Source organism: Kitasatospora sp. SUK 42 (assembly GCF_015776785.2).
In the GTDB taxonomy this organism is placed as follows: domain Bacteria; phylum Actinomycetota; class Actinomycetes; order Streptomycetales; family Streptomycetaceae; genus Kitasatospora.
Genome location: NZ_LFMD02000003.1, coordinates 1390286 through 1616458, shown reverse-complemented (window position 1 = coordinate 1616458; position 226173 = coordinate 1390286). Strand labels below are relative to the sequence as shown.

General features: G+C 72.1%; 207 protein-coding genes, 4 tRNA genes and 2 pseudogenes (1 of these 213 running past the window's edge). 160 read left to right on the top strand and 53 right to left on the bottom strand.

Translation table 11 applies throughout. The features are described from left to right. The 4 genes from RZ50_RS16960 to htpX form a co-directional block, all read left to right on the top strand. Nucleotides 1-1852 carry the 3' portion of an NADH-quinone oxidoreductase subunit L gene (locus RZ50_RS16960; protein WP_196951083.1) on the top strand. Its footprint begins 179 nt before the window's first position, so the window shows 1852 of its 2031 coding nt (coding positions 180-2031); its start codon lies beyond the left edge, outside the window; its stop codon occupies nt 1850-1852. 53 nt (nt 1853-1905) lie between these two features. Then, complete coding sequence (locus RZ50_RS16955; protein WP_196951084.1) at nt 1906-3486, top strand: NuoM family protein; 1581 nt, start codon at nt 1906-1908, stop codon at nt 3484-3486. Between the two features lie 56 nt (nt 3487-3542). Beyond that, complete coding sequence (locus RZ50_RS16950) at nt 3543-5081, top strand: NADH-quinone oxidoreductase subunit N (RefSeq protein ID WP_196951085.1); 1539 nt, start codon at nt 3543-3545, stop codon at nt 5079-5081. Between the two features lie 163 nt (nt 5082-5244). Further along, the gene (gene htpX / locus RZ50_RS16945) at nt 5245-6108 is read left to right on the top strand and encodes a zinc metalloprotease HtpX (protein WP_196951086.1); all 864 of its coding nucleotides are present in this window, start codon (nt 5245-5247) and stop codon (nt 6106-6108) included. An 18-nt stretch (nt 6109-6126) separates the two neighbouring features. Here the strand turns inward: htpX and RZ50_RS16940 are convergent, their stop codons facing one another. Beyond that, nucleotides 6127-7581 (bottom strand): PLP-dependent aminotransferase family protein, encoded by a 1455-nt coding sequence (locus RZ50_RS16940; RefSeq protein ID WP_196951087.1) that lies wholly within the window; start codon nt 7579-7581, stop codon nt 6127-6129. On the opposite strand from RZ50_RS16940, the gene RZ50_RS16935 reads away from it, so the two are divergent. The 3 genes from RZ50_RS16935 to RZ50_RS16925 all read left to right on the top strand — a co-directional run bounded on the left by RZ50_RS16935 (nt 7580) and on the right by RZ50_RS16925 (nt 10023). Further along, complete coding sequence (locus tag RZ50_RS16935) at nt 7580-8488, top strand: DMT family transporter (protein ID WP_196951088.1); 909 nt, start codon at nt 7580-7582, stop codon at nt 8486-8488. The two genes, RZ50_RS16940 and RZ50_RS16935, sit on opposite strands and share 2 nt — an antisense overlap. Before the next feature lie 149 nt (nt 8489-8637). Continuing rightward, entirely contained in the window at nt 8638-9063 is a 426-nt protein-coding gene (locus RZ50_RS16930; RefSeq protein WP_196951089.1) for a BlaI/MecI/CopY family transcriptional regulator, read from the top strand. A 3-nt stretch (nt 9064-9066) separates the two neighbouring features. After that, complete coding sequence (locus tag RZ50_RS16925) at nt 9067-10023, top strand: M48 family metalloprotease (RefSeq protein ID WP_196951090.1); 957 nt, start codon at nt 9067-9069, stop codon at nt 10021-10023. 15 nt (nt 10024-10038) lie between these two features. Here the strand turns inward: RZ50_RS16925 and RZ50_RS16920 are convergent, their stop codons facing one another. Next, a complete protein-coding gene (locus RZ50_RS16920) occupies nt 10039-11043 on the bottom strand; it encodes an NADP-dependent oxidoreductase (RefSeq protein ID WP_196951091.1) in 1005 nt (334 codons plus the stop codon). A gap of 137 nt (nt 11044-11180) precedes the next feature. On the opposite strand from RZ50_RS16920, the gene RZ50_RS16915 reads away from it, so the two are divergent. Next, on the top strand, nt 11181-12077 hold the full coding sequence (locus tag RZ50_RS16915) for a LysR family transcriptional regulator (protein WP_196951092.1): 897 nt from the start codon (nt 11181-11183) through the stop codon (nt 12075-12077). On the opposite strand, the gene mug is transcribed toward RZ50_RS16915, so the two are convergent. The 5 genes from mug to RZ50_RS16890 all read right to left on the bottom strand — a co-directional run bounded on the left by mug (nt 12074) and on the right by RZ50_RS16890 (nt 18348). Next, nucleotides 12074-12658, bottom strand: a complete 585-nt coding sequence (mug, locus tag RZ50_RS16910; protein WP_196951093.1) for a G/U mismatch-specific DNA glycosylase — start codon at nt 12656-12658, stop codon at nt 12074-12076. The genes RZ50_RS16915 and mug overlap by 4 nt on opposite strands. A 50-nt stretch (nt 12659-12708) precedes the next feature. Further along, nucleotides 12709-13647, bottom strand: coding sequence for a phosphatase PAP2 family protein (locus RZ50_RS16905; RefSeq protein ID WP_196951094.1), 939 nt, complete (start codon nt 13645-13647; stop codon nt 12709-12711). A 217-nt stretch (nt 13648-13864) separates the two neighbouring features. Beyond that, nucleotides 13865-15028 carry an aminopeptidase P family protein gene (locus RZ50_RS16900; RefSeq protein ID WP_196951095.1) on the bottom strand — a complete coding sequence of 388 codons (1164 nt, stop codon included), beginning with the start codon at nt 15026-15028 and terminating at the stop codon, nt 13865-13867. Further along, nucleotides 15028-16452, bottom strand: coding sequence for a dipeptidase (locus tag RZ50_RS16895; protein WP_196951096.1), 1425 nt, complete (start codon nt 16450-16452; stop codon nt 15028-15030). Before RZ50_RS16895 ends, RZ50_RS16900 begins: the two co-directional genes overlap by 1 nt. Before the next feature lie 543 nt (nt 16453-16995). Next, complete coding sequence (locus RZ50_RS16890) at nt 16996-18348, bottom strand: MFS transporter (RefSeq protein ID WP_196951097.1); 1353 nt, start codon at nt 18346-18348, stop codon at nt 16996-16998. Between the two features lie 156 nt (nt 18349-18504). Between RZ50_RS16890 and RZ50_RS16885 the strand changes: the two genes are divergently transcribed. Then, nucleotides 18505-19158 carry a helix-turn-helix domain-containing protein gene (locus RZ50_RS16885; RefSeq protein ID WP_196951098.1) on the top strand — a complete coding sequence of 218 codons (654 nt, stop codon included), beginning with the start codon at nt 18505-18507 and terminating at the stop codon, nt 19156-19158. Nucleotides 19159-19200: 42 nt separating this feature from the next. Further along, nucleotides 19201-19692, top strand: coding sequence for a hypothetical protein (locus tag RZ50_RS16880; RefSeq protein ID WP_196951099.1), 492 nt, complete (start codon nt 19201-19203; stop codon nt 19690-19692). Between the two features lie 101 nt (nt 19693-19793). Here the strand turns inward: RZ50_RS16880 and RZ50_RS16875 are convergent, their stop codons facing one another. After that, on the bottom strand, nt 19794-20282 hold the full coding sequence (locus RZ50_RS16875; protein ID WP_196951100.1) for a YajQ family cyclic di-GMP-binding protein: 489 nt from the start codon (nt 20280-20282) through the stop codon (nt 19794-19796). 217 nt (nt 20283-20499) lie between these two features. Here RZ50_RS16875 and RZ50_RS16870 point away from each other — a divergent pair. The 8 genes from RZ50_RS16870 (at nt 20500) to RZ50_RS16835 (ending at nt 31239) form a co-directional block, all read left to right on the top strand. After that, a tRNA-Tyr gene (locus RZ50_RS16870) sits at nt 20500-20580 on the top strand. A gap of 360 nt (nt 20581-20940) precedes the next feature. Further along, nucleotides 20941-22773: an APC family permease gene (locus RZ50_RS16865; protein ID WP_196951101.1), complete on the top strand. Its 1833-nt coding sequence runs from the start codon at nt 20941-20943 to the stop codon at nt 22771-22773. A 542-nt stretch (nt 22774-23315) separates the two neighbouring features. Then, nucleotides 23316-23405 carry a K(+)-transporting ATPase subunit F gene (gene kdpF, locus RZ50_RS16860; protein ID WP_045693083.1) on the top strand — a complete coding sequence of 30 codons (90 nt, stop codon included), beginning with the start codon at nt 23316-23318 and terminating at the stop codon, nt 23403-23405. A gap of 1 nt (nt 23406) precedes the next feature. Then, nucleotides 23407-25071, top strand: a complete 1665-nt coding sequence (kdpA, locus tag RZ50_RS16855) for a potassium-transporting ATPase subunit KdpA (protein ID WP_196951102.1) — start codon at nt 23407-23409, stop codon at nt 25069-25071. Continuing rightward, entirely contained in the window at nt 25071-27185 is a 2115-nt protein-coding gene (gene kdpB, locus RZ50_RS16850; RefSeq protein WP_196951103.1) for a potassium-transporting ATPase subunit KdpB, read from the top strand. Before kdpA ends, kdpB begins: the two co-directional genes overlap by 1 nt. Nucleotides 27186-27206: 21 nt before the next feature. After that, the gene (kdpC, locus tag RZ50_RS16845) at nt 27207-27836 is read left to right on the top strand and encodes a potassium-transporting ATPase subunit KdpC (protein ID WP_196951104.1); all 630 of its coding nucleotides are present in this window, start codon (nt 27207-27209) and stop codon (nt 27834-27836) included. 165 nt (nt 27837-28001) lie between these two features. Next, nucleotides 28002-30572, top strand: coding sequence for a sensor histidine kinase KdpD (locus RZ50_RS16840; protein WP_196951105.1), 2571 nt, complete (start codon nt 28002-28004; stop codon nt 30570-30572). After that, the gene (locus tag RZ50_RS16835; RefSeq protein ID WP_196951106.1) at nt 30565-31239 is read left to right on the top strand and encodes a response regulator; all 675 of its coding nucleotides are present in this window, start codon (nt 30565-30567) and stop codon (nt 31237-31239) included. The genes RZ50_RS16840 and RZ50_RS16835 overlap by 8 nt, the downstream gene beginning before the upstream one ends. 285 nt (nt 31240-31524) lie before the next feature. On the opposite strand, the gene RZ50_RS16830 is transcribed toward RZ50_RS16835, so the two are convergent. Then, nucleotides 31525-32793, bottom strand: a complete 1269-nt coding sequence (locus RZ50_RS16830; protein WP_196951107.1) for a hydrolase — start codon at nt 32791-32793, stop codon at nt 31525-31527. Between the two features lie 289 nt (nt 32794-33082). On the opposite strand from RZ50_RS16830, the gene RZ50_RS16825 reads away from it, so the two are divergent. The 8 genes and pseudogenes from RZ50_RS16825 (at nt 33083) to RZ50_RS16790 (ending at nt 38001) form a co-directional block, all read left to right on the top strand. Next, a tRNA-Thr gene (locus RZ50_RS16825) sits at nt 33083-33155 on the top strand. Nucleotides 33156-33198: 43 nt separating this feature from the next. Beyond that, nucleotides 33199-33271: transfer RNA gene (locus RZ50_RS16820), tRNA-Met, on the top strand. Nucleotides 33272-33354: 83 nt separating this feature from the next. Next, on the top strand, nt 33355-33519 hold the full coding sequence (rpmG, locus tag RZ50_RS16815; RefSeq protein WP_006604855.1) for a 50S ribosomal protein L33: 165 nt from the start codon (nt 33355-33357) through the stop codon (nt 33517-33519). Between the two features lie 117 nt (nt 33520-33636). After that, nucleotides 33637-34095, top strand: a complete 459-nt coding sequence (locus RZ50_RS16810) for a MaoC family dehydratase N-terminal domain-containing protein (protein WP_196951108.1) — start codon at nt 33637-33639, stop codon at nt 34093-34095. A gap of 5 nt (nt 34096-34100) precedes the next feature. Further along, a complete protein-coding gene (locus tag RZ50_RS16805) occupies nt 34101-34523 on the top strand; it encodes a MaoC family dehydratase (protein ID WP_196951109.1) in 423 nt (140 codons plus the stop codon). A 106-nt stretch (nt 34524-34629) separates the two neighbouring features. After that, a complete protein-coding gene (locus RZ50_RS16800) occupies nt 34630-35202 on the top strand; it encodes a TetR/AcrR family transcriptional regulator (protein ID WP_254802515.1) in 573 nt (190 codons plus the stop codon). A 282-nt stretch (nt 35203-35484) separates the two neighbouring features. After that, nucleotides 35485-36895 (top strand): annotated as a pseudogene (locus RZ50_RS16795) (MFS transporter). 62 nt (nt 36896-36957) lie between these two features. Further along, entirely contained in the window at nt 36958-38001 is a 1044-nt protein-coding gene (locus tag RZ50_RS16790) for a UDP-N-acetylmuramate dehydrogenase (protein WP_196951771.1), read from the top strand. 40 nt (nt 38002-38041) lie between these two features. Here RZ50_RS16790 and RZ50_RS16785 read toward each other — a convergent pair whose 3' ends face one another. After that, a complete protein-coding gene (locus RZ50_RS16785; RefSeq protein WP_196951772.1) occupies nt 38042-39079 on the bottom strand; it encodes an adenosine deaminase in 1038 nt (345 codons plus the stop codon). 194 nt (nt 39080-39273) lie between these two features. Further along, entirely contained in the window at nt 39274-40521 is a 1248-nt protein-coding gene (locus RZ50_RS16780; RefSeq protein WP_196951773.1) for a pyridoxal phosphate-dependent aminotransferase, read from the bottom strand. A 285-nt stretch (nt 40522-40806) separates the two neighbouring features. On the opposite strand from RZ50_RS16780, the gene RZ50_RS16775 reads away from it, so the two are divergent. From RZ50_RS16775 to RZ50_RS16675, 21 genes are all read left to right on the top strand, one after another. Further along, a tRNA-Trp gene (locus RZ50_RS16775) sits at nt 40807-40879 on the top strand. A 151-nt stretch (nt 40880-41030) separates the two neighbouring features. Further along, nucleotides 41031-41357 carry a preprotein translocase subunit SecE gene (secE, locus tag RZ50_RS16770; RefSeq protein WP_196951774.1) on the top strand — a complete coding sequence of 109 codons (327 nt, stop codon included), beginning with the start codon at nt 41031-41033 and terminating at the stop codon, nt 41355-41357. A 209-nt stretch (nt 41358-41566) separates the two neighbouring features. Then, a complete protein-coding gene (gene nusG / locus RZ50_RS16765; RefSeq protein WP_196951775.1) occupies nt 41567-42445 on the top strand; it encodes a transcription termination/antitermination protein NusG in 879 nt (292 codons plus the stop codon). A gap of 166 nt (nt 42446-42611) precedes the next feature. Then, nucleotides 42612-43046 (top strand): 50S ribosomal protein L11, encoded by a 435-nt coding sequence (gene rplK / locus RZ50_RS16760; RefSeq protein ID WP_196951776.1) that lies wholly within the window; start codon nt 42612-42614, stop codon nt 43044-43046. A 102-nt stretch (nt 43047-43148) separates the two neighbouring features. Continuing rightward, nucleotides 43149-43871, top strand: coding sequence for a 50S ribosomal protein L1 (rplA, locus tag RZ50_RS16755; protein WP_196951777.1), 723 nt, complete (start codon nt 43149-43151; stop codon nt 43869-43871). A gap of 211 nt (nt 43872-44082) precedes the next feature. Continuing rightward, nucleotides 44083-44865 (top strand): hypothetical protein, encoded by a 783-nt coding sequence (locus tag RZ50_RS16750; protein ID WP_196951778.1) that lies wholly within the window; start codon nt 44083-44085, stop codon nt 44863-44865. Between the two features lie 108 nt (nt 44866-44973). Beyond that, complete coding sequence (locus tag RZ50_RS16745) at nt 44974-45828, top strand: hypothetical protein (RefSeq protein ID WP_196951779.1); 855 nt, start codon at nt 44974-44976, stop codon at nt 45826-45828. Nucleotides 45829-45925: 97 nt separating this feature from the next. Then, nucleotides 45926-46861 carry a hypothetical protein gene (locus RZ50_RS16740; RefSeq protein WP_196951780.1) on the top strand — a complete coding sequence of 312 codons (936 nt, stop codon included), beginning with the start codon at nt 45926-45928 and terminating at the stop codon, nt 46859-46861. A 191-nt stretch (nt 46862-47052) separates the two neighbouring features. Next, nucleotides 47053-47928, top strand: a complete 876-nt coding sequence (locus tag RZ50_RS16735) for a hypothetical protein (protein ID WP_196951781.1) — start codon at nt 47053-47055, stop codon at nt 47926-47928. A gap of 391 nt (nt 47929-48319) precedes the next feature. Beyond that, nucleotides 48320-48883 (top strand): 50S ribosomal protein L10, encoded by a 564-nt coding sequence (gene rplJ, locus RZ50_RS16730; RefSeq protein ID WP_196951782.1) that lies wholly within the window; start codon nt 48320-48322, stop codon nt 48881-48883. Between the two features lie 89 nt (nt 48884-48972). Beyond that, on the top strand, nt 48973-49356 hold the full coding sequence (rplL, locus tag RZ50_RS16725; protein WP_196951783.1) for a 50S ribosomal protein L7/L12: 384 nt from the start codon (nt 48973-48975) through the stop codon (nt 49354-49356). 674 nt (nt 49357-50030) lie between these two features. Then, nucleotides 50031-53507: a DNA-directed RNA polymerase subunit beta gene (gene rpoB / locus RZ50_RS16720; RefSeq protein WP_196951784.1), complete on the top strand. Its 3477-nt coding sequence runs from the start codon at nt 50031-50033 to the stop codon at nt 53505-53507. 99 nt (nt 53508-53606) lie between these two features. Further along, nucleotides 53607-57500 carry a DNA-directed RNA polymerase subunit beta' gene (locus tag RZ50_RS16715; RefSeq protein WP_196951785.1) on the top strand — a complete coding sequence of 1298 codons (3894 nt, stop codon included), beginning with the start codon at nt 53607-53609 and terminating at the stop codon, nt 57498-57500. A 193-nt stretch (nt 57501-57693) separates the two neighbouring features. Further along, a complete protein-coding gene (locus RZ50_RS16710) occupies nt 57694-58368 on the top strand; it encodes a DUF4097 family beta strand repeat-containing protein (protein ID WP_196951786.1) in 675 nt (224 codons plus the stop codon). A gap of 82 nt (nt 58369-58450) precedes the next feature. Beyond that, on the top strand, nt 58451-59638 hold the full coding sequence (locus RZ50_RS29240) for a sensor histidine kinase (protein ID WP_196951787.1): 1188 nt from the start codon (nt 58451-58453) through the stop codon (nt 59636-59638). Then, nucleotides 59635-60315: a response regulator transcription factor gene (locus tag RZ50_RS16700; protein WP_196951788.1), complete on the top strand. Its 681-nt coding sequence runs from the start codon at nt 59635-59637 to the stop codon at nt 60313-60315. Before RZ50_RS29240 ends, RZ50_RS16700 begins: the two co-directional genes overlap by 4 nt. A 120-nt stretch (nt 60316-60435) precedes the next feature. After that, on the top strand, nt 60436-61047 hold the full coding sequence (locus RZ50_RS16695; protein WP_196951789.1) for a hypothetical protein: 612 nt from the start codon (nt 60436-60438) through the stop codon (nt 61045-61047). A 44-nt stretch (nt 61048-61091) separates the two neighbouring features. Then, entirely contained in the window at nt 61092-61832 is a 741-nt protein-coding gene (locus RZ50_RS16690) for a Sir2 family NAD-dependent protein deacetylase (protein WP_196951790.1), read from the top strand. A gap of 90 nt (nt 61833-61922) precedes the next feature. After that, nucleotides 61923-63137, top strand: a complete 1215-nt coding sequence (locus RZ50_RS16685; protein ID WP_196951791.1) for a cytochrome P450 — start codon at nt 61923-61925, stop codon at nt 63135-63137. A gap of 20 nt (nt 63138-63157) precedes the next feature. Beyond that, entirely contained in the window at nt 63158-64156 is a 999-nt protein-coding gene (locus RZ50_RS16680; protein WP_308271655.1) for an ADP-ribosylglycohydrolase family protein, read from the top strand. 36 nt (nt 64157-64192) lie between these two features. Beyond that, complete coding sequence (locus RZ50_RS16675; RefSeq protein ID WP_196951792.1) at nt 64193-65503, top strand: serpin family protein; 1311 nt, start codon at nt 64193-64195, stop codon at nt 65501-65503. A 42-nt stretch (nt 65504-65545) separates the two neighbouring features. Here the strand turns inward: RZ50_RS16675 and RZ50_RS16670 are convergent, their stop codons facing one another. The 5 genes from RZ50_RS16670 to RZ50_RS16650 form a co-directional block, all read right to left on the bottom strand. Continuing rightward, a complete protein-coding gene (locus RZ50_RS16670) occupies nt 65546-66658 on the bottom strand; it encodes an ADP-ribosylglycohydrolase family protein (RefSeq protein ID WP_196951793.1) in 1113 nt (370 codons plus the stop codon). A 37-nt stretch (nt 66659-66695) separates the two neighbouring features. Next, on the bottom strand, nt 66696-67991 hold the full coding sequence (locus tag RZ50_RS16665) for a DUF2786 domain-containing protein (RefSeq protein WP_217680576.1): 1296 nt from the start codon (nt 67989-67991) through the stop codon (nt 66696-66698). Between the two features lie 148 nt (nt 67992-68139). After that, nucleotides 68140-69753, bottom strand: a complete 1614-nt coding sequence (locus RZ50_RS16660) for a transporter (protein ID WP_196949315.1) — start codon at nt 69751-69753, stop codon at nt 68140-68142. After that, nucleotides 69750-69983: a hypothetical protein gene (locus RZ50_RS16655; RefSeq protein ID WP_217680574.1), complete on the bottom strand. Its 234-nt coding sequence runs from the start codon at nt 69981-69983 to the stop codon at nt 69750-69752. Before RZ50_RS16655 ends, RZ50_RS16660 begins: the two co-directional genes overlap by 4 nt. Beyond that, nucleotides 69980-70816: an ABC transporter ATP-binding protein gene (locus tag RZ50_RS16650; RefSeq protein ID WP_196949317.1), complete on the bottom strand. Its 837-nt coding sequence runs from the start codon at nt 70814-70816 to the stop codon at nt 69980-69982. Before RZ50_RS16650 ends, RZ50_RS16655 begins: the two co-directional genes overlap by 4 nt. Before the next feature lie 666 nt (nt 70817-71482). On the opposite strand from RZ50_RS16650, the gene rpsL reads away from it, so the two are divergent. From rpsL to RZ50_RS16615, 7 genes are all read left to right on the top strand, one after another. Continuing rightward, nucleotides 71483-71854 carry a 30S ribosomal protein S12 gene (gene rpsL / locus RZ50_RS16645; RefSeq protein WP_014144289.1) on the top strand — a complete coding sequence of 124 codons (372 nt, stop codon included), beginning with the start codon at nt 71483-71485 and terminating at the stop codon, nt 71852-71854. A gap of 2 nt (nt 71855-71856) precedes the next feature. Next, nucleotides 71857-72327, top strand: a complete 471-nt coding sequence (gene rpsG / locus RZ50_RS16640) for a 30S ribosomal protein S7 (protein WP_030055803.1) — start codon at nt 71857-71859, stop codon at nt 72325-72327. A gap of 39 nt (nt 72328-72366) precedes the next feature. Further along, nucleotides 72367-74472, top strand: a complete 2106-nt coding sequence (gene fusA / locus RZ50_RS16635; protein ID WP_196949318.1) for an elongation factor G — start codon at nt 72367-72369, stop codon at nt 74470-74472. A gap of 219 nt (nt 74473-74691) precedes the next feature. Then, nucleotides 74692-75885 (top strand): elongation factor Tu, encoded by a 1194-nt coding sequence (tuf, locus tag RZ50_RS16630; RefSeq protein WP_196949319.1) that lies wholly within the window; start codon nt 74692-74694, stop codon nt 75883-75885. A 187-nt stretch (nt 75886-76072) separates the two neighbouring features. Next, on the top strand, nt 76073-78142 hold the full coding sequence (locus tag RZ50_RS16625) for a hypothetical protein (protein ID WP_196949320.1): 2070 nt from the start codon (nt 76073-76075) through the stop codon (nt 78140-78142). A gap of 194 nt (nt 78143-78336) precedes the next feature. Then, on the top strand, nt 78337-79296 hold the full coding sequence (locus RZ50_RS16620) for a glycosyltransferase family 2 protein (RefSeq protein ID WP_196949321.1): 960 nt from the start codon (nt 78337-78339) through the stop codon (nt 79294-79296). Then, nucleotides 79293-79718, top strand: coding sequence for a GtrA family protein (locus RZ50_RS16615; protein WP_196949322.1), 426 nt, complete (start codon nt 79293-79295; stop codon nt 79716-79718). The genes RZ50_RS16620 and RZ50_RS16615 overlap by 4 nt, the downstream gene beginning before the upstream one ends. A gap of 90 nt (nt 79719-79808) precedes the next feature. On the opposite strand, the gene rfbC is transcribed toward RZ50_RS16615, so the two are convergent. Both rfbC and rfbA read right to left on the bottom strand, forming a co-directional pair. Further along, nucleotides 79809-80408: a dTDP-4-dehydrorhamnose 3,5-epimerase gene (rfbC, locus tag RZ50_RS16610; protein ID WP_196949323.1), complete on the bottom strand. Its 600-nt coding sequence runs from the start codon at nt 80406-80408 to the stop codon at nt 79809-79811. Continuing rightward, entirely contained in the window at nt 80405-81280 is an 876-nt protein-coding gene (gene rfbA, locus RZ50_RS16605; protein WP_196949324.1) for a glucose-1-phosphate thymidylyltransferase RfbA, read from the bottom strand. The genes rfbC and rfbA overlap by 4 nt, the downstream gene beginning before the upstream one ends. 83 nt (nt 81281-81363) lie before the next feature. On the opposite strand from rfbA, the gene rfbB reads away from it, so the two are divergent. The 6 genes from rfbB to RZ50_RS16575 all read left to right on the top strand — a co-directional run bounded on the left by rfbB (nt 81364) and on the right by RZ50_RS16575 (nt 86662). Next, entirely contained in the window at nt 81364-82341 is a 978-nt protein-coding gene (gene rfbB / locus RZ50_RS16600) for a dTDP-glucose 4,6-dehydratase (protein ID WP_196949325.1), read from the top strand. Further along, on the top strand, nt 82338-83273 hold the full coding sequence (gene rfbD / locus RZ50_RS16595; protein ID WP_374199932.1) for a dTDP-4-dehydrorhamnose reductase: 936 nt from the start codon (nt 82338-82340) through the stop codon (nt 83271-83273). The genes rfbB and rfbD overlap by 4 nt, the downstream gene beginning before the upstream one ends. Further along, nucleotides 83270-84601 carry a lipopolysaccharide biosynthesis protein gene (locus tag RZ50_RS16590; protein ID WP_196949326.1) on the top strand — a complete coding sequence of 444 codons (1332 nt, stop codon included), beginning with the start codon at nt 83270-83272 and terminating at the stop codon, nt 84599-84601. The genes rfbD and RZ50_RS16590 overlap by 4 nt, the downstream gene beginning before the upstream one ends. A 68-nt stretch (nt 84602-84669) precedes the next feature. Further along, entirely contained in the window at nt 84670-85359 is a 690-nt protein-coding gene (locus RZ50_RS16585; RefSeq protein ID WP_196949327.1) for a glycosyltransferase family 2 protein, read from the top strand. Continuing rightward, the gene (locus RZ50_RS16580; RefSeq protein WP_196949328.1) at nt 85356-85754 is read left to right on the top strand and encodes a DUF2304 domain-containing protein; all 399 of its coding nucleotides are present in this window, start codon (nt 85356-85358) and stop codon (nt 85752-85754) included. Before RZ50_RS16585 ends, RZ50_RS16580 begins: the two co-directional genes overlap by 4 nt. A 5-nt stretch (nt 85755-85759) precedes the next feature. Continuing rightward, entirely contained in the window at nt 85760-86662 is a 903-nt protein-coding gene (locus RZ50_RS16575; RefSeq protein WP_196949329.1) for a glycosyltransferase family 2 protein, read from the top strand. Nucleotides 86663-86740: 78 nt separating this feature from the next. On the opposite strand, the gene RZ50_RS16570 is transcribed toward RZ50_RS16575, so the two are convergent. Then, entirely contained in the window at nt 86741-88498 is a 1758-nt protein-coding gene (locus RZ50_RS16570; protein WP_196949330.1) for a hypothetical protein, read from the bottom strand. A gap of 318 nt (nt 88499-88816) precedes the next feature. Here RZ50_RS16570 and RZ50_RS16565 point away from each other — a divergent pair, with 318 nt between their 5' ends. From RZ50_RS16565 to glmM, 37 genes are all read left to right on the top strand, one after another. Next, nucleotides 88817-90616: a hypothetical protein gene (locus tag RZ50_RS16565; protein WP_196949331.1), complete on the top strand. Its 1800-nt coding sequence runs from the start codon at nt 88817-88819 to the stop codon at nt 90614-90616. Between the two features lie 388 nt (nt 90617-91004). Continuing rightward, the gene (gene rpsJ / locus RZ50_RS16560) at nt 91005-91313 is read left to right on the top strand and encodes a 30S ribosomal protein S10 (RefSeq protein WP_012785157.1); all 309 of its coding nucleotides are present in this window, start codon (nt 91005-91007) and stop codon (nt 91311-91313) included. Between the two features lie 14 nt (nt 91314-91327). Continuing rightward, on the top strand, nt 91328-91975 hold the full coding sequence (gene rplC / locus RZ50_RS16555) for a 50S ribosomal protein L3 (protein WP_196949332.1): 648 nt from the start codon (nt 91328-91330) through the stop codon (nt 91973-91975). A gap of 5 nt (nt 91976-91980) precedes the next feature. Then, a complete protein-coding gene (rplD, locus tag RZ50_RS16550) occupies nt 91981-92658 on the top strand; it encodes a 50S ribosomal protein L4 (protein WP_196949333.1) in 678 nt (225 codons plus the stop codon). Then, the gene (gene rplW / locus RZ50_RS16545; protein ID WP_030280768.1) at nt 92658-92975 is read left to right on the top strand and encodes a 50S ribosomal protein L23; all 318 of its coding nucleotides are present in this window, start codon (nt 92658-92660) and stop codon (nt 92973-92975) included. Before rplD ends, rplW begins: the two co-directional genes overlap by 1 nt. Before the next feature lie 46 nt (nt 92976-93021). Next, nucleotides 93022-93858: a 50S ribosomal protein L2 gene (gene rplB / locus RZ50_RS16540; protein ID WP_030232466.1), complete on the top strand. Its 837-nt coding sequence runs from the start codon at nt 93022-93024 to the stop codon at nt 93856-93858. An 11-nt stretch (nt 93859-93869) separates the two neighbouring features. Further along, nucleotides 93870-94151 carry a 30S ribosomal protein S19 gene (rpsS, locus tag RZ50_RS16535; protein ID WP_030280772.1) on the top strand — a complete coding sequence of 94 codons (282 nt, stop codon included), beginning with the start codon at nt 93870-93872 and terminating at the stop codon, nt 94149-94151. Nucleotides 94152-94206: 55 nt separating this feature from the next. After that, a complete protein-coding gene (rplV, locus tag RZ50_RS16530; protein ID WP_030280773.1) occupies nt 94207-94554 on the top strand; it encodes a 50S ribosomal protein L22 in 348 nt (115 codons plus the stop codon). Next, a complete protein-coding gene (rpsC, locus tag RZ50_RS16525) occupies nt 94554-95378 on the top strand; it encodes a 30S ribosomal protein S3 (protein WP_097237487.1) in 825 nt (274 codons plus the stop codon). The genes rplV and rpsC overlap by 1 nt, the downstream gene beginning before the upstream one ends. A gap of 5 nt (nt 95379-95383) precedes the next feature. After that, on the top strand, nt 95384-95803 hold the full coding sequence (gene rplP, locus RZ50_RS16520) for a 50S ribosomal protein L16 (RefSeq protein ID WP_030232476.1): 420 nt from the start codon (nt 95384-95386) through the stop codon (nt 95801-95803). Continuing rightward, nucleotides 95803-96027: a 50S ribosomal protein L29 gene (gene rpmC / locus RZ50_RS16515; RefSeq protein WP_030232478.1), complete on the top strand. Its 225-nt coding sequence runs from the start codon at nt 95803-95805 to the stop codon at nt 96025-96027. Before rplP ends, rpmC begins: the two co-directional genes overlap by 1 nt. After that, nucleotides 96027-96299, top strand: a complete 273-nt coding sequence (gene rpsQ / locus RZ50_RS16510) for a 30S ribosomal protein S17 (protein ID WP_030280777.1) — start codon at nt 96027-96029, stop codon at nt 96297-96299. Before rpmC ends, rpsQ begins: the two co-directional genes overlap by 1 nt. A gap of 102 nt (nt 96300-96401) precedes the next feature. Then, the gene (gene rplN / locus RZ50_RS16505) at nt 96402-96773 is read left to right on the top strand and encodes a 50S ribosomal protein L14 (RefSeq protein ID WP_196949334.1); all 372 of its coding nucleotides are present in this window, start codon (nt 96402-96404) and stop codon (nt 96771-96773) included. Nucleotides 96774-96788: 15 nt separating this feature from the next. Then, entirely contained in the window at nt 96789-97100 is a 312-nt protein-coding gene (rplX, locus tag RZ50_RS16500; protein WP_100892787.1) for a 50S ribosomal protein L24, read from the top strand. Beyond that, nucleotides 97100-97669, top strand: a complete 570-nt coding sequence (gene rplE, locus RZ50_RS16495; protein WP_196949335.1) for a 50S ribosomal protein L5 — start codon at nt 97100-97102, stop codon at nt 97667-97669. Before rplX ends, rplE begins: the two co-directional genes overlap by 1 nt. A 4-nt stretch (nt 97670-97673) precedes the next feature. Further along, the gene (locus RZ50_RS16490) at nt 97674-97859 is read left to right on the top strand and encodes a type Z 30S ribosomal protein S14 (protein ID WP_030055830.1); all 186 of its coding nucleotides are present in this window, start codon (nt 97674-97676) and stop codon (nt 97857-97859) included. A gap of 268 nt (nt 97860-98127) precedes the next feature. Beyond that, on the top strand, nt 98128-98535 hold the full coding sequence (gene rpsH, locus RZ50_RS16485; RefSeq protein ID WP_196949336.1) for a 30S ribosomal protein S8: 408 nt from the start codon (nt 98128-98130) through the stop codon (nt 98533-98535). Nucleotides 98536-98557: 22 nt separating this feature from the next. Continuing rightward, on the top strand, nt 98558-99097 hold the full coding sequence (gene rplF / locus RZ50_RS16480) for a 50S ribosomal protein L6 (protein WP_196949337.1): 540 nt from the start codon (nt 98558-98560) through the stop codon (nt 99095-99097). A gap of 3 nt (nt 99098-99100) precedes the next feature. Further along, complete coding sequence (gene rplR, locus RZ50_RS16475; protein WP_030280785.1) at nt 99101-99484, top strand: 50S ribosomal protein L18; 384 nt, start codon at nt 99101-99103, stop codon at nt 99482-99484. 48 nt (nt 99485-99532) lie between these two features. Further along, a complete protein-coding gene (rpsE, locus tag RZ50_RS16470) occupies nt 99533-100156 on the top strand; it encodes a 30S ribosomal protein S5 (protein WP_196949338.1) in 624 nt (207 codons plus the stop codon). Beyond that, nucleotides 100156-100338 (top strand): 50S ribosomal protein L30, encoded by a 183-nt coding sequence (rpmD, locus tag RZ50_RS16465; protein WP_030055835.1) that lies wholly within the window; start codon nt 100156-100158, stop codon nt 100336-100338. The genes rpsE and rpmD overlap by 1 nt, the downstream gene beginning before the upstream one ends. A gap of 2 nt (nt 100339-100340) precedes the next feature. Next, nucleotides 100341-100793, top strand: a complete 453-nt coding sequence (gene rplO / locus RZ50_RS16460) for a 50S ribosomal protein L15 (RefSeq protein ID WP_030280790.1) — start codon at nt 100341-100343, stop codon at nt 100791-100793. Nucleotides 100794-101119: 326 nt separating this feature from the next. Then, nucleotides 101120-102430 carry a preprotein translocase subunit SecY gene (secY, locus tag RZ50_RS16455; protein WP_196949339.1) on the top strand — a complete coding sequence of 437 codons (1311 nt, stop codon included), beginning with the start codon at nt 101120-101122 and terminating at the stop codon, nt 102428-102430. Continuing rightward, a complete protein-coding gene (locus tag RZ50_RS16450; protein ID WP_196949340.1) occupies nt 102430-103083 on the top strand; it encodes an adenylate kinase in 654 nt (217 codons plus the stop codon). Before secY ends, RZ50_RS16450 begins: the two co-directional genes overlap by 1 nt. Nucleotides 103084-103201: 118 nt before the next feature. After that, on the top strand, nt 103202-104041 hold the full coding sequence (gene map, locus RZ50_RS16445; protein WP_196949341.1) for a type I methionyl aminopeptidase: 840 nt from the start codon (nt 103202-103204) through the stop codon (nt 104039-104041). Nucleotides 104042-104173: 132 nt separating this feature from the next. Continuing rightward, a complete protein-coding gene (mscL, locus tag RZ50_RS16440) occupies nt 104174-104599 on the top strand; it encodes a large conductance mechanosensitive channel protein MscL (protein WP_196949342.1) in 426 nt (141 codons plus the stop codon). Nucleotides 104600-104793: 194 nt separating this feature from the next. Beyond that, complete coding sequence (gene infA / locus RZ50_RS16435) at nt 104794-105015, top strand: translation initiation factor IF-1 (RefSeq protein ID WP_003956442.1); 222 nt, start codon at nt 104794-104796, stop codon at nt 105013-105015. A gap of 32 nt (nt 105016-105047) precedes the next feature. Next, nucleotides 105048-105161 (top strand): 50S ribosomal protein L36, encoded by a 114-nt coding sequence (gene rpmJ / locus RZ50_RS16430; RefSeq protein ID WP_003956441.1) that lies wholly within the window; start codon nt 105048-105050, stop codon nt 105159-105161. 176 nt (nt 105162-105337) lie between these two features. Continuing rightward, nucleotides 105338-105718, top strand: a complete 381-nt coding sequence (gene rpsM, locus RZ50_RS16425) for a 30S ribosomal protein S13 (RefSeq protein ID WP_196949343.1) — start codon at nt 105338-105340, stop codon at nt 105716-105718. Nucleotides 105719-105790: 72 nt separating this feature from the next. Then, nucleotides 105791-106198 carry a 30S ribosomal protein S11 gene (gene rpsK, locus RZ50_RS16420; protein WP_030232513.1) on the top strand — a complete coding sequence of 136 codons (408 nt, stop codon included), beginning with the start codon at nt 105791-105793 and terminating at the stop codon, nt 106196-106198. Nucleotides 106199-106350: 152 nt separating this feature from the next. Then, nucleotides 106351-107373 carry a DNA-directed RNA polymerase subunit alpha gene (locus RZ50_RS16415; RefSeq protein WP_030055844.1) on the top strand — a complete coding sequence of 341 codons (1023 nt, stop codon included), beginning with the start codon at nt 106351-106353 and terminating at the stop codon, nt 107371-107373. 129 nt (nt 107374-107502) lie between these two features. Continuing rightward, complete coding sequence (gene rplQ / locus RZ50_RS16410; protein ID WP_196949344.1) at nt 107503-107997, top strand: 50S ribosomal protein L17; 495 nt, start codon at nt 107503-107505, stop codon at nt 107995-107997. 92 nt (nt 107998-108089) lie between these two features. Further along, nucleotides 108090-109001 (top strand): tRNA pseudouridine(38-40) synthase TruA, encoded by a 912-nt coding sequence (gene truA, locus RZ50_RS16405; protein ID WP_196949345.1) that lies wholly within the window; start codon nt 108090-108092, stop codon nt 108999-109001. A 41-nt stretch (nt 109002-109042) separates the two neighbouring features. Then, nucleotides 109043-110701 (top strand): ABC-F family ATP-binding cassette domain-containing protein, encoded by a 1659-nt coding sequence (locus RZ50_RS16400; protein WP_196949346.1) that lies wholly within the window; start codon nt 109043-109045, stop codon nt 110699-110701. A gap of 228 nt (nt 110702-110929) precedes the next feature. Continuing rightward, nucleotides 110930-111373 carry a 50S ribosomal protein L13 gene (gene rplM, locus RZ50_RS16395; RefSeq protein WP_035848207.1) on the top strand — a complete coding sequence of 148 codons (444 nt, stop codon included), beginning with the start codon at nt 110930-110932 and terminating at the stop codon, nt 111371-111373. A gap of 46 nt (nt 111374-111419) precedes the next feature. Further along, on the top strand, nt 111420-111923 hold the full coding sequence (gene rpsI, locus RZ50_RS16390) for a 30S ribosomal protein S9 (protein ID WP_308271654.1): 504 nt from the start codon (nt 111420-111422) through the stop codon (nt 111921-111923). A 162-nt stretch (nt 111924-112085) separates the two neighbouring features. After that, nucleotides 112086-113450 carry a phosphoglucosamine mutase gene (glmM, locus tag RZ50_RS16385; RefSeq protein ID WP_196949347.1) on the top strand — a complete coding sequence of 455 codons (1365 nt, stop codon included), beginning with the start codon at nt 112086-112088 and terminating at the stop codon, nt 113448-113450. 74 nt (nt 113451-113524) lie between these two features. Here the strand turns inward: glmM and coaA are convergent, their stop codons facing one another. Next, nucleotides 113525-114520 carry a type I pantothenate kinase gene (gene coaA / locus RZ50_RS16380; protein ID WP_196949348.1) on the bottom strand — a complete coding sequence of 332 codons (996 nt, stop codon included), beginning with the start codon at nt 114518-114520 and terminating at the stop codon, nt 113525-113527. A gap of 99 nt (nt 114521-114619) precedes the next feature. On the opposite strand from coaA, the gene glmS reads away from it, so the two are divergent. Continuing rightward, a complete protein-coding gene (gene glmS / locus RZ50_RS16375) occupies nt 114620-116476 on the top strand; it encodes a glutamine--fructose-6-phosphate transaminase (isomerizing) (RefSeq protein ID WP_196949349.1) in 1857 nt (618 codons plus the stop codon). 30 nt (nt 116477-116506) lie between these two features. Here glmS and RZ50_RS16370 read toward each other — a convergent pair whose 3' ends face one another. Next, complete coding sequence (locus RZ50_RS16370) at nt 116507-117064, bottom strand: Uma2 family endonuclease (RefSeq protein WP_254802513.1); 558 nt, start codon at nt 117062-117064, stop codon at nt 116507-116509. Nucleotides 117065-117234: 170 nt separating this feature from the next. Here RZ50_RS16370 and RZ50_RS16365 point away from each other — a divergent pair, with 170 nt between their 5' ends. The 3 genes from RZ50_RS16365 to RZ50_RS16355 all read left to right on the top strand — a co-directional run bounded on the left by RZ50_RS16365 (nt 117235) and on the right by RZ50_RS16355 (nt 121280). Next, the gene (locus RZ50_RS16365; protein WP_217680572.1) at nt 117235-118734 is read left to right on the top strand and encodes an NAD(P)H-hydrate dehydratase; all 1500 of its coding nucleotides are present in this window, start codon (nt 117235-117237) and stop codon (nt 118732-118734) included. Between the two features lie 150 nt (nt 118735-118884). Then, complete coding sequence (gene alr / locus RZ50_RS16360; RefSeq protein WP_196949398.1) at nt 118885-120084, top strand: alanine racemase; 1200 nt, start codon at nt 118885-118887, stop codon at nt 120082-120084. After that, complete coding sequence (locus tag RZ50_RS16355; RefSeq protein WP_254802512.1) at nt 120081-121280, top strand: alpha/beta fold hydrolase; 1200 nt, start codon at nt 120081-120083, stop codon at nt 121278-121280. The genes alr and RZ50_RS16355 overlap by 4 nt, the downstream gene beginning before the upstream one ends. A gap of 110 nt (nt 121281-121390) precedes the next feature. On the opposite strand, the gene RZ50_RS29905 is transcribed toward RZ50_RS16355, so the two are convergent. Then, the gene (locus RZ50_RS29905) at nt 121391-122464 is read right to left on the bottom strand and encodes an LPXTG cell wall anchor domain-containing protein (RefSeq protein ID WP_305853036.1); all 1074 of its coding nucleotides are present in this window, start codon (nt 122462-122464) and stop codon (nt 121391-121393) included. Between the two features lie 295 nt (nt 122465-122759). Here RZ50_RS29905 and tsaE point away from each other — a divergent pair, with 295 nt between their 5' ends. Together tsaE and RZ50_RS16340 are read left to right on the top strand one after the other, a co-directional pair. After that, complete coding sequence (tsaE, locus tag RZ50_RS16345; protein ID WP_196949397.1) at nt 122760-123254, top strand: tRNA (adenosine(37)-N6)-threonylcarbamoyltransferase complex ATPase subunit type 1 TsaE; 495 nt, start codon at nt 122760-122762, stop codon at nt 123252-123254. Between the two features lie 119 nt (nt 123255-123373). Continuing rightward, nucleotides 123374-123568, top strand: a complete 195-nt coding sequence (locus tag RZ50_RS16340) for a hypothetical protein (RefSeq protein ID WP_196949401.1) — start codon at nt 123374-123376, stop codon at nt 123566-123568. 39 nt (nt 123569-123607) lie between these two features. On the opposite strand, the gene RZ50_RS16335 is transcribed toward RZ50_RS16340, so the two are convergent. Continuing rightward, nucleotides 123608-124174 carry a hypothetical protein gene (locus tag RZ50_RS16335; RefSeq protein WP_254802776.1) on the bottom strand — a complete coding sequence of 189 codons (567 nt, stop codon included), beginning with the start codon at nt 124172-124174 and terminating at the stop codon, nt 123608-123610. Nucleotides 124175-124329: 155 nt separating this feature from the next. Here RZ50_RS16335 and tsaB point away from each other — a divergent pair, with 155 nt between their 5' ends. The 5 genes from tsaB to RZ50_RS16310 all read left to right on the top strand — a co-directional run bounded on the left by tsaB (nt 124330) and on the right by RZ50_RS16310 (nt 127830). Further along, nucleotides 124330-124986, top strand: coding sequence for a tRNA (adenosine(37)-N6)-threonylcarbamoyltransferase complex dimerization subunit type 1 TsaB (tsaB, locus tag RZ50_RS16330; protein ID WP_196949395.1), 657 nt, complete (start codon nt 124330-124332; stop codon nt 124984-124986). Between the two features lie 23 nt (nt 124987-125009). After that, entirely contained in the window at nt 125010-125489 is a 480-nt protein-coding gene (gene rimI, locus RZ50_RS16325) for a ribosomal protein S18-alanine N-acetyltransferase (protein WP_196949399.1), read from the top strand. Next, nucleotides 125482-126573: a tRNA (adenosine(37)-N6)-threonylcarbamoyltransferase complex transferase subunit TsaD gene (gene tsaD / locus RZ50_RS16320; RefSeq protein ID WP_196949394.1), complete on the top strand. Its 1092-nt coding sequence runs from the start codon at nt 125482-125484 to the stop codon at nt 126571-126573. Before rimI ends, tsaD begins: the two co-directional genes overlap by 8 nt. Then, nucleotides 126570-126830 (top strand): hypothetical protein, encoded by a 261-nt coding sequence (locus RZ50_RS16315; RefSeq protein ID WP_196949393.1) that lies wholly within the window; start codon nt 126570-126572, stop codon nt 126828-126830. The genes tsaD and RZ50_RS16315 overlap by 4 nt, the downstream gene beginning before the upstream one ends. A gap of 91 nt (nt 126831-126921) precedes the next feature. Next, complete coding sequence (locus RZ50_RS16310; RefSeq protein ID WP_308271653.1) at nt 126922-127830, top strand: polysaccharide deacetylase family protein; 909 nt, start codon at nt 126922-126924, stop codon at nt 127828-127830. A 10-nt stretch (nt 127831-127840) separates the two neighbouring features. On the opposite strand, the gene RZ50_RS16305 is transcribed toward RZ50_RS16310, so the two are convergent. Beyond that, entirely contained in the window at nt 127841-129049 is a 1209-nt protein-coding gene (locus RZ50_RS16305) for a methyltransferase domain-containing protein (RefSeq protein ID WP_374199929.1), read from the bottom strand. A 10-nt stretch (nt 129050-129059) separates the two neighbouring features. After that, on the bottom strand, nt 129060-129377 hold the full coding sequence (locus RZ50_RS16300) for a hypothetical protein (RefSeq protein ID WP_196948776.1): 318 nt from the start codon (nt 129375-129377) through the stop codon (nt 129060-129062). A 248-nt stretch (nt 129378-129625) separates the two neighbouring features. Here RZ50_RS16300 and groES point away from each other — a divergent pair, with 248 nt between their 5' ends. The 3 genes from groES (at nt 129626) to RZ50_RS16285 (ending at nt 132852) form a co-directional block, all read left to right on the top strand. Beyond that, a complete protein-coding gene (gene groES / locus RZ50_RS16295) occupies nt 129626-129931 on the top strand; it encodes a co-chaperone GroES (protein ID WP_014136232.1) in 306 nt (101 codons plus the stop codon). A 116-nt stretch (nt 129932-130047) separates the two neighbouring features. Then, nucleotides 130048-131679, top strand: coding sequence for a chaperonin GroEL (gene groL / locus RZ50_RS16290; RefSeq protein WP_196948777.1), 1632 nt, complete (start codon nt 130048-130050; stop codon nt 131677-131679). Between the two features lie 174 nt (nt 131680-131853). After that, nucleotides 131854-132852: a LysR family transcriptional regulator gene (locus RZ50_RS16285; protein ID WP_196948778.1), complete on the top strand. Its 999-nt coding sequence runs from the start codon at nt 131854-131856 to the stop codon at nt 132850-132852. Nucleotides 132853-132942: 90 nt separating this feature from the next. Here the strand turns inward: RZ50_RS16285 and RZ50_RS16280 are convergent, their stop codons facing one another. Beyond that, nucleotides 132943-133269 carry a WhiB family transcriptional regulator gene (locus tag RZ50_RS16280; protein ID WP_196948779.1) on the bottom strand — a complete coding sequence of 109 codons (327 nt, stop codon included), beginning with the start codon at nt 133267-133269 and terminating at the stop codon, nt 132943-132945. Nucleotides 133270-133831: 562 nt separating this feature from the next. Here RZ50_RS16280 and RZ50_RS16275 point away from each other — a divergent pair. The 4 genes from RZ50_RS16275 (at nt 133832) to RZ50_RS16260 (ending at nt 138558) form a co-directional block, all read left to right on the top strand. Next, nucleotides 133832-134443: a response regulator transcription factor gene (locus RZ50_RS16275; protein ID WP_014136228.1), complete on the top strand. Its 612-nt coding sequence runs from the start codon at nt 133832-133834 to the stop codon at nt 134441-134443. 494 nt (nt 134444-134937) lie between these two features. Next, nucleotides 134938-135495 carry an RNA polymerase sigma factor ShbA gene (gene shbA, locus RZ50_RS16270; protein WP_196948785.1) on the top strand — a complete coding sequence of 186 codons (558 nt, stop codon included), beginning with the start codon at nt 134938-134940 and terminating at the stop codon, nt 135493-135495. Nucleotides 135496-135746: 251 nt separating this feature from the next. After that, nucleotides 135747-137249 carry an IMP dehydrogenase gene (gene guaB / locus RZ50_RS16265; RefSeq protein WP_196948780.1) on the top strand — a complete coding sequence of 501 codons (1503 nt, stop codon included), beginning with the start codon at nt 135747-135749 and terminating at the stop codon, nt 137247-137249. Between the two features lie 181 nt (nt 137250-137430). Next, a complete protein-coding gene (locus RZ50_RS16260) occupies nt 137431-138558 on the top strand; it encodes a GuaB3 family IMP dehydrogenase-related protein (protein ID WP_217680571.1) in 1128 nt (375 codons plus the stop codon). A gap of 84 nt (nt 138559-138642) precedes the next feature. Here the strand turns inward: RZ50_RS16260 and RZ50_RS16255 are convergent, their stop codons facing one another. Next, the gene (locus tag RZ50_RS16255) at nt 138643-139209 is read right to left on the bottom strand and encodes a hypothetical protein (protein ID WP_196948782.1); all 567 of its coding nucleotides are present in this window, start codon (nt 139207-139209) and stop codon (nt 138643-138645) included. Nucleotides 139210-139462: 253 nt separating this feature from the next. On the opposite strand from RZ50_RS16255, the gene RZ50_RS29900 reads away from it, so the two are divergent. Next, complete coding sequence (locus tag RZ50_RS29900) at nt 139463-141430, top strand: serine/threonine-protein kinase (RefSeq protein ID WP_217680570.1); 1968 nt, start codon at nt 139463-139465, stop codon at nt 141428-141430. Nucleotides 141431-141440: 10 nt separating this feature from the next. Here RZ50_RS29900 and RZ50_RS16245 read toward each other — a convergent pair whose 3' ends face one another. Continuing rightward, complete coding sequence (locus RZ50_RS16245) at nt 141441-141995, bottom strand: SHOCT domain-containing protein (protein ID WP_217680569.1); 555 nt, start codon at nt 141993-141995, stop codon at nt 141441-141443. A 57-nt stretch (nt 141996-142052) separates the two neighbouring features. Between RZ50_RS16245 and RZ50_RS16240 the strand changes: the two genes are divergently transcribed. From RZ50_RS16240 to RZ50_RS29220, 8 genes and pseudogenes are all read left to right on the top strand, one after another. After that, nucleotides 142053-143165, top strand: a complete 1113-nt coding sequence (locus RZ50_RS16240) for a protein kinase (protein WP_217680568.1) — start codon at nt 142053-142055, stop codon at nt 143163-143165. A gap of 162 nt (nt 143166-143327) precedes the next feature. Continuing rightward, nucleotides 143328-145139 carry a serine/threonine-protein kinase gene (locus tag RZ50_RS16235; protein ID WP_196947140.1) on the top strand — a complete coding sequence of 604 codons (1812 nt, stop codon included), beginning with the start codon at nt 143328-143330 and terminating at the stop codon, nt 145137-145139. A gap of 99 nt (nt 145140-145238) precedes the next feature. Beyond that, nucleotides 145239-146882 carry a succinic semialdehyde dehydrogenase gene (locus RZ50_RS16230; protein WP_196947141.1) on the top strand — a complete coding sequence of 548 codons (1644 nt, stop codon included), beginning with the start codon at nt 145239-145241 and terminating at the stop codon, nt 146880-146882. Between the two features lie 103 nt (nt 146883-146985). Beyond that, nucleotides 146986-148776: a GMC oxidoreductase gene (locus tag RZ50_RS16225; protein ID WP_196947142.1), complete on the top strand. Its 1791-nt coding sequence runs from the start codon at nt 146986-146988 to the stop codon at nt 148774-148776. Between the two features lie 205 nt (nt 148777-148981). Then, on the top strand, nt 148982-150787 hold the full coding sequence (locus RZ50_RS16220; RefSeq protein WP_196947143.1) for a hypothetical protein: 1806 nt from the start codon (nt 148982-148984) through the stop codon (nt 150785-150787). Between the two features lie 978 nt (nt 150788-151765). After that, complete coding sequence (gene guaA / locus RZ50_RS16215; RefSeq protein WP_196947144.1) at nt 151766-153361, top strand: glutamine-hydrolyzing GMP synthase; 1596 nt, start codon at nt 151766-151768, stop codon at nt 153359-153361. A gap of 199 nt (nt 153362-153560) precedes the next feature. Then, nucleotides 153561-154085, top strand: a pseudogene (locus tag RZ50_RS29225) (DoxX family membrane protein); the annotation flags it as partial. Between the two features lie 6 nt (nt 154086-154091). Then, nucleotides 154092-154580, top strand: a complete 489-nt coding sequence (locus RZ50_RS29220; protein WP_374199954.1) for a ubiquinol-cytochrome c reductase iron-sulfur subunit — start codon at nt 154092-154094, stop codon at nt 154578-154580. Nucleotides 154581-154620: 40 nt separating this feature from the next. Here RZ50_RS29220 and RZ50_RS16205 read toward each other — a convergent pair whose 3' ends face one another. After that, a complete protein-coding gene (locus RZ50_RS16205) occupies nt 154621-154830 on the bottom strand; it encodes a hypothetical protein (RefSeq protein WP_196947146.1) in 210 nt (69 codons plus the stop codon). Next, on the bottom strand, nt 154827-156218 hold the full coding sequence (locus RZ50_RS16200; protein WP_196947147.1) for a PspC domain-containing protein: 1392 nt from the start codon (nt 156216-156218) through the stop codon (nt 154827-154829). Before RZ50_RS16200 ends, RZ50_RS16205 begins: the two co-directional genes overlap by 4 nt. 262 nt (nt 156219-156480) lie before the next feature. Between RZ50_RS16200 and RZ50_RS16195 the strand changes: the two genes are divergently transcribed. From RZ50_RS16195 to pcrA, 3 genes are all read left to right on the top strand, one after another. Then, complete coding sequence (locus RZ50_RS16195; RefSeq protein ID WP_308271809.1) at nt 156481-157827, top strand: PspC domain-containing protein; 1347 nt, start codon at nt 156481-156483, stop codon at nt 157825-157827. After that, nucleotides 157820-158497, top strand: a complete 678-nt coding sequence (locus tag RZ50_RS16190) for a response regulator transcription factor (protein WP_196947149.1) — start codon at nt 157820-157822, stop codon at nt 158495-158497. The genes RZ50_RS16195 and RZ50_RS16190 overlap by 8 nt, the downstream gene beginning before the upstream one ends. A gap of 124 nt (nt 158498-158621) precedes the next feature. Then, nucleotides 158622-161255 carry a DNA helicase PcrA gene (gene pcrA / locus RZ50_RS16185; RefSeq protein WP_196947150.1) on the top strand — a complete coding sequence of 878 codons (2634 nt, stop codon included), beginning with the start codon at nt 158622-158624 and terminating at the stop codon, nt 161253-161255. 21 nt (nt 161256-161276) lie between these two features. Here pcrA and RZ50_RS16180 read toward each other — a convergent pair whose 3' ends face one another. After that, nucleotides 161277-162089, bottom strand: coding sequence for a M23 family metallopeptidase (locus tag RZ50_RS16180; RefSeq protein WP_196947151.1), 813 nt, complete (start codon nt 162087-162089; stop codon nt 161277-161279). 327 nt (nt 162090-162416) lie between these two features. Between RZ50_RS16180 and RZ50_RS16175 the strand changes: the two genes are divergently transcribed. Continuing rightward, entirely contained in the window at nt 162417-162821 is a 405-nt protein-coding gene (locus RZ50_RS16175) for a cobalamin B12-binding domain-containing protein (RefSeq protein WP_196947152.1), read from the top strand. A gap of 92 nt (nt 162822-162913) precedes the next feature. Here the strand turns inward: RZ50_RS16175 and RZ50_RS16170 are convergent, their stop codons facing one another. Both RZ50_RS16170 and RZ50_RS16165 read right to left on the bottom strand, forming a co-directional pair. Next, complete coding sequence (locus tag RZ50_RS16170; protein ID WP_217680567.1) at nt 162914-164533, bottom strand: DUF5691 domain-containing protein; 1620 nt, start codon at nt 164531-164533, stop codon at nt 162914-162916. Nucleotides 164534-164679: 146 nt separating this feature from the next. Next, nucleotides 164680-165978, bottom strand: a complete 1299-nt coding sequence (locus RZ50_RS16165; RefSeq protein WP_217680566.1) for an SWIM zinc finger family protein — start codon at nt 165976-165978, stop codon at nt 164680-164682. Between the two features lie 179 nt (nt 165979-166157). Here RZ50_RS16165 and RZ50_RS16160 point away from each other — a divergent pair, with 179 nt between their 5' ends. The 5 genes from RZ50_RS16160 (at nt 166158) to sucD (ending at nt 173241) form a co-directional block, all read left to right on the top strand. Beyond that, nucleotides 166158-167240: an AAA family ATPase gene (locus RZ50_RS16160; RefSeq protein ID WP_196949620.1), complete on the top strand. Its 1083-nt coding sequence runs from the start codon at nt 166158-166160 to the stop codon at nt 167238-167240. Further along, nucleotides 167237-169582: a DUF5682 family protein gene (locus RZ50_RS16155; protein WP_196949619.1), complete on the top strand. Its 2346-nt coding sequence runs from the start codon at nt 167237-167239 to the stop codon at nt 169580-169582. Before RZ50_RS16160 ends, RZ50_RS16155 begins: the two co-directional genes overlap by 4 nt. A 107-nt stretch (nt 169583-169689) precedes the next feature. After that, the gene (locus RZ50_RS16150) at nt 169690-170856 is read left to right on the top strand and encodes a VWA domain-containing protein (protein WP_196949618.1); all 1167 of its coding nucleotides are present in this window, start codon (nt 169690-169692) and stop codon (nt 170854-170856) included. Nucleotides 170857-171159: 303 nt separating this feature from the next. Next, the gene (sucC, locus tag RZ50_RS16145) at nt 171160-172332 is read left to right on the top strand and encodes an ADP-forming succinate--CoA ligase subunit beta (RefSeq protein WP_196949617.1); all 1173 of its coding nucleotides are present in this window, start codon (nt 171160-171162) and stop codon (nt 172330-172332) included. A gap of 18 nt (nt 172333-172350) precedes the next feature. Further along, on the top strand, nt 172351-173241 hold the full coding sequence (sucD, locus tag RZ50_RS16140) for a succinate--CoA ligase subunit alpha (protein ID WP_217680564.1): 891 nt from the start codon (nt 172351-172353) through the stop codon (nt 173239-173241). 69 nt (nt 173242-173310) lie between these two features. Here the strand turns inward: sucD and RZ50_RS16135 are convergent, their stop codons facing one another. Further along, nucleotides 173311-175038, bottom strand: coding sequence for a sigma factor-like helix-turn-helix DNA-binding protein (locus RZ50_RS16135; protein ID WP_196949616.1), 1728 nt, complete (start codon nt 175036-175038; stop codon nt 173311-173313). A gap of 192 nt (nt 175039-175230) precedes the next feature. On the opposite strand from RZ50_RS16135, the gene RZ50_RS16130 reads away from it, so the two are divergent. Continuing rightward, on the top strand, nt 175231-176670 hold the full coding sequence (locus tag RZ50_RS16130) for a DUF6350 family protein (protein ID WP_217680562.1): 1440 nt from the start codon (nt 175231-175233) through the stop codon (nt 176668-176670). Here the strand turns inward: RZ50_RS16130 and RZ50_RS16125 are convergent. Next, nucleotides 176651-177274: a hypothetical protein gene (locus RZ50_RS16125; protein WP_196947388.1), complete on the bottom strand. Its 624-nt coding sequence runs from the start codon at nt 177272-177274 to the stop codon at nt 176651-176653. The genes RZ50_RS16130 and RZ50_RS16125 overlap by 20 nt on opposite strands. Nucleotides 177275-177676: 402 nt before the next feature. Between RZ50_RS16125 and purN the strand changes: the two genes are divergently transcribed. Together purN and purH are read left to right on the top strand one after the other, a co-directional pair. Beyond that, nucleotides 177677-178336, top strand: a complete 660-nt coding sequence (purN, locus tag RZ50_RS16120; RefSeq protein ID WP_196947389.1) for a phosphoribosylglycinamide formyltransferase — start codon at nt 177677-177679, stop codon at nt 178334-178336. Then, nucleotides 178333-179934 carry a bifunctional phosphoribosylaminoimidazolecarboxamide formyltransferase/IMP cyclohydrolase gene (gene purH / locus RZ50_RS16115; protein WP_196947390.1) on the top strand — a complete coding sequence of 534 codons (1602 nt, stop codon included), beginning with the start codon at nt 178333-178335 and terminating at the stop codon, nt 179932-179934. The genes purN and purH overlap by 4 nt, the downstream gene beginning before the upstream one ends. Before the next feature lie 90 nt (nt 179935-180024). Here the strand turns inward: purH and RZ50_RS16110 are convergent, their stop codons facing one another. Further along, nucleotides 180025-180663 (bottom strand): hypothetical protein, encoded by a 639-nt coding sequence (locus RZ50_RS16110; protein ID WP_196947391.1) that lies wholly within the window; start codon nt 180661-180663, stop codon nt 180025-180027. Nucleotides 180664-181138: 475 nt separating this feature from the next. Here RZ50_RS16110 and RZ50_RS16105 point away from each other — a divergent pair, with 475 nt between their 5' ends. The 6 genes from RZ50_RS16105 to RZ50_RS16080 all read left to right on the top strand — a co-directional run bounded on the left by RZ50_RS16105 (nt 181139) and on the right by RZ50_RS16080 (nt 186672). Next, nucleotides 181139-181993 carry a bifunctional methylenetetrahydrofolate dehydrogenase/methenyltetrahydrofolate cyclohydrolase gene (locus tag RZ50_RS16105; RefSeq protein ID WP_196947392.1) on the top strand — a complete coding sequence of 285 codons (855 nt, stop codon included), beginning with the start codon at nt 181139-181141 and terminating at the stop codon, nt 181991-181993. Between the two features lie 19 nt (nt 181994-182012). Further along, nucleotides 182013-182438: a DUF3017 domain-containing protein gene (locus tag RZ50_RS16100; protein WP_196947393.1), complete on the top strand. Its 426-nt coding sequence runs from the start codon at nt 182013-182015 to the stop codon at nt 182436-182438. Nucleotides 182439-182639: 201 nt separating this feature from the next. Next, the gene (locus tag RZ50_RS16095; RefSeq protein ID WP_196947394.1) at nt 182640-183632 is read left to right on the top strand and encodes a malate dehydrogenase; all 993 of its coding nucleotides are present in this window, start codon (nt 182640-182642) and stop codon (nt 183630-183632) included. A 92-nt stretch (nt 183633-183724) separates the two neighbouring features. After that, nucleotides 183725-185050 (top strand): hemolysin family protein, encoded by a 1326-nt coding sequence (locus tag RZ50_RS16090; RefSeq protein WP_196947395.1) that lies wholly within the window; start codon nt 183725-183727, stop codon nt 185048-185050. A gap of 30 nt (nt 185051-185080) precedes the next feature. Further along, nucleotides 185081-186121: a tryptophan--tRNA ligase gene (gene trpS / locus RZ50_RS16085; protein WP_196947396.1), complete on the top strand. Its 1041-nt coding sequence runs from the start codon at nt 185081-185083 to the stop codon at nt 186119-186121. Continuing rightward, nucleotides 186118-186672, top strand: a complete 555-nt coding sequence (locus RZ50_RS16080; protein WP_308271651.1) for a 2'-5' RNA ligase family protein — start codon at nt 186118-186120, stop codon at nt 186670-186672. The genes trpS and RZ50_RS16080 overlap by 4 nt, the downstream gene beginning before the upstream one ends. 5 nt (nt 186673-186677) lie before the next feature. Here RZ50_RS16080 and RZ50_RS16075 read toward each other — a convergent pair whose 3' ends face one another. Continuing rightward, nucleotides 186678-189191: a CDP-glycerol glycerophosphotransferase family protein gene (locus RZ50_RS16075; protein WP_196947397.1), complete on the bottom strand. Its 2514-nt coding sequence runs from the start codon at nt 189189-189191 to the stop codon at nt 186678-186680. A 201-nt stretch (nt 189192-189392) separates the two neighbouring features. Further along, nucleotides 189393-192965, bottom strand: a complete 3573-nt coding sequence (locus RZ50_RS16070; RefSeq protein ID WP_196947398.1) for a CDP-glycerol glycerophosphotransferase family protein — start codon at nt 192963-192965, stop codon at nt 189393-189395. A gap of 133 nt (nt 192966-193098) precedes the next feature. On the opposite strand from RZ50_RS16070, the gene RZ50_RS16065 reads away from it, so the two are divergent. Together RZ50_RS16065 and RZ50_RS16060 are read left to right on the top strand one after the other, a co-directional pair. Further along, complete coding sequence (locus RZ50_RS16065; RefSeq protein ID WP_196947399.1) at nt 193099-194097, top strand: glycosyltransferase family 2 protein; 999 nt, start codon at nt 193099-193101, stop codon at nt 194095-194097. Nucleotides 194098-194175: 78 nt separating this feature from the next. Further along, complete coding sequence (locus RZ50_RS16060; RefSeq protein ID WP_196947400.1) at nt 194176-195114, top strand: YihY/virulence factor BrkB family protein; 939 nt, start codon at nt 194176-194178, stop codon at nt 195112-195114. Between the two features lie 31 nt (nt 195115-195145). Here the strand turns inward: RZ50_RS16060 and RZ50_RS16055 are convergent, their stop codons facing one another. Further along, the gene (locus RZ50_RS16055; protein WP_217680560.1) at nt 195146-196345 is read right to left on the bottom strand and encodes a D-alanyl-D-alanine carboxypeptidase family protein; all 1200 of its coding nucleotides are present in this window, start codon (nt 196343-196345) and stop codon (nt 195146-195148) included. Between the two features lie 140 nt (nt 196346-196485). On the opposite strand from RZ50_RS16055, the gene RZ50_RS16050 reads away from it, so the two are divergent. Further along, nucleotides 196486-196746 carry an SCO4848 family membrane protein gene (locus tag RZ50_RS16050; protein ID WP_196948293.1) on the top strand — a complete coding sequence of 87 codons (261 nt, stop codon included), beginning with the start codon at nt 196486-196488 and terminating at the stop codon, nt 196744-196746. Nucleotides 196747-196851: 105 nt separating this feature from the next. Here the strand turns inward: RZ50_RS16050 and RZ50_RS16045 are convergent, their stop codons facing one another. The 4 genes from RZ50_RS16045 to sdhC are packed head-to-tail and all read right to left on the bottom strand — an operon-like array spanning nt 196852 to nt 200296. Next, a complete protein-coding gene (locus tag RZ50_RS16045; RefSeq protein ID WP_196948220.1) occupies nt 196852-197622 on the bottom strand; it encodes a succinate dehydrogenase iron-sulfur subunit in 771 nt (256 codons plus the stop codon). Then, complete coding sequence (gene sdhA / locus RZ50_RS16040; protein WP_196948221.1) at nt 197622-199364, bottom strand: succinate dehydrogenase flavoprotein subunit; 1743 nt, start codon at nt 199362-199364, stop codon at nt 197622-197624. The genes RZ50_RS16045 and sdhA overlap by 1 nt, the downstream gene beginning before the upstream one ends. 51 nt (nt 199365-199415) lie before the next feature. After that, nucleotides 199416-199907: a succinate dehydrogenase, hydrophobic membrane anchor protein gene (gene sdhD / locus RZ50_RS16035; RefSeq protein ID WP_196948222.1), complete on the bottom strand. Its 492-nt coding sequence runs from the start codon at nt 199905-199907 to the stop codon at nt 199416-199418. 8 nt (nt 199908-199915) lie between these two features. Continuing rightward, nucleotides 199916-200296, bottom strand: coding sequence for a succinate dehydrogenase, cytochrome b556 subunit (sdhC, locus tag RZ50_RS16030; RefSeq protein WP_196948223.1), 381 nt, complete (start codon nt 200294-200296; stop codon nt 199916-199918). Nucleotides 200297-200549: 253 nt separating this feature from the next. On the opposite strand from sdhC, the gene RZ50_RS16025 reads away from it, so the two are divergent. After that, nucleotides 200550-201335, top strand: coding sequence for a hypothetical protein (locus tag RZ50_RS16025; RefSeq protein WP_196948224.1), 786 nt, complete (start codon nt 200550-200552; stop codon nt 201333-201335). Here the strand turns inward: RZ50_RS16025 and RZ50_RS16020 are convergent. The 3 genes from RZ50_RS16020 to RZ50_RS16010 all read right to left on the bottom strand — a co-directional run bounded on the left by RZ50_RS16020 (nt 201332) and on the right by RZ50_RS16010 (nt 204583). After that, complete coding sequence (locus RZ50_RS16020) at nt 201332-201877, bottom strand: 2-oxo-4-hydroxy-4-carboxy-5-ureidoimidazoline decarboxylase (protein WP_374199953.1); 546 nt, start codon at nt 201875-201877, stop codon at nt 201332-201334. The genes RZ50_RS16025 and RZ50_RS16020 overlap by 4 nt on opposite strands. Before the next feature lie 251 nt (nt 201878-202128). Next, nucleotides 202129-203775, bottom strand: a complete 1647-nt coding sequence (locus tag RZ50_RS16015) for an alpha/beta hydrolase (RefSeq protein WP_196948226.1) — start codon at nt 203773-203775, stop codon at nt 202129-202131. Between the two features lie 67 nt (nt 203776-203842). After that, nucleotides 203843-204583: an SDR family oxidoreductase gene (locus tag RZ50_RS16010; protein WP_196948227.1), complete on the bottom strand. Its 741-nt coding sequence runs from the start codon at nt 204581-204583 to the stop codon at nt 203843-203845. Nucleotides 204584-204710: 127 nt separating this feature from the next. On the opposite strand from RZ50_RS16010, the gene RZ50_RS16005 reads away from it, so the two are divergent. From RZ50_RS16005 to RZ50_RS15960, 10 genes are all read left to right on the top strand, one after another. Next, nucleotides 204711-206309, top strand: coding sequence for a methylmalonyl-CoA mutase (locus RZ50_RS16005; protein WP_196948228.1), 1599 nt, complete (start codon nt 204711-204713; stop codon nt 206307-206309). A 240-nt stretch (nt 206310-206549) separates the two neighbouring features. After that, complete coding sequence (locus RZ50_RS16000; RefSeq protein WP_196948229.1) at nt 206550-207809, top strand: amidohydrolase; 1260 nt, start codon at nt 206550-206552, stop codon at nt 207807-207809. Nucleotides 207810-208058: 249 nt separating this feature from the next. After that, complete coding sequence (locus RZ50_RS15995) at nt 208059-209120, top strand: BMP family protein (protein ID WP_196948230.1); 1062 nt, start codon at nt 208059-208061, stop codon at nt 209118-209120. 347 nt (nt 209121-209467) lie between these two features. Then, nucleotides 209468-210994, top strand: a complete 1527-nt coding sequence (locus RZ50_RS15990) for an ATP-binding cassette domain-containing protein (RefSeq protein WP_254802763.1) — start codon at nt 209468-209470, stop codon at nt 210992-210994. Between the two features lie 3 nt (nt 210995-210997). After that, a complete protein-coding gene (locus tag RZ50_RS15985; protein WP_196948231.1) occupies nt 210998-212155 on the top strand; it encodes an ABC transporter permease in 1158 nt (385 codons plus the stop codon). A 73-nt stretch (nt 212156-212228) separates the two neighbouring features. Further along, complete coding sequence (locus RZ50_RS15980; RefSeq protein WP_196948232.1) at nt 212229-213494, top strand: ABC transporter permease; 1266 nt, start codon at nt 212229-212231, stop codon at nt 213492-213494. Beyond that, on the top strand, nt 213491-213883 hold the full coding sequence (locus tag RZ50_RS15975) for a cytidine deaminase (RefSeq protein WP_196948233.1): 393 nt from the start codon (nt 213491-213493) through the stop codon (nt 213881-213883). Before RZ50_RS15980 ends, RZ50_RS15975 begins: the two co-directional genes overlap by 4 nt. A 95-nt stretch (nt 213884-213978) precedes the next feature. After that, a complete protein-coding gene (locus tag RZ50_RS15970; protein WP_196948234.1) occupies nt 213979-215256 on the top strand; it encodes a thymidine phosphorylase in 1278 nt (425 codons plus the stop codon). A 46-nt stretch (nt 215257-215302) separates the two neighbouring features. After that, a complete protein-coding gene (locus RZ50_RS15965) occupies nt 215303-215686 on the top strand; it encodes a type II toxin-antitoxin system RelE/ParE family toxin (protein WP_196948235.1) in 384 nt (127 codons plus the stop codon). Continuing rightward, nucleotides 215683-216021 carry a helix-turn-helix domain-containing protein gene (locus RZ50_RS15960; RefSeq protein ID WP_196948236.1) on the top strand — a complete coding sequence of 113 codons (339 nt, stop codon included), beginning with the start codon at nt 215683-215685 and terminating at the stop codon, nt 216019-216021. Before RZ50_RS15965 ends, RZ50_RS15960 begins: the two co-directional genes overlap by 4 nt. Nucleotides 216022-216074: 53 nt before the next feature. Here RZ50_RS15960 and RZ50_RS15955 read toward each other — a convergent pair whose 3' ends face one another. Further along, on the bottom strand, nt 216075-217352 hold the full coding sequence (locus tag RZ50_RS15955) for an MFS transporter (RefSeq protein ID WP_196948237.1): 1278 nt from the start codon (nt 217350-217352) through the stop codon (nt 216075-216077). 92 nt (nt 217353-217444) lie between these two features. Here RZ50_RS15955 and RZ50_RS15950 point away from each other — a divergent pair, with 92 nt between their 5' ends. The 3 genes from RZ50_RS15950 (at nt 217445) to RZ50_RS15940 (ending at nt 220286) form a co-directional block, all read left to right on the top strand. Further along, entirely contained in the window at nt 217445-218413 is a 969-nt protein-coding gene (locus tag RZ50_RS15950; protein ID WP_196948238.1) for a LysR family transcriptional regulator, read from the top strand. Between the two features lie 122 nt (nt 218414-218535). Next, nucleotides 218536-219693 (top strand): adenosine deaminase, encoded by a 1158-nt coding sequence (locus tag RZ50_RS15945; protein ID WP_196948239.1) that lies wholly within the window; start codon nt 218536-218538, stop codon nt 219691-219693. Nucleotides 219694-219920: 227 nt separating this feature from the next. Next, nucleotides 219921-220286 (top strand): ATP-binding protein, encoded by a 366-nt coding sequence (locus tag RZ50_RS15940; RefSeq protein ID WP_196948240.1) that lies wholly within the window; start codon nt 219921-219923, stop codon nt 220284-220286. A gap of 95 nt (nt 220287-220381) precedes the next feature. On the opposite strand, the gene RZ50_RS15935 is transcribed toward RZ50_RS15940, so the two are convergent. Then, nucleotides 220382-220567, bottom strand: a complete 186-nt coding sequence (locus RZ50_RS15935) for a PspC domain-containing protein (RefSeq protein WP_196948241.1) — start codon at nt 220565-220567, stop codon at nt 220382-220384. Between the two features lie 565 nt (nt 220568-221132). Next, nucleotides 221133-221675, bottom strand: a complete 543-nt coding sequence (locus tag RZ50_RS15930) for a hypothetical protein (protein ID WP_196948242.1) — start codon at nt 221673-221675, stop codon at nt 221133-221135. A gap of 155 nt (nt 221676-221830) precedes the next feature. Here RZ50_RS15930 and RZ50_RS15925 point away from each other — a divergent pair, with 155 nt between their 5' ends. Beyond that, nucleotides 221831-222478: a PhzF family phenazine biosynthesis protein gene (locus RZ50_RS15925; RefSeq protein ID WP_196948243.1), complete on the top strand. Its 648-nt coding sequence runs from the start codon at nt 221831-221833 to the stop codon at nt 222476-222478. Nucleotides 222479-222578: 100 nt separating this feature from the next. On the opposite strand, the gene RZ50_RS15920 is transcribed toward RZ50_RS15925, so the two are convergent. The 4 genes from RZ50_RS15920 to RZ50_RS15905 form a co-directional block, all read right to left on the bottom strand. Further along, nucleotides 222579-223076, bottom strand: coding sequence for a VanZ family protein (locus RZ50_RS15920; RefSeq protein ID WP_374199952.1), 498 nt, complete (start codon nt 223074-223076; stop codon nt 222579-222581). 191 nt (nt 223077-223267) lie between these two features. Further along, a complete protein-coding gene (locus tag RZ50_RS15915; RefSeq protein WP_217680559.1) occupies nt 223268-223597 on the bottom strand; it encodes a hypothetical protein in 330 nt (109 codons plus the stop codon). Continuing rightward, the gene (locus RZ50_RS15910; RefSeq protein WP_196948245.1) at nt 223594-225138 is read right to left on the bottom strand and encodes a HAMP domain-containing sensor histidine kinase; all 1545 of its coding nucleotides are present in this window, start codon (nt 225136-225138) and stop codon (nt 223594-223596) included. Before RZ50_RS15910 ends, RZ50_RS15915 begins: the two co-directional genes overlap by 4 nt. A 52-nt stretch (nt 225139-225190) precedes the next feature. After that, on the bottom strand, nt 225191-225871 hold the full coding sequence (locus tag RZ50_RS15905) for a response regulator transcription factor (protein WP_196948246.1): 681 nt from the start codon (nt 225869-225871) through the stop codon (nt 225191-225193). Nucleotides 225872-226173 lie beyond the last annotated feature (302 nt).

Genomic DNA, 226173 nt, shown 5'->3' with positions numbered 1-226173 from the left:
CGCCGCCACCCGGCTCACCCCGACCGGCGGCCCGGACGTCGCGCTCGCGATCCACCTGGACGGCTTCAGCTCGCTGATCTCCGTGCTGGTCGGCCTGGTCGCCACCTGTGTGCAGGTCTACTCGACCGCGTACCTCAAGGAGGACCCGCGCTACCCCTCGTACGCGGCGCTGGTCTCGCTGTTCACCGCGGCGATGTTCCTGGTGGTCTACTCGGGCGACCTGATCGTGCTGCTGGTCGGCTGGGAGGTCATGGGCGTCTGCTCGTACTTCCTGATCGGCCACCACTGGGAGACCGCGGACGCCCGCTCGGCCTCGCTCAAGGCCTTCCTGGTCACCAAGCTCGGCGACGTGCCGTTCCTGTTCGGGATCTTCCTGCTCGGCGCGGACGCCCACAGCTTCCGGATCCCGGACGTGCTGGCGGCCGCGGGCGAGGGCAAGCTCGGACACCCGACGCTGATCGCGCTGCTGCTGCTCGCCGGGGTCGCCGGCAAGAGCGCGCAGTTCCCGCTGCACACCTGGCTCCCGGACGCGATGGCCGGTCCGACGCCGGTCTCCGCGCTGATCCACGCCGCCACCATGGTCGCGGCCGGCATCTACCTGGTCGCCCGGCTGCTGCCGGTGTTCCTGCTGTCGGGCGCGGCGCTGGTCGTGCTCGCGGTGATGGCCGCCGTGACGATGATCGGCTCGGCGCTGTGCGCGCTCGCCCAGGACGACCTCAAGCGGGTGCTCGCGTACTCCACCGTCGGCCAGCTCGGCTACATGGCCGGTGCGCTGGCCAGCGGCGACCGCCAGGCCTCGGTGTTCCACCTGGTCAGCCACGGCGCGTTCAAGGCGCTGCTGTTCCTCGCCGCCGGTGTGGTCATCCACGCCGCGCACACCAACTCGATCTCCGCGATGTCCCGGATCCCGGGGCTGCGCAAGCGGGTGCCGGACGCCTACTGGACGATGGGCATCGCGCTCGTCGCCCTGGTCGGGCTGCCGCCGTTCTCCGGCTTCTTCAGCAAGGAGGCGGTGCTGTCCGCCGCCGAGCACGCGGCCAACGGCGAGGCGCTCACCAACGGGCTCGGCCCCGCCTCGGCGGTGCCGGTGGCCGCCGGGTGGATCGTGCTGATCTCGGCCGCGCTCACCGCGCTGCTCACCGCCGCGTACGCGACCAGGCTGTTCCTGGTCGCTTTCCACGGCCCGGCCGGTGCGGCCGCGGCCGTGGGGCCGCCGACCGAGCACGAGGCCGACGCGCCGTACTCGCCCGAGCTGGACGAGGCGGACCCGGCCACCGCCGAGCCGTCCGCGATGCGCTGGCCGCTCTGGGTGCTGGCCGTTCCGACCATGGGCTTCGGCATCGCCGGGCTGCGCTCGGACTGGCTGCCCGCGCTGCTGGACGGCGGCTCGCTGCGTCCCTCCCCCGTCACCGCGGTGATCGGCACCGGGCTCGCCGTGGTCGGCGCGCTCGCCGCGTACGGCGCCTGGCGCTCGGCGACCGCGCGGCTGGGCACCGGCCGTACGGCCCCGGCCGCCGCCGGGCGCGTGCCCGGGCAGGCCGGAGCGCCGGCCGCCGAGGTGATCGTCGCCGATCCCGGGCGCACCCTGCTGGGCCCGCTGTTCGGCCCGGCCCGGCACGGCTTCGGTGTCGACCGGCTGTACCACCTCCTGTTCGTCCGCCCGGTGGCCGCCGCCGCCCGGCTGGTCCGCTTCCTCGACCGCGAGGTCGTCGAGGGCTACGTGCAGGGCAGCGGGATCGGTGCCAACCTGCTCGGCCGGGCCGTCCGGCTCGCGCAGACCGGCAACGCGCAGACCTACCTCAGCGCCCTGCTCGCCGGGGTCGTCCTGCTCGTCGTCCTGGTGGCGGTGTAGCCGGTGCCGCAGTCCTCCACCCCCCGTTCGCTCACCGTTGCTGGGAGCCCCCGATGAACGCAGTCCTCATCGCACTCCTGGTGCTGCCGCTGCTCGGCGCCGCGCTCACCCTGGCACCGGTCTTCGGACCGGACCGGGCCGTGGCCGGCCGACGGGCGCTGCGGCTGAACTCCGTCGTCACCGGCGCGGTGTTCCTGCTCACCGTCGCCCTCGCGGCCGGCTTCGACCACGACGAACCCGCCCGGATGCAGGCCACCACCGACGTGTCCTGGATCCCGGCCCTGAACGTGCGCCTCCACCTCGGCGTGGACGGCGTCTCGCTGCCGTTGATCGTGCTGACCGCGCTGCTCACCTTCCTCTGCGCGCTGTACTCGGAGAAGCGGCTGCCGGACGGGGAGGCCCGGGGCGGAGCCCCTGACGAGCACAGCCCCTCGCCGCAGGCCTTCGTCGGGCTGTTCCTCCTGCTGGAGGTCGGCATGCTCGCCACCTTCGCGGTGCTGGACCTCCTGCTCTTCTTCCTGGCCTTCGAGATCGTGCTGATCCCGATGTACTTCCTGATCGCCCGCTGGGGGAGCGGCGCCAAGGCCCCGGCCGCCAACCGGTTCATCCTCTACACGCTGCTCGGCTCGGCCGTGATGCTGCTCGGCTTCCTGCTGATCGGCAGCGAGGCCGGCACCTTCGACATGCAGGCGCTGGCCGCCGCGCACGGCAACGGCCTGAGCCACACCACCCAGGTGATCGCCGCGCTGGCGATCATGGTCGGGCTCGCGGTCAAGGCCCCCGCCTGGCCGCTGCACAGCTGGCTCCCCGACGCGCACACCGCCGCCCCGACGGTGGGCTCGGTGCTGCTCGCCGGCGTGCTGCTGAAGATGGGTACGTACGGTCTGGTCCGCGTCCTCCTCCCGATCGTGCCGGACGGCACCGCGACGTTCGCCCCCTACCTGGGCGCCTTCGCCGCCGTCGGCATCGTCTACGGCTCACTGGCCTGCCTGGCGCTGGCCCGCCCCGGATCCAAGGGCGACCTCAAGCGCCTGATCGCGTACTCCTCCGTCGGCCACATGGGCTTCGTGCTGCTCGGCATCGCCTCCCTCACCCCGGTGGGCGTCAACGGCGCGCTGTTCGCCAACATCGCCCACGGTCTGATCACCGGTCTGCTGTTCTTCCTGGTCGGCGCCCTCAAGGACCGCTACGGCACGGCGGACCTCGACACCCTCTCCGGCGCCACCGGCGCCGCCCTGTACGGCCGGGCGCCCCGGATCGGCGCGCTGCTCGCCTTCGCCGCCGTCGCCAGCCTCGGCCTGCCCGGCCTGGCCGGCTTCTGGGGCGAGCTGCTCGCCATGTTCGGCGCCTTCGACCCGGCCGACGGCCTGTCGCGCCCCGCCTTCGTCACCTACATGGTCCTGGCCGGCCTCGGCACCCTCCTCACCGCCGCGTACCTGCTGATCGTGGTCAAGCGCGTCTGCATGGGCGACCCCCGGCAGCCCGCGCCGGTGGCCGAAGTGGCCGACCTGCGCCCGTACGAGGCCGTCAGCTGGACGCCGCTGGCCGCGCTCACCCTCGTCGCCGGCCTCTGGCCCGCGCTCCTGCTCGGCCTCTCCGACCCCGCCGTCAAGCACCTCCTCGGGGGTGGCTGAACGTGCTCGCAGCCCACACCGCCGCACTCGGACCTCACTCCACGGGGCAGCACACTGTGACCTCCCTCGCCGTAGCCAACCCGGGCAGCCTGATCCAGTCCGTGGACTGGGTGGCGATCGCGCCCCCGCTGATCGCCGCCGTGGCCGCCCTCGCCGTGCTGGTCACCGACCTGTTCCTGCCCGAGCGGCACAAGCGGTGGCTCGGCCGCCTCACCGTGGCCGGACTCGCCCTCGCCCTCATCGCTCTCCTTCCCCTCACCGACGGCTCACCCCGAGCGACCTTCTGTGTTCGGAACGTAGCAGGGGGCACTGACAGCGGTGGCTGCTCCTACGTCGCCGACCACTTCGCCCTGGTGTTCCAGCTGCTCGCCCTCGGCGGCGCGCTGATCGCGGCGCTGCTGTCGATGCACACGGTCGACGACGAGAGGCTGCCCCGCGGCGAGTACTGGTTCCTGCTGCTCTCCAGCGCCACCGGCGCCGCCCTTCTGCCCGCCTCCCGGGACCTCGCCACCATGGTGATCGCCCTGGAGGTCGCCTCGCTGCCCGCCTTCGCCCTGGTCGCGCTGCGCAGGGACGGCCGGGGTGCGGAGGCCGCGCTCAAGTTCTTCGTCTCCTCGGTCACCGCGACGGCCGTGATGCTGCTCGGCGTCGGCTTCGTCTACGCGGCGAGCGGCAGCCTGCACCTGGGCGCCGTCGCCGAAGGCCTGGAGCACGCGCCCGGCCAGCTCAAGCCGCTCGCCGAGGCGGGGGCCGTGCTGACCCTGGTCGGCTTCGCGTTCAAGGTCGCCGCCGTCCCGTTCCACTTCTGGGTGCCCGACACCTACACCGGCGCCCCGCTGCCGGTGGCCGGCTACCTCTCGGTGGTCGGCAAGGCGGCCGGCCTGTCCGGCCTCGCGCTCGCCACCACCGTCGCGTTCCGCCCGTACGCGCACACCTGGGGCCTGGCGCTCGCGGTGCTGGCCGCCCTCACCATGACCGTCGGCAACGTCGGCGCGCTGCGGCAGCGCTTCGACACCCGGTACAGCGCGGTGCGGCTGCTCGCCTGGTCCTCGGTCGGCCAGGCCGGGTACCTGCTGGTGCCGCTCGCCGCGGCCGGCTACGCGCCCACCGGGACCGACCCGCTCGGCGCGACGGCCGCGTACGCGCTGATCTACGGCGTGGTGAACCTCGGCGCCTTCGGGGTGGTCGCCGCCGTCGGCCGCCGGGCCGGGGCCAGCGTGGACGACTTCCGCGGCCTGTTCGCCCGCAACCGCTGGACGGCGCTCGCGCTGGCCTTCTTCCTGCTCTGCCTGGCCGGGCTGCCGCCGGGCGTGGTCGGCCTGTTCGGCAAGGTCGTGGTGTTCCGCGCGGCGGTGGACGCCGGGCTGGGCTGGCTGGCCGTGGTGATGGCCGTCAACGTGGTCGTCGCCCTGTACTACTACCTGCTGTGGACGGCCCGGCTGTTCGCCCCCGCGGAGCGGCCGGCCCCGGCCGACGCCGAGCGACGGCTGCCGGCCGGTCTGACCGCCACGCTGGGGCTCACCGCCTCGGCGGCGGTGGTGCTCTCGGTCGCCCCGCAGCTGGTCCTCCAGGTGGCCGGCGGCAGCCTGTTCTGAGGCGTCGGAAGGCCCCCGGCCCGGGGGCCTTCCGACGGCCGGCCGGGGCCCGGACGGGTGTCACGTCGGTCACAAGGGAACAAGCTCCCGGGCCCCACCCGTTGACCGGGCAAGAGGGACGAGGCAGAAAGGGCTTCCCCACCGCACCACTGGAGGGCCTGACGTGCACAGTCGGCACAACGGACTGAGGACCGCCGTCCTGCTCGGAGGCCTCTCGGCGCTGATCATGGTGATCGGCAGCTTCTTCGGCCGGACCGGCTTCGTGATCGCCCTGCTGGTCGCCCTCGGGACCAACGCCTACGCGTACTGGAACAGCGACAAGCTGGCGCTGCGGGCCATGCGGGCCCGGCCGGTCAGCGAGTTCGAGGCACCCGGGCTGTACCGGATCGTGCGCGAGCTCTCCACCTCGGCCCGCCAGCCGATGCCCCGCCTCTACATCTCCCCGACCCCGGCCCCGAACGCCTTCGCCACCGGCCGCAACCCGCGCAACGCGGCGGTCTGCTGCACCGAGGGCATCCTGCAGATCCTGGACGAACGCGAGCTGCGGGGCGTGCTCGGGCATGAGCTGAGCCACGTCTACAACCGGGACATCCTGATCTCCTCGGTCGCCGGGGCGCTCGCCTCGGTGGTGATGTTCCTGGTGAACTTCGCCTGGCTGATCCCGTTCGGCCGGGACGAGGACGACGACGGGCCGGGGCTGTTCGGGACGCTCGCCATCATGATCCTCGGGCCGATCGCCGCCGGACTGATCCAGATGGCGGTCAGCCGCTCCCGGGAGTACCAGGCCGACGCCGACGGCGCCCGGATCACCGGCGACCCGCTGGCGCTGGCCAGCGCCCTGCGCAAGCTCGACGCGGGCACCCGCCAGCTGCCGCTCCCGCCGGAGCCGCAGTTGCAGACGGCGAGCCACATGATGATCGCCAGCCCGTTCCGCCCGGGCGAGGCGGGTGCGCGGCTGTTCTCGACCCACCCGCCGATGGCGGAGCGGATCGCCCGGCTGGAGCGGATGGCCGGGTACCAGCGGTAGGAGCCGCCCGCGTGGGTCCTACGGCGCGACCTCCCGGTACGCCGCCCGCAACCGGTGGATGCCCTCCACCACCTGGGCGGGGCTCTCGGCGGCGGCGTAGCTGAGGCGCAGGTGCGGGGCCGGGGGCTCGGCGGCGTGGTACGGACGGCCGGGGGAGACCTGGACGCCGGCGCGCAGGGCCGCGGCGGTGAGGACGCCGTCGTCGACGCCGTCGGGGAAGCGCAGCCACAGGTGGTAGCCGCCGGGCCGGTGGGTGTCCAGCACGCCCGGCAGCTCGCGGTGCAGGGCGGCGACGGCGGCGGTGCGGCGGTCGCGCAGTTCGGCGCCGAGGCTGCGCAGGTGGCGGGCCCAGCCGGGATCGGAGACCAGCTCCAGCGTCGCCTCCTGGAGCGGCCGGGGCACGAAGAAGCTGTCCACCACCTGGGTCGCCCGCAGCCGGGCGAGCGCCGGGCCGCGCGCGGTGAGCGCCCCGACCCGCAGGTTGGGGGAGGCGGCCTTGGTCAGCGAGCGCAGGTGCACCACGACCCCGTCCTGGTCGTCGGCCGCGAGCGGGCGCGGCAGCGCCGGGGCGTCCGCGTGGACCAGCAGCCGGGCGAAGTCGTCCTCGACCACGAAGGCCCCGGCCGCCCGGGCGATCCGCAGCACCTCGGCCCGCCGCGCGGGCGGGAGCACCGCGCCGGTCGGGTTCTGGAACAGCGGCTGGCAGACGAACACCCGCGCCCTGGTGGCCTCGAAGGCCTCGGCCAGCAGCTCGGTGCGCACGCCGTCGGCGTCGACCGGGACGGGGACCGGCCGCAGTCCGGCCGCCCGGATCACCGCGAGGATGCCCGCGTACGTCGGCGACTCGACCAGCACCGGCGAGCCGGGCGCGGCCAGCGCCCGCATCGCGACGGTGAGCCCGCCCTGCCCGCCCGAGGTGATCAGGACGTCCCCGGCGCCGATCGGCCCGGCGTGGCCGCCGATGTCGCGGGCGAACCAGCCGCGCAGCTCGGTGAGGCCGTCGGTGGGCGGGCGGTCCCAGGCGCCCGGGCGGCGTCCGGCCCGGGCGAGGGCGCCCGCGAGCAGCCGTTCGGGCAGCAGTGAGGCGTGCGGGTAGCCGCTGTTGAGGTCGACGACGTCCGGCGGGGGCACCCGGAGGGTGGCGAACACCGGGGCGGCCAGCAGGTCGCGCGGGCCGTGGTCGGCGCTGAGCGCGACCTCCTGCCAGGAGAGGTCGCCGGGCCGGGCGGCCGGCGCGGCCGAGCCGGCCGGGGCCGCGGCGAAGGGCGCCGTCCGGAACACCCCCGCGCCCGGGCGGGAGACCACCAGCCCCTCGGCCACCAGCACCGCGATGGCCCGGGTGACCGTCGCCGGGCTGACCTGGTGGCGGTCCATCAGGGCCCGGCTGGAGGGGAGCTTCCGTCCTTCCGGATAGCGCTCGACCTCCTGGCGCAGGCTGTCGGTGAGTTTGGCCAGACTGCTACGCTCATTCATGACGGCACACGATAGCGCTACCCTGCCCCCGGCGATAGCACCTCGGCGCGGCACCACCTCCGGTACCGCCCTCGCCGCCCTCGGGGTGGCCTCCTTCTCGCTCAGCTTCCCCGCCACCGCGTGGTCCCTGACCGGCTTCGGCCCGTGGACCTCGACCGGGCTGCGCGGCGCCCTGTCCGGGGTGCTGGCCGCGCTCTACCTGCTGGCCTCCGCCGCCCCGCTGCCGAAGCGGCGGCACTGGCCCGGTCTGCTGGTGGTCTCCGGCGGCTGCGTGCTGGGCTTCCCGCTGCTGACCACGCTCGCCCTGCGGACCTCCTCGACCGCCCACTCGGCGGTGGTGATCGGCGTCCTGCCGCTGGCCACCGCGGTGGTCGCGGCGCTGCGCACCGGCCGTCGGCCGTCCCGGGCCTTCTGGGCGGCGGCGCTGGCGGGGGCGGCGGCCGTGCTCGGCTTCACCCTGCTGCAGAGCCACGGCCGGCCGACCGCCGCGGACCTCCTCCTGTTCGTCGGCGTGGCGATCTGCGCGGCCGGCTACGCGGAGGGCGGGCGGCTGTCCCGGGACCTCCCGGGCGCCCAGGTGATCGCCTGGGCGGTGCTGGCCGCGCTGCCCGTCATGGTGCTGACCTCCGCGTTCGGGCTGGCCACCGAGCCGGTGCGGCTCGGGGCGAAGGCGCTGGTCGGGCTGGCGTACATCGCGGCGGTCTCGCAGTTCGGCGGGTTCGTGCTCTGGTACCGGGGGATGGCCGAGATCGGCGTGCCGAGGGCCAGCCAGCTCCAGCTCGCCCAGCCGCTGCTGACGCTGGTCTGGTCGGTGCTGCTGATGGGCGAGCACCTGCCGGCGGCCGCGCCGGTCACCGCGGTGGTGGTGCTGGTCTGCATCGCGGTGACCCAGCGGGCCCGGAGCTGACGGCTACGCGGCGTCCGGTACGGCCGGGCGTCCTTGCCTCGTACGCCCCCGAACCCTCGTGCCGGGCCGTTCGGTGCGGGGGGCCGGCTCGCTAGGATGATGCCGCGCTCCGTCGGCCGGGGCGCGGCATCCGGAGGGAGTGGGCCGTCATGGCAGACGAGAGGCACGCCCCGGCGTCCGGGGACGCGCCGGCCCGACGGCGCGGCCAGGGCGAGCTGGAGGCGCAGGTGCTGGCGGTGCTCCAGCGGGCGCCCGGTCCGGTCACCGCGGGGTGGGTCCAGGAACGTCTGGAAGGCGACCTGGCGTACACCACGGTGATGACCATCCTGTCCCGGCTGCACGCCAAGAACGCCGTCTCCCGGGGCCGCTCCGGCCGCTCCTACCTCTGGCAGGCCTCCTCCGATGCCGCCGGGCTGGCCGCGCTGCGGATGCGCCGGATGCTCGACGGCGAGGCGGACCGGGACGCCGTCCTGGCCAGCTTCGTCAGCGCGCTGCTGCCGCACGACGAGGAACTGCTGCGGGCGCTGCTCGACGCCGCGTCCGCCGATCCGGCAGCGGCCGACCGTGAGAGCTGACCCGTGGGCTTCTTCGTCTTCCTCCCGCTCATCCTGCCGCTGACCGCGGTGCCGATCGCGCGTCTGACCGAGCAGCACCTGCACCCGCGCGGCGCGTCCCGGCTGATGACGGTGATCAGCGCGGTGATGGCGGTGTGCAGCGTGCTCTGCCTCGGGCTGATCGGCGTGGTGGGCACCGCGCAGATCCCCGGCAATCCGCTGCCGGACAGCTGGTCGGACCCGGAGGTGCGGGCCGCGCTGCCGTACCACGAGACGGTCGGCACGGCCGCGATGTGGCTGCTGGTGCTGGTGGGCTTCACCTGCACCCGGACGGTCGTGCGGCACCTGCGGATCCGGGCCCGGGCCCGGCGGGCGCTGGCCGGGCTGCCCGGGGGCCCGGCCGGGGCCGGCGACCTCGCGGTGCTGCCGGACCGCAGCCCGTACGCGTACGCGCTGCCCGGTTCGCCCGGCCGGGTGGTGGTCTCCACCGGGATGCTGGCCGGGCTGGCCGAGGACGAGTGCGAGGCGCTGCTCGCGCACGAGCGGGCGCACCTGCGCCACCGGCACCACCGCTACCTGCTGACCACTCAGCTGGCGGCCTGCGTCAACCCCTTCCTGCGGCCGCTGCAGCACGCGGTGGCGTTCGCCGCGGAGCGCTGGGCGGACGAGGAGTCGGCCCAGGCGGTGGGGGACCGCCGGATCACCGCCCGGGCGGTGGCCCGGGCGGCCCTGGTCTCGCACGCCGCTCCGGCACCCGGCTTCGCGGCCTTCGCCGCCCCGGCCGCCGCGCCCGGCCCGGTGCCGCGCCGGGTGGCCGCGCTGCTCGGCCCGGTGCCGACCGCCCGCAACTGGCCGCCGGCCAAGACCCCGGCGGGTCTGGCGGCGATGGTCGCGGCGGTCGGCACGGCGGCCTCGGCGCTGTGCGCGCTCAACGCCGCGGTGGCCCTGCTGGTGGTGCTCAAGGCCGTCACGCCGCTGTAGCGGAGGCGGAGTCGGTCAGTCGCCGATCCGGACGATCATCTTGCCGGTGTTGGCACCCGTCAGCACGCCGAGGAAGGCCTCCACCACGCGGTCGAAGCCGTCCACGACGGTCTCGTCCGGGATGATGGCGCCGGAGCGCAGGTGCGGGACGAGGAAGTCGTAGAGCTCGGGGCGGGCGTCCAGGTTGTTGCGGACCAGGAAGCCCTCCAGCCGCAGGCTCCGGCCGACCACGTCGTAGAGGTTGCGCGGCGCGGGCGGCGGGTCCAGCGGGCTGTTGTACTGGGCGACGGCGCCGCACCAGGCGATCCGGCCGTAGTCGCGCATCACGTCGATGGCGCCCTCCAGGTGCTCGCCGCCGACGTTGTCGAGGTAGACGTGCAGCCCGTCCGGGGCGGCCTCGCGCAGGCGGTCGGCGATCGGGCCGTCGTGGTAGTCGAAGGCGACGTCGAAGCCGACGTGCTCGGTGAGGTGGGCGGCCTTGGCGGCGGAGCCGGTGCTGCCGATGATCCGGCCGGCGCCGAGCAGCCGGGCGATCCGGCCGGCGGCGGTGCCGACGCCGCCGGCCGCGGCCGAGATGAACACGGTCTCGTCGGGCTGGAGCTTGGCGACCCGGGTCAGGCCGACCCAGGCGGACAGGCCGGTGCCGCCGAGGATCGACAGGTGGGCGCTGAGCGGGACGCCGTCGAAGTCGGGCAGCACGTTCGCGCCGTCGGCGGTCACCACCGAGTGGGTGCGCCAGGCCTGACGGTGGAAGACCACGGCGCCGACCGGCAGCGCGTCGGCCCGGGACTCCACCACCCGGCCGATGGTGCGGCCCTCCAGCGGGCCGTGCAGCTCCCAGCCGTCCTCGTCCATCAGCTCGCGCATGTACGGGTCGACGGACTGGTAGATGTTCTCGACCAGGGCCTCGCCGGCGGCGAGGGCCGGGATGGTCTCGTCGACGAAGGCGAAGTTCTCGGCGCTGGGCGCGCCCGAGGGGCGGGAGACCTGGTGGACGACGCGGGCGGTGGGGCGGGACATCGGCGGCGCTCCGTACGGGGGAGGGCGGATCGGACGTGCCCACCGTAGGAAGCGGGGGAGCGGCCGGGCAGGGGTCCGCGGTGATGGATGGGCGGTTTCCATGAGCGGCTTCGATGGATGCCGGTAGATTCGGGCGCATGACGGATCTCGCCCCGCACGAGCTGCGCGTCCTGGTCGCCGTGGAGGAGGAGCGGAGCTTCACGGCCGCCGCCGTGCGCCTGGACACCACCCAGTCCGCCGTCTCGCACGCCGTGCGCGCCTGTGAGCGGAAGCTCGGCGCGGTGCTCTTCGACCGCGGGCGCCACGGCGCACGCCCCACCGAGGCCGGCGCGCGGGCGGTGGCGTACGCCCGACGGATCCTCCGGCTGATGGCCGCGATGGGCCCCGAGGTGCGCGGGCCGGGTACGGCGGGGCCGGTGACCGGAACGCTGCGGATCGCCGCGTTCCGCAGCGCCGCCGCCCACCTGCTGCCGCCCGTCCTGGCCCGGCTCGCCGCCCGGCACCCCGGGCTCACCCCGCACGTGCGGATCGTCCGGGAACTCGGCCGCGGCACCGCCGGGGAGGTCGCCGACGGGCGCGCTGACCTCGGGCTGGCCACCCTGGACGCCGGCGGCCCGCCGGCCGTCCCCGGACTGCTCGCGGCGCGGCTGTACCGGGAGACGTACGGGCTGGCGCACCCGCAGGACCACCCGGCGCCGCGCGGGCTGCCGCTGGTCGACTGGCAGGAGAACTGCGACTCCTACACCAGGGACTGGTGGCGGAGGCAGGACTGGCTCCCGCCCGCGACCGTCGACGTGGAGGACGACACGATGGCCCTCGCCCTGGTCTCCCAGGGCCTCGGCATGGCGATCATGCCCCGGACGGCGCTGCTCGGCGCCCCGCCCGGACTGGCCGTCACCGACCTCGGCCCGCGACCGCCCAGCCGCTTCGTCGGGTACGTCACCACCCCGGAGCTGGCCGGGACGGCGGCCGTCCGGGCGCTGATCCGCGAGCTGCGCGAGCTGCCGCTGCCGGAGGGGCTGACGGCGGCCTAACCCACGCGGTCGGGCCCGTCGAGCCCGCCGGGCCCGTCGAGCCCGTCGACGCTCTCGCGGAGCTTGCGGAACTCCGCGGCCAGCGCGTCCAGCGTGTAGTGGGCGTTGAGCCCGCTCGGGTTGGGCAGCACCCACACCTCGGTGCCGCCGATGCCCTCCGGCTGGCGCCCGATCGCCGCCTGCCGCCGCCCGAAGGCCGTCCGGTAGGCGCCGATGCCGAGCACGGCCAGGACGCGCGGGCGCAGCCGCAGCACCCGTTCGCGCAGCGCCGCGCCGCCCGCGCGCAGCTCCTCGGCGGTGAGCTCGTCCGCCTTGGCGGTGGTGCGCGGGGCGACGTTGGTGATGCCCAGGCCGAGCGCGGGCAGCTCGCCCTGCTCGTCCGGGCGGTACTGGCGCTCGGTGAAGCCGGAGCGGTGCAGGGCGGGCCAGAAGCGGTTGCCGGGCCGGGCGAAGTGGTGCCCGGTGGCGCCGGACCACAGGCCCGGGTTGATGCCGCAGAACAGCACCCGCAGCCCGGGCCCGGTGACGTCCGGGATGGTGGTGTCCTGGGCTGCCCTCAGCTGCTCGGGCGTCGGCTTCATCGGGGGAACCGGAGGAATCGGGGAGACCGGGGGGATCGGCGGGTGCGAGGTCACGCCGCCAAGTCTGCCCGGGCCGTCCGCCGCGCCGTACGGCGGTTGCGCAGGTAGCGCAGGCCGAAGACCACCACCGCCGCGTACGTCCAGCCGGCGAAGATGTCCACGATGAAGTGCTCGGCTCCGTAGACCAGGGTGAACGCCATCGCGAGCGGATAGGCGACCAGCAGCGCCCGCAGCCACGGCCGGGCGGTCGGCCAGAAGAAGAACAGCAGCATCGCCGGGTAGGCGGAGTGCAGCGAGGGCATCGCGGCGACGTCGTTGGCGAACTGACTGCCGTTCTCCAGCAGCGAGTCGGCCTGCGGCACCCCGGCGGCGGAGACGACCTCCCAGACCACCCGGCTCAGGTGCGGCAGGTTGCCCTCCTGGGAGACCAGCCACGGCGGGTCGGCCGGGTAGAGCAGGTAGGTCGCGAAGCCGGCGAAGGTGAGCGCCAGGTAGCAGGCGAGCAGCTGCCGGAAGCGCTGGTGGGCCCGCCGCCAGAGGATCGCGAGCAGGACGAAGACCACGAGGAAGTGCGAGAGGTAGACGACCATCGCCGCGTAGTCGTACCAGTGCGGCGAGCCGGGGGTGTAGAGCGCGTGCTGGAGCCGTACCGTCCAGGTCTCACCGAAGCCGAGCACCTCGTCGGCGCGCAGCTGCGGCAGCCAGTGCGGGGCCCACGGGGTGTGCGCGCCGTAGCCGCGCAGCAGCGAGTACACCCAGACCACGGCCATCACCGGGATCCAGTCGCGCAGCACCAGCAGGAAGCCGCGCCGGCCGTGGCCGCTGTGCACGGCCGCGGTCAGCAGCGCGCCGATCAGCCACAGGAACACCACGTCGTTGGCGAAGGCCAGGCCCTGGGTGTGCAGGAACCAGCCGAAGGCGGCCAGGTAGAGCGGCCAGGCCAACAATCGGAGTCTGGACAGCCCGGTGCGGCGGGAACGGTCGGTCACGGGTCGCAGTCGGCCGGCCCCTGCCGGGGTCGGCGGGGCCGGGCTGAGCACCTTGGTCATGCTCACCGAAACTACCAACGCAAACTTGGAGGACTCTGGGTGAACCATGACCGGCTCGTAAGAAAGACGCACATGGGATGTGCACGGAGCATGGCCGGAGCCGTGGGGGCGGGGTGACGCATCGGAGGGCGCATCGGCGCGTTCGTCGGAGGGCTCATCAGGAGACGGTGCCCAGCTCGTGCGGGGTGTTGTTGAAGCGTCGGCCCCCGGTCGGGGTGACCGTGACGATGTCCTCGATCCGCACCCCGAACCGGCCGGGCAGGTAGATGCCGGGCTCGATCGAGAAGCACATGCCGGGCACGAGCGGCCGCTCCTCGCCCTCGACCAGGTACGGCGGCTCGTGCGTGGTGGTGCCGATGCCGTGGCCGGTGCGGTGGATGAAGTACTCGCCGTAGCCCGCCTCGGTGATCACCCGTCGGGCGATCCGGTCGATCTCCTGGCAGCTCACCCCGGGGTGGACCGCCTCGAAGGCGGTCTGCTGGGCGAGCCGGACCACGTCGTGCACCTTCCGCACCTCGGCCGGGACGTCCGGGCCGACGTGCACGGTGCGGGTGGTGTCGGAGCCGTAGCCGTCCTTGAGTCCGCCGAAGTCCAGCACCACGGTGTCGCCGGTCCGGATGACCCGGTCCCCGGCCTCGTGGTGCGGGTTGGCGCCGTTGGGGCCGGAGCCGACCACGGTGAAGTCGACCTGGCTGTGCCCGTACTGGATGAGCAGCGCGCCGAGGTCGGCGGCCACGTCGGTCTCCCGGCGGCCGGCGAAGGGGACGTCCAGGATGCCCCGGTAGGCGGCGTCCGCGGCGCCGCCGGCCGCGGCCAGCCGCTCCAGCTCCTCGGCGTCCTTGACCGCGCGCAGCATCGGCAGGGTCTCGGTGAGCGAGGTGAACGAGGCGCCGGGCAGCGCGGACTGGAGGCCGAGCAGGTGCATCGCCCAGGTGTTGTCGGAGACGCCGTACCGCCCGGCCGGGTCGAACAGCGGGCTGACGGCGGCGTACGGGTTCTTGCCGTCGGACCAGTCGAGCAGCTCGACGGCCGGGGCGCCGACCGCCTTCTCGGCGTCGGGACGCTCCAGCCTGGGGACCACCAGGGCGGGCCGGCGCCCGGCGGCGAGGACGAGGGCGGTGAGCCGCTCGGTGATCGCGGTGGGCGTGTAGCCGCACAGGTACGCCAGGTCGGGGCCGGGCGCGACGACCAGGCCGGCCAGCCCGGCGGCGGTCGCGTCGGCGGCGGCCCGGGCCATCCGGGCGGCGTGGTCCTCGACGGTGAAGGGACGGGGCACGGTGCTTCCTCCTCGTGGTCCGGGCGGGCCTTGCGTCAACTCCATCACGTGCTGGCCGAGTTGGCGAAGTGCCGGAGGAAGAGCGCCTCGACGTGGGCCATCCGCCGGATCTCCTCCGGGTCGACGCTCTCGTTCGGAGCGTGAATCAGGCAGCGCGGCTCCTCGACGCCGATCAGGACGATCTCCGCCTCGGGGAAGGTGCCGGCGAGGACGTTGCAGAGCGGGATCGAGCCGCCCTGGCCGAGGAAGGACATCGGCGTGCCGTAGACCTCCCGCATCGCCCGGTCCAGCGCCGCGTACGCGGGCCCGCCGGTGTCCGCCCGGAACGGCGAGCCGGCGCTCTCCCGTTCGACCTCGACCCGCACACCCCAGGGGGCGGCGGCCTCCAGGTGCCCGACCAGCGCGTCCTGGGCGGTGCGGGCGTCGGTGCCGGGCGGCACCCGCAGGCTCACCCGGGCGCGGGCGGTGGCCGGGACGGCGGCGGCCGAGCCGACCACGGGCGGGCAGTCGATGCCGAGGACGGTGACGGCAGGGCGGGCCCAGAGCCGGTCTGCGACGGTGCCGGAGCCGGTCAGCCGGACGCCGTCCAGCACTCCGGCGTCGGCCCGGAACCGGGTCTCGTCGTACCCGGCGCCGCTCCAGGTGCCGGTGCGGTCCAGGCCGTCGATCCGGGTGCCGCCGTCGGCGTCGCGCAGCGAGTCGAGCATCCGGATCAGCGCGGCGAGGGCGTCCGGGGCGGGGCCGCCGAACATGCCGGAGTGCACGTCGCCGTGGAGCGCCCGGACGGTGACCACCACGTTGGCGACCCCGCGCAGCGAGGTGGTGGCGGTGGGGATGCCGACGGCGGCGTTGCCGGTGTCGCAGATCAGCAGGGCGTCCGCGTGCAACTCGCCGGCGTGCGGGGGCAGGTACGCCTCCAGGCCGCCGGTGCCCTGCTCCTCGGAGCCCTCGACCACCAGCTTGACGCCGACCGGGAGGTCGTCGCCGAGCGCCCGCAGCGCGGTGAGGTGCATGACGATGTTGCCCTTGCAGTCGGCGGCGCCGCGCCCGTACCAGCGGCCGTCGCGCTCGGTGAGCTCGAACGGCGGGGAGGTCCAGGCGGCGTCGTCGAGCGGGGGCTGGACGTCGTAGTGGCTGTAGAGCAGCACGGTCGGGGCGCCGGGCGGGGGCGGGCGGTGGCCGATCACGGCGTGGCTGCCGTCCGGGGTCTCCTCCAGGTGGACGTCGCGCAGACCGGCTTCGGTGAAGGCGGCGGCGACCCACTCGGCGGCCTCCCGGCACTTCTCCGGCGGGTACTGCCGGGGGTCGGCGACGGACGGGAGGGTTACCAGCTCGGCCAGGTCGTCCTTCGCCCGTGGCATCAACCCGGCTATTCGGGCGGCGAGTTCGTCGGTCGTGCCGCCGGTCGTGCCGCCGGTCGTGCCGCCGGCCGTGTCGCCGGTCGTCTCGTCGGCTGTTCCGTCGGTCATGCGGTGCCTCCTTCGGCGTGGCGCAGTTCGTCCGCCTCCTGCGCGGCCGACTCGCCGGCGGCGTCCGGGGAACGCCGGCCCGGCCGAGCGGCTTCGACAGGCCCTCCGACACCCAGCGGTAGACGCCGCCGTCCCAGCCGGAGGCCGGCTCGGCGGCGACCAGCGCGGTCGGCAGCAGGAACACGACCGCCGGGACGAGGCAGAGGAAGACGCACGCCAGGCCGTGGACCGCCATGGCGAGGGCGGAGCGCAGGCCGGCCACCGAGGCGGTGGTCATCAGGGCGAGCGTGATCCAGGACATCCGCGGGGCCGCGGCCGGTCGGCCGGCCGTCGAGCCGGTGCGCTCCCTCGTCGCGGGGCCGGCGGCTTCTCCCCGGCCGGGAGGGGACGCGTCCGTGGAACCCATTCAGCCCTCCTCCGGTACGGCGGGACCCGCCCCGGGGGTTTCCCAGGAGCGGGCCGTACCGGGCCAGTTCACCCGGTTGCCGAGGCCGCCGCATGCGGCGTGAGCCATGCGGGTGATCGGGGGCGGCCGGCCGAAGGTCAGTTCCGCGCGGAAGCCGGTGCGGTGACGGGCCAGACGGCGCGGCGCAGCGTACGGCTCGCGGTCGCGGGCAGCAGGGCGGCGGCGAGCACGGCGCTGATCGCGGTCAGCGCGGTGGCGGGGGAGAGGTGGTCCAGCAGCAGGCCGCTGGCGAAGGCCCCGGCGGGCATGCCGGCGGTGAGCAGCGTCATGGTCGCCGCGATCACCCGGCCGCGCAGCTCGTCCGGCACCTGCCGGATGACCAGCAGGTCGAGCATCACCCGCAGGGCCGGCACACCCGCGCCGACCACGAACAGCGCGGCGAAGACGGTGGGCGCCCCGCCGGGCAGCAGCGGAGCCAGCGGCACCGGGACGGCGGTCCAGGCCACCGCCAGCAGCAGGACGCCGGGGCCGGCCAGCCGGTGCATCCGGGAGACCAGGGCCGTCCCGGCCAGCGCGCCGACCGCCTCGCCGGCCAGCGCCAGGCCGATCCCGGTGCTGCCGGTGCCGTGCTCGCGCAGCAGCACCATGACGGGCAGCAGCAGCGCGGCCCCGGTCAGGTTGATCACCAGCAGGACGGCCAGGGCGGGCCGCAGCAGCGGGGAGGCGGCGAGGACGCGGAAGCCGGCCAGGGCGCCGTCCCCGGCGCGCTTCGCGGGCTGCCCGGCCTCCCTGTTCTCCTCGGCCTCCGCTACCTCTCTTGCCTTCTCGGGCTGGTTCGGGCTGGGGAAGCGCACCATGAACGCGGCGGTCAGCGCGAGCAGCGAGGCGAAGGCGGCGCCGAGGAAGGGGACGGAGCGGCCGAGCCCGAACAGGAACCCGGCCAGCGGCGGTCCGGCCAGCGCGGCGCCGCTCATCCGGGCCTCGTCCTGGGCCAGCGCCTGGGGCAGCTGCTCCGGCGCGACCACCGAGCGCAGCGCGAGCAGCCGGATCGGCCCGCTGTAGGCGACGGTCGCGCCGATCGCGGCGGCGACCAGCAGCAGGTGAACCAGGCTCGGCTGGCCGAAGGCCATGGCCACCGGGACGCTGGCGAGGGCGAGCAGCCGGGTGGCGTCGGAGGCGATCAGCACCTTGCGGCGGTCCAGCCGGTCGGCGACCACACCGCCGTGGACGCCCAGCAGCAGGGTGGTGGCCATCTGTACGGCGCCGAAGGCCCCGGCGGCGGTGGAGGAGCCGGTGAGCGCGAGGACCAGCAGCGGGAAGGCGGTGTCGCCGACCATCATGCCGAGGGTGGCGGAGGCCTGACCGGCCCACAGGGCCTGGAACCGCAGGTTGCGCCGCAGCGGCACGGGCGGCGGCGGGGCGGCCGGTCCGGGTTCCGCCGGTGCCGTGGCCGGGTGCTCCGCCACTGTCGAGGTCGCCTGGTCCGTCATGTCCGCCCCCACTGTTCTCGATCGCGCCACCGTTGGCGATCGCTGTCACCGTTCACGCTTACGTGAATGATTGCCCAAGTATGATTGGTTGCGCAAGAGTGAGTGCTCGCCGGGGCGGTGACCGCGGACGGCGCAGCCGATGTGGAAGGTGGGCCCGTGGCCGAGCACGAACCGGAACCCGTCGAGGGCGGCGAGCAGCCCACCGGCTGGGTCAAGGAGCGCCAGGTGGCCGACGTCGCGGTGCTCAAGGCGCTGGCCGACCCGCTGCGCCTGGCCATCCTCGGCGCCCTGAAGTCCTCCGAGGAGCGCCCGCTGACAGCCAAGGAGCTCGCCGCCGAGCTCGGAGAGCCGCAGACCAAGCTCTACCGGCACATCAAGCAGCTGGAGAAGGCCGGCCTGGTCCTGCTGGCCGGCACCCGGCTGGTCTCCGGCATCGTGGAGAGCCGGTACCAGGTCGCCCAGGGGTCGATCCGGCTCGCCCCGGAGATGTTCACCGCCGATTCGCCGGCCCGCTCCGAGGCGTACGACGCAATCCTGGCCGCGGTGGACCAGGTGCGCGCCGACCTCCGCGCCCGGATCGCCGACGGCCGACTGGACTTCAGCGCCCCGAAGGACGGCTCGGGCACCCCGCCCGGCCTCTTCGCGCACTTCTCGGTGCGGCTCAGCCCGGAACGGCTGGTCCGGCTGCGTTCACAACTGTCCGAAATCCTCGACGAACTGGGCGAAGAGGGACCGAGTACGGCCGAGGATGCGATGGACGTGACCCTCTTCACCCTGCTCTACGGTCTCCGACCGGGCACGGAATCATAAATTCCGGGCCGACTGTCAGTGCGGTGAGTCACCATGTCCGGCATGTCGTATGAACTCCAGGCGCTGATAGGCACACGGGAGCTGCTGACGGTGGCGGCGGCGGAGGTCCCGGCGGCCCGGGTCGTACCGCTGGCGCAGGGGCTGGCCCTCATCCCGGTCACCCCCGCCGTCCTCGCGGCGCTCCAGGGCGAGGAGGCCGAGTCGAAGTCCGGCGGCGGCGCCGGCTTCGGCTGGCACTCGGACGGCTTCGAACTCCGGCTCGCCGCCTGGTCCAAGGCCGAGCCGATCGCCTGCGTCGAGGCCGAGTACTGGGGCGGCAGCGGCACCCAGCGCGCCGCCGTCTGGTCGAACGGCCGGATCGTCCTCGGCCCGCTCAGCAGTGGCGAGTTCGAGCCGTCCCCACCCGAGGGCACCCCGATCTCCCGCGCCCTGCGACGGATCGGCGCGCACGTCGAGCCGGGCGACACGGACGAGTTCGACTCGGTCGGACTCGCCGCCCACCGCAGCACGGACGGCTGGGTCACCCCCGACTGAGAGCGCACCCGTCCCCCGCCACACGCACGTCGGGGGCGCCGCGCCTCGGCGCCGCGCCCCCGACCGGGTCGGTGCTGCCCCCGCCCGGCGGGGGCGGTCGACTAGCGGTAGTTCACGTACTGGATCGCGAAGTCCAGGTCCTTGCCCTTGAGCAGGGCCTGCACGGTCTGCAGGTCGTCGCGGCTCTTGGAGCTGACGCGCAGTTCGTCGCCCTGGACCTGGGCCTTGACGCCCTTCGGGCCCTCGTCCCGGATGATCTTCGCGACCTTCTTGGCATCCTCCGTGGTGATGCCCTCCTTGATGTTCGCGAAGATCTTGTACTCCTTGCCGGACAGCTGCGGCTCGGCAGCGTCCAGGGCCTTCAGGGAGAGGCCGCGCTTGACGAACTTCGTCTGCAGCACGTCCAGGATGGCCCGCACGCGCTCCTCGCCGTTGGCCTTCATCTCGATCTTCTCGCCGGAGCGGCTGATCTCGCCGCCCACGCCCTTGAAGTCGAAGCGGGTGGCGATCTCACGGGAGGTCTGGTTGATCGCGTTGTCGACCTCCTGCCACTCGACCTTCGAGACGATGTCGAAACTGGAGTCGGCCATGGGTGTTGGTCTCCTTGTTGCTCTGGCTTCACTGGCACGGCCCGCCCCACCGGGCGTCCGCGGCCCCAGCCTATCCAGCGCCACCCCGGCCCCGCCCGTGACGGCAGCGCCGGACTCCTTGATCGTCACGTGATCTATCGAGTGGCGGAGCACCCCCCGGGATCAGGTATGGTTTACCAAGTCGAACGGGGTGAACACCCTGGAAGACGAAAATCCTGGCTGGTTGCCCGAGCGGCCAAAGGGAGCAGACTGTAAATCTGTCGCGCAAGCTACGCAGGTTCGAACCCTGCACCAGCCACAGGATAGGAAACAGCCCCCGATCTGCGGAAACGCGGATCGGGGGCTGTTCCGTTTTCTCCGGGCGCGGGCGGGTGGACCTGGGGGCAGTTATTGCGCATTGCTTGCAATTACGTTCGGCAGGCAGCAGAGTGGGAGCCCGGGGGTGGGAGTCCTTCGAGCTGATCGTCTTCCCAACCGGCGCCCGCCGGGACAACGGCTCACCCACCCCCGCCAGCCGTCCCCTCCAGCAGGGCACCGGGCGCGTCAAGGGCGCGTCAAGGGCGCTCGCGGCAGCGTCAGGAACGCGTAGGGGGCAGGGGGCCGCCCGGGACGTGGACCGCAGGATCGGAGCAACTACCGACTGCGGAGGTCCCGTCCGATGTCCAGCGCCATCTCCACCCCGGCCGTCACTGCAGAACCCGAACCGCCGGACACCGGGGCCGGTGACGAGCGGCACCGGCTCACCGCGTTCGGCGGACTGGCGGCGCTCTCGCTGGACGCCATGGCCTCGGTCGCGTACGGCCCGGAGTCGATCGTGCTGGTGCTGGCCGCGGCCGGCGCGTACGGGCTGGGCTTCACGCTGCCGGTCACGGCGGCGATCGCCGTCCTGCTCGCGGTGCTGGTCGCCTCCTACCGGCAGGTGATCGCGGCCTTCCCGGACGGCGGCGGCTCCTACGCGGTGGCCAAGGCCCACCTGGGCCGCCGCACCGCGCTGACCGCGGCCGCCTCGCTGGTGATCGACTACATCCTGAACGTCGCGGTCTCGGTCACCGCCGGCGTGGCCGCGCTGACCTCCGCCGTCCCGGGCCTGTACGACCACCGGGTCTGGCTCTGCCTGGGCGTGCTCGCCTTGGTGACCGCGGTCAACCTGCGCGGGATCGCCGAGTCGGCGCGCTGGTTCATGGCCCCGACGGCCGTCTTCGTCCTCTCCATCCTGGTGATCATCGCGGTCGGCCTGTTCCGGGACGCCCCGGCCAGTACGGCGGCCGCCGCCGGCCACGCCTCGGTGCTCGCCGAGAACGCCACCACGGTCGGCGCGCTGCTGCTGCTCAAGGCCTTCGCGGCCGGCTGCTCGGCGCTGACCGGCGTCGAGGCGGTGGCGAACGCCGTCCCCTCCTACCGGACCCCGCGGGTGAAGCGGGCCCAGCGCACCGAGGTCGCGCTCGGCGCCCTGCTCGGCGTGATGCTGATCGGATTGGCCGTGCTGATCGGCCGCTTCCACCTCCAGCCGGTCGAGGGCGTCACCGTGCTCGCCCAGCTCGCCGACGCCTCGCTCGGCCACGGCGTCGGCTTCTTCGTCGTCCAGTTCGCCACCGTGCTCCTGCTCGGCCTGGCCGCCAACACCTCCTTCGGCGGCCTCCCGGTGCTGATGGACCTGCTCGCCCGGGACAACCACCTGCCGCACGTGTTCGCGCTGCGCGCCGACCGCCAGGTGCACCGGCACGGCGTGCTGTTCCTCGCGGTGGTGTCGGCGGCGCTGCTGGTCGGCTCCGGCGGGGACGTCAACAGCCTGGTGCCGCTCTTCTCGATCGGCGTGTTCGTCGGCTTCACCATCTGCCAGGTCGGCATGGTCCGGCACTGGTTCCTGCGACGGCCGGCCGGCTGGCACTGGAAGGCCGCGCTGAACGGCTTCGGCGCGGTGCTCACCGGCGTCGCCACGATCGTGGTGACCGGCACCAAGTTCACCGAGGGCGCCTGGGGCATCGTGGTGGCCCTGCCGCTGCTGGTGGTGCTGTTCGAGGCGGTCCACCGCAGCTACGCGCGGATCGGCGAGCGCCTGGAGCTCGGCCGGGTGCCCGGCGCGGTGACCCGCCAGCGCAGCCTGGTCGTGGTCCCGGTGACGGCCATCACCCGGCTCACCCGGGACGGCCTGTCGGCGGCGCTGTCGCTCGGCGACGAGGTGCTGGCGGTCACCGTGGTGCACGAGCCGGCCGACGCCGAGGCGCTGCGCCGGGACTGGGAGCTGTGGCAGCCGGGCGTACCGCTGCTGGAGATCCCGGAGGACCACCGCCGCCTGGGCCAGCCGATCGCCGAGTTCGTCAACCGGCTCGGTGAGGAGCACGCCTACGACCGGCTCACGGTGCTGATCCCCGAGGTCGAGCCCGCCCGCTGGTGGCAGCGGGCCCTGCAGAACCGGCGCGGCGCCGTGATCGACCGCGCCCTGCGCCGGCACACCGATGCGGTGGTCTGCCGGCTGCGGATGAGGATGTAACGCAGGGCGCGGATGCAACGCGGGATGCGGATGCAGCGGGAGACGTGTAACGCGGGACGCGGATGCAACGCATGACGCGGATGCAGCGCACCCGGACTCCCAGGGCGTGACGGGCCCCGGACGGCAGACTGCCGCCCGGGGCCCGCCGCTTACCGGGGCCGGGCCTGCGGCGGGCCTCCGGTCTCGGTCCGGTGACGACGGTCTCGGCCCGGTGAAGCGGACGTCAAGGTCGCGTCAACGTCACGCGTTCACCCGTATGGAGGGCGTCAGGGAGCCATAACGCGCCTTAGACGGCTGGTTTGCTGCATCTGCCGGTCGTCCGCCGGCGCCGCGCGAAGCCGTTCCGGCCGCTGGCGGCATCTCCCGAACCACGCTGGTGGAGCCCATGTCCGATCTCATCTACGTCGGTGTCACGGTCGCCGTGTTCGCCGTCATCGCCCTGATCGCGCGGGGGGTGGAGAAGCTGTGAGTGAGCGCAGCGAACGAACCGTCAACAGGCGGGTGTGGCGCGAAGCGCCCGCCGAGCGCAGCGAGGTGGGCGCATGAGCGCGGAGAACATCGCAGGTCTGGTCGTGGCCGTCGCACTCGTCGGCTACCTCGTCGTGGCGCTGATCTTCCCGGAGAAGTTCTGACATGGGATCCACTCTCGCGGGCTGGCTGCAGGCCCTGGCCCTGGTCGGGGCCCTGGCCCTGTGCTACCGCCCCCTTGGCGACTACATCGCCAAGCTCCTCACCACCTCCAAGCACCTCAGAGTCGAACGCGGCATCTACAAGCTGATCGGCGTCGACGGCGACGCCGACCAGCGCTGGCCGGTGTACCTGCGTTCGGTGGTGGCCTTCTCGGCCGTCTCCGTCCTCTTCCTGTACGGCCTGATCCGCCTCCAGAACTTCCTGCTGCTGAACCTGGGCGTTCCGCAGATGCCGGGCCACCAGGCCTGGAACACCGCGATCTCGTTCGTCGCCAACACCAACTGGCAGTCCTACGCCGGTGAGTCCGCGATGGGCCACCTGGCGCAGATGGCGGGCCTGGCGGTGCAGAACTTCGTCTCCGCGGCCGTCGGCATCGCCGTCGTCGCCGCGCTGATCCGGGGCTTCACCCGCAACAGGACCGACCGGGTCGGCAACTTCTGGGTGGACCTCACCCGGATCAACCTGCGGCTGCTGCTGCCGATCTCCATCGTCTTCGCCCTGGTCCTGGCCGCCTCCGGCGTGATCCAGAACTTCCACGGCTTCACCGACGTGACCACCCTCAGCGGCGAGGTGCAGAAGATCCCGGGCGGCCCGGTGGCCTCCCAGGAGGTCATCAAGCTGCTCGGCACCAACGGCGGCGGCTTCTTCAACGCCAACTCGGCGCACCCGTTCGAGAACCCGACCGGCTTCTCCAACCTGGTCGAGATCTTCCTGATCCTGCTGATCCCGTTCGCGCTGCCGCGGACCTTCGGCCGGATGGTCGGGGACAACCGCCAGGGCTACGCGATCGTCGCCGTGATGGGCCTGTTCTGGGTCGCCTCGACCGCCCTGCTCACCTTCGCCGAGTCGCAGCACGGGGGCGCCGCCCTGCAGGCCGCGGGCGCCGCGATGGAGGGCAAGGAGCAGCGCTTCGGCATCGCCGCCAGTTCGCTGTTCGCCGCCTCGACGACGCTGACCTCGACCGGTGCGGTGAACTCCTTCCACGACTCGTTCACGCCGTTCGGCGGCGGGCTGACGGTCTTCAACATGATGCTGGGTGAGATCGCGCCCGGCGGTGTGGGTTCCGGCCTCTACGGCATGCTGGTGCTGGCGGTCATCGCGGTGTTCGTCGCCGGCCTGATGGTCGGGCGCACCCCCGAGTACCTGGGCAAGAAGCTCGGCGGCCGGGAGATGAAGTTCGCCTCGCTGTACATCCTCACCACGCCGACGATCGTGCTGGTCGGCACGGGCGTGGCGATGGCCCTGCCGGGCGAGCGCGCCGGGATGCTCAACTCGGGCGCCCACGGCTTCTCCGAGGTGCTGTACGCCTTCACCTCGGCGGCCAACAACAACGGCTCGGCCTTCGGCGGCATCACCGTCAACACCGACTGGTACGACACCGCGCTCGGCCTGGCGATGATCTTCGGCCGTCTCCTGCCGATCGTCTTCGTCCTGGCGCTGGCGGGCTCGCTCGCCCAGCAGCAGCCGGTTCCGGCCACCCCGGGCACCCTGCCCACCCACAAGCCGCTGTTCGTGGGCCTGCTGTCGGGCGTGATCCTGATCGTCGTCGGCCTCACCTACTTCCCGGCCCTGGCTCTCGGGCCGATCGCGGAAGGTCTGTCCTCCTGATGTCCACCCCTACGCTCAACCCCGCACCGGCCGACAAGGCCGAGCCCGCCGCGCCGCACAGAGTGGCGAGCGGCCTCCTCGACCCGAAGCTGATCGTCGCGTCCCTGCCGGACGCGGTGAAGAAGCTCGATCCCCGGGTGATGGTCAAGAACCCGGTGATGTTCGTGGTCGAGGTCGGCTCGGTGGTCACCACCGTCTCCGCGATCGCCAGCCCGTCCGTGTTCGCCTGGGCCATCACCGTCTGGCTCTGGCTCACCACGATCTTCGCCAACCTGGCGGAGGCCGTCGCCGAGGGCCGCGGCAAGGCCCAGGCCGACACCCTGCGCAAGACCAAGTCCGACACCATGGCCCGCCGGCTCACCGGCTGGCCGGCCTCCCAGGCCGAGGAGGAGGTGCCCGGCACCGAGCTCCGGCTCGGCGACCACGTGGTGGTCGAGGCGGGCCAGATCATCCCCGGCGACGGCGACGTCGTCGAGGGTGTCGCGAGCGTCGACGAGTCGGCGATCACGGGTGAGTCCGCGCCGGTCATCCGCGAGTCCGGCGGCGACCGCAGCGCCGTCACCGGCGGCACCAAGGTGCTGTCCGACCGGATCGTGGTGAAGATCTCCTCCGAGCCCGGCAAGACCTTCATCGACCGGATGATCGCCCTGGTCGAGGGCGCCGCCCGGCAGAAGACGCCGAACGAGATCGCGCTCAACATCCTGCTCGCCTCGCTGACCATCGTCTTCCTGGTCGCGGTCGTCACGCTCCAGCCGATGGCCACGTACGCGGGCGCCCCGCAGTCGATGATCGTCCTGGTGGCCCTGATCGTGGCGCTCATCCCGACCACCATCGGCGCGCTGCTCTCCGCGATCGGCATCGCCGGCATGGACCGGCTGGTCCAGCGCAACGTGCTGGCGATGTCCGGCCGCGCCGTCGAGGCCGCCGGAGACGTCAACACCCTGCTGCTCGACAAGACCGGCACCATCACCCTGGGCAACCGCCAGGCCGCCGAGTTCCTGCCCGCCCCGGGCGTGAGCACCGACGAACTGGCCAGCGCCGCCCAGCTCTCCTCCCTCGCGGACGAGACCCCCGAGGGCCGCTCGATCGTGGTCCTCGCCAAGACCGAGTACGGTCTGCGGGCCCGCGCCCAGGGCGAGTTGACGCACGCCACCTGGGTCCCGTTCACCGCCCAGACCCGGATGTCGGGCGTGGACCTCGACGAGGCCGACGGAGTTCACCAGGTCCGCAAGGGCGCCGCCGGCGCGGTCTCCAACTGGGTGACCGAGAACGGCGGTTCGGTCGGCGCCGAGGTCTCCACCCTGGTCGACGGCATCTCCGCCGCCGGTGGCACCCCGCTGGTGGTCGCCGCGAAGACCGGCGACGAGCCCGCCAAGGTCCTGGGGGTCATCCACCTCAAGGACGTGGTCAAGGAGGGCATGCGGGAGCGCTTCGACGAGCTCCGCCGGATGGGCATCAAGACCATCATGATCACGGGCGACAACCCGCTGACCGCCAAGGCGATCGCGGAGGAGGCCGGCGTGGACGACTTCCTCGCCGAGGCCACGCCCGAGGACAAGATGGCCCTGATCAAGAAGGAGCAGGAGGGCGGCAAGCTGGTCGCGATGACCGGCGACGGCACCAACGACGCCCCCGCGCTGGCCCAGGCCGACGTCGGCGTCGCGATGAACACCGGGACCATGGCGGCCAAGGAGGCCGGCAACATGGTCGACCTGGACTCCAACCCGACCAAGCTGATCGAGATCGTGGAGATCGGCAAGCAGCTGCTGATCACCCGCGGCGCGCTGACCACCTTCTCGATCGCCAACGACGTGGCCAAGTACTTCGCGATCATCCCCGCGATGTTCGCCGGGGTCTACCCGGGCCTGAAGCACCTCAACATCATGGGCCTGCACAGCCCCCAGTCCGCGATCACCTCGGCGATCATCTTCAACGCCCTGGTCATCATCGGCCTGATCCCGCTCGCACTGCGCGGCGTGCGCTACCGCCCGTCCGACGCCAGCTCGCTGCTGCGCCGCAACATCGGGGTCTACGGCTTCGGCGGCCTGGTGGTGCCGTTCGTCGGCATCAAGCTGATCGACCTGATCGTCCAGTTCATCCCCGGCCTCAACTGACGCGGGGAAGGAGAGAACACCATGTCCAAGCCCCTGCCGACGACGATCCGCACCCACTTCACCGCGCTGCGCGCGCTGCTGGTGCTCACGGTGATCCTGGGAGTCGCCTATCCGCTGCTGGTCACCGGGATCAGCCAGGTCGCGTTCAACGACAAGGCCAACGGCTCGTTCGTGAAGGCCGACGGCCGGCCGATCGGCTCCAGCCTGATCGGCCAGAACTACAACCTGCCCAAGGTCAACCCGGACGACCCGAAGGAGGAGCCCAAGCCGGACCCGAAGTTCTTCCAGCCCCGGCCCTCCGCCAACAACTACGCCGGCGACAACTCGGGCGCCAGCAACCTCGGCCCGAACAGCGACGACCTGCTCAAGGCCGTCAACGAACGCCGCGCCGCCGTCGCCGAGTTCGACGGCGTGGACCCGGCGGGCGTCCCGGCCGACGCGCTGACCGCCTCCGGCTCCGGCCTCGACCCGTACATCTCGACGGCCTACGCCAAGGAGCAGGTGAACCGGGTCGCCAAGGAGCGCGGCCTGCCGGCGGACACCGTCGCCAAGCTGGTCGACGAGTACACCGAGGGCCGCTCGCTCGGCTTCCTCGGGAACGAGGGCGTCAACGTCGTCCTGCTCAACAAGGCGATCAGCGAGCAGAAGTGACCGAGCCGAAGTGACCGAGCAGTGACATCACGACGACACCCGACGACAGGGTGACCGGGCCGACCCGGGCACGGGAGGATCACCTCCCGCGCCCGGGTCGGCCGCCCCGTATCCGCACCCGCGCACCTCCCAGCCGTCATCTCCCGATGGAAAGAAGCAGTGCCCATGGCCCGCGACCTCACCCCCGGCACCGGCATCCGCAACGGCCGGCTGAGGGTGTACCTCGGTTCCGCCCCGGGGGTCGGCAAGACCTTCCGGATGCTGGACGAGGCCCGGCGCAGACAGGAGCGCGGGGCCGATGTCGTGGTCGGGTACATCGAGTGCCACGGCCGCCGCCACACCGAGGCCATGCTCGAAGGCCTGGAGGTCCTGCCGCGCTCCCACCGCTCCTACCGCGACGCCGAGTTCGAGGAGATGGACCTGGACGCGGTGCTCGCCCGCCGCCCGTCCGTCGTGCTGGTGGACGAGCTGGCGCACACCAACATCCCCGGCGGCCGCCACGCCAAGCGCTGGCAGGACGTCGAGGAGCTGCTGGCCGCCGGGATCGACGTCATCACCACCGTCAACATCCAGCACCTGGAATCGCTGAACGACGTCGTCCAGAAGATCACCGGCATCCCGCAGCGCGAGACCGTCCCGGACGAGGTGGTTCGCCGGGCCGACCAGATCGAACTCGTCGACATGGCCCCGCAGGCGCTGCGCCGGCGCATGGCCCACGGCAACGTCTACAAGGCGGAGAAGGTGGACGCGGCGCTCTCCAACTACTTCCGGATCGGCAACCTCACCGCCCTGCGCGAACTCGCCCTGCTCTGGGTGGCCGGGCGGGTCGACGAGGGGCTGCGCGACTACCGGGCCAGCCACAACATCGACCGGGTCTGGGAGACCCGCGAGCGGGTCGTGGTCGCCCTCACCGGCGGCCCCGAGGGCGAGACCCTGATCAGACGCGCCGCCCGGATCGCCGACCGCACCGCCGGCGGAGACCTGCTGGCCGTCCACGTCTCCCGCAGCGACGGCCTGGCCGGCGCCTCCTCCGGCGCGCTCGCCCAGCAGCGGCTGCTGGTCGAGACCCTCGGCGGCAGCTACCACGTGGTGGTCGGCGACGACGTCCCGACCGCGCTGCTCACCTTCGCCCGCGCCCACGACGCCACCCAGCTGGTGCTCGGCACCAGCCGCCGCGGCCGGATCAACCGCTTCCTCACCGGCCCCGGCACCGGACAGACGACCGTGGACGACTCCGAGGACATCGACGTCCACATGGTCACCCACGAGTTCACCGGCCGCGGCCGACTGCCCTCGCTGGGCCGCCGCCACTCCAGGCGCCGCACCATCGCCGGCTACCTGGCGGGCTTCGTGGTGCCCTGGCTGCTCACCGTGGTGCTCTCCCAGGCGCACGAGAGCATCAACCTCACCACCGACGCGCTGATCTTCCAGCTCGGCGTGGTCATCGTCGCCCTGCTCGGCGGCGCCATGTCCGCCCTGGTGGCCTCGTTCATCGCCTCGGTGCTGCTGAACTACTACTTCATCCCGCCCGTCCACAGCCTGACCATCGGCGAGACCAACAACATCGTCGCCCTGGTGGTCTTCGCCGCCATCGCGCTCGCCGTCTCCACCGTGGTCGACCACGCCGGCCGGCTCACCACCAGGGCCGCCCGCGCCACCGCCGAGGCCGAGACCCTCTCCACCCTGGCCGGCAGCGTGCTGCGCGGCGCCGACGCGCTGCCCGCCCTGCTGGAGAAGTCCCGTACGGCCTTCGGCATGGACTCCGTCGCCCTGCTCTCCCGCAGCGGCGGCGAGGTGCTGGCCCACTGCCAGGCCGAGCACCCCGCCGCCGAGCCGGGGGAGGAGACCACCGAGGTCCCGGTCGGCGCCGACGCCGTCCTGGTCCTCGTCGGGCGCCGGCTGCCCGCCTCCGACCAGCGGGTGCTCACCGCCTTCGCGGCCCACGTCGGCGCGGCGCTGGAGCGCGAGCGGCTGGCCGTGGCCGCCGCCGAGGTCGAACCGATCAAGGCCGCCGACCGGATGCGCACCGCGCTGCTCGCCGCCGTCAGCCACGACCTGCGCACCCCGCTCGCCGCCGCCCGCGCCTCGGTCGGCTCGCTGCGCAGCCCGGACGTCGAGTTCTCGTCCGAGGACCAGGCCGAACTCCTGGCCACCGCTGACGAGTCGCTGGTCAAGCTCACCCGGCTGGTCGACAACCTGCTCGACATGAGCCGGTTGCAGGCGGGCGCGCTCACCCTGCACCTCACCGAGACCCACCTGGACGAGATCCTGCCCAGGGCGCTGGACAGCCTCCCCGACCCGTACGCGCCGGTCCAGCCGCTCGACCTGGACACCGCCCCGCCGGTGCTCGCCGACCCGCCGCTGCTGGAGCGGGTGCTCGCCAATGTGATCACCAACGCGCTGCGGTACAACGCCCCCGGCGCGCCCGTGCTGGTCACCGCCAGCCACCACGCCGACCAGGTCGAGATCCGGGTGATCGACCGCGGCCCCGGCATCGCCCCCGAGGACCGGGACCGGGTCTTCCTGCCCTTCCAGCGCCTCGGCGACACCGACAACACCACCGGGGTGGGCCTGGGCCTCGCCCTGTCCCGCGGCCTCGCCGAGGCCATGGGCGGCAGCCTGGAGGTCGAGGACACCCCCGGGGGCGGCACCACCATGCTGCTCACCCTGCCCGCCGTCACCGAGCCCGCCGTCACCGAGCCTGCCGTCCCTGGGGAGGAGCCACCTCATGAATGAAATCCTGATCGTGGACGACGAACCGGCCCTACTGCGCACCCTACGGATCAACCTCAGTGCCCGGCAGTACGCCGTCCGCACGGCCGCCAGTGGCGGCGAGGCGCTCGACCGGGCCGCGCACTCCGTGCCGGACGCCGTCCTGCTCGACCTCGGCCTGCCCGACCTCGACGGCATGGACGTGCTGCGCGGGCTGCGCACCCGCAGCGCGATGCCGATCATCGTGCTCTCCGGCCGGGCCGGAGCCGCCGACAAGGTCGGTGCCCTGGACGCGGGCGCCGACGACTACCTCACCAAGCCGTTCCTGATGGACGAATTGCTGGCCCGGCTGCGTGCCGTGCTGCGCCGGCCGTTGGGGGACGCCCCGCTGGGCCGCCCGGTGATCGGCGAGCACACCGTCGATCTCGCGGCCACCACGGTGACCGGCCCTGGCGGCCCGGTGCGGCTCACCCCGACCGAGTGGCGGATCCTCAGCCTGCTGCTCGCCAACCCCGGCCGGCTGGTGCCCGGGCGGCAGATCCTGCGGGAGGTGTGGGGCCCGGCCCAGGAGGCGCGCGGCAACTACCTGCGGGTCTACCTCGCAGGGCTGCGCCGCAAGCTGGAGCCTGACCCCGCCAGGCCGCGGCACCTGATCACCGAGCCGGGGATCGGGTACCGGTACGTGCCGTAGCGACCGGTGGGAACGTCAACGAGCCGTCAAGAGCCGGTCGGTGGGCGACAGGAGAGCGTCAAGGCCGGTCGGAGGCGGTCTTCCGTGGGCGTAGCGTCAGTGCTGCAGCGAGCGGGCCCTGCTCCATGTGGGGGAAGCCTGGGGCCGCTCCAGCCGCCGTCCAAGGACGGCCAGCAGGTGGGGGAGGGGCGCGCGACGCACGTCGCGCGCCCCCTTTGCTCTTTCAGCCCCCTCGGGGTGCTCCGGGCCCCTTCGGCTCTCTCCGGCTCGGGGGAGGGAGGGGGCTCAGCCGTCCGTGCCGCCGGACTGCCGGGGCAGCGCCAGCGTCACGGTGTCCGCGAACTCCCGCACCGCGCTGGTCCGGCTGACCACCCGGCCGCTGTGCACCACCAGCCGGCTGTGCCCGCCCGCGAGCGCCCCGGCCAGACTGTCCCCGCGCACCGCCAGCAGCTCCGCCGGGAACCCGGCGTCCACCCGGACCGGCGGCAGCCCGAGCACCGCCCGGGCCTGGTTCGCCACCGCGTCGTACGCCGCCTCCGGGTCCAACTCCCCGCTCGCGGCCAGCAGGTAGGCCGACTCCAGCGGATCGGCCCGGCCGACGGGGTTGGACTGGTCCCGCAGCGCGCCGCTGCCCGCCGCCAGCGGCACCCGGGCCGAGGCCAACTCCCGTACCAGGCCCGGCCGCAGGCCCGTCGGCCGGCCCTCCAGCCCGGTGCAGCCGCCGTTCTGCGGCAGGCAGACCACCCGTACCCCGCTGGTCGCCAGCACCGTCGACGCGCCCCGGGCCAGCGCCCCGCACGGGCCGAGTGCCACCCGTGGCCGCAGGGGTGCCAGGGCGCCTGCCATCCGGGCGAGTTGGGCCGACTCCGTGGCGGTGGTGTGCAGGTCGACCGGGCAGTCCGCCTCCCGGGCGGCCTCCAGCAGCAGTTGCACGTACCCGGCAGGGTCCGGGTCCAGCTCCGGGCAGCCGCCGGCCGCCGTGGCGCCCAGCTTGAGCGCCTCGCGCAGCTGGGCCCGCCCGTCCGCGCCGGCCCGGCCGGTCAGCAGACGGGGCATCGCCACCGCCTGGAGGTCGGCCAGCCCGCGCAGCGCCTGCCGGGCGGTGAGCACCGCCTCCAGTCGGTGCAGCCCGTGCACGTCGCCGATCCGTACGTGGGTGCGCTGGGCGGTGGCGCCGTAGCCGAGCGAGGTGAGCGCGGCCTCGGTGATCCGGCGGGTGAGGTCGGTGGAGGTCTCCGGCGGCGGGGTGGGCAGGGCGGCGGAGAAGGCGGTGTCGTAGTGGGCGTGCGCCTCGGCGGGGGCGGGGAGCAGCAGGTAGCCCCTGAGGTCGATCCGGGCGCCGGTGGTGACGGTGGGTGCGCCGGGCAGGGCGGGCAGCGGGCCGAGGCTGCCGACGGTGCCGACCGCCTGGATCCGGGCGCCGCTGATCCGGACGTCCACCACCCGCCCGTCGGTCAGCCGGGCGCCGGTGAGCAGCAGGACCGGACCGTGCCCGAGCGGGTTGGCCGCCGGGCCGGGCCCGGAGTGCGGCCCGTCGGCGGCTGCGCTGTCCATCGTCGGCTCCTTCTCGCGCTGGCCCCCGGGGCGGCTCGTGGCGGCCCGTGGGGATCGATCCCCGTGGGGATCGGCAGGTCTTCCGATCAATGAGCGACGAGCCTATGGGGCACGGGGGCGGGGCGACGGGAGGCGGGAAATAGTCGTATCGGGTCGGGGCGCAGGCCCGGCGGACCGCTCGAACGTCCGGCCGCGGATCGACCGTCCGCACACCTCGCCGACCTGCGGTCTTCGCCGCCGGATACGGATTTCACCTCTGGGCGCGGAACGTGTAATCTCTTCCTCGTTCGCCCCTATAGCTCAGTCGGTAGAGCGTCTCCATGGTAAGGAGAAGGTCTGCGGTTCGATTCCGCATGGGGGCTCTGGTGAGAAGCAGTCAGCTCCGGCTGTGCTGCGGATCACTGTGGCGGTGTAGCTCAGTTGGTAGAGCAAGCGGCTCATAATCGCTGTGTCACCGGTTCAAGTCCGGTCACCGCTACCCCGCGTAGTCGGTCGGGAGATCGCACTCCCGGTCGGCTACTCTTGTTGTGTTCTTATTCGTTGTCCAAGGAAGGCACTCCCGTGGCTGCCACCGACGTCCGCCCGAAGATCACGCTGGCCTGCGTGGAGTGCAAGGAGCGGAACTACATCACCAAGAAGAACCGGCGTAACGACCCGGACCGTCTTGAGATGAAGAAGCACTGCCCCCGCTGCAACTCGCACACCGCGCACCGCGAGACCCGCTGACCCTTTCGCAGGGCACCGGGCCTGTGTGAATTCAGGTCTTCGGCTCCGGGCCGCATCCCTCACCAGGGGTGCGGTCCGGAGCTGTTTTCGTATCCACCCGCGTTTCGAGGAGCTGCCATGGCGCTCGACCCGTCCTTCATCGGGCGTAGCTACCCGCCCACCGAGCCGTACGAGGTCGGCCGGGAGAAGATCCGCGAGTTCGCGATCGCGATCGGGGACGCCAACCCCGCGTACACCGACCCGGAGGCGGCGAAGGCGCTGGGCCACCGGGACGTGATCGCCCCGCCGACCTTCCCGTTCGTGATCACCTACCGCGCCGCCGGTCAGGTCGTCGAGGACCCGGAGCTGGGCCTGGACTACAGCCGGGTGGTGCACGGCGACCAGAAGTTCACCTACAGCCGCCCGGTGCAGGCCGGCGACCGGCTGACCGTCGCGGTCACCATCGACAACATCAAGTCGCTGGCCGGCAACGACGTGCTCACCGTGCGTGGCGAGGTGGTGGACGAGACCGGCGAGCACGTGGTGACGTCGGTCATGACGCTGGTGGCCCGGGCCGCCGACGAGGCGGGGGAGTGAGCGGCATGGCGATCAACTACGACGAGGTCGAGATCGGCACCGAGCTGCCGGCACAGTCCTTCCCGGTGACCCGCGCCACGCTGGTGCAGTACGCGGGCGCCTCCGGGGACTTCAACCCGATCCACTGGAACGAGAAGTTCGCGCTGGAGGTCGGCCTGCCGGACGTCATCGCGCACGGCATGTTCACCATGGCCGAGGCGATCCGGGTGGTCACCGACTGGGTCGGCGACCCGGCCGCGGTGGTCGACTACGGCGTCCGCTTCACCCGTCCGGTGCCGGTGCCCAACGACGGGGTCGGCGCGGTGGTCGAGGTCTCCGCCAAGGTGGTCAAGAAGCTGGACGACCGCAAGGTGCAGGTCGACCTGCTGGCCACCACGGGCGGGCAGAAGGTGCTCGGCCGCTCCCAGGCGGTCGTGCGGCTCGGCTGAGCCCGGGGCCGGCGCCCCGACGCCGGCCGCGCCGGGCCCGTACGGCGGGCTCCGGGCGCGGCTGCGCCGCTTGCGTAGATAGTGATTGGCCACTAACTTGCGGGGTATGGCGAAGTCGAGCATGCGGATGAGCGCGGAGGAGCGGCGCGAGAGCGTCATCCGGGCCGCGGTGATCGAGTTCGCCAGGAGCGGCTACCGGGGGACCTCCACCGAGACGATCGCCCGCCGGGTGGGCGTCTCGCAGCCGTACCTGTTCCGGCTCTTCCCGGGCAAGCAGGCGATCTTCAAGGCCGCCGCCGAGCGCTGCATCGAGGAGACCTGGCAGGTCTTCGACGAGGCCTCGGCCGGGCTGACCGGCGAGGCGGCCGCTGAGGCGATGTCCAAGGCGTACATCGGCCTGGTCGAGGACCGCGAGCAGCTGATGATGCAGATGCAGCTCTACGTCGCGGTGTTCGCGGGCGAGGCGGCGGAGGCGGACGAGATCGGGGAGGCCGCCCGAGCCGGGTGGCTCGACCTGTTCGACCGGGTGCGGATCCGGCTGGGCGGCAGCACGGAGGACGCGACCGCCTTCATGGCCTACGGGATGCTGATCAACACGCTGGTGGCGCCGGGTTTCCCCCGGGACCACCGGGTCTGGGACGGCTTCGGGCCGGAGGCCGACGAGGCGCCGGCCGACTAGCGGTCGTGCGGCGGCGCCGTGCGGCCGTTTTTGCGGCCCACAGAAGTTATTGATCAATAACTACCTAGAGGGGAACTGGGGGACGACATGCCGGAGAACGACGCCGTGTCGGAGAGCTCGGAAGGCTCCGAGCTCCTGGAGAAGCCGGGGGAGTCGGAGAAGCCGGGGGAGTTGGGGAAGTCGGGGGAGCCGGGGAAGCCGGAACAGAAGGAGTCCCCGCAGGCGCCAGGCCTCGGCCGGCTCGGCGTCTGGACCCTGGTGATCACCAGCATCGCGGGCTTCATGGCCAGCCTGGACAACCTGGTCGTCACCACCGCCCTGCCGTCCATCCGCGAGGACCTCGGCGGCGGGCTGTCCGACCTGGAGTGGACGGTCAGCGCCTACACCCTGGCCTTCGCCGTGCTGCTGATGTTCGGCGCGGCGCTCGGCGACCGCTTCGGCCGCCGCAGGATCTTCCTGTTCGGGCTCACCCCTCTTCACCGCCGGCTCCGCCGCGGCCGCGCTCTCGCCGGGCATCGGCGCGCTGATCGCCGCCCGCGCCGTCCAGGGTGCCGGGGCCGCGGTGTCGATGCCGCTCACCCTCACCCTGCTGACCACCGCGATACCGGCGGCCAAGCGCGGGCTGGCCTTCGGCATCTGGTCCGGTGTCAACGGCCTGGCCGTCGCCACCGGGCCGCTGGTCGGCGGCGCCCTGACCGAGCACTTCTCCTGGCAGTGGATCTTCTGGGTGAACGTCCCGGTCGGCGTCGTCCTGGTGCCGCTGGCCGCCCTGCGGCTGCGCGAGAGCCGGGGCGCCGCCACCCTGGACGCGATCGGCACGCTGCTGGTGAGCCTCGGCCTGTTCGGCGTCGTGCTCGGCCTGATCCGCGGCAACCCGGACGGCTGGGCCAGCCCGCTGGTGCTGGTCTCGCTGGGCGCCGGCGTCGCGCTGCTGATCGCCTTCGTGCTGTACGAGCAGCGCTGGGCCGCGCACCCGATGCTGCCGATGCGGCTGTTCCGCAACCGGGCGTTCTCCGCGGTCAACGGCTCCGGACTGCTGATGTTCCTCGGGATGTTCGGCTCGATCTTCCTGATCAGCCAGCACCTCCAGACCGCGGGCGGCTACACCCCGCAGGAGGCCGGCATCCGGATGCTCCCGTGGACGGGCATGCCGCTGATCGTCGCGCCGATCGCGGGCATCCTGGCCGACCGCTTCGGCGGCCGCCCGGTCGTGGTCACCGGACTGGTGCTGCAGGCCCTCGGCCTGGCGCTCTACGGGGTGATCACCGGTGCGCACCCGCACTACGAGTACGGCCCGGTGGTGCCCGCCGTGGTGCTCTGCGGCATCGGCATGTCGCTCTACTTCGCGCCGACCGCCGCCCTGGTGATGGACAGCGTCCGGCCTCAGGAGCAGGGCATCGCCTCCGGCGCCAACAACGCGCTGCGCGAGGTCGGCGGCGCGCTCGGCGTGGCCGTGCTGTCGGCGGTGTTCTCGGCGCAGGGTGGGTACGGCTCGGAGCGGTCCTTCGTCGACGGGCTGGTGCCCGCGCTGTACGTCGGCGCCGGGGTGGTCCTGGTGGCGGCGCTGTGCGCGCTGCTGCTGCCGCGCCGGGCGAAGGCGCCCGCCGGCGCCGAGCCGACGGACGGCGAGCCGACCGGCGGCGAGGGCGCCGGGGACGCCGGGCAGCCGGTGATCGAGCCGGTCAAGGCCTGAGACCCCCACGAGGAGCCGCTTCCCGGGAGGCGGCTCCTCGTCGCCCCCGTACGCTAAGGGGCGTGCTGGTAGAAAACGACGCCCCCCTCGCCCCGCTGACCACGCTCCGGCTCGGCGGCCCGGCCCGCCGCCTGGTGACCGCGCACACCGACGACGAGGTGATCGCCGCCGTCCGCGAGGCGGACGCGGCCGGCGAGCCGCTGCTGGTCCTCGGCGGCGGCTCGAACCTGGTGATCGGCGACGCCGGCTACCCCGGCACCGTGCTGCGGATCGCCACCACCGGTTTCGCCCTGGACGGCACCGTGCTGGAGCTGGCGGCCGGCGAGGTGTGGTCGGAGGCGGTCGCCCGCGCGGTGCGTGAGCACGGCCTGGCCGGCATCGAGTTCCTGGCCGGTATCCCCGGCTCGGCCGGCGCCACCCCGGTGCAGAACGTCGGCGCGTACGGCCAGGAGGTCGCCCAGACGATCACCGAGGTGGTCGCGTACGACCGCACGGCCGGTGAGGTGGTCACGCTGACGAACGCCGAGTGCGCGTTCTCCTACCGGCACAGCCGCTTCAAGGCCGAGTCGGATCGCTACGTGGTGCTGCGGGTGCGGTTCGCCCTGGAGGACCACGCGGGGCTCTCCACCCCGGTCCGGTACGCGGAGGTGGCGAGGCACTTCGGCGTCGAGCAGGACGAGCGGGTGCCGCTGGAGCAGGCCCACGAGGCGGTGCTGGGGCTGCGCGCCGGCAAGGGCATGGTGCTGGACCCGGCGGACCACGACACCTGGTCGGCCGGCTCCTTCTTCACCAACCCGGTGCTCACGGCCGCGCAGTACGAGTCCTTCCGCACCCGCCCGGGCGCCGAGAACGCCCCGGCCTACCCGGCCCCGGAGGGCTGCACCAAGACCTCGGCGGCCTGGCTGATCGACAAGGCGGGCTTCGGCAAGGGCTACGGCAGCGGCCCGGCGACGCTCTCCACCAAGCACACCCTGGCGCTCACCAACCGCGGTTCGGCCACCGCCGAGGACCTGCTGGCGCTGGCCCGGGAGATCCGGGACGGGGTCCGCGAGGCCTTCGGGGTGGAGCTGGTGAACGAGCCGGTGATGGTCGGGGTCAAGCTCTAGGGGTCAAGCTCCAGGGGACAGGCCCCGGCGGGGGCGAGCCCTAGGCGGGAGCGCCCACCAGCCAAGCGTCGATGTCCGCCAGCAGCTCCTTGCGGACGCCCTCGGGCGCGCACGAGCCGCGCACCGACTGCCGGGCGAGCTCGGCGAGTTCGGCGTCGCTGAAGCCCAGGACGTCGCGGGTCAGGTCGTACTGGGCGGCCAGCCGGCTGCCGAACAGCAGCGGGTCGTCCGCGCCCAGGGCCAGCGGCACCCCGGCGTCGAACAGCCGGCGCAGCGGCACCTCCTCGGGGTTCTCGTACACGCCGAGCGAGACGTTGGAGGAGGGGCAGACCTCGCAGGTGATCTGGCGGTCGGCCAGCCGCGCCATCAGCCGCTGGTCCTCGGCGGCCCGCACGCCGTGCCCGATCCGGCCGGCGCCCAGGTCGTCCAGGCAGTCCCGGACGGACTCCGGGCCGGCCAGCTCGCCGCCGTGGGGGGCGGCCAGCAGCCCGCCCTTGCGGGCGATCTCGAAGGCCCGGTCGAAGTCCCGGGCCAGGCCCCGGCGCTCGTCGTTGGACAGTCCGAAGCCGACCACGCCCCGGTCGGCGTACCGGACGGCGAGCCGGGCGAGCGTCCGGGCGTCCATCGGGGACTTCATCCGGTTCGCCGCGACCAGCACCCGGATGCCCACCCCGGTGGCCTCGGCGGCGCCGTCCACCGCGTCCAGGATCAGCTCCAGGGCGGGGATCAGCCCGCCGAGCCGGGGAGCGTAGGAGGTCGGGTCGACCTGGATCTCCAGCCAGCGGGAGCCGTCGCGCCGCTCGTCCTGCGCGGTCTCCAGGACCAGCCGGCGGATGTCCTCCTCGTCCCGGAGCACCGAGCGGGCGGTGTCGTACAGGCGCTGGAAGCGGAACCAGCCGCGTTCGTCGGTGGCCCGCAGTCGGGGCGGCTCGCCGGAGCTGAGCGCCTCCGGCAGCCGGACGCCGTGCTTGTCGGCCAGCTCCAGCAGGGTGGCGGGCCGCATCGAGCCGGTGAAGTGCAGGTGCAGGTGGGCCTTCGGGAGGCCCCTGACGTCTCGCGGGTTCAACAGGCGTTCCATTCGCTGATATTGCCGCATGTGACCCCCAAACGGGAACCGCCCTCTTTCCATCCCCCGAAGGGGTGAAAGAGGGCGGTGCGCCGGGTGAATCCCGTGCGGCGAGTTGACGTCCGTACCGGAACCGACCCGGCCCGGCGTCAACCCGACGGCCCGGAGTCAACCCACCGGACCGGTGCGAGCCGATCGGACCGGCGTCAGTCGCGGGCCTCGCCGAGCAGCTTCTGGACCCGGCTGACGCCCTCGACCAGGTCGGCGTCGCCGAGCGCGTAGGAGAGCCGCAGGTAGCCCGGGGTGCCGAAGGCCTCGCCCGGGACGACCGCGACCTCGGCCTCGTCCAGGATCAGGGCGGCCAGCTCGCCGGAGGTCTGCGGGCGCTTGCCGCGGATCTCCTTGCCCAGCAGGCCCTTGACCGACGGGTACGCGTAGAACGCGCCCTCGGGCTCGGGGCAGATGACGCCCTCGATCTCGTTCAGCATCCGCACGATGGTCTTGCGGCGGCGGTCGAAGGCCTCGCGCATCTCGGCGACCGCGTCCAGGTCGCCCGCGACGGCGGCCAGCGCGGCCCGCTGGGCGACGTTGGAGACGTTCGAGGTGGCGTGCGACTGGAGGTTGGTCGCGGCCTTGATCACGTCCTTGGGGCCGATCACCCAGCCCACCCGCCAGCCGGTCATCGCGTAGGTCTTGGCGACCCCGTTGACCACGATGCACTTGTCGGCCAGCTCGGGCAGCAGGGCCGGCAGCGAGGTGAAGGTGGCGTCACCGTAGACCAGGTGCTCGTAGATCTCGTCGGTGAGCACCCACAGACCGTGCTCCAGCGCCCAGCGGCCGATCGCCTCGGCCTCGGACTCGGTGTACACCGCGCCGGTCGGGTTGGACGGCGAGACGAACAGCACCACCTTGGTGTTCTCGGTGCGAGCGGCCTCCAGCTGCTCGACCGAGACCTTGTAGCCGGTGGTCTCGTCGGACACGACCTCCACCGGGACACCGCCGGCCAGCTGGACCGACTCCGGGTAGGTGGTCCAGTACGGGGCCGGGATGATGACCTCGTCGCCCGGGTCCAGGATCGCGGCGAAGGCCTCGTAGATGGCCTGCTTGCCGCCGTTGGTGACCAGCACCTGGGAGGCGTCCACCTCGTAGCCGGAGTCGCGCAGCGTCTTGGCGGCGATCGCGGCCTTCAGCTCGGGCAGGCCACCCGCCGGGGTGTAGCGGTGGTTCTTCGGGTCGCGGCAGGCCTCGACGGCCGCCTCGACGATGTAGTCCGGCGTGGGGAAGTCGGGCTCGCCGGCACCGAAGCCGATCACCGGCCGGCCGGCCGCCTTGAGTGCCTTGGCCTTGGCGTCCACGGCGAGGGTCGCGGACTCGGCGATCGCGCCGATCCGGGCGGAGACCCGGCGGTCGGCGGGACGGATGGAAGGGTCGGGCTGCGGGGTGGAAGCGCTCATGCCTGCATCGTCGCAGAACCGGGACGGACCGGGCATGGCGGTTCCAGCATCCGTACGGCTCCGTCCGCATCGCGGCCCCGCCGATCCGCCGGTGTCCGCCGCGCCCGGCCGCAGATCCGTCGGGCGGGGGGTGGCCCCGGAATAAGAGGTTCGACCAAACACCCCCCGACCACGTACACTCACTGATCGACGGCCCGCCGAAAAAGAACCGGAGCTTTCACCGCCTGTACAGACAGCGGGGGGAGATGCGGTAGGTTGGTCGCCACCGGAGCCGCGAGGTTCCGTAGGGCAATAGCTCAATTGGTAGAGCACCGGTCTCCAAAACCGGCGGTTGGGGGTTCGAGTCCCTCTTGCCCTGCTGCTCGATTCGTTTCCAGCCCGTTCGCTCCACAGGAGTGAGCGGGCTTGACGCGGAGAAGGCACCGATCAGCACCGCTTAAGCCGACCGCTCGTGCCTGTTCCGGGTACGCAGGTGATGTTCGGCCGGACCCGGATTCAGGTGAGGACGAGTGACGGAGACCACGGGCTCCACCGCAACGCCTGAGAGCGGCAACCCCGAGGGGGCCGAGGGCGCTGCCGAGAGCACGCCCGTCGAGGGCGAGAAGAAGTCCGGCAAGCAGAAGAAGTCCGGCAAGCGGGCCAAGAAGGGCCTGTTCGCGCGGATGGCCCTGTTCTACCGCCAGATCATCGCCGAGCTGCGCAAGGTCGTCTGGCCCACCAAGGGCGAGCTCACCAGCTACACGAGCGTCGTGGTCACCTTCGTCGTGGTCATGATGGGCATCGTGGCCGGCCTGGACTACGGCTTCTCCAAGCTGAGCCTCTTCGTCTTCGGCTGACCGGCCGCCCCACCTCCGAAACACCTCCCGACCCGGGCCGAATTCCTCGGCCCGGGTCGAGCTGTCGGCGGCGGACGTACGCGCGCGTACCGTGGACTCGGTACTGTTGAAGTCTCCGAGACCTCTCCTGGCGCCCGCGCGAGCGGCCGCGCGCCGGTCCGGTTTCGGAGAGCGCCACCTTCACCATCTCCAGGAAAGAAGCAGCCACCGTGTCTGAGTCCCCCCTGTACGACGCCGACGAGACCGTCCGCGAGGCGGATGTCGCCGCCGAGCTGGACGCGGCCGAGCTGGCTGACGACGCCGAGTCCGCCGAGCAGATCGTGGACGCCGCGGACAGCGACGAGGACGAGGTCGAGGCGTACGACGAGGCCGAGGCCGGCGAGCCCGCCGAGGAGGCCGCGCTGCACGTGGAGGGCGACGAGGAGCTCGCCGCCGAGGAGGCCGTCGCCGAGGACGCTGCCGAGGCCGAGGCCGAGGTCGAGGTCGACCCCGTCGCCAAGTTCCGCGAGGACCTGCGCTTCATGCCGGGTGAGTGGTACGTGATCCACACCTACGCCGGCTACGAGAACCGGGTGAAGCAGAACCTGGAGCAGCGCGCCGTCTCGCTGAACGTCGAGGAGTACATCTTCCAGGCCGAGGTGCCGCAGGAGGAGGTCGTCCAGATCAAGAACGGCGACCGCAAGACCATCCGCCAGAACAAGCTCCCCGGCTACGTCCTGGTGCGCATGGACCTCACCCCGGAGTCCTGGGGCGTCGTGCGCAACACCCCGGGTGTCACCGGCTTCGTCGGCAACGCCTACGACCCGTACCCGCTGACCCTGGACGAGGTCGTCAAGATGCTCGCCCCCGACGTCGAGCGTCAGGCCGCCAAGGAGGCCGGCAAGGCCTCGCCGGTCCGCCCGGTCGAGGTCCAGGTGCTGGACTTCGAGGTCGGCGACTCGGTCACCGTCACCGACGGTCCGTTCGCGACCCTCCAGGCGACCATCAACGAGATCAACCCCGACTCGAAGAAGGTCAAGGGCCTGGTCGAGATCTTCGGCCGGGAGACCCCGGTCGAGCTCTCCTTCGACCAGATCCAGAAGAACTAGTCACACGGTCTTCGGATTCGGGGCGGGGCCGAGAGGTCCTGCCCCGAATCCGTTTTGGTCCAGCGGCGTGAACGCGTTAGCCTGGTCCGATGTGTGTGCTGGCGACCGGGTGTCGCCCCGGTTCGGCACGCACCAGCAATCACCTCTCGGAAGGACCCGGAGAGACATGCCTCCCAAGAAGAAGAAGATCACGGGGCTTATCAAGCTCCAGATCAACGCCGGCGCGGCCAACCCGGCGCCGCCGGTCGGCCCCGCGCTGGGTCAGCACGGCGTCAACATCATGGAGTTCTGCAAGGCCTACAACGCTGCGACCGAGTCGCAGCGCGGCATGATCGTGCCGGTGGAGATCACGGTCTACGAGGACCGTTCCTTCACCTTCATCACGAAGACGCCGCCGGCCGCGCGCCTCATCCTGAAGGCCGCCGGTATCGACAAGGGCTCCAGCGAGCCGCACAAGACCAAGGTCGCCAAGCTCACCAGCGCCCAGGTCCGCGAGATCGCCACCACCAAGATGCCCGACCTGAACGCCAACGACCTGGATGCCGCGGAGAAGATCATCGCCGGCACCGCCCGGTCGATGGGCATCACCGTCGAGGGCTGATCAGCCCCCGTCCCGCCAGGGACAAACCGGCTCAGCCGTCTCTGTGGTAGGGCCAGCGCAGGCCCGTAACACCACGACTCCCATCACCATTCAGGAGCAGCCATGAAGCGCAGCAAGGCCCTGAAGGCCGCGGACGCCCAGGTCGACCGCGAGCGCCTTTACGCCCCCCTCGAGGCCGTCCGCCTCGCCAAGGCGACCAGCACCACCAAGTTCGACGGCACCGTTGAGGTCGCCATGCGTCTGGGCGTCGACCCGCGCAAGGCCGACCAGATGGTCCGCAGCACCGTGATCCTCCCGCACGGCACCGGTAAGACCGCTCGGGTCCTGGTCTTCGCGACCGGCGAGCGTGCCGAGGCCGCGCGTGCTGCGGGTGCCGACATCGTCGGCTCCGACGAGCTCATCGACGAGGTCGCCAAGGGCCGCCTCGACTTCGACGCCGTCGTCGCCACCCCGGACCTCATGGGCAAGGTCGGCCGCCTGGGCCGCGTGCTCGGTCCCCGTGGTCTGATGCCGAACCCGAAGACCGGCACCGTGACCCCGGACGTGGCCAAGGCCGTGAACGAGATCAAGGGCGGCAAGATCGAGTTCCGCGTCGACAAGCACTCGAACCTGCACTTCATCATCGGTAAGGCCTCCTTCACCGACGAGCAGCTGGTCGAGAACTACGCCGCCGCGCTGGACGAGGTGCTCCGCGCCAAGCCGTCCGCCGCCAAGGGCCGCTACATCAAGAAGACCGCGATCTCGACCACCATGGGCCCCGGCATCCAGGTGGACCCGAACCGCACCCGCAACCTCCTCGTCGAGGAGGACCCGGCCGCGGTCTGAGCCTGAGCGCTCAACAGCAGTCCGTACGACGGGCCCGTACCCCCTTCACCGGGGGTGCGGGCCCGTCGTCGTTCTCCGGCGGGACGGGCGCGGGGCGCGGCGCGGAAACGGTTGCCGGATCGGGACACGGGCGGATGGGAACGGTTGGTCGAGTCGTCGTACGCTCTGCCGGTCAGACCGTGTGAAGAACCCGTGACCGTCGGAGTGTGCCGTGCCGCCCGCCCTTCGCCCCGCCGCCCTCGCGGCGGTCCTGCTGCTGATCGGCGCCACCACCGGGTGCAGCCTGCTGGCAGCTCCGGGCACCCGCGTCCCGGGCGAGCCGGCGCCGGTGCCGCCCAAGCAGGTGGTGCTCACGGCGGCGCAGGCGCTGGACGACAGCGGAGGCGCCCGGGTCGAGGTGCTGCGGGAGGGCCCGGACGGGCGGCGCACCGCGAGCGGCACGCTGGCCTGGGGCGACCGGGACGAGGCCGAGCTGACCGTCACCGACGAACTGGGCACCGGGCACCTGACCCTCCGGGACGGCGGGATCGACCTCGCCTACCAGGGCGGCGCGGCCAAGCACGCCGACCGCGGCACCGCGGAGTCGCTGGACCCGCGGGCGGGCACCGACCCCGCCGGTTACGCGGGCGGCTGGACGACCGCGCTGATCACCAACCCGGGCAGCCGCGCGTACGCGATCGCCCAGACCGGCCGGATCGGCTCGCTCGGCGGCGAGCAACTCGCCGGAACGACCGTCGCGCACTACCGGGGTTCCGCGCCGGTGGCCGACTACTTCGGCGCGGACGGGGAGTTGACCCCGCAGCGGCTCGCCGCGGTGGTGGACTGGTACCGGCAGCGCGGGGTGGCGGAGGTCGGCTACGACCTCTGGATCGGGCCCGGCCCGCAGTTGTTGAGGCTGCGTGAGACGGTGCGGGGGAGTGCCGGGACCACGGTGACCACGACGGACGTGTCGGGCCCCGATACCGGGGGCGGGACACCGGCCGCGGGCGGGTGAGGTGGGCCGGATATCCGGTCCCGGAGCGTTCCGACGATCCGTTAGAGTCCGCGTGAGAAGAAGCTGAAAATCGGCTCTTCCGAAGGCAGAAACCACGGGGGTACCTCCATGCGCGCTGTGCGCCTCGCCTCGACCGTCGTGACGGCCGTCGTCCTGCTGGGCGCCGTCACCGCCTGCGGAAGCAAGGGCGGTAACGACGCCAAGGGCGGCGACGCCAAGAGCACCGACGCCAAGGGCGGCGGTGACCCGCTCGCGGCCGCGCTGGCCGGGGACCCGAAGGCGGCGCTCGCCGCCTCGGCCGTGGTGATGCAGAAGGCCGGCAACGGCAAGGTCGGCATGACCTCCCCGGACGCCTCCAACCCCAGCGGCAACGGCAGCGCGGACTGGAAGGACCCGGCCAAGTCGGCCGTGGACGTGTCCACCGACATCGAGGGCAAGAAGGTCAAGATCCGGGTGATCGGCGCCGACGCCTACATCGGCGGCGACGACGCCCTGGCCCCTGCCCTGGGCGGCAAGCACTGGGTCAAGGTGCCCGCCTCGGAGGAGATGGGCGACGCCTTCCTGGTGATGGGCCAGATGATGAACCCGGTCGTCCAGCTCACCGTCGCCGCCGAGAGCGGCAAGCTCAGCAAGGTCGGCCAGGAGACCGTGGACGGCGTCCCGACCGTCCACCTGCGGGCGGTCGAGGACACCACCACCCTGGTGGGCCGGATGACCACGCTCTCGGCGGACCAGCGCCAGTTCGTCCAGAAGACGCTGGAGGAGGACGGCAAGTCCCTCACCATCGACTTCTGGCTGAACGGCAAGCAGGAACTCGTCAAGTACCAGGAGTACGGCGACACCAGCGGCGAGTCGAAGGCCGTCACCATCGCGTACTCGGACCTCGGCAAGGCCGAGAAGGTCGAGGCGCCCGCCGCCGGGGACCTCGGTTCCCAGGCCGACCTCCTCAAGCTGCTCGGCTGATCCGGCCGGGGCCCACCCACTCCCACCGCACCCCGTACAACCGACCGGCTACCTCCTCGGGCCCGACGGGGGCCCGGGGATCCTCAAGGGGGGAATCATGGCTGGAACCCGCAAGACCGCCGTCGCCGTCGTCCTCGCCGCCCTGGCGCTGACCGCGACCGCCTGCAACGACACCAGGAGCGACGGCAAGAACGCCGCGCCGGCCGCGCCGACCGCGGCCGCGTCGTCCGCTGCCGTGCCGTCCGCCGCCGCCACGCCGTCCGCCGTGGCCACGCCGACCAAGGTGAGCCCGGCGGCCTTCCTGGAGCAGGTCACCCAGAAGACCAGCGCGGCCAAGTCGGCCAAGGTCACCGAGACGATCACGGTCGGCGAGGTCGTCATGAAGGGCGACGGTGCGATCGCCTGGGCCGACGGCCTCCAGGGCGAGCTCACGATGGACCTGTCCGGCTCCCCGCTGGGCAAGGCCATGTCGGGCCTCACCGGCAGCCAGTCCGCGCCGTACCGCTTCACCAAGGACGGGATGTTCCTGCGGATGGGCGGCGAGGCGGTCGACGCCCTGGGCGGCAAGCACTGGGTGCACTACAGCCAGGCCGACCAGGCCAAGGCCTCCGGCGGGATGTCCGACCAGCTCAAGAGCGCGGACCCGGTCGAGGGCGTGCGGGCGCTGATCGCCACCGGCAAGGTGACCGAGGTCGGCCAGGAGACGGTGGCCGGCAAGGCCACCACCCACTACAGCGGTGTGCTCAACGCCGACGAGATAGCCGCCGCGGCCGGCAAGAGCATGACCCAGGACCAGCTCGACCAGCTGAAGGAGAAGCTGACCGCCGCCGGCCTGTCCCAGGAGACGATCGACGTCTGGGTGGACGCCGACCAGCTGGTCGTCCAGCGGACCGAGGCGGGCGACACCAAGGCCGGCGCCTTCAAGGCCGGCGTCCTCTACTCGGACTACGGCGTCGCGGTCACCACCACCGCGCCGGCCGCGTCCGACACCGTCGAGGCGGCCGAGCTGATGAAGCTCGCCAAGCAGGGCTGACCCCGGCCCGTACGGGGGGACCGGGCGGGGCGGCCGAGCTCCGTCCGGTCCGCCGTCGGCGCCCCCGGCTCGTCCGACCCGGTGGACGCGCCCGGGGCGGCGCGGCCCGACCAGGGGGCCGCCGCCGACCGCCCCGCGGCGGGGTGGCAAGGTGGCCGGAACGAGGACCGGGCGAGGAGAGGGAGCGGGGGATGGCGGGACGGCAGCGGGTGGCGGCGCTGGCCGCCATCGCCGTGCTGGCGAGCGGACTGACCGCCTGCGGTGGCGACGGGACGCCCGCCACGCCGTCCGGCAGCCCGAGCGCGACCAGCGCCCCGCCGACCAGCGCCACCCCGACCGGGCCGGCCAAGCCCACCGACCGCTCCCCGCACGGGGTGCTGCTCTCCGCCCAGCTGGCCATGCAGACCGCCCGCCGGGCCAAGGTCAGCTACCGGCTGGGCGCGGACGCCGGCTCCGGCCCGCTGTTCTGGGCCCCCAAGACGGCGCTCCAGATCAAGCGCTCCACCCCCGCCGAGGCCGAGCAGCTGATCGTCGTGGACACCGTCGGCTACCAGGGCGGCGACGCGGCCACGGCGGCCCGGCACGACGGCAAGCACTGGGAGCGCTTCTCCGTCCCGCCCGATTCGGACGGGCACAAGGAGGTCCCGTACGCGGGTCTGATCGACCTGCTGAACCCGGTCGAGGCACTGGCCGCGGCCACCGCCGACGGGGTGGACGCCACCTTCGTCGGCGAGGAGAAGTACGAGGACTCCACCGTCGAGCACTACCGGGTGACCACCACCGCCGAGAAGTACGCGGCCGCCCAGACCCAGCTGACCCAGGCCCGCCGGGACGGCCTGCGGGCCGCGCTGGCCCCCGGGGGCTCGCTCTCGCTCACCGTGGACCTCTGGCTCAACGACAAGGACCAGCTGGTCCGGCTCCAGCGCACCGGCAGCGGGGACAGCGGCGGCACGGACGACTCGGTGCTCTACTCCGACTTCGCCGGCCCGCTGCTCTCGGCCCAGGCCCCGGCCGAGACGGACACCGTGGACACCGGCGTCCGGACGGTCTCCCCGCTGGCCCGCTGAGCCCGCCCCGCCGGGCCCCGCCGGGCCCCGCCGACCCGCCGGGCACCACCCGGACCGGGTCGACCAGGGGCGATTTGCCCCGGACGGCGGAGTCCGGCTACTGTGGCGGAAGCCAAAGACCGCTGGTTGTCATCGTGCGCCCGCAAGGGAGCCGGTGTCCGAAGGATCTGCGCTTCGTCGCAGGCAGCCCGCGCAGGTGTGTCTGGAGCTTCGACTTCCGGGTCCGCGTTCGCGTGGAAGCCGTCGAGGTCGTTTCGAGCCCCGTGCGCCTGCGCACCGGGGCTCATTGCATTTTCGCAGGAGCTTTCCTTCCGTCCGGCCGGTTCGAGGTGTGAATGGTCGACTTTCGCGGTCGGCCGGACTTCGACATCACGGAAGGAGGCGTAAGCCTATGGCCAGGCCCGACAAGGCTGCCGCCGTCGCCGAGATCACGGACAAGTTCCGTGGCTCCTCCGCGGCGCTGCTGACCGAGTACCGCGGTCTCTCGGTGAAGCAGGTCAAGACCCTGCGTCGCTCGCTCGGCGACAACGCCGAGTACGCCGTGGTGAAGAACACGCTGACCAAGATCGCGGCCAATGAGGCCGGGATCTCCGAGCTGGACGACCTGTTCAACGGTCCGACGGCTGTCGCCTTCGTCACCGGTGACCCGGTGGAGTCGGCGAAGGCTCTGCGTGACTTCGCCAAGGACAACCCCGCTCTCATCATCAAGGGCGGTGTCCTTGACGGTAAGGCGCTGTCCGCCGATGAGATCAAGAAGCTCGCGGACCTCGAGTCCCGCGAGGTGCTGCTCGCCAAGCTGGCGGGTGCCCTGAAGGCCAAGCAGTCCCAGGCTGCCGCGCTCTTCCAGGCCCTGCCGTCGAAGCTCGTCCGCACTGTGGACGCGCTGCGCGACAAGGTCGAGCAGGGCGGTGCCGGTACGCCGGCTCCCGCCGCCGAGGACGCGGCCGCCGAGTAATTCGGCAGGCTCACGCCTCGCTGCGGGCCCGTACGCCCGCCAACCCGTACATCCGGCACCACCTGCCGATTTAGTGGAAGGACGCCATCATGGCGAAGCTGACCCAGGACGAGCTGCTCGCGCAGTTCGAGGAGCTCACCCTCATCGAGCTCGCTGCCTTCGTGAAGGCCTTCGAGGAGAAGTTCGACGTCACCGCTGCCGCCCCGGTCGCCGTTGCCGGCGTTGCCGGCCCGGGTGCCGCCGTTGAGGCCGTCGAGGAGCAGGACGAGTTCGACGTCATCCTCGACGGTGCCGGCGACAAGAAGATCCAGGTCATCAAGGAGGTGCGCACCCTGACCTCCCTCGGCCTGAAGGAGGCCAAGGACCTCGTTGACACCGCTGGTGCCAAGGTCCTGGAGAAGGTTGCCAAGGACGTTGCCGAGAAGGCCAAGGCCGCCCTTGAGGGTGCCGGCGCCAAGGTCACCGTCAAGTGACTTCTCGCCCCCTCTGAGGGGGCCTGAGGCCGGGCCGATCACCCTTGCGGGTGGTCGGCCCGGCCTTTTTGCATGCCCGGAACCGGGCGGTCCGGTGCCCGGAAACCACCGGTGTGGCCGATCGCTCACTCGGCACCGTCGGTGGCGAGGAGTAAGGTGATCACCGTCGTCGACGGCGGCTCCCACCACGGCTTCTGTAACGCCGGAGGGGCCAGGACCGATGGACGGGTCGAGGTCCGCACCGCCGGCGGGCCCTTGACGAACCCGGCGCGGCGCGCGATTCTCAAGGCGCGAGTCCGCCCGGTTGGTTTGCGGCTGGATGCATAACCAGCGGCTCCGGCGGGAAATGACTCCACGTGAGTTAGAGCAGTACCCGGTGGGCCCCGTGCCCCCCGGCTACCGGGAGGAGTCTCCGATTCGGTTTCCGAATCAGAGCTGGACAGCAGTGTCGCCTTTGGCTACACTGTCCCTTTGCGCTGCCTGTTAGCTGCTCCGTGACTCGTCGCCCGGAGTTTGCGTTGCCCTGATGGGGTCTGGCACCGCCTCCGCAAAGCGGCTCTGACCTGGGGTTTCGACCCCGGCGGAGGCCAGTGGCGAGGGAGGCGGCACCAAGCCCAAGCAGGCCCGGCTGGTACGCGCGTAGTGAGCTCCGAGCCCTCGGAAGGACCCCCCTCTTGGCCGCGCCGCGCAACGCCTCGAACAATTCCGCCGCATCCACCGCCCCGCTCCGCGTCTCGTTCGCGAAGATCAAGGAGCCCCTCGAGGTCCCGAACCTCCTGGCCCTGCAGACCGAGAGCTTTGACTGGCTGCTCGGCAACGCGGCCTGGAAGGCCCGGGTCGAGGAGGCGCTGGAGTCCGGTCAGGACGTCCCCACCAAGTCCGGTCTGGAGGAGATCTTCGAGGAGATCTCCCCGATCGAGGACTTCAGCGGGTCGATGTCCCTGACCTTCCGCGACCACCGTTTCGAGCCGCCGAAGAACTCGATTGACGAGTGCAAGGACCGCGACTTCACGTACGCGGCTCCGCTCTTCGTCACGGCCGAGTTCACCAACAACGAGACCGGTGAGATCAAGTCTCAGACGGTCTTCATGGGCGACTTCCCGCTCATGACCCACAAGGGCACGTTCGTGATCAACGGCACCGAGCGTGTCGTCGTGTCGCAGCTGGTCCGCTCCCCGGGTGTGTACTTCGACTCCACCCTGGACAAGGTGTCCGACAAGGACATCTACTCCTGCAAGGTCATCCCCTCGCGTGGTGCCTGGCTGGAGATGGAGATCGACAAGCGCGACATGGTCGGCGTCCGCATCGACCGCAAGCGCAAGCAGTCCGTCACCGTGCTGCTCAAGGCTCTCGGCTGGACCAACGAGATGATTCTCGAGGAGTTCGGCGAGTACGAGTCGATGCGCAACACCCTGGAGAAGGACCACACCCAGGGCCAGGACGACGCGCTGCTGGACATCTACCGCAAGCTGCGTCCGGGCGAGCCGCCGACGCGCGAGGCCGCGCAGACGCTTCTGGAGAACCTGTACTTCAACCCGAAGCGCTACGACCTCGCGAAGGTCGGCCGTTACAAGCTCAACCGCAAGCTGGGCAACGCCGAGTCGCTGGACTCCGGCGTGCTCACCGAGCCCGACATCATCGGTGCGATCAAGTACCTGGTGAAGCTGCACGCCGGTGAGACCGAGTGGCGTGACGAGACCGGCCGCGACATCGTGGTCGAGGTCGACGACATCGACCACTTCGGCAACCGCCGCCTGCGCAACGTCGGCGAGCTCATCCAGAACCAGGTCCGTACGGGTCTCGCCCGCATGGAGCGCGTCGTGCGCGAGCGCATGACCACCCAGGACGTCGAGGCGATCACGCCGCAGACCCTGATCAACATCCGGCCGGTCGTCGCCTCCATCAAGGAGTTCTTCGGCACCAGCCAGCTGTCGCAGTTCATGGACCAGACGAACCCGCTGTCGGGCCTGACCCACAAGCGTCGTCTGTCCGCGCTCGGCCCCGGTGGTCTGTCCCGTGAGCGGGCCGGCTTCGAGGTCCGTGACGTGCACCCCTCGCACTACGGCCGCATGTGTCCGATCGAGACCCCGGAAGGCCCGAACATCGGTCTGATCGGGTCGCTGGCCTCGTACGGCCGGGTCAACGCCTTCGGCTTCATCGAGACCCCGTACCGCAAGGTCGTCGACGGTGTCGTCACCGAGAAGGTGGACTACCTCACCGCCGACGAGGAGGACCGCTACGTCATCGCCCAGGCGAACGCGCCGCTGACCGCGGACCTGCACTTCGCCGAGCCGCGCGTCCTGGTCCGCCGCCGTGGTGGCGAGATCGACTACATCCCCGGCAGCGAGATCGACTACATGGACGTCTCGCCGCGCCAGATGGTGTCGGTCGCGACCGCCATGATCCCCTTCCTTGAGCACGACGACGCCAACCGCGCGCTCATGGGCTCGAACATGATGCGCCAGGCGGTGCCGCTGCTGAAGAGCGAGGCTCCGCTGGTCGGTACCGGCATGGAGTACCGCTGCGCCGTCGACGCCGCCGACGTGATCACCGCCGAGAAGTCCGGTGTGGTCCAGGAGGTCTCGGCCGACTACGTCACCGTGGCCAACGACGACGGCACGTACACCACGTACCGCGCCGCCAAGTTCACCCGCTCCAACCAGGGCACCGCCTTCAACCAGAAGGTGCTCGTGGACGAGGGCGCCCGGGTCGAGGTCAACCAGGTGCTGGCCGACGGCCCCTGCACCGACGAGGGCGAGATGGCCCTCGGCAAGAACCTGCTCGTGGCGTTCATGTCGTGGGAGGGTCACAACTACGAGGACGCGATCATCCTGTCGCAGCGCCTCGTGCAGGACGACGTCCTCTCCTCGATCCACATCGAGGAGCACGAGGTCGACGCCCGTGACACCAAGCTCGGCCCCGAGGAGATCACCCGGGACATCCCGAACGTCTCCGAGGAGGTCCTCGCCGACCTCGACGAGCGCGGCATCATCCGGATCGGTGCGGACGTCGTCACCGGCGACATCCTGGTCGGCAAGGTCACCCCGAAGGGTGAGACCGAGCTGACCCCCGAGGAGCGCCTGCTCCGCGCGATCTTCGGTGAGAAGGCCCGTGAGGTCCGCGACACCTCGCTGAAGGTCCCGCACGGTGAGTCCGGCAAGGTCATCGGCGTGCGCGTCTTCGACCGCGAGGAGGGCGACGAGCTTCCCCCGGGCGTGAACCAGCTGGTCCGCGTCTACGTCGCCCAGAAGCGCAAGATCACCAACGGTGACAAGCTCGCCGGCCGCCACGGCAACAAGGGTGTCATCTCCAAGATCCTCCCGGTCGAGGACATGCCCTTCCTTGAGGACGGCACCCCGGTCGACATCATCCTCAACCCGCTGGGTGTCCCGTCCCGAATGAACCCGGGACAGGTCCTGGAGATCCACCTCGGGTGGCTCGCCAAGCAGGGCTGGGACGTCTCCGGTCTCGCCGACGAGTGGGCCCAGCGCCTGCAGGCGATCGGCGCCGACCAGGTCGCCGGCGGCACCAACCTCGCCACCCCGGTCTTCGACGGTGCCCGCGAGGACGAGATCACCGGCCTGCTGGACAACACCACCCTCACCCGTGACGGTGAGCGCCTGGTGAACTCCACCGGCAAGGCCCGCCTGTTCGACGGTCGCTCCGGCGAGCCGTTCCCGATGCCGGTCTCGGTCGGCTACATGTACATCCTCAAGCTGCACCACCTGGTCGACGACAAGCTGCACGCCCGTTCGACCGGTCCGTACTCGATGATCACCCAGCAGCCGCTCGGTGGTAAGGCGCAGTTCGGTGGTCAGCGCTTCGGTGAGATGGAGGTGTGGGCCCTTGAGGCGTACGGCGCTGCGTACGCGCTGCAGGAGCTGCTCACCATCAAGTCCGACGACGTCCTCGGCCGTGTGAAGGTCTACGAGGCCATCGTCAAGGGCGAGAACATCCCCGAGCCCGGCATTCCCGAGTCCTTCAAGGTGCTCATCAAGGAAATGCAGTCGCTCTGCCTCAACGTGGAGGTGCTGTCCTCGGACGGCCAGTCCATCGAGATGCGGGACTCCGACGAGGACGTGTTCCGCGCCGCCGAGGAGCTCGGCATCGACCTGTCCCGGCGCGAGCCGAGCAGCGTCGAAGAGGTCTGACGGAGGTCGGGCCGGCTGCCCCGCGCAGCCGGCCCCGCCCCCAGGCCCCCCTCAGACCACAGACAAACTCTCGAATCACGAAAGAGGGCTTGACGACCAGTGCTTGACGTCAACTTCTTCGACGAGCTCCGCATCGGCCTGGCCACCGCCGACGACATCCGCCAGTGGTCGCACGGCGAGGTCAAGAAGCCGGAGACCATCAACTACCGCACCCTGAAGCCCGAAAAGGACGGACTCTTCTGCGAGAAGATCTTCGGCCCCACCCGGGACTGGGAGTGCTACTGCGGCAAGTACAAGCGCGTCCGCTTCAAGGGCATCATCTGTGAGCGCTGTGGCGTCGAGGTGACCCGCGCCAAGGTGCGCCGTGAGCGGATGGGCCACATCGAGCTGGCCGCCCCGGTCACCCACATCTGGTACTTCAAGGGTGTGCCGTCCCGCCTCGGCTACCTGCTCGACCTGGCGCCGAAGGACCTTGAGAAGGTCATCTACTTCGCCGCCTACATGATCACCTGGGTCGACGACGAGCGCCGCCAGCGCGACCTGCCGTCCCTGGAGGCGCACGTCTCGGTCGAGCGCCAGCAGATCGAGAACCGTCGCGACTCCGACCTCGAAGGCCGCGCGAAGAAGGCCGAGACCGACCTCGCCGAGCTGGAGGCCGAGGGCGCCAAGGCCGACGTGCGCCGCAAGGTGCGCGAGAGCGCCGAGCGCGAGATGAAGCAGCTGCGCGACCGCGCGCAGCGCGAGCTCGACCGTCTCGACGAGGTGTGGGCCCGCTTCAAGAACCTCAAGGTCCAGGACCTTGAGGGCGACGAGCTGCTCTACCGCGAGCTGCGCGACCGCTTCGGCACCTACTTCTCCGGCTCGATGGGCGCGGCGGCCCTCAAGGACCGCCTGGAGACCTTCGACCTGGCCGAAGAGGCCGAGCGCCTGCGCGAGATCATCCGCACCGGCAAGGGCCAGAAGAAGACCCGTGCGCTGAAGCGCCTCAAGGTCGTCTCCGCGTTCCTCCAGACCAGCAACAAGCCCAACGGCATGGTGCTGGACTGCGTCCCGGTCATCCCGCCGGACCTGCGTCCGATGGTGCAGCTGGACGGTGGCCGCTTCGCGACCTCCGACCTGAACGACCTGTACCGCCGCGTCATCAACCGCAACAACCGCCTGAAGCGCCTGCTCGACCTCGGTGCCCCCGAGATCATCGTGAACAACGAGAAGCGCATGCTCCAGGAGGCCGTCGACGCGCTGTTCGACAACGGCCGCCGCGGCCGTCCGGTCACCGGCCCGGGCAACCGCCCGCTGAAGTCCCTCAGCGACATGCTGAAGGGCAAGCAGGGTCGTTTCCGCCAGAACCTGCTCGGCAAGCGAGTCGACTACTCGGCCCGTTCGGTCATCGTCGTCGGCCCGCAGCTCAAGCTGCACCAGTGCGGTCTGCCCAAGGCCATGGCGCTGGAGCTCTTCAAGCCGTTCGTGATGAAGCGCCTGGTCGACCTGAACCACGCGCAGAACATCAAGTCGGCCAAGCGCATGGTCGAGCGTGCCCGCCCGGTCGTGTGGGACGTGCTCGAAGAGGTCATCGCCGAGCACCCCGTCCTGCTGAACCGTGCGCCCACCCTGCACCGCCTCGGCATCCAGGCCTTCGAGCCGCAGCTGGTCGAGGGCAAGGCCATCCAGATCCACCCGCTCGTCTGCACCGCGTTCAACGCGGACTTCGACGGTGACCAGATGGCCGTCCACCTGCCGCTCTCCGCGGAGGCGCAGGCCGAGGCCCGCATCCTGATGCTGTCCTCGAACAACATCCTGAAGCCGGCCGACGGTCGCCCCGTCACCATGCCGACCCAGGACATGGTGCTCGGTCTGTTCTTCCTGACCTCGGACCGCGACAACGTGAAGGGCGCCGGCCGCACCTTCTCGTCGACCGCCGAGGCGATCATGGCCTTCGACGCCCGCGAGCTGGACGTCCAGGCCCCGATCGAGCTGCGCCTCGGCGCCGGCACCGTCCCGCCGCGCGGCTGGACCCCGCCGGTGGACGAGGAGGGCCAGTCGAGCTGGTACGAGGGTGAGCCCTTCCGCCTGACCACCACCCTGGGCCGCGCGCTCTTCAACGAGCTGCTGCCCGAGGACTACCCGTTCGTCGACTACGAGGTGGGCAAGAAGCAGCTCTCCGCGATCGTCAACGACCTGGCGGAGCGCTACCCCAAGGTCACCGTCGCGGCGACCCTGGACAACCTGAAGGCGGCCGGCTTCCACTGGTCGACCCGCTCGGGTGTCACCGTCTCGATCTCGGACGTCATCGTCCCGCCGAGCAAGCCCCAGATCCTGGAGGGCTTCGAGGCGAAGGCGGAGAAGGTCCAGAAGCAGTACGAGCGCGGTCTGATCACCAACGACGAGCGCAAGCAGGAGCTCGTCGGCATCTGGACCCAGGCGACCAACGAGGTCGCGGACGCCATGGCCGCGAACTTCCCGAAGACGAACCCCATCTTCATGATGGTCGACTCGGGTGCTCGTGGAAACATGATGCAGATGCGCCAGATCGCCGGTATGCGTGGTCTGGTGTCGAACGCCAAGAACGAGACCATCCCGCGACCCATCAAGGCGTCGTTCCGTGAGGGTCTCACCGTGCTGGAGTACTTCATCTCCACCCACGGTGCCCGTAAGGGTCTGGCCGACACCGCCCTCCGTACCGCCGACTCCGGTTACCTCACCCGTCGTCTGGTCGACGTCTCCCAGGACGTCATCATTCGCGAGGAGGACTGCGGCACCGAGCGCGGCCTGAAGCTGTCGATCGGCAACGTGGGCGCCGACGGCGTGCTGCGCAAGGCCGACGACGTCGAGACCAGCGTGTACGCCCGCATGCTCGCCGAGGACATCACCGTCGACGGCAAGCTGCTGGCCACCGCCAACACCGACCTCGGTGACGTGCTGATCGACGAGCTCATCCGCCACGGAGTGTCCGAGGTCAAGGTCCGCTCGATCCTGACCTGTGAGTCGGCCGTCGGCACCTGTGCCTTCTGCTACGGGCGCTCGCTGGCCACCGGCAAGCTGGTCGACATCGGTGAGGCGGTCGGCATCATCGCCGCCCAGTCCATCGGTGAGCCCGGTACCCAGCTGACCATGCGTACCTTCCACACCGGTGGTGTGGCCGGTGACGACATCACCCAGGGTCTGCCGCGTGTCGTCGAGCTCTTCGAGGCCCGTACCCCCAAGGGTGTGGCCCCGATCTCGGAGGCCGCCGGTCGCGTTCGCGTCGAGGACACCGAGAAGACCCGCAAGCTGGTCATCACGCCGGACGACGGCAGCGACGAGATCGCCTACCCGGTCTCGAAGCGCGTGAAGCTGCTGGTCAGCGAGGGCGAGGCGGTCGAGGTCGGCCAGAAGCTGACCATGGGTGCCACCAACCCGCACGACGTCCTGCGCATCATGGGCCAGCGTGCCGTCCAGGTCCACCTGGTCGCCGAGGTCCAGAAGGTCTACAACTCGCAGGGTGTGTCGATCCACGACAAGCACATCGAGATCATCATCCGGCAGATGCTCCGCCGCGTGACGATCATCGAGTCGGGCGACGCCGAGCTGCTGCCGGGCGAGCTCGTCGAGCGCGGCCGCTTCGAGACCGAGAACCGTCGGGTCGTCGCCGAGGGCGGTCACCCCGCCTCCGGCCGTCCGCAGCTGATGGGTATCACCAAGGCCTCGCTGGCCACCGAGTCCTGGCTGTCGGCCGCCTCCTTCCAGGAGACGACCCGGGTCCTCACCGACGCGGCGATCCACGCCAAGTCGGACCCGCTGCTGGGCCTCAAGGAGAACGTCATCCTCGGTAAGCTCATCCCGGCCGGTACGGGTCTGCCCCGCTACCGCAACATCCGGGTCGAGCCGACCGAGGAGGCCAAGGCCGCGATGTACTCGGCCGTCGGCTACGACGACTACGACCTGTCGCCCTTCGGCGCCGGCTCCGGCCAGGCGGTTCCGCTGGACGACTACGACTACGGCCCGTACACCGGCTGAGTCCCAGGTCACCGATCGCAGGGCGGTCACCCCATCCGGGGTGGCCGCCCTGCGGCGTTCCCGGCTCACGCGGCGCCCCTGTGTCACCCGTGCGGGGGAGGCGGGGGAACCGCTCCGGCGGGGGAGGCGGCGGAGGGGGTGGTCGCGGGAGGCTCCTCGTGTCGGATGACGGGGCTGGCGAAGGGGCAGGGACATGAAGCGGGTGCTGGGCGCGGTGGCGATCACGGCGGCGGTGGTGCTGGGGATGCAGGGGTGCCTGCCGTCGTGGGGCTCGGACGAGCGCCGGACGGTGAGCTACGGCGTGGCCGAGCCGGTCAGGGAGCTGGTGGTCGAGGGCGAGAACGGCGGGGTGGTGGTGACCGGCGACGGCGGTTCGGTGGAGGTCGTCGAGCGGCAGAGCTACCGGGGGGACGCGCCGAAGACCACGCACGAGGTGAAGGACGGCGTGCTCCGGCTGTCCTACACGTGCCACTCGTGCGGGGTCGGGTACACCGTGCGGGTGCCGGCCGGGACGAAGGTGCGGGTGAAGGAGGAGAACGGCGGGGTGCGGCTGTCCGGGCTGGCCGCCGAGGTGGACGCCCAGGTGGAGAACGGCGGGGTCGAGGCCACCGGGCTGACCGCCCCGGAGGTACGGCTGAACGCCACCAACGGCGGGGTGCGGGCCGACTTCGCGTCGGCGCCGACGACGCTGGACGCCAGGACCGCCAACGGCGGGGTGCAGCTGAAGGTGCCGTCCGGGGAGGCGTACTCGGTGGACGCCCAGGCGCAGGTGGGCGGGACGGCCGTGAGCCTCCCCTCGCAGCCGGGCGCGGCGCACCGCATCACGGCGCGGGCGGAGACCGGCGGTGTGACGGTCAGTGGTGTCTGACCGGGCCGTCCCCGAGGTCCTGCCGGTAGGGCATGATCTTCTCCGCGGGGACGGCGTCCCCGGTCACGGGGGAGGTACGGCGGTGGAGCGCGCGGCGCGTTGGCGGGGCTGGACGGCCGGGTTGAGCCCGTACGTGCTGGACACCTTCCTGGCGGTCTGCTCGGCGGCGGTGTCGATCTGGTCGGTCTACAACGACGACACGGACTGGCCCTGGTGGGTGTACCTGCTGGCGGTGTCCACCGCGCTGTTCCTGCCCTGGCGGCGCCGCGTCTCGCTGGCCGTCCTGATCGCCGGCAGCCTGCCCTCGCTGGCGCTGTCGGTGGTGGCGCACTCGGCGAACCCGCAGGTGCCGCTGTACGCGGTGATCGGGATGTACACGGTGGCGGAGCGCTTCCCCGACCGGCAGCGCTGGTCGGTGCTGGCGGTGGTGGTGGTCGCCAACGTGATCGGCACCCACTCGCCGAACGGCGCGCTGTTCAGCGTGCTCACCTCGGGCGGCTCCTTCGTCTTCGGCGCCCTGGTGCGCTCCCAGCGGCGGTTGGCCCGGGTGGAGGCGGAGCGGGCGCGGGAGGCCGGGGTGCGGGCGGCCAGCGAGGCGGGCCGGGCGGTCGCCGAGGAGCGGGCCCGGATCGCCCGGGAGATGCACGACATCCTGGCGCACGCCGTGTCGTTGATGGTCATCCAGGCCGAGGCCGGGCCACTGGTGGTGCGCAACGACCCGGACCGGGCGATCCGCACCTTCGACACCATCGCCGACGCGGGCCGCGACGCGATGGTCCAACTGCGGCGGGTGCTCGGGGTGTTGAAGGACCCGGAGGCGGGGCGGGAGCTGGCGCCGCAGCCCCGGCTGACCGAACTCGCCGACGTGGCCGAGCGGGTGCGCGGGGCCGGCCTGCGGGTGGACCTCGAACTCGCCGACGGGCTGGGCGGGTTGCCCGTCGACGTGGAGACGGCGGCGTACCGGATCGTGCAGGAGGCGCTGACCAACACCGTCAAGCACTCCGGGGCCGACCGGGCCGCGGTCCGGGTGCGGCGGGCCGGCGAGGTGCTGGAGGTGGTGGTCTCCGACAACGGCCGCGGGGTGCCGCTGACCGCCGACCGTACGGTGGCCGGCTGGTCCGGCGGGCGCGGGCTGGTCGGCATCCGGGAGCGCGCGGCGGCCTGCGGCGGACGGGCCGAGGCCGGCCCGGGGCCGGAGGGCAGGGGTTTCCTGGTGAGCGCCCGGCTGCCGCTGGGGGCCGCCGGCGTGGTGGAGAGGGTGGGCGGATGACGCCGATACGGGTGGTCGTCGCGGACGACCAGGAGCTGGTGCGGGCCGGGTTCGGGATGATCCTGGACGCGCAGCCGGACATCGAGGTGGTGGCCGAGGCCCGCGACGGCGCCGAGGCGGTCGAGGCGGTGCGCGAGCACGGCCCGGACGTGCTGCTGCTGGACGTCCGGATGCCGGTGATGGACGGGCTGGAGGCGGCCCGCCGGGTGTGCGCCGAGTTCCCGTCCACCAAGGTGATCATGCTGACCACCTTCGACATCGACGACTACGTCTTCGACGCGCTGTACGCGGGCGCGAGCGGCTTCCTGCTCAAGGACGTCCGGCGGGACGACCTGGCGCACGGGGTGCGGATGGTCGCCTCGGGGGAGGCGCTGCTCGCCCCCTCGGTGACCAGGAGGCTGATCGGCGAGTTCGCCGCCCGCCGGCCCGGCGGCCGGGAGCGGGCGGTGCGGCCGCCGTCCAAGCTGCTGGAGCAGCTGACCCTGCGCGAGCGGGAGACGCTGCGGCTGATCGCGCGCGGGCTGTCCAACGCGGAGATCGCGGCCGAGCTGGTGGTCAGCGAGCACACGGTGAAGACGCACGTCAGCAATGTGCTGAGCAAGCTCGGCCTGCGCGACCGGGTGCACGCGGTGGTGTTCGCGTACGAGGCCGGGGCGGTGGTGGCGGGGGAGTCCTGAGCGACTCGCTCCTGCGGGGGAGGCGGTGAGTTCGCCGGTGCGGGCGATCCCCGACGAGGGCCCCGGCGGACAGGCTCTGTGGCGTCGGAACGGACCACGGACACCGCTGGAGGACCTCGGATGAACGCCCCCCGGAACACCCGCCTCACCACCCTCGCCGTCGTCGGCGCCCCCGTGCTGATGGCCCTCTACGGCGGCGTCCGGCTGCTGCCCGGCTCCCGTGAGCCCGGCCTCGGCTGGACCGCCGGGCACGCCGCGATGTTCGCCGGCCTACTGCTGTTCGCCCCGATCCTGCTCGCGCTGCGCCGGCCGCTCGCCCCGCGCGGTACGGCGGCCGGACGGCTGGCGGCGGGCGCGGCGCTGGGGACGGCCCTCGCGGGCCTGGCGGCCTCGCTGGTGCAGATCGGGATCGACCTGTACGTCGGCCTGGCGGCCGCGGACAAGGCCGAGCAGAAGCGGCTGTTCGGCCGCATCCAGGACGTCCCCGGTGTCCTGCCCGCCGTCTACCAGGTCGGCCCGCTGCTGTTCTACGTCGGCCTGCTGGCGCTGCTGGTCGCCGCCTCGGTGGGCCCGGCCCGGACGCTGCGCTGGTGGAGCCCGGTGCTGATGCTGGTCGGCACGGTGGCCACGGCCGCCGATCTCGCCTTCATCCCGTTCGCCGCGCTCTGCTACCTCGGCGCGCTGGCCCCGCTGGTCCGCCCGGCGGCCGCCCCGCGCCTGGCGTTGGCCTGATTTTCGGTGGCCGCGGACCCTCCGGCGGCCGTACCGTCCGGGGTATGAACGCGAAGCGACCCCTGATCGCCGTGCTCACCGGCGCGGGCATCTCGACGGACTCCGGCATCCCCGACTACCGCGGCCCGCAAGGGCTTTGGCGCAGGGACCCGTCCGCCGAGGAACTGGTCACCATCGGCCCGTACCGGGAGGACCCGGAGGTGCGCCGGCGGGCCTGGCGGATGCGGCTGGAGTCCGGCGCGCTGGCCGCCGAGCCGAACGACGGGCACCGCGCGCTGGTGGATCTGGAGCGCTCCGGGCTGCCGATGCGGGTGCTCACCCAGAACATCGACGGCCTGCACCAGAAGGCCGGCCTGACCACCCGCAAGGTGCTCGAACTGCACGGCAGCGCCCGGGAGACGCAGTGCCTGGGCTGCCGGGTGGTCGGGTCGATGACGGAGGCGCTGGCGAGGGTCGAGGCGGGCGAGCCGGACCCGGACTGCCGGGAGTGCGGGGGGATCCTGAAGTCGCGGATCGTGATGTTCGGCGAGAACCTCGACCAGGAGGTGCTCGGACAGGCCGACGCGATCGCCCGCGCCTGCGACCTGTTCATCGCGGTCGGCACCAGCCTGCAGGTGTTCCCGGTGGCCGGGCTGCCGTACAACGCGGTGAAGAGCGGCGCGAAGCTGATCATCGTGAACGGTGAGGAGACGCCGTACGACGCGGCCGCGGCCGAGGTGATCCGGGAGCCGATCTCCACGGCGCTGCCGAAGCTGGTTCGACGGCTTGTCCTGGAGCGGGCCTGAGCAGGGCCGGAAGGGTCATATTCCCGGACGTACCGCGTGCGTACGATGATCCTTCCGGCTTCCCCCCTCCTGGCCTGGAGTGATCGACCGATGACGACGACGGCGAAGTTCGACCCCTGGTCGGCGGCGTTCGTGGCCCACCCGTACGACGCGTACGCCGACCTGCGCCGGAACGCGCCGGTGACGTACTTCGAACCGACGAACCAGTGGCTCGTCTCACGGTACGAGGACGTCAGCGCCCTGCTGCGCGACCGGCGGCTGGGCCGCACCTACACCCACCGGTTCAGCCACCAGGAGTTCGGCCGCCCCGAGCCCGACCCGGCGCACGAGCCCTTCCACACCCTCAACGACAACGGGCTGCTCGACCTGGAGGCCCCCGACCACACCCGGATCCGCCGGCTGGTCTCCAAGGCCTTCACCCCGCGCATGGTCGAGGGCCTGCGCCCGACCGTCCGGCGCCTCGCCGGGGAACTCGTCGACGGGCTGCTCGCGGAGGGTGGCGGCGACCTCATCGCCACCGTCGCCGAGCCGCTGCCCGTCGCCGTCATCGCCGAGATGCTCGGCGTGCCGGAGAGCGACCGGCACCTGCTGCGCCCCTGGTCCGCCGACATCACCGGGATGTTCGAGCTCAACCCGACCGAGGAGGCCGCCCGCCGGGCCGTCACCGCGAGCACCGAGTTCTCCGACTACCTGCGCGCACTGATCCGCGAACGCCGCACCGCCCCCGGCACCGACCTGATCAGCGCGCTCATCCAGGCCCAGGAGGGCTCCGACGCGCTCAGCGAGCAGGAGATGATCTCCACCTGCGTGCTGCTGCTCAACGCCGGCCACGAGGCGACCGTCAACACCACCGGCAACGGCTGGTGGGCACTGTTCCGCCACCCCGAGGAGCTCGCCCGGCTGCGCGGCTCGGTCGACGAACTGCTGCCCACCGCCATCGAGGAACTGATGCGCTGGGACACCCCGCTGCAGATGTTCGAGCGCTGGGTGCTGGAGGACATCGAGGTCCACGGCGTCACCATCCCGCGCGGCGCCGAGATCGCCCTGCTCTTCGGCTCCGCCAACCGCGACCCCGAGCGCTTCGCCGACCCCGACCGCCTCGACCTCGGCCGCACCGACAACCCGCACATCACCTTCGGTGCCGGAATTCACTTCTGTCTGGGCGCGCCCCTCGCCAGACTGGAGCTCACCGAGTCCTACGGCACCCTGCTGCGCCGGGCCCCGGGCCTGCGGCTGGTCCGCGAGCCCGAGTGGAACCCGGGCTACGTGATCCGCGGGCTCAAGGAACTGCTGGTCGAGGTGTAGACGACGGAGGGGGAACGGCCGTGGGCAAGGCGACGGGCGCGCTGCTGGGGCTGGCGATCGGGGACGCGATGGGCCGGGAGACCGAGTTCGACGAGATCGAGCACATCGCCCAGTACTGCCCGGACTGGCGTCAACTCCCGTTGCCGGAGAAGGCGCTGGTCACCGACGACACCCAGATGACCCTCGCCCTCGGCCGAGGCCTGCGCACCGCCCTGGCACGCGGGCCGCTGACGCCCCTTCGGCTGGAGCGGCCGGTCCGCGAGGAGTTCGTCGACTGGTGGCGCTCCCCGGAGAACAACCGCGCCCCCGGCATGACCTGCCTGCGCGCCTGCCAGCGGCTCAGCCGCCCCGAGCGCCGCTGGCAGGACGCGAGCGACGTCGGCTCCAAGGGCTGCGGCGCCAACATGCGGGTCGCCCCGATCGGGCTCATCCGCGAACTGGACGCCCGGCAGCTCTCCGGCGCCGCCCAGCTCCAGTCCGCGCTCACCCACGGCCACCCGACCGCGCTCGCCGCCAGCGACCTCACCGCGTACGCCGTCCGCAGGCTGGCCGAGGGCGTCACCCCGGCCGCCCTGCCCGGGGTGCTGCGCACGTACGCGCTGGCGAGCCGGGAGCGGTACGACGAGTTCTGGCTCGGCGACCTCGCCGAGCGCTGGTACGGCGCCTCGCCGCAGGCCGTCATCGCCCGGGGCTGGGACGAATGCCTGAAGGTGCTCGACCAGCTGGAGGCCGCGCTCGCCGCGCCCGACCTGGAGGCCGACCCCTGCCTGGCCACCGGCGAGGGCTGGATCGCCGAGGAGGCCTTCGGTACCGGTCTGCTCTGCTTCCTGCTGCTGCCGGACGACCCGGTCGCCGCCGTCCGCCGGGCCGCCTACTCCAGCGGCGACTCCGACTCCCTCGCCTGCCTCACCGGCGCCTTCGCGGGCGCCCACCACGGCGAGGCGGTCTGGCCGGGGGAGTGGGTCGAGCGGATCGAGTACCGGGACGAGCTGCTCGCGCTCGGGGCGCTCTGGGACTGACCGGAACCCGAATCCGGGGCGGTGCGTCGAAGGGCCATGACGAAGCGGAGCACCGGACAACGCAGCCGCCGCCCGGCCGGGCTGCTACTCGTGGGCGTGCTGGCGGCCTGGCCGGCCCTGGCGGGGTGCGGCAGCACGGCAGCGGACGGGCCCCCGGTGGTGCGGGCCTCCGGGACGGTCAGCCGTCCTCCGGTCGACCCGGCCCAGGTGGCCGCCACCGCGACCGCCACCAGCGCCTTCGGGCTCGACCTCCTGAAGGGGCTCTCGGCGGACGCGGCCGGGCGCAACACCGTGGTCTCGCCCACCGGGCTGGCCACCGTGCTCGGGATGCTGCTGCCCGGCGCGCGCGGGGCGACCGCCCAGGAGCTGGCCAAGGCCCTGCACACCGGGCTCGACCCGAGGCAGTACGCCCTCGCCGTCGGCGCGCTCGGACCGAAGAAGGCCGACGGCGACCAGGTCACGCTGCGCCGCAGCGACGACCTGTGGGCCCAGCAGGGTCTGGCCCTCGACCCCGAGTACCTGGACACCCTCGCCGCCGCCTTCGACGAGGGCGTCCACCCGGTCGACTTCGCCAAGGACCCGGCCGGTGCCCGCAAGACGGTCAACACGGCCGTGGAGAAGGCCACCGAAGGGCGGATCAAGGACCTCTTCGGCCCGAAGCAGATCACCGGGGACACCCGGCTCGCCCTCACCGACGCGTTGTACCTCAAGGCCAAGTGGGCCTCCGGCTTCAAGCACGAGAACACCGCCGACCGGCCCTTCCACAAGCCCGACGGCTCCACCCCGGCGGTGAGCACCATGAGTCAGAAGGGCGGCTTCCGCTACGCCGAGGGCTCCGGCGGGATCGTCGGCGAACCCTGGCAGGCCGTGGAACTCCCGTACGCGGGAGGGAACCTGGCGATGGACCTGATCGTCCCCGCGCAGGGCGGCTTCACGGCCTTCACCAAGGGCCTGGACCAGCCGCAGCTCGACCGGATCCTCGGCGGGCTGGAGCAGCGCAACGTCGACCTCACCCTGCCGCGCTTCCACTTCGACACCGCCGGCGACCTCGTCCCCGTCCTGCGCTCGCTCGGCGTCCGGGCCGCCTTCGACGCACCCGACTTCACCGGGCTGGCCAAGGACCGGCTCGCCCTGGGCGCCGTGGTGCAGAAGGCCACCGTCGAGGTGGACGAGGACGGCACGGTCGCGGCGGCCGGCAGCGGCGCCGGGATCGTGGCGCTGGCGGCCCCCGCCGCGCCGGACACCGTCCAGCTGCACGTCGACCGGCCGTTCCTGTTCCTGATCCGGGACCCCGCCGGTGGCGCGCCGCTGTTCCTCGGTCAGGTCACCGACCCGCAGGCGAAGTAGCCGCGATCAGGGGGAGCGGCCGCCAACCAGGAGGGGCGGCCGCTACCAGGCCGGGTAGCGCCCGCCGAGCGCCGGGTGGCCGGGGTCGCGGCTGCCGAACAGCACCAGCAGGTCGTCCGCGACCGTCAGCAGTTCGGCCCGCCCCTCGACCGCCCCGGCCCACTCGGCGGGCAGCGCCGAGGCACCGTACGCGGCCCCGACCAGGTTGCCGCAGACCGCGCCGGTCGAGTCGCTGTCCCCGGAGTGATTGACCGACAGCAGCAGCGCGGTGCGCACCGGGTCGGGGTCGAGGGTGGCCGCCAGCAGCGAGTACACCGCGATGGCCAGGCACTCCTCGGCGATCCAGCCGAGCCCGACCCGCTCCACGGCCTCCGCCGCGGGCTCGGACTCCTGGGCGATCCGCACCGCCCTGGCCAGCGCCTGCACCGTCTCCTTGGACGAGGGCAGCTCCCGGATCTGCTCCACCGTCTCGCCGACCGCCGCCCACGGCTCCGTCCCGCCCGCGAGCCGCTCGACCAGCGCCGCGAAGGCGCCCGCCGCCAGGTAGCCGGTCGGGTGCCCGTGGGTGAGCTGGGCGCACTGCACGGCCAGCCCGAAGGACTGCTCGGCGCCCAGCCGGGCCAGCCCGAACGGCGCCGAGCGCATCACCGTGCCGCAGCCCTTGGAACCCGGGTTGACCGGCCCCGGCCGCCCGATCGCGGACGGCGCCTCGAACACCGGGTGCTCGGACACCCCGCTCAGGCAGGCGTTGCCCGGCGCGCGCCGGGCGTACAGGAACGGCCGGCCCAGCAGCCAGCCGTCGTACGGGCGGGGCTGCGGCTCGCTGTCCGGCCCGCCCTGGTACTGGGTCCGCAGCCAGCGCCGGTAGGCGCCGTGCACCGCCTCCGGCACCGAGCCGCCGCCGCCCGTCCAGCCGCGGACGAAACCGCGGATCAGGCCCTCGGCGGTGAACAGCGTCATCTGGGTGTCGTCGGTGACCTCCACCGGCCCGCTCCCGGCCGGCAGCGCGGTCACGCCCTGCGGCCCGTAGCGGTCCTGGATCTGATGGAGCTGCTGGAACTCCACCGGCCAGCCCAACGCGTCGCCGATCGCCCCGCCGAGCAGCGCTCCGCGCACCCGGTCCCGGTATCCCGACTCGGCAGCCGACTCCGTCACGTCGAATCCCCCTTCGTTCGTGGCGGGGTACGTTCTATCAGTTCCGCCGGCCGATCGCCCCGGAACGCCCGTGCAGGGCGGCGCGGTCGGCGGCGGCCCGCCCGGCCGCCCAGCCCACGCCGTCGCTGACCCGGACCCGCTGCGAGACCAGCTTCGGGAACAGCCTGCCCACCTCCTCGTCCACCGCCGCCGAGCGGGCGGCCAGTGCGGGCAGCAGCCGGGCGTCCGGCAGCAGCTGCTCCTCGGTGCCGTCCTCGCGCAGGTGGCGGCCGGCCGCGGCGGCGCTGGTGGCCCGCTCGGTGGCGGCGGTCAGCCGTTCGCGGATCCGCGTCGCGTACGCGACCAGGAAGGAGTGCCGGAACGCCTTGCTGCGCGAGTCCCGGCGGGAGCCGGCCTTGTTGAGCGCGTGGGTGGCCTGCACCAGCAGCGAGGTGTAGAGCAGCTCGACGCCGTCCAGGTCGCCGTCGAAGCCGATCACCGTGCAGAAGCCGAACTCCTTCGCCCACACCACCCGGCAGCGGTTCGCGGCCGCGACCGCGTCCAGCAGCATCGTCTTGGGGCTCTCGTACGGGTTGTCCACGCCGATCCGCAGCGCCGCCGGGGTGTCGCGGTCGGTCCCGGAGGCGGCCAGCAGCGCCTCGTCGATGCTGTGCTGGGCCATCAGCTGCTGGGCCTTGGCGGTCAGTGCCTCGGCCTCCTCCGGGTACTCGGTGGACTCGGCCTTGGCCAGCAGCGCCCGGATCCGGGCCAGCATCCGCGGCTCGCCGGCCGCCGGTGCGGAGGGCTGCGGCCGCCCCGGCTGCCCCGCCTGCCCCGCCTGCCCCGGCGCCGGGCCCACCGGGGCGATCGGCGGCAGCCGGCCCCAGGTGCGCAGCAGCTCCAGCGCGGAGGTGGCGAGCGCGAAGCGGTCCAGCCGGTGCCGGTCGGCGAAGGCGCCGAGGTACTGCGCGTCGTCGGACCACCAGACCTCGGCCGCCAGCTCGCGCAGCTGCTCCTGCCAGCGGCGGTCCAGGTGCGCGGCGGGGTGGCGGCGGCCCTCGGCGGCGATCAGGTCCACCGCGAGCGCCAGGTGGACGGCCTTCAGCTCGCGCCGCACCACCCGCACCAGGTCCGCCGGGCGCCACCCGGCCGACCAGCAGCGGCCCACCGCGGTGTCCGCGTACCCCAGCAGCGCCCGGCTGACCGCCGGCCACTGCCCGGCCGAGGCGGCCAGCAGCGAGGCCCCGGTGTCCAGTGCGAGGTCCAGCCCGTCCTCCGGAGCGGTGAGTACGGACCGCACCGCCTGCTCCAGCAGCGGCCCGGCGTTCCCGCCCTGCTGCGCGCGCTTGCCCACGGTGGTGTCCTGCTCTCCTCGACGGTCCGGTTCCTCCTGTCCATGATGCCGGAGTGCCGGGGGCCGACCGGGGGCCGACCGGCGGAGCCGGGTACGCGAGGGCGCCCGGTCCCTGGGCGGGACCGGGCGCCCGGTGAAACGGTTCGGCTCAGCGCTCGATGGCCTTGGCCAGGATCTCCGGGGTGCGTTCCAGCAGCCGGGCGGCCGCCAGCCGGATGCCGAGCGCGGCGATCAGGCCGCCGTAGAGCGGCCCGAGCAGCAGCAGCGGCCAGGTCGGCCCGTCCGAGGTGAGCGCCCAGAGCAGGTAGCCGCCGACCGGCAGGTTGAGCAGCGCGACACCGACCATCGAGCCGAACTGGTTGAGCATGATCAGCCCGCCCTGCCCGGGGGCGGCGCTGCGCATCGGGTTGCTGTCGGCGGGCATGGTGTACGGCGCGAGCACGCTGAACAGCGCGCCGAGCGCCACGCCGCAGCCGAGCATCGCCAGCGCTAGGCCGAGCGCCGACGGCAGCCCGGCCCAGTCGCCGGTGACGGCGGCCAGCACCAGCCCGAGCACCACCGAGACCGGGACGGCGTACGACAGCACCGCGTACGCCCGGCCGCGCAGCTCGTCCCGGGCGTCGGCCGGGGTGCGCAGGGTGGCGGCGACCATCCAGAACGCCGAACCGTCCATGCCGAACAGGTTGAGCATCTGCAGCCCGAGGAACGTCCCGGTCATCGCCAGCAGGTAGACGCTGGACCAGCCCTGAACCATCGACAGCACGCAGATCACCAGGGTCATCCCGATGCTGGTGAACACCGCGGCCTTGGCCCGCGGCTCGCGCCAGGCGTACCGCAGGTGACGCTGCATCACCGCGCCGGCCCGGCCCTCGGGCAGGAAGCGCCACTCGCGCGAGCGCTCCACCCCGCGCGCCACCTCCAGGGTGGAGGAGTCGGCGGTGACCATCAGCTCCTGCAGGCTGCTCCGCCACCAGCGCAGCAGCAGGACCAGCAGCACCGCGGCCGCGGCCAGCTGGAGCAGCGCGAGCCCGTAGTCGCCCTCGCCGGCGGTGCGGGTGGCGTCCGCCGCGCTGATCGGCGGGATCCAGCGCAGCACCGCGGCGATCGGCTTGAGCGGGCTGAGGTCGATGGGCCCGCCCCGGCGGCCGAAGACGCTCTGCGAACCGACGTTGGCGGCCTGGACCAGCAGTGCGAAGGCCAGCCCGCCGAAGATGGCGAAGTCCTTGCCGCGGCGGCTGGAGAGCATCCGGGCGTTGCCGGCCGCGACCGCCCGGGAGAGCGTGACCAGGCAGAGCACCGCGAGCGGCACCCCGACCACCGCGGCCGCCGCCGAGGCGCCGCCCGCCGCGCCGGACAGCGCCGCACCGGTCACCAGCACCAGGCTGATCAGCGGCCCCGGCCCGATCAGCGCGGCCAGCAGCGAGCCGCGCAGCAGCGGGCCGGGCCGCAGCGGCAGCATGGTGAGCCGGGTCGGGTCGGCGCTCTCGTCGCTGGAGAAGAGGAACAGCGGCAGCGCGGCCCAGCCCAGGGTGAGCACGCCGAGCAGCATCACCCCGGCGTCCGCGGAGCCGGCGTAGCGCCCGTTCAGCGCGGCCACGGCGAGGGCGACGCCGCTCGCGAAGGCCAGGCCGAGGATGCCGCCGATGACGTAGACGGCGGTGCGGCCGGGGCTGCGGCGCAGCCCGTTGCGCAGCAGCCGCAGCTTGAGCGCCACCAGGGCGCGGACCACCGTCCGCCCGTCGGGGACCGCAGCCGTGCTCATGCGCCCGCCTCGCTGCGCTCGGCAGGGGCATTCGCCCGTGCGCGCCTTTCGACGGTGACCTCGCTGCGCTCGCTCACTGCGCCCGCCTGGCTGCGCTCGGCAGGGGCATTCGCCCGTGCGCGCCTTTCGACGGTGACCTCGCTGCGCTCGCTCACTGCGCCCGCCTGGCTGCGCTCGCTCGCTGCGCCCGCCTCGCCCCGCTCGGCGGTGACGACGTTCCGCTCGCTCACTGCGCGCCTCCGGCGGGCACGTCCGCGCCGTGGCCGCCGCCGAGCCAGCCGAGCGCCTGGCCGTCGTCGGTCCGGACGCCGATCAGGTCGAGGAAGGCCTCGTGCAGGCTGCGTCCGCCGCGGACGGAGTCCAGCGGGCCCTGGGCGATCACCCGGCCGGCGTTGACCACCGCGACCCAGTCGCAGAGCTGCTCGACCAGTTCCATCACGTGGCTGGAGAAGATCACCGTGGAGCCGGCCGCCGCGTAGCGCTTGAGCACGCCGCGGATGGTCTGGGCGGAGACCGGGTCGACGCCCTCGAAGGGCTCGTCCAGGAACAGCACGTCGGGGTTGTGCAGCAGCGCGGCGGCCAGGCCGATCTTCTTGCGCATGCCGGTGGAGTAGTCGGCGACCAGCTTGTCGGCGTCCCGCCCGAGGTCCAGGACGGCCAGCAGCTCCTCGGCGCGGCGGTCGACCTCGGCGCCGGGCAGGCCGCGCAGCCGGCCGGTGTACTGCAGCAGTTCGCGGCCGCTGAGCCGCTCGAACATCCGCAGGCCCTCGGGCAGGATGCCGATCCGGGCCTTGACCGAGACCGGGTCGGCCCACACGTCGGCGCCGTGCACCAGTACGGTGCCCTGGTCGGGCCGGAGCAGGCCGGTGACCATGGACAGGGTGGTGGTCTTGCCCGCGCCGTTCGGTCCGACCAGGCCGATGAACGCCCCGGCGGGCAGTTCCAGGCTGAGCCCGGCCACGGCGGCCTGGCTGCCGAAGTGCTTCCACAGTCCCCGGATGCTGACGGCGGACGGGGCGTCCGCTCCGGGGAGGTCGGAGGGCGGTGGTGCTGACGCCTGCATGGCGGCCTTCTGTCTGTGGTCGTGGGTGGGTGGCGCGTGGACGGGCGGACGACGGGAGTTCGAAGACGGGCCCTAGCCTGGCACCGCCCGAACAGGCTGTCGCCCGCTTTGAGCATCCCCTGAGCGTGTCCTCCGTAAGGGTGAGCCGCGCCGGGTTCCGGCCGGGTTCCGGTGGTGGGTGGGCCGGGCCGGCGGTCGCCCGGTTCCGCGGTTCGTCCCGCACCACGAGGGGCGGCGGGCGTGCCGGAGCCGCGGTGCCGGGTGGGGCCCCCGCTGGCGGGCCGCCGCCGACTGTGGTAGAGCGGGTGAAGGGCGGCCCGACACCGGCCGGTCGCGTGCGGGACACCCCGGCGACACCCGGCCGAAGGTCGCGACCTGCGGCGTTGCATTTGTTTTGACCGAGCCCCATGCGCTAGGTACGCTCTGACCTTGTGCCTGGGGTGTCCCCGGGTCCTTGTGCGTGCATGCACACCGGTCGCCGCGCCGAGCCGGAGCGCCCTCCAGCGCGCCGCGCGTAGAGCGCCGTCGCTGTACATCAGCTCATGGGATTCCGCGTCGGAAGAGCCCAACACACCCGACCGCGTGGGTCGACCACGGGGTCAGGTGCGAGGGAAAACACCACAGGTTAGTTCCACCAAGCCTTGGCACACAGAAAACGGAGAAACGGTGCCTACGATCCAGCAGCTGGTCCGAAAGGGCCGGCAGGACAAGGTCGAGAAGAACAAGACTCCCGCGCTGAAGGGCTCCCCGCAGCGCCGTGGGGTCTGCACGCGTGTGTACACGACCACCCCGAAGAAGCCGAACTCGGCTCTCCGCAAGGTCGCCCGTGTGCGCCTCACCAGCGGGATCGAGGTCACCGCTTACATCCCGGGCGAGGGCCACAACCTGCAGGAGCACTCCATCGTGCTGGTGCGCGGTGGTCGTGTGAAGGACCTTCCTGGTGTCCGCTACAAGATCATCCGCGGTTCGCTCGACACCCAGGGTGTCAAGAACCGCAAGCAGGCCCGCAGCCGCTACGGCGCCAAGAAGGAGAAGTAAGAATGCCTCGTAAGGGCCCCGCCCCGAAGCGCCCGGTCATCATCGACCCGGTCTACGGCTCCCCGGTCGTCACCCAGCTGGTCAACAAGATCCTGCTGCACGGCAAGCGCTCCACCGCCGAGCGGATCGTCTACGGCGCCCTTGAGGGCGTCCGTGAGAAGACCGGCTCGGACCCGGTCGTCACGCTGAAGCGTGCGCTGGAGAACGTCAAGCCGGCCCTCGAGGTCAAGTCCCGCCGTGTCGGTGGCGCGACCTACCAGGTTCCGGTCGAGGTCCGTCCGGGCCGCGCCAGCACCCTGGCGCTGCGCTGGATGGTCGGTTACTCCCGCGCCCGTCGCGAGAAGACCATGACCGAGCGTCTGATGAACGAGATCCTCGACGCCAGCAACGGCCTGGGCGCTTCCGTGAAGCGTCGCGAGGACACCCACAAGATGGCCGAGTCCAACAAGGCCTTCGCGCACTACCGCTGGTAGTCCGTACCCCGTCACTAGACAGAGAGAGAACGAGCCACCATGGCTGCAACCTCCCTTGACCTCGCCAAGGTCCGCAACATCGGGATCATGGCGCACATCGACGCGGGCAAGACCACCACCACCGAGCGGATCCTGTTCTACACCGGCGTCTCGTACAAGATCGGTGAGGTCCACGATGGCGCTGCCACCATGGACTGGATGGAGCAGGAGCAGGAGCGCGGCATCACGATCACGTCGGCCGCGACGACCTGTCACTGGACGGTCGACGGCGCCGACCACACCATCAACATCATCGACACCCCGGGTCACGTCGACTTCACCGTCGAGGTGGAGCGTTCGCTGCGCGTCCTCGACGGTGCCGTGACGGTGTTCGACGGTGTCGCCGGTGTCGAGCCCCAGTCCGAGACCGTGTGGCGGCAGGCTGACCGCTACGGCGTTCCGCGCATCTGCTTCATCAACAAGCTGGACCGCACGGGCGCGAACTTCTTCTTCTGCGTCGACACCATCGTGGAGCGCCTCGGCGCCACCCCGCTGGTCATGCAGCTCCCGATCGGTGCCGAGGCGGACTTCCAGGGCGTTGTCGACCTGGTCCGCATGAAGGCGCTGGTCTGGTCCGCCGAGGCCGCCAAGGGCGAGATGTACGACGTCGTCGACATCCCGGCCGAGCTGCAGGAGCAGGCCGACGAGTACCGCACCCAGCTGATCGACACCGTCTCGAACATCAGCGACGAGATCATGGAGCTCGCCCTCGAAGAGGCCGAGATCCCGGTCGAGCTGCTGCAGGACGCGATCCGCAAGGGCACCCTGAACTCGGACTTCACCCCGATCTTCTGCGGTACCGCCTTCAAGAACAAGGGCGTTCAGCCCCTGCTCGACGCGGTCGTCAAGTACCTGCCGTCGCCGCTGGACATCGAGTCCATCGAGGGCACCAAGCCCAACGACCCGGACACCAAGATCTCCCGCAAGGCCTCGGACGAAGAGCCGCTGGCCGCGCTGGCGTTCAAGATCATGTCCGACCCGCACCTGGGCAAGCTCACCTTCGTCCGGATCTACTCCGGTCGCCTGGAGTCCGGCACCTCCGTGCTGAACGCCGTGAAGGGCAAGAAGGAGCGCATCGGCAAGATCTACCGCATGCACGCGAACAAGCGTGAGGAGATCGAGTCGGTGGGCGCCGGCGACATCGTCGCCGTCATGGGCCTGAAGCAGACCACCACCGGTGAGACGCTGGCCGACGAGAAGAACCCGGTCATCCTGGAGTCCATGGACTTCCCGGCCCCGGTCATCCGCGTCGCCATCGAGCCCAAGTCCAAGGGTGACCAGGAGAAGCTGGGTGTCGCCATCCAGCGTCTCGCCGAGGAGGACCCGTCCTTCCAGGTCAACACGGACGAGGAGACCGGCCAGACCATCATCGCGGGTATGGGCGAGCTGCACCTTGAGGTGCTGGTCGACCGTATGCGTCGTGAGTTCAAGGTCGAGGCCAACGTCGGCAAGCCGCAGGTCGCGTACCGCGAGACGATCCGTCAGGCCGTCGAGCGCATCGACTACACCCACAAGAAGCAGACCGGTGGTTCCGGTCAGTTCGCCAAGGTGCAGATCGCGATCGAGCCGCTTGAGCAGGCCGAGGGCTACGAGTTCGTCAACCTGGTCACCGGTGGCCGCGTCCCGCGCGAGTACATCCCGTCGGTCGACGCCGGTTGCCAGGAGGCCATGGAGTTCGGTGTGCTCGCCGGCTACCCGCTGCAGGGTGTCCGCGTGAAGCTGCTGGACGGCCAGTCGCACGACGTCGACTCCTCCGAGCTCGCGTTCAAGATCGCCGGTTCGATGGCCTTCAAGGAAGGCGCGAGGAAGGCCAAGCCGGTCCTCCTTGAGCCGATGATGGCCGTCGAGGTCACCACGCCCGAGGACTACATGGGCGACGTGATCGGCGACATCAACTCTCGTCGTGGCCAGATCCGGTCCATGGACGAGCGTCACGGTGCCCGCGTCGTCACGGCGCTGGTGCCCCTCTCCGAGATGTTCGGCTACGTCGGTGACCTGCGCAGCAAGACCTCTGGTCGCGCGAGCTACTCGATGCAGTTCGACTCGTACGCCGAGGTCCCCAAGGCCGTGGCTGAGGAGATCATCGCGAAGTCCAAGGGCGAGTAAGTCCGGCTCTGCCGGCCTCAGGATCAGCCCGACATTCGGGATGATTCCGAACCCTTAGGCTATTAGGAGGCGACCTGGGGGAATCCGTCCGGATTCCCCCGGGGCCTCCGGCCCCCACCCGCGGGACGGTACGAGGTGCTTCCGGCACCACGGACCAAGCCCGATCAAAGACCAACTGACGTCAGCACGGCGTACAGGAACTGTCCTCAGGAGGACTCAGTGGCGAAGGCGAAGTTCGAGCGGACGAAGCCCCACGTCAACATCGGCACCATTGGTCACATCGACCACGGCAAGACCACGCTGACTGCGGCCATCACCAAGGTGCTGCACGACGCGTACCCGGACCTGAACCCCTTCACGCCGTTCGACCAGATCGACAAGGCCCCGGAGGAGCGTCAGCGCGGTATCACCATCTCGATCGCGCACGTCGAGTACCAGACCGAGGACCGTCACTACGCGCACGTCGACTGCCCGGGTCACGCTGACTACATCAAGAACATGATCACCGGTGCCGCCCAGATGGACGGCGCCATCCTGGTGGTCGCCGCCACCGACGGCCCGATGCCGCAGACCAAGGAGCACGTCCTCCTGGCCCGCCAGGTCGGCGTCCCCTACATCGTTGTCGCCCTGAACAAGGCCGACATGGTGGACGACGAGGAGATCCTGGAGCTCGTCGAGCTCGAGGTCCGCGAGCTGCTCTCCGAGTACGAGTTCCCGGGCGACGACCTGCCGGTCGTCCGCGTCTCCGCGCTGAAGGCCCTTGAGGGCGACGCCGAGTGGGGCCAGAAGCTCCTCGGCCTGATGAAGGCCGTCGACGAGAACATCCCCACCCCGGCCCGCGCCGTGGACCAGCCGTTCCTGATGCCGATCGAGGACGTCTTCACGATCACCGGTCGCGGCACCGTCGTCACCGGTCGTATCGAGCGTGGCATCCTGAAGGTCAACGAGACCGTCGACATCATCGGCATCAAGCAGGAGAAGACCACCACCACGGTCACCGGCATCGAGATGTTCCGCAAGCTGCTCGACGAGGGCCAGGCCGGTGAGAACGTCGGTCTGCTGCTCCGTGGCATCAAGCGCGAGGACGTCGAGCGCGGCCAGGTCATCATCAAGCCGGGTTCGGTCACCCCGCACACCGACTTCGAGGCCCAGGCCTACATCCTGTCGAAGGACGAGGGTGGCCGCCACACCCCGTTCTTCAACAACTACCGCCCGCAGTTCTACTTCCGTACCACGGACGTGACCGGCGTCGTGACCCTCCCCGAGGGCACCGAGATGGTCATGCCGGGCGACAACACCGCCATGACCGTCGCGCTGATCCAGCCGATCGCCATGGAGGAGGGCCTGAAGTTCGCCATCCGTGAGGGTGGCCGCACTGTCGGCGCCGGCCAGGTCACCAAGATCCTCAAGTAATTTGACGATCTGACGTCCCCGACGTCTGACCTTCGGTCGAGAAGGAGGGCCTGGTGGAGATCCCCGGATCTTCACCAGGCCCTCCTTCGTTGCGCAAAAAAATCGTCAACTATGCTCGCGGCGTACACCGGAGCGAAGCTGGGCGCGGGAGCGCGCCCCCTACAGGGGATGGGATTTCGGGCTCTCGATGGACACTCTCCGCACCACGGCGGCCACCGCCTCTTCCGAGGAAGCCGTGCCGGGTGCCAGCCCCGGGTCTCCGCCGCGCTCCGCAGGCAGGCAGGCCCGCAGCCTGCCGTTCCTGGCCGGCGCGCTGCTCGCGTCCTGGTTGGTGCCCACCGCGCTGATCTCGGCCGGCCTGGGCTTCCTGGTCCTGCCGTTGCTGGTGCTGGCGGTCGCCGCGGTGATCCGGGTCGGCGGGGTGCTGCTCGACCGGCTGGTGGCGGCCGCGCTGATCATCGCCGGCGGAGTGCTGGTGTCCGGCCTGCTGTTCTCGCTCTGGCCGTGGGGGATAGACCCCGTCCCGACCTCCGGTGTGCTGTTCTCCGTGGTGGCCCTGACCGCCTGGGCGAGCCGCCGCGCGCCGCGGCTGCCGCTGCGTTTCCGGCCCTCGGACCTGCTGGTCGTCGGCACCGGCTACGTGATGTGGCACTACCTGCACAAGCCGCTGGTGGGCAAGGGCCCGGGCTGGCGGCTGGAGTTCCTGACCACCTCCGAGGACCGGCTCAACCACTTCTCCTACTTCGTCGGCATCGAGCACGTCGGCGGCTACAACTTCCTGCACCAGGAGGCCGCCAAGGCGTACATGATGTCGGGCGAGGGGGTCTACCCGCAGGGTTCGCACTTCCTGCTGGCCTGGATCGACTCGCTGTTCCGCTCCTCGGCGGACCTGGGGTCGACGCTCGACACCATGAACCGCTACCTGCTCTACGTCCTGGCCGCCTACGCGCTGTTCGGTGTGGCGCTGGTCTGGGCGGCCCGCTGGATCGGCGGCCCGCGCCTGCGCGGCTGGCGCACCGCGGCGGTGTGCGGGACGGTCGCGGCGCTGGTGTTCTCCAGCAACTACACCGACCTGGTCACGCACGGCTTCGACTCGACGGTCATCGGCCTGCTGATGGTGGCCCTGCTGGCCGCCTTCCTGGTCCGCCCCGCGCTGCGGACGCCGGACTTCCTGGTGCTCGCCGGCGCCGGCCTGATCACCGTCACCTACGTCTACAACCTGTTCGGCGCCGTCGCCGGGGTCGGCCTGGCGGCCGCGCTGGTGGTCCACCGTCGGCGCTTCCGCCGCTCGCGCTGGCTGGTGTACGTCCTCGCCGGGGTCGTCACGCTGGGTCTGGCCGCCCTGCCGAGCGTGGTGTCGGTGCTCTCCTCCCTCGACGTCGCCAGTACGTCCAACCTGGGCGGGCCCAGCGTCGCGGCCGACCGGACGATCCTGGTCGGCGGCCTGCTGCTCGGGCTGCTGGCCGCGGCCGTGCCCGCCAACCGGCGGACCGGCACCGGGCAGGCGCAGCTGGCGGTGGTGCTCAGCGCCGGCGTGGTGATCGGCGGCTTCGCCTGGTGGCAGATGCACACCATCGGGCAGGTCTCGTACTACTTCGAGAAGCTGGCCGGCACCGGCGTGGTGATCGCCCTGGTCTCGATCGGTGCCGTCGGACCGCTGCTGCGGACCACCTCGCCCGCCCGGGTGCCGGTGCTGCGGCGCAGGATCGGTGACGGCGTGCTCTCGGTGGTCTCGGTGGCGACCGCGCTCAGCCTGTTCGCCGGGGTGCAGTGGGGCATGGAGTCCTTCAAGGGCGGGCCCACGGCCTGGCACCAGAACTCCCTGATGGCCTGGAGCCGGGGCGAGTCCTGGAGCGACATCGGCCCGCGTCACGGCGCCACCGTCATGGGGGACCTCGACGGCATCAACGAGCCGATGATGGTGCTGTACTCCAACGACGACTACAAGAACCTGAAGTCGACCTGGCTCGCGGCCCTGCTGCGCGGGCGCGGCGGTGACATGCGGGCGTTCTACGAGACGCACTGGGTGAACATCGGTGCCGAGCTGCGGAACGACACGGAGCACGAGGCGGCGCTGGCCCACGTGAAGACGGCCGCGGAGAAGCTCGGCCGGCCGATGACCGTGGTGGTCGTCGACAAGGCCACCGGCGACCGGTTGCGCAAGGATCTCGCCGGCTTCCAGCCGCGGATCACCGTGGTCGAGAAGCCGGGCAACAACTGGGTCGCGCCGTGGAAGAAGAGCTTCCCGGGGGACTGATCCGCGACCCCGGCGGTGCCGGGTGACGCCATGGGGCGGGGCATCGTTCGAACCGGGCGATGCCCCGCCCGTTTCCGTCCCCCAGGTCCGTCGGGCAGCTCTCACCCCACGCTCATCCGGTTTCATCGGGGGCTCACGGCCAGCTGCTATTGTCGCCGAAATCCAGCCCCACCAGTGGAAAGCGGGACCAACTCATGTCGACAGCGCCTCAGTTGTCGGTCGTCATGCCGATCTACAACGAGCAGGAGGCGCTTCCGCTGACCGTCGAGCGGCTGCGGCCGATCCTCGACGGGCTCGGCGTCGACTACGAGGTGGTCGGCGTCGACGACGGCAGTACCGACGCCACCCCGGTGCTGATGCAGAAGATCCGGCAGGACTGGCCCGAGTTCCGGATCATCCGCTTCTCCCGCAACTCCGGCCACCAGGCCGCGCTCAAGGCGGGACTGCACCGGGCGTTCGGCGACTACGTGGTGAGCATCGACGCGGACCTGCAGGACCCGCCTGAGAAGATCCCGGAGATGCTCGCCCTCGCCCGTGAGCAGAACCTCGACATCGTCTACGGCGTGCGCGGGGACCGTGGCACCGACACCTTCTTCAAGCGGCGCACGGCCGGTGCCTACTACTGGCTGATGCGCAGGCTCGTCGGCAAGCGGATGCCCAGCCAGGCCGGCGACTACCGCCTGCTCAGCCGGGCGGCGGTGGACGCGCTCAAGGCGCTGCCCGAGCACCAGCCGGTCTACCGGCTCCTGGTGCCGTGGCTGGGCTTCCCCAGCGGCGAGGTGGTCTACGTCCGTGAGGAACGGGTGGCCGGCGCCACCCACTACCCGCTGGCCAAGATGATGCGGCTCGCGCTGGACAGCATCACCAACTTCTCCGCCGCCCCGCTGAGGCTGGCCACCTACCTCGGCCTGGTGAGCTTCGTGGTCTGCATCGGGCTCGCGATCCACGCCACCGTCTCGTACGCGCTCGGATCGACCGTGCCCGGCTGGTCCTCGCTGTTCATCGGGATGCTGTTCCTCGGCGGTGTGCAGCTGATCTGCGTCGGACTGCTGGGGGAGTACGTCGGCCGGATCTACTCGGCGGTGAAGGCCCGTCCGGCCTACTTCATCGGGTACGACTCGGCCGAGGACGAGCAGCGGGGCCCGGGCCGGTGACCTCGATCGAGGAACCCGCCGAGCCGACCTCGGGGACCCGGCGGCAGCTGCCGTCCTTCCTGGTCATCGGTGTCCTCAGCACCCTCTTCTACCTGGGGCTGTTCGTCGCCGCGCGGGGGTTCACCAACCCGCAGGCGGCGAACCTGGTGGCGCTGGCGGTCAGCGCGGTGGCCAACACGGCGGCCAACCGCCGCTTCACCTTCGGGGTCGTCGGATCGGAGGGCATGGTCCGGCACCAGCTGCAGGGCGCGGTGGCGTTCCTGATCGGGCTCGGCCTCAGCAGCGGCGCGCTGGCCCTGCTCGACCTGGCGGCGCCGCACGCGTCCCGGGCGGTCGAGGTGGCCGGGCTCGTGGTGGCGAACGGTCTGGCCACGCTGGCCCGGTTCGTCCTGCTCAAGCTGTGGGTGTTCCGGAAGCGCTGAACGGGGCCGGACCGGTGCGCCGGGCACCGGAGACGAAGGAGGGGGCGCGTGCCGCTGCACGCGCCCCCTCCCGTCGGTCCCGCGTCGCCGCTACCGCTCGCCGAGCGAGGCCGTGTAGGCCTTGCACGCCTCGTAGGTCGGGAGCAGACCGGTGGCGATGGCCTCCTTGAGGGAGGGTGCCGCCGCGTCGCGGGCGGACAGCTGCGGAGCCCCGGCCGGCCACTCGATGTCCAGGTCCGGGTCCAGCGGGTGCACGCCGTGCTCGCCGGTCGGGTTGTACGTCGCCGAGCAGAGGTAGGTCAGCGTGGCGTCGTCGGTCAGCGCGCAGAAGCCGTGGCCGAGGCCCTCCGGGATGTAGACGGCCTTGCGCTCGGTGTCGTCCAGGCGCACGCCCTCCCAGCGGCCGAAGGTCGGCGAGCCGACCCGCAGGTCCACGATGACGTCCAGCACCGCGCCACGGGTGCAGGTCACGTACTTGGCCTGGCCGGGCGGGACGTCGGCGAAGTGGATGCCGCGCACGACGTCCTTGGCGGAGAGCGACAGGTTGGCCTGTGCCAGGTTCAGCGGGTGGCCGACCACCTCGGCGAGCTCGTCGAAGCGGTACCACTCGGTGAAGTGGCCGCGCGCGTCGCCGTGCACCTGCGGGGTGATCTCGAAGGCGCCCTCGATGGAGAGCTCAAGGAACTTCACAGGCCCGCCGCCTCGTCCAGCAGAGCCAGCAGGTACTGGCCGTAGCCGCTCTTGAGCAGCGGCTCGGCGAGCTCGCGCAGCTGCGCGTCGTCGATCAGGCCGGCCCGCCAGACCGCCTCCTCGATGCAACCGATCTTGAGGCCCTGGCGCTCCTCGATGACCCGGACGAACTCCGACGCCTGCACCATCGAGACGAAGGTGCCGGTGTCCAGCCAGGCGGTGCCGCGGTCCAGGATGGTGACGTTGAGGTCGCCGGAGGCCAGGTACGCCTCGTTGACGGCGGTGATCTCCAGCTCCCCGCGGGCGCTGGGCTTCAGACCGCGGGCGATCTCGACGACCCGGTTGTCGTAGAAGTACAGGCCCGGGACGGCGTACCGGGACTTGGGCGCGGTCGGCTTCTCCTCGATGGAGATGGCCTGGCCGTCCTCGTCGAACTCGACCACGCCGTACGCGGTCGGGTCGGCCACCGGGTAGGCGAAGACCCGGCCGCCCTTGGCGTCGGTGTGCTCCGAGAGCCGGGTGCCCAGGCCGCTGCCGTGGAAGATGTTGTCGCCGAGGATCAGCGCCACGGGCTCGTCGCCGATGAAGTCGGCGCCCAGCACGAACGCCTGGGCGATGCCCTCGGGGCGCTCCTGGACGGCGTACTCCAGGCGGAGGCCGAACTGGGAGCCGTCGCCCAGCAGACGCTCGAACTGCTCCCGGTCGTTCGGGGTGGTGATGATCAGGATTTCGCTGATCCCCGCCATCACCAGGGTCGAGAGGGGGTAGTAGATCATCGGCTTGTCGAAGACCGGGAGGAGCTGCTTCGACACCGCTCGGGTCAGCGGCCAGAGCCGCGAGCCGGTGCCGCCGGCCAGAAGGATTCCACGCATGGAGTGCACCTTATTCGAGTCCGAAGGGGTTGGTGAGGCCCGGGTCGGCGGGTCCCCGGCGCGCCGGTAGACTACGGCGTACTATGCGCATCCTCGTGACCGGCGGTGCCGGCTTCATCGGTTCTGAATTCGTCCGCCAGCTTCTGGGCGCCGACTCCACTGACCAGATCACGGTCTTCGACAAGCTCACCTACTCGGGCGTCGAGGCCAACCTGGAGCCGGTGGCGGGTCACAGCGGCTACTCCTTCGTCCGGGGAGACATCTGCGACGTCGACGCCGTCGACGCCGTGATGCCCGGCCATGACGTCGTGGTGCACTTCGCCGCCGAGTCCCACGTGGACCGGTCGATCGCGGGCGCCGGCCCGTTCGTGCTGACCAACGTCGTCGGCACCCAGGTCCTGCTGGACGCCGCCCGCAAGCACGGTGTGGGCCGCTTCGTGCACATCTCCACCGACGAGGTGTACGGGTCCATCAACGAGGGCTCCTGGACCGAGACCTGGCCGCTGGAGCCCAACTCCCCGTACTCGGCCTCCAAGGCCTCCTCCGACCTGCTGGCGCTGGCCTACCACCGCACCCACGGCATGGACGTCGTGGTGACGCGCTGCTCCAACAACTACGGGCACTACCAGTTCCCCGAGAAGGTCATCCCGCTCTTCACCACCAACCTGATCGACGGCAAGAAGGTCCCGCTGTACGGCAACGGCGGCAACATCCGCGACTGGCTGCACGTCTCGGACCACTGCCGGGGCATCGAGCTGGTCATGCGCGGCGGCCGCGCCGGCGAGGTCTACAACATCGGCGGCGGCACCGAGGCCACCAACAAGGAGCTCACCGCCCTGCTGCTGGAGGCCGCCGGCGTCGGCTGGGAGATGGTCGAGCACGTCGCCGACCGCAAGGGCCACGACCTGCGCTACTCGATCGACATCAGCAAGATCCGCGAGGAGCTCGGCTACGAGCCGCAGGTCCGCTTCGAGGACGGCCTCGCCGCGACCATCGCCTGGTACCGCGAGAACCGCGCCTGGTGGGAGCCGCTGAAGCAGAAGGCGGCGCTGCAGAAGTGAGCGCCACGTCCCCGGGCCAGGTCCGCTGGCTCGTCACCGGTGCGGCCGGCATGCTCGGCCAGGACCTGCTGACGGTGCTCGCCGGTGACCCGACGGCCGAGGTGACCGCCCTCGGCCGGGCCGACCTCGACATCACCGACGCGGAGGCCGTGCTGGTCGCCGTCAAGGGCCACGACGTCGTCGTCAACTGCGCCGCCTGGACCGCCGTCGACGCGGCCGAGACCGAGGAGGAGGCCGCCACCGCCGTCAACGGCACCGGCGTGCGCCACCTCGCCGCCGCCTGCGCCGAGACCGGCGCCCGGCTGCTCCAGGTGTCGACCGACTACGTGCTGCCCGGGGACGCCACCGCGCCGTACGCCGAGACCGCGCCGACCGGCCCGGTCAACGCGTACGGCCGCGGCAAGCTGGTCGGCGAGCAGGCCGTGGCGGAGTTGCTCCCGCAGCACGGCTACGTGGTGCGCACCGCCTGGCTGTACGGCGAGCACGGCAAGAACTTCGTCGCCACCATGCTGCGGCTCGCCGCCCAGCGCGAGACGCTGGACGTCGTGGACGACCAGCAGGGCCAGCCGACGTGGTCGCTGGCCCTGGCCCGGCAACTCGTCGCGCTCGGCACCGCCGCGCTCGCCGGGCGGGCCCCGGCCGGGGTCTACCACGGCACCGCGGCCGGCCGGACGACCTGGTTCGGGCTGGCGCGCGAGGCCTACCGGCTGAGCGGCCTCGACCCGGAGCGGATCCGTCCGACCACCTCCGCGGCGTACGTCACGCCCGCCGCCCGGCCCGCGTTCAGTGTGCTGGGCCACGACCGGTGGACCGAGGCGGGCCTCGGCCCGCAGCCGGACTGGCGCGAGCAGCTCGCCGAGGCGCTGGGCACCCCCGTCTTCACCGAACTGGCCGTCAAGGCCCGGACACCCGAGAGCGGCAGATCGCAGTGAGGAATCCGCTGACCAAAGTAGCCGCCGCGCTGCCGCCGGGAACCCTGGCGGTGGCGGGCGGCACTGTTGTGCTCGGCGCGGCTTCGTACATCCACCTCGGTGTGGCGGGCCACAGCCTCTCCGTCGACGACATGGCGAACGTGTCCCTGCTGTGGACCATCGTGATGTCCGTCGGCATCGGCGTCTTCTTCCCGATCGAGCAGGAGCTGACCCGGATCGTCGCGGCCCGTGCCGCGCTCGGGCACGGCGCCGCCCCGGTGCTGCGCCGTGCCACCCTGCTGACCGGCGGGATCCTCGCCGCCGTGCTGCTGGTGCTCGGGGTCGGATCGCACCGGATCGCTGACACCATGTTCCACGGCGACCGCTCGTTGGTGCTGGCGCTGGGCGGCGCGTTCTTCGGCATGGCGGTCTGCTACCTCACCCGCGGTGTGCTGGCCGGCCTCGGCAGGTTCGGCGCGTACGGCACCCAGCTCGGCCTCGACGGCGGCCTGCGGATCGGGCTGGCCGTCGGCGCCGCGATCGGCGGGGTGCACTCGGGGCTGGCGTTCAGCCTGATCCTGGCCGTCGCGCCGGTCGTGGCCACCCTGCTGACCCTGCCGCCGCTGTTCAGGGCCCTCCGGCCCGGCCCGCGGGTGCTCTGGTCGGAGCTCTTCTCCGGGCTGGGCCTGCTGATCTGCTCGACCCTGCTCTCCCAGGTCGTGGTGAACGCGGCGGTGGTGAGCACCAAGCTGCTCGCCCCCTCGGAGTCCGCCCTGATCGCCGCGCTGCTCAACGCGCTGGTGCTGGCCCGGGTCCCGCTCTTCGTGTTCGGTTCGCTCCAGGCCTCGCTGCTCAGCGGGCTGTCCTCGGCGATCGCGGTCGGCGACCGTGCGGCCTTCACCGGTATGCTCCGCCGGATCGGCCTCGTGGTCGGCGGGCTCGGGGTACTCGGGGGGATCCCGGCGGTGGCCCTCGGCCCCTGGCTGATCCAGGTGCTCTTCGGAGCCAAGCCGGTGCTCGGCTGCCTCGACTTCTTCTGGATGTCCGCCGGCACCGTGGCGTACATGTTCGCGATGGTGCTCGGTCAGGCGCTGATGGTATTCAAGCGGCACAACCTGCAGCTGCTCTGCTGGGCGGTGGGGACCGCGGTCCTCGCCGGGGTCACCTTCCTCCCGGGCGACGTGGCCACCCGCGTGGTCGTCGCCTACACGGCCGGGGCGGTGGTTGCCGTGCTCGGTATGCTGGCCGCTCTCAGGCGCAGTTTCCCCGGTTCGACGGCGAACCGAGCCGGTACCGCGCGGGCGGAGCAGGTCGCGCCCACCATGACCGCCGGGGTGGGTAGCGAATGAACCTACCGCCCTTCGACATACAGATGGCCGCGCACGAGCGCGGGAGACACCCCGAACATGGAGCCCCCGTGTCCCAGAACGACGATGTCTGGCTGGTGATCCCGGCCTACAACGAAGGCCAGGTGATCGCTGACGTTGTGGAGGGAGCGCGCAAGACGTTTCCGAACATCGTTGTGGTCGATGACGGCAGTGCCGACGACTCCGCCAAGCACATCATGACCACGGGCGCCCACCTGGTGCGGCACCCCGTGAACCTCGGCCAGGGTGCCGCGCTGCAGACCGGCCTCGCCTACGCGCTCGCCCAGCCCGGCGCCCAGTACTTCGCCACCTTCGACGCGGACGGCCAGCACCAGACCGCCGACGTCGAGAAGATGGTCTCCCTGCTCCGTGCGGGCGAGGCCGACGTGGTCCTCGGCTCGCGCTTCATCGAGCAGAACGGCCAGGTGCCGTGGATCAAGCGCGTCGTGCTGCGGACCGCGGCGACGGTCAGCCCGACCGCGCGCAAGCTCAAGCTCACTGACTCGCACAACGGCCTGCGCGTGCTCAACCGCGAGGCCGCGAGCCGGATCCGGATCACCATGAACGGCATGGCCCACGCCTCGGAGATCGTCAGTTTCCTGGCCGGCGCCGACCTCCGGGTGGCCGAACTCCCGGTGGACATCCTCTACACCGACTACTCGCGCGCCAAGGGCCAGTCCCTGATCAACGGCGTGAACATCATCTTCGACATCTCGCTTCGGGAGCGTGGCCGCCGATGAACTACTTCTGGATTCAGCTGGTGCTGATCGTGGGCGCGGTCATTCTCGCGTTCATGTTCATCCGGCGCTGGGACGCGGCGAACACCCGCGCCTGGAAGCGCATCGCGTTCTCCGTCTTCGTGATCGCGAACATCTACGCGATCCTGCGCCCGAGTGACGTCACCTGGGTGGCCCACAAGCTCGGCGTCGGCCGCGGCACCGACCTGGTGCTGTACGTCATGGTCCTGGCGATGGGCTTCCTGACCCTGAACACCTTCCTGCGGTTCCGCTCGCTGGAGAAGAAGCTCACCGACCTGGCCCGCACCGTCGCGATCAACGAGGGCGCCCGGCTGAACGGGGAGCGCTTCGACCTGGACCTGCCGGTCTCCGCTCCGGTGAAGAGCAACGGAGCCTGAGCCCCATGGCGACCTTCGAGTTCATGCTGCCGTACTACGGCGATGTGGCGTTGATGCAGGCCGCCGTGCGCAGCATCCTGGGGCAGACCGACCCGGACTTCCGGCTGACCGTCATCGACGACGGCAAGGAGCCGGACGTCCCGGGCTGGTTCGCCGAGCTCGGCGACGAGCGGGTCAGCTACCTGCGCAACGAGCAGAACCTGGGGATCACCAGGAACTTCCAGAAGTGCGTGGAGCTGTCCACCGCGGACCACGTGGTGATCATGGGCTGCGACGACCTCCTGCACCCGCACTACCTGGAGACCGTCCGGGCGATCCTCGACGCCAACCCGGACCTCGGGATGGTGCAGCCGGGCGTCGAGGTGATCGACGGTGACGGCGTGGTCAGCCAGGGCCTGGCCGACAACGTGAAGGGCAAGCTGTACGCCCCGAACGTCAAGGGCCGGCGCCTGATGGGCGGCGAGGAGCTCGCGGCCAGCGTGCTGCGCGGCAACTGGCTGTACTTCCCGTCGATCTGCTGGCGGGGCGAGGCCCTGCGCCAGGTGAACTTCCGTGACGAGTACTCGGTGATCCAGGACCTGGCACTGGTGGTCGACCTGCTGGAGCAGGGTGAGTCGATGATGATCGACAACACCACGGTGGTCTTCCAGTACCGCCGCCACGCGGTCAGTGAGTCATCGGTGCAGGCGTTCTCCGGCACCCGTTTCACCGAGGCGGAGCGCTACTTCAACGCGGTGGCCGAGCGGATGGACGCCCGCGGCTGGCCCAAGGCCGCCCGCGCGGCCCGGGTCCGCAGCGCCTCTCGCTTCCACGCGCTCACGATGCTCCCCGGCGCCCTGCGCCGCGGCCAGTCGGCCGGCGTCAAGGTCCTGGCCAAGCACGCGTTCACCGCGGGGCAGCGCCACTGACGCGCGCCCGGCGCCGACACGAAGGAGCCCGGCCCCCCTGCCTGAGGCAGGGGGGCCGGGCTCTTCCGTTCGCGGCGGTCAGTCCGCCAGTGTGGTCAGCACGTTGCCGAGGACACCGGAGGCCTTCGGGCGGCTGGGGTACGGGCTGTTCGGGGAGCAGCCCAGCGTGCCCTGGTCCGGGCCCTGGACGAGCCGTCCGGACAGGTCGCCCGGCTTGCCGCACTTGTGGTCCGGCGCGTACTTGGAGCAGTGCCCGTCGAAGCTCTCGGCGGTCTGGGCGTACCAGGCGAGGTGGCCGGTGTCGTTCTGCCAGGTGGGCATGAAGCGGTCGGCGGTGGCGGAGCCCGCCATCCCGAACAGCAGGCCGAGGGCGCAGAGCACGCCCGCGGCGACCGCGCGCGGGGCGAACCGGGGGAGCACGCGGACCGGCGCGTCCACGGTGGCCTCGGCGCGCCGGGCGCCGAACCGGCGGGCGGCCAGGTAGCAGGCGAGGCCGACGAGCACGAGCGTGCAGTAGAGGAGCTGGGCGCTGGTGCGGGGGTAGAGCATGACCGCCTGGTCCTTCTCCATGTGGGAGGCGTACCAGTACCGCATGACGAGGGCGCTGGCCGCGCAGGCGGCGGTCACCATGACGGAGGGGCGGTTGATGCCCAGCGCCAGGGCGAAACCGAGGCCGACGAGCAGGACGACGGAGAACAGTCCGACTCCGCCGAGCTCACCGGGCAGCGGCCAGGTGCTCCAGGCGTCGGGGCCGGGGAGGTCGTCCCGCCACATCGCGAAGTACGTCGGTTCGACGTAGGTGTCGAAGTAGCAGTACCGGTCGACGGTCGATCCGGCCGAACCGAGCAACCGGACCAGGTAGGTGCCGGCCACCGCGAGGAAGGTCACGGTGGTCGCCGCGAGGGTGGTCCCGGCCGTGGCGAGTGCCCGGGCCCCGTCTCCCTTCCCGATCCGGACGAGGATCAGTGCGGTCAGGACGACCATGCCGAGCGCCGACCAGACGAACCAGCCGGAGTAGAGGATGAACAGCAGGCCGATGGCCAGGCCGAGGCCGGCGCCCTGAGCCGCGGCGCGGCCGCGGTGGAGCTCCTTGGAGCGCTGGAGCACCTGGACGAGCTTGCCGAGGACCGGCACCAGCGCGACCAGGACGAGGTTGGTGTACGGCTTGTACGGCTGCATCATCGGCAGCGACGCGGTGACCCCGATGCCCAGCGCCCACAGCGGCGGCAGCAGCAGCCGCCACGCCATGTAGGCGAGCGGGCCGAGCAGCCCGGTGAAGAGCAGGGAGATCAGCTTCATCGCGTAGCCGACGTCGCCGCCGGTGAAGGACTCCGCGGTCCAGGCGAGCAGGTGCGGGAACATCGGCGGGTAGGCGCCGTCGAGGGGCTTGCCCTGCATGAGGGCGCCGGCCCACGCCTGGAGCGCGCCGGCGTCGCCGCCCTGGGCGTTCAGCGGCCAGTAGGTGTCGCGCAGGGCGAGCGAGATGCCGGCCGCGACGACGCCGGAGGAGAGCCCGGCGACGGTCGCCGCCGCGAACCGCAGCGGGGTCTCGGGCCAGCGGCGCATCGCCGGGAGGCAGACCACCAGGACGAGGCCGAGCACGAGCAGCAGCTGGAGCTGCAGCGCGGCCAGGCCGCTGACCTGGCCGATCCGGGACATCGGGTTGAGGTCGACGAACCGTGCGAGGTAGGTCATCAGGAGTGCCGCGGCCAGCGCGACCACACCTTCGAGGATCCAGAGCAGGAAGGTGTTGGCGGTCGTTCTGTTCGAGCCGCGGTGCCGTACGGGCCCTCGTATGTGGTCGGCCGGAGGAGCCGCGGTCTGGAGGCTGGTCACTGGGTGGTCCTTCGGAGCCGGGCGGCGGACGGTGGGCGAACGGTGTCGAGCGTCCGGGGCCGGCCGCTCAACTGCGCGACCGATTCTGCCAGGGGAGCGGATTCCGCTTCACCTCGGATCGGACACATGTGCGGACATTCGGTGAGGGTGAAATCCAACCGTGACCAAACCGTTGGAAAGACTTCGGGGTGGTCGGGACGGCGTGGACTGCTTGGGCGGCACGGCCGTTGGGCTCACCGGGGCGCGGTAGTGTCTCCAAGGCGCCGGGTGTCCGGAACCGCTCTGTGGAAGTCCGCAGCCCTACGGAAGTGAAGCGACATGACCAGTCTGGCAACCGACCGGCACAGCGGATCGGACGCGTCATCAGGAGTGGAGGACGGCGACCGCTCCGTCGGCGCGGCGGCCGGCGACCGCTGGTTCGAGCGGCGTGCGGCGCTCGTGGCGGGGGAGGCCCTGGTCAGCGTGGTGGCGGCGCTCGGCTTCACGCTGCTCTGCCGACACATCAGCGTGAACCCGCTGAACCGGATCGGGCAGGTCAGTGGTCTGGCCAAGATCCAACAGTACGTGGCGATGATCGGGCTGCCGGTACTCGCGGTCCTGCTCTACACCGCATACCGCGGCGGGCTGCGGCGGCACGGCATCGTCCAGCGGCTGGTCTGCGGTGTCCTGGCGGGCCTGGCCACCGGCGTGGTGGCCGGCGGCGTCGTGGTCGCGCTGCGTGGCACCCCGTGGCCGCTGGGCGGGCAGGAGGGCGACCCGAGCGTCCTGATCGACATGGCGACGTCGATGATGCACGGCCACGGGGTCTCCGGCGTCTACCCGCCGCTGTTCCCGGCGGCGATCGCGCTCTGGTCCGAGCTGCACTACGGCGGGGTCGGCGGCGCCGGCTTCGCCCTGCACGACCTGCAGATCGTCTGCAGCGCGCTGGTGGGGCCGATGAGCTACCTGGCCTGGCGGCTGATGCTGCGGCCGTTCTGGGCGCTGGCCATCGCGGTGCCGTCGGCGCTGGTGTTCCTGGACCCGATCCGCCCGTACAGCCACGTCACGATGATCGTCCTGCTGCCGTTGCTGGCGGCCTGCCTGCGCGAGCTGCGCCGGGCGGGGGAGCTGTCCAGGCGTTCGCTGTGGCTGCGCGGTCTCGGGTTCGGCGCCGCCTTCGGGATCCTGTTCCTGTGGTACTCGGGCTGGTACGTCTGGTCGGCACCGGGCGTCTTCCTCCTGGCCCTGTTCGTCTTCCCCTGGCGCGCCGGCCGGCAGACCGTCCGTCGCGCCCTGCTGTTCCTGGCGGTCACGCTGGTCACGGCCGGTGTGATCGGCTCGCCGCTGCTCTACAACCTCGTCCGGCTGGGCGCCGACACCCCGGACCGCTACGCCTACATCGTCAACTACGTCGACCCGACCTACGTGCTGGGCTGGATGTCCGACCGCAACGGCGGGCTGACCTACCACAACTGGCCGCAGGCGGGCGAGCTGGCCGGGCAGACCGGGTTCGCGATCATGCTGATCGCCGCGGTCGGCATCGGGGTGGGCCTGGGCCTGCGCAACATGGTGGTCCGGGTCGCGGCGGCGGTGCTGGCCGGTGCCTGGCTGCTGCGGTTCTGGTTCGCCTCGCACATGGCGCACTCCCAGACGATCCAGCTCTACCCGCGGACCACCTGGATCATCATGTACTGCCTGCTGATCCTCGCGGTCATCGGGCTGATGACCGGCCTGGAGCGCGGCGCCGGCTGGGTGGAGCGGCTGTTCCGCTCCGGTGGGCGCGCCCCGTCCGCGGGGCGGGTGATCCCGTTGCGGGTGACCAAGCAGCTGACGGCCGGCCTGATCTGCGCCCTCGCGCTGTTCGCCACCATGGGCGCCTCCTGGTCGGTGGACCGCTACATGCCGCAGCCGGAGTCCAGCAACAGCATGGGTCTGGACGCCTGGCGGGCGCACACGATCAAGAAGAAGGACGGCACCTGCCCGAAGTTCTCGCCCGTGCAGAAGTGCGCGGACATCATCACCAAGGACTGGAAGCCGGAAACCGACAAGGGCTTCATCTGGTGCGCCAACGTGAGCACCGAGGACTGGCCGGCGGTCTGCGGCCGGCAGGCCCCCTGGGTGACCGACCAGAAGAAGTAACCCGCACGAGGGATGATCGGGGCCGGTGAGGTGCGTCTCACCGGCCCCGATTGGCGTTTGGACTGCTCCATGTGGCAGTATGTCCAAGTTGCTCGGTTGAGTGCCGATGCTGCGCGCCTCCCGCCGGGAGGACTGGAAGCGAGTCCCATGTACTCGTCGTTCCCGTGATGGCCGTCAAGCGTGAGTTCTACGCCACGGCAGCTGCGGGGCGAAAGTACGGGAATCTTCCGGGAAGCGTATGCGGGGCCTCGATCCGGCACCCCCACCCCGAAAGTTGGAAACCGACGATTCACTCGCCGGTTTTTTGCAGGCGCGAGTGCGACACGCCCGAGCGCGGGGGTCGGAGGGGGTCGTGCAGTGACTAAGGACAAAGGACTACTGAGTAGCCATGGCGGGACAGAAGATCCGCATCCGGCTCAAGGCCTACGACCACGAGGTCATCGACTCCTCGGCGAAGAAGATCGTCGAGACGGTGATTCGTACTGGTGCGCAGGTCGCGGGCCCGGTGCCGCTGCCCACTGAGAAGAACGTGTACTGCGTCATCCGCTCGCCGCACAAGTACAAGGACTCGCGCGAGCACTTCGAGATGCGTACTCACAAGCGTCTGATCGACATCCTCGACCCCACGCCGAAGACGGTTGACTCGCTCATGCGTCTCGACCTGCCGGCTGGCGTCGACATCGAGATCAAGCTCTGAGAGGCGCACCGAAGATGGCTAAGCAGATTAAGGGCATCCTGGGCGAGAAGCTCGGCATGACCCAGGTCTGGGACGAGAACAACCGGGTTGTCCCGGTGACCGTCGTCAAGGCTGGGCCGAATGTCGTGACCCAGGTCCACACCGCCGACAGCTCGGCCGGCTACAGCGCCGTCCAGCTCGGCTTCGGCGAGATCGACCCCCGCAAGGTGAACAAGCCCCTCGCGGGCCACTTCGCCAAGGCCGGTGTCACCCCGCGCCGCCACCTGGTCGAGATCCGTACCTCGGACGCCTCCGAGTACACCCTGGGCCAGGAGATCACCGCCGAGCTGTTCGAGGCGGGTGTCAAGGTCGACGTGACCGGCACCTCCAAGGGCAAGGGCTTCGCCGGTGTCATGAAGCGTCACAACTTCAAGGGCCTCGGCGCCGGTCACGGCACCCAGCGCAAGCACCGCTCGCCCGGTTCCATCGGTGGCTGCGCCACCCCGGGCCGTGTGTTCAAGGGCCTGCGCATGGCTGGTCGGATGGGCCACGAGCGTGTGACCACCCAGAACCTGACCGTGCACGCGGTCGACGCGGAGAAGGGTCTGCTGCTCATCAAGGGCGCCGTCCCGGGCCCGAACGGCGGCCTCGTCCTCGTCCGCACCGCGGCGAAGGGGCTGTGAAGGATATGAGCACCATTGACATCCTGTCGCCGGCTGGCGACAAGACCGGCAGCATCGAGCTGCCGGCCGAGATCTTCGACGCGAAGGTCAGCGTTCCGCTGATGCACCAGGTCGTCGTGGCGCAGCTCGCTGCGGCCCGTCAGGGCACCCACAAGACCAAGACTCGTGGCGAGGTCCGCGGTGGCGGCAAGAAGCCGTACCGCCAGAAGGGCACCGGCCGCGCCCGTCAGGGCTCGACCCGTGCGCCGCAGTTCGCCGGCGGTGGCGTTGTGCACGGTCCCGTGCCGCGCGACTACTCGCAGCGGACCCCGAAGAAGATGATCGCCGCCGCCCTGCGCGGTGCGCTCACCGACCGGGCCCGCCACAACCGCATCCACGTCGTCACCGGCGTGACCGCGACCGAGGCGCCGTCGACCAAGGCCGCCAAGAGCCTGTTCGGCAAGATCACCGAGCGCAAGAACGTCCTCCTGGTCGTCGAGCGCGCGGACGAGCTGGGCCTCAAGTCCGCTCGCAACCTGCCGAACGTGCACATCCTGGACGCCGGTCAGCTGAACACCTACGACGTGCTCGTCTCCGACGATGTGGTCTTCACCCAGGCCGCCTTCGAGCGTTTCGTGGCCGGTCCGGCCACGTCCGCCAAGGCCGTTGCCGCTGAGGGCGAGCTCGAAGGGAGCGCCGCCTGATGAGCGACGTTACGAGCAAGACGTTCACGGACCCCCGTGACGTCCTGGTGAAGCCGGTCATCTCGGAGAAGAGCTACTCGCTCCTCGACGAGAACAAGTACACGTTCATCGTGTCGCCGGGCGCCAACAAGACCCAGATCAAGCAGGCCGTCGAGGCGGTCTTCTCGGTCAAGGTCGAGGCTGTCAACACGATCAACCGTCAGGGCAAGCGCAAGCGGTCCAAGACGGGCTTTGGCAAGCGCAAGGACACCAAGCGCGCCATCGTGACGCTGGCCGAGGGCAACCGCATCGACATCTTCGGTGGTCCGGTCTCCTGAATCAGGAGATCGTGATCGTCGATTAGGACGAGGACGAGAGAGCCAAATGGGCATCCGCAAGTACAAGCCGACTACGCCGGGCCGTCGTGGCTCCAGCGTGGCCGACTTCGTAGAAATCACGCGGTCCACCCCGGAGAAGTCGCTGGTTCGCCCCCTGCACAGCAAGGGCGGCCGCAACAACGCCGGTCGTGTCACCGCTCGCCACCAGGGTGGCGGTCACAAGCGCGCCTACCGCGTGATCGACTTCCGTCGTCACGACAAGGACGGCGTGCCGGCCAAGGTCGCGCACATCGAGTACGACCCGAACCGCACCGCGCGCATCGCGCTCCTGCACTACGCGGACGGCGAGAAGCGCTACATCATCGCGCCGCGCGGCATCGCGCAGGGTGACCGGATCGAGAACGGCGCTGGCGCCGACATCAAGCCGGGCAACAACCTGCCGCTGCGCAACATCCCGGTCGGTACCACCATCCACGCGGTGGAGCTGCGTCCCGGCGGCGGTGCCAAGCTGGCCCGCTCGGCCGGCTCCGGCATCCAGCTGCTGGCGCGTGAGGGCAAGATGGCGCACCTGCGCATGCCCTCCGGTGAGATCCGCCTGGTCGACGCGCGCTGCCGCGCCACCGTCGGCGAGGTCGGCAACGCCGAGCAGTCGAACATCAACTGGGGCAAGGCCGGCCGCATGCGCTGGAAGGGCGTCCGCCCGACCGTGCGTGGTGTCGCCATGAACCCGATCGACCACCCGCACGGTGGTGGTGAGGGTAAGACCTCCGGTGGTCGCCACCCGGTCTCGCCGTGGGGTAAGCCCGAGGGCCGCACCCGTCGCCCGAACAAGGCGTCGGACAAGCTCATCGTGCGCCGCCGCAAGACCAACAAGAAGCGCTAGGAGCAGGTCAGATGCCGCGCAGTCTTAAGAAGGGCCCCTTCATCGACGGCCACCTCATCAAGAAGGTGGACGCTCAGAACGAGGCGGGTACCCAGAACGTCATCAAGACCTGGTCCCGTCGTTCCGTGATCTCCCCGAGCATGCTCGGTCACACGATCGCGGTTCACGATGGCCGTAAGCACGTCCCGGTGTTCGTCACCGAGTCGATGGTCGGCCACAAGCTCGGCGAGTTCGCTCCGACCCGCACCTTCCGTGGTCACGTGAAGGAAGACCGGAAGTCGAAGCGCCGCTAAGCCTGAGCTTGCGCGCCAAAAAGACTCAATGACTTACTCCATTAAGGGGACAACCATGGAAGCCAGGGCACAGGCGCGGTACATCCGCGTGACGCCCATGAAGGCCCGCCGCGTGGTGGACCTCATCCGTGGCATGAATGCCACGGAGGCCCAGGCCGTCCTGCGTTTCGCTCCGCAGGCAGCCACCGTGCCGGTCGGCAAGGTGCTCGACAGCGCCATCGCCAACGCCGCGCACAACTACAACCACTCCAACGTGGACGACCTCTACATCTCCGAGGCGTACGTTGACGAGGGTCCGACCCTGAAGCGGTTCCGTCCGCGTGCCCAGGGCCGTGCCTACCGGATCCGCAAGCGGACCAGCCACATCACCGTGGTCGTCAGCAGCAAGGAAGGGACCCGGTAATGGGCCAGAAGGTTAACCCGCACGGGTTCCGCCTCGGCATCAGCACGGACTTCAAGTCCCGCTGGTACGCCGACAAGCTGTACAAGGACTACGTCAAGGAAGACGTTGCCATTCGTCGCATGATGACGAAGGGCATGGAGCGCGCCGGCATCTCCAAGGTCGAGATCGAGCGCACCCGCGACCGCGTCCGCGTTGACATCCACACCGCTCGCCCCGGCATCGTCATCGGTCGCCGTGGCACCGAGGCCGACCGCATCCGCGGCGACCTGGAGAAGCTGACCGGCAAGCAGGTCCAGCTGAACATCCTTGAGGTCAAGAACCCCGAGCTGGACGCCCAGCTCGTGGCTCAGGGCGTCGCGGAGCAGCTGTCCTCGCGCGTCTCCTTCCGCCGTGCCATGCGCAAGTCGATGCAGGGCACCATGAAGTCCGGCGCCAAGGGCATCAAGGTCCAGTGCTCCGGTCGTCTCGGCGGCGCCGAGATGAGCCGTTCGGAGTTCTACCGCGAGGGTCGTGTGCCGCTGCACACCCTGCGCGCGAACGTCGACTACGGCTTCTTCGAGGCCAAGACCACCTTCGGCCGCATCGGCGTGAAGGTCTGGATCTACAAGGGCGACGTCAAGAACATCGCCGAGGTCCGCGCTGAGAACGCCGCTGCCCGCTCGGGCAACCGCCCGGCCCGTCCCGAGGGTGGTCGTCCCGCCCGCGGTGGCGAGCGCCGTGGTGGCGAGCGCGGTGGCCGCGGCCGTCGTCCCGCCGCTGCCGAGGCCCCCGCGGCCCCGGCCGTCGAGGCTCCGGCTGCTGAGAACACCGGAACGGAGGCCTGACCCCAATGCTGATCCCCCGTCGGGTCAAGCACCGCAAGCAGCACCACCCGAAGCGCCGTGGCGCTGCCAAGGGTGGCACCGAGCTGGCGTTCGGCCAGTTCGGCATCCAGGCCGTGACCCCGGCCTACGTGACGAACCGTCAGATCGAGTCCGCTCGTATCGCGATCACCCGTCACATCCGTCGTGGCGGCAAGGTCTGGATCAACATCTACCCGGACCGCCCGCTCACCAAGAAGCCGGCCGAGACCCGCATGGGTTCCGGTAAGGGTTCGCCGGAGTGGTGGATCGCGAACGTGCACCCGGGTCGGGTCATGTTCGAGCTGTCGTACCCGAACGAGAAGGTTGCTCGCGAGGCGCTCACCCGCGCCGCGCACAAGCTGCCGATGAAGTGCCGGATCGTCCGGCGCGAGGACGGTGAGAGCTGATGTCGGCCGCTACCAAGGCTGCTGAGCTTCGCTCGCTGGACAACGAGGGTCTCGTTGCCAAGCTGCGCGAGGCCAAGGAGGAGCTGTTCAACCTCCGCTTCCAGGCGGCGACCGGGCAGCTCGACAACCACGGACGGCTCAAGCTCGTCCGTAAGGACATCGCGCGGATCTACACCCTGATGCGCGAGCGCGAGCTGGGCATCGAGACGGTGGAGAACGCCTGATGACTGAGAACACCAACGAGACGCGCGGTTTCCGCAAGACCCGTGAGGGTCTCGTCGTCAGCGACAAGATGGACAAGACCGTCGTCGTCGCCGTCGAGGACCGCGTCAAGCACGCTCTGTACGGCAAGGTCATCCGCCGTACGAACAAGCTGAAGGCGCACGACGAGCAGAACGCGTGCGGCGTGGGCGACCGGGTCCTCCTCGCGGAGACCCGCCCGCTGTCCGCGACGAAGCGCTGGCGCGTCGTCGAGATCCTCGAGAAGGCCAAGTAACGAAGCCGATGTGGTACGGCCGTATGTGCAGCGGGTCCCCCCGGGACGCCGATGTGAGCAGCGGCCGGCCCGTCGACTCTCGTTGACGATCAGGAGAAAGCTGTGATCCAGCAGGAGTCGCGACTGCGTGTTGCCGACAACACTGGTGCCAAGGAGATCCTTTGCATCCGTGTTCTCGGTGGCTCCGGTCGCCGCTACGCCGGAATCGGGGACGTCATCGTCGCGACCGTCAAGGACGCGATCCCCGGTGGCTCGGTGAAGAAGGGTGACGTGGTCAAGGCCGTCGTCGTCCGTACCGTGAAGGAGCGCCGTCGTCCGGACGGTTCCTACATCCGGTTCGACGAGAACGCCGCCGTCGTCCTCAAGAACACCGAGGGTGACCCCCGCGGTACCCGCATCTTCGGCCCCGTGGGCCGCGAGCTGCGCGACAAGAAGTTCATGAAGATCATCTCGCTGGCGCCGGAGGTGCTCTAACCCATGGCGAACAGCATGAAGATCAAGAAGGGTGACCTGGTTCAGGTCATCACCGGCAAGGACAAGGGCAAGCAGGGCAAGGTCATCCAGGCCCTGCCGGCTGAGAACAAGGTCCTGGTCGAGGGTGTGAACCGGGTCAAGAAGCACACCAAGCCGGGTCCGGGCACCCAGGGTGGCATTGTCACCGTTGAGGCCCCGGTGCACGTCTCCAACGTCCAGCTGGTCGTGGAGAAGGACGGCAAGAAGGTCGTCACCCGCGTTGGCTACCGCTTCGACGACGAGGGCAACAAGATCCGCGTTGCCAAGCGAACCGGTGAGGACATCTGATGTCTGAGACGACTGTTGAGAAGGTGACCCCCCGTCTCAAGGAGCGTTACAACTCCGAGATCAAGGGTCAGCTGCACGAGCAGTTCTCGTACGAGAACGTCATGCTGATCCCCGGCCTGGTCAAGGTCGTGGTCAACATGGGTGTCGGCGAGGCCGCCCGTGACAGCAAGCTGATCGAGGGCGCGATCCGCGACCTGACCGCCATCACCGGTCAGAAGCCGGCCGTGACCAAGGCCCGCAAGTCCATCGCGCAGTTCAAGCTGCGCGAGGGCCAGCCGATCGGCACCCACGTCACCCTCCGCGGTGACCGCATGTGGGAGTTCCTGGACCGTCTGGTTTCGCTGGCCCTGCCGCGAATCCGTGACTTCCGTGGTCTCTCCCCGAAGCAGTTCGACGGCCGTGGCAACTACACCTTCGGTCTGACCGAGCAGGTTATGTTCCACGAGATCGACCAGGACAAGGTCGACCGTCAGCGCGGTATGGACATCACCGTCGTGACCACCGCTCAGACCGACGACGAGGGCCGGGCGCTCCTGCGCGCTCTGGGCTTCCCGTTCAAGGAGGCGTGAGCCAATGGCGAAGAAGTCCCTCATCGCGAAGTCCGAGCGCAAGCCGAAGTTCGGCGTCCGGGCCTACACCCGGTGCCAGCGCTGCGGCCGTCCGCACTCGGTGTACCGCAAGTTCGGCCTGTGCCGTGTCTGCCTCCGTGAGATGGCGCACCGCGGCGAGCTGCCGGGCGTGACCAAGAGCTCCTGGTAATTCCGGAGCTTTAGGCACACAGCGAAGCAGAGGTGCCCGATCCCACACCGGTCCGTTTTGGGCCTGCCGTACGGATTCCCGTAAGGTAGTGGGGTCGGGCCCCCTGCCACGGCTTCCCCATGGATGTCCGTGGTCCTCTTCTGGGAGGGCTCGCACCCAGTCTTACTACGTCGTAGGTCCCCTGTGCTTGTGCCCCCGGCGAACTCGCGAGAGTGCGTGGGGGGGACCTGGTGCGGAGAAACCACGGCGAGAGAGGCCTGAGGCCATCATGACCATGACCGACCCCATCGCAGACATGCTCACGCGTCTGCGTAACGCGAACTCGGCGTACCACGACTCCGTCGCGATGCCGTCGAGCAAGATCAAGGCGCACGTCGCCGAGATCCTGCAGCAGGAGGGTTACATCTCCTCCTACAAGGTTGAGGAGCCCACTGAGGGCGAGGTCGGCAAGAAGCTGACCATCGAGCTCAAGTTCGGCCCCAACCGTGAGCGCTCCATCGCCGGCATCAAGCGCATCAGCAAGCCGGGTCTGCGTGTTTACGCAAAGTCCACCAACCTGCCGAAGGTGCTCGGCGGCCTGGGCGTGGCGATCATCTCCACGTCGTCCGGCCTCCTGACCGACAAGCAGGCCGCCAAGAAGGGCGTAGGCGGAGAAGTTCTCGCCTACGTCTGGTAATTCGGGAAACGGAGGTACAGCAATGTCGCGCATTGGACGGCTGCCCATCCAGGTCCCCGCTGGCGTGGACGTCACCATCGATGGCCAGGCGGTCTCGGTGAAGGGCCCGAAGGGCTCGCTCACCCACGTCGTCGCCGAGCCGATCGAGATCGGCAAGGGCGAGGACGGCACCGTGCTCGTCTCGCGTCCGAACGACGAGCGTCGCTCGAAGGCCCTGCACGGCCTGACCCGCACGCTGGTGGCGAACATGATCACCGGCGTGACCGCGGGCTACCGCAAGTCGCTGGAGATCAGCGGTGTTGGTTACCGAGTCACGGCGAAGGGCTCCGACATGGAGTTCGCGCTGGGCTACAGCCACCCGATCCTGGTCGCCGCGCCGGAGGGCATTTCCTTCGTCGTCGAGTCCCCCACCAAGTTCCACGTGGACGGCATCGACAAGCAGAAGGTCGGCGAGGTCGCCGCGAACATCCGCAAGCTGCGCAAGCCCGACCCGTACAAGGCCAAGGGCGTCAAGTACGCGGGCGAGGTCATCCGCCGCAAGGTCGGAAAGAGTGGTAAGTAAGCGATGAGTGTCTCTGTCAAGATCGGCAAGGGCAACGCCTACAAGAGCGCCGCTCGCAAGCGCCGCGCGATCCGCGTTCGCAAGCGCGTCGTCGGCACCGAGGTGCGTCCGCGTCTCGTCGTGACGCGCTCGAACCGTCACATGGTCGCCCAGGTCATCGACGACGCCAAGGGTCACACCCTGGCGTCGGCGTCCACCCTCGACGTGTCCATCAAGGGCGCCGAGGGCGACAAGACCGAGCTGGCCAAGAAGGTCGGGAGCCTGGTCGCCGAGCGCGCCAAGGCCGCCGGCATCGAGTCGGTCGTCTTCGACCGCGCGGGCAACCGGTACGCCGGCCGCATCGCCGCCCTGGCGGACGCGGCTCGCGAGGCCGGGCTCGACTTCTAAGCCGCTCGTCGACTCAGTCGACGGACGTAATCGAGAGAGGTAATTCCAATGGCTGGACCCCAGCGCCGCGGTAGCGGCGCCGGCGGTGGCACCGGCGGTGGCGAGCGGCGCGACCGTAAGCGTGACGACCGGGGCAACGCCCAGGCTGTCGAGAAGACCGCTTACGTCGAGCGCGTTGTCGCGATCAACCGTGTCGCCAAGGTTGTCAAGGGTGGTCGTCGTTTCAGCTTCACCGCGCTGGTCGTGGTGGGCGACGGTGACGGCACCGTGGGTGTCGGTTACGGCAAGGCGAAGGAGGTTCCGGCCGCCATCGCCAAGGGTGTTGAGGAGGCCAAGAAGAACTTCTTCAAGGTCCCCCGTATCCAGGGCACCATCCCGCACCCGATCCAGGGTGAGAAGGCCGCCGGCGTCGTGCTGCTGAAGCCCGCCGCCCCCGGTACCGGTGTTATCGCCGGTGGTCCGGTGCGCGCCGTCCTGGAGTGCGCCGGCATTCACGACATCCTGTCGAAGTCGCTCGGCTCGGACAACGCGATCAACATCGTGCACGCCACGGTGGCCGCTCTGAAGGGCCTCGTGCGCCCCGAGGAGATCGCCGCCCGTCGTGGCCTGCCGCTGGAGGACGTGGCTCCCGCCGCTCTGCTGCGGGCTCGTGCTGCAGGGGTGAGCGCCTGATGGCTCGCCTGAAGATCACGCAGACCAAGTCGTACATCGGCAGCAAGCAGAATCACCGTGACACCCTGCGTTCGCTTGGTCTCAAGCGCATGCACGACGTCGTGGTGAAGGAGGACCGTCCCGAGATCCGCGGGATGGCCCACACGGTCCGTCACCTGGTGACGGTTGAGGAGGTGGACTGATCATGGGCGACAACCCGATCAAGATCCACAACCTGCGTCCCGCCCCGGGTGCCAAGACCGACAAGATCCGCGTGGGTCGTGGTGAGGGCTCCAAGGGTAAGACCGCCGGTCGTGGTACCAAGGGCACCAAGGCCCGCTACCAGGTTCCGCAGCGCTTCGAGGGTGGCCAGATGCCGCTCCACATGCGTCTGCCGAAGCTGAAGGGCTTCAAGAACCCGTTCAAGATCACGTTCCAGGTCGTGAACCTCGACAAGCTGGCCGAGCTCTACCCGCAGGGTGGCGAGGTCACGGTCGAGGACCTGGTCGCGAAGGGCGCGGTCCGCAAGAACTCCCTCGTCAAGGTGCTCGGCACCGGCGAGGTCTCGGTTGCCCTGCAGGTGACGGTCGACGCCGTCTCCGGCTCGGCCGCCGAGAAGATCAAGGCCGCCGGCGGTACGGTCACCGAGCTCGTCTGAGCCCGCTGACAACCGTCCACGAGCCCCGCACCTCCTCCGGGAGGTGCGGGGCTCGTGCCGTTTCCGGGTCCCTCGCTTTTCGGACGGCGGGGGCCTGGAGATCCCTCGTTCTTTTGTGTGGCAAACCCGGGCATCCCGTACCCCGTGAGTGGGGGAGGGGCCGTACGTGCTTCTTCCGAGTGGCCGTGCACTGTTAGAGTCCGTGGAGTTCCCTTGTAGGCTGCGCGTAGGCTCGCCTGTGCCGTCTGTACGGGAGCCCGAACCGCAAACTCCCCATTCAGGACCGACCCTCCCGCCGACGACGCGCGGGAGGCGCAGGAGGCACCGTGCTCAGTGCGTTCGCGCGGGCGTTCCAGACGCCCGACCTGCGCAAGAAGCTGCTGTTCACGCTGGGCATCATGGTGCTGTTCCGGCTGGGCTCGCACATTCCGATTCCGGGCGTGAGCTTCACGGCCGTGAACGAGTGCGTGAAGGAGACCAAGAACAACGGCCTCTTCGGACTCGTCAACCTGTTCAGCGGTGGCGCGCTCCTCCAGCTGACGATCTTCGCGCTCGGCATCATGCCGTACATCACGGCGAGCATCATCCTCCAGCTCCTCACCGTCGTGATCCCGCGACTGGAGGCGCTGAAGAAGGAGGGCCAGGCCGGTACGGCGAAGATCACGCAGTACACCCGGTACCTGACCATCGCGCTCGCCGTGCTCCAGGGCACCGGCATCGTGGCGACGGCCTCCAGTGGCGCGCTGTTCTCCGGCTGCCCGGTGGCCAACCAGATCGTGCCGGACACCGGCGTGTTCCGGATCGCCGTCATGGTCCTCACGATGACCGCCGGCACCACCGTGATCATGTGGCTGGGCGAGCTGATCACCGACCGCGGCATCGGCAACGGCATGTCGCTGCTGATCTTCACCTCGATCGCCGCGCAGTTCCCGTCCTCGATGTGGAACATCAAGACGACCGGCACGATCGGTGGCGGCTGGGTCGAGTTCCTCTCGGTGGTCGCGGTCGGCATCATCGTCGTGATGCTGGTCATCTTCGTCGAGCAGGCCCAGCGCCGGATCCCGGTCCAGTACGCGAAGCGGATGATCGGCCGCCGGGCCTTCGGCGGCACCTCGACCTACATCCCGCTCAAGGTGAACCAGGCCGGTGTCATCCCGGTCATCTTCGCCTCGTCGCTGCTCTACATCCCGGCCCTGGTGGTTCAGCTCACCAACAGCCAGGCGGGCTGGGCCACGTGGATCCGGCAGAACTTCGTCAAGGGTGACCACCCGGTCTACATGGCCACCTACTTCCTGCTGATCGTCTTCTTCGCCTTCTTCTACGTCGCCATCTCCTTCAACCCCGAAGAAGTTGCCGACAATATGAAGAAGTATGGTGGCTTTATCCCGGGCATCCGGGCCGGCCGCCCGACGGCCGAGTACCTGAACTACGTGCTCACCCGAATCACGTGGCCGGGTTCGCTCTACCTGGGTGTGATCGCGCTGATCCCGATGATCGCCCTGGTCGCCTTCGGACAGCAGACCAACTTCCCGTTCGGCGGCACCAGCGTGCTCATCGTCGTCGGCGTCGGACTCGAAACTGTGAAGCAGATCGAGAGCCAGCTCCAGCAGCGCAATTACGAAGGGTTCCTCCGCTGATGCGTATCGTCCTCGTTGGTCCTCCCGGGGCCGGGAAGGGTACTCAGGCGCACCTGCTCGCCAAGACCCTGTCCATCCCCCACATCTCCACCGGCGACCTGTTCCGCGCGAACATCGGCCAGGGCACCCCGCTGGGGCTTGAGGCCAAGAGCTACATGGACGCGGGCCGCCTGGTGCCGGACGAGGTCACCATCGGGATGGCCAAGGACCGCATGCTGCAGCCGGACGCCGCCAACGGCTTCCTGCTCGACGGCTTCCCCCGCAACCTGGGCCAGGCCAAGGCGCTGGACGAGTTCCTGGGCGAGCAGGGCATCAAGCTGGACGGCGTGCTGGACCTGGAGGTCCCCGAGGACGAGGTCGTCAAGCGGATCGCGGGCCGTCGCCTGTGCCGCAACGACGGTGGCCACGTCTTCCACGTGGACTACAACCCGCCGAAGGCGGAGGGCGTCTGCGACGAGTGCGGCGGCGAGCTGTACCAGCGCTCGGACGACACCGAGGACAAGGTGCGCACGCGCCTGGAGGTCTACCACACGGAGACCGAGCCGATCATCGACTACTACGTCCAGCAGGGCCTGGTGGCGACGATCTCGGCCCTCGGCAAGGTGGACGAGGTCACCGCCCGCGCGATCGAGGCGCTGAAGCAGGACAGCTGAGTTTCTCGGCGACGTACGCACGTGTACGGCCGGGTCGCCCGTGAGAGCGGGCGGCCCGGCCGTTTCGGCGTCGTACGGTGGTATGCAGTGGTAATCCGGACTTGGAAGGCGTGACCAGATGGTGGAGATCAAGACCCCCGAGCAGATCGCGAAGATGCGAGCGGCCGGGCTGGTCGTCGCCGAGGCGCTGAAGGCCTGCCGTGAGGCGGTCGCTCCGGGGGTGACCACCCAGGAGCTCAACGACATCGCCGACAAGGTCATCACCGGCCACGGCGCCACCTCGAACTTCCGCGCCCACCACGGCGGCCTGTGGTTCCCGGGCGTGATCTGCGCCTCGGTGAACAACGAGGTCGTGCACGGCATCCCCGGCGACCGGGTGCTTCAGGAGGGCGACGTCATCTCGATCGACTGCGGCGCCATCCTGGACGGCTGGCACGGCGACTCGGCGATCACCGTGGCGGTCGGCGAGGTCCGCCCCGAGGTCGAGATGCTGAGCCGGGTGACCGAGGGCTCGATGTGGGCCGGCATCGCCCAGATGAAGAAGAACAACCGCCTGGTCGACGTCTCCAAGGCGATCGAGGGCTACATCCGCCGCCAGCCGCTGCCCCCCAAGGGCAAGTGGGGCATCACCGAGGGCTACGGCGGCCACGGCATCGGCACCGCGATGCACATGGAGCCGCACGTGCTGAACTACGTCGAGCGCGGCCGCGGCAAGGGCCCGAAGCTCGTCCCCGGCACCGTGCTGGCGATCGAGCCGATGGTCTCGCTGGGCACCCCGCACACCACCGTGCTGGAGGACGACTGGACGGTCGTCACCAACGACGGCACCTGGGCCTCGCACTGGGAGCACTCGGTGGCCGTGACCGAGCAGGGCCCGCTGGTGCTGACCGCCTTCGACGGCGGCAGGGCCGAGCTGGCCAAGCTGGGCATCACCGCGGCTCCGGACCCGCTGGCGTAGTCACGGAGGCGCCCAACTGCCGCCCCTGACAAGGGATCAGAGCCCTGGAGGTTTGGACCTCCAGGGCTTTTGTCCTATTTTTATCGGCTGGCAGTGGCAACAAGTGGCTTACGAGCGAGCAGGAGAGAGTACGTGCTCAAGGGATTCCGCGACTTCATGATGCGCGGCAACGTCGTCGACATGGCGGTCGGTGTGGTCATCGGTGCCGCCTTCACCGCCGTGGTGACCGGCTTCGTGTCCGCCTTCCTCACCCCGCTGGTGGGCGTGGTGGTCGGTGCGGCCGGCGACTTCAGCTCCTACTCGGCGACGGTGGCCGGGGTCACGTTCCCGTACGGCCAGTTCCTGAACGTGCTGATCGCGTTCGTCATGACGGCCGCCGTCCTGTACTTCTGCGTGGTGCTGCCGATCACCAAGGCCACCGCGCGGTACATGCCCAAGGCCCCCAAGGCCCCCAAGCGCCCCTGCCCCGAGTGCCTGACCGAGATCCCCCAGGCCGCCAGTCGCTGCTCGGCCTGCACCGCCCACGTCGAGCCGCTGACCGTCACCACCGGGGCCTGAGCCGGACGGGTGTGACGGTCGCCGCCTTCCGGGTCCCGGTTTTGGACCATCGGACGCGCTGGCGTAGGATGGACCGTCGGCTCACTCGTAGCGTGCTTCAGCACGCCCTCTTCCCCTCGGGGGTGGGGTGAACCCAGGTTCGCACGAGCGTTCCGCATACGGTAGCCGGTCCCGGAAGGTGGATCTCGCAGTTCATGGCTAAGAAGCAAGGCGCCATTGAGATCGAGGGCACCGTGATCGAGTCTCTTCCGAACGCGATGTTCAAGGTCGAGCTGCAGAACGGTCACAAGGTCCTCGCGCACATCAGTGGCAAGATGCGCATGCACTACATCCGCATCCTGCCGGACGACCGGGTCGTCGTGGAGCTCAGCCCCTACGACCTCACGCGCGGCCGGATCGTCTACCGCTACAAGTAAGAACGTCAGATCTAGACCCGGAGAACCTGAACATGAAGGTCAAGCCGAGCGTCAAGAAGATCTGCGACAAGTGCAAGGTGATCCGCCGCCACGGCCGGGTCATGGTGATCTGCGACAACCTGCGCCACAAGCAGCGCCAGGGCTGATCTCTCCCCAGCATTTCTCGTAGTACTTCGCGCGACGCGAAAACGTCATAAGCGGGTCACCCGATCCATCCCGACAGGGACGGACTGCCGCCCCCGGTCAGAGGCCGGGGCTCCCTCACCGTGAGGTGTCGGAGTAGGTGGCACGCCAGACCTCTGAAGAACCACAGGAGCCATGAATGGCACGCCTCGCCGGCGTTGATCTCCCCCGTGAGAAGCGGATCGAGATCGCCCTCACCTACGTGTACGGCATCGGCCGTACCCGCGCCCAGCAGACCCTCGCCGAGACCGGTGTGAGCCCGGATGTCCGCGTTCGCGACATCTCCGAGGACGACCTGGTCAAGCTCGGCCAGTACATCGACGCCAACTTCACGGTCGAGGGTGACCTCCGCCGCGAGGTGGCCGCCGACATCCGCCGCAAGGTCGAGATCGGCTGCTACGAGGGTCTGCGTCACCGCCGCGGCCTGCCGGTCCGCGGCCAGCGCACCCACACCAACGCGCGTACCCGCAAGGGCCCGCGTCGCGCGATCGCCGGTAAGAAGAAGCCGGGCAAGAAGTAGTCCGTCCCGTAACCGGACATCCCTCCGGCCCGCGGGTCAGCGGACCGACCACCTCAGTAGGAGAACAGACTTATGCCCCCCAAGGGTCGTCAGGCTGCCGGCGCGAAGAAGATCCGCCGCAAGGAAAAGAAGAACGTCGCTCACGGCCACGCGCACATCAAGAGCACGTTCAACAACACCATCGTTTCGATCACCGACCCCGCGGGCAACGTGATCTCCTGGGCCTCCGCCGGCCACGTCGGCTTCAAGGGCTCGCGCAAGTCCACCCCGTTCGCCGCGCAGATGGCCGCCGAGGCCGCTGCCCGTCGCGCGCAGGAGCACGGCATGCGCAAGGTTGACGTCTTCGTGAAGGGTCCGGGCTCCGGCCGCGAGACCGCGATCCGTTCGCTCCAGGCCACCGGCCTGGAGGTCGGCTCGATCCAGGACGTCACCCCCACCCCGCACAACGGCTGCCGTCCGCCGAAGCGCCGCCGCGTCTGACGCAGCGCCTTCGGGCACGCGGGTCCTGCTTTAAACCTCGTACGGGGTCCCGTTCTTCACGGGACCCCGTACGCTTGGCATGAGGCCACCGCCTCATGGCCATTCGTTCGGCGTCAAATAGTGGGCGCCGAAGACTGGAGGATCGAAACCCCATGCTTATCGCTCAGCGTCCTTCGCTGACCGAAGAGGTCGTCGACGAGTTCCGCTCCCGGTTCGTGATCGAGCCGCTGGAGCCGGGCTTCGGCTACACCCTCGGCAACTCCCTGCGCCGCACGCTCCTGTCGTCGATCCCGGGTGCCGCTGTCACCAGCATCCGCATCGACGGCGTCCTGCACGAGTTCACCACCGTGCCGGGCGTCAAGGAGGACGTGACCGACCTCATCCTCAACATCAAGCAGCTGGTCGTCTCCTCGGAGCACGACGAGCCGGTCGTGATGTACCTGCGCAAGCAGGGCCCGGGTGTCGTCACCGCCGCCGACATCGCCCCGCCGGCGGGTGTCGAGGTGCACAACCCCGAGCTGGTCCTCGCCACGCTGAACGGCAAGGGCAAGCTGGAGATGGAGCTGACCGTCGAGCGCGGTCGCGGCTACGTCTCCGCCGTCCAGAACAAGGCCTCCGGCCAGGAGATCGGCCGCATCCCGGTCGACTCGATCTACAGCCCCGTGCTGAAGGTCACCTACAAGGTCGAGGCCACCCGTGTCGAGCAGCGGACCGACTTCGACAAGCTGATCGTCGACGTCGAGACCAAGCCCGCCATGCGTCCGCGCGACGCCATGGCCTCGGCCGGCAAGACCCTGGTGGAGCTGTTCGGCCTCGCGCGCGAGCTGAACATCGACGCCGAGGGCATCGACATGGGCCCGTCCCCGACGGACGCCGCCCTGGCCGCCGACCTGGCGCTGCCGATCGAGGAGCTGGAGCTCACCGTCCGCTCCTACAACTGCCTCAAGCGCGAGGGCATCCACACCGTGGGTGAGCTCGTCGCCCGCTCCGAGGCCGACCTGCTCGACATCCGCAACTTTGGTGCGAAGTCGATCGACGAGGTCAAGGCGAAGCTGGCCGGCATGGGCCTGGCCCTCAAGGACAGCCCGCCCGGGTTCGACCCGACCGCGGCCGCCGACGCCTTCGGCGCCGACGACCTGGACGACGCGGGTTACGCGGAGACCGAGCAGTACTGAGAGACTTGACCGCGGGGGCGGTTCTTCCGAGGACCGCCCCCGTCGTCGTGAAAGTCGTGCGGGCACAGTGCCCGTACGCCCGCTGCGGTACCTGGTACGGCCGCAGTCGGAGATTCGAGGAGTAATTCCATGCCGCGTCCCACCAAGGGTGCCCGCCTCGGCGGCGGCCCGCACCACGAGCCGCTGCTGCTCGCCGGTCTGTGCCGGGAGCTGTTCCAGTACGGCCGCATCACCACGACCGAGGCCAAGGCCCGTCGGATGCGCCCGCTGGCGGAGAAGCTGATCACCAAGGCGAAGAAGGGCGACATCCACAACCGTCGCCTGGTGCGCAAGACGATCACCGACATCGCCGTGCTGCACACCCTCTTCACCGAGATCGCGCCGCGCTACGAGAACCGCCCGGGTGGCTACACCCGCATCACCAAGATCGGTCCCCGTCGTGGCGACAACGCCCCGATGGCCGTGATCGAGCTGGTCGAGGCGCTGACCGTCGCGCAGACCGCCGTCGGCGAGGCCGAGGCCGCCACCAAGCGCGCCGTCAAGGAGGCCGACGAGGCCGCCGCGGTCGCCAAGGCTGACGAGGCCAGCAAGGCCGACGAGGCCGAGGCCGCCGAGCAGGCCTGACGCCTTTAGGTGTTGCTGCGGGCCCGCTCTCCCAGTGATGGGGGAGCGGGCCCGTTCCTTGTTCTTCAAGGTCCCCGGGAGAAGAGAAACACGTGGTCAACGATTGCGCCGAGCAGCCTCCGGTGAAGGACGGCCCGGCCGACGGGTACGTCCGGGTCCGGCTCGACCTCGCCTACCAGGGTGCCGAGTTCTCCGGCTGGGCCCGCCAGAAGGGCGGCCGCCGGACGGTCCAGGAGGAGATCGAGACCGCGCTGCAGGTCGTCACCCGCAGCCAGGAGCTCTTCCCGCTGACCGTGGCCGGCCGCACCGACGCCGGGGTGCACGCCCGCGGGCAGGTCGCCCACGTCGACCTGCCGGCCGAGCTGTGGGAGGCGCACCGGGAGAAGCTGCTGCGCCGACTGGCCGGCCGGCTGCCCGGGGACGTCCGGATCTACCGGGTCGGCGAGGCGCCGGCCGGGTTCGACGCCCGCTTCTCGGCGATCTGGCGCCGGTACGCCTACCGGGTCGCCGACCACCCCGGCGGGGTCGACCCGCTGCTGCGCGGGCACGTGCTCTGGCACGACCGCCCGCTCGACATCGACCGGATGAACGCGGCCGCCGAACTGCTGCTCGGCGAGCACGACTTCGCCGCGTACTGCAAGAAGCGCGAGGGCGCCACCACCATCCGCACCCTGCTGGAGCTGCGCTGGGACCGCGTCCCGGTGGACACCTACGCGGCCCAGGAGGGCTCGCTCGCGGTCGCCACCGTCCGGGCGGACGCCTTCTGCCACAACATGGTCCGGGCGCTGGTCGGCGCGATGCTGCTGGTCGGCGACGGGCACCGGCCGGTCGAGTTCCCCGGCGAGGTGCTGGCCGGCGGGGTCCGCAACTCGGCGGTCAACGTGATCCGGCCGTACGGGCTCACCCTTGAGGAGGTCGGCTACCCGCCGGACGACCAGCTCGCGGAGCGCAACCGCCAGGCCAGGCGGATGCGCACCCTCCCGGGGCAGCCGGTCTCCGCGTAATCCGTTTTGGTCCGGGGCGTCCGCTTGGGAGAATCGTCCCCATGGGACACGTCGAGATTTCGCACCTGGAGTACTACCTGCCGGACGGGCGGGTGCTGTTCGACGACGCGTCCTTCCGGGTCGGCGAGGGCGCCGCGGTGGCCCTGGTCGGCGCCAACGGAGCGGGCAAGACCACCCTGCTGCGCATGATCGCGGGGGACATCCAGCCGCACGGCGGCACCGTGACGATCAGCGGCGGGCTCGGCGTGATGCGCCAGTTCGTCGGCACCACCGGCCGCGAGGACGAGCGGGCCACCCCGGGCGCGCTGCCGGCCGACGCCTCGGTGCGCGACCTGCTGGTCTCGGTCGCCCCCGAGCGGATCGCCAAGGCCGCCCGCGCGGTGGACGCCGCCGAGCTGGCGATGATCGCCCAGGACGACGAGAAGACGCAGATGGCCTACGCCCAGTCGCTCTCCGACTGGGCGGACGTCGGCGGCTACGACTACGAGACCGACTGGGACGTCTGCACCATGGCGGCCCTGGGCATGCCCTTCGACAAGGCCCAGTGGCGCGGCCTGAACACCCTCTCGGGCGGCGAGCAGAAGCGTCTGGTGCTGGAGGCCCTGCTGCGCGGCCCCGAGGAGGTGCTGCTGCTCGACGAGCCCGACAACTACCTGGACGTCCCGGCCAAGCGGTGGCTGGAGGAGGCCATCAAGGCCACCTCGAAGACCGTCCTGTTCATCTCGCACGACCGCGAGCTGCTCTCCCGCACCGCCGACAAGATCATCAGCGTCGAGACCGGCGCGGCCGGCAGCAGCGTCTGGGTGCACGGCGGCGGCTTCGACACCTTCCACGAGGCCCGCAAGGCCCGCTTCGAGCGCTTCGAGGAGCTGCGCCGCCGCTGGGACGAGGAGCACGCCAAGCTCAAGAAGCTCGTCGTCAACCTGCGCCAGGCCGCCTCCGTCAGCCACGACATGGCCTCCCGCTACAGCGCCGCGCAGACCAGGCTGAAGAAGTTCGAGGACGCCGGCCCGCCGGAGGCGCCGCCGCGCGAGCAGAGCATCACCATGCGGCTCAAGGGCGGGCGCACCGGTGTGCGGGCCTTCACCATGGAGAAGCTCGAACTCACCGGGCTGATGAAGCCCTTCGACCTGGAGGTCTTCTACGGCGAGCGGGTCGCGGTGCTCGGCTCCAACGGCTCCGGCAAGTCGCACTTCCTGCGGCTGCTGGCCGGGGACGACACCGTCGCGCACACCGGCGACTGGAAGCTCGGCGCCCGGGTCGTCCCCGGTCACTTCCGGCAGACCCACGCGCACCCGGAGCTGTTCGGCCGGACGGTCCGCTCGATCGTGGAGGAGGAGCACGCGCTCAGCCGCGGGGCCGCGATGGGCGCGCTGCGCCGCTACGAGCTGGACCGCCAGGAGGAGCAGCGGTTCGAGTCGCTGTCCGGCGGGCAGCAGGCCCGGCTGATGATCCTCAAGCTCGAACTCTCCGGTGTGACGGCCCTGTTGCTCGACGAGCCGACCGACAACCTGGACCTGGAGAGCGCCGAGGCGTTGCAGGCCGGGCTGGAGGCCTTCGACGGCACGGTGCTGTGCGTCACCCACGACCGCTGGTTCGCCAAGACCTTCGACCGCTTCCTGGTGTTCGGCGCGGACGGCCGGGTCTACGAGTCGCCCGAGCCGGTCTGGGACGTCTCCCGGGTCGAGCGCGACCGCTGATCCGGGCGGGGCGGGGAGGGCGTTTTTGACCCCTTCCCGCCCGCCCGGTAACCTGGACGCTTGATGTGCGTATTGGCTCGCTCTATCTCACGTGAGAGGTCGGTACGCCGGAGACATCAGGTCGATGACCAGCGGTCCGCCTTGAATTGCGTCCAAGGCTGACCAGGCTGCTCTCCCGACCGGGTGCTCCTGTCAGGACCAACTCACTGAAAAGCGAAGGCTACGACCGTGCGTACGTACAGCCCCAAGCCCGGCGACGTCCAGCGTCAGTGGCACGTCATCGACGCGACCGACGTCGTGCTCGGCCGCCTGGCTTCCCAGGCCGCCAACCTCCTCCGGGGCAAGCACAAGGCGATCTACGCGCCGCACGTTGACACTGGTGACTTCGTCATCATCATCAACGCGGACAAGGTGCACCTGTCGGGTAACAAGAAGACCCAGAAGCTGGCCTACCGTCACAGCGGTTTCCCGGGCGGTCTCCGCTCGGTCCGCTACGACGACCTCCTGGACAAGAACCCGGAGAAGGCCGTCGAGAAGGCCATCAAGGGCATGATTCCCAAGAACAGCCTGGGCCGTCAGATGCTCTCGAAGCTGAAGGTCTACTCGGGCGACCAGCACCCGCACGCTGCCCAGCAGCCGGTGCCGTTCGAGATCACCCAGGTCGCGCAGTAATTCCGGCCACCAAGCCCCCCAACACTGAAAAGAGCTGAGGAACACCGTGGCCGAGACCACTGAAACCCTTGAGGTCGACTTCGACGAGACCGTCGTCGAGGGCGAGTACACCTCCGAGGAGAGCTACACCTCCGAGTCCCTGGCCGGCCGCTTCGGCGAGGCCATCCCGGGCGCCGGCCTCGGCCGTCGCAAGGAGGCGATCGCCCGCGTGCGCATCGTCCCCGGCACCGGGCAGTGGAAGATCAACGGTCGCACCCTTGAGGGCTACTTCCCCAACAAGGTGCACCAGCAGACCGTGAACGAGCCCTTCAAGCTCCTTGAGCTGGACGGCCGTTACGACGTCGTCGCCCGCATCAGCGGTGGCGGCGTCTCCGGCCAGGCCTACGCGCTGCGCCTCGGCGTCGCCCGTGCCCTGAACGAGGCCGACGTGGACAACAACCGCGGCGCGCTGAAGAAGGCCGGCTTCCTGACCCGTGACGCCCGCGCCGTCGAGCGCAAGAAGGCCGGTCTGAAGAAGGCCCGCAAGGCGCCGCAGTACAGCAAGCGCTAATCGCGTCCCCGGGGGTGCGTTCCGCCCTGGCGGCGTACCCCCTGGTTGCGCAAACCGTCGCCCCGGAGTACCTCGTGTACTCCGGGGCGACGTGTTCCCCGGCCAGCGTGGGGCGGCCGGGATCATCGGTGGGTTCCGAGCATGGTGATGGAGGACGGGACAGTGGGACGACTCTTCGGTACGGACGGCGTGCGCGGGGTGGCCAACGAGGGCCTGACGGCGGAGCTGGCGCTCGGCCTGTCGGTGGCGGCCGCCCACGTGCTCGGCGAGGCCGGCGCCTTCGACGGGCACCGGCCGGTCGCGGTGGTCGGCCGTGACCCGCGTGCCTCGGGCGAGTTCCTGGAGGCCGCCGTCATCGCCGGTCTGGCGAGCGCCGGGGTCGACGTGCTCAGGGTCGGCGTCCTGCCCACCCCGGCCGTGGCCTACCTCACCGGCGCGCTCGGCGCCGACTTCGGCGTGATGCTGTCGGCCAGCCACAACGCCATGCCGGACAACGGCATCAAGTTCCTCGCCCGCGGCGGTCACAAGCTGGACGACCGGATCGAGGACGAAATCGAGGCCCACTACCGCAAGCACACGCTCGGGGACGAGGACTGGAACCGTCCGACCGGCGCGGCCGTCGGCCGGGTGCGCGAGTACACCGAGGGCTTCGACAAGTACGTCGCCCACCTGATCGGCGTCCTGCCCAACCGCCTGGACGGCATCAAGGTCGTCATCGACGGCGCCCACGGCGCCGCCGCCTACGTCGCCCCCGAGGCCTTCGCCCGGGCCGGCGCCGAGGTCGTCCACACCCTGGGGGCCGAGCCCACCGGCCTCAACATCAACGACGGCGTCGGCTCCACCCACCTGGACCGGCTGCGCGCGGCGATGAAGGAGCACCGGGCCGACCTCGGCATCGCCCTGGACGGCGACGCCGACCGCTGCCTGGCCGCCGACGCCGAGGGCGACGAGGTGGACGGCGACCAGATCATCGCGATCCTCGCGGTCGCCATGAAGGAGGCCGGCACCCTGCGCCGCAACACCGCGGTGGCCACCGTGATGTCCAACCTGGGCTTCAAGCTGGCGATGGAGCGCGAGGGCATCGAGCTGGTGGAGACCGCCGTCGGCGACCGCTACGTGCTGGAGGCCATGAAGGAGCACGGCTTCGCGCTGGGCGGCGAGCAGTCCGGCCACGTCATCCTGCTGGACCACGCCACCACCGGTGACGGCACCCTGACCGGCCTCATGCTGGGCGCCCGGCTGGCCGCCACCAAGCAGCCGCTGGCCGACCTGGCCGCCGTGATGACCCGGCTGCCGCAGGTGCTGATCAACGTCAAGGGCGTCGACAAGAGCCGGGTGCGCACCAGCACCGAGCTGGCCGCCGCCGTCGCCGGGGCCGAGGCCGAGCTGGGCTCCACCGGCCGGGTGCTGCTGCGTCCGTCCGGCACCGAGCCGCTGGTCCGGGTCATGGTCGAGGCCGCCGACCCGGCGCAGGCCGAGACGGTCGCGCAGACGCTGGCCGAGGCCGTCCGCACCCACCTGGGCTGACCCCTGACACGGCGGAGGGCCCCCGCCTCGCGGGGGCCCTCCGCCGTCGTGTCGTCGTCGTGTCGCCGTCGCGTTCAGAGCTTGCGCAGCAGCGCCCGGCGGACCTTGTGGTCCGGTCCCTTCTGCAGGATCAGGGTGGCCCGGCCGCGGGTGGGCAGCACGTTCTCCAGCAGGTTGGGCTTGTTGATGGTGCGCCAGACCTGCCGGCCGTACTCCATCGCCTCCTCCTCCGGCACCTCGGTGAAGCGGCGGAAGTAGGAGTTCGGGTCCTGGAAGGCGGTCTGCCGCAGCTTGCGGAAGCGGTTCAGGTACCAGTGCTCGATGTCGTCGGTGCGGGCGTCGACGTAGATCGAGAAGTCGAAGTAGTCGGCCACCGCGAGGCGGGTGCGGCCGTCCGTGCCGGGCAGGGCCGGCTGGAGCACGTTCAGGCCCTCGACGATCAGGATGTCCGGGCGCTCCACGGTCAGCCGCTCGCCCGGCACGATGTCGTACACCAGGTGCGAGTACACCGGCGCGCTGACCCGCTCCTTGCCCGCCTTCACGTCCGCGACGAAGCGCATCAGCGCCCGGCGGTCGTAGGACTCGGGGAAGCCCTTGCGGGCCATCAGGCCGCGGCGGCGCAGCTCGGCGTTGGGCAGCAGGAAGCCGTCGGTGGTGACCAGCTCGACCCGGGGGTGCTCGGGCCAGCGGGCGAGCAGCTCCTGGAGCAGCCGGGCGGTGGTGGACTTGCCGACCGCCACCGAGCCCGCCACGCCGATGATGAACGGGGTGCGGGTGCGCTCGGTGTCCGGGGTGTCCAGGAAGGTGCCCAGTGCACCGCGCAGCTCGTGCGTGGCGTGGATGTACAGGTTCAGCAGCCGGGACAGCGGCAGGTAGACGTCGCGGACCTCGTCCAGGTCGAGCGCCGTGCCGAGGCCGCGCAGCTGCTCCACCTCCTCGGCGGTCAGCGGCAGCGGCGTACGCTCGCGCAGCGCGCTCCACTCGGCCCGGCTGAGGTCCACGTAGGGGGACGGCGACGGGCCGGGCGTGGCAGCGCCCCGCGTACAGAGTTCGGTCAGCACATGCTCCATTGTGAGCCGTAGCGGTGTTCACCGTGGTTGTGGTGTCGGTCACGCAGCGTTGGCCCAGAGCGGAAGAACGGCCACAGAACCGCCCTTATGCTGGCACGCATGTGCGGAATTGTTGGATACGTGGGCGCACAGTCCGCCCTCGACGTAGTAATCGCGGGCCTGCAGCGACTGGAGTACCGGGGCTACGACTCGGCCGGTGTCGCGGTGCAGGCCCAGGACTCCCAAGGGCAGTGGAGTCTGGTCACGGACAAGCGGGCCGGCAAGCTCGCCAACCTGGAGAAGTCGCTCGCCGAGTCCCCTCTGCCCGGCGGCACCACCGGCATCGGCCACACCCGCTGGGCCACCCACGGCGGCCCGACGGACGCCAACGCCCACCCCCACCTGGACGACGACCAGCGGGTGGCCGTGGTCCACAACGGCATCATCGAGAACTTCGCCCAGCTGCGCGCCGAGATCGCCGAGCGCGGCCACACCCTCCGGTCCGAGACCGACACCGAGGTCGTCGCCCACCTGCTGGGCGAGGCGTACCAGGGCGACCTCGCCGAGGCCATGCGGGCGGTCTGCCGCCGGCTGGACGGCGCCTTCACCCTGGTGGCCGTGCACGCCGACGCGCCCGGCGTGGTGGTCGGTGCCCGGCGCAACTCGCCGCTGGTGGTCGGCCGCGGTGAGGGCGAGAACTTCCTCGCCTCGGACGTCGCCGCCTTCATCGCGCACACCCGCGAGGCGATCGAGCTGGGCCAGGACCAGGTCGTCGAGCTGCGCGCGGACGCCGTGACGGTGACCGACTTCGACGGCACCCCGGCCGAGGTGCGCGAGTACCACGTCGACTGGGACGCCTCCGCCGCCGAGAAGGGCGGCTACGACTACTTCATGCTCAAGGAGATCGCCGAGCAGCCGAAGGCCGTCGCCGACACCCTCCTCGGCCGGATCGGCACCGACGGCCGGCTGACCCTCGACGAGCTGCGCATCTCCGACGCGGACCTGCGCTCGGTGGACAAGGTCGTCATCGTCGCCTGCGGCACGGCCTTCCACGCCGGCATGATCGCCAAGTACGCGATCGAGCACTGGACCCGCATCCCCTGCGAGGTCGAGGTCGCCTCGGAGTTCCGCTACCGCGACCCGATCATGGGCCCGGGCACGCTGGTCATCGCCATCTCGCAGTCCGGCGAGACCATGGACACCCTGATGGCCCTGCGGCACGCCCGTGAGCAGGGCGCCAAGGTGCTGGCGATCTGCAACACCAACGGCTCCACCATTCCGCGCGAGTCGGACGCGGTGCTGTACACCCACGCCGGGCCGGAGGTCGCGGTCGCGTCCACCAAGGCGTTCCTGACCCAGCTGGTCGCCTGCTACCTGGTCGCCCTCTACCTGGGCCAGGTGCGCGGCACCAAGTGGGGCGACGAGATCCTCGCCGTCATCAAGGAGCTCGGCGACGCGCCGAAGCAGGTCGAGCAGGTGCTGGAGACCATGGAGCCGGTGCGCGAGCTGGCCCGCTCGCTGGCCGACGCCCGCTCGGTGCTGTTCCTCGGCCGCCACGTCGGCTTCCCGGTGGCCCTGGAGGGCGCGCTCAAGCTCAAGGAGCTCGCCTACATGCACGCCGAGGGCTTCGCGGCGGGCGAGCTCAAGCACGGCCCGATCGCGCTGATCGAGGAGGGGCTGCCGGTCGTGGTGGTCGTGCCGTCGCCGCGCGGACGGTCGATCCTGCACGACAAGATCGTCTCCAACATCCAGGAGATCCGGGCCCGTGGCGCCCGCACGATCGTGATCGCCGAGGAGGGCGACGAGGCGGTCGCCCCGTACGCGGACCACCTGATCCGCATCCCGGTCACCCCGACCCTGCTCCAGCCGCTGGTCGCGACCGTCCCGCTCCAGGTCTTCGCCTGCGAGCTGGCCACGGCCAAGGGCCACGAGGTCGACCAGCCGCGCAACCTGGCGAAGTCGGTCACCGTCGAGTAGTGCGGCCGGCGCCCCTGCGGTGGCTGTGCCCTACCGCAGGGGCGCCGTGTCGAGCGTGAAGGAGAACGGGGCGGGGAGGTCGATGGGCTTGCCGAAAGGAACCTCGTTACGGGCGAGGTAGTCGTCCCCCTTCGGCTCCGTGAACAGCGTGACCATGCCTTTGCCGCGGTCAACCAGCAGGTAGCAGGGGATACCGGCGGAGGCATAGCCCCGGCGCTTCTGCTCGCGGTCCTTGGTCGGGTTGGTCGATGTCACCTCGAAGACCAGAAGGACGCCGGACGGGTCCGCCCAGGAACCGGCGTTCAGGAAATGGCCGACGGGGCCGATGGCGCCGTCGGGGATGAAGCGTCCAGTCGGCACGATCAGGCCCTTGGCGCCGGAAAGGTCGAACTCGGCCTCGGCCTTGCGCATGAACTGCCGGTTGAGCAGCGCGAACGCGGACTCGTGTTCTCCGTCCGGCGGTGGCGTCACGACGATGTCCCCTTCGATGAGCTCGGCCTTGAAACCCGGCGGTGTGTCCAGCTTCAGGAATGCCTGGAGGACTTCCTCCGGGCCGACGGGGCGCTCGACAGCTGGCATGGCGACCATGGCCCTTCTCCCTCCTGTGGGTCCGTGCCGAGCCACAAGGGAGGCGTACGGACCGATACCGGCGGGGGATCGAAGTGGTTGTCACTCGAAAGTGTGCCGCAGGCGTGGCTCCCGTGGGGCGGCGGCGCGGGCTAGCGTCGGCGGTAGCCGACTGCTGAAGGAGCCCTCGCATGCGTCATGCACACCCTGTGGAAGTCGTTCGGGCCGCGGAGGCCGCGCTGATGGCCCGGTTGCCGGAGGGGACGCTGATGCAGCGGGCGGCGGCCGGGCTGGCGGCGACGTGTGCGCGGTTGCTGATCCGGCGTCGGGGGCGGGTGTACGGCGGCCGGGTGGTGGTGCTCGCGGGCAGTGGGGACAACGGGGGTGACGCTCTGTACGCCGGGGCGGCGCTGGCCCGGCGCGGGGCGCGGGTGACGGCGGTGCTGCTGGTGCCGGAGAAGGCGCACGGGGATGGGCTGGCCGCGCTGCGGGCGGCCGGTGGGCGGGTGACGGCGGAACAGGAAGTCGGTCTGGCCGACTTCTCGCGCGCGGACCTGGTGCTGGACGGGATCGTCGGCATCGGCGGCCGGGGCGGGCTGCGCCCCGAGGCGGCGCCGTACGCGCTGGCCGAGCGGTGCGGGCCGGTGGTGGCGGTGGACCTGCCGAGCGGGGTGGAGGCCGACACCGGCGAGGTGCCGGGGGTCGCGCTGAGGGCGGACGTCACGGTCTGCTTCGGCACCTACAAGCCAGGGCTGCTGGTCGATCCGGGGGCCTCCTACGCGGGCGCGGTGCAGCTGGTGGACATCGGGCTGGAGCCGCCGGAGCCGGAGGTGACGGCTCTGCAGCACGTGGACGTGGCGGCGCTGCTGCCGCTGCCGGGCGCGGAGAGCGACAAGTACCGGCGCGGCGTGGTCGGGGTGGCGGCGGGCTCGGCGACGTACCCGGGGGCGGCGCTGCTGGCGGTCGCCGGGGCGTTGCGCGGTGGCGCGGGCGCCGTCCGGTACGTGGGCACGGCGGCCGAGGAGGTGGTGCGGCGCTTCCCGGAGACGCTGGTCACCGAGGGCGGACCGGCCGGCGCCGGGCGGGTGCAGGCCTGGGTGGTCGGACCGGGCGGCGGTGAGGGGGCGCGGCAGGCGCTGGCCGAGGCGCTGGCGAGCGACGTCCCGGTGCTGGTGGACGCGGACGGCCTGACCGAGCTGGGCCGGCTCGGCCCGGGCGCACTGGCCGACCGCACCGCGCCCACCCTGCTCACCCCGCACACCGGCGAGGCGGCCCGGCTGCTGGCCGGCGCCGAGGGCACCGCGCCGCCCGCCGCCGACGAGCTGGCCGCCGCCCGGCTGACCACCGCCCGCCGGCTGGCGGCCGCCTACCGGGCCACCGTGCTGCTGAAGGGCTCCACCACGGTGGTCGCCGACCCGGGCGGGGCCGTTCGGGTGAACCCCACCGGCACCTCCTGGCTGGCCACCGCCGGCAGCGGCGACGTCCTGGCCGGTCTGGCCGGCTCGCTGCTCGCCGCGGGCCTGTCGGCCCTGGACGCCGCCTCGGTGGCCGCCTACCTGCACGGCCTCGCGGGCCGGGAGGCGGCGGGCGAGCCGGGCGCGCCGGTGACCGCGCCGGCGGTGGCGCAGGCGCTGCCGGCGGTGTGGCGGGCCGTACGGGAGGCGGCGCGCGAGTCGGCGCGGGAGGGGTAGGGCGGAACCGAACGGTCCGTTCCCGGCGTCCCAGCCAAGGCGGACGAGCCGGTTGCCGCAGGTCGACAGTGTGTGCGAGCCCCCGGTATCGGCCGCCGCGCCGATGGGCCGTTCGGCGAGGACCACGGGACGTCTGGGAGACTGACCCTGATGACAACTGCGAACCTGACCGGCACAGCCACCCTGACCGACGGCGTACGGGCCGAGGCGACCATCGACCTCGACGCCCTGCGCGGCAACCTCGGCGCCCTGCGCGAGCGCGTCGGCAGCACGGCGGTGATGCTCGCGGTCAAGGCGGACGCCTATGGCCACGGCGCGGTCGAGTGCGCCCGGGAGGCGGTCGCGAACGGGGTCGGCTGGCTCGGCTGCGCGACACCCGACGAGGCGCTGGCGCTGCGGGCCGCGGGCATCCGCCCCGAGCAGGCCCGCATCCTGTGCTGGCTGTGGACGCCGGGCGGGCCGTGGCGTGAGGCGCTGCGCGCGGACCTGGACGTCTCGGTCAGCGGCCGGTGGGCGCTGGAGGAACTGCTGGCGGCCGTCCGGGAGACGGGCATCCCGGCGCGGGTCCACCTGAAGGCCGACACCGGGCTGGGCCGCAACGGCTGCCAGCCGCACGACTGGCCGGAGCTGGTGGCCGCCGTCCGGCGCGCCGAGGCCGAGGGGCTGCTGAAGGCCGTCGGCGTCTGGTCGCACTTCGCCGCCGCCGACGAGCCCGGCCACCCGTCGATCCAGGCCCAGCTGGACTCCTACCGCGCCGCGCTGGCGCACGCCGAGGCCGCCGGGCTGCGCCCCGAGGTCCGGCACATCGCGAACTCCCCGGCCACCCTGCTGCTGCCCGAGGCGCACTTCGACCTGGTCCGCACCGGCCTGGCCGCGTACGGGCTGTCGCCGGTGCCCGAGGTGGGCTCGCCGGCCGACTTCGGGCTGCGCCCGGTGATGGCGCTGACCGCCCGGCTGGCGCTGGTCAAGCACGTCCCCGGCGGGCACGGGGTCAGCTACGGCCACCACTACGTGACGCCCGGCGAGACCACGCTCGGCCTCGTCCCGGTCGGCTACGGCGACGGCATTCCGCGCCACGCCAGCGGCACCGGCCCGGTGCAGATCGGCGGCAAGTGGCGCACGGTGGCCGGCCGGGTGGCGATGGACCAGTTCGTGGTGGACCTGGGCGGCGACACCCCCGAGATCGGCGAGGAGGTGCTGCTGTTCGGCAACGGCGAGCGCGGCGAGCCGACCGCCGAGGACTGGGCCCGCGCCTGCGGCACCATCTCGTACGAGATCATCACCCGGATCGGGGCCCGGGTGCCCCGCCGCTACCTGGGCGGCAGCCGTACCGAGGGCCTGTCGGCATGACCGGCGCACCGTCGGGGGGCAACCCGGTCGCGGCGATGGCCAAGGCGGCCGACGCGGCCTCCGGGGTGAGCCGGGCGGGTGTGATCGGGATCTCCGTCGGCGTGCTGGCGGCCGGCGCGGCCGCGGGCGTCGCGATCGAGCGGCTGACGGTCGGACGGGCGATGCGCCGCCGGGCCCGGGCCGAGCTGGACGCGGCCGCCCCGTACGGCTCGCTGCGCGGGCGCCCGCTGACGGTGGCCGCGCCGGACGGCACCGAGCTGTACGTCGAGCTGGACGGCACCGGGTGGGCCGAGCCGGACGGCGACGGGAGCGGCGCCGAGCCGCTGACCGTGGTGTTCTGCCACGGCTACTGCCTCAACCAGGACAGCTGGCACTTCCAGCGCGCTGCGCTGCGCGAGGGCCTGCGGCTGGTGTTCTGGGACCAGCGCAGCCACGGCCGCTCCGAGCGCTCCCGCACCTACCTGGCCGGTGAGCCCGCCAGCATCGACCAGCTGGGCGGCGACCTCAAGGCGGTGCTCGACGCCGTCGCGCCGACCGGGCCGCTGGTGCTGGTCGGCCACTCGATGGGCGGCATGACGATGATGGCGCTGGCCGACCAGCACCCCGAGCTGTTCCGCGAGAGGGTCGCCGGGGTCGCGCTGATCGGCACCCTGGCGGGGGACTGGAACGAGGTGAGCCTCGGCCTGCCGACGGCCGGCGCGAAGCTGTTCAAGAAGGTCGCGCCCGGGGTGGTGAAGCTGCTGGGCCGCCAGGTCGAGCTGGTGGAGGCCACCCGGCGGATGGGCTCGGACGTGGCCGCCGTCTTCTACCGGCGGTTCTCCTTCGGGGGCAAGGACGTCGACCCCGGTGTGGTGCGCTTCGCCGAGCAGCTGCTGGACGCCACCCCGATCGACGTGGTCGCCGAGTTCTACCCGGTGTTCGGCGCGCACGAGAAGTACGAGGCGCTGGCCGTCCTGCGCGGCCTGCCCGCCCTGGTGATGGCCGGGACGAAGGACCTGCTGACCCCCGCGGCGCTCAGCGAGGCGATGGCCGAGCGACTGCCCGGCGCGGAGCTGCTCCTGGTGGAGGGCGCCGGGCACCTGGTGATGCTGGAGCGCCCGGAGCTGGTCGACCACGAGCTGGCCGCGCTGCTGCGCCGGGCCGCCGACTTCGCGGGCGCGGTGCCCCCGCCGCAGGCCGTCCTCGACCTGGACTAGGGCCTTTCGTCCGGCGGATCCTTGCCGGGCCGCGACGTGACCCGCCGGACAGGACACTGAGGCCCGGCACCCCCGCCGGGGCGCCGGGCCTCAGTGGGCGCCCCGCCGGATCAGGCGTTCGCGCCGGCCTTGCGGCGGCGCAGGAACACCAGGGTGCCGGCGCCGGCGGCGAGCACGGCGCCACCGGTCAGGGCGATGGCGGTGGTGTTGTCGCCGCCACCGGTCGCGGCCAGGGTGCGGTGGGCCGCCTTCTCCTTGGCCTTGGCGATGTCGTCGGCGGACGGCTTGTTCCTGCCCGCCCCGGCCTGCTGCTGGGCCTCGGCGTCGGTCAGGACGACGTGCGAGGAGCCGCCGCCGTCCGTGCCGCCGGTGGGCGCCGGCGCGGCGCTGGTGGCGGACCGGCTCGGCGTGGCCGCGGCGGAGGCGGAGGCGGTGGCGGAGGCGGAAGCGGTGGCGGTGGCGGAGGTGCCGGCGGTCGGCGAGGCGGAGCCGGAGGGCTCGGCGGTCGCGGTCGCGGTCGCGCTGGGAGACGCCGTGGCCGTGGGCGTGGCGGAGGGCGAGGCGGACGGGCTCGCGGTGCCGTTGCCGTCGCCGGCGGCGATGATGACGAACGTGGACTTCGGCCCGATGGCCCCGCCGGGCCCCTCGCCCGGGTCGCGGTCGAGGTCCATGAAGTACATCCCGAACGTGGCCCTGGCGTTGTCCATGGCGGTGTCCGGGGTGAAGGCCAGCTTGAGCTGGATGGTGAGCTTCTCGTCCTTGCCGAGGAAGATCGGCTCGTCGCCGATGCTCATGCCCTGCTGGGTCATACCGGTACCCAGCGGCTTGGAGTCCCGCCAGGCCTTGGTGTCGACGTCCTGGTACTGGAGCTTGATCTGGTCGGCGGTCAGCTTCCGGTGGTCGGTGGCGAACAGCATGTGCGGCATGACGATCGTGTCGTGGCCGGTGTCGTTGGCGATCTCGGCGCTGAACGCGACGGCCGGGGCGCCGGCGACGATCCGGACGGGGAAGCCCTTGAGCGTCATCTTCGGGGGGACGGGCGGGGTGTCCCAGACAGGGGACTCGCCCGCGGCGACGGCTCCGGTGGAGACCGGGGCGGCGGTGGAGACCGGGGCGGCGGCGATGACCGCGGCCGAGGCGAGGGCGGCGACGGCCGGTATCGCGAAACCGCGACGGAGCTTCATGGGATGGAACCTCTGGAGAGCGGGACCGGGCGCGCGGTGGGCGGCCCGGTGAAACGGCCGGACCTGCGGAGTCGGGCTCACGCGGCGGTCCGGAAGGGACAAACTGGGAGGACCGTAACCGCTTTATGAGAGTTTCATGAGAGCGGGGGGTCGTTCGTGGGCGTCGAATGGCTCGCAAAGGCGGTCACAACCGGACGAATCGGCGCCGGACGCACGTCCGGGCGGCGATGTGGCACGGTAGCGGTGGCGCCCGGTGGTCGGCGCGCCGCTACGGAGCGAAGGGCAAGACACGCGCATGGGCTCGCACGCCACACTCACCGTCCCCACTCCGGAGCGGATGGGCCGGCTCGGCCGGGAGCTGGCCGCGCTGCTGCGGCCGGGCGACCTGGTGCTGCTCTCCGGCGAGCTGGGGGCCGGCAAGACCACGCTGACCCGGGGCCTGGGGGAGGGGTTGCAGGTCCGCGGGGCGGTGACCTCGCCGACCTTCGTGATCGCCCGGGTGCACCCCTCGCTGGTCGGCGGCCCGGCCCTGGTGCACGTGGACGCGTACCGGCTGGGCGGTGATCTGGACGAGATGGAGGACCTCGACCTGGACGTCTCGCTGCCGGAGTCGGTGGTGGTGGTCGAGTGGGGCGAGGGCAAGGTCGAGCGGCTCTCCGAGGACCGGCTGGAGGTCCGGATCGAGCGTGCGATCGGCGACACCGCCGGGGAGGACCACGACCCGCGCCGGGTGGTGCTGACCGGCATCGGCCCGCGCTGGGCGGGCGTGGAGCTGGCGGAGCTGGCGTAGCGCGGCCCCGCCGGGGTTCCGCCGTTTTACCGACAGGCTGTCGGCAAGGTGTTGCGGCCGGGGTGCCGGGCGTGGTGGGATGGGTGCTGCGGTTAGGTCTGCCTAACTAGGGAGGCGCCATGTCGAGCACCACCCCCGCCCCGGAGCGCGCCGCGCGCACCACCGGGGCCGGAGAGCCCGTCCGCCGTGCTCCGGGAGAACCGATGCGGGCACTGCTGGCCGCCTCCGCGGCCGCGGAGGCGGTGTCCACCCCGCCCGAGCCGCAGCCCCGGCAGGACGAGGAGCCCGAGGCGGAGACACCCCGGGCCGCGTAGGCCCCCGTCGTCGGTTGTCCGTCGTCCGTCGCCGGAGGCTCAGGCGACCACGACCACCTTGGTGTCCTTCGGCGCGAAGTCCCAGAGCAGCTGCCCCTCGGCGCGGCCGCTGCGGATGCCGCCGGTCTTGGTCTTCGGGTCGGCGGTCGGGGTCGTGCCGTCCACCGCCGCGCTGAAACCGAACACCACGCCCTCCTGCTGCGCGAAGCGCACCACGTGCTCGATCTGCCGTCCGTCCGTCCCGGTGGTGGTCTGGGTGCGGCTGTACACCGAGTAGCTGCCCGGGGCTGGTTCGGCGGTGCCGGGGGTGACCGGGAAGGCGGCCGTGATCTGCGGGTTCTTCTTCGGGTCGATCAGCCAGACGTAGTGGCTGCTGACCGAGTAGACGACCCGGGTGCCGCTGCCCGAGCTGGTCGGCAGCGGCGGGACGGTCGGCGTCGCCGAGGCGGTCGGCGTCGCGGTGGCGGTCGGCCCGTTGGACGTCGCGGCGGTGGTCGGACGGGCTCCGCCCGCGCGGTCCTGGGCACCGTTGGCCTGGAAGGCCAGCAGGCTCACCACCGCCAGGGCCCCCAGGGTCAACCCCGTGACCACCACTCCAGGCCCCATCTTCGCCACGTGCCGCTCCCGCCGCCGTCCCGTTTACGTACGGCCCCATCGTGCCAGGTCCCCCCGCAAGGGTGGCAGCGGATCGGACCTGTGTTCCCGACCGGTACACCCTGCCGATCGGCCGGTCGGCCCAACGTCGGTCTAACCTTGACCCCGTGCTGCTGCTCGCGTTCGACACCGCTACCCCCGCCGTCACCGCCGCCGTCCACGACGGCACGGCCGTCCTCGCCGAGACCCACCAGGTCGACGCCAGGCGCCACGGCGAACTGCTGCTGCCCGCGATCGACCAGGTCCTGCGGGCGGCCGGGGTGGACAAGCACCGGCTCACCGGCATCGCGGTCGGCGTCGGCCCGGGCCCGTACACCGGCCTGCGGGTCGGCCTGGTGACCGCCGCCGCGCTCGGCCACGCGCTCGGGCTGCCGGTGCACGGCGTCTGCACCCTGGACGCGATCGCCTTCCAGGCCCGCGCCGAGGGTCTGGCCGGGGAGCCGTTCACGGTGGCCACCGACGCGCGCCGCAAGGAGGTCTACTGGGCCTCGTACGACGCCGAGGGCCGCCGCACCGAGGGCCCCGGCGTGGACCGCCCGGCCGAGCTGACGCCGCAGGCCCGCTCGGTCGGCGCCGGCGCGCTGCTCTACCCCGACACCTTCCCGGGCGCACACGGCCCCGAGCACGTCTCGGCCGGCGCCCTGGCCGGCTTCGCCGCAGCCGAGCTGGCCGCCGGGCGCGAGCTGCTGCCGAACGTCCCGCTGTACCTGCGCCGCCCGGACGCCCAGGTCCCGGCCGGCTACAAGGCGGTGCTCCCGGCGTGAACCACGGCACCACCCTGCGCCCGATGCGCTGGTGGGACATCGAGCCGGTGATGGAGCTGGAGCTCAAGCTCTTCCCCGAGGACGCCTGGTCCCACGGGATGTACTGGTCCGAGCTGGCCGAGGCCCACCCCGGCGGCACCCGCCACTACACCGTCGCCACCACCGGGGACGGCAGGATCGTCGGCTACGCCGGACTGATGGCGATCGCCGGCGAGGGCGACGTCCAGACCATCGCCGTCGACTCCCGCCACCAGGGCGCCGGCCTCGGCGCGGCGCTGCTCACCGACCTGATCCGGGAGGCCGCCCGGCGCGACTGCGCCGAGCTGCTGCTGGAGGTGCGGGTGGACAACCCGCGCGCCCAGCGGCTGTACGAGCGGTACGGCTTCGAACCGGTGGGCATCCGGCGCGGCTACTACCAGCCCGCCAACGTCGACGCGCTGGTGATGCGCCTCGACCACCCGAGCACTGACCCGAAGGACCTTAAGGACACCCGCCATGGCTGACGAACCTCTCGTCCTCGGCATCGAGACCTCCTGCGACGAGACCGGCGTCGGCATCGTGCGCGGCACCACGCTGCTGGCCGACGCGGTCGCCTCCAGCGTCAACGACCACGCCCGCTTCGGCGGCGTCGTCCCGGAGATCGCCAGCCGCGCGCACCTGGAGGCGATGGTCCCGACCATCCAGCGCGCCCTGGACACCGCCGGGATCAAGGCGAGCGACCTGGACGGCATCGCCGTCACCGCCGGGCCCGGCCTGGCCGGTGCGCTGCTGGTCGGCGTCAGCGCCGCGAAGGCGTACGCCTGGGCGCTGGACAAGCCGCTGTACGGGGTCAACCACCTCGCCTCGCACATCTGCGTCGACCAGCTGGAGCACGGTCGGCTGCCCTCGCCGACGATGGCCCTGCTGGTCTCCGGCGGGCACTCCTCGCTGCTGCTCAGCGAGGACATCACCAGCGACGTCCGCCCGCTCGGCGCGACCATCGACGACGCGGCCGGCGAGGCCTTCGACAAGGTCGCCCGGGTGCTCGGCCTCGGCTTCCCCGGCGGTCCGATCGTCGACCGCACCGCCCGCGAGGGCGACCCCAAGGCGATCCACTTCCCGCGCGGCCTGAGCGGCAGGAACGACCCGGAGTACGACTTCTCCTTCTCCGGCCTGAAGACCGCCGTCGCCCGCTGGGTGGAGGCCAAGCGCCGGGCCGGCGAGGAGGTGCCGATCGCCGACGTGGCGGCCTCCTTCCAGGAGGCGGTCACCGACGTGCTCACCCGCAAGGCCGTCAAGGCGTGCAGGGACAACGGCGTCGACCACCTGATGATCGGCGGCGGCGTCGCGGCCAACTCCCGGCTGCGCGAGATGGCCCAGCAGCGCTGCGACCGGGCCGGCATCCGGCTGCGGGTGCCCCGGCCGGGCCTGTGCACCGACAACGGCGCGATGGTGGCGGCGCTGGGCGCCGAGATGGTGTGGCGCGACCGTACGCCCTCCGCCTTCGACCTGTCGGCGGACTCCTCGCTGCCCGTCACCGACGTCCACGTCCCCCACACGGACTTCCACGGCCAGGCCTACCACGCCCTCGGCGGCGGCGCGGCATGACCGTCGCGGCGATGTGGGAGGCCCGGGCGGCGGCCGGCCGGGGAGTCGAGCTCGCCGCCTGGGTGCGGGAGTCCGCGCTGCCCTCGGTTCGCGGTGCGGCCGGTCTGGAACGCGTCGAGTTGCTCTCCGCCCCCGGGGAGCGAGTGCTGCTGATCACCTGGTGGAGCGGCGAGCCCGCGCCCGTCGCCGACCCGCCGGCCGAACTGCTCGGCCGTCCGGTGCACCGCTGGTCCTTCACCAGTGAGCATGTGGAGTAATCCGAAAAGAGGCTGATACGAGGAACCGCCGCCCCGGCCGCTACCGTGCATAGCTGAGAGGAAGCTGGACGGGAACCGGGAGCGCGGTGCGGTGAGCAGGGACGGGCGGAGCAGGACCAGGACGTACGCGGCGGGGGCCCTGACCCTGCTGGCCTTCACCACCGCGTGCGGCGGCAACGGGGGTGGCGGCAGCGCCGCCCCGGCCGCGACCACGGCCGCCCCGGCCGCACCCCAGTCCGCCGGCACCGCACCGGCCGCCGCGGCCACCACGCCCGGCACGGCCCCGGCCGAGGGTGACGCCGCGGCCTGGGCGAAGTGGAACCTCAAGCCGCTCGCCCCGGCCCCCGCGCCGCCCGCCGACAAGCCCATCAAGCTCGAACGCACCGGCACCGTACCGGTGTTCAGCGATGTGAAGACGAACGACAAGGTCGTCTTCATCACCATCGACGACGGCGCCGAGAAGGACCCGAAGTTCGTCGAGATGCTCACCGACCTCAAGGTGCCGATCTCGATGTTCCTGACCAAGGACATCGTCAAGAACGACTACGGCTACTTCAAGCCGCTCCAGGCGCTGGGCAACCACATCCAGAACCACACCGTCACCCACCCGGTGATGAGCAAGCTCCCGCCGGAGAAGCAGAAGGCCGAGATCTGCGACGACCAGTCCGCGCTCACCCAGCAGTACGGCACCGCCCCGCTGCTGTTCCGCCCGCCGTTCGGCGACGGCGCCAACACCCCGACGCTCAACAGCTCGGTGCAGCAGTGCGGCCCGCGCGCCATAGTGCTGTGGCGCGAGTCGATGCAGATCCACGACATGCAGTACCAGACGGGCGACAAGAAGCTGAAGTCCGGCGACATCATCCTGGCGCACTTCCGCGGCCCCAAGGAGCTCAAGGGCGCCACGATGACCCAGATGTTCGGCGACCTGCTGGCCCGGATCCAGGAGCAGGGCTTCTCGGTGGCCCGGCTGGAGGACTACATCCAGGCGCCGGCCTCCTGATCCGGCCCCGTCAGGCAGCCTGCACGGGCTGTCCCAGCATCATCAGCGGCCCGTGGTCGGTGCGGCTGAGGATCACCGTGACGGTGTTCGGCCCGGAGGGCTTGAGCTGGCGGCGCAGCTCCTCCGGGGTGATCGCCATCCCGCGCTTCTTGATCACCACCGTGCCGACCCCGCGCTCGCGCAGCAGCGCCTTCAGCCTCTTGATGTTGAACGGCAGCACGTCGGTGAGCTCGAAGGCGTGTGCGTACGGGGTGGCGACCAGCGCGTCCGAGGTCAGGTAGGCGATCTTCGGGTCGATCAGCCGGCCGCCGACCTGCTCGGCGACCTCGGCCACCAGGTGCGCCCGGATCACCGCGCCGTCCGGCTCGTACAGGTACCGCCCGACCGGGCCGGCCGGCGGGTCGGGCAGGTCGCCGCCGGTCAGGCTGGCGCCCTGCGGCAGCAGGGTCGCGCGGTGCGGGCGGGCGGCCCCGGTGCCGAACCAGAGCACCGCCTCCTTGACGTCCCCGTGGTCGGAGACCCACTCGGCCTCGGCGTCCTCCGGCACCGCCTCGTGCGGGATGCCCGGGGCCACCTTGAGCGCGCCGATCGGGGTGCGCCGGCCGGCCTCGATCGCCCAGGAGAGCGGCGGGGCGTACGCCTCGGGGTCGAACACCCGGCCGCGGGAGGTCCGCCGGGCCGGGTCGGTGAACACCGCGTCGTAGCCGGTGACGTCCACGTCGGCGACGTCCGCGCAGCGCACCTCGACCAGCTCGGCCAGGCCCAGCGCGGCGGCGTTGGCCGCGGTGGCGGCGCAGGCGGCGGGATCCCGGTCGACGGCCAGCACCCGGATCCCGGCCCGGGCCAGCGCCAGCACGTCCCCGCCGATCCCGCAGCACAGGTCCGCGAGCCGCCGTACGCCCAGCTCGGCGAAGCGGCGCGCCCGCCACTCGGCCACGCTGCGCCGGGTGGACTGCTCGACGCCGTTGGGCGTGAAGTACATCAGGTCGGCGTCCGCCCCGAACTTCGCCCGTGCCCGCTGCCGCAGCCGGGCCTGCCCGAAGGCCGCCGACACCAGCTCGGCCGGGTGCTCCCGTCGCAGCCGGGTGGCCAGCGCCAGCTCCTCCTCGGGGGCGAACTCGCGCAGCTCGGCGAGCAGGGCCTGACCCTCGGGGGTCAGCAGGGGCTGGAGGTTCTCGGTGTCCACGGGGCCATTCTCGCCGGTCGGCCGGGTCGTCACCGTGGCAGGATCACCGGCCGAGGACGAGGTGGAGCCTGATGGCCAGCCAGAGTCCCAGGGGCATGAGCACCGGCAGCGCCAGCAGGAGGCACGGCGCGATCCGGTAGCCGGACCGCCAGGTGCCCCAGGCGGTCAGCACGAGCAGCACGAGCACGCCGGCGAGGCAGGTGACGAACGAGGCCGTCCACGCGTGGGTGAGGGCGGCCAGCGTGGTTCCCACCGCCAACCCGATCGAGGTCACCACGGGGGTCGCCACGAGGGTGACCAGGGAGAGCAGCAGGTCCGCCGTCCACGGCACCCTCGGCCGCGCGGGCCCGAACGAGTTCATGGCGGCAGTCTGCCCGCCGGGTGAACGGTCGTACAGGTGTACGGGTGATCATCCGCCGGACAAGGTCTCCGGGCGCGCCGTTGGCACTCTGGTTGACTGAGTGCTAACCGCGGCCTATGGTCGTCCTTGGCACTCCCCAGTGGGGGAGTGCTAACGCGAAGACGCGTGTCTGACCCCCGCGACGGCAGATCCGCAAGTTCGCCCCTACCCGTTAGAAAACCCCGTAATCTCCGAAGGGGAGCTCGGACGTGACCACCAGCAGCAAGGTTGCCATCAAGCCGCTCGAGGACCGCATCGTGGTCCAGCCGCTCGACGCCGAGACCACCACGGCCTCCGGCCTGGTTATCCCGGACACCGCCAAGGAGAAGCCCCAGGAGGGCGTCGTCCTGGCCGTCGGCCCGGGCCGCTTCGAGGACGGCCAGCGTCTGCCGCTCGACGTCGCCGTGGGTGACATCGTCCTGTACTCGAAGTACGGCGGCACCGAGGTGAAGTACCAGGGCGAGGAGTACCTGGTGCTGTCCGCCCGCGACGTTCTCGCGATCATCGAGAAGTAAGACTTCCCGACCCGCCCCGGATCCGTGTCCCAAGTGACAGGGGCCCGGGGCGTGGTTGTTGGTTCACGTAGTTCGGCGGCCGGTGGCCCGGCCGCAGCCCCGAGGGAATAGGGAACATGGCGAAGATCCTGCAGTTCGACGAGGACGCCCGCCGCTCGCTGGAGCGCGGTGTCAACAAGCTGGCCGACACCGTCAAGGTGACCATCGGCCCCAAGGGCCGCAACGTCGTCATCGACAAGAAGTTCGGCGCCCCGACCATCACCAACGACGGTGTCACCATCGCCCGCGAGGTCGAGCTGGACGACCCGTACGAGAACCTTGGCGCGCAGCTGGTCAAGGAGGTCGCCACCAAGACCAACGACGTCGCGGGTGACGGCACCACCACCGCCACCGTGCTGGCCCAGGCCCTGGTCAACGAGGGTCTGCGCAACGTCGCCGCCGGCGCCGGCCCGGCCGCCCTGAAGAAGGGCATCGACAAGGCCGTCGCCGCCGTCTCCGAGCACCTGCTCTCGGTGGCCCGCGAGATCGAGGGCAAGGACGACGTCGCCGCCGTCGCGTCCCTCTCCGCCCAGGACACCCAGGTCGGCGAGCTGATCGCCGAGGCGATCGACAAGGTCGGCAAGGACGGTGTCATCACCGTCGAGGAGTCGAACACCTTCGGCGTGGAGCTGGACTTCACCGAGGGCATGCAGTTCGACAAGGGCTACCTGTCGCCCTACTTCGTCACCGACGCGGAGCGTCAGGAGGCGGTCCTTGAGGACCCGTACATCCTGATCAACCAGGGCAAGATCTCCTCCATCCAGGAGCTGCTGCCGCTGCTGGAGAAGATCCTGCAGGGCGGTGCCTCCAAGCCGCTGCTGATCATCGCCGAGGACGTCGACGGCGAGGCGCTGTCGACCCTGGTCGTGAACAAGATCCGCGGCACCTTCAACGCCGTCGCCGTCAAGGCCCCGGGCTTCGGTGACCGCCGCAAGGCGATCCTCGGCGACCTGGCCGTCCTGACCGGCGGCACGGTCATCTCCGAGGAGGTCGGCCTCAAGCTCGACCAGGTCGGCCTGGACGTGCTGGGCACCGCCCGCCGCGTGACCATCACCAAGGACGAGACCACGGTCGTCGACGGTGCCGGTGACGCCGAGGCCGTGGCCGGCCGCGTCGCCCAGATCAAGGGCGAGATCGCCGCGACCGACTCCGACTGGGACCGCGAGAAGCTGCAGGAGCGCCTGGCCAAGCTGGCCGGCGGCGTCTGCGTCATCAAGGTCGGCGCCGCCACCGAGGTGGAGCTGAAGGAGCGCAAGCACCGCCTGGAGGACGCCATCTCGGCGACCCGCGCCGCGGTCGAGGAGGGCATCGTCGCCGGTGGTGGCGCCTCCCTGGTCCACGCCGCCAAGGTGCTGAACGACGGCCTGGGCCTGTCGGGTGACGAGGCCACCGGTGTCGCCGTGGTCCGCAAGGCGCTGCACGAGCCGCTGCGCTGGATCGCCCAGAACGCCGGCCTGGAGGGCTACGTCATCACCTCCAAGGTCTCCGAGCTGGAGCTCGGCCAGGGCTACAACGCGGCCACCGGCGAGTACGGCGACCTGGTGAAGGCCGGCGTCATCGACCCGGTCAAGGTCACCCGCTCCGCCCTGGAGAACGCCGCCTCCATCGCCTCCCTGCTGCTCACCACCGAGACCCTCGTGGTGGAGAAGAAGGAGGAGGAGGCCGACAACGGTGCCGGTCACTCGCACGGGCACGGCCACTCCCACTGAGGCCGGTAGCGCACCGGGGCCGGTAGCGCCCGAGTGCCTGAACGCCTGACCGGAGGCCCGGTCCGCACCCCTCGGGGCGCGGACCGGGCCTCCGGTGTTGTCGGGCGGGCGTTCTTCAGGCTTCAACTATCAGTAGAATTTTGCAGAATGCAAAGATTGCCTTATAACTAAGGCATGATCGAGGCCCGCCATCTGCGCGTCCTGCGTGCCGTCGCCCGCACCGGCTCCTTCTCCGCCGCCGCCCGCGAACTGGGGTGTACGCAGCCTGCCATCAGCCAGCAGATGAAGGCCCTGGAGAAGTCGGTGGACACCCCGCTGGTGGTCCGTTCGGGCCGCGGGATGCAGCTGAGCGAGGCCGGGCGCGTCCTGCTCAAGCATGCCACCGGAATCCTGGCCGGGCTCTCCGCCGCCGAGGAGGAGGTGGCCGCGATCGCCGGGCTGCGGGCCGGACGGGTGCGGCTGGTGTCCTTCCCGACCGCGAGTTCCACCCTGGTGCCGCCCGCGGTCGCCCGCCTGCGGGACAGCCATCCGGGGGTGCGCGTGTCGTTGGTCGAGGCGGAGCCGCCGGAGTCGCTGGCGATGCTGCGCGGCGGGGAGTGCGAGATCGCGCTGGCCTTCCGCTACCCGCAGTCCGACGGCGCCGGCGCGCTGCCGGCGCCCGCCCACGGCTCGCCGCGCGAGGCACGGGCCGAGGCGAACCTGGAGGCCCAGCAGCTGTCAGCCGGCACCGACTGGTCCGATCTGGTGGTCACCCCGCTGCTGGACGACCCGCTGGTGGGCCTGCTGCCCGCCGCCCATCCGCTGGCGGGGCGGGGCGGGGCGGTGGGGCTGGCCGAGCTGGCGGGGGAGCAGTGGATCGCGGGCTGCCCGCAGTGCCGGGGGCACCTGGTGGAGCTGTGCGCGGGGGCGGGCTTCGAGCCCCGGATCGACTTCGCGACCGACGACTACCCGGCGGTGATCGGCCTGGTGGCGGCCGGGCTCGGGGTGGCGGTCCTGCCCCGGCTGGCGTTGCAGTCGGTGCGTCCTGACGGCGTTTCGACGGTGCCGGTGCGGACGGCCGCCGGGGTGCCGGCGGTGCGCCAGGTGGTGGCGCTGACCCTGCCGGACCTGGCCGAGGTGCCGGCCGTCGCGCTGATGCTGGAGCGGCTGGCGGGCTCCGCCACCGGCCGCTGACGGCTGGCGGGCTCTCGCTGCCCTGAGGGGCGCGGGGCAGCCTGAGGCGCCGCGAAGAAACGTTTCTTCACGGCGCGCCGTGGAACGGGTCTAGCGCTGCGCGACCGCCGGAGGGGTCAGGGGGATCTCCACCAGACGGTGCCGCGAACGGCCCAGCATCTCCTCGCGCTCGTCCTCCGTCATCCCGCCCCAGACGCCGTACGGCTCGCGGACCGCCAGGGCGTGCGCGGCGCATTCGGCGATCACCGGGCAGCGCATGCAGACCTCCTTGGCGCTGGCCTCGCGCGAGCTGCGCGCGGCCCCCCGTTCGCCCTCGGGGTGGAAGAAGAGCGAGCTGTCCACGCCACGGCACGCCGCGGAGAGCTGCCAGTCCCAGAGGTCCGCGTTGGGGCCGGGGAGGCGGGAGAAATCTGCCATGGCTCATTCCCTTCAGAGGCGGTCGGCCGTCGGCCGGGCGGTCCGGCGGGGCTGCCGCCGAGCGGACCGGCGGGGCGTTACTGCGCTGATGTGGACACCTGGAAATATGACTTAAGGCAACTCCATGGACAAGTCACCCACACACTGGCACAACAGTCAATGACCATACGAACGCTATAAAAACGGGCAAAGTGGGCAAGGGGCCCGCCGGGCGCGGGTGTGGCATTCGGGTGGCCGACGGGCGCGCGACACACCGCACCGGTGTGCGGGTCGTACGCCGACCGCGCGCGAGCTGCGCAAAAGAGCGGCGTGTGCACCGCGATGCGGCTGATCGGTAATGGGTTGGCCACGTACAGTGGTGGAGATGCCCTGAAGGCCGTAACTCATTCGAGTGACGGTCGTTGGAAGTGCGGAGGCGGTTAGCGGGCGCCGGACGTCGGGAACGATCGCGGGCAGTTTGGGGCGATCAGGACGGAGTCTGTCGCCGATCGGCCGTGTCGGAGAGGTTCGTACCAGCCAGGAGGCTCAACGTGACGCGGATCAGCTGCGGAGGACGACGGTCATGACTTCCGTTCTCGTTTGCGACGATTCCCCGCTCGCCCGCGAGGCGCTTCGCCGCGCGGTCGCGACCGTACCCGGTGTGGACCGGGTCACCACCGCGACGAACGGGGAGGAGGTCCTCCGCCGCTGGGTGGCCGACCGCTCCGATCTCGTTCTGATGGACGTCCGGATGCCCGGCCTCGGCGGGGTCGAGACGGTCCGGCGGCTGCTGTCCGCCGATCCGGGCGCGCGGATCATCATGCTCACCGTCGCCGAGGACCTCGACGGTGTCGCGCTCGCGGTGGCCGCGGGCGCCCGCGGGTACCTGCACAAGGACGCCTCGCGCGCCGAGCTGCGGGCCACCGTCACCCAGGCCCTCGCCGACCCGACCTGGCGGCTCGCCCCGCGCCGGCTGCGCAGCCCCGACATGGGCGCGGCGCCGACCTTGACGGCGCGTGAGATCCAGGTGCTGGAGGGCATGAGCCACGGCCGCAGCAACGCCGAGATCGGCCGCGAGCTGTTCCTGTCCGAGGACACCGTCAAGACCCACGCCCGACGGCTGTTCAAGAAGCTCGGGGCCTCCGACCGCGCGCACGCGGTGGCGCTGGGTTTCCGCTGGGGCCTGGTCCGCTGACCGCCGGCGGCGCCGCCGGCTGCGGGGCGCCGCCGTCGAATTCCGGAGCGGGCGCCGTACAGGCGTGTGACGTTACGGTCCCGAGGTTGCACCATGGAGGAGTGGAGCACCTCGGGGACCAGCGGACAGGCACTGCGGCGAACCACGCAGCCGCAGGACACTCGGCGGACGACGCGACGGACGGGACCGCTCACAGCGGCGGGGCGGGAGGCGGCACGGTGCAGGAGGGGCCGGTGGTGCCCGGTACGCCCCATGGTGTCGCAGCGCATAACGTTCCGGTGCACAACTCCGGACGCGGTGCCGCGTTTTCCCGGTCGACCAGGCACCATGGATCGATGCGCGACGATGTCGCCGGTGCGGCCGGCCAGGTGGACCCGGGCGGGGCCGAGCCCTCCGGACCGGGTCGCGATCCGTCGTACGACGGTTCCGGCGGCCCGGGCGCGGAGGCCGGACCGGGCCGCCCGCCGGTGCTCGGCACGGGCGGCTCGCCACTGATGGGCGAGCTGGTCGCGGCCGCCGTGCGCGGCGAGGGCCCGGCCATCGACGCCCTGCTCGCCTACGTCCACCCGCTCGCGCTGCGCTACTGCCGGGCCAAGCTGGTCAGGCTGCCCGGCGGGGCCCGCCACCACGTGGACGACGTGGCCCAGGAGGTCTGCGTCGCGGTGCTGTGCGCGCTGCCCCGGTACAAGGACCAGGGGCGGCCGTTCGAGGCCTTCGTCTACGGGATCGCCGCGCACAAGATCGCCGATCTGCAGCGGGCCGCGATGCGCGGGCCCGGCTCGACGGTCGTGCCGCAGGACGACCTGCCGGAGGTGCCGGACGAGGCGCTCGGCCCGGAGGAGCAGGCGCTGCTCAGCAGCGACGCGGCCTGGGCCAAGGAACTGCTCTCCAACCTGCCGGCCCGTCAGCGCGAGCTGGTGCTTCTGCGGGTGGCCGCCGGGCTGTCGGCGGAGGAGACCGGCGAGGTGCTCGGGATGTCGCCGGGGGCCGTCCGGGTGGCCCAGCACCGGGCGCTCAGCCGGCTGCGGGCGCTCGCGGAGGAGTCCTCCTGAGGCATCGGCCGGGTGGAATGGGCCACCGGGGGCGGTTGTTGTCAAGAGCACACGAGGGCACATTCGCGGTGCCAGTACCATGGGGTATCGGCGCCTGGGCGGGTTGCCAAAGTTTCGCGGGTGCGCGCGAGGATCTCTTGGAGGTTCCTCCCATTCCACCCGGCTTCGGCGGTCTGCGCGAGTGAGCGATGACAGCGCCCCCTACCTCAGGGCGCGAGCGGATTAGGCCGGCCACGGAAGGTACCCCCCAAATGTCTTACAACGCCGCAGGCGTACCCGAGAAGTTCGCCATGCTCGGGCTCACGTTCGATGACGTGCTGCTGCTGCCCGGGGCCTCCGAGGTGCTGCCGAACCAGGTCGACACCTCCTCGCGGGTCTCCCGGAACGTCCGCGTCAACATCCCGCTGCTGTCCGCCGCGATGGACAAGGTGACCGAGTCCCGGATGGCCATCGCCATGGCCCGCCAGGGCGGCGTCGGCGTCCTGCACCGCAACCTCTCGGTCGAGGACCAGGCCAACCAGGTCGACCTGGTGAAGCGCTCCGAGTCCGGCATGGTCACCGACCCGATCACGGTCGGCCCGGACACCACGCTGGCCGAGGCCGACGCGCTGTGCGCCAAGTTCCGCATCTCCGGCGTGCCGATCGCGGACCCGTCCGGCAAGCTGCTGGGCATCGTCACCAACCGTGACATGGCCTTCGAGTCGGACCGCAGCCGCCAGGTCCGCGAGATCATGACCCCGATGCCGCTGATCACCGGCAAGGTCGGCATCTCCGGCCAGGACGCGATGGCACTGCTGCGCCGCCACAAGATCGAGAAGCTCCCGCTGGTCGACGACGAGGGCCGGATCAAGGGCCTGATCACCGTCAAGGACTTCGTCAAGGCCGAGCAGTACCCGAACGCCGCCAAGGACGCCGAGGGCCGACTGCTGGTCGGTGCCGCGGTCGGCGCCAGCGCCGAGGCCTTCGACCGGGCCCAGGCCCTGGTCGAGGCGGGTGTGGACTTCCTGGTGGTGGACACCTCGCACGGCCACAGCCACAACGCGCTGGCCTGGATCGCGAAGATCAAGTCGGCCGTCGGGGTCGACGTGGTCGGCGGCAACGTCGCCACCCGGGACGGCGCCCAGGCGCTGATCGACGCCGGCGTGGACGGCGTCAAGGTCGGCGTCGGCCCCGGCTCCATCTGCACCACCCGCGTGGTCGCCGGCATCGGCGTCCCGCAGATCACCGCCATCTACGAGGCCGCCCAGGCCTGCCAGGCGGCCGGCGTGCCGGTCATCGGCGACGGAGGCCTCCAGTACTCGGGCGACATCGGCAAGGCGCTGGCCGCCGGTGCCGACACCGTGATGCTGGGCTCGCTGCTGGCCGGCTGCGAGGAGTCCCCGGGCGAGCTGATGTTCATCAACGGCAAGCAGTTCAAGTCCTACCGCGGCATGGGCTCGCTGGGCGCCATGCAGACCCGCGGCCAGGCGAAGTCCTTCTCCAAGGACCGCTACTTCCAGGGCGAGGTCACCTCGGACGAGAAGCTGATCGCCGAGGGCATCGAGGGCCAGGTGCCCTACCGCGGCCCGCTCTCGACCGTGCTCTACCAGCTGGTCGGCGGTCTGCGTCAGACCATGGGCTACGTCGGCGCCGGCACCATCGCCGAGATGGAGAGCAAGGGCCGCTTCGTCCGGATCACCTCGGCGGGCCTCAAGGAGAGCCACCCGCACGACATCCAGATGACCGTCGAGGCGCCGAACTACTCCAACCGCTGATCCGCTGAGCTGATCCGTTGAGCGCAGAAGGGCCCGCCGTCGCGGGCCCTTCCCGCTTGTTCGGGCCGGTTCGGGCCCGTCCGGGGTACGGGCCGTCGGGGCGGGACCACCGGCGGTACGGGATACTGGGGGGCGGCCGGGGTGACCCGGCGGGCATGAGCAACAAAGAGAAGGGCTCGAAGTGACTGAGATCGAGATCGGGCGAGGCAAGCGCGGCCGCCGGGCGTACGCCTTCGACGACATCGCCGTCGTCCCCAGCCGCCGTACGCGTGACCCGAAGGAGGTCTCGATCGCCTGGCAGATCGACGCCTACCGCTTCGAGCTGCCGTTCCTGGCCGCGCCGATGGACAGCGTGGTCTCGCCGGAGCAGGCCATCAAGATCGGCCGCCTGGGCGGTCTGGGTGTGCTGAACCTGGAAGGCCTCTGGACCCGCTACGAGGACCCGCAGCCGCTGCTGGACGAGATCGCCGCGATCTCCGACGCCACCACCGCGACCCGCCGCCTCCAGGAGATCTACGCCGCGCCGATCCGCGCCGAGCTGATCAAGCAGCGGATCCAGGAGGTCCGCGACTCCGGTGTGGTCACCGCCGCCGCGCTCTCGCCGCAGCGCACCGCCGAGTTCTCCAAGGCCGTCGTGGACGCCGGGGTCGACGTCTTCGTCATCCGCGGCACCACCGTCTCGGCCGAGCACGTCTCCAGCGCCGCCGAGCCGCTCAACCTCAAGCAGTTCATCTACGAGCTGGACGTCCCGGTGATCGTCGGCGGCTGCGCCACCTACACCGCCGCGCTGCACCTGATGCGGACCGGCGCGGCCGGCGTGCTGGTCGGCTTCGGCGGCGGCGCCGCCCACACCACCCGCAACGTGCTGGGCATCCAGGTGCCGATGGCCACCGCCGTCGCCGACGTGGCGGCCGCCCGCCGCGACTACATGGACGAGTCCGGCGGCCGCTACGTGCACGTGATCGCGGACGGTGGCGTCGGCTACAGCGGCGACATCCCGAAGGCCGTCGCCTGCGGCGCCGACGCGGTGATGATCGGTGCCGCGCTGGCCCGTGCCACGGACGCCCCGGGCAAGGGCTTCCACTGGGGCATGGAGGCCGTCCACGAGGAGCTGCCGCGCGGCAAGCGGGTGGACCTCGGCACCGTCGGCACCACCGAGGAGATCCTGACCGGTCCCTCGCACACCCCGGACGGCACCATGAACCTGTTCGGTGCGCTGCGCCGTGCGATGGCGACCACGGGCTACACGGAGCTGAAGGAGTTCCAGCGGGTCGAGGTGACCGTCAACCCGGCGCTCGACCACCGCTGAGTCGTGCTCTGAGGTGAGGCTGGAGGCCTCCGCCCGGTTCGCCGGGTGGGGGCCTTCGGCCTGTCCGGGGGCTGTGCGGGGGATTCAGCCGTGGTCGGCGGTGCGGCGGGTGAGGAGGAAGCCGCCGATCAGGGCGATGCCGTAGAAGGCGAGGTCCAGCGGGCGCAGGTCGGCGCGCCAGGAGGCCAGGGTGTCGGGCAGGAGGCCGCGCGGGCCGGGGCCGGCGGTGTGCACCAGGCGCAGGTGCTGGGTGAGCTGGCCGGTCAGCAGGGCGCCGGCCGCGAGCAGGGCGCCGAGCGGCGGGAGTAAGCGGCTGCGGCCGCCGAGCCGGCCGAGGGGGAGGGCGACCAGTCCGGCCTGGGCGATGGTCAGCCAGCCGAGGCTGTCGGCGGCCCGCAGCGGGGCGCAGCCGTACGCCAGGCCGCCGAGCAGCGCGGCGAGCAGGGCGAGGGCGACGGCGAGGGCGGTGCGGCGGCGCGGGGTGGCCCGGGAGGCGGCGGGGGAGACCGGGTCGTAGCCCGTCACCGGGACGCCGGGCATGCCGGGGGCGACGTACCCCTCCGGGGTGTCCAGGACGGGTGCGACCGAGAAGTGCTGAGCGGTGTGCGGACGGCTCGATGAGCCGTCAGTGCCCGTTGCGGGTGCGGTCATGGGCGTCGAATCCCCCCGGAGAGACGATCAGCTGCCGCACGGTAGCAGCGATCGGGGCAGATCTTGGCGAGTTTTCGATCACAGATCGGGCACGGAGCGCCTTACCCGTTCGGGTTCGTCCCGGCTTGGGGCGGGGGCCGGGTGGTCGGGGGCCCGCGGGACAGGGGATGATGGAGGCTTGGGCGTTCGGGCCCGGGGCCGGGCCTACGCGCCGTCACCACGACCGCCAGCAGCACATGGGGGAACGTTCCGAATGACCCAGGCGCAGGGTTCCACCGGCCGCCTCCTGGCCGGCCGCTACCGGCTGAACGGCGTGCTCGGACGCGGTGGCATGGGCACCGTCTGGCGCGCCGAGGACGAGATGCTGGGCCGGACCGTCGCGGTCAAGGAACTGCGGATGAACGCCAGCGTCGAGGAGGAGGAGAAGCACCGGCTGATCGTCCGGACGCTGCGCGAGGCCAAGGCGACCGCGCGGATCCGGCACAACTCGGCGGTGACCGTCTTCGACGTGGTCGACGAGGACGACCGGCCGTGGATCGTCATGGAGCTGGTCGAGTCCCGTTCGCTGGCCGACGTGATCCGGGAGGACGGGCCGCTGGCGCCCGGCCGGGCGGCGGAGATCGCGCTGGACGTGCTGGGCGTGCTGAGCGCCGCGCACGCGCTGGGCATCCTGCACCGGGACGTCAAGCCGTCCAACGTGCTGATCGGCGAGGACGGCCGGGTCGTGCTCACCGACTTCGGGATCGCCAGCGTGGAGGGCGACGCCTCGGTCACCTCCACCGGGATGCTGGTCGGCGCGCCCTCGTACATATCCCCGGAGCGGGCCCAGGGGCAGAAGCCCGGGCCGCCGGCGGACCTGTGGTCGCTGGGCGGGACGCTGTACGCGATGGTCGAGGGGCGGCCGCCGTACGACCGGGGCTCGGCGCTGGCCACCCTGACGGCGGTGATGACCGAGGAACTGACCCCACCGGTGAACGCCGGGCCGCTGCTGCCGGTGATCGAGGGGCTGCTGGCGAAGGACCCGGCGAAGCGGCTGGACGCCTCGCAGACCCGGTCGATGCTCAAGCGGGTGGTCGCGGAGGCGACCGCGAAGGCCGAGTCGACCACCGAGCACGCGGTGCCGATGGAGAAGGCGGCCGGGAAGACGACGGGGAAGCCGGCCGAGCAGCCGGCCGAGCAGCCGGTCGAGCAGCCGGTCGAGAAGGCGGTGGAGAAGCCGTCGGCGGCGGAGGCCGAGGAGGCGCCCAAGCGGACCGTGGGCGGGCTGCTGGGGACGGTCCGGGTCGGCAGCCGGGCCCGTGACGAGGAGCCGACGGCGGAGCCCGCCGCGAAGCCGGACGGCCCGGCGTCCGCTCCGGAGACCGAGTCGATCCGGCCGGTGACCAGCGAGTGGACGATGGGCGCGACCCAGGCGGCCGGGGCCGATCCGCGCAAGGGGCGGCGGCGGCTGGCCGTGGTCACCGTGGTGCTGGTGCTGCTGCTGATCGCCGGGATCGTCGCAGTGGTCCATGCGGTCGGCAACGGTGACGGCGGTTCGGCCGACGGGAGCACGAACGGCGCGGGCGCCACCTCGCCGGTCGCGGCGACCACCGGGGCCGCTCCGGAGCAGAGCCCGGCGGCCCCGTCCACCGAGCCGGCGCCCGCCGGGACGGTTGCCGAGCCGTCGGCCCCGGCCGCCACCCCGGCGGTCTCCTCGGCCGCCGTACCGCCGCCGGTCACCACCGCGGCCCAGACCCCGACGCCCACCCCGACGCCGACGCAGCCCGCGCCGGGCGGTGCGGTGCCGGCCGGGTACCACGTGTACCAGGACCCGAGCGGCTTCTCGGTCGTCCTGCCAGACGGGCTGCAGCCGACCGGGTCGGACCCCGACCGGCGGGTCTTCAAGAGCGCCGACGGCAGCCAGCTGCGGATCGAGTGGACCACCTCGCCGCGGCCGAGCGCGCTCGCCGACTGGCAGGAGTCCGAGCCCGGGCTGCGCGCGCAGGTCAGCAACTACCAGCGGCTGAACCTGGCGTCGGTCGCCTACCGGCAGTGGACCAACGCGGCGGACTGGGAGTGGACCAGCGGCACGCCCAAAACGCACTCGCTCAACCGCGGCTTCGTGACCGGCACCCCGGCCAAGTACGGCTACGCGATCTACTGGATCGTCCCGGACGCGGAGTGGGCCGCGCAGGCCCCGGTCCGGGACGTCGTCTTCAACAGCTTCCAGCCCGCGCCGTAGCGGCCCGGGCTCAGCCGATCAGGCGCTGCTTGGCCCGGCCGAACTCCTCCTCGGTGAGCGCCCCGGAGGCCCGCAGGGCGGCCAACCGCTCCAGCTGGCCGATGAGTTGCTCGCCGGCCGAGAGCTCGGCGGGGGCGGCGTCGGAGGGGGCCGGGATGGCGGCGGGCGCCCGCGGAGGGGCGGTGCGGGCGAGCCGCGCGCACTCCCGGACCTGCTCGGCGAACACCTCGGCCTTGACCACGTCCTCGAAGCGGTGCGAGCCGGTGAGCGCGACCAGGACGAGCACATCGCCGTTGAACCTGGTGCGGGTGACGGTGACGTCGGTGACAGCCGTAAGCGGAACCGGGACCGGCGGTTTTCCGTCCTTCAGGAAGAGGAACCGGTGGGTGGTCAGTACCAGTACTCCCTTGCGGAAGTGGTCGGGGTGGCGCCCGGCGGTGGAGGCGACCGGCTTCTCGCCGTCGATCACGACGGCCTCGACCGTGCGGACCGCCTCGGCCTGGTTGGCTTGGCTGCTGTTTCCCGCCACCCTGAAGGCGGTGTCGATCAGATCGGTCCATTCCATGGGTCCGAGCCTAAGGGAGCCGCTCAGTAGGCTGCTCGGTGAGCGAGAGGAACTGGCATGCGAGGCGGCCCCGGGCAGTTGCTGGCCGGGCGGTACCGGCTGACGGACCGTCCTGAACCGCTGTGCGCCCTCGCGGTGGACGAGCGGACCGGCGAATCGGTGCTGCTGCGCGCCCTGGAACTGCCCGCGTTGCTGGCCGGCGGCCGGGACCCGGACGAGCCGGTGCCCGCGCAGGCGGACCGGCTGGTGCGGCGGGTGGCGGCGGTCGGCTCGGCCGCACCGTCCTGGCACCCGCGGCTGCTGCGCGGGGTCGGGGCCTTCGTCGAGGGCGAGCTGCTGTGGACGGTCGAGGAGCGGCCGCGCGGGCAGTCGCTGGCCGAACTGCTCGTCGCCGGGCCGGTGCCGGTGTACCGGGCGGCCGAGCTGGCGGCGGACCTGGCCGGCGCGCTTCGGGCGCTGCATGACGCCGGGCTCTCGCACGGCAATCTGACCGCCGGGTCGGTGCTGGTCTGCGAGGACGGCGCGGCGATGCTCGGCGGGCTGCTCGCCGGGGTGGCGGAGGAGGCGCTGGCCGAGGACCTCGGCGGGCCGGGCGGCCGCCGCCGGTACGACGTACGGGCCACCCTGGTCGGCCCGGTGTCCGAGCGCTGGCCGCTGGACGGCGGCCCGGCGGGGGACTGCTGGGCGCTCGGGGTGCTGCTGCAGCGGATGGTCACCGGCCGTTCGCCGTTCCCGGAGGGCAACGTGCCGGAGCTGGTGACGGCGGTCCGGGACGGGCGGCGTGAACCCTCGGCGGTCTGCGGGCCGTTGGCACCTCTGGTCGAGCGGCTGCTGAGGCCCGATCCGACCCTGCGGCCGACCGCGGAGCAGGTGCGTGGGGAGCTGGCGGAGCTGCTGGCGGGCGCGCCGGAGCCGGCCGACGAGGAGCGGGCGGCGCGGGCGGTGGAGCTGAAGCCGGCGGCGCCGCTGGTGCCGCGGCAGCGTCGGCGGGGCGGCCGGGCGGCGGCCGGGCGGTCCGCGATCGGGCCGGAGCCGGGCCCGGAGCCGGGCGGGGCGGGGAGCGGGCGGGCGCCGCGGATATCACCGGCCCTGCTGGGGCCGCTGCTGGTCGGCGCCGTGTTCGTGCTGCTGGCGCTGGGGGTGGCCGCCGTGGTGCTGTTCGCAGGCTGACGGCCCCGCCGGACGCCGGTGTGACGGTCCGGTGGACGGGCGTGATTACCGGGGTGGGCAAGGTGCGCCTAATGTGTCCGTGGGATTTGTTCGAACAGCGGTCTGCACCAGGCGATCCGTCGCGGTGACGGCAGATGGACTTGAGAGGGGGAGCGGTCGCCGATGGGCGTGCAGGACCGGCCGGAGGCGGCTGAGGAGGAACGGCTGCTGGCCGGGCGGTACGAGCTCGGCGAGCGGCTCGGCCGGGGCGGGATGGGCACGGTCTGGCGGGCCTGGGACCGGATGCTGGACCGGGAGGTCGCGGTCAAGGAACTGACCGTCAACCACCTGCCCGAGGAGGACCTCCAGATCCTGCACACCCGGATGAAGCGCGAGGCCAGCGCCGCGGCCCGGATCAAGCACCCCGGCGTGATCACCGTGCACGACGTGCTGGAGCAGGACGGCCGGCCGTGGATCGTGATGGAACTGGTCGACGGCCGCTCGCTGGCCGACGTGATCAGCCAGGACGGCACCCTGCCGCCGCGCGCCGCCGCCGAGGTCGGCAGCCAGGTGCTGGCCGCGCTGCACCGCGGCCACCAGCTCGGCGTGCTGCACCGGGACGTCAAGCCGGCCAACGTGCTGCTGGAACGCGGCACCGGGCGGGTGGTGCTGCTGGACTTCGGCATCGCGAAGTACGAGGGCTCGACCGAGCTGACCAGGCCGGGAGACCTGGTCGGTTCGCCGGACTACCTGGCGCCCGAGCGCGCCCAGGGCGAGCGGCCCGGTCCGGCCTCCGACCTGTGGGGCCTCGGGGCGACGCTGTACGCGGCGGTCGAGGGCCAGTCGCCCTTCCGCCGGGACTCGCCGATCACCACGCTGGCCGCGGTGGTCGACGAGCCGCTGCCGGAGTCGCGTCGGGCCGGGCCGCTGGGGCCGGTACTGGCCGCGCTGATGGCCAAGGACCCGGCCGACCGGCCGACCGCCGACGAGGCGGCCCGGATGCTGGCCGAGGTGCAGGCCGGGCACACCATGGGGCTGAAGTCGGTCCCGCCGATGCGTACGCCCACCCAGTCGGTGCCGGTGGTGGATCGCAGTGAGGTGCCGGACACGGCGGGGAACCCGCTGGAGGGTTCGGAGGAGCCGACCGAGCAGCGGCCGGCCGGGGCCGCGGAGGCGGCCGACGGTCCGGGCGGCGCCCCGACGGCCGTCCCGGCCACCGTCCCGCCCGGCGGCCCGTCCGCCGTCCCGGCCGTCGACCAGGACACCGCCGGGGGCGGGGCCGTCATATCGCAGGCGCACAGCACCGTCGGCACGCCGGTCGCTCACTCCGTCGCGCCCGCGCGCGGTCCGGCCAAGCGCCGTAACCGGCTGAAGCTCGTCGCCGTCGCGGTGGCGGTCGGCCTGCTGGCGGCCGCGGCGACCTACTTCGCCACCCGGCACGTGGCCGACACGACGGCGGCCGACTCCACCCCGTCCGCGCCGGTCGAGACGGCCGAGCCGGAGCCGACCGGCAGCGTCGCCCCCGACGCGTCCGCGCCCCCCGGCTTCCACTGGGTCGACGACCCGGCCGGCTTCCGCTTCCCGCTGCCGACCGCGAGCCCGGCCTGGCAGCGCGTCAGCGGGACGGACGGCAACCAGATCTTCTACACCCCCGACAACAAGCTGCACTACCTCCAGTTCGCGGTCACCGTCGGGCAGTCGATCAAGCCGATGGACCACATGCGGCAGATGGAGGCCAGCGTCTCCAAGTCGCTGAAGGACTACAAGCAGCACCGGTTGGCCGGCGCCGCGGTGAACGGCCACGAGGCGGCCGTCTGGGAGTTCAGCTACGCGGCCAAGGAGGGCGGCCGGCGGCGCGCGATCGAGGCCGAGTTCATCGACGAGGACGGCACGGCGTACGCGGTCTACTCGTCCAGCCCGGACAAGGGCAACGAGTGGAACGAGGCCCTGCAGCGCTTCCACACGGTGCTCAACAGCTTCACGCCCACCCGGTAGCACGGGTCGGGGGGAGAGCGCCCCGCTTTCGCCCGACTGCGGCAGATTCTTGTTACCGACGGGTACCGCCCCGGGCGCCGAAGGCCTAGGCTGCGCCGTATGTCGGACCTCACAGCAGATGCAGTGGCCACCGAACACGCCGGCGCCTCTCCCGAGGGCGGCAACCCGGCGGCCCCCGGCGGCGGTCGGACCGTCGAGGCCGCCGTCCCGCCGTCCCTGGTCGCTCGGCTGGCCGCCGGGGTCACCGCCACCGGTGAGCCCAGCGTGGTGGAGACCGTCGCCCCGCTGACCGGCGAGCGGCTGGCCGGTCTGCCGAGGTCCACCCCGGCGGACGTCGAGGTCGCCTTCCAGCTGGCCCGCCGCGCCCAGTCCGCCTGGGCCGCGCTGCCGGTGCGCCGCCGCGCCGCCGTCCTGCTGCGCTTCCACGACCTGCTGCTCAGGCGCCAGGACGAGGTGCTGGACCTGGTCCAGGCCGAGACCGGCAAGGCCCGGCTGCACGCCTTCGAGGAGGTGATGGCCGTCGCCATGGCGGCCCGCCACTACGGGCGCGGCGCGCAGGGCTACCTGAAGGACCGCCGGCGCGGCGGCGCGCTGCCGGTGCTCACCCACACCGTCGAGGCCCGTCGGCCCAAGGGCGTGGTCGGCCACATCTCGCCGTGGAACTACCCGCTGGAGCTGTGCATCGGGGACCTGCTGCCCGCCTTCGTGGCCGGCAACGCGGTGGTCAACAAGCCCGACACCCAGACCGCGCTGACCGCGCTGTGGGCCCGCGGACTGATGATCGAGGCCGGGCTGCCCGCCGACCTGTGGCAGGTGGTGATCGGCGACGGCCCGGTGATCGGCCCCGCCGTGGTCGAGCACGCCGACTACGTCTCCTTCACCGGCTCCACCCGCACCGGCCGCGAGGTCGCCCAGCGCGCCGCCGCCCGGCTGGTCGGCGCCTCGCTCGAACTCGGCGGCAAGAACGCCATGCTGGTGCTCTCCGACGCCGACCTCGACGCGGCCGCCGCGGGCGCCGTACGGGCCTGCTTCTCCTCGGCCGGGCAGCTGTGCATCTCGATCGAGCGGTTGCTGGTGCACCGCTCGGTGGCCGAGGAGTTCCTGGAGCGCTTCGTCGCCCGCACCCGGGCGCTGCGCCTCGGCGGCGGGCTCGCGTACGGCGCCGACATGGGCTCGCTGGTCTCGGCCCGGCAGTTGGACACCACCACCCGGCACGTCGAGGAGGCGGTCAAGGCGGGCGCCACCGTGCTGGCCGGCGGGCGGGCCCGGCCCGAGCTCGGCCCGTACTTCCACGAGCCGACCATCCTCGACGGGGTGACCCCGGGGATGGCGGTCTGCGGCGAGGAGACCTTCGGCCCGGTCGTCTCGGTCTACCGCTTCGACACCGAGGAGGAGGCGGTGGCCGCCGCCAACTCCACGCCGTACGGCCTGAACTCCAGCGTCTGGACCAGGGACCTGCGGCGCGGCCGGGCGGTCGCGGCCCGGCTGCGGACCGGGACGGTCAACGTCAACGAGTCCTACGCGGCCGCGTACGGCTCGGTGGCGGCGCCGATGGGCGGCATGGGCGACTCCGGGCTGGGCCGGCGGCACGGCGCCGAGGGCATCCTGCGCTTCACCGAGGCGCAGACCATCGCGACCCAGCGGGTGATGCCGATCGCGCCCTCGTTCGGCCTGGACGACAGGCAGTTCGCCGCCGTGATGACCGGCGGGCTGCGGGTGCTCAAGGCGCTGCGGTTCAAGTAACCCGGGCAACCCCGGCAACCCGGGCACCCCGGCAGTCGCGCTTCGCGCAGCGCCGATCGGCTTTTCCCCCAGGCAGGTTCAGACCCCGAAGGAGCAGTGGCAGATGGTGGAGTCCGGCGGTTCGGCCGAGTTCGACTACGACGTCGTCGTGGTCGGTTCCGGCTTCGGCGGTTCGGTCGCGGCGCTGCGGCTGACCGAGAAGGGCTACCGGGTCGCCGTCCTGGAGGCCGGGCGGCGCTTCGAGCGGGACGAACTGCCCCGGAACTCCTGGGACCTGCCGAACTACCTGTGGGCGCCGCAGCTCGGGCTGTACGGCATCCAGCGGATCCACCTGCTGGCCAATGTGCTGATCCTGGCCGGCGCCGGGGTCGGCGGCGGCTCGCTGAACTACGCCAACACCCTGTACGTGCCGCCGAAGGCCTTCTTCGAGGACCGCCAGTGGCGCCACATCACCGACTGGCAGGAGGAGTTGGCGCCGTTCTACGACCAGGCGCAGCGGATGCTCGGGGTCCGGCTCAACCCGACCGTCACCCCCTCGGACGTCCACCTGAAGGCGGCCGCCGAGCGGATGGGCGTCGGCGAGACCTTCCACATGGCGCCGGTCGGGGTCTTCTTCGGGGACGGCAAGGACACGGACGGCACGGCCAAGGCCGCGCCGGGGGACGAGGTCGCCGACCCGTACTTCGGCGGTGCCGGGCCGGCCCGCAAGGCCTGCGTGGAGTGCGGCGAGTGCATGACCGGCTGCCGGCACGGCGCCAAGAACATGCTCACCGAGAACTACCTGCACCTGGCGGAGCAGGGCGGTGCCGAGATCCACCCGCTCACCACGGTGGCCCGGATCCGTGAGCACGGGGGAGGTTTCGCGGTGGACGTGCGCCGCACCGACTCCCGGTCGAGGACCGACCGGGTGAAGGCGGGCGCGCGGACCATCACCGCCGCCCGGGTGGTGGTCGCCGCCGGCACCTACGGCACCCAGTCGCTGCTGCACCGTATGCGCGACACCGGCCACCTGCCCCGGATCTCCGCCCGGCTCGGCGAGCTGACCCGCACCAACTCCGAGGCGCTGGTGGGCGCGCAGACCACCGACGGGCGCTACGGGGCCAAGGCGGACTTCACCAAGGGCGTGGCGATCACCTCCTCGATCCACCCGGACGCCAACACCCACATCGAGCCGGTCCGTTACGGCAAGGGCTCCAACGCGATGGGCGCGCTGTCGATAGCCCAGGTCCGGGGCGGCGGGCGGACCCCGCGCTGGCTGCGCTACCTGGGCAACTCGGCGCGCCACCCGGTGACCTTCGCCCGCTCGATGAACCAGCACCGGTGGTCCGAGAAGACGATCATCGGCCTGGTGATGCAGTCGCTGGACAACTCGATCACCGTCTCGCTGAAGAAGGGGCCGCTCGGCAAGGCCCGGCTCACCTCCACCCAGGGCCACGGCACCCCCAACCCGACCTGGATCCCGGCCGCCGAGCAGGGCGCCCAGGCGCTGGCCGACGAGATCAACGGCTTCCCGGGCAGCAGCGTCGGCGAGATCTTCGACATCCCGATGACCGCGCACTTCCTCGGCGGCTGTTCGATCGGCGACACCCCCGAGACCGGCGTGGTCGACCCGTACCACCGGCTGTACGGGCACCCCGGGATCAGCGTGGTGGACGGCGCGGCCGTCTCCGCCAACCTCGGAGTCAACCCCTCGCTCACCATCACCGCGCAGGCCGAGCGCGCGATGTCGATGTGGCCCAACAAGGGCGAGGCGGACCCGCGCCCCGCCCAGGGCGAGGACTACCTGCGGGTCGCCCCCGTGGCGCCGGTGCGACCGGCCGTTCCGGAGGGCGCCTTCGGTGCGCTGCGGCTGCCGCTGCTGCCCGTTCCGGAGGTCCCGAAGAAGCGCGACTGAACCCGCTCGGCGGGCCAACCGGCCTGCCGGGGTTCCCGGTTGACATCCGTTCGGATCCGGTGGGATAAACGGGCTCCCTGGGGGACCAGGAACTCGTCGAGCGGGGGGAACGCGGTCCATGGCCAACTGCGCATCGTGCGGGGCGACTTCGCTGGAAGGCGCATCCGCCTGCGGGGCGTGCGGGCGGCCGTTGGCGCCCCCGCCCATGCCTCCGTCCACGCCCCCGCCCACGCCTCCGACGGCCGGCCCGCCGCCACCGCCCGGCTACCCGCCACCGGTCGCGCCGCCCGGCGCGGGCGCCGGGTACCCGCCCGCGACGGGCAGTTGGGGCGCCGGGCAGCCGTACCAGCCGTCCTCGCCCGCGCACCGCCTGCTGACCGGGCCGGACTGGCGCCCGGCACTCCGGGCGGCCATCGCCCCGACCGCGGTCCTGCTGCTGGTCGCGCTGATCGCGGCGATCCCGAGCGACTACTCCTACGACGGCAGCTACGACGACATCGTCCCCGTGCCCGCCTTCGGTGACCGCTTCGGCGGGATGCTGTCGATCGCGCTGAACGCGTTCGGCGCGCCGTTCAAACTCGGTTACCGGAGCGCGCTGTACCGGGGCAGCGCGGAGGGCGTGAGCAGCACCTTCTGGGTGGTGCCGATGACGGTCACCATCCTGTGGTTCCTGGCGCTCTGGCTCGGCGTGCGGGCCGGGCTGCGCCGGCGCAAGGCCGACGGCTCCCAGCTCACCCGGGAGCAGGCGGCCGGCGAGGCGCTGCGCACCGCCCTGGTGCTCGGCGCGGTCACCGCGCTGCTCGGCCTGTTCGGCAGCACCACCTGGCACCCGGCCCTGTCCGGCGCCGCCTCCGACTACTCCGGTTCCAGCGGCCAGAGGCTGGGGCAGACGACGTTCACCGCGGACTCCGGCTGGGTCTGGGCGGTCGGCTGGACCGTCCTGCTGGGCGGGCTGCTGACCTTCGCCGTCTACGGCACCGACGCGATGCGCTGGTCCGCCTGGCGCAGCCGCTCGGTGCGCGGCTGGGCGGTGGCCGCGCTGACGGCGGGTCAGGCGCTCGCGCTGACCCTGGGCCTGGCCTCGCTGACGGCCTTCATCCTGGTCACGGTCAAGGCGGACGAGGGCTGGCAGGCCGCCACCTCGCTGGCCTTCCTGCCGAACATCGGCCTGCTGCTGCTCGGCGTGGGCTCGGGCGCGACCCTGCGGGGGCACACCACCGTGAGCGGGAGCGCGATGGGCTGGGCGGACCGCGGCGACGACGTGGAGTTCTCCTTCTTCGACCTGCACGACCAGAGCGCCGAGTGGCGCTGGACCGGACTGCTGGCGCTCGCCGCCGTGGCCGTGCTCGGCTGGACGGCGTACCGGCGGCGGCTGGACGCGGCCGACCGGCTCCGGCTGGCGGTGGTGTACGCCGTGGTGCTCACCGCGCTGTCGGCGGTGGCCGGCGTCTCGGCGAGCACCGCGATCTCGTACGTGCTGCCGTCCGTCGCGGGCTGGAACGGTTCGGGCAACCCGGGCAGCTCGGGCACCTCGGTCACCTCCCAGGACGTCTCGGCGTACCTGGAGTTCCCCGGCGTGCTGCTGGCCTGCGCGGTCTGGGTGGCGGTCGGGGCCCTGCTGGTGCCCGCGCTGCTGGCGGCCCTCGGCGGGCGGGGCGGCGGGGCGTACGGGAACGGCTCGTACCAGGGCGTTCCGGACGGCGCGACGCCGTACCGGCCCGCGCCGTACGAGTCCGCGCAGTACGGGCCGGTGCCGCCGGAGGTGCCGTACCCGGCCGGGCCGGCGTACGGCGTTCCGCCACAGGCCGGGCCGTCGCAGGGCGCGGTGCCGCAGGACGCCGTCCCCCACCAGGCCGGGCCTGGGGCGGAGATGACCGGCACCGGGGTGAGCGAGGTGATCGGCTCCCACGAGGTGCAGCCCACCCCCGCCGCGGGGACGCCGCCGCCCGTCGTGCCGCCGCGGCCGGCCGAGGAGCCGGTCGACCCGACCGTCTGGCGCGACCACCCCTGAGCCGGGCCCGGGGAAGGGCAAAGGGCCCCGCGGGGGAACGGGGCCCTTTGTCGCTCAGCACTCGGCGCCAGGGCTGCGCCGGTGCTGGAGGTGACGGCGCCGGGGGAGGAGCGCCGTCGTGTCGGTTGGCTTCGGGTGCGCCCGCGGGGCGCCGGCGGGGGTGGCCGGCGGGGCGGAGCGCGCACGTTCGCGTGAGGGAGGGGCGACGCGCAGGTCTGCGCCGGTCACTCGATCACGGAGCGTGAAGAGCAAACCGCGGCCGCCCGGCTGTGCGGCGGCTGCGGAAACATCGGTCCGGGCCTCCACGCCGGGCCTGTCGGCCGCCGGGAGAACCGTTCACACCGAGCATCGTGCTGGACGGAGGGCATGCTCTGCAACCGGTTCGGCGCAGTTCGGCACAGTCCATTTCAGGTCGGCGCCGTGCCGAATGATCACGGTGTGTAGTGGTGTGGATGGTTGGGGCGCACGGAGACGCGCGTAGCGGCGCGGGACGGCGGGGGGAAGCGCGCCGGGAGCGCGTCCCGAACAGAACGGGGTGTGGCGGCCGGCCCCGGGCGTCCCCGGGCGCCGACCGCCCCACCTCTCGACCCAGTCGTGGCCGGGGTCGCTGTCCCCTGCTGGCCGGCCGCGGCACCCGCGCACGGTCCCACGGCACCGCGCTCCCCGGCGGGCCGGGGCGGCGGCGCCACATGCGCCGGTGGACTGGGGTGGAGCTCCACGCGTGGTCCTGCACGTCCGTACGGAGGTGCCCCCGGGGGCGGAGTCGGCGCGTCTGGCGGACGCGGCGCGGGTCGTACGGTCGTCTGGAGCAACGAAGCGCGGCCCCGTCCGGTCACGGTCCCGCGGACGGGCAGACGAGTGAAACCGGACAGCCCGGTAGAATCGGTATTCAGACACCCCACACCCGTCCGCAGCCGCAGCCCCCGTCGGGGAGGCGGTTCCGCGCGACACCTAGATACCGCTGCCGGAAGGCCGTCCGTGTCCTCTGCAATTCCCGTCCAGTCCGCGCCGGACAACGACCCCGTCCTGGTGGTCGATTTCGGTGCCCAGTACGCCCAGCTCATCGCCCGTCGGGTGCGTGAGGCGCGGGTCTACAGCGAGATCGTGCCGAGCAGCATGCCGGTCGCCGAGATGCTCGCCAAGAACCCCAAGGCGATCATCCTCTCCGGCGGCCCGTCGTCGGTCTACGAAGAGGGCGCGCCGCAGATCGACCGCGCGATCTTTGAGGCCGGTGTCCCGGTCTTCGGCATGTGCTACGGCTTCCAGCTGATGGCCAAGAGCCTCGGCGGCGCGGTCGACAACAACGGTGCCCGCGAGTACGGCCGCACCCCGCTGGCGGTCTCCCGCACCGGCTCCACCCTGTTCGAGGGCATCCCGGCCCAGCACTCGGTGTGGATGTCGCACGGCGACGCCTGCTCCGCCGCCCCGGAGGGCTTCACCGTCACCGCCTCCACCGACCTGGTGCCGGTCGCGGCCTTCGAGAACGACGAGGCCCGCCTCTACGGTGTCCAGTACCACCCCGAGGTGCTGCACTCCGACCACGGCCAGCTGGTCCTGGAGCACTTCCTCTACCGCGGCGCGGGCATCGCCCCGACCTGGACCACCGGCAGCGTGGTCGAGGAGCAGATCGCCCTGATCCGCGAGCAGGTCGGCGACAAGCGCGCGATCTGCGGCCTCTCCGGCGGCGTGGACTCCGCGGTCGCCGCGGCCCTGGTCAACCGCGCCATCGGCGACCAGCTGACCTGCGTCTACGTCGACCACGGCCTGATGCGCAAGGGCGAGACCGAGCAGGTCGAGAAGGACTTCGTCGCCGCCACCGGCGTGCAGCTGAAGGTCGTCGACGCCTCCGAGCGCTTCCTGAACGCGCTGAAGGGGGTCACCGACCCCGAGGAGAAGCGCAAGATCATCGGCCGGGAGTTCATCCGGGTCTTCGAGCAGGCGCAGGCCGAGATCATCGCCGAGGCCGGCGAGCACGGCCAGTCGGTCGACTTCCTGGTCCAGGGCACTCTGTACCCGGACGTGGTGGAGTCCGGCGGCGGGACCGGCACCGCCAACATCAAGTCCCACCACAACGTCGGCGGCCTGCCCGAGGACCTCCAGTTCCAGCTGGTCGAGCCGCTGCGCAAGCTGTTCAAGGACGAGGTCCGGATGGTCGGCCAGGAGCTCGGCCTGCCGGAGGAGATCGTCCAGCGCCAGCCGTTCCCGGGCCCGGGCCTGGGCATCCGGATCGTCGGCGAGGTCACCAAGGAGCGTCTGGACCTGCTCCGCGACGCCGACGCGATCGCCCGCGAGGAGCTGACCGCGGCCGGCCTGGACCGCGAGATCTGGCAGTGCCCGGTCGTGCTGCTCGCCGACGTGCGCAGCGTGGGCGTGCAGGGCGACGGCCGCACCTACGGTCACCCGATCGTGCTGCGCCCGGTCTCGTCCGAGGACGCCATGACCGCCGACTGGTCGCGCCTGCCGTACGACGTGCTGGCGAGGATCTCCACCCGGATCACCAACGAGGTCCGCGACGTGAACCGCGTCGTCGTCGACGTCACCAGCAAGCCGCCGGGCACCATCGAGTGGGAGTGACCACTCCCGCCGGTCGCTGAACCGACCGGAGCCTGAACGGCCGCGCCGTCGTTCCCGTAGTGGGGAGCGACGGCGCGGCCGTTCGCTCGTCCGGGAGGCGGACCCCCAGGGGGGACGTCCCACCGAAAGCGCGCAGGAGCGGGCAGAATGCGGACCGGACCTGTCAGGGAGTGGCAGGCGGCGAGGGAAGGTGTGAGGGATGTCGGAGGCCAGCAACTCCGCGGCGGTCCACGGGGGAGTGCCCGGCCCGGCCGACCGGGCGGCGTGGCTGAGGGCGCTCGCGTCCCGGTACGCGCTGCTGCCGCTGCGACTGTTCCTCGGCGTCACCTTCGTCTACGCCGCCCTGGACAAGCTCTCCGACGCGCACTACCTGGCCGGTGCGGGCGACCCGGCCTCCTTCGTCTCGCAGACCCAGGCCGTCAGGGCCGACAGCCCGATCTCCTTCCTGCTCGGGGTGGCCCTCGACCACCCGACGCTGTTCGCGCTCGCCGTCGCCTTCGGTGAACTGGCGGTCGGCCTCGGCACCCTGCTCGGTCTGTGGGGCCGGGTCTCGGCGCTCGGCGGCGCGCTGCTCAACCTGAGCCTCTGGCTGACCGTCAGCTGGAGCGTCTCGCCGTACTACCTCGGCAACGACCTCGGCTACCTGATGGCCTGGACGCCGCTGCTGCTGGCCGGCACGCCCTACCTGTCGGTGGACGGCTACCTGGCCCGCCGGGCCGAGCGGGACCGGGTGCGCGGGCTGAAGGAGGAGCACGTCAGGCGCCGGTCGCTGGTGGACGGCGGGATCGCGGCGGTCGCGATCGGCGGCGCAGGCCTGCTGACCGGCTCGCTGACCCGCACCTTCGGGCGGGACAAGCAGCCCGCCGGCAAGCAGTCCACGGCCCCGGCCCCCACCACCCCGGCGCCGGCCGCCCCCTCGGTGTCCGCGGCGAGCGTGGCGGTCGGCGGATCGGCCCAGGTCAAGGACCCGGCCACCGGGGACGCCGTCTACATCGTGCAGCCCAAGGCGGGGCAGTACTGCGCCCTCTCCTCGGTGTGCACCCACTCCGGCTGCGCGGTGGACGCGCCGAAGAACGGCCAGCTGTACTGCCCCTGCCACGGCTCCCGCTTCGACGCCGCGACCGGCGCGGTGGTCAACGGGCCGGCGGTCAAGCCGCTGCCGAAGTACACCGTCAGCAAGGACGGGGACAGGCTGACCCTGGGCCCGTTGCAGAGCTGAGCGCCGGGGCCTGTTTGTTCGGGGCCTGCTCGTCCACGCCCTAGTCGTCGCGGTCGGTCCGGCCGCGCCGGGCGACCGCCGCGACCGCGCCGGCCAGGCCGCCGACGCCGAGCACGATGAAGGCGACCGGGACGATGATCCGCCCGTTCACCGTGCGGTCGTTGAGCGCCGCCACCAGGTAGAGCACGGCGATCACGGTGAACAGTCCGCCCGCGATCAGCGAGAACAGGTCGAGCCGGTGCTTCCTCACTGCTGGACCACCTTGATGCTGCCGAGCCCGATCCCGAGTTGGAGGTCGAGCGTGCCCTTGGATGCCTGCCCCCCGACGGGGTTCAACAGGTAGGTGTGCCGCCCGGTGCTGTCGCTGCGCTCACCGGGGATGGAGACGTCGCCGAGCCCGACCCTGGCCACCAGGTTGACCGTGACGTCCGGGGGCAGGGTGACGGTGATCTGGCCGGCACCGAGGTCGACCTTGGTGGCCAGGGTGGCCCCGGCCGGGTCCAGCCCGGACAGGTCCAGTCGGATGTCCCCGGCGCCGAGGTTGTAACGGTCCTTCAGGTCCGTCGCCGTGGCGACCGTCCAGTCGCGCTGGCCGATGGCGTCCTGCACCGAGGTCGGCGTGCGGCCGACGAAGGCCAGCGCCAGGGTGAGCAGCAGGCCCAGCACCGCGAGCTTGCGGGCCTTGCCGAACTTCGCGGCGACCAGCAGGGTCAGACCGATCACCAGCAGGCCGGTGGCCGTCACGACGGTGCTCAGCCTGGTGGGGTTGGTGTGGCCGACCGAGGCGGACCAGACCGCGGTGGCCGCACCGATCGCCAGCAGGAAGCCGAAGAAGCCGAGCGCCGACCGCTCCCGGGGGCGCCGCACGACGGCCGGCTCGCGCCGCCCCTCCGGGCGCTCCTTGCGCAGCGGGTCGCCCTCCGGCAGGTCGGGGCGCTGCCACCAGGGCTGCGCCGGGCCGCCGGCCGGCGGGGCCGGGGTGGGGGCGGCCGGGGCGTCGGCGCCGTACGGGTTGCGCTCGGGGTGGCGGGGGTCCCAGAGGTAGCCGCTCGCGCCGGGCGCGGGGGAGTCGGCGGCGCGCTGGGCGCGCGCGGCCTCGTCCTCCGGCGGGCGCGGCCAGCGGTAGGCGTCGGACTCGGGGAAGTGGCGGTCGTACGGGCCGCCGTGCCGGCGCCCGCGGGCCCGGCCGCGGCGGCGGTCCGGGTCGTAGCGCACCGCCAGGAAGACCAGGGCGCCGAGCAGCAGCAGCGGGAACAGCTGGTCGCCGTTGCCCATCGAGGAGAAGAACACCCCGGTGCCGATCACCGTCAGCAGCACCGCGCCGACGGACTGGCCGTCGACCCGGCCGGTGAGCACCCGCTGGAGCTCGGTGCGGCCGCCGCGGCCCTTGCCGTCGGCGCTGCCCTCGGTCGGGACGATCAGCCAGGCCAGGCCGTACAGGAACAGCCCGAGGCCGCCGGAGATGCAGAGCACCACGATGACCACCCGGAAGACCACCGGGTCGATGTCCAGATGCCGCCCGAGGCCGCCGCAGACGCCGGCCACCACGCGGTGGTGCTCGGCCCTGGTGAGCGACGGGCGGTCAGGTTCCGGCGGGGCGGCGGGCCCGGCCTCCTGGATGCGGTGGTCCTCGGTCATGGACACCATCCTTCCGGCAGGGGATGGGCGGGCCCAACCGGGTACGGCCCTGCTCGTACCCTGACTTGTCCCTGATAAGCGTCAGGGCGACACCCTGATGCGCCCGCACGTGCCCGCGTGGAACCATCGTGGCGTGGCAGCACCCGGTTCCGACCCCCGACCCCTCGCCCCCGACGCCGCGCCGTCGGGCGGCGGCGACCCGACCGCGCCCGACGGCGGGCGGCCGCCGTACCGCCGGCTCTACCGCAGTCCGCGGGGGCGGGTGCTGGGCGGCGTCGCGCACGGCCTGGCGGTGCACCTCGGGCTGCCGGTCCGGTGGGTGCGGATCGCCTTCGTGCTGCTGTTCTTCGCGCAGGGGATCGGCGCGCTGCTGTACGCCGCGTTCTGGTTCGTGGTGCCGATCGGCATCGGCGAGCCCTCGCAGCGCGGCGGCACGCACTGGGTGAACGTCAACGGCGTCTACATCCCGACCTCGCCGTGGCTGCGGCCGGGCACGCCGCTGAGCAAGGCGGGCGGCGGCTGGGTCGGGCGCCTGAGGGAGCTGCTCCAGAGCACCCTCCAGGGCGAGCCGGCCACCGCGCCCGCGTCCGCGGAGGAGGGCGGCTCCGCGGAGGCCGCCCGGCCCGCCGCCAAGGACGACCAGGGCGGCCTCGGCCAGCTCGCCGCCCTGGTCATGGTCGTGATCGGCGTGATCGCCCTGCTCAACGTGCTGGGCTGGCAGACCGCCAAGTCCTACACCTGGCCGCTGCTGGCGATCGGCGTCGGCGTCGCGCTGGTCTGGCGGCAGGCCGACGACTCGCGCTGGCAGCGCTGGTTCGGGATCGAGGGCGAGAAGCGGCGCGGCGCCTACACCCGGGTCGGCGTCGGCGTGCTGCTCGCGGTGGCCGGCACCATCGCACTGCTCGCCATGCAGGGCAGCGGCTCCGCGCTCGGCTCGGTGGTCGAGGCCTCGATCGCGGTGCTGGCCGGGGTGCTGGTCCTGGTCGGCCCGTACGGCCTGCGGCTGTGGCAGGACCTCGGCGCCGAGCGCACCGCCCGCATCCGCGCCCAGGAGCGCGCCGAGATCGCCGCGCACATCCACGACTCGGTGCTGCACACCCTGACCCTGATCCAGCGCCGGGCCGAGGACCCCAAGGAGGTGCTGCGGCTGGCGCGCTCCCAGGAGCGCGAGCTGCGGCTGTGGCTGTACCGTCCGGAGGCCGCCGCCGAGGCCGCGCCGGACACCATGGCGGAGACCCTGCGCGCCGTCGTCGCCGAGGTCGAGGACCGGCACGGCGTCCCGGTCGAGCTGGTGATCGTCGGCGACTGCCCGATGGACGAGAGGATCGCGGCACAGATGCAGGCCGCGAGGGAGGCGACCGTCAACGCGGCCAAGTACGGTGGCGGGGGACCGGTCCAGGTCTACGCCGAGGTGGAGGGGAGGACGGTGTCGGTGTTCGTCCGCGACCACGGCCCCGGCTTCGACCCCGACACGGTGCCCGAGGACCGGATGGGCGTACGGGAGTCGATCATGGGCCGGATGAAGCGCAACGGTGGCACCGCCCGGGTGCGGCCGGCGGCGGGCGGCGGCACCGAGGTCGAGCTGGAGATGGAGAGAACGAATGACTGAGGCAGGGCCGGAGCGCAGGGCCAGGGTCGTGCTGGTGGACGACCACCGGATGTTCCGGACGGGGGTCAGGGCCGAGATCGGCCGCACCGAGGTGACCGGCATCGACGTGGTCGGCGAGGCCGACGACGTGGACTCGGCGGTCCGCGTGGTCGCCGAGACCAGGCCGGACGTGGTGCTGCTCGACGTCCACCTGCCCGGTGGCGGTGGCGTCGAGGTGCTGCGCCGCTCCGTCGGGGTGATGGGCGAGCAGGGAGGGGTCAAGTTCCTGGCGCTGTCCGTGTCGGACGCTGCCGAGGACGTCATCGGCGTGATCCGCGGCGGCGCGCGCGGCTACGTCACCAAGACCATCACCGGCACCGACCTGGTCGACGCGGTCTTCCGGATCGCCGACGGCGACGCGGTCTTCTCGCCCCGGCTGGCCGGTTTCGTACTGGACGCCTTCGCCGCCACCGACACCCCGCCGGTGGACGAGGACCTCGACCGGCTGACCCAGCGCGAGCGCGAGGTGCTGCGGCTGATCGCCCGCGGCTACGCGTACAAGGAGATCGCCAAGCAGCTGTTCATCTCGGTGAAGACGGTCGAGAGCCACGTCTCCGCCGTGCTGCGCAAGCTCCAGCTCAGCAACCGCCACGAGCTCACCCGCTGGGCCACCGCCCGCCGCCTGGTCTGAGCCTGCGGCCTGGGTCTGAGCCCGCGGCTTGGTCCGGGCCCGCGGTCGACCGCCGAGCCCGCCCGGCCGGATTCCCTCCGGCCGGGCGGGCTTGTCCGTGGGTGGCCATAGACTCGTCATTGCCATGAGTAGCCTCTTTGACGACCTTCCGCTCCCCGGTTTCGAGGCACCAGCCGCCGGGTCGAAGCAGCCCGCCGCGCCCATCGACGAGGAGCCTCCGCCGTACGAGGACGACGTTCCGTACGACGCGTACGAGGAGGCCATCCCGGACGGGCTGTTCCAGACCGACCACGCCGCCGAGACCGAGCGGGACGCCTGGCACCGCAACGGCGCCGCCCGTACCGTGGTGGATCCGGCACAGCTGCTGGAGGGGATGAACGACCCGCAGCGCGAGGCGGTGCTGCACGCCGGCTCGCCGCTGCTGATCGTCGCCGGCGCCGGCTCCGGCAAGACCCGGGTGCTGACCCACCGGATCGCCCACCTGCTGGGCGCCCGCGGCGTGCAGCCGGGCGAGATCCTGGCGATCACCTTCACCAACAAGGCGGCCGGCGAGATGCGCGAGCGCGTCGAGGCGCTGGTCGGCCCGCGCGCCCGGGCGATGTGGGTGTCCACCTTCCACAGCGCCTGCGTGCGGATCCTGCGCCGGGAGTCCAAGCAGCTGGGCTTCACCTCCAGCTTCTCGATCTACGACTCGGCCGACTCGCAGCGGCTGATGTCGCTGGTCTGCCGGGACCTCGACCTGGACCCGAAGCAGTTCCCGCCGAAGTCCTTCACGGCGAAGATCAGCAACCTCAAGAACGAGCTGATCGACGAGGAGACCTTCGCCGACCAGGCCGCCAACCCGATGGAGAAGAAGCTCGCCGAGGCGTACGCGCTGTACCAGCGGCGGCTGCGCGAGGCCAACGCGCTGGACTTCGACGACATCATCATGACGACGGTGAACCTGCTGCAGGCCTTCCCCGACGTCGCCGAGCACTACCGGCGCCGGTTCCGGCACATCCTGGTCGACGAGTACCAGGACACCAACCACGCCCAGTACATGCTGGTGCGGGAGCTGAGCGGGGGGTCCGTCGCGGCCGCGCCGAAGCGCACCGCGGACGGCGACTTCGTGAACCCGGCGGCCGGGCGCCTGGCCGAGGTGCCGCCGGCCGAGCTGTGCGTGGTCGGTGACGCGGACCAGTCGATCTACGCCTTCCGCGGCGCGACCATCCGCAACATCCTCCAGTTCGAGGAGGACTACCCGAACGCGACCACGATCCTGCTGGAGCAGAACTACCGCTCCACGCAGACCATCCTGAGCGCCGCCAACGCCGTCATCGAGCGCAACGCCAACCGCCGCGAGAAGAAGCTCTGGACGGCCGGCGAGCACGGCGAGAAGGTGATCGGCTACGTCGCGGACGACGAGCACGGCGAGGCCCAGTTCATCGCCGACGAGATCGACCGGCTCACCGACAAGGGCGAGGCCAAGCCCGGCGACGTCGCGATCTTCTACCGCACCAACGCCCAGTCCCGGGTGTTCGAGGAGGTGTTCATCCGGGTCGGTCTGCCGTACAAGGTGGTCGGCGGGGTGCGCTTCTACGAGCGCAAGGAGGTCCGGGACGTCCTGGCCTACCTGCGGGTGCTCTCCAACCCGGAGGACACCGTGCCGCTGCGCCGGATCCTCAACGTGCCCAAGCGGGGCATCGGCGACCGGGCCGAGGCGATGATCGACGCGCTGGCCGCGCGGGAGCGGATCTCCTTCGCCCAGGCGCTGGTTCGGGTGGACGAGGCGTACGGGATGGCCGCGCGCTCGGCCAACGCGGTCCGGAAGTTCAACACCCTGATGGCCGGGCTGCGCCAGGTCGTCGAGTCGGGCGCGGGCCCGGCGGCGGTGCTGGAGGCCGTCCTGGAGGAGACGGGGTACCTGGCCGAGCTCCAGTCCTCCACCGACCCGCAGGACGAGACCCGGGTGGAGAACCTCCAGGAGCTCGCGTCCGTCGCCCTTGAGTACGAGCAGGACCCGGGCGAGCGGCCGGACGCCGGGGAGGAGGGCACGCCGCCGGTCGGTTCGCTGGCCGACTTCCTGGAGCGGGTCGCGCTGGTCGCCGACTCCGACCAGATCCCGGACGAGGACGAGGAGGGGCAGGGCGTCATCACGATGATGACCCTGCACACCGCCAAGGGCCTGGAGTTCCCGGTGGTCTTCCTGACCGGCATGGAGGACGGGATCTTCCCGCACATGCGGGCGCTCAACCAGGTCAAGGAGCTGGAGGAGGAGCGCCGGCTCGCGTACGTGGGGCTCACCCGGGCCCGCGAGCGGCTGTACCTGACCCGCTCGGTGCTGCGCAGCGCCTGGGGGCAGCCGGCCTACAACCCGGCCTCGCGCTTCCTGGAGGAGATCCCGGAGACGCTGGTCGAGTGGAAGCGGACGGGGGCGGCGCAGGCGCCGGTCCAGCGGGGCTTCTCCTCGGGCTCCTCCTGGGGCAAGTCCTCGTCCGGGGGCGGGAGTTCGCGCTCCTCCTCGTTCGGCTCGGGCTCCGGCTCCTCCTCGGCCTCGCCGAAGGCGGGCTGGGGCCAGTCGGCGCGGCGCGCGGGCAGGGTCGTGGAGCGCGAGGTCGCCTCGCTCGCGGTCGGCGACCGGGTCACCCACGACAGCTTCGGGCTGGGCACGGTGGTGGCCGTCACCGGCGCCGGCGACCGGGCGCAGGCCACGGTCGACTTCGGTGCCGAGGGGCGCAAGCAGTTGCTGCTGCGGTACGCCCCGGTGGAGAAGCTCTAGCGGGTTCCTGGCGGGCAGGCCCTAACGGGGGTCCAGTCCGTTCGCGAGGAGCCAGGGCAGCGGGTCGACCGGTCCGCTGCCCTGCGGGCGGATCTCGAAGTGCAGGTGCGGGCCGGTGCTGTTGCCGCTGCTGCCGACGAAGGCGATCACGTCGCCCTGCTTCACCGGGCCCTTGCGCACCTTGTACGCCCGCAGGTGGCAGAACCAGGCCTCGGTGCCGTCGTCCATCTTCAGTATCGACATGTAGCCGTAGAACGGGTTCCACTGGGTGCGGATCGTGCCGTCGGCGACGGCGTAGACCTCGGAGCCGCCGTCCACCGGGAAGTCGATGCCGGTGTGCCGGTTCGCCCAGTGGGTGCCGGCCTCGCCGAACAGTTCGCCGAGGCCGTGCCGGGCGACCGGCATGACCACCTTGGGCTTGGCCGGCTCGACGGTCGGCTGCGCCGTCGGGGTGGCGGTCGGCTGGGCGCCCGGGGCGTCGGTGGGCTGGGTGCCGGCCAGCGGCTGGCGGGTGTCGCCGCGCGAGGCCTGGGTCTGGTCGCCGCCCGCCAGGGCCTGGGTGGCCGCCTGCCGGGCGGTCGCGCCGTCCGGGGAGTCGGGCGCGCTCCGCGGTGCCCGGCCGGCGGCCTCGGCGTGCTGCTGGTCCGTCTGCCCCTGCACCGACACGGCCGCCGCCGCGGCGACCCCGAGCGCGGCCACCGACGGGAGCGCCACCCGCAGCAGCGCGGTGCGGGTGGCCGCCTTGGCGGCGCCCCGGCGCTGGGCGCGGGACTGCTCGCGGGCGGCGAGGCGCAGCTCGGCACGGGTCGGACGGGCGGCTGCTTCGGGAGCCATCGGGGGCTGCCTCCTCGGTGGGCCTCGGGCGCGTCGTCGGGCGAGGGAAAACAGCCGTGACTGTAGCCGCAAGGCCGACGCCCCGGAAAAACCTCCGGTTGTCAAGGGGGCGGTCGGGGGGTCTGTGCGGAGGTTGCGCGGGAGAGGGGTATACCCGCTGGTAGCAAGGCCTGGGGCTGTGACTTTGCCCTCCTCTTCGGGGGTGGCACGGTCAACCGGGCCGGGTGGCGCTAATCTCCCCTCAGGTTGGTTGGTTATCGAGCGTTAACCGCACCCGTGGGCCCACGAGGTCCGGTCGGAGTGGACGACGAGGTCCAGGAGGCAGTGATGAGTGTGTCGGGGCCGATCCGTGTGGTGGTCGCCAAGCCGGGGCTCGACGGTCACGACCGTGGCGCCAAGGTGATCGCGCGCGCCCTGCGCGACGCCGGTATGGAGGTCATCTACACCGGGCTGCACCAGACGCCCGAGCAGGTGGTCGACACCGCGATCCAGGAGGACGCGGACGGCATCGGGCTGTCGATCCTCTCCGGCGCCCACATGACGCTGTGCGCGCGGGTGCTGGAGCTGCTCAGGGAGCGCGACGCGGCGGACATCAAGGTCTTCTGCGGCGGGATCATCCCGGACGAGGACATCGCCGAGCTCAAGGCGATGGGCGTCGCGGACATCTTCACCCCGGGCACGCCCACCCGGGACGTGGTGGCGTGGGTCGAGGCCAACCTGCGGGCCAGCTGATCCGACGGTGTTCGAGCGGGCCGGTCCGGCGTGGACCGGCCCGCTCCGTCGTTCCCGGCCCCTTCCGCTGTACCAGGCCCGTTCCGCCGTCCTCAGCCGGCCAGTTCGGCGAGCATCGCGGCCCGGAAGCGGAGCGTCCCGGCCAGCCGGGCGAAGGTCTCCGACCAGGCGGAGTCGGGGGCGGCCCCGGCGGCCAGCTCCTCGACGGCGGCGGCCGTCTCCGGGGCGAGCGCGCGTTCCGTCATCCCGAGCACCCCGCTGTGGCTCCACGGGTACGCGCCGGACGCGGCGGCCCGGGCCAGTGCCGCCACCACGGCGGTGGACAGCGGCGGCGTCCACGGGGTGGCGCAGGCGCCCAGCAGCTGGAAGGCCTCGCCCAGGCCGTGCACCTCGATGAAGGCGGCCGTCCAGACGGCCCGCTCCTCCGGTGGGAGGACGGCCAGCAGCTTCGCCGGGGCGCCGGTGACCCGCGGGGAGCGGGCCCGGCCGGCGCCGCGGGCGGGCGGCGCCGGGGCCGGGCCGAGCAATGCCCGGGCCCAGTCGGCGTCGTGCTGGCGGACGGCGGCGCGCGCCCAGGCCTCGCGCAGGTCGTCGGTCCAGCTGCTGCTGGTCTCGTCCACGCTGTCGCCGACCCGCAGCCCGAGCAGCTGCTCGGGCGTCAGGCCGGTGCTCCGCCGCCAGAGCGCGAGCGGTGCGGCGGCCACCACCTCGCCGAACCACCAGGCCCGTTCGCCGCGCCCGGTGGGGGACTTGGGCGTGATGCCGTCGCGCTGCATCCGTTCGTCGCACTCGGCGGGCGGGGTGACCAGCAGATGGGTGCCGCCGTCGGCGAGCCGGACGGCGGCCCGCGCCCGCTCGGCCATCCGCTCCGCGAGGGCCGAGCCGGGCAGGGTGGAGAGCAGTTCGGCGGCGGTGGCGCGGACGTTCTTGCTGCGGTCGGCCAGGGCGGCCTCCAGGAAGGGCTCGTCGGCGGGGGAGAGGCCGTCCTGCAGGGCGTCCAGGAAGAGCAGCCGGTCCTCGGCGCGCTCGGTGGACCAGGTGCCGCGCAGCAGCTCCAGTCCGGCGGCCGGGTCGCGGCGCCGCAGCAGGGTGAGGTGGGTGACCCGCTCGGCGAACAGGCCCTCGTGCCACGGCCGGTGGTCGGCGGTGTCGTCCGGCTGCTCCGTCGACGAGGCCGGCGGGGCGGGCTCGGGGGCGGTGGTGCGCAGCACGAACCGCCAGTCCGGGTTCCGCTCGGCCAGCCAGCGGCCCAGCGGGCCGGCCAACGCGACGGTGTCGGGCCGCAGTTCGCTGCGCGCGCGGGCGGCGTCGAGCAGGCCGGGCACCAGTGCGGCGGGCGGCCGCAGGCCCCGGGCGCGGGCGGTGGCGAGCCACTGGGGCAGCAGCTCGGCCAGGTTGGCCAGGGTTCCGCCGCCGCTGCCGCCGCTGCGGCCGGTCAGCAGTACGGCGAGCCGGCGGGCGGCGGCCTCCGGCAGCTCCGGGCGCGGGTCCTCGGGCGCGGGCGGGCCGGGCGGCTCGGCGGCCGGTACGGGCAGTGCACCGGCCCGGCGGCGGACGGCGGCCAGGGCGGCCAGCTCCAGCAGGGCGGTGGCCGGGTCGGACGGGTCCACGGCGTCGGCGAGCGGCAGGGCGGTGGCCGGGAGCGGGCGGCGGTCGGTGCCGAGCAGGGCGCTGGTCCGCAGGGTGTCCCACGGGTCCTGGGTGATCGTCATTCTCGCTCCTCGGGAGTGTCTTGTGGGTCTTGTCGGATCAGGTCGCGGCGTCAGGGTGCGGGCATCGCGAGGCGGAGGACGGGGGCGCCTCCCGCCCGAAGGCCGGGGGAGCGTCGCGGGCCCGGCGAAGATCCGCAGGGCACTCCTCAGGGGGTGGTGAGGCCGACCGGGCGGTGTTCGGCGGTCCAGGCGGTGACCGGGGCGAAGCCCTGGTGGCCGTACTCGCCGAAGACGGTCAGCGGGCGGCCGGTGGAGACGGCCGTCAGCCGCCACAGCGCCGCCTCCGGCACGGCCGAGGCGCGCACCGGCACGGTGTGGTGGCCGTCCGTCAGGTACCAGCCGTCCGGGGTGTGGACCGGGACGACGCCGGTGAGCACGGTCGGCCAGCTGTCCAGCCACGGGTCGTCGGCCACGGCGGTGCCGTACCCGGCCACCGCCTCGGCGACGGTGAGCCCGGCGGGCGGGCCGGCCGGCGCGGGCTCGGGGGCGCCGTAGCGGCGGCCGAGGGCGGCGCGCAGCGGGCGGGCGCCGGGGTGGTAGGCGAGTTCGGCCTCCAGCAGGTGGCCGGTGGGCAGGGCGAGGTCGGGGGCCTGGCCGGGGCGGCCGAAGGCGAGCAGTAGGGCGGGGCGGCCGGTCTTGGCGCCGCGCAGCCAGACCCGGCGGGTGGTGAGGCGGTCGTCCGAAGTGTCGCGGCTGCCGAGCACCAGCCAGCGGTCCCGTACGGTGGGCCCGGCCAGCACGTCGGCGTTGTCGAGGGTGTAGCCGACCCGGGCGCGGACGGTGGCGGCCAGCTCGGGCGGCAGCTCGTCGACCCGGGTGGCGGCGGTGGCCAGCAGGTGCAGCATCGCGTACTCCTCCAGCAGCCGCTCCTGCGGCAGGGCGTCGAGCTCCCGGACCCGGGTGGCCAGGCCGGGGGCCTGCGCGTCGACCATGCGGGCGGCGACCTCCTCCCAGGGCCCGGCGGTGGACTGGTCGGCCAGGCCGTGCCTGACCCGGTCGGCGAGCCGCAGCCGCAGCTCGGCCGCGCCGGCCGCGACCCGGGCCCCGCGCTTCTCGGCCCGTCGGCGGGCGGCCTCCGGGTCGACCGGGGCGGCCGCGGGCTTCTCGGCACGCTCCTGACGGGCCTTGAGCCAGTCGGCCGCCCAGTCGGCGGGCTCCCCGGACGGCACGGCCTCGGGGGAGCCGCTCCACAGCAGGAGGAGCCCGAGCGCGTGCTTGCACGGGAACTTCCGGCTGGGGCAGCTGCACTGGTAGGCGGGCGTGGCGAGTTCGATCACGGTGCGGTACGGCGTACGGCCGCTGCCCCGGCACTCGCCCCACAGGGCGGCGCCGTCGGTGCCCGTCCCGGACCAGGGCGCGGGCGAGGAGAGCTTGCCCGCCGCCTTCTGCGACGTGGCGTCAGGTGCCAGGGACAGGACGTGTTCGGTGCTCCAGCGTTCCTCCATGCGACCGACCGTAGGCGGCACCACTGACACTGACCGACCGTCCGTCCGTCGACCCGCCGGGCGTTGTCAGTGGGGCGTTGCAAGGTGGTTCCCACAGGCCGGGACGCCGACCTGGCTCCCCCCGATCACCCTGTCGCCAGGGCACCCGTGCCCCCGGCGGCCGACCCGAAGGAGCCCCCATGACCGACGTTCTGCGGCAGCACGCCGAGGACGCGTTCGCCGGTGAACTGGCCGCGCTGGCCGCGCAGGACGACCGTCCGCGCCCCGAGCGCTGGAAGCTCTCGCCGTGGGCCGTGGCGACCTACCTGCTCGGCGGCGAACTGCCCGACGGCACCCGGATCACCCCCAAGTACATCGGCCCGCGCCGGGTGGTGGAGGTCGCCGTCACCACCCTGGCGACGGACCGCGCGCTGCTGCTGCTCGGCGTGCCCGGCACCGCGAAGACCTGGGTGTCCGAGCACCTGGCGGCGGCGATCAGCGGCGACTCCACGATGCTGGTGCAGGGCACCGCCGGCACGCCCGAGGAGGCCGTCCGGTACGGGTGGAACTACGCCCGACTGCTCACCCAGGGCCCCAGCCGGGACGCCCTGGTGCCCTCGCCGCTGATGCGGGCGATGGCCGACGGCAAGATCGCCCGGGTCGAGGAGCTGACCCGGATCCCGGCCGACGTGCAGGACAGTCTGATCACCATCCTGTCCGAGAAGACCTTGCCGATACCGGAGTTGGGCTCCGAGACGCAGGCCGTGCGCGGCTTCAACGTGATCGCCACCGCCAACGACCGCGACCGTGGCGTCAACGAGCTGTCCAGCGCGCTGCGCCGCCGGTTCAACACCGTGGTGCTGCCGCTGCCGGGCTCGCTGGACGAGGAGGTCGACATCGTCACCCGCCGGGTCAACCAGCTCGGCCGCTCCCTCGACCTGCCCGAACTGCCCGGCGGCGCCGAGGAGATCAGGCGGGTGGTCACCGTCTTCCGCGAGCTGCGGGCCGGAATCACGACGGACGGCCGGACGAAGGTCAAGACCCCGAGCGGCACCCTCTCCACCGCCGAGGCGATATCGGTGGTGACCAACGGCCTGGCGCTGGCCACCCACTTCGGCGACGGAGTGCTGCGCGCCGGGGACGTGACGTCCGGCATCCTCGGCGCGGTCGTCCGCGACCCGGTCGCGGACCAGGCGGTGTGGCGCGAGTACGTCGAAGGGGTGGTGCGCGAGCGCGACGGCTGGAAGGACTTCTACCGGGCCGCCCGTGAGGTGGGCGCGTGAGCAGCTCGGAGGTCGCCCTGCTCGGCATCCGGCACCACGGCCCCGGCTCGGCCCGGGCGGTGGCCGCCGCGCTGACGCGGTGGCAGCCGGACGCGGTGCTGATCGAGGGCCCGCCGGAGGCCGACGGCATCGTCCACCTCGCTGCCGGGAAGGACCTCGTCCCGCCGGTCGCGCTGCTCGCGCACGCGGTGGACGACCCGGCGAAGGCGGCCTTCTGGCCGTACGCCGAGTTCTCCCCGGAGTGGGTGGCGATCCGGCACGCGGTGGAGCACGACCTGCCGGTCCAGTTCATCGACCTGCCCGCCGGGTACGGCTTCGCGCCCGCTCCGGAGGAGTCCGCCGAGGAGTCCGACGACGAGACCGGGGCCGGGCCCGTCGCCGATCCGGTGGCGCTGCTGGCCGAGGCCGCCGGGCACGACGACCCGGAGCGCTGGTGGGAGGACGTGGTCGAGCACCGCACCCCCGGCGAGGACCCGCTGGCGCCCTTCACCGCCGTCGCCGAGGCGATGGCCGCGCTGCGCGCCGAGGGCCTCGGCGAGTCCCGCCGGGACCTGCTGCGCGAGGCGCACATGCGCCAGCGGATCCGCGCCGCCCGCCGCGCCGGGCACCGGCGGATCGCCGTGGTCTGCGGGGCCTTCCACGTCCCCGCGCTGGCGGAGATGCCCACCGTCGCCCACGACCGGGCGCTGCTCGCCGAACTGCCGAAGAAGGTGCGGACCGACATCACCTGGGTGCCGTGGACGCACCGCCGACTCTCCCAGTCCACCGGCTACGGCGCCGGCGTGCAGTCGCCCGGCTGGTACCACCACCTGTTCACCACCGAGGGCGACCCGGTGCCGCGCTGGCTCACCCGGGCCGCCGAGCTGCTGCGCGCCGAGGACCACCCGGTCTCCTCCGCCCACGTCATCGAGGCGGTCCGGCTCGCCGAGACCCTCGCGGTGCTGCGCGGCCGCCCGCTCGCCGGGCTGACGGAGACCCTGGACGCCGTGCGCGCGGTGCTCTGCGAGGGCTCGGACGTCGCCCTGGAGCTCGTCCGGGACCGCCTGGTGGTCGGCGACGCGCTCGGCGAAGTCCCGGACGCCGCACCGGCGGTGCCGCTGCAGCGCGACCTCACCCGGCTGCAGCGCTCACTGCGGCTCAAGCCCGAGGCCGCACCCAGGGAGATCGACCTCGACCTGCGCAAGGACACCGACGCGGCCCGCTCCCGGTTGCTGCACCGGCTGCGGCTGCTGGGCGTCGAGTGGGGCGTGCCCGCCCGCTCCTCGGTCGCCTCGACCGGGACGTTCCGGGAGAGCTGGCGGCTGTGCTGGCAGCCCGAGTTCGCGGTCCGGATCGCCGAGGCCGCCCAGTGGGGCACCACGGTCGAGGAGGCCGCCGTCAACAAGGCCGTCAGCGCGGCCCGCGCGGCCGTCGAACTCGCCGAGCTGACCGGCCTGGTGGAGACCTGCCTGCTGGCCGGGCTGTCCGGCGCGCTGCCCGCCGTGATGCGGGTGCTCGCCGACTGCGCCGCCCTGGACACCGATGTCGCCCACCTCGCGGGCGCGCTGCCCGCGCTGGTCCGCGCGCTGCGCTACGGCGACGTGCGCGGCACCGACCACGGCGCGCTCGCCGAGGCCGCGGCGGGCCTGGCCGAGCGGATCTGTGTCGGACTGCCGCCCGCCTGCGTCGGGTTGGACGCGGAGGGCGCGGCGGCGATGCGCGGCCGGATCGACGAGGTCCACGGCGCGATCGCCCTGCTCGACTCCGGCGGCACAGGCACAGGCACAGGCACAGGCACAGGCACAGGCACCGCCGCCGGCGCGGACGGCCTGGCCGGGCGCTGGGCCGCCGCCCTGCACTCGCTGGCCCGCCGCGAGCCCGCCGGAGGACCGGCCACCGGTGCCCCCGGCCTGCTGCGCGGCCGTGCCGTTCGGTTGCTGCTGGACGACGGCAGGCTCGACTCCGAGGAGGCCGGCCGACGGCTGCGGCTGGTGCTGTCCATTGCCAACGCCCCTGCGGACGCGGCCGGTTGGGTCGAGGGCTTCCTCGCCGGCGGCGGCGCCCTGCTGCTGCACGACCCCCGGTTGCTCGCCCTGCTGGACGAGTGGTTGAGCGGCGTCAGCGGCGAGGTGTTCATCGACGTCCTGCCGCTGCTGCGCCGCACCTTCGCCGGGCTGGAGGCGGGCGTGCGCACCACCATCGGCGGCCGGGTCGCGGCCGGTCCGCTCGGCGCGGCCACGGTGGCGCCCGAGGCGTCAGGCGAGCTCGACCGGGCCCGCGCCGACGCCGCCGTCCCGGTGGTGGCCCTGCTGCTCGGCGTCCGCCCGAAGATCCCCCGCCAGGCCGTGGGCCGCAACACCTGAACCACGGCGACACCCGAGCCGCAGCGACACCGGAGCCGCCGCGACACCCGAGCCGCAGCGACACCCGAACCGCCACGACACCCGAAACCCCCGAAGGAGAGGACGAGATGGCAGCGACCACCACCGACGAGCGGCTGCGCCGCTGGCGCCTGGTGCTCGGAGGCGAGGCCGACAGGACCGGCTGCACCCTGCGCGGCCGCGACGCCGCGATGGACGGCGCCCTCGCCGCGCTCTACCGGGGCGCCCCCGAGGAGGGGGCCCGTCCGGCGCGCGGCGGGCGCCGCAGCGCCGGGCTCGGCGGCTCCGCCCCGCAGGTGGCCCGTTGGCTGGGCGACATCCGCGAGTACTTCCCCTCCACCGTCGTCCAGTTGATGCAGCAGGACGCGATCACCCGGCTCGGCCTGGACCGGCTGCTGCTGGAGCCGGAGATGCTGGAGGCCGTCGAACCGGACGTGCACCTGGTCGGCACCCTGCTGTCGCTCAAGCACGCACTGCCCGAGACCACCCGGGAGACCGCCCGGGCCGTGGTCGGCAAGGTGGTCGCCGACCTGGAGCGGCGGCTCGCCGACCGGACCAGGGCCACCCTGGGCGGCGCCCTCGACCGCAGCGCCAGGGTGAACCGCCCCCGCCACCGCGACATCGACTGGGACCGCACGATCCGGGCCAACCTGAAGAACCACCTGCCCGAGCACGGCACCGTCGTCCCGGAGCGGCTGGTTGGTTACGCCCGCGCCCAGCGCGCGGTGAAGAAGGACGTCATCCTCTGCATCGACCAGTCCGGCTCGATGGCGCCCTCGGTCGTCCACTCGGCGGTCTTCGGCGCGGTGCTGGCCTCGATGCGCACCCTGGACACCCGGCTGGTCGTCTTCGACACCTCGGTGGTCGACCTCACCGAGCAGCTCACCGACCCGGTGGACGTCCTGTTCGCCACCCGGCTCGGCGGCGGTACCGACATCAACCGCGCGCTCGCCTACTGCCAGTCGAAGATCACCCGGCCCTCCGAGACCATCGTGGTGCTGATCAGCGACCTCTACGAGGGCGGCGTCCGGGACGGCATGCTGAGGCGGGTCGCCGCGATGAAGGCGGCCGGCGTCCAGTTCATCGCGCTGCTGGCGCTCTCCGACGAAGGTGCGCCGGCGTACGACCACGCCCACGCGGCCGCCCTGGCCGCGCTCGGCGCGCCGGCCTTCGCCTGCACCCCGGACGCCTTCCCGGAGATCATGGCGGCGGCGATCGAGAAGCGCCCGATCCCGGTCCCCGACCAGGGCGCGTGAGAGTTTCACCCGAACAGGTCAACGCACTCGATCGGTGGACCGGGCGTCCGCCCGGTCCACCCGGCAGTTCTGTGACGGTTCTCACCCAGGACGGACAGGGCCCCGGGCGGAACAGGCCCCTCCCACGGGGATAACCTGCCAGACGGACGTGACGCGCGTGTTGATTGACGTGTGCGCCCGTGGCTGTGTGGGCCGCAAGGCCGTACCTCTGCGTACCCGCACCGCCCCGACGACCCGCAGCGAAGATCCTGCCGTGGCACGCTCGTAGAGACACAATCCGCGACCACGAACAAGGACAAACACGTGGACCTGTTCGAGTACCAGGCGAGGGACCTCTTCGCCAAGCACGGTGTGCCCGTGCTTGACGGCGATGTCATCGAGACCGCCGCAGACGCTGCCGCCATCGCGGAGCGCTTCGGCGGCCGCGCCGTCGTCAAGGCTCAGGTGAAGGTGGGCGGCCGAGGCAAGGCCGGCGGCGTCAAGCTCGCCGCCGACCCGGCGGACGCCGTCGCCAAGGCCGAGCAGATCCTCGGCATGGACATCAAGGGCCACACCGTTCACAAGGTGATGCTGGCCCAGACCGCGGACATCAAGGACGAGTACTACGTCTCGTTCCTGCTGGACCGCACCAACCGCACCTTCCTGGCCATGGCCAGCGTCGAGGGCGGCGTGGAGATCGAGGTCGTCGCCGAGCAGAACCCCGAGGCGCTCGCGAAGATCCCGGTCGACGCCAACGAGGGCTGCACCCCGGAGAAGGCCGCCGAGATCGTCGCCGCGGCGAAGTTCCCGGCCGAGATCGCCGACCAGGTCGCCGACGTCCTCCAGAAGCTCTGGAAGGTCTTCATCGCCGAGGACGCCCTCCTCGTCGAGGTCAACCCGCTGATCAAGTCCGGCGAGGGCAAGATCATCGCGCTCGACGGCAAGGTCTCCCTGGACGACAACGCCGAGTTCCGCCAGCCCGAGCACGAGGCCCTGGAGGACAAGGCCGCGGCCAACCCGCTGGAGGCCGCCGCCAAGGCCAAGGGCCTGAACTACGTCAAGCTCGACGGCCAGGTCGGCATCATCGGCAACGGCGCGGGCCTCGTCATGAGCACCCTCGACGTGGTCGCCTACGCCGGCGAGAAGCACGGCGGCGTCAAGCCCGCCAACTTCCTCGACATCGGTGGCGGCGCCTCCGCCGAGGTCATGGCCAACGGCCTGGAGATCATCCTCGGCGACCCCGACGTCAAGTCGGTCTTCGTCAACGTCTTCGGCGGCATCACCGCGTGCGACGCGGTCGCCAACGGCATCGTGCAGGCCCTGGAGCTCCTCGCGAGCAAGGGCGAGAACGTCACCAAGCCGCTGGTCGTCCGCCTGGACGGCAACAACGCGGAGCTGGGTCGCAAGATCCTCGACGACGCCAACCACCCGCTGGTGCAGCGTGTGGACACCATGGACGGCGCCGCTGACCGCGCCGCCGAGCTGGCCAACAAGTAAGGAAGGGGACTTAACACCATGGCTATCTTCCTTACCAAGGACAGCAAGGTCATCGTCCAGGGCATGACCGGCGCCGAGGGCATGAAGCACACCCGCCGCATGCTCGCCTCCGGCACCCAGATCGTCGGCGGTGTCAACCCGCGCAAGGCCGGTACCACGGTCGACGTCGACGGCACCGAGATCCCGGTCTTCGGCTCCGTCGCCGAGGCGATGGAGAAGACCGGCGCCGACGTCTCCGTCCTCTTCGTGCCGCCGGCGTTCACCAAGGCCGCCGTGGTCGAGGCCATCGACGCCGAGATCGGCCTGGCCGTCGTCATCACCGAGGGCGTTCCGGTGCACGACACCGCCGCCTTCTGGGCGCACGCCGGTGCCAAGGGCAACAAGACCCGCATCATCGGCCCGAACTGCCCCGGCCTGATCAGCCCCGGACAGTCGAACGCCGGCATCATCCCGGCCGACATCACCAGCTCCGGCAAGATCGGTCTGGTCTCGAAGTCCGGCACCCTGACCTACCAGCTCATGTACGAGCTGCGCGACATCGGCTTCTCCTCGGCCGTGGGCATCGGCGGTGACCCGGTCATCGGCACCACCCACATCGACGCCCTCAAGGCCTTCCAGGAGGACCCGGAGACCGAGCTCATCGTCATGATCGGTGAGATCGGCGGCGACGCCGAGGAGCGTGCCGCGACCTACATCGCCGAGCACGTGACCAAGCCGGTCGTCGGCTACGTCGCGGGCTTCACCGCCCCCGAGGGCAAGACCATGGGCCACGCCGGCGCCATCGTCTCCGGCTCCTCGGGCACCGCCCAGGCGAAGAAGGAGGCCCTTGAGGCCGCCGGTGTCAAGGTCGGCAAGACGCCGTCCGAGACCGCCCGCCTGGCCCGCGAGATCATCGCCGCCCAGGCCTGATCCCGGAACCTCGCACGGCGAGCGCCCCCACCCCTTCCGGGCGGGGGCGCTCGCCGTTGTGGCGCCCGCTCAGTGCGTCGGCCCCGTCGTGCAGGGCAACTCGGTCCACCGCGGGCAGGCCGCCGGGCCCTGCGGGGGCGGGGGCGCGTGCCGGGCCACGGCCGGCAGCTCCCAGCGCGCGGCCGCCCGCGGCTGCGGATCCAGCACCACCGCCTCCAGCCCCGGTGCCGGGCTGCACCACAGGCTGTTGATGCCGTTCGGCGCACCGCCGGGCAGCAGCGGCACACCCGGCCCGTCCGGCGCGTTCGCGGCCGCCTTGGCGGCCACCCCGGGGGCCTCCATGCACAGCGTGGGGGACGGCGGGTCCGGCGGCCGGAACAGCGCCGCCGGGCGCGCCCCCGCCAGCGTCGCCAGCGTGGCCCCGCCCACCGCCACCGTCAGCAGCGCCGCCGCGCCCGTCCGGCCCGCCGTCCACATCCGGTGCCGGGCCCGCAGCACCGGCACCGGCTCCCGGTGCGGCTCCGGGCACCCGCGCACCGCCGCCCGGTGCAGCAGCCGGCTCAGCCCGTCCGCGAAGCCCGGCGCCGCGGGATCCGGCCCGACCAGCTCCGGCACCCACTGCGCCAGCGCCGCCCGCGCCGCCCACACCCGGCTCTCGGCCGCCGTCCGCGTCGACTCGACCTCAAGCGCGATCGCCGCGGCCGGCAGCCCCAGCCCGTCGTGCAGCACCAGGGCCCGGCGCTGCGGCCGTGACAGCCGGCGCAGGGCCTTCAGCAGGGCGCGGTCCTGGTCGGTCAGCCGGTCGTGGTCCGGCAGCACCGCCTGCGCCTCGTCCGCCGGACGCACCCTGATCCGCCGGTGCGGCAGCGTCCACGGGTGCACCCGCCGGGGCCCGCCCCGGCGCCAGGGCGACAGCGCCAGTTCGCAGGCCCGCACCCGCACCCACACCTCCGGATCCCCCGCCCCGGCCACCGCGCCCCAGTCCCGCCGCGCCTCCCCGAACGCCCGCCGCACACAGTGCACCGCCCGGTGCCGGCACGCCGTCAGCAGGAACATCTGCTGCACCAGCCGGGTGTACGAGCCCTCGTACAGCTCCTCGAAGCTCTCCGTGGGCCCGAGGTCGTCCGCCAGCTCCCGCCCGCTCGCCGCCTCGGTGAGCGCGGTACTGATCCGCTCGCGCGGGTCGGCGGGGGGTCGCGGGGCGTTCTGCGGCACGGGCGGGGTGTCCGGCGCCGGGGCCGGGGCCGGGCGGGGCTTCCCGCCCGTGGGCGGCGTCGGTGCGGCGGGGCGCTGCCCGGTGTTCGCCGTCGAGGTGGGGGCCATGCTGCTGCGCTCTCCGGGATCGTTGGGGGTCGACGGTGCCTCCCGCCGGGTGCTCGGGTGCTGCTTGCCGTGCGCTTCCGGGGCGGGTTCCGCGGGCGGGGTTCGGCGTACGGCGCGGTCCCGCTGGTCGGCGGGTGCCGGGGCGGGTTGCCGCTTCGGCGGTGCCTCGTGGCCGGGTCCGGTGCCGGGGCGGCGCTTCCGGTCCCCGGCCGCCGGCTCCTGCGGTGCCGGGGGGCGCCCGCCCGGGCCGGTGGGGGTCGCGGTTCTGACGAGGGCGATGGCGGCGGCCTCGGTGGGGCAGCCGAGCTTGCGCATGGCGCGGTGGAGATGGCCGCGGACGGTGTCGGGGGTGACGCCGAGGGCGGCGGCGGTGCGACGGAGGTCGTGGCCGGCGGCGAGGTGGGCGAGGGCCTGGGCCTCACGGGGCGTCAACGTCCGCAGCAGTTCGGCGGTGCGGGTGGGCGGCGTGGTCATCAGACGCTCCGGGCCGGGGCGCCGGCGGCTTGGGGGCAGGGTCTGAAAATGCGCATAAGCCAATAATCTGGGACACGGCGGCGGTTTACCGCTTCACGGAGCATGGCGAGTCGCCTTGGCACCATGAGGCGCATGACGCAGCTGATGGGCCGTCCGATCCTCGGAGTGCCCGGCGAATTGGGTGGACGCCCCGTGTCTGCCGACCTGTTGACGGGGGTGCGGACGGCGCTGGTCGGCCTGTCGGTGGTCGGGGTGCCGGTGCTCGGGCTCTGGGTGATGACGCCGTACGCGGACGCGGGCGCGACCGGCGCCACCCGGTTGGCGGGTGCGCTCTGGCTGCTGGGGCACGGCGCGCCGGTGCTGCGTGGGGAGGCCGACGCCCCGCTGACCGTCACTCCGCTGCTGATCAGCGCCCTGGTGGTGGTGCGGTTGTACCGGGCGGCGGCCGGGGTCGGGGCGCGGCGCGGGCCGCGCTCGCGCTGGGGCGGCCCGGTGGCGCTGTGGGCGGGGTACTGCGCGGTGGCGGTCGCGGTGGCGCTGCACTGTGCGGGCGGAGGGCAGTTCCGCAGCCGCGTCCTGCTGGACCTCCCGGCGGTGGGCCTGCTCGCCGCCCTGGCGACGGCCGCGGGCGTACGGTCCGCGCGGCTCGTGCCGTCCGGGCCGGGCCCGCTGCTCGACCGGCTCCCGCCGCGCTGGCGGCCGGACGACGGCGCCGCGGTGGTGCGGCGGGCGGCCGGTGCGGCCGGGGCCGGCCTGGTCGCGGCGGGCGGGGTGCTGGTGGCGGTGGCGGCGCTGCTGGACGCGGCGACCGGCGGCGGGCGCGGGATGGCGCTGCTCGGCGGCGGGCCCACGGCGGTGCTCGGGCTGCTGCTGCTCACCGCGGTGCTGCTGCCGAACGCGGTGCTGTGGGGCGCGGCGTACGCGCTGGGTCCGGGTTTCGCGGTCGGCGCCGGGACGCTGGTGTCGCCGGGCGGTACGGCGCTCGGCCCGGTGCCGGAGTTCCCGCTGTTCGCCCTGCTGCCGCAGGAGGGCCCGGGCGGCTGGCGGTTGGCGGCGCTGCTGCTGCCGCTGCTGGCGGGGCTGGTGCCCGCCGTCCTGCTGGGCCGCGCGGCCGCGGGCGGGCGGTCCCCGGCGGGTGGCCGCGGCCCCTGGCCGCCCGGTGCGACGGTGGCGGCCGCCGTGGCGGCCGCGCTGCTGCTCGGCGCCGGGGCGGCGGTGCTGGGCTGGCTGTCGGGCGGGGCGCTGGCGGGCGGGCGGATGGCCCGGCTGGGGCCGGTGCCGTGGTGGACGGGCCTGGCGGCGGCGGGCTGGCTGGCCGTGGTGGCCGTGCCGGGCGCCCTGCTGGTGCGGCACCGGGGGCTGGCGGCGGCGGGCCTGCTGGCCGGTCAGCACCCGGCGCACGGCCAGGGCGTGTACGCCCGGCTCGCGGAGCAGACCCGCCGGGGCGCGCTTCTGCTGCGCGCCGGTACGTACGCCCTGGTGCTGCGGCTGTCCGGCCGGCGCCCCGCGGCCGGGCCGGAAGCCGGCGGGCCGGAAGCCGGCGGGCCGGAAGCCGGCGGGCCGGGAGTCGGAGAGTCCGGAGACGGTGAGCCCGGAACCGGCCGCCGCTCGGCTACTCCGCGTTCCCGTTGAAGTCCACGTACCACTGCGGCGCGTACCGGTCGCAGTTCTCGACCCCGACGTTGGTCAGCGAGTCCCGGACGCAGGTCTCGTAGTCCTTGTAGTACACCCCGAGGCCGATCACCGTGGTGGCGGCCATCACCGTCATCGCGCCGGTGAGGATCCCGGCCAGCGCCGCCGGAGTGAGCGGGTTCGGCTCCGCGACCCCGGGGGCCACTCCGGCCGGGCCCCCGGGCGCGCCCGCCGCCGCAGGCTTCCGGGTGCGCAGCGCGCCGATGCCCCAGGCGATGCCGAGCAGGCCGACCAGCAGCGCGATCCAGCGGAGGCCCGCGAACAGGCAGACCAGCGCGAAGGGCCCGGCCAGCGCGGCGTTGCGGGCCTTGCGGTGGGCCGGGTCGGTCGGGTCGAGCCGGGGCGGCTGCGGGGCCGACGGCCGTCGGCCGGGGCGGCCGTCGTCCTGGCCCTGGCCCCACGGCGGCGGGAACTGCGGCCGGTCGCCCTCGCCCTCCGGGCCCTGGCCGGGCCAGGGGCTGCGCGGCTGCCACGGCTGGTCCGGGGTGTCCGCCGGCGGCGGCGCGAAGGGGTTGCGCTCGCCGGTGTCGTCGCCGCTGCTCATGGTTCAGCCATTCCTTCTCGGTCGGGGCTCGTTCGGAGGGTCTCGCGTCGGAGCGGTCTCCCGCGCTCCCAATGATCCCGCAGGTGTTCGACGGTCCGCCGGGGGCCTGCCAGGCCGGTCCGGCCCGGAGGTCCGTCCGGCCGGGGCGGGCCTGGACGACTCCGGCGCGGCGGGGCCGAGGAGATCCCCGTCTCAACTACGCGCGTAGCGCCGCCGGGAGGGTGCGGAGGCCCTCCGACCAGCCGTTATCGTGGTGACGGTCAGCAGCTCACATAGGTTCCCCGGGGCCCGCGTCGCGGCGGGTTCTCCTGGTGTTCCCCTTCGCTCGACCTGCCGTTCGTAGTGGCCCCACCGCCGGTGGACGTACCAGCGGACGGCGCCCGACCTACGGAGAATCGCGCAGTGGCCGCCGCCCCCGCTCAGCTCTTCCCGCCCCGCACGCCCGGACCGGCCCGCCTGGTGGTGCTGGTCTCCGGCTCCGGCACCAACCTGCAGGCGCTGATCGACGCCGTCGCCGACCCGGCCTACGGCGCCGAGATCGTCGCGGTGGGCGCGGACCGGGACGGGATCGTCGGCCTGGAGCGCGCCGAGAAGGCGGGCCTGCCGACCTTCGTCCACCGGGTGAAGGACTTCCCGGACCGCGCCGACTGGGACGGCGCGCTGACCGCCTCCGTCGCCGCCCACCAGCCGGACCTGGTGGTCACGGCCGGCTTCATGAAGATCCTCGGCCCCGAGTTCATCGCGGCCTTCGCCGGACGGATCGTCAACACCCACCCCGCACTGCTGCCGTCCTTCCCCGGCGCCCACGGCGTCACCGACGCCCTCGCGTACGGGGTGAAGGTCACCGGCTGCACCGTCCACCTGGTCGACGCCGGCGTGGACACCGGGCCGATCATCGCGCAGGGCGTCGTCGAGGTTGTCGACGCCGACCACGCCGATGGCGGCGACGCGCTGCACGAGCGCATCAAGACTGTCGAGCGCAAGCTGCTCGTCGACGTCGTGGGCCGGCTGGCCCGCGAGGGCCACCGCATCGAGGACCGAAAGGTATGGATCCCGGCATGAGTGCCAGCTCCACCACCCCCCCTGTCTCCGAGAACATCCGTCCGATCCGTCGCGCGCTGATCAGTGTGTACGACAAGACCGGTCTGGAGGAGCTGGCCCAGGGCCTGCACGCCGCCGGGGTCGCCATCGTCTCCACCGGCTCCACCGCCGGCCGGATCGCCGCCGCCGGTGTCCCGGTGACCGAGGTCTCCGAGCTCACCGGCTTCCCGGAGTGCCTGGACGGCCGCGTGAAGACCCTGCACCCGCGGGTGCACGCCGGTGTGCTCGCCGACCTGCGGCTGGAGTCGCACCGCGCGCAGCTGGCCGAGCTCGGTGTCGAGCCCTTCGACCTGGTCGTGGTGAACCTCTACCCGTTCAAGGCCACCGTCGCCTCCGGCGCCACCCCGGACGAGTGCGTCGAGCAGATCGACATCGGCGGCCCGAGCATGGTCCGCGCCGCCGCCAAGAACCACCCCTCGGTGGCCGTCGTGGTCGACCCGGCCCGGTACGGGGACGTGCTGGAGGCCGTCCGGGAGGGCGGCTTCGACCTGGCCACCCGCAAGCGCCTGGCCGGTGCCGCGTTCGCCCACACCGCCGCCTACGACGTGGCCGTCGCCTCCTGGTTCGAGGCCGGCTACGCGCCGAGCGACACTGCGAACACCAGCGGCTCCGCCGCGGGCTTCCCCGAGTTCCTCGGCGCCACCTGGGAGCGCCAGAACGTGCTGCGCTACGGCGAGAACCCGCACCAGGGCGCCGCGCTGTACAGCGACGGCACCGGCGGCCTGGCCGGCGCGCAGCAGCTGCACGGCAAGGAGATGTCGTACAACAACTACGTCGACACCGACGCCGCCCGCCGTGCCGCCTACGACCACGCCGAGCCGGCCGTCGCGATCATCAAGCACGCCAACCCGTGCGGCATCGCGACCGGCGCCGACGTCGTCGAGGCGCACCGCAAGGCGCACGAGTGCGACCCGGTCTCCGCGTACGGCGGCGTGATCGCGGTGAACCGCCCGGTCACCGTCGAGCTGGCCGAGCAGATCGCCCCGATCTTCACCGAGGTCGTCGTGGCCCCCGGCTACGAGGACGGCGCGGTCGAGGTGCTGGCGCGCAAGAAGAACCTGCGGGTGCTGGTCGCCCCCGAGGCCCCGGTCAACCGCCAGGAGGTGCGCCCGATCTCCGGCGGCGTGCTGCTCCAGGACGCCGACCGGGTGCACGCCGAGGGCGACGACCCGGCGAACTGGACGCTGGCCACCGGTGAGGCGCTCTCCGAGGCCGAGCTGGCCGAGCTGGCCTTCGCCTGGCGGGCCTGTCGGGCCGTCAAGTCGAACGCGATCCTGCTGGCCAAGGACGGCGCCTCGGTCGGCGTCGGCATGGGCCAGGTCAACCGGGTCGACTCCTGCAAGCTCGCGGTCGAGCGGGCCGGCGAGCGGGCCAAGGGCTCCTTCGCGGCCTCGGACGCCTTCTTCCCGTTCCCGGACGGTCCGGAGATCCTGATCGCCGCGGGTGTGCGGGCGATCGTCCAGCCGGGTGGTTCGATCCGCGACGAGCAGGTCATCGAGGCCGCCGAGAAGGCGGGCGTGACGATGTACTTCACCGGCGCGCGCCACTTCTTCCACTGACGGTGTGACCGCCTGACGGTGTGACGGCATGACAGAGCGGCCCGGCTCCCTCCTCGGAGGAAGCCGGGCCGCTCTGCTGGTGCGGGCCGATCAGTAGCGCGGCCGGTTGAACCAGTTGACGCCGTCCCGGACGCACATCGCGGTGATCCATATGATGCTGACCGCCAGCCACAGCACGGCCATCACCAGGCCCACCGCGGTGCTCCCGGTGATGGCGCCCGCCAGGAGCAGCAGGCCGACCAGCGCGCCGAGCGAGCCGTAGACGATGGTGGTGATCCGGACGGCGTTGCCGCCCTTGCCGAACTTCACGCCGAGCGTGATGGAGAGCGCGGCGAACAGCCCGAACAGCACCGCGACGACGACGATGATGCCGACGGCGGCGTCGCCCAGCGCGGTGAAGGGGTCGTCCTCGGTCGTGGTCTTGAGGGTGCTGGTGGCGTCCTTGGCGACCGCCGCGGCGATCAGGTAGATGATCGTGAGGATCGTCTGCACGCCGCCGACGACGAACAGCAGCACCCGGGCGGTCGTGACCAGGCCCGGCATGGTCTGCGGCGCGGCCGGCGGGTAGCCGTAGCCCGGGGCGGCCTGCGGGTAGCCGTAGCCCGGGGCGGCCTGCGGGTAGCCGTACGCGGGGGCGGCGGGCGGCGGGGTCTGCTGCGGGTAGCCGTAGCCCGGGGCGGCGGCCGGCGGCTGGTCGTAGGGGTTGTTCGGGTCGGGCGGGTAACTCATGGATGCCTCCGGGCAGTTACGGGGACGGGAAGGCGGAAGCCCCGGTCGTGGTCGGCGAGCAGGGGCGCCGACGGAAAGGAACGGGACGGTGTCGGGGAGCAGCGGTGACGGCCCGGCGGCGGTGACGGGCGCGGCCGGTTCAGCAGTGCGGTGAGCGGGCGGACACCGGCCGGGACGGGCGCGGCGCGGCGGAAGCGGCGCGGCGACGGTCGGGTTGCTCGGTCTGCTGTGGTCGGATCACTGGCTCTTTCCCCCGGTTACGCCCCGCCGCGGGATCCATCGGTCCGTCACCGGGCCTGGTCGCGGCAGGGATGCGGTCATATCGTCATCTGGACGGCATCGTGCTGTCCAGCCAGTTCCCCGCGCCGGATCAAGACTGTGGCGCAACCGAAATGTGGGGCGGACCTTCCGTGTGCGTCCCGTTTCCGGACCGGCCCTGGTACGGGGGCCGGTCGCGATCCGGGAGAATGGATCCATGACTGCCCAGATTCTCGATGGCAAGGCCACCGCCGCCGCGATCAAGTCCGAACTCGCCGTCCGTGTGGCGGCCCTCAAGGCGAAGGGCATCACGCCCGGCCTCGGCACCGTCCTGGTCGGCGACGACCCGGGCAGCCGCTGGTACGTCAACGGGAAGCACAAGGACTGCGCCGAGATCGGCCTCGCCTCGATCCAGCGCGAGCTGCCCGCCACCGCCACCCAGGAGGACGTCGAGAACGTCGTCCGCGAGCTCAACGCCGACCCGGCCTGCACCGGCTACATCGTCCAGCTGCCGCTGCCCAAGGGCCTGGACCAGAACCCGGTCCTGGAGCTGATGGACCCGGACAAGGACGCCGACGGCCTGCACCCGACCTCGCTCGGCCGGCTCGCCCTGGGCATCGAGGGCCCGCTGCCGTGCACCCCGCTGGGCATCGTCGAGCTGCTGCGCCGGCACGACGTCCAGATCGACGGCGCCGAGGTGGTCGTGGTCGGCCGCGGCATCACGGTCGGCCGCTCGATCGGCCTGCTGCTGACCCGCCGCTCCGAGAACGCCACCGTCACCCTGTGCCACACCGGCACCCGGGACCTCGCCTCGCACCTGCGCCAGGCCGACATCATCGTGGCCGCCGCGGGCGTGCCGCACCTGGTCAAGCCGGAGGACGTCAAGCCGGGCGCGGCGGTGCTGGACGTGGGCGTCAGCCGCAGCGAGGGCAAGATCGTCGGCGACGTGCACCCGGGCGTGGCCGAGGTGGCCGGCTGGATCTCCCCGAACCCCGGCGGCGTGGGCCCGATGACCCGCGCGATGCTGCTCAACAACATCGTCGAGGCGGCCGAGCGCCGCGCCGGCGTCTGACACCCGAGGGACGGCGAGCATGACTGAACCGCGACCGGCGCGGTCCCGGCGCAGGCCGGTCAAGACCACCGGCACCCTGCCGCCCGAGGGCTCGTCCGCGGCCCTCGGGCGCGACCACGCCCTGCCGGTCCGGCAGTGGCCCATAACGGTGGTCCTGCTGGTGGTCGGCGCGGGCCTCGCGGTCACCTGGTTCGCCGACTTCAAGGACGGCTTCAAGTACGGGCTGCTGATCCTCGGCACCGGGGTGCTGCTCGGCGCCGTCCTGCGGCTGGTGCTGCCCGAGGTCGGCATGCTGGCGGTGCGCAGCCGCTTCACCGACGTGATCGTGCTGACCTTCCTGGGCGCCTCGATCGTGCTGCTGACCCTGGTGGCGCAGCCGAACCCGTGGCTGGAGTTCCCCCTGCTCGACAACATCGGCCAACTGATCGGCCGGCCCAAGCACTGAGCTGTCCCTCGTACGGCGGCCCCCGTCCGGTGATCCCGGCCGGGGGCCGCCGTCGTCTGTGACGCATCAGCCATGCCCGCGCACGCGGCGTACGCTTCCCTTTGCGATAACCTGACGCCGGTCTCTCGATGTCGAGAGACCATCCTCGGCTCCAGTGCCGGTGTGCCTGGGGCGCCTGGCGATTTGCTGGAGAAGGTAGAAATGACTCGCACCCCCGTCAACGTCACCATCACCGGAGCGGCCGGCCAGATCGGTTACGCGCTGCTCTTCCGCATCGCCTCGGGCCACCTGCTCGGTGCCGACGTGCCGGTGAACCTGCGCCTCCTGGAGATCCCGCAGGGCCTCAAGGCCGCCGAGGGCACCGCCATGGAGCTCGTCGACTGCGCCTTCCCGCTGCTGCGCGACATCAAGATCACCGACAACCCGAACGAGGCCTTCGACGGCGCCAACGTCGCGCTGCTGGTCGGCGCCCGTCCGCGCACCGCCGGCATGGAGCGCGGCGACCTGCTGCAGGCCAACGGCGGCATCTTCGGCCCGCAGGGCAAGGCCATCAACGACCACGCCGCGGACGACATCAAGGTCCTGGTCGTCGGCAACCCGGCCAACACCAACGCCCTGATCGCCCAGCGCAACGCCCCGGACGTCCCGGCCGAGCGCTTCACCGCGATGACCCGCCTGGACCACAACCGCGCGGTCGGCCAGCTGTCCGCCAAGACCGGCGCCCTGGTCTCCGACATCAAGCGCGTCACCATCTGGGGCAACCACTCCGCGACCCAGTACCCGGACATCTTCCAGGCCGAGGTCGCCGGCAAGCCGGCCTTCGAGGCCGTCGGCGCCGACCAGGCCTGGCTGGAGAACGACTTCATCCCGACCGTCGCCAAGCGCGGCGCCGCCATCATCGAGGCCCGTGGCGCCTCCTCGGCCGCCTCGGCCGCCAACGCCGCCCTCGACCACGTGTACACCTGGGTCAACGGCACCGCCGAGGGCGACTGGACCTCCATGGGCGTCGTCTCCGACGGCTCCTACGGCGTCCCGGAGGGCCTGATCTCCTCCTTCCCGGTCACCACCAAGGACGGCAAGTTCGAGATCGTCCAGGGCCTGGAGATCTCCGACTTCTCGCGCGCCCGCATCGACGCCTCCGTCCAGGAGCTGGTCGAGGAGCGCGACGCGGTCCAGGAGCTGGGCCTCATCTGAGCCCGCCGAGTCAGTAGCACCGACGGCCCACCACCCCTGCGGGGGATCGGTGGGCCGTCGTCGTCGGGTGAAGCGCCCTACACTGGCGCGCTGTGAACGAAACCTTCGGGGACGCGGCGCTGGTCCTCGTCTTCATCCTGCTGGGCGGGCTGTTCAACGTCGCCGAGATCTCGCTGATCTCGCTGCGCGAGGGTCAGATCCGGACGCTGGAGGGGCACGGAACCCGGCGCGCGGCCCGCGCCGCGCACCTGGCCGCCGACCCCAACCGCTTCCTGGCCGCCGTCCAGGTCGGCGTCACCTGCATGGGCTTCCTGTCCGCCGCCTTCGGCGCGGACACCCTGGCCGGCAAGGTCGCCCCGCTGTTCGTCCGGGCCGGACTGGCCGAGGGGGTGGCCGACGCGGTCTCCCTGGTCGGCCTCACCCTGGTGATCAGCTACGTCTCGCTGGTGCTCGGCGAGCTCACCCCCAAGCGGATCGGCCTGCAGCGCGCCGAGTCCATCGCCGTGGTCGCGGCCCCCGTGGTCGACGTGATGTCGGTGGTGCTGCGCCCGGTGATCTGGCTGCTCGGCCACTCCACCAACCTGATGGTCCGGCTGCTCGGCGGCGATCCGTCCGCCGGCCGCGGCTCGATGAGCTCCGAGGAGCTGCGCGGCCTGGTCGCCGCCAACACCGAACTCGGCAGCGACGAACGGACGTTGATCGCGGACGTGTTCTCCGCCGGGGAGCGCCAGCTGCGCGAGGTGATGGTCCCGCGCACCGAGGTGACCTTCCTGGACGCCGAACGCCCGCTGGCCGCCGTACGGCACCAGGCCGAGACCTCGCCGCACTCGCGCTACCCGGTGGTCGAGGGCAGCGCCGACGCCGTGGTCGGCTTCGTCCACGTCCGCGACCTGTACGGCGCCCGCGGCGAGCAGGCCGTCAAGGTCCGCGACCTGGCCCGCCCGGTCAAGCTGCTGCCCGGCACCAAGCGGGTGCTGGAGGCCATGGGCGAGATGCGCCGCGAGGGCCACCACCTGGCCATCGTGGTGGACGAGTACGGCGGCACCGCCGGGATCGTCACCCTGGAGGACCTGGTCGAGGAGGTGATCGGCGAGATCCGGGACGAGTACGACCGCCCGGAGACCGCCACCACCCGCCGACTCGCCGGCGGCGGGGTGGAACTGGACGGCCTGCTCAACCTCGGCGACTTCGAGGAGGAGACCGGTGTCGCGCTGCCCGAGGGCCCGTACGAGACGGTGGCCGGCTGCCTGGTCGCCTCGCTCGGCAGGCTGCCCAACGACGGCGACCAGGCCCGCGTCCCGCTGGAGGGCGGGGGAGCGGTGCTGCTGACGGTGGCCAAGGTGGAGGGGCGGCGGATCGCCCGGGTGAGGGTGAGTGCGGTCACAACGGCCGAACCTCAGGGGGCGGAGGTTTCCTGAGCGAGCGGTGGAACTGGAAGAATGGCCCGCATGGTCAACGCAGCGGTCACTGGTCCGGTCAAGGACCGTCCCCGGGTGCTCTCCGGCATCCAGCCCACCTCCGGCTCGTTCCACCTCGGCAACTACCTGGGCGCGGTGCGCCAGTGGGTCGACCTGCAGAAGGAGAACGACGCCTTCTACATGGTCGTCGACCTGCACGCGATCACCGTGCCGCAGGACCCGGTGACCCTGCGCCAGAACACCCGGATCTCCGCGGCCCAGCTGCTCGGCGCCGGCCTGGACCCCGAGCACTGCACCCTGTTCGTCCAGTCGCACGTGCCCGAGCACGCGCAGCTCGCCTGGGTGATGAACTGCCTCACCGGCTTCGGCGAGGCCTCCCGGATGACGCAGTTCAAGGACAAGTCCTCCCGGTACGGCGCCGAGAGCACCACGGTCGGCCTGTTCACCTACCCGATCCTGCAGATCGCGGACATCCTGCTCTACCAGGCGGACGCCGTCCCGGTCGGCGAGGACCAGCGCCAGCACGTGGAGATCACCCGCGACATCGCGGAGCGCTTCAACACCCGCTACACCCCGACCTTCACCATCCCGAAGCCGTACATCCTCAAGGAGACGGCGAAGATCCAGGACCTCCAGGACCCGGCCGTCAAGATGAGCAAGTCGGCGTCCTCGCCCAAGGGACTGGTCAGCCTGCTGGACGAGCCGAAGGCCAGCGCGAAGAAGTTCAAGAGCGCCGTCACCGACACCGGCACCGTGGTCTCCTACGACGAGGAGCAGAAGCCGGGCGTCTCCAACCTGCTGCGCATCCACTCCGCGCTCAGCGGCCAGTCGATCGAGCAGCTGGTCGCGCACTTCGAGGGCAAGATGTACGGCGCCCTGAAGACCGAGCTGGCCGAGCTGTTCACCGAGTGGGTCACCCCCTTCCAGGAGCGCACCGGCGTCTACCTGGACGACCCGGCCGAGCTGGACCGGGTGCTGGCGATCGGCGCCGAGAAGGCCCGCGCGGTGGCGTCCGAGACCCTGGCGACGGTGTACGACCGGATCGGCTTCCTCCCGGCCGCCAAGCGGTGAATCCCCTCGCGTACCTGCCCGATGGTGGCGACCTCCCGGAGGTCGTCACCATCGGCGTGTCCGTGAGCGTCCCGGACCCGTACGGGAAGCGGATCCAGGACGCCCGGGCCGGGCACGGCGACCCGCTGGCCCGGTCGATACCGACGCACGTCACCCTGCTGCCGCCGACCGAGGTGCCGGCCGAGGTGCTGCCGAAGATCGAGGAGCACCTGGCGGCGGTGGCGGGTGCGCACCGGCCGTTCCGGATGCTGCTGCGCGGCAGCGGGACCTTCCGCCCGGTCTCCCCGGTGGTGTTCGTCCGGGTCGAGGAGGGCGCGCAGGAGTGCCGGCTGCTGGAGGCGGACGTCCGCTCCGGCCCGCTGGCCCGCGAGTTGGCGTTCCCGTACCACCCGCACGTGACGGTCGCGCACGGCCTGTCGGACGACGTGCTGGACCAGGCGTACGAGCAGGCGCGCACCTTCCGGGCGGCCTTCCAGGTGCCCGGCTTCTCGCTCTCCCGCTTCGACGAGGACGAGGTCTGGCGCCCCTGGCGGGACTACGCCTTCTCCTGAACTACCTATCCCGACCCCCCAAGTTCGAGCATCCGGTCGACCACCCGGCGGGCCGCGCCGCCGTCGTCCAGGGCGCAGTGCTCGGCCTGGAAGCGCCGGTAGCGCTCGGCGTAGCCCGGGGGCGGCCCGGCACCGGTGTCGGCGAGTTCGCGCAGCGCGCCGAGCAGTTCGGCGGAGGTCGCCACCAGCGGGCCGGGGGCGTCCGACTCGAAGTCGAAGTAGAAGCCGCGCAGGGTGTCGCGGTAGTGCTCCAGGTCGTAGGTGAAGAAGTAGATCGGGCGGCCGGTGATCGCGAAGTCGAACATGATCGACGAGTAGTCGGTCACCAGGACGTCCGCGACCAGCAGCAGTTCCTGCGGGTCGGGGTAGTCCCCGCAGTCGTACCGGAAGCCGTCCCCGGCGCCCGGCAGCGGCTCGCGCACGTGCGAGTGCGGGCGGATGAGCAGCACGTGGTCCTCGCCGAGCAGACGGCGGGCGTGGTCGAGGTCCAGCCGCAGGTCGAGCCGGAAGCCGTCGCCGTCGCCGTGCTGCTGGTCCTCGCGCCAGGTCGGCGCGTACAGCACGATCCGCTTGCCCTCGGGGACGCCGAGCCGGCGGCGGACGGCCGCGGCGGTCCGCCGGTCGGGCCGGGCGAGCACGTCGCCGCGCGGGTAGCCGGACTCCAGCACCTCGCCGCCGTAGCGGAAGGCGCGCCGCAGGATCGGGGTGGCGAACGGGCTGGGGGAGAGCAGCAGGCTCCACTGCGGGGCCTCCCGGTCGAGCGCCTCCAGGTAACCGTGGTCGGCCAGCCAGGAGTTGTCGACGTCGTGGGCGATCCGCTTCAGCGGCGAGCCGTGCCAGGTCTGCACGACGACCTGGCCGGGGCGGCGCTCCAGGAAGTCCGGGAAGTGCGTGTTGCCGACCAGGTACCGGCAGGTGCCCAGCGCGCGGTACCACTCCGGGCTCCAGATCCGCACCGGGACGACCCCGGGCGGCAGCGCGGCCTGGGCGTCGTCGACCACCCACAGGTGCTCCAACGGCGTTCCGCGACGGGAGAGTTCGGCGTGCACCGCGCGCGGGGAGTCGGCGTAGCCGCGGCCGCCGAACACGTCGTACAGCACCGCCTCGCGCAACGGCTCGCGGCGGGCGGCCGGGTAGTGCTCGGCGCGCAGCCGGCTCTGCGTCCAGGCGCTGCGCTCGGTGGCGTCGAGCACCGGGGTGGAGTCCACCAGCAGGGTGTCGTGCCAGCGGCGCTGGAGCAGCACCCGCTTGCCGCCGGCCGTGGTGGCGGCGGGCAGCACGGACAGCGCGGCGGGGGCGGCGAGCAGCGGCCGGGTCGGGCCGGAGCGGTCGGCCGGCTCCAGAGCGGCCTCCCAGACGCCCTTGCGCAGCGGCAGCACGGCGCCGTCCGAGCTGGTGCGGGTGGCGGGCACCCGCACCCGGAAGCGGCCGCCCGGCCCGGCCTCGACCGGGGTGCGGACCTCGCCCGCGGTGCCGCCGTGGCGCAGGACCAGCTCCAGCCGGCCGGCCGCCGGGTCCGGGCAGTGCCCGGCCAGTTCGAAGCCGTCGGCCCGGGCGGAGACGCGGTCGACCATCCCGGCGGCGGGCTGGACGCAGAGCTGGAGGCGGCCGTCGGCGAGGTGCTTGAGGTAGAGCACCTGGCCCGGGGAGTCCGGCAGCGGGTACTGGCCGGCCACCGGGCCGCCGCGCTCGTCCAGGCACAACTGCTCGGTGCCGCCGTCGGGGCGCAGCAGCTCGGCGTCCCAGTGCTCCAGCCCGCCGCGGCCGCGCCCGTCGGCGGTGAACGGCCGGTACGGCAGGGTGGCGGTGAAGGCGTCGCCGTTCAGGGTGAGCGGCTGCTCGACCACCGCGTCGCTCTCCCGGTGCCGCAGCCGCAGGACGGTGCCGGACGGGCAGTGGTCGGCGACGCCGGCCAGCTCGATGCCGTTGACGCCGTCGGCGGCATCGGCGGCGGGGGCGGCGGTGGTGATCCGGACACCCGGGCGCTCCAGCCGCAGCCGCAGCCGGCCGTCCTCGAAGTGCGGCTGGAGGCGTACGTCGCGGTCCACCCAACGGGCCGGCGGGTACTCGCCGGAGCCGCACCAGTGCGGGGCGAGGGTGCCGTACTGGCGGCGCAGCCGGGTGAGGCGGGGGCGGGTGAAGAGGGTGGTCTCGATCTGCCAGTCGCCGAGCAGCCAGCGGCCGTCGCGGCGCAGCCGGTCGGGTTCCACCAGCGCGGTGAAGCCGGACCAGTCGTGGTTGAACTCGGGCTGGGCGCTGTCGTCGGTGACCTCGGGCATTCTCCGGGGCCTGGAGCGCAGGTGCACCGGTGGACGGTTCGCGTCCTGGTGGCGCAGGGTCAGCCAGGTCCAGGCCGAGCCGGGGCGGCCGGTGTCCAGGCCCAACGGGCGGGCGAAGCCGGTGAGTTCCAGGCCGCGGCCGTGCCAGCGGGCGCGCAGCAGCCCGAAGACGGCGTCCTCGTCGGCGGTGGGCCGGCCGGTGGTGACACCGGTCGGAGCGGGGTCCAAATGACGTCCCATACCGGGAACGTAGGGGGGTCGGCGCAGCCGATCGGTGGATTTCCCGGGAGATTCACCAGCTGAAAGTGAGTTCGAGCGCGGGAGGAGTTCGAGCGCGACGAGGGGGCGGAGGACGCGGCCGCCCCCCCGGGAGACCCCGGGTGCGCCGAGGCGCCCGGTGCGGTTCGCACCGGGCGCCTCGGCGGGGGCTCCGTCCGACCACTACTCCTTGCGGAGCATCGCGTCGACCACCCGCGCGGCGGCCTTGCCGTCGTCCAGGTCGCAGTACGCCTCGCGGAACGCGGCCGCCTTGTCGGCGTGCTCGGCCGCCACCGCGTCCACCCGGCCGAGGGCGGCCACCAGCGCCTCGGAGGTGTCCAGCAGCGGACCGGGCGCCTCGGCCTCGAAGTTCAGGCTGAAGCCGCGCAGGTTGTCGCGGTAGTGCTCCAGGTCGTACGTGAAGAACAGCATCGGCTTGCCGGTCGAGGCGAAGTCGAAGACGCTCGCCGAGTAGTCGGTGACCAGCACGTCGGCGATCAGCAGCAGCTCCGCCATGTCGGGGTAGCTGCCGACGTCCCAGACGTAGCCGTTGCCGGCGCCCGGGATCTGGCCGCACATCGCGCTGTGCCGGCGCACCAGCAGCACCTGGTCGTCGCCGAGCGCCGCCTTGGCCGCCTCCAGGTCGATCCGCAGGTCGATCTGGTAGCCGCCGTTGGGCCGGCGCCGGTCCTCGCGCCAGGTCGGCGCGTAGAGCACGACCTTCTTGCCCTCGGGCAGGCCGAGCCGTTCGCGGACCTGTTCGGCCGTCTTCTCCCGGTCGGCCGCGAACAGCAGGTCGTTGCGGGGTGAACCGCTCTCCAGGATCTCGCCCTTGAAGTCGAACGCGCGTCGCAGCACCGGGGCGGACCAGCTGTTGCCGGCCACCAGCAGGCTCCAGTTCGGGACCTCGTTGGCCAGGCTCTTGAGGTAGTTGGAGTCGGTGAACCAGACCTTCTCGAAGTCGAAGCCGATCTGCTTCAGCGGGCTGCCCTGCCAGGTCTGCACGACCACCTGGCCGGGGCGGCGGACGAAGAAGTCGGGCAGGTGGGTGCTGGTGACGATGTACTTGGCGGTCGCCAGCGCCTCGAACCACTCCGGGCTCCACAGCCGGATCGACCGCGCGCTCTGCGGCAGGTCGGCCTGGCTGTCGTCGTTGCCCCACAGGTGCTCCAGCGGCAGGCCGCGGCGCACCAGCTCCTCGTGGATCGCCCGCGGCGAGTCCGCGTACAGGCTGCCGTGCCCGGCGTTGTACAGCACGGTGTCGCGCACCGGCAGCCGGCGGGCGGCCGGGTAGTCGGTGTTGCGCAGCAGGCGCTGGCGGAAGCCGGCCCGCTCCTCGGGCAGCAGCACGGCGTGCGACTCCAGCGACAGGCCGTCGTGGTAGCGGCGCTCCAGCGCGATCTTCTTGCCGCGGGACTCCACCTCCAGCGGCAGCGTCCCGAAGCAGTCCGGGGTGATCAGCGCGGGGGAGTCCAGCGCCTCGCTGGCCGGTGCGCCGACCGGGCGGAAGAAGACGTCCCAGGTGCCCTTGGAGAGCGGCACCCGGCCGGCGAAGGAGGCGGTCGGCACGGTGGGCAGCGCGGTGCGGAACCGGCCGTCCGAGATCTCCACCGGGTAGGCGTGCTCCTCCTCGCGCCAGTGGTGCCGGACCACCAGCTCCCAGCGGTGCGTGCCGGGCAGCGGGAAGGAGCCGCTGAGCAGGAAGCCGTCGGCGCCGCGCGCGGACACCTCGTCCACCACCGGCTGCAGCAGCTGGTCGGAGAACTGGAGGTAGCCGCTGGGGGAGGGCTTGGAGTAGAGCTCCCGGCGCCGCTCGACCGGGGCGTCCAGGTTCAGCGGCAGGTGCAGCTGCTCGGGCGCGTTGCGGTCGTCCCAGACCAGCGGGAGGCTGCTGCCGTCGGTCAGCAGCAGCGCGGTGTCCCAGCGGTCGCGGCTGCGCTCGGCGGCCGTCGGGTCCAGCTCGGTCCAGGCCTCGCGGACGGCGGTCAGCTCGGCCACCGGGAAGGAGGCCGTGAACGGCTGCAGCGTGCCGACCGGCGTTCCCAGCTCCACCGGGAAGGCCAGCTCGCGGTCCGACTCGACGTGGGTGAGCCGCAGCACCGCCCCGGCGAAGCTCGCCCCGGAGCGCGCCGCGCCGGAGACCTCCACCCGGCCGCCCTGCGCGGCCAGGCCGGTCACCCGGGCCTTGACGGTCTCCACCCGCAGGTAGACGAAGTTGTCCCGGACCCACGGCACGATCCGCACGTCCGGCTCGACCCAGTGCGCGGGGATGGACTGCGCGGTGTCGCTCCAGCCGGCCGAGACCCGGCCCTTGTACACCCCGCCCTTGCCCGCACCGGCGACCAGGAGGCGCCAGTTGCCGTCCTTCCACTTGCCGCGGTGCTTGAGCTTCTTCGGATCGAGGGCGACGCTGAAGCCGGACCAGTCGCAGCTGTACAGGTCGTGGTTGCAGCTCGCGGTGGCCTCGGGGCTGTACGTGGTCTTCATCGGCACCGCGAGCACCCGGCGGCCCTTGGTCTCGCGCAGCACCAGGGTGCGGACCATGTCGTGCTTGGTCGCCGCGCCCAGCTGCTCCGGGTACGCGTGCCCGGTCAGCTGGAGCTTCCCGCCGATCCAGGCGGTCTCGTACAGCCGGCTGCGGATGACCAGCGAGTTGTCCAGCTTGAGGACGTCGGCGGGCACGCTCTTGCGCCCGCCGCGCAGGAACGGGTAGTCGGCGTACGGCCGCAGCAGACCGCGGGCCTGCACGCCGCCGCCGCTCTCGCCCTCGTACTTGATCTGCTCGACCAGCTCGTCCGCCCGGCCCTGGAGGGTCAGGTGGTACTTCAGCCGCAGCGGCGCGCGCAGCTTGCGGACCTGCTCGGGGCCGATCGCCCGGAGCAGCCGGCTGACGCTCTGGACGTAGGCGTCCCGGTACTCCTTGTCGCCGTCCACGACGGACCAGAAGAACATCGGGATCTCCTCGACGAGGGTGTTCTCGTCGTAGGAGCGCAGGTACTGCGCGAAGCGCGGCTCGGTCTGCTTCTTCAGCCAGCCGCGGACCAGCTCGACCGAGGTGACCCGGTCGACCAGGCCCTTGGGGTTGGTGCGCATCTGCGTGATCGACATCTCGCCGACCTCGCGCTCGCGCCAGTGGTAGATCGGCTCGGAGAGCACGTCCACGCTCTTGGCGAGATAGTGGTGCGGCACGCTGACCGGCGCGTCCTCGTACAGGATGCCCTCGGGGTAGAGCAGCCCGGCCGCGTCGAAGAAGGAGCGGCGGTACACCTTGTTCCACGCGGTGCGGTCGGTGACCAGCGCCGGGATCTCGGTGATGTGGGTCTTGAGCCGGGTCTCCCTGAACGGCTTCACGTGCCCGCCGGACTGGTAGTAGCCCACCGCGCGGAACCGCTGCACGTTGCCGGTGCAGAAGTCCGAGCCGGTCTCGTCCAGCGTGTTGATCATCAGCTCGTACGCGCTCGGCGGCATCGAGTCGTCGCTGTCCACGAAGCACAGGAACTCGGAGTCCGGGTCGATGTGCCGGATGCCCGTGTTGCGGGCCGCGCCGAGGCCCTTGTTCACCTGCCGGACCAGCCGGAAGCGGGAGTCCTTGGCCGCGTACTCCTCGGCGAGGGCCGCGCTGTCGTCCTTCGAACCGTCGTCGACCATGACGCACTCGAAGTCCGTGAAGGTCTGGGCGGCGATCGAGTCGAGGCATTCGACGAGATAGCGCTCGACGTTGTAGATCGGAACGACGATGGAGAGGCGGGGAGCCATCGGCTACGCAGGCCTTTCTCGGGAGGAGCGTGGCAGCCCGGTCCGGGCCTGACCGCACTTGGGATCGGTGCGTACGTGCGCCCCGATCCTACCTCCGGGCCCCGGTTCCTCCCGGGGCCACTACGCTGGGCCCGTGCCCCGCTTCAGCGTGATCGTCCCCGTGTACCAGGTCCAGGACTACCTCGTCGAGTGCCTCGACTCGGTGCTCGGCCAGGACGGGGCCGACCTCGAACTGATCGCGGTGGACGACCGCTCGCCCGACGGCTGCGGCGCGATGCTGGACGAGGCCGCCGCCGCCGACCCCCGGGTCACGGTGCTGCACCTGCCGGAGAACGTCGGCCTCGGCCGCGCCCGCAACGCCGGCCTGGAGGTCGCCACCGGCGACTACGTGCTCTTCCTCGACAGCGACGACACCCTCACCCCCGGCCTGCTCAAGGGCGTCGACGAGCGGCTCGCCGCCACCGGCGACCCGGACGTCCTGGTCTACGACTACGCCCGCACCTACGCCGACGGCCGGATCACCCGGGCCGCCTCCGCGCACGTCTTCGGCGCCGCCTCCCCGGACGTCTTCGACCTCGCCGCCCGCCCCGACCTGCTCGACCTGCTCCAGGTCGTCTGGAACAAGGCCTACCGCCGCGACTTCATCACCGGGCAGCGGCTGGTCTTCCCGGCCGGCTACTACGAGGACACCCCCTGGACGTACCCGGCGCTGCTCGCCGCCGGGACGATCACCCTGCTCGACCGGGTCGGCGTGCACTACCGCCAGCGCCAGGAGGGCGGCAACATCCTGGCCACCGCCAGCCGCAAGCACTTCGACGTGTTCGCCCAGTACGACCTGGTCTTCGCCTTCCTCGACGGCCGCCCCGACCTGGACCGCTGGCGCCCGGTCGTCTACGGGCGGATGCTGCACCACCTCAACACCGTGGTCGCCAAGCCCGGCCGGGTCCCGTCCGGCGACCGCCGCGAGTACTTCCGCCGCGCCGCCGAGCACTGCGCCCGGCTGCGCCCGGCCGGCTACCGCCCGCCGACCGGCGTGGACGGCGTGCGCACCGAACTGCTCAGCCACGGCCGCTACGGTGCCTACCAGGCCGTCCGCGCCCTCGCCAAGGCCCGCCGGCTCGTCAGGCGCTAGTCCGGCCCCGGGGTCGGGTTCCGGCCGGATACCCGCGCCTGACGACCATTCGGGGGACGGGCCGGTATAACCGGTCGGGTGGACTTCCTGACCCGCCTTCCGGTCATCGGCCCGCTGGTCTCCCGGGTGCTGCGCAGTCGCCCGTACCGGGTGTACGAGTACTTCTCCGCCGCCCGTGGCAACCGGCTGGCCGGGGCCGTCACCTTCTTCGGCTTCCTCGCGCTCTTCCCGCTGCTCACGGTGGGCCTGGCGATCGCCGTTGCGACGCTCAGCAACAGCCAGGTGGACGACCTCCAGCACCGCATCTCCGACCAGTTGCCGGGCCTGTCGAACGCGCTCAACCTGCCGTCCCTGGTGGCCAGCGCGGGCACCGTCGGGCTGGTCAGCGGGGCGCTGCTGCTGGTCTCCGGCCTCGGCTGGGTGGCCACCATGCGCACCGCGATCCGGGACATGTGGCAGCAGCCGGAGGACGAGGGCAACCCGGTGCTGCGCAAGGCCTGGGACATCGTGGTGCTGGCCGGCCTCGGCCTGGTGTCGCTGGTCTCGCTGGCCGCCTCCGCCGCCGGGACGACGCTCGCCGGGTGGATCGCCGACGCGAGCGGCCTGGGCAGCGGCTACCTGCTGACCGCGGTCGGCGTGCTGATCGCCATAGCGTGCGACATGCTGCTCTTCGCCTACCTGCTGGCGCCGTTCGCCGGGATCACCGACCAGCGCCGCCGGGACCTCCTGCAGGGCGCGCTGATCGGTGCGGTCGGCTTCGAGCTGCTGAAGATCCTGCTCGCCTCCTACCTCGGCTCGGTCGCCGGGCGGAACCTGTACGGGGCCTTCGCCACGCCGGTGGCACTGCTGCTGTGGATCAACTTCGTCTCCCGGCTGCTGATGTTCTGCGTGGCCTGGACGGCCACCGCCGACCCGGTCGCCCTGCGGGAGCGGACCAGGGCGCACGGGCGGGCGCTGCTGGCGTCGGCCGACGAGGCCGAGGCCGAGGAGGCGGGGGCGGCCCGGCCCCGGGAGTGAGGCCGTACCGCCCGCTCAGCCCCTCGGCCTCTCAGCCGTCGGTGTTCCGGCGCCGCACGGCCACCACGGCGCCCGCCGCGCCCGCCGCGACCACGGCCCCGACCAGCACGGTCGACCAGCCGCCGAGACCGAGCCCGCCGTCCCCGGCCGAGGACGCCGAGGCGGACCGGGCGTCCGCGGCGGAGGCGTGCGGCGGCGGGGCGGGCGATCCGCCGCCGGCCTGGCCGGTCGGCTCGGCACCGCCGGGCTGCCGCTCGTCGACCAGCCTGCCGATCGGCTGGACCTTGCCGACCGCGGCGAAGCCCCAGTCCAGCAGCTCGGCCGTCTCGTCGTACACCTTCTGGTAGCTGGCCGGGTGCATCACGGTGACCAGCAGGGTCCGCCCGCCGCGCTCGGCGGCGCCGACGAAGGTCGAACCGGCGTTGGTGGTGGTGCCGTTCTTCACCCCGATCAGTCCGGGGTACTTGCCCAGCAGCCGGTCGGTGTTGGCGATCCCGAAACTGCCGCGCTGGCCGGTGCGCTGGTCGACGGTGCCCGGGAACATCGCCTCCCGGGTGCCGCAGTACATCCGGAAGTCCGCGTTGCGCAGGCCGGACCGGGCGAACAGCGACAGGTCGTACGCCGAGGAGACCTGGCCGTCCATGTCGTAGCCGTCCGGGGAGACCACCCGGGTGTCCTTCGCCTGGAGCGCCTCGGCGCGGGACTGCATCTCGGTGACGGTCTGCTGGATGCCGCCGTTCATGTGCGCCAGGACGTGCACGGCGTCGTTGCCCGAGCTCAGGAACACCCCGCGCCACAGGTCCTCGACCTGGTAGTCCAGGTTCTCCTTGATGCCGACCAGACTGCTGCCGGCGCCGACCCCGAGGAGCTCCTCGTCGGTGACCCGGTGCACCGCGCTGCGGTCGAACTTGGGCAGCACGGTGTCCGCGAAGAGGATCTTCAGGGTGCTGGCCGGGGGAAGCCTGAGATGCGGGTTGTAGGCGGCCAGGACGTCTCCCGACGTGGCGTCGGAGACCATCCAGGACTGGCCGGTGAGATCCGTCGGCAGCGCCGGGGCGTCCGGCAGCGGGGCGACCTGCACCCCGGGGCGGCCGAGGCGCTCGCCGCCGACCGCGGTCGACGGGGGCGGCGTGTCCGGGGCCGCGGACGCCGCCGGGGCGGCGAGCAGTAACGGGAGGGCCGAGGCGGCCGCGGCGCACAGGTGCGCGAACGTGTGACGGGGTGTAGGCACCCGCTGACCGTACCCATTCCGGTGCCCCGCGGTTCGCCGCGCCGGAGCGGTCCTCCGAAGGAGGGGCCCGCGGTACGCCGATCGGCGGCCCGCGCATACTGGGGATGCACACCGCCTCCACCCCCGCCGAGGACCGCCCCATGAAGCTCAGCCGCCGTGCCTCCTGGTTCCTGACCGCCTTCGGGGTCTGGTCGATCATCATCTGGACCACCTTCGTCAAGAACCTCTGGAAGGACTCCGGCGGCCAGGCCTTCACCAACGGCGACCACTCCCAGCCCACCGCCTTCTTCTGGATCCACCTGCTGCTCGCCGTCACCTCCTTCGTCCTCGGCATCGCCGTCGGCACCCTCGGCCTCCGCGGCCTGCGCGCCACCCGGAGGAGCCCGGAGGCCGACCGGTAGGTCCCCGTTGCCTCGGCGCCCCGCGCCGACCGGAACGCACGAAGGCCCCCGTCCGATCGGTGGATCGGACGGGGGCCTTCGGCCTGTCAGGCAGGGATCAGACGATCAGAAGCGGCGGGTGACCAGCGCCCGCTTCACTTCCTGGATCGCCTTGGTGACCTCGATGCCACGCGGGCAGGCCTCGGAGCAGTTGAAGGTGGTGCGGCAGCGCCACACGCCCTCGCGGTCGTTCAGGATCTCCAGGCGCTGCTCGGCACCCTCGTCGCGCGAGTCGAAGATGAAGCGGTGCGCGTTGACGATGGCGGCCGGGCCGAAGTACTGGCCGTCGTTCCAGAACACCGGGCAGGACGACGTGCACGCGGCGCACAGGATGCACTTGGTGGTGTCGTCGAACCGCTCGCGGTCCTCGGCGGACTGCAGGCGCTCGCGGGTCGGCTCGTTCCCCTTGGTGATGAGGAACGGCATGACGTCCTTGTACGCCTGGAAGAACGGGTCCATGTCCACGACCAGGTCCTTGAGGACCGTCAGGCCCTTGATGGCCTCGATCGTGATCGGCTTCTCCGGGTCGACGTCCTTGATCAGGGTCTTGCACGCCAGCCGGTTGCGGCCGTTGATCCGCATGGCGTCGGAGCCGCAGATGCCGTGCGCGCAGGAACGGCGGTAGGTGAGGGTGCCGTCCTGCTCCCACTTGATCTTGTTGAGCGCGTCCAGGACGCGCTCCTTCGGGTCCATCTCCAGCTGGTAGTCGACCCACACCGGGTCCGGGTGCTCCTCCGGGTTGAACCGGCGGATCCGGAAGGTGACGGTGATCAGCTTGGTGACACCGGCCTCGACCGCGTCCAGAGCGGCCGAGTGCTCCACAGTCGGAGTGCTCATCAGTACTTACGCTCCATCGGCTGGTAGCGGGTCGTGACGACCGGCTTGTAGTCGAGGCGGATGGAGGTGCTGCCGTCGGCGGCGACCTCCTGGTACGCCATGGTGTGCTGCATGAACTTCACGTCGTCACGGGTCGGGAAGTCCTCGCGGTAGTGGCCGCCGCGGGACTCCTCGCGGGCCAGCGCGGAGACGGCCAGCACCTCGGCCAGGTCGAGCAGGTTGCCCAGCTCGATGGCCTCCAGGAGGTCCGTGTTGTAGCGGAAGCCCTTGTCCTGCACGGAGATGTTCTTGTAGCGCTCCTTCAGCGCGGCGATGTCCTCGACCGCCTGCTTCAGGGTGGCGCCGGTGCGGTACACCATGGCGTTGGTGTCCATGGTCTCCTGCAGCTCCTTGCGGATCTGCCCCACGGACTCGGTGCCGGTGGACTCGCGCAGCTTGTCGACCATCTCCTGGACCAGCTGCTCCGGGTTCTCCGGCAGCGGCACGAACTCGTTCGCGTTGGCGTAGTCGGCGGCGGCGATGCCCGCGCGACGGCCGAACACGTTGATGTCCAGCAGCGAGTTGGTGCCCAGGCGGTTGGCGCCGTGCACGGAGACGCAGGCGACCTCGCCGGCCGCGTACAGGCCCGGGACGACGTCCGTGTTGTTGCGCAGGACCTCACCCTCGACGTTGGTCGGGATGCCGCCCATGGCGTAGTGCGCGGTGGGCTGGATCGGGATCGGGTCCGTGTAGGGCTCGATGCCGAGGTAGGTGCGCGCGAACTCGGTGATGTCCGGGAGCTTGGCGTCCAGCTGCTCCGGCGGCAGGTGGGTCAGGTCCAGGTAGACGTGGTCGCCGTCCGGACCGCAGCCGCGGCCCTCGCGGATCTCGGTGTAGATCGCGCGGGAGCAGACGTCACGGGACGCGAGGTCCTTCATGACGGGGGCGTAGCGCTCCATGAAGCGCTCGCCGTCCTTGTTGCGCAGGATGCCGCCCTCGCCGCGGGCGCCCTCGGTGAGCAGGATGCCCATGCGCCAGATGCCGGTCGGGTGGAACTGGAAGAACTCCATGTCCTCCAGCGGCAGGCCGCGGCGGTAGGCCACCGCCTGGCCGTCACCGGTGAGGGTGTGGGCGTTCGAGGAGACCTTGAAGAACTTGCCGGTGCCGCCGGAGGCGAACACGACCGACTTGGCCTGGAAGATGTGGATCTCGCCGGTGGCCAGCTCGTAGGCGACGACGCCGGCCGTCTTGCCCTCGTTGAGCAGCAGGTCGAGGACGTAGTACTCGTTGAAGAACTCGACGCCGTGCTTGACGCAGTTCTGGAACAGCGTCTGGAGGATCATGTGACCGGTGCGGTCGGCCGCGTAGCACGAGCGGCGGACCGGGGCCTCGCCGTGGTTGCGGGAGTGACCGCCGAAGCGGCGCTGGTCGATCCGGCCCGCCTCGGTGCGGGAGAAGGGCAGGCCCATCTTCTCCAGGTCGAGGACGGCGTCGATGGCCTCCTTGCACATGATCTCGGCGGCGTCCTGGTCGACCAGGTAGTCACCACCCTTGACCGTGTCGAAGGTGTGCCACTCCCAGTTGTCCTCCTCGACGTTGGCGAGGGCGGCGCACATGCCGCCCTGGGCCGCGCCGGTGTGGGACCGGGTGGGGTAGAGCTTGGTCAGGACGGCGGTGCGGCTGCGCTGCGTGGACTCGATGGCCGCGCGCATGCCGGCGCCGCCGGCGCCGACGATGACGGTGTCGTACTGGTGAATCTGCATGGGGGGTTAACTCGCCTCTGGCCTCTGCCGATGGTCGATGGTGCTCGCGGCTCAGATGTTGGGGTCGAAGGTGAAGATCACCAGGGTGCCGAGCAGCACGGTGAAGACCGTGGCGGTACCCATGAGCCCCTTGAGCCAGAGCCGGGTCGAGTCCTTCTCGGCGTAGTCGTTGATGACCTGACGCATGCCGTTGGCGCCGTGCAGCATGGCGAGCCAGAGCATCAGGAGGTCCCAGCCCTGCCAGAACGGCGAGGACCAGCGGCCGGCCACGAAGGCGAACCCGATCTTGGAGACACCGCCGTCGAGCACCAGCATGATCAGCAGGTGGCCGAGGATCAGTACGACCAGGACGACACCGGACAGGCGCATGAAGAGCCAGGCCAGCATCTCGAAGTTGGTGCGGGTGCGGCGCGGGGTCTTCTCGGTCCGCTTGCGGGGCGGCTCGATGACGAAGGCGTCGGCCGGGTTACCGGTGCCGAGGCCCTTGCCGGTGTGCGCCTGCTTGGACGGGACGACGATGGCGTCGGAGATTTCCGTGGACATGTCTCAGCTCACTTCCCGAACCAGGAGATCAGCGTGTGCTGCAGGATCCCGTAGAAGGAGCCGGCCATCAGGACCACCCAGATCCCGACGACGGACCAGAGCATCTGCTTCTGGTACTTCGGGCCCTTGGACCAGAAGTCCACCGCGACGACGCGCAGGCCGTTGAGCGCGTGGAACAGGATGGCGGCCACCAGGCCGTACTCCATCAGGTTCACGAGGGGAGTCTTGTAGGTCTGGATGACCGTGTCGTAGGACTCCGGCGACACTCGCACCAGGGCGGTGTCCAGGACGTGGGCGAACAGGAAGAAGAAGATGAGGACGCCGGTGACTCGATGAGCCACCCAGCTCCACATGCCTTCCCGGCCGCGGTACAGCGTTCCAGCCGGCACGGAAAAACCCTCCGGAAGCGATTGGGGGCTCGGCCGGCTTCGGTGTCGGTCAGCCCGGCCGGGTACGGTCCACCGGCCGCCAGCATCCTATCGACGCCTTCTCGGTTGCCGCCTCCGGGGCCCCCATGTGTGATCAAACAGGCACTTCTGGCCTAGCGGGGCGGGAACCGAATGTGCTGTGGTCGCTTTGGGTGACGGGTCGACTGCGTTACGGTGACGGACCCCCTGTCGCCGACACCCTGCCGAGGCGTCCGTGCCGTTCAGCTCCGTCCGACCCTCCGCCGCCGCCCTGGCCGCCCTGCTGCTCGCCGTGGGCTGCACCACGGTCGGCGGCCCCGCCGGGGACCGGACCGCGCCGGGCCGGGAGCTGTCCGCGGACGAGCTGCGGGCGGCCGCGGTGGCCGAGGCGGACCTGGGGACGGGCTACGCGGTGCTGTCGGCGGCGTCCGGCCGCGGCGGGCCCGGGATCGGCGCCGGGCGGGAGGCGGCGGACGTGCCGGCCTGCCAGCCGCTGCTGGACGTGGTCGCCCCGGCCGCCCCGGTCGACGCCCCGCCGGGGCCCGGCCGCCCGTACGCGGAGACGGACCTGAGCGTGGTCCGGGCCGCCGGCTCCAGGGGCGGGGTGCACGTCGCGCTGCTCGGCCACAGGAGCGGGCAGGCGGCCGTGCTGCAGGGGGAGCTGGAGGGGCTGCTCGGCCCGTGCGCCTCGTTCACCTCGGTGCCGGCGGCCGAGAAGCCGGGTGAGAAGTCCGGCGAGAAGCCGGGGAGGAAGGTGCCGGTCCGGACGAAGCACCGGCTGAACCGGGAGGACACGCCCACGCCCGAGGGAGCGGACGCGGTGATCGGATTCACCCTCACGAATGAATCGGGTACCGCCGTGCCGGCTCAGCGCGCCGAGCTGGTCCGGGTCGGCCCGGCCCTCGCGGTGTTCACCACCGTCGGGGTCGCCCCCGAGCCGGCCCCCGCGCCGGACGTACGGGTCGTCCGGCAGCAGGTGGCCAAACTGCGGGCCGCGCAGGCGGCGTCGGTGAGGCCTTAGCGCGCGCCGGCCTCCGAGTGGGTGGCGACCAGGTGTTCCAGCCGGGTGAGGGCGATCCGGCGGAGTTCGTCCGCCGAGATCAGCCGCTCCTCGTCCGGGTCGTTGGCCAGTCGGGTGCGGATCGAGGAGAGCACGGTGTCGAGCAGTTCCTCCGGGTCGACCCCGTCCAGGCAGACCACGAACACGTGGCCGAACCGGGCCTCGTACGCGGCGTGGGCCGCCCGCAGCGCGGTGTGCGCGGCCTGGCTGCCGGGGGCCCGCATGCCGAGCAGCGGCTGCGGCATCCAGCTCTCGTCGGCCAGGGCCTCGGCCAGGTCGGCCGGGCGGAGGTCGTAGGAGGCCTCGCTGGCCGCGGCCAGCAGGGACTCTATGTCGGGGTACGGCCGGTGCGCGGTGAGTCGCAGGGCCCAGCGGTGGCTGCCGCAGCAGGCCAGTAGGGCCTCCTCGGCCGCGCCGGCGTCGGCCTCGTTGAAGCGGTGCAACCCGAGGAGGGTCGGCTCGGTCCTGACGTCGAGCCGCTGTGGCGGGATGTCGCTGGCCAGCGGGTCCTCCTCGTGAGGGCGGGAAGGTGCCGGTGGGGTGGGTGGGTGGAGCAGCTGAAGTATGAGGACTGCGGAGGGGCGCTCGGCGCCGGTCGGCAGCGGTTCAAAGGTAGTTGAGCCGTCATCAGTTGGGGAGGGCGCACGCGGAATTCATCCGGACGAGCTATCAAGTTGTGACGTTGACACTTTCGTGTCATCGACTTCCCCATGTGTCCCGCCCTCCCGTCCTCAGCCGCCGGTGGTGGCCCCGCTCAGGTGCAGCGGGTCCCCACGGCCGGCATGGTGCCCTCGGTCAGGTAGGCCTCCATCGCCTGGTCGATGCAGGCGTTGCCCTTGCCGAAGGCGCCGTGGCCCTCGCCCACCCGGGTGAGCAGGGTGGCCTTGGCGAAGCCCTTGGCCAGTGCCTCGGCCGAGGCGTACGGGGTGGCCGGGTCGCTGGTGGTGCCGACGACCAGGATCGGCGCGGCGCCCTCGGCCCGGATGGTGTGCGGCTTCTCGGGGGACTGGTACGGCCAGCCCGTGCAGGCCGCCTCGGTGAAGTCCTCGGCCGTGATGCCCCGGCTCATCAGCGGGGCCTTCTCCTGGAGCTCCTTGACCGCGGCCTGGGCGCGGTCGGGGGAGGGGGCCGGGGCCGCGCCGTCGGCGCAGCTGATCGCGACGTGCGCGGACTCCATCGGCGAGTAGTGGCCGTTCTCGTCGCGCTCCTGGTAGCTGTCGGAGTAGGCCAGCAGGATGTCGCCGCGCTTCATGGTCATCGCCATGCCGAGGCCGACCCGCAGGTACTGCCAGTCCTGGGTCTGGTCGCCGTAGAGGGCCGCGGTGACGCCGTTCCAGGCCAGGTCGCGGCCGACCTTGCGGCCGTCCTTGGTGGGCAGCGGGTGGTCGGTCAGGCCGTCCAGGAAGTCGGCGGCCTTGGCGGCGGCCCGGGAGGGGTCCTTGCCGAGCGGGCACTCGTCGGCGTGGTTCTGGACGCAGTCGGCGGCGAAGTGCTGGAAGGAGGTCTCGAAGCCGATCCGCTGCTCGACCGAGGAGTCCAGGTCGTCGGCGGCCGGGTCGACGGCGCCGTCCAGGACCAGCCGGCCGGTGTTCTGCGGGAACTCCTCGGCGTACAGCGAGCCCAGGTAGGTGCCGTACGAGATGCCCAGGTAGTTGAGCTTCCGGTCGCCGACGGCGGCGCGCAGCACGTCCAGGTCGCGGGCGGTGTTGCGGGTGCCGACGAAGGGCAGCAGCTTGCCGGACTTGGCCTGGCAGGCGGCGATGTACTCGGTGCTCTGCCGGTCCGAGGCGGCCTTGCGGGCGGCCGGGTCCAGCGGCTCGTCGACCTGGGACTGCTCGTCGCGCTGCTTGTCGTCCAGGCAGAGCACCGGTGAGCTGTCGCCGGTGCCGCGCGGGTCGAAGCCGACCACGTCGAAGCGGTCGTGCAGGGCGCCGGTGAACTCCTTGGCGCCGGACTTGACCATGTCGACGCCGGAGGCGCCGGGGCCGCCCGGGTTGACCATCAGCGAGCCGATCCGCTGGTCCGGCTTGGCGGCCGGGTACTTGACCAGCGCCAGGTCGATCGCGTCGGCGGCGGGGTTGGCGTAGTCGAGCGGGACGTGCAGCTTGCCGCACCGCATCGTGTCGAGGTCGGCCCCGCCCCCGCTCTCGGTGGCCCTGGCGTCGGACGGGCAGGAGCCCCAGCTGATCTGCTGGCCGTAGAAGGCCTTGAGCGCCGGGTCCGCCTCACCGGTGGGCCTGGACGTCGGGGTGGCCGTGGTGGCCGCCCGGCCGGAGGCGGTGCCGGTCGACGTGTCCCCGGCCGACCCTGCGCTGTCGTCGCATGCGGCGGTGAGGAGCAGGGTGCCTGCCGCGAGCGCGGTCAGCAGGACACGGGGGCGGGCGGCCCGGAAGGTCTTCATCGCATGTGTGTACCACTTGGGCACGACACGTTCGATCTTGACCCCCCGGGCCGCGCACCCGTGTCGATCAGCCGCGGTGGACCTTGTGGTTGGCGGCCTGCGCCCGGGGGCGGACCACCAGCAGGTCGATGTTCACGTGCGAGGGCCGGGTGACCGCCCACGCCACGGTGTCCGCGATGTCCTCCGAGGTCAGCGGCTCGGCCACGCCCGCGTACACGGCCGCGGCCTTCTCCTCGTCGCCGCGGAAGCGGGTGACCGCGAAGCCCTCGGACTTCACCATGCCGGGCGCGATCTCGATCACCCGGATCGGCTCCCCGCACAGCTCCAGCCGCAGCGTCGCCGCGATGGTGTGCGCGGCGTGCTTGGCGGCGACGTACCCGCCGCCGCCCTCGTACGCGGCCAGCGCGGCCGTCGAGGACAGCACCAGCACGGTGCCGTCGCCGGTGGCGCGCAGGGCGGGCAGCAGCGCCTGGGTCATGTGCAGCACGCCGAGCACGTTCACCTCGTACATGGCCCGCCAGTCGGCCGGGTCGCCCTGCTCGACGCTCTCGGCGCCGATCGCGCCGCCGGCGTTGTTCACCAGCACGTCCACCCGGCCGATCTCGGCCGCGAAGGCGTCCACGGCGGCCCGGTCGGTGACGTCCAGGGTGCGGGCGCGGCCGCCGATCTCCTTGGCCAGCGCCTCGATCCGGTCCGTCCGGCGGGCGGTCAGCACCACGTCGAAGCCCTCGGCGGCCAGCCGACGGGCGGTCGCCGCGCCGATTCCGCTGCTGGCACCGGTGACCACGGCCACCTTCTGCTCGGTCATTGCCACTCCCTGGGGGCTCATCGGTCGTTCACCCGATCATCTCAACCGCGTCTGCGGCCCCGCCGCCCGGTGGCGCTCTACATTGCGAGGACCGACCAGCGCCTTCGCCGATCCCGTGGAGGGACCCATGGCAGCCGAGCCGCGCCCAGCCCGCCTCTCGGAGTCCGGCTTCCCGATCGAACCGCTGTACGGCCCCGAGGCGCTGGCCGGCTGGGACCCGGCCACCCGGCTGGGCCGACCGGGGGAGTACCCGTACACCCGGGGCGTCTACCCGACGATGTACACCGGCCGTCCGTGGACGATGCGCCAGTACGCGGGCTTCGGCACCGCCGCCGAGTCCAACGCCCGCTACCGGCAGCTGATCGCGGGCGGCGGCACCGGCCTCTCGGTGGCCTTCGACCTGCCCACCCAGATGGGCTACGACTCGGACGCGCCGCTCGCGGCCGGGGAGGTCGGCAAGGTCGGCGTGGCCGTGGACAGCGTCGAGGACATGGCGGTGCTGTTCGACGGCATCCCGCTGGGCGGGGTGTCCACCTCGATGACCATCAACGCGCCCGCCGCGCTGCTCCTGCTGCTCTACCAACTCGTCGGCGAGGCCCAGGGGGTGGCGGCCTCCGCGCTCACCGGCACGGTCCAGAACGACGTGCTGAAGGAGTACGTCGCCCGCGGCACCTACATCTTCCCGCCGCAGCCCTCGCTGCGGCTGGCCGCGGACGTGTTCCGGTACTGCCGGGCCGAGATCCCGCGCTGGAACACCATCTCCATCTCCGGCTACCACATGGCCGAGGCCGGGGCCGACCCCGCGCAGGAGATCGCCTTCACCCTGGCCAACGGCATCGCCTACGTCCGCACCGCGCTCGCCGCCGGAATGGCCGTGGACGACTTCGCGCCCCGGCTCTCCTTCTTCTTCGTGGCCCGCACCACCCTGCTGGAGGAGGTGGCCAAGTTCCGTGCCGCGCGCCGGATCTGGGCGCGGATCATGCGCGAGGAGTTCGGCGCCCGCGACCCGCGCTCGCTGATGCTGCGCTTCCACACCCAGACCGCCGGGGTGCAGCTCACCGCCCAGCAGCCCGAGGTGAACCTCGTCCGGGTCTCGGTGCAGGCGCTCGCCGCGGTGCTCGGCGGCACCCAGTCGCTGCACACCAACAGCTTCGACGAGGCGATCGCGCTGCCCACCGAGAAGGCCGCCCGGCTCGCCCTGCGCACCCAGCAGGTGCTCGCGCACGAGACCGACGTGACCGCCACCGTCGACCCCTTCGCCGGCTCCTACGCGGTGGAGTCGCTGACCGACCGGGTGGAGGCCGCCGCACTGGCGCTGATGGCCCGGATCGAGGAGTACGGCGGCGCGGTGGCCGCGATCGAACAGGGCTTCCAGAAGGGCGAGATCGAGCGCACCGCCTACCGCCTCCAGCTGGAGACCGACTCCGGCGAGCGGACGGTGGTCGGGGTGAACCGCTTCCGGCTGGACGAGGAGGAGCCGTACCAGCCGCTGCGGGTGGACCCGGCGATCGAGCGGCGGCAGGCCGAGCGGCTGGCGCGGCTGCGGGCCGAGCGCTCCTCGACCGCCGTCGACCGGGCGCTGGACGCGCTGCGCCGCACCGCCGAGGGGCCGGAGAACGTGCTGTACCCGATGAAGGAGGCGCTGGCCGCCCGTGCCACCGTCGGCGAGGTGTGCGACGCGCTGCGCGGGGTGTGGGGGACGTACGTCCCGGTGGAGCGGTTCTGAGCCGTCGCTCCGGGGTCGCCGCCGCGACCCGTTCGGTTGAGTGGCCGTCAACCCGCAGGGTCCATCGTGTGGGTGACGGGCGTGACCGCCGGCCGGGTGGATCGTTGCACCGGACAACAACTCGGGGAAGGCGGCTGAAACGAGATGTCATACCCACCTGTCCAGCCGGTATGCGCCCATCCGGGGACTAGTTTTCCGGAAGTCGGGCCAAATCCCCCCAACAGGCCTACGATTGGGGAGATGAACCGTCCTGAGCCCGCTCAGTCGGGCGCCACTCTTGCCGCCGCACACCCCACCGCCGAACTGCGCGCCAGGGTGAGGAGGCTGGAGCCCGAGCTGATCGCCTTCCGCCGTGATCTGCACCGGCACCCGGAGCTGGGGCGCCAGGAGTTCCGCACCACCAACCTGCTGCGCGACCGGCTGGTCGCGGCGGGCCTGGAGCCGCGGGTGCTCCCCGGCGGCACCGGCCTGCTGGTGGACGTCGTCCCGCCCGGCACCGTCCCGGGCACCGGGTTCCTGGCCTTCCGCGCCGACATCGACGCGCTGCCGATCGACGACGCCAAGACCGAGGTGCCGTACCGCTCGACCGTCCCCGGCCGGGCCCACGCCTGCGGCCACGACGTGCACACCTCGGTGGTGCTGGGCCTCGGCCTGGTGCTCGCCGAGGCCGTCCGCACCGGCGAACTGCGCCGCCCGGTCCGGCTGGTGTTCCAGCCCGCCGAGGAGGTCATGCCGGGCGGTGCGCTGGACGTCATCAAGGCCGGCGGGATGGACGGCGTCGACCGGATCTTCGCGGTGCACTGCGACCCGAAGGTGGAGGTCGGCCGGATCGCCCTGCGGGTCGGTGCGATCACCTCGGCCTGCGACCGCCTGGTGCTGCACCTGGACGGCCCCGGCGGCCACACCGCCCGTCCGCACCTGACCACCGACCTGGTGACCGCGGTCGCCAGGATGGCCGCCGAGCTGCCGGGCGCGCTGGCCCGCCGGATGGATCCGCGCTGGGGCGTCAGCCTGGTCTGGGGGCGGATCGCCTCCGGCTCCGCACCGAACGTCATCCCGCAGCACGCCGAACTGGAGGGCACCGTCCGCTGCCTGGAGCTGGACGGCTGGCGCGAGGCTCCGGACCTGCTGCACGAGCTGATCGCCAAGCTCGCCGAGACCTACCGGGCCAAGTGGACGCTGGACTACCACCGCGGGGTGCCGCCGGTGGTGAACGAGGCGGTCTCGGTGGCGCGGTTGGAGGAGGCGATGACCGACCGCTTCGGCGGCGGAGGCGAGCAGGTGGTGGAGAGCACCGAACAGAGCCTGGGCGGTGAGGACTTCTCCTGGTACCTGGAGCACGCCCCCGGTGCGCTGGCCCGGCTCGGGGTGCGCGCCCCCGGCGACACCACCGTCCGGGACCTGCACCAGGGCCGGTTCGACGTGGACGAGCGGGCGATCGGCGTCGGGGTGGAGCTGTTCGCGGCACTGGCCCTGGAGGGTGACCGGAACCGACCGTGACCAGGGAGTATGCGACCGACATGTGATCGGATCGTCGGGATTCTGAGGCTCGGACCGGTTCCGTAAACTGAGCCGGACCAAGTCTCGGATCGCCGCCAGCGCACGGGAAAAGAGCCTCGGGGCGTCCTTCAGACCACGGTTTGATAACAACCCCAACGCTCTGGCACCCCGTAACACAACCGTGTTCTACGCGCGTTACGGTGGCGTCCGACCACGCCAAACGGTTGCGTGTTAGAAGGAGATACTCCCTTGCGCCGTTCAATGAAGCTCGCCGCGGTTGTGCTCTCGGGTTCCCTGGGCATGGCCTCGCTCGCCGCTTGCGGCGCAAAGAGCACCGACACCAACGCCTCCTCGGGGTCGTCCGACTCGCTCAAGGTCGGCATGGCCTACGACATCGGCGGCCGTGGCGACCAGTCGTTCAACGACTCCGCCGCCCGTGGTCTGGACAAGGCCAAGTCGGACCTGGGCGTCTCCGTGACCGAGGCCGAGGCCAAGCAGGGCGAGGCCGAGGCCGACAAGGAGACCCGCCTCAAGAACCTGATCGACGCCGGTTACAAGACCATCGTCGCGGTCGGCTTCGTGTACCAGCCGGCGGTCAACAAGGTCGCGAAGGACAACCCGAACGTCAAGTTCGCGATCATCGACTCGAACGACAAGGACCAGCCGTCCAACGTCACCTCGCTGCTCTTCGCCGAGCAGGAGGGTTCGTACCTGGCCGGTGTCGCCGCCGCGAACAAGAGCAAGAGCAAGCACGTCGGCTTCATCGGCGGTGTGCAGTCCGAGCTGATCAAGAAGTTCGAGGCCGGTTACAAGGCGGGTGTGAAGTCCGTCGACCCGAACATCCAGGTTGAGACCACCTACCTCACCACCCCGCCGGACTTCACCGGCTTCGCCTCGCCCGACAAGGGCAAGGAGGCCGCGCAGGGCCAGCTCGACAAGGGTGCTGACGTCATCTACGCCGCCGCCGGCTCCTCCGGCAACGGCGCCATCGAGGCCGTCGCCAACAAGCAGGGCGCCCTGGCCATCGGCGTCGACTCCGACCAGGCCAGCCAGCCGGCCCTGGCGAAGTACAAGAACAGCATCATGACCTCGATGGTCAAGAACGTCGACAACGCGGTCTACGCCTACATCGACTCGGTCAAGAAGGGCTCGCCGTTCACCGGCATCAAGCTCTTCGACCTGAAGTCCGACGGTGTGTCGCTCGCCACCACCGGCGGCAAGATCGACGACATCCAGGACAAGCTGAAGGCCGCCGCCGACTCCATCAAGAGCGGCGCCACCACCATCCCGACCGCGCCGGCCGCTCAGTAAGGCCCGCGCGTCTCGGACGCGAGTTGCGGCTGCCGCCTGCCCGGCAGCGCGATGACCGACACAGTTCACGGGAGGGGCCCGGCAGGGTGCGCTCAAGGCGTACCCCCGGGCCCCGTTCCGTCCCCCCGTTCACCCCTTGGCCCTCCGAGCGCAACGACGCGCCTCCAGACCACCAGGAGACCGCCATCACCGCATCAGACCCCGTCCCCCTGCACAAGGACGGCAACCCCAGCGCGGGGACGGCGACGCCGGCCGTCGAACTGCGCGGCATCACCAAGCGCTTCCCCGGAGTCGTGGCCAACCACGACATCAACCTCACCGTCCGCCAGGGCACCGTGCACGCCCTGATGGGTGAGAACGGCGCCGGCAAGTCGACGCTGATGAAGATCCTCTACGGCATGCAGAAGCCGGACGAGGGCACCATCGCGATCAACGGCGAGCCGTGCGAGTTCAACACCCCCGGCGACGCCATCTCCCGCGGCATCGGCATGGTGCACCAGCACTTCATGCTCGCCGACAACCTCACGGTGTGGGAGAACGTCGTCCTCGGCGGCGAGAAGCTCCACGGCATAGGCGCCAAGGCGAAGGCGAAGATCAAGGAGATCTCCGACCAGTACGGCCTGGGCGTGCGCCCGGACGCCCTGGTCGAGGACCTCGGCGTCGCCGACCGCCAGCGCGTCGAGATCCTCAAGGTGCTGTACCGCGGCGCCAGGATCCTGATCCTCGACGAGCCCACGGCCGTCCTCGTGCCGCAGGAGGTCGACGCGCTGTTCGACAACCTGCGCGATCTCAAGTCCGAGGGCGTCACCGTCATCTTCATCTCGCACAAGCTGCACGAGGTGCTGGCGGTGGCCGACGCGATCAGCGTCATCCGGCGCGGCACCACGGTCGGCGACGCCGACCCCAAGGCCGTCACCGCCCGTCAGCTCGCCGAGCTGATGGTCGGCGCCGAGCTGCCCTCCCCGGAGAGCCGCGAGTCGACCGTCACCACGACGAAGATGCTCGACGTCGAGGGCCTGCGGATCGCCAAGACCGACGCCGAGGGCATCGAGCGCATCGTCCTGGACGACATCTCGCTGCGCATCCACAAGGGCGAGATCCTCGGCATCGCCGGCGTCGAGGGCAACGGCCAGGCCGAACTGGTCGAGGCCATCATGGGCATGCTGCCGCTGGACGGCGGCACCGTCACCCTGGACGGCCACGACCTCTCCGGCACCCTCACCCGGGCCCGCCGCGAGGCCGGCATCGGCTACATCCCCGAGGACCGCCACCGGCACGGCCTGCTCCTGGAGGCCCCGCTCTGGGAGAACCGCATCCTCGGCCACGTCACCGAGGCGCCCAACTCCAGGGGCCTGCTGCTCGATCCGTCCGCCGCCCGCGTGGACACCTGGCGGATCGTCGAGGAGTACGACGTCCGCACCCCCGGCATCGAGGTCACCGCGGCCTCGCTCTCCGGCGGCAACCAGCAGAAGCTGATCATCGGCCGCGAGATGAGCCACCAGCCCAAGCTGCTGATCGCCGCCCACCCCACCCGCGGCGTGGACGTCGGCGCGCAGGCGCAGATCTGGGAGCACATCCGGTCCGCCCAGCGGGAGGGCCTCGCCGTCCTGCTGATCTCCGCCGACCTGGACGAGCTGATCGGCCTCTCCGACACCATCCGGGTCATCTACCGCGGCCGCCTGGTCGCCGACGCCGACCCGGCCACCGTCACCGCCGAGGACCTGGGCACCGCGATGACCGGTGCCGCCAGCGGCCACCTGGAGTCCGAGCCGGAGGCCGTCGTCGAGGCGCAGGCCGTCGCGGCGCAGGGCACCGAGGCCGAGGCCGAGCACCCGCACACCGACACCGCCGACGACCCGCAGGCGGGGGAGTAACCCATGACCAGTCCCAACCCCGCCGCCAAGCGCAGCCTGGCGCAGCGGATCAGCGGCGAGCGGATCGTGCTCGCACTGGCGGCGCCGGTGCTCGCCGTCCTGCTGTCCGTCGCGATCTGCTCCGTCCTGCTGGCGACCTCGGGCAAGAACCCGTTCGACGCGTGGAACGTGATGATCACGTACGCCGGCAAGTCGGACGGCCAGGTGAACATCCTCAACCGGACCACCACCTACTACCTGGCCGCCGCGGCCGCGGCGTTCGGGTTCCGGATGAACCTGTTCAACATCGGCGTCGAGGGCCAGTACAAGGTCGCGGCGCTGTTCGCGGCCTTCGTGGGCGCCAAGGTCGACCTGCCGGCCTTCATCCAGATCCCGCTGCTGCTGGTCACCGCCATGGTGGTCGGCGGCCTGTACGCGAGCATCGCCGGTCTGCTGAAGGTCTACCGCGGCGTCAGCGAGGTCATCTCGACCATCATGCTGAACTCGATCGCGGTCGCCATCGTCGGCCTGCTGCTCGTGCCCGGCATCTTCGCGCCGAAGGTCAGCAGCACCAGCAACTCGGTCCAGACCGAGCCGATCTCGCAGTCCAGCCACTTCTTCTCCATGGAGACGGCCGGCGGCACCCTCTGGGGCTTCATCTTCGTCGCCGCCCTGGTCGGCGTGGCCTTCCAGTTCGTGCTGACCCGCACCCGCTTCGGCTTCGACCTGCGGGCCACCGGCCGCTCGGAGACCGCCGCGACCGCCTCCGGCGTGAACGTCAAGCGGATGGTCGTCATCTCGATGGTGGCCTCGGGTGCCATCGCCGGTCTGATCGGCCTGCCCGAACTGCTGCAGAACTCGTACTACTACGGCCAGAGCTTCCAGCCCGGCCTCGGCTTCCTGGGCATCTCGGTCGCCCTGCTCGGCCGCAACAGCCCGATCGGCATGGCCTTCGCGGCGCTGCTGTTCGCCTTCCTGGACGTCACCGGCTCGGTGCTGCCGCTTCAGGGCGGCTTCCCCTTCGAGATCGTCAACGTCATGGAAGGCACCATCGTCATCTGCGTCGTCGTCGCGTACGAGCTGGTGCGCCGCTACGGCCTGAAGCGTCAGCAGCGGAGGGTCGGCGCCCAGCTCGCCGCGCAGGCCGCCGTGGCCACCGAGAAGAAGGAGGTGGCCTCGTGAGCGAGCGTAGCGAGCGAGCCATCAAGCACTGCGTGTCGTGCGAAGCACGCACCGAGCGAAGCGAGGTGTGGGCATGAGTACGGCCACCGCTGCCCGCCCGAAGGCGTCGGGCGCTCCCGCGAAGAAGCGCAAGCTGTCCTGGCCGGTGGTGCTGCTGCTGATCGCGGGCGCCCTGGTGCTGTTCTCCGCCGTGGGCCTGGCCACCGGCAACCACTCGCTGACCTCCTCCGGTCAGATCACCGCCGCGCTCAGCGCCGCCGTGCCGATCGGCATGGCCGGCCTCGGTGGTCTCTGGTCCGAGCGGGCCGGTGTGGTCAACATCGGTCTCGAAGGCATGATGGTCGCCGGCACCTTCTGCGGCGCCTGGGCGGGCTACCTGGTCAACCCGTGGTTCGGCCTGCTGGCCGGCATGCTCGGCGGCGCGCTGGGCGGTCTGCTGCACGCGGTCGTCACCGTCACCTTCGGCGTCGACCACATCGTCTCCGGCGTCGGCATCAACCTGCTGATCCCCGGCATCTGCGCGTACGTCAACCGGATCTACTACAAGGACTACATCTCGGCGGGCGCCGGGCAGAACCAGTCCCCGCCGGCGGATCCGCTGCCGTACATCACCGTCCCGGGCCTGTCCTCCTGGCTGAAGGGCATCGAGGGCCACCACTGGTTCTTCGTCTCGGACGTCGCGGGTGTGCTCGGCGGCCTGGTCACCAACATCTCGGTGGTCGTCCTGCTGGCCGGTGCGCTGATCGTGGCCAGCTACTTCGCGCTCTGGCGCACGGTGTTCGGCCTGCGGCTGCGCTCCTGCGGTGAGAACCCGACCGCCGCCGAGTCGCTGGGCGTCAACGTCTACAAGTACAAGTACCTCGCGGTCATCGCCTCCGGAGCCTTCGCGGGCCTCGGCGGTGCGTACCTCTCGCTGGTCGCCGCGCACTTCTACAAGGACGGCCAGACCCTCGGCCGCGGCTTCATCGGCCTCGCCGCGATGATCTTCGGCAACTGGATGCCGGGCGGCCTCGCCATGGGCGCCGGTCTGTTCGGCTTCACCGACAGCCTCCAGCTGCGCGACCCGGAGTCGGTGCACGTGCTGATCCTGATCGTCGCGATCGCGATGGCGCTGTTCGCCCTGTGGCAGCTGTACCGCCGCAAGTACACGGCGACGGTGATCTCCTTCGTGGTGGCCGGCGGTCTGGCCGCCTGGTACGCGCTGACCGACGAGGTGCAGCGCCCGCTGATCGTCGCGACGCCGTACCTGATCACCCTGGTGGTGCTCTCGCTGGCCTCGCAGCGACTGCGGATGCCCAAGGCGGACGGCCAGATCTACCGCAAGGGCCAGGGCAAGTGACGGCCCCCGTGATCGACTGGGAGCGGCTGCGGGAGGCGGCGCGCGAGGCGATGGCCCACGCGTACGCCCCGTACAGCGGGTTTCCGGTCGGCGCGGCCGCGCTGGTGGACGACGGCCGGGTGGTCAGCGGCTGCAACGTGGAGAACGCCTCGTACGGGCTGGGGCTGTGCGCCGAGTGCGGGCTGGTGTCCGCGCTGCACGCCTCCGGCGGCGGCCGGCTGGTCGCCTTCACCTGCGTCGACGGCGCGGGCGAACTGCTGATGCCGTGCGGGCGCTGCCGCCAGCTGCTGTACGAGCACGGCGGGCCGGAGCTGCTGGTCGAACTGCCCTCGGGCGTGAGGCCGATGAGCGAGGTCCTGCCCGACGCGTTCGGACCCGAGCGGCTCTAGCCTCTGATTCTGTTACGCGCGTAGAGTGTCGCGAGATGGGCCGGACCCGGTCATCTCGCGACACTCTTCGCTTTTGAACCCCTCTTGGAGCACGCATGGACGCCATCTCCGTCATCAGGACCAAGCGCGACCGCGGAGAGCTGAGCGACGCTCAGATCGACTGGGTCATCGACGCGTACACCCGTGGCGAGGTCGCCGACGAGCAGATGTCCGCGCTGGCCATGGCGATCCTGCTGAACGGCATGAACCCGCGCGAGATCAGCCGCTGGACCGACGCCATGATCCGCTCCGGCGTGCGGATGGACTTCTCCTCGCTGCCGCTGCCCACCAGCGACAAGCACTCCACCGGCGGCGTCGGCGACAAGATCACCCTCCCGCTCGCCCCGCTGGTCGCCGCCTGCGGCGCGGCCGTCCCGCAGCTCTCCGGCCGCGGCCTCGGCCACACCGGCGGCACCCTCGACAAGCTGGAGTCCATCCCGGGCTGGCGCGCCCTGCTCTCCAACGAGGAGATGCTGGACGTGCTGCGCTCCACCGGCTCGGTGATCTGCGCGGCCGGCGACGGCCTCGCGCCCGCCGACAAGAAGCTGTACGCGCTGCGCGACGTCACCGGCACCGTCGAGGCCATCCCGCTGATCGCCTCCTCGATCATGTCCAAGAAGATCGCCGAGGGCACCGGCGCGCTGGTCCTGGACGTCAAGGTCGGCTCCGGCGCCTTCATGAAGAACCTGGACGACGCCCGCGAACTCGCCCGCACCATGGTCGGCCTGGGCACCGCCGCCGGGGTCAACACCGTCGCCCTGCTCACCGACATGTCCACCCCGCTCGGCCTCACCGCGGGCAACGCCCTGGAGGTCCGGGAGTCCCTGGAGGTGCTGGCCGGCGGCGGCCCGGCCGACGTCGTCGAGCTCACCCTCGCGCTCGCCCGCGAGATGCTCGCCGCGGCCGGCGTGCACGGCAAGGACCCGGCCGACGCGCTGCGGGACGGCTCCGCGATGGACCACTGGCGCCGCATGATCGCCGCCCAGGGCGGCGACGTCGACGCCCCGCTCCCGGTCGCCCGCGAGCAGCACGTCATCCCCGCGCCCGCCTCCGGCGTGCTCACCGCGCTGGACGCCTACGCCGTCGGCGTCTGCGCCTGGCGCCTGGGCGCCGGCCGCGCCCGCAAGGAGGACCCGGTCCAGGCCGGCGCCGGCGTCGAGATGCACGCCAAGCCCGGCGACACCGTCGTGGCCGGCCAGCCCCTGCTGACCCTCCACACCGACACCCCGGAGCGCTACGACTACGCCATCGAGGCGCTCACCGGCGGCATCGAGGTCGCCCCCGAGGGCACGGCGTTCACCCCGAACCCGATCGTCCTCGACCGCATCGCGTAGTCATACGATTACTGCATGTGCGGCAGCGTGGTTTACGCTGCCGCACATGGGAGTTGACCGCTTCACGGTCGAGATCGAACCTGAGGTCCGGGACTGGCTCGTTGAGCTTCCGGCGCGGCACTACGTCCTGGTCGAAGGCCACGTCGATCGCTTGGCCGAGTACCCGACGACGCTCGACGAGCCGCTCTCGCGACATCTGGACGGACCACTGCGGGAGCTCCGCCTTCGTTTGGACGGCGCGGCCACGAGGATCACCTATTGGCTCGCACCTGGTCGGCGGATCATTCTGCTGACGGTGTTCACCAAGAGGCGGATGCGGGAGACTGCTGAGGTCACCCGGGCGCTGTGGGCTCAGAAGATCTGCGAGTCCGAGCACGAGCCCGCCCACGAGGAGTTCAGCCGGATCGTCCCGGAAGGAGAGCTGCGATGAACCACTCGCAGTGGAAGACCCGCCGCACACGCGAGCTGCTGGGCGAACAGGTGGAGGAGAGCCCGGAGGTGGCGGCGTTCCGGCTGGAAATGCACTACGCCCGGGCATTCGGGCAGGCCCTCTACGACCGACGCACCGCTCTCGGCCTGTCGGAGGCGGACGTCGCCCGTCGCGCCAACATGACGGAAGACGAGATCGAGTGCATTGAGGAAGCCGGCACCGTGCCCACGCTTCCGCTGCTGCAGCGGTTGGCGTCTGCGCTGGAGTCGGAGCTCGACATCCACGTCACGCCCGACACCGAGGCCACGGTCCGCTTCCAGGCGCCGGCTGCCTGACGAAGCAGCGAGGAGCCCGTACCCGGCCGCCGGGTACGGGCTCCTTCGTGTGCTCAGGCCCGGACGGCGGGTGCTGAGCGGCGGGCGGTGTGGGCCTGGCGGGTGGCGTAGAGGGTGACGGCGGCGGCGAGGGCCATGGCGGTGAGGCCGACGGTGGCGGCGCCGGGCCAGCCGGTGGCGTGGTAGGCGTCGGCGCCGAGGGTGCCGCCGAGGCTGTTGCCGAGGTAGTAGGCGATCAGGTAGAGGGCGGAGGCCTGGGCGCGGCCCTCGGTGGCGGTGCGGCCGACGGCGGAGGAGGCGGTGGCGTGGCCGGCGAAGAAGCCGGCGGTGATCAGGACCAGGCCGAGCAGGGCGCAGGCCAGGGAGTCGGCGAGGGAGAGCAGCAGGCCGGCGGCGGTGACGCCGATGGAGACGTAGAGGGCGCCGCGGCGGCCGAGGCGGGCGGAGAGGCGGCCGGCCGCGGCGGAGGTGCCGGTGCCGACCAGGTAGATCGCGAAGATCGAGGCGGCGACCGACTCCGGCAGGTGGAACGGTGCGGCGATCAGCCGGTAGCCGGCGGTGTTGTAGACCGCGCCGAACACGGCCATGAACAGCAGCCCCAGCGCGTACAGCCGCACCAGCAGTGGGTTGCGCAGGTGCCGTCCGACCGTGCGGGCGAGGGCGCGGGCGTCCACCGGGGCCGGGGTGAAGTGCCGGGCGGCGGGGATCAGCAGGCGGAAGGCGAGCGCGGCGAGCAGTGCGAGGGCGGCGGAGGCGGCCAGGCCCCAGCGCCAGCCGAGGGCGGCGGAGGTCCAGCCGGAGAGGAGTCGGCCGCCCATGCCACCGATGCTGTTGCCGGCCACGTACAGGCCCATCGCGGAGGCCAGGGCGCTGGGGTGGATCTCCTCGGCGAGGTAGGCCATCGCGGTGGCGGGCAGTCCGGCGAGGGCGGCGCCCTGGAGGGCGCGCAGGGCGACGAGGGTGGTGAGGCCGGGGGCGAAGGGCAGTGCGACGGCGAGGGCGGAGGCGGCGAGGACGGAGGCGGTCATCACCGCGGTGCGGCCGTACCGGTCGGACAGCGCGCTGGCGGGGAGCAGCCCGAGGGCGAGGCCGAGGGTGGCGGCGGAGGCCGTCCAGCTGGCCTGGCCGGGGGTGAGGTCGAGGTCGGCCGAGAGGACCGGCAGCAGGCCCTGGGTGGAGTAGAGCAGGACGAAGGTCGCGATTCCGGCGGCGAACAGCGCGAGGTTGGCGCGGCGGAAGTCGCGCCCGCCGGGGCGGTGGCGGTCGTCCGGGGCGGGGGCGGCGGCGGCATCCGGGGCAGGCGCGGATGCCCTGGTATCTGAGGGCTGCATGCCGTCGACCGTAGGCCCGGCGCGGTTGATGCGTCCAATGCATGAAGAGTGGATGATCGATGCACTGGCGTATGAGTCGAGGTGGTGGCGGAATGGCGGTGCCGGAGGTGTCGGACTGCGCGGATCAGCGGTACCGGGCGGCCGGGTTGGGGCCGGACGAACCGGCCGTCCTGCTGGCGCCCCGGCTGGCGCAGTTCGCCGCGGTGGCACGGCTGGAGCACGTGACCCAGGCGGCCGCGCTGCTCGGGGTGCCGCAGCCGACGCTGTCGCGCGCGGTGGCCCGGCTGGAGGAGGAGCTGGGGGTGGACCTGCTGGCCCGTCAGGGCCGTACGGTCCGGCTGACGCGGGCGGGCCGGCTGCTGCTGGCCTCGGTGGAGCGGGCGCTGGCGGAGGTGGAGCGCGGCGCGGCGGCGGCCCGGGCGGAGGCGGACCCGGAGGTGGGGCTGGTGGCGTTCGGGTTCCTGCACACGATGGGGCCGGACGCCGTCCCGGCGCTGCTGCGGGGCTTCCGGGCGGCGCATCCGCGGGTGCGGTTCCAGCTGGTGCAGGACTACGGCATGGCGATGCTGGAGCGGTTGCGGGCGGGCGAGTTGGACCTGTGCCTGGTCGCGCCGCTGCCGGACGATCCGGCGTTCACCGCCCGCCCGTTGGACGAGCAGCGGCTGCACCTGGTCGTCCCGGCGGACCACCGGCTGGCCGGGCGGCGGCGGATCCGGCTGGCGGAGGTGGCCGAGGAGCCGTTCGTCGGGCTGGAGCAGGGGTACGGGCTGCGCATGATCACGGACGGCTTCTGCGCGCAGGCCGGGTTCGTGCCCCGGCTGGCCTTCGAGGGGGAGGAGACGGAGACGCTGCGCGGGCTGGTGGCGGCCGGGCTGGGGGTGGCGCTGCTGCCGCCGGCGCTGGTGCCGCGGCCGGGGGTGGTGGAGTTGGAGGTGACCGCGCCGCGGACCCGGCGGGCGATCGGGCTGGCCTGGGCGGCGGGGCGGCCGCTGGCCCCGCCGGTGGCGGCGTTCCGGGACTTCGTGTTGTCCCGGCGGGGGCGGCTGTTGCAGCACGACTGATCCGCGGCGGCTGAACCATTGGTGGTTCGTATGGACCGGGCGGTGGAATTCCCGGTGGAGTTTGGACCATCCGGTGGTGTTCTCGGTGGTAGGTCTACGCGCGTAGGGGCTATATTTCCGCAATGGAGAAGCAGATCCCCGTCACCACCGCGGGCACCGGCCCGCGCATTCCCACCCCCGACCAGATCCGCCGCGCGCCGAAGGTCCTGCTGCACGACCACCTCGACGGCGGGCTGCGCCCGGAGACCGTGGTCGAACTGGCCGCCGCGACCGGCTACCAGGGCCTTCCGACCACCGACGCCAAGGAGCTCGGCGAGTGGTTCCGCGAGGCCGCCGACTCCGGCTCGCTGGTCCGCTACCTGGAGACCTTCGCGCACACCTGCGCCGTCATGCAGACCCGCGAGGCCCTGATCAAGGTCGCCGCCGACTGCGCCGAGGACCTGGCCGCCGACGGCGTCGTGTACGCCGAGGTCCGGTACGCCCCCGAGCAGCACCTGGAGGGCGGCCTGAGCCTGGACGAGGTCGTCGAGGCCGTCCAGGAGGGCTTCCGCCTCGGCGAGGCCAACGCCCGCGAGGCGGGCCACCGGATCCGGGTCGGCACCCTGCTGACCGCGATGCGGCACGCCGCCCGCTCCACCGAGATCGCCGAACTGGCCAACCGCTACCGGGACCAGGGCGTCGTCGGCTTCGACATCGCGGGCGCCGAGGCCGGCTACCCGCCCACCCGCCACCAGGCCGCCTTCGACTACCTCAAGGGCGAGAACAACCACTTCACCATCCACGCGGGCGAGGCCTTCGGGCTGCCGTCGATCTGGGAGGCCCTGCAGTGCTGCGGCGCCGACCGGCTCGGCCACGGCGTGCGGATCGTGGACGACATCACGGTGAAGGAGGACGGCGGCGTCGAGCTCGGCCGGCTGGCCGCGTACGTGCGCGACAAGCGCATCCCGCTGGAGATGTGCCCGACCTCCAACCTGCAGACGGCGGCGGCCACTTCGTACGCCGAGCACCCGATCGGGCTGCTCAGCCGGCTGAAGTTCCGGGTCACCGTGAACACCGACAACCGGCTGATGAGCGGCACCAGCATGAGCCAGGAGTTCGGGCACCTGGTGGACGCCTTCGGCTACACGCTGGGGGACATGGAGTGGTTCACGGTGAACGCGATGAAGTCCGCGTTCCTGCCCTTCGACGAGCGGCTGGCGATGATCAGCGACGTGATCAAGCCGGGCTACGCCGAGCTCAAGGCGGAGTGGCTGTTCAGCGCGGGCACCGGCGCGAACTGAGCCGTTCCAATCGGTTCGCCGGTCCTGCTGGTCGGGTGAACGCCCTTTTCCGTCAAGGGAGTTGGTGTTCATCCGACTACTCACTCGGGTGAGTGAACGCCCTTTGGTTCTCGCGCGGCCCTGTCACTACGGTGTGCCAGTCATAGCTGACAGGCCGTGGCGGCGGTCGCCCGTCCGCCGATCCCGCGTGCGATGTCGGCCACCGACGACGACCCAAGGGACGAACCATGAAGCAGGCTCTCAAGGCCGCCGGCACCGCGGCGCTCGGCATCGCCATCGCGGCGATCGGCGCCGGCACCGCCTCCGCGGCAGACGGTCAGGCGGCCGGCGGCCTCGGACTGCCCACCGGCGCGGTGACGAACCCCGCGGTGACCGGCGCGGTCACCGAAGCCGCCGCCAAGCTGCCCGGCGGCGACAAGGTCACCAGCGCGCTCGGCGCGCTCGCCCCGACCGTCGGCCGCGCCGCGCCCGCCGACGCCACCCCGATCGCCGGTGTCACCGAGCAGCGCGGCGCCGTCCCGTCCGTCCCCGGCCTGGACAAGACCCCGATCGGTGGGCTGGCCGGCCTCCTGCCCGGCCTGCCGCTGGGCTGATCCGGCCGGCTGCGGCCACCGGTACGACGACGGGCCGTCCGCCCCGGAGAGACCCCGGGGCGGACGGCCCGTCGCCATGCCCCGCCCGTGCGGCATCACGGCTCCTGGGGGAGGAGCACCCACAGCGCGAGGTAGATCAGGAACTGCGGGCCGGGCAGCAGGCAGGAGAGCAGGAAGATCAGTCGGACGGTCCACGCGGTCAGGCCGAAGCGCTCGGCGATCCCGGCGCAGACACCGGCGATGACGCGGTTGTGACGGGGGCGGGCGAGGCGGGCGCTCATGCTTTCTCCCTGAGTGGAGGCCCGGTCCGGTCGGTCCGGCGGGTGTACTTCCATCCTCCGCCGCCGGCGGCCCGGAAACCTCCGCCCACCAGGCGATTCGCGACCCCGGAAGGTCACCGGGAAGGCGTAGGCCCGACTAGGGGTCCGTCTCGGGGATGCCCCTGAGGACGAACGTCCCGTGCGGCCGGGCCGAAAGCGAGACCGAAAGCCGGTCCGGAATTCCAGGAATTCACCGTGGAGGGGTGGATCCCGCTCGGCGGGATGCGGACGGTTGCTATTCGTCGGGGGGGCGAAGCATCGGCGCGATACCTGCCGTGGAATGGGCTCCCGCACCTGCGATCTCACGTTTTGACGGGTTCTGTCCGAATTCTCTCGTGAGGTTGAAGTCGCGTAATCGGCGCCGCGGTTTCCCGGCCGCCGCCACCGCCGCCACGCCGTCCTCCGGTCTGGCCGCCGCAGGCGCGTGCAAGGCGGCGCCGGGAACTGGCCGGGAACGGCGGAAGGCCCGCCCGTCCCCGCTTCGCGGCGGGTGACGGGCGGGCCTTCCGGCTTCCGCGGGGCGGGATCAGCCGGCCGGGTGCTGCGGCTGGCCGGGCTGGGCCGGCGGCACGGGCTGGGCGTACGGGTTGTCCGCCACCGGCTGGGCGGCGACGCCCGGCTGGTGCGGCGAGGCACCCTGCGGCGCGTTCGGGTTGTACGGCGCGTTCGGGTTGTACGGCGCGTTCGGGTTGTACGGCGCGTTCGGGTTGTACGGAGCCTGCCGGGCGTTCGGGTCGTACGGCGCGGTGGCCATGTACGGCGAGGTCAGCGGGTTCGGCCGCTTCTTCGCGTTGCTGCGCTCGACGAGCGTCTTCACCGAGTAGACGATCATCGCGACCGGCAGGATGAACAGCTTGTAGACGATGTAGTAGGTGCCACCCTCGAACACGAACGCCAGGTAGTAGCCGTACCCCAGGAACGCGAGGCCGACGAGCACGTTGACGACCCGCAGGCCCACCGTGAGCCCGCCGCTGACGGCGCCGAGGACCAGCATGATGGCACCGCTGACCGCGAGCAGCACGACGTACCAGGAGAAGAGCGGCTCGGCACTGAAGTCGAGATTGTTCAAGGCGGGTTTCCCGGGGGAGGAGGAAAAACGGCGGAACCGTTCGGGGACGAGAGCGCACAGTACTGGAGGGGGCCGACATCCGTCGCCGCCTTTTCATCACGGTGTCATTGCGCTGTGCCGCAGCGGCGCCGGAACGGGAATTGACGAGGTGGGAAATGACTGACTATGAGGTGCTGCGGGTCTTTTGCGGCCGCGACGGCGAGTTCGGCAACGCGTTGGGCGTGGTGCGCGACGGAGCCGCCGTGCCGGAGCGGGCGGACCGGCAGGCCCTCGCCCGCCGGCTCGGCTTCAGCGAGACGGTGTTCGTCGACGACCCGGAGCGCGGGGAGATCGACATCTACACCCCGACGCTGCGCCTGCCCTTCGCCGGCCACCCCTGCGTGGGCGCCGCCTGGCTGCTCGGGACGGACCGGCTGGTCACCCCCGCCGGGGTGGTGGCCGTGCGGCGGGAGGGCGGGGAGACCCTGATCGCGGCCCGGCCCGAGTGGGCCCCGCCGCGTACCCTGCGGCAGTACGGCTCGGCGGCCGAGGTGGACGGGCTGGAGGTGCCGCCGCCGGGGGAGTGGATCTACGCCTGGGCCTGGCAGGACGAGGCGGCCGGTACGGTCCGGGCGCGGGCCTTCCCCGGCCGGGGCGACGGGATCGACGAGGACGAGGCGACGGGCGCGGCCGCCCTGCTGCTGACCGCCCGGCTCGGGCGGGCGCTGACCATCACCCAGGGCCGGGGCTCGCGCCTGGCGACCGGGCTGCGCCCGGACGGGCTGGTCGAGGTCGGCGGCCGGGTGGTGCGCGCCGGGGCTTAGGGCGTGTCCTGTGGGTCTTGTCGGGGGAGCGTCGCGGCGTTGGGGAGCGTGCCCTGGGGGAGCGCGGCGGACCCTCGGCGAGGATCCGCAGGACACGCCCCTAGCGGGCCGGCGGGGTCGGCTCCGCGTAGGCGCGGGGCCGGGCGGCGGGCGCGACCGTCACCGTCGGGGTGACGGCGGCGGGCATCGTCGGGACGGCCAGGACCTTCACCCGCGGCGCCCGGAGCCCCGGCCGGCGGTCCCGCAGCAGGCGGCGCAGGCCGGGGACGAGGGCGAGGTGGGTGACCACCACGCCGATCACGGCGAGCAGGATGTGGTCCACGTTGAGGACGTGCCCGGGCGTCCAGGAGGAGAGGAACTCCAGGCCGGTCGCCAGCAGGGCGGAGACGCCGGTGGTGCGCAGGAAGGACGGCAGCCAGGGGGCGCGGATCCGGCCGCCGGCCAGCGGGAGCAGGACCCCGAGCGGGGCGAGCAGCAGGAGTTCGCCGACCACCTGCCAGGCGGAGGAGGAGCGGAGCGAGGCCAACGGGGTCAGGTTGGCGTCGTACACCCAGGCCACCGGCAGCGGTCTGAGCACCAGCCAGAGTGCCAGCGCCAGGTGGAGGGCCAGGCCCGTCAGCCCGGCAAGGCGGAGGGGACGGTGGACGGCCGCCGCCGGCCTCGTTTCGGTCCGTGCGCCGGAACGCTGGTCGCGTGTCCTGGTGCCATCTCGCTGCACGGGGGGAAGGACGTGAGCCGGCGGCGCGGTGGTTCCACGCCGGGCGTGAACATTCCCGAACGCGCCCCCGCTCATCTACACGGCGAGGCCGTCGGCACGGCGCTGAACACGTTGTCCGGCGGCGGCGAGCCGGGCGTCACCGGGGTGGGAGAGGGGCTCGGGCTCGGGCTCGCGCTGGCCCTGGCCGAGCCGCGGGCCGCCGTGGCGGCGGGTGCCGGGCCGGGCGGCGTGGCCAGGGCGGTCGGTATGTGCGGGGCGGTGGGGCAGGCCGTACGGCTGGCGGGCGCGCCGGCGTCGACGGGTACGGCGGTCGGCCGGATGCCGCAGCCGGAGGCCAGCGCGAGCAGGAGCAGCACGCCACCGGCGCGGCGCAGGGCGGTGGTGCGGGTGGGGGCGGTCACGTGGCGTCCTTGTCCTGGGCTGCGCCGCCGGCGGGGCCGTTCTGGGCCCCGTCCGCGGACGGCGGAGGCGGCGGGGTCAACGGCAGCGTCAGTGTGAACACCGCGCCGACCTCCCCGTTCGCCGCTGTGATCGTCCCCCCGTGGATCTGGGCGTTGGCCATCGCGATCGACAGTCCCAGCCCGCTGCCCTCCGAGCGGGCGCGCCCCCGGTCGGCCTTGTAGAAGCGGTCGAAGACGTGCGGCAGCACGTCCTCCGGGATGCCGAGGCCGCTGTCGGAGACCTCGACCACGACCGAGTCCTCGGTCTGCCGGACCTTGACCCGCACCGGCGAACCGCCGTGCTTGAGCGCGTTGCCGATCAGGTTGGCGAAGACCACGTCGAGCCGGCGCGGGTCGACCACGGCCAGGATGCCGCGCGGGGCGTCCAGTTCGACCGCGTCGTACCAGGCCCGGCCGTCGATGCAGGACATGATCAGGTCGGAGATGTCCATCTCGTCGGCGACCAGCTTGGCGGTGCCCGCGTCGAAGCGGGTCACCTCCATCAGGTTCTCCACCAGGTCGGACAGCCGCCGGGTCTCGCTCACCACGATCCGCACGGCCGGCTCGATCATCGGGTCCAGCGACTCCGCCTCGTCCTCCAGGATGTCGGTCACGGCGGTCATCGCGGTCAGCGGGGTGCGCAGCTCGTGCGACATGTCGGCGACGAACCGCCGGCTCTGTGCCTCGCGCGCGCTCAGCTCCTCGACCTGCTCGTGCAGCGACTCCGCGGCCCGGTTGAAGGTCCGTGCCAGGTCGGCGAGTTCGTCCGAACCCTCGACCTCCAGCCGGGTGTCCAGGTGCCCCTGGCCGAGCCGCCGGGCGGCCTCGCCGAGCCGCTTGACCGGCCGCAGCACCGTCGCCGAGGCGGCCTGGGCGAGCAGCGCCGAGCCGATCAGCGCGAGCAGCGTCGCGATCGCCAGCGACCAGCCCAGGGTGTTGAGGTCGGCCCGCTCGTTCTCCAGCGACTTGAACATGAACGCCGTCGGGCCGTTCGGCACCACCTTGGTGCCGCCGATCACGAACGGGTGGCCCTCCAGGTTCTGCCGCTGCCAGTACAGGTGGTACGGGTACGGGTTGCTCTCGGTGACCTCGCGCGGCTTGGCGACGGTGGTCCGCAGCGCCTGCGGGACGTCGGCCAGCGTGAAGTGCGTCGGGTCGGAGGAGGCCGAGCACTCCGGGTGCGCCGAGTCGACCACCACCACGTCGTAGGTCAGGCCGGAGCTGGCCACGTTGGAGGCCAGTGCGGCGAGGTCCGGGCAACTGGCGTTCAGCGGCAGGTCGGAGACGTTGCGGCTGAGCGAGACCCGGAAGTCGTTCAGCGCGGTGTCCTGGGCGCGCTTGAGCACCGCGTCGCGGTTCAGCCAGTACGCGATGCCGGAGGCCGAGACGGCGGCGAGCAGCGCGACCGCCGCGAACACCGCGATCAGCCGCACCCGCAGGGAGCGCAGCTTCCGCCACTCGCCCGCCGGGAACCGCAGGGCAGTCTGCTGATGGTCAGTCACAAGAGCCTGTCGTCGTACGGGAGTTCAGGATGCCGGGTGCCGGGGTGCGCGGTCAGGCCGCCGGCGGGTCCAGCCGGTAGCCCACGCCGCGCACGGTGCGGATCAGCGTCGGCGCGGACGGCACGTCCTCGACCTTGGCCCGCAGCCGCTGCACGCAGGCGTCCACCAGCCGGGAGTCGCCCAGGTAGTCGTGCTCCCAGACCAGCCGCAGCAGCTGCTGGCGGGAGAGCGCCTGCCCGGGGCGGCGGCTGAGCTCCAGCAGCAGCCGCAGCTCGGTCGGGGTGAGCTGGAGGTCCTGCCCGTCCTTGGTGACGGTCATCGCCGCCCGGTCGATCACCACGCTGCCGTACGCGGAGGAGTCCGAGCTCTCCCGCTCGCCGCGCCGCAGCACGGCCCGGATCCGGGCATCCAGGACGCGCGGCTGCACCGGCTTCACCACGTAGTCGTCCGCGCCGGACTCCAGGCCCACCACCACGTCGATGTCGTCCGAGCGGGCGGTGAGCAGGATGATCGGCAGCTGGTCGGTGCGGCGGATCCGACGGCACACCTCGAAGCCGTCGATTCCGGGCAGCATCACGTCCAGCACGATCAGGTCGGGCCGCTGCTCCTTGAAGAGCCTCAGACCGTCCTCGCCGGAGGCGGCGGTGGCCACGCGGTGGCCCTGGCGGGTGAGGGCGAGTTCGAGGCCGGTCCGGATGGCGTCGTCGTCCTCGATCAGTAGGAGGAAAGGCACGGCCCCATTTTGGCCCACCGGAAGCGTCGAATCATCCCCCGGACCGATCACCTTCCGTACGGGAACCGGAAGGACCGCCCCCGGCGTCCGGAACGGCGGGAGGCGGACCGGGCCGAAGGACCCGCCGCTGTGACACCCCTGTGACAGTCGGCGGACAGCGCCATCACAACCGCCGGGCAGGATTTTCCATGTCGCCGCAGGACAGCGGGCCACCCGGCCCGGCTGGAGGGCGGCAACAGGAACCGCTCGTACCGACCCAGGGGGCGCACGATGAACGCCACGCTTCAGACCCGGACCAACCC

Coding starts and splice junctions, on each gene's coding strand:
- RZ50_RS16935 (WP_196951088.1), top strand. CDS start 7,580: ATGACGGCACACGATAGCGCTACCCTGCCCCCGGCGATAGCACCTCGG.
- RZ50_RS15960 (WP_196948236.1), top strand. CDS start 215,683: ATGAACCACTCGCAGTGGAAGACCCGCCGCACACGCGAGCTGCTGGGC.
- RZ50_RS16285 (WP_196948778.1), top strand. CDS start 131,854: ATGATCGAGGCCCGCCATCTGCGCGTCCTGCGTGCCGTCGCCCGCACC.
- RZ50_RS16710 (WP_196951786.1), top strand. CDS start 57,694: ATGAAGCGGGTGCTGGGCGCGGTGGCGATCACGGCGGCGGTGGTGCTG.
- RZ50_RS16880 (WP_196951099.1), top strand. CDS start 19,201: ATGTCGTATGAACTCCAGGCGCTGATAGGCACACGGGAGCTGCTGACG.
- kdpB (WP_196951103.1), top strand. CDS start 25,071: ATGTCCACCCCTACGCTCAACCCCGCACCGGCCGACAAGGCCGAGCCC.
- RZ50_RS15985 (WP_196948231.1), top strand. CDS start 210,998: ATGACCAGTCCCAACCCCGCCGCCAAGCGCAGCCTGGCGCAGCGGATC.
- trpS (WP_196947396.1), top strand. CDS start 185,081: ATGGTCAACGCAGCGGTCACTGGTCCGGTCAAGGACCGTCCCCGGGTG.
- tsaE (WP_196949397.1), top strand. CDS start 122,760: ATGGGCTCGCACGCCACACTCACCGTCCCCACTCCGGAGCGGATGGGC.
- RZ50_RS16625 (WP_196949320.1), top strand. CDS start 76,073: ATGGACACTCTCCGCACCACGGCGGCCACCGCCTCTTCCGAGGAAGCC.
- RZ50_RS15945 (WP_196948239.1), top strand. CDS start 218,536: ATGGAGAAGCAGATCCCCGTCACCACCGCGGGCACCGGCCCGCGCATT.
- RZ50_RS16335 (WP_254802776.1), bottom strand. CDS start 124,174: ATGGGGCCTGGAGTGGTGGTCACGGGGTTGACCCTGGGGGCCCTGGCG.
- rpsG (WP_030055803.1), top strand. CDS start 71,857: ATGCCTCGTAAGGGCCCCGCCCCGAAGCGCCCGGTCATCATCGACCCG.
- rplJ (WP_196951782.1), top strand. CDS start 48,320: ATGGCCAGGCCCGACAAGGCTGCCGCCGTCGCCGAGATCACGGACAAG.
- alr (WP_196949398.1), top strand. CDS start 118,885: ATGACAACTGCGAACCTGACCGGCACAGCCACCCTGACCGACGGCGTA.
- RZ50_RS16190 (WP_196947149.1), top strand. CDS start 157,820: ATGACTGAGGCAGGGCCGGAGCGCAGGGCCAGGGTCGTGCTGGTGGAC.
- RZ50_RS16745 (WP_196951779.1), top strand. CDS start 44,974: ATGCGCGCTGTGCGCCTCGCCTCGACCGTCGTGACGGCCGTCGTCCTG.
- rpsK (WP_030232513.1), top strand. CDS start 105,791: ATGCCCCCCAAGGGTCGTCAGGCTGCCGGCGCGAAGAAGATCCGCCGC.
- RZ50_RS15940 (WP_196948240.1), top strand. CDS start 219,921: ATGAAGCAGGCTCTCAAGGCCGCCGGCACCGCGGCGCTCGGCATCGCC.
- RZ50_RS16370 (WP_254802513.1), bottom strand. CDS start 117,064: ATGGTCGCCATGCCAGCTGTCGAGCGCCCCGTCGGCCCGGAGGAAGTC.
- RZ50_RS16245 (WP_217680569.1), bottom strand. CDS start 141,995: ATGGAATGGACCGATCTGATCGACACCGCCTTCAGGGTGGCGGGAAAC.
- rpmJ (WP_003956441.1), top strand. CDS start 105,048: ATGAAGGTCAAGCCGAGCGTCAAGAAGATCTGCGACAAGTGCAAGGTG.
- RZ50_RS16565 (WP_196949331.1), top strand. CDS start 88,817: ATGACCAGTCTGGCAACCGACCGGCACAGCGGATCGGACGCGTCATCA.
- RZ50_RS16315 (WP_196949393.1), top strand. CDS start 126,570: ATGACCGTCGCGGCGATGTGGGAGGCCCGGGCGGCGGCCGGCCGGGGA.
- RZ50_RS15990 (WP_254802763.1), top strand. CDS start 209,468: ATGGGTGAGAACGGCGCCGGCAAGTCGACGCTGATGAAGATCCTCTAC.
- RZ50_RS16805 (WP_196951109.1), top strand. CDS start 34,101: ATGGCGATCAACTACGACGAGGTCGAGATCGGCACCGAGCTGCCGGCA.
- RZ50_RS16660 (WP_196949315.1), bottom strand. CDS start 69,753: ATGAGCACGGCTGCGGTCCCCGACGGGCGGACGGTGGTCCGCGCCCTG.
- RZ50_RS16105 (WP_196947392.1), top strand. CDS start 181,139: ATGACTGCCCAGATTCTCGATGGCAAGGCCACCGCCGCCGCGATCAAG.
- RZ50_RS16200 (WP_196947147.1), bottom strand. CDS start 156,218: ATGACCGAGGACCACCGCATCCAGGAGGCCGGGCCCGCCGCCCCGCCG.
- RZ50_RS16940 (WP_196951087.1), bottom strand. CDS start 7,581: ATGAATGAGCGTAGCAGTCTGGCCAAACTCACCGACAGCCTGCGCCAG.
- RZ50_RS16165 (WP_217680566.1), bottom strand. CDS start 165,978: ATGGAGGAACGCTGGAGCACCGAACACGTCCTGTCCCTGGCACCTGAC.
- guaB (WP_196948780.1), top strand. CDS start 135,747: ATGTCTTACAACGCCGCAGGCGTACCCGAGAAGTTCGCCATGCTCGGG.
- RZ50_RS16895 (WP_196951096.1), bottom strand. CDS start 16,452: ATGACCGACGGAACAGCCGACGAGACGACCGGCGACACGGCCGGCGGC.
- RZ50_RS15925 (WP_196948243.1), top strand. CDS start 221,831: ATGACTGACTATGAGGTGCTGCGGGTCTTTTGCGGCCGCGACGGCGAG.
- RZ50_RS16580 (WP_196949328.1), top strand. CDS start 85,356: ATGAACTACTTCTGGATTCAGCTGGTGCTGATCGTGGGCGCGGTCATT.
- kdpC (WP_196951104.1), top strand. CDS start 27,207: ATGTCCAAGCCCCTGCCGACGACGATCCGCACCCACTTCACCGCGCTG.
- rplR (WP_030280785.1), top strand. CDS start 99,101: ATGAGTGTCTCTGTCAAGATCGGCAAGGGCAACGCCTACAAGAGCGCC.
- sucD (WP_217680564.1), top strand. CDS start 172,351: ATGGCTATCTTCCTTACCAAGGACAGCAAGGTCATCGTCCAGGGCATG.
- rplB (WP_030232466.1), top strand. CDS start 93,022: ATGGGCATCCGCAAGTACAAGCCGACTACGCCGGGCCGTCGTGGCTCC.
- RZ50_RS16225 (WP_196947142.1), top strand. CDS start 146,986: ATGGTGGAGTCCGGCGGTTCGGCCGAGTTCGACTACGACGTCGTCGTG.
- RZ50_RS16365 (WP_217680572.1), top strand. CDS start 117,235: ATGCGTCATGCACACCCTGTGGAAGTCGTTCGGGCCGCGGAGGCCGCG.
- kdpA (WP_196951102.1), top strand. CDS start 23,407: ATGGGATCCACTCTCGCGGGCTGGCTGCAGGCCCTGGCCCTGGTCGGG.
- RZ50_RS16230 (WP_196947141.1), top strand. CDS start 145,239: ATGTCGGACCTCACAGCAGATGCAGTGGCCACCGAACACGCCGGCGCC.
- RZ50_RS16575 (WP_196949329.1), top strand. CDS start 85,760: ATGGCGACCTTCGAGTTCATGCTGCCGTACTACGGCGATGTGGCGTTG.
- RZ50_RS16930 (WP_196951089.1), top strand. CDS start 8,638: ATGGCAGACGAGAGGCACGCCCCGGCGTCCGGGGACGCGCCGGCCCGA.
- rplP (WP_030232476.1), top strand. CDS start 95,384: ATGCTGATCCCCCGTCGGGTCAAGCACCGCAAGCAGCACCACCCGAAG.
- RZ50_RS16175 (WP_196947152.1), top strand. CDS start 162,417: ATGAGTGTGTCGGGGCCGATCCGTGTGGTGGTCGCCAAGCCGGGGCTC.
- RZ50_RS16355 (WP_254802512.1), top strand. CDS start 120,081: ATGACCGGCGCACCGTCGGGGGGCAACCCGGTCGCGGCGATGGCCAAG.
- RZ50_RS16300 (WP_196948776.1), bottom strand. CDS start 129,377: ATGAACTCGTTCGGGCCCGCGCGGCCGAGGGTGCCGTGGACGGCGGAC.
- RZ50_RS16685 (WP_196951791.1), top strand. CDS start 61,923: ATGACGACGACGGCGAAGTTCGACCCCTGGTCGGCGGCGTTCGTGGCC.
- coaA (WP_196949348.1), bottom strand. CDS start 114,520: ATGGAGCATGTGCTGACCGAACTCTGTACGCGGGGCGCTGCCACGCCC.
- RZ50_RS16340 (WP_196949401.1), top strand. CDS start 123,374: ATGTCGAGCACCACCCCCGCCCCGGAGCGCGCCGCGCGCACCACCGGG.
- RZ50_RS16735 (WP_196951781.1), top strand. CDS start 47,053: ATGGCGGGACGGCAGCGGGTGGCGGCGCTGGCCGCCATCGCCGTGCTG.
- RZ50_RS16220 (WP_196947143.1), top strand. CDS start 148,982: ATGCCTCCGTCCACGCCCCCGCCCACGCCTCCGACGGCCGGCCCGCCG.
- RZ50_RS16235 (WP_196947140.1), top strand. CDS start 143,328: ATGGGCGTGCAGGACCGGCCGGAGGCGGCTGAGGAGGAACGGCTGCTG.
- RZ50_RS16620 (WP_196949321.1), top strand. CDS start 78,337: ATGTCGACAGCGCCTCAGTTGTCGGTCGTCATGCCGATCTACAACGAG.
- pcrA (WP_196947150.1), top strand. CDS start 158,622: ATGAGTAGCCTCTTTGACGACCTTCCGCTCCCCGGTTTCGAGGCACCA.
- rplE (WP_196949335.1), top strand. CDS start 97,100: ATGTCTGAGACGACTGTTGAGAAGGTGACCCCCCGTCTCAAGGAGCGT.
- RZ50_RS15980 (WP_196948232.1), top strand. CDS start 212,229: ATGAGTACGGCCACCGCTGCCCGCCCGAAGGCGTCGGGCGCTCCCGCG.
- RZ50_RS16675 (WP_196951792.1), top strand. CDS start 64,193: ATGACGAAGCGGAGCACCGGACAACGCAGCCGCCGCCCGGCCGGGCTG.
- rplC (WP_196949332.1), top strand. CDS start 91,328: ATGGCTAAGCAGATTAAGGGCATCCTGGGCGAGAAGCTCGGCATGACC.
- map (WP_196949341.1), top strand. CDS start 103,202: ATGGTGGAGATCAAGACCCCCGAGCAGATCGCGAAGATGCGAGCGGCC.
- RZ50_RS15965 (WP_196948235.1), top strand. CDS start 215,303: ATGGGAGTTGACCGCTTCACGGTCGAGATCGAACCTGAGGTCCGGGAC.
- RZ50_RS16135 (WP_196949616.1), bottom strand. CDS start 175,038: ATGACCACGCCGCCCACCCGCACCGCCGAACTGCTGCGGACGTTGACG.
- RZ50_RS16920 (WP_196951091.1), bottom strand. CDS start 11,043: ATGTCCCGCCCCACCGCCCGCGTCGTCCACCAGGTCTCCCGCCCCTCG.
- RZ50_RS16000 (WP_196948229.1), top strand. CDS start 206,550: ATGAACCGTCCTGAGCCCGCTCAGTCGGGCGCCACTCTTGCCGCCGCA.
- RZ50_RS16890 (WP_196951097.1), bottom strand. CDS start 18,348: ATGACGGACCAGGCGACCTCGACAGTGGCGGAGCACCCGGCCACGGCA.
- rimI (WP_196949399.1), top strand. CDS start 125,010: ATGCGCTGGTGGGACATCGAGCCGGTGATGGAGCTGGAGCTCAAGCTC.
- kdpF (WP_045693083.1), top strand. CDS start 23,316: ATGAGCGCGGAGAACATCGCAGGTCTGGTCGTGGCCGTCGCACTCGTC.
- RZ50_RS16280 (WP_196948779.1), bottom strand. CDS start 133,269: ATGGCAGATTTCTCCCGCCTCCCCGGCCCCAACGCGGACCTCTGGGAC.
- RZ50_RS16240 (WP_217680568.1), top strand. CDS start 142,053: ATGCGAGGCGGCCCCGGGCAGTTGCTGGCCGGGCGGTACCGGCTGACG.
- purH (WP_196947390.1), top strand. CDS start 178,333: ATGAGTGCCAGCTCCACCACCCCCCCTGTCTCCGAGAACATCCGTCCG.
- rpsJ (WP_012785157.1), top strand. CDS start 91,005: ATGGCGGGACAGAAGATCCGCATCCGGCTCAAGGCCTACGACCACGAG.
- RZ50_RS16490 (WP_030055830.1), top strand. CDS start 97,674: ATGGCGAAGAAGTCCCTCATCGCGAAGTCCGAGCGCAAGCCGAAGTTC.
- RZ50_RS16865 (WP_196951101.1), top strand. CDS start 20,941: ATGTCCAGCGCCATCTCCACCCCGGCCGTCACTGCAGAACCCGAACCG.
- RZ50_RS16275 (WP_014136228.1), top strand. CDS start 133,832: ATGACTTCCGTTCTCGTTTGCGACGATTCCCCGCTCGCCCGCGAGGCG.
- rplW (WP_030280768.1), top strand. CDS start 92,658: ATGAGCGACGTTACGAGCAAGACGTTCACGGACCCCCGTGACGTCCTG.
- RZ50_RS16180 (WP_196947151.1), bottom strand. CDS start 162,089: ATGGCTCCCGAAGCAGCCGCCCGTCCGACCCGTGCCGAGCTGCGCCTC.
- RZ50_RS16900 (WP_196951095.1), bottom strand. CDS start 15,028: ATGGAGTTGACGCAAGGCCCGCCCGGACCACGAGGAGGAAGCACCGTG.
- groL (WP_196948777.1), top strand. CDS start 130,048: ATGGCGAAGATCCTGCAGTTCGACGAGGACGCCCGCCGCTCGCTGGAG.
- RZ50_RS16835 (WP_196951106.1), top strand. CDS start 30,565: ATGAATGAAATCCTGATCGTGGACGACGAACCGGCCCTACTGCGCACC.
- RZ50_RS16170 (WP_217680567.1), bottom strand. CDS start 164,533: ATGACGATCACCCAGGACCCGTGGGACACCCTGCGGACCAGCGCCCTG.
- RZ50_RS16075 (WP_196947397.1), bottom strand. CDS start 189,191: ATGGGACGTCATTTGGACCCCGCTCCGACCGGTGTCACCACCGGCCGG.
- rpsQ (WP_030280777.1), top strand. CDS start 96,027: ATGACTGAGAACACCAACGAGACGCGCGGTTTCCGCAAGACCCGTGAG.
- sdhA (WP_196948221.1), bottom strand. CDS start 199,364: ATGCAGATTCACCAGTACGACACCGTCATCGTCGGCGCCGGCGGCGCC.
- RZ50_RS16695 (WP_196951789.1), top strand. CDS start 60,436: ATGAACGCCCCCCGGAACACCCGCCTCACCACCCTCGCCGTCGTCGGC.
- RZ50_RS15955 (WP_196948237.1), bottom strand. CDS start 217,352: ATGCAGCCCTCAGATACCAGGGCATCCGCGCCTGCCCCGGATGCCGCC.
- RZ50_RS29900 (WP_217680570.1), top strand. CDS start 139,463: ATGACCCAGGCGCAGGGTTCCACCGGCCGCCTCCTGGCCGGCCGCTAC.
- glmS (WP_196949349.1), top strand. CDS start 114,620: ATGTGCGGAATTGTTGGATACGTGGGCGCACAGTCCGCCCTCGACGTA.
- rfbB (WP_196949325.1), top strand. CDS start 81,364: ATGCGCATCCTCGTGACCGGCGGTGCCGGCTTCATCGGTTCTGAATTC.
- sdhD (WP_196948222.1), bottom strand. CDS start 199,907: ATGTCCACGGAAATCTCCGACGCCATCGTCGTCCCGTCCAAGCAGGCG.
- rpmD (WP_030055835.1), top strand. CDS start 100,156: ATGGCTCGCCTGAAGATCACGCAGACCAAGTCGTACATCGGCAGCAAG.
- rpsC (WP_097237487.1), top strand. CDS start 94,554: ATGGGCCAGAAGGTTAACCCGCACGGGTTCCGCCTCGGCATCAGCACG.
- RZ50_RS16875 (WP_196951100.1), bottom strand. CDS start 20,282: ATGGCCGACTCCAGTTTCGACATCGTCTCGAAGGTCGAGTGGCAGGAG.
- RZ50_RS16050 (WP_196948293.1), top strand. CDS start 196,486: ATGAAGCTCAGCCGCCGTGCCTCCTGGTTCCTGACCGCCTTCGGGGTC.
- rplA (WP_196951777.1), top strand. CDS start 43,149: ATGAAGCGCAGCAAGGCCCTGAAGGCCGCGGACGCCCAGGTCGACCGC.
- RZ50_RS16015 (WP_196948226.1), bottom strand. CDS start 203,775: ATGAAGACCTTCCGGGCCGCCCGCCCCCGTGTCCTGCTGACCGCGCTC.
- rplF (WP_196949337.1), top strand. CDS start 98,558: ATGTCGCGCATTGGACGGCTGCCCATCCAGGTCCCCGCTGGCGTGGAC.
- RZ50_RS16070 (WP_196947398.1), bottom strand. CDS start 192,965: ATGGCTCCCCGCCTCTCCATCGTCGTTCCGATCTACAACGTCGAGCGC.
- rplD (WP_196949333.1), top strand. CDS start 91,981: ATGAGCACCATTGACATCCTGTCGCCGGCTGGCGACAAGACCGGCAGC.
- RZ50_RS16100 (WP_196947393.1), top strand. CDS start 182,013: ATGACTGAACCGCGACCGGCGCGGTCCCGGCGCAGGCCGGTCAAGACC.
- rplL (WP_196951783.1), top strand. CDS start 48,973: ATGGCGAAGCTGACCCAGGACGAGCTGCTCGCGCAGTTCGAGGAGCTC.
- rpsM (WP_196949343.1), top strand. CDS start 105,338: ATGGCACGCCTCGCCGGCGTTGATCTCCCCCGTGAGAAGCGGATCGAG.
- RZ50_RS29905 (WP_305853036.1), bottom strand. CDS start 122,464: ATGAAGCTCCGTCGCGGTTTCGCGATACCGGCCGTCGCCGCCCTCGCC.
- RZ50_RS15970 (WP_196948234.1), top strand. CDS start 213,979: ATGGACGCCATCTCCGTCATCAGGACCAAGCGCGACCGCGGAGAGCTG.
- RZ50_RS15950 (WP_196948238.1), top strand. CDS start 217,445: ATGGCGGTGCCGGAGGTGTCGGACTGCGCGGATCAGCGGTACCGGGCG.
- RZ50_RS16450 (WP_196949340.1), top strand. CDS start 102,430: ATGCGTATCGTCCTCGTTGGTCCTCCCGGGGCCGGGAAGGGTACTCAG.
- RZ50_RS16785 (WP_196951772.1), bottom strand. CDS start 39,079: ATGGAACGCCTGTTGAACCCGCGAGACGTCAGGGGCCTCCCGAAGGCC.
- rpsH (WP_196949336.1), top strand. CDS start 98,128: ATGACCATGACCGACCCCATCGCAGACATGCTCACGCGTCTGCGTAAC.
- RZ50_RS16830 (WP_196951107.1), bottom strand. CDS start 32,793: ATGGACAGCGCAGCCGCCGACGGGCCGCACTCCGGGCCCGGCCCGGCG.
- shbA (WP_196948785.1), top strand. CDS start 134,938: ATGGGCGAGCTGGTCGCGGCCGCCGTGCGCGGCGAGGGCCCGGCCATC.
- RZ50_RS16005 (WP_196948228.1), top strand. CDS start 204,711: ATGGCAGCCGAGCCGCGCCCAGCCCGCCTCTCGGAGTCCGGCTTCCCG.
- rfbA (WP_196949324.1), bottom strand. CDS start 81,280: ATGCGTGGAATCCTTCTGGCCGGCGGCACCGGCTCGCGGCTCTGGCCG.
- rpsE (WP_196949338.1), top strand. CDS start 99,533: ATGGCTGGACCCCAGCGCCGCGGTAGCGGCGCCGGCGGTGGCACCGGC.
- RZ50_RS16400 (WP_196949346.1), top strand. CDS start 109,043: ATGGGACACGTCGAGATTTCGCACCTGGAGTACTACCTGCCGGACGGG.
- rpmC (WP_030232478.1), top strand. CDS start 95,803: ATGTCGGCCGCTACCAAGGCTGCTGAGCTTCGCTCGCTGGACAACGAG.
- tsaD (WP_196949394.1), top strand. CDS start 125,482: ATGGCTGACGAACCTCTCGTCCTCGGCATCGAGACCTCCTGCGACGAG.
- RZ50_RS15935 (WP_196948241.1), bottom strand. CDS start 220,567: ATGAGCGCCCGCCTCGCCCGCCCCCGTCACAACCGCGTCATCGCCGGT.
- RZ50_RS16740 (WP_196951780.1), top strand. CDS start 45,926: ATGGCTGGAACCCGCAAGACCGCCGTCGCCGTCGTCCTCGCCGCCCTG.
- RZ50_RS16110 (WP_196947391.1), bottom strand. CDS start 180,663: ATGAGTTACCCGCCCGACCCGAACAACCCCTACGACCAGCCGCCGGCC.
- RZ50_RS16810 (WP_196951108.1), top strand. CDS start 33,637: ATGGCGCTCGACCCGTCCTTCATCGGGCGTAGCTACCCGCCCACCGAG.
- RZ50_RS16010 (WP_196948227.1), bottom strand. CDS start 204,583: ATGACCGAGCAGAAGGTGGCCGTGGTCACCGGTGCCAGCAGCGGAATC.
- RZ50_RS16800 (WP_254802515.1), top strand. CDS start 34,630: ATGGCGAAGTCGAGCATGCGGATGAGCGCGGAGGAGCGGCGCGAGAGC.
- RZ50_RS16415 (WP_030055844.1), top strand. CDS start 106,351: ATGCTTATCGCTCAGCGTCCTTCGCTGACCGAAGAGGTCGTCGACGAG.
- rplK (WP_196951776.1), top strand. CDS start 42,612: ATGCCTCCCAAGAAGAAGAAGATCACGGGGCTTATCAAGCTCCAGATC.
- RZ50_RS16840 (WP_196951105.1), top strand. CDS start 28,002: ATGGCCCGCGACCTCACCCCCGGCACCGGCATCCGCAACGGCCGGCTG.
- RZ50_RS16690 (WP_196951790.1), top strand. CDS start 61,092: ATGAACGCGAAGCGACCCCTGATCGCCGTGCTCACCGGCGCGGGCATC.
- fusA (WP_196949318.1), top strand. CDS start 72,367: ATGGCTGCAACCTCCCTTGACCTCGCCAAGGTCCGCAACATCGGGATC.
- RZ50_RS16255 (WP_196948782.1), bottom strand. CDS start 139,209: ATGACCGCACCCGCAACGGGCACTGACGGCTCATCGAGCCGTCCGCAC.
- RZ50_RS16150 (WP_196949618.1), top strand. CDS start 169,690: ATGGCAGCGACCACCACCGACGAGCGGCTGCGCCGCTGGCGCCTGGTG.
- mug (WP_196951093.1), bottom strand. CDS start 12,658: ATGAAGCCGACGCCCGAGCAGCTGAGGGCAGCCCAGGACACCACCATC.
- RZ50_RS16045 (WP_196948220.1), bottom strand. CDS start 197,622: ATGAGCACTCCGACTGTGGAGCACTCGGCCGCTCTGGACGCGGTCGAG.
- RZ50_RS16780 (WP_196951773.1), bottom strand. CDS start 40,521: ATGAGCGCTTCCACCCCGCAGCCCGACCCTTCCATCCGTCCCGCCGAC.
- RZ50_RS16955 (WP_196951084.1), top strand. CDS start 1,906: ATGAACGCAGTCCTCATCGCACTCCTGGTGCTGCCGCTGCTCGGCGCC.
- infA (WP_003956442.1), top strand. CDS start 104,794: ATGGCTAAGAAGCAAGGCGCCATTGAGATCGAGGGCACCGTGATCGAG.
- rplO (WP_030280790.1), top strand. CDS start 100,341: ATGGGCGACAACCCGATCAAGATCCACAACCTGCGTCCCGCCCCGGGT.
- RZ50_RS16915 (WP_196951092.1), top strand. CDS start 11,181: ATGACGGATCTCGCCCCGCACGAGCTGCGCGTCCTGGTCGCCGTGGAG.
- rplQ (WP_196949344.1), top strand. CDS start 107,503: ATGCCGCGTCCCACCAAGGGTGCCCGCCTCGGCGGCGGCCCGCACCAC.
- rplV (WP_030280773.1), top strand. CDS start 94,207: ATGGAAGCCAGGGCACAGGCGCGGTACATCCGCGTGACGCCCATGAAG.
- rplX (WP_100892787.1), top strand. CDS start 96,789: ATGAAGATCAAGAAGGGTGACCTGGTTCAGGTCATCACCGGCAAGGAC.
- RZ50_RS16160 (WP_196949620.1), top strand. CDS start 166,158: ATGACCGACGTTCTGCGGCAGCACGCCGAGGACGCGTTCGCCGGTGAA.
- RZ50_RS16125 (WP_196947388.1), bottom strand. CDS start 177,274: ATGAGCAGCGGCGACGACACCGGCGAGCGCAACCCCTTCGCGCCGCCG.
- rpsS (WP_030280772.1), top strand. CDS start 93,870: ATGCCGCGCAGTCTTAAGAAGGGCCCCTTCATCGACGGCCACCTCATC.
- RZ50_RS16650 (WP_196949317.1), bottom strand. CDS start 70,816: ATGCAGGCGTCAGCACCACCGCCCTCCGACCTCCCCGGAGCGGACGCC.
- RZ50_RS16700 (WP_196951788.1), top strand. CDS start 59,635: ATGACGCCGATACGGGTGGTCGTCGCGGACGACCAGGAGCTGGTGCGG.
- RZ50_RS16095 (WP_196947394.1), top strand. CDS start 182,640: ATGACTCGCACCCCCGTCAACGTCACCATCACCGGAGCGGCCGGCCAG.